Origin of the sequence: Stappia sediminis, assembly GCF_009826895.1 — a bacterium.
Taxonomy (GTDB): Bacteria; Pseudomonadota; Alphaproteobacteria; order Rhizobiales; family Stappiaceae; genus Hongsoonwoonella; species Hongsoonwoonella sediminis.
Window position 1 is genome coordinate 57672 of record NZ_WUMV01000002.1, and the last position, 226212, is coordinate 283883.

224 protein-coding genes, 6 tRNA genes and 3 pseudogenes (2 of these 233 running past the window's edge) are annotated in these 226212 nt (G+C 60.3%); 143 read left to right on the top strand and 90 right to left on the bottom strand.

The window, feature by feature from the left end; genetic code table 11:
* Positions 1-154: the final stretch of an SDR family NAD(P)-dependent oxidoreductase gene (locus tag GR183_RS03695; protein WP_160774266.1), read on the top strand. 677 nt of this gene lie to the left of the window's left edge; the window shows 154 of its 831 coding nt (coding positions 678-831); its start codon lies beyond the left edge, outside the window; its stop codon occupies positions 152-154.
* Positions 155-187: 33 nt separating this feature from the next.
* Positions 188-1150 carry an aldo/keto reductase gene (locus tag GR183_RS03700; protein WP_160774267.1) on the top strand — a complete coding sequence of 321 codons (963 nt, stop codon included), beginning with the start codon at positions 188-190 and terminating at the stop codon, positions 1148-1150.
* 45 nt (positions 1151-1195) lie between these two features.
* Here GR183_RS03700 and GR183_RS03705 read toward each other — a convergent pair whose 3' ends face one another.
* The 7 genes from GR183_RS03705 to GR183_RS03735 form a co-directional block, all read right to left on the bottom strand.
* A complete protein-coding gene (locus GR183_RS03705; RefSeq protein WP_160774268.1) occupies positions 1196-2014 on the bottom strand; it encodes an SDR family oxidoreductase in 819 nt (272 codons plus the stop codon).
* Positions 2015-2055: 41 nt separating this feature from the next.
* Entirely contained in the window at positions 2056-3042 is a 987-nt protein-coding gene (locus GR183_RS03710) for a Gfo/Idh/MocA family protein (protein WP_160774269.1), read from the bottom strand.
* Between the two features lie 249 nt (positions 3043-3291).
* The gene (locus GR183_RS03715) at positions 3292-4044 is read right to left on the bottom strand and encodes an ABC transporter permease (RefSeq protein WP_160774270.1); all 753 of its coding nucleotides are present in this window, start codon (positions 4042-4044) and stop codon (positions 3292-3294) included.
* An 8-nt stretch (positions 4045-4052) separates the two neighbouring features.
* Positions 4053-4853, bottom strand: coding sequence for an ABC transporter ATP-binding protein (locus GR183_RS03720; RefSeq protein ID WP_160774822.1), 801 nt, complete (start codon positions 4851-4853; stop codon positions 4053-4055).
* Entirely contained in the window at positions 4840-5601 is a 762-nt protein-coding gene (locus GR183_RS03725; protein WP_160774271.1) for an ABC transporter permease, read from the bottom strand. The genes GR183_RS03720 and GR183_RS03725 overlap by 14 nt, the downstream gene beginning before the upstream one ends.
* Before the next feature lie 70 nt (positions 5602-5671).
* The gene (locus GR183_RS03730) at positions 5672-6646 is read right to left on the bottom strand and encodes an ABC transporter substrate-binding protein (RefSeq protein ID WP_160774272.1); all 975 of its coding nucleotides are present in this window, start codon (positions 6644-6646) and stop codon (positions 5672-5674) included.
* Positions 6647-6728: 82 nt separating this feature from the next.
* A complete protein-coding gene (locus GR183_RS03735; protein WP_160774273.1) occupies positions 6729-7418 on the bottom strand; it encodes a FadR/GntR family transcriptional regulator in 690 nt (229 codons plus the stop codon).
* Between the two features lie 168 nt (positions 7419-7586).
* Here GR183_RS03735 and GR183_RS03740 point away from each other — a divergent pair, with 168 nt between their 5' ends.
* From GR183_RS03740 to GR183_RS03790, 11 genes are all read left to right on the top strand, one after another.
* Positions 7587-8273 carry a fumarylacetoacetate hydrolase family protein gene (locus GR183_RS03740; protein WP_160774274.1) on the top strand — a complete coding sequence of 229 codons (687 nt, stop codon included), beginning with the start codon at positions 7587-7589 and terminating at the stop codon, positions 8271-8273.
* 173 nt (positions 8274-8446) lie between these two features.
* A complete protein-coding gene (locus tag GR183_RS03745) occupies positions 8447-9214 on the top strand; it encodes an ABC transporter ATP-binding protein (RefSeq protein WP_160774275.1) in 768 nt (255 codons plus the stop codon).
* Positions 9207-10025 (top strand): ABC transporter permease, encoded by an 819-nt coding sequence (locus tag GR183_RS03750; RefSeq protein WP_160774276.1) that lies wholly within the window; start codon positions 9207-9209, stop codon positions 10023-10025. Before GR183_RS03745 ends, GR183_RS03750 begins: the two co-directional genes overlap by 8 nt.
* A 301-nt stretch (positions 10026-10326) precedes the next feature.
* Positions 10327-12528, top strand: a complete 2202-nt coding sequence (locus GR183_RS03755) for a DUF3141 domain-containing protein (RefSeq protein WP_260513469.1) — start codon at positions 10327-10329, stop codon at positions 12526-12528.
* A gap of 80 nt (positions 12529-12608) precedes the next feature.
* Positions 12609-13970, top strand: a complete 1362-nt coding sequence (locus GR183_RS03760) for a V-type ATP synthase subunit B (protein WP_160774278.1) — start codon at positions 12609-12611, stop codon at positions 13968-13970.
* On the top strand, positions 13970-14593 hold the full coding sequence (locus GR183_RS03765; RefSeq protein ID WP_160774279.1) for a V-type ATP synthase subunit D: 624 nt from the start codon (positions 13970-13972) through the stop codon (positions 14591-14593). The genes GR183_RS03760 and GR183_RS03765 overlap by 1 nt, the downstream gene beginning before the upstream one ends.
* On the top strand, positions 14590-16386 hold the full coding sequence (locus GR183_RS03770; protein ID WP_160774280.1) for a V-type ATP synthase subunit I: 1797 nt from the start codon (positions 14590-14592) through the stop codon (positions 16384-16386). Before GR183_RS03765 ends, GR183_RS03770 begins: the two co-directional genes overlap by 4 nt.
* Complete coding sequence (locus GR183_RS03775) at positions 16383-16832, top strand: ATP synthase subunit C (RefSeq protein ID WP_160774281.1); 450 nt, start codon at positions 16383-16385, stop codon at positions 16830-16832. Before GR183_RS03770 ends, GR183_RS03775 begins: the two co-directional genes overlap by 4 nt.
* 17 nt (positions 16833-16849) lie before the next feature.
* Positions 16850-17545 (top strand): hypothetical protein, encoded by a 696-nt coding sequence (locus GR183_RS03780; protein WP_160774282.1) that lies wholly within the window; start codon positions 16850-16852, stop codon positions 17543-17545.
* A gap of 3 nt (positions 17546-17548) precedes the next feature.
* Entirely contained in the window at positions 17549-18262 is a 714-nt protein-coding gene (locus GR183_RS03785) for a hypothetical protein (RefSeq protein WP_160774283.1), read from the top strand.
* Between the two features lie 14 nt (positions 18263-18276).
* Entirely contained in the window at positions 18277-20121 is a 1845-nt protein-coding gene (locus GR183_RS03790; protein WP_160774284.1) for a V-type ATP synthase subunit A, read from the top strand.
* Here the strand turns inward: GR183_RS03790 and GR183_RS03795 are convergent.
* The 4 genes from GR183_RS03795 to GR183_RS03810 are packed head-to-tail and all read right to left on the bottom strand — an operon-like array spanning position 20081 to position 23583.
* Positions 20081-21199, bottom strand: coding sequence for a 4-oxalomesaconate tautomerase (locus GR183_RS03795; protein WP_160774285.1), 1119 nt, complete (start codon positions 21197-21199; stop codon positions 20081-20083). The genes GR183_RS03790 and GR183_RS03795 overlap by 41 nt on opposite strands.
* Entirely contained in the window at positions 21192-21863 is a 672-nt protein-coding gene (locus GR183_RS03800) for a 4-carboxy-4-hydroxy-2-oxoadipate aldolase/oxaloacetate decarboxylase (RefSeq protein ID WP_160774286.1), read from the bottom strand. The genes GR183_RS03795 and GR183_RS03800 overlap by 8 nt, the downstream gene beginning before the upstream one ends.
* Positions 21864-21874: 11 nt before the next feature.
* A complete protein-coding gene (locus GR183_RS03805) occupies positions 21875-22828 on the bottom strand; it encodes a VOC family protein (protein ID WP_160774287.1) in 954 nt (317 codons plus the stop codon).
* Between the two features lie 20 nt (positions 22829-22848).
* Positions 22849-23583, bottom strand: coding sequence for a PIG-L deacetylase family protein (locus GR183_RS03810; RefSeq protein ID WP_160774288.1), 735 nt, complete (start codon positions 23581-23583; stop codon positions 22849-22851).
* 161 nt (positions 23584-23744) lie between these two features.
* Between GR183_RS03810 and GR183_RS03815 the strand changes: the two genes are divergently transcribed.
* The 3 genes from GR183_RS03815 (at position 23745) to GR183_RS03825 (ending at position 26540) form a co-directional block, all read left to right on the top strand.
* A complete protein-coding gene (locus GR183_RS03815; protein ID WP_160774289.1) occupies positions 23745-24632 on the top strand; it encodes an NAD(P)-dependent oxidoreductase in 888 nt (295 codons plus the stop codon).
* Positions 24629-25813, top strand: a complete 1185-nt coding sequence (locus GR183_RS03820; protein ID WP_160774290.1) for a LysR family transcriptional regulator — start codon at positions 24629-24631, stop codon at positions 25811-25813. The genes GR183_RS03815 and GR183_RS03820 overlap by 4 nt, the downstream gene beginning before the upstream one ends.
* Before the next feature lie 271 nt (positions 25814-26084).
* Positions 26085-26540: a universal stress protein gene (locus tag GR183_RS03825; protein WP_160774291.1), complete on the top strand. Its 456-nt coding sequence runs from the start codon at positions 26085-26087 to the stop codon at positions 26538-26540.
* A 270-nt stretch (positions 26541-26810) separates the two neighbouring features.
* Here the strand turns inward: GR183_RS03825 and GR183_RS03830 are convergent, their stop codons facing one another.
* The 3 genes from GR183_RS03830 to GR183_RS03840 all read right to left on the bottom strand — a co-directional run bounded on the left by GR183_RS03830 (position 26811) and on the right by GR183_RS03840 (position 31374).
* On the bottom strand, positions 26811-27473 hold the full coding sequence (locus tag GR183_RS03830; RefSeq protein WP_160774292.1) for a sulfotransferase family 2 domain-containing protein: 663 nt from the start codon (positions 27471-27473) through the stop codon (positions 26811-26813).
* 230 nt (positions 27474-27703) lie between these two features.
* On the bottom strand, positions 27704-29314 hold the full coding sequence (locus GR183_RS03835) for a DUF6212 domain-containing protein (protein WP_160774293.1): 1611 nt from the start codon (positions 29312-29314) through the stop codon (positions 27704-27706).
* Complete coding sequence (locus GR183_RS03840) at positions 29311-31374, bottom strand: glycosyltransferase family 2 protein (RefSeq protein WP_160774294.1); 2064 nt, start codon at positions 31372-31374, stop codon at positions 29311-29313. The genes GR183_RS03835 and GR183_RS03840 overlap by 4 nt, the downstream gene beginning before the upstream one ends.
* A gap of 417 nt (positions 31375-31791) precedes the next feature.
* On the opposite strand from GR183_RS03840, the gene acsA reads away from it, so the two are divergent.
* Genes acsA through GR183_RS03865 form a run of 5 tightly spaced genes read left to right on the top strand, consistent with a single transcriptional unit; the run spans position 31792 to position 36950 of the window.
* Positions 31792-33552, top strand: coding sequence for an acetate--CoA ligase (gene acsA, locus GR183_RS03845; RefSeq protein WP_160774295.1), 1761 nt, complete (start codon positions 31792-31794; stop codon positions 33550-33552).
* On the top strand, positions 33549-34553 hold the full coding sequence (gene pdhA / locus GR183_RS03850) for a pyruvate dehydrogenase (acetyl-transferring) E1 component subunit alpha (RefSeq protein ID WP_160774296.1): 1005 nt from the start codon (positions 33549-33551) through the stop codon (positions 34551-34553). Before acsA ends, pdhA begins: the two co-directional genes overlap by 4 nt.
* Positions 34550-35539, top strand: a complete 990-nt coding sequence (locus tag GR183_RS03855; RefSeq protein WP_208999745.1) for an alpha-ketoacid dehydrogenase subunit beta — start codon at positions 34550-34552, stop codon at positions 35537-35539. The genes pdhA and GR183_RS03855 overlap by 4 nt, the downstream gene beginning before the upstream one ends.
* Entirely contained in the window at positions 35536-36702 is a 1167-nt protein-coding gene (locus GR183_RS03860) for a dihydrolipoamide acetyltransferase family protein (protein WP_160774297.1), read from the top strand. Before GR183_RS03855 ends, GR183_RS03860 begins: the two co-directional genes overlap by 4 nt.
* Positions 36699-36950, top strand: coding sequence for an acyl carrier protein (locus GR183_RS03865; RefSeq protein ID WP_160774298.1), 252 nt, complete (start codon positions 36699-36701; stop codon positions 36948-36950). The genes GR183_RS03860 and GR183_RS03865 overlap by 4 nt, the downstream gene beginning before the upstream one ends.
* 140 nt (positions 36951-37090) lie before the next feature.
* On the opposite strand, the gene GR183_RS03870 is transcribed toward GR183_RS03865, so the two are convergent.
* From GR183_RS03870 to GR183_RS03880, 3 genes are read right to left on the bottom strand one after another with little or no spacing between them, the layout of a single operon-like run.
* Entirely contained in the window at positions 37091-38155 is a 1065-nt protein-coding gene (locus GR183_RS03870) for a LacI family DNA-binding transcriptional regulator (RefSeq protein ID WP_244313615.1), read from the bottom strand.
* 18 nt (positions 38156-38173) lie between these two features.
* Positions 38174-39166, bottom strand: a complete 993-nt coding sequence (locus GR183_RS03875; protein WP_160774299.1) for an ABC transporter permease — start codon at positions 39164-39166, stop codon at positions 38174-38176.
* A gap of 10 nt (positions 39167-39176) precedes the next feature.
* Positions 39177-39917, bottom strand: coding sequence for an ATP-binding cassette domain-containing protein (locus tag GR183_RS03880; protein ID WP_160774300.1), 741 nt, complete (start codon positions 39915-39917; stop codon positions 39177-39179).
* Between the two features lie 183 nt (positions 39918-40100).
* Between GR183_RS03880 and GR183_RS03885 the strand changes: the two genes are divergently transcribed.
* From GR183_RS03885 to GR183_RS03905, 5 genes are all read left to right on the top strand, one after another.
* Positions 40101-41081 (top strand): NAD-dependent epimerase/dehydratase family protein, encoded by a 981-nt coding sequence (locus GR183_RS03885; protein ID WP_160774301.1) that lies wholly within the window; start codon positions 40101-40103, stop codon positions 41079-41081.
* Between the two features lie 81 nt (positions 41082-41162).
* Positions 41163-42122: a substrate-binding domain-containing protein gene (locus GR183_RS03890; protein ID WP_160774825.1), complete on the top strand. Its 960-nt coding sequence runs from the start codon at positions 41163-41165 to the stop codon at positions 42120-42122.
* A 128-nt stretch (positions 42123-42250) separates the two neighbouring features.
* Positions 42251-43198 carry a sugar-binding protein gene (locus GR183_RS03895; RefSeq protein WP_160774302.1) on the top strand — a complete coding sequence of 316 codons (948 nt, stop codon included), beginning with the start codon at positions 42251-42253 and terminating at the stop codon, positions 43196-43198.
* 83 nt (positions 43199-43281) lie between these two features.
* Complete coding sequence (locus tag GR183_RS03900; protein WP_160774303.1) at positions 43282-44775, top strand: sugar ABC transporter ATP-binding protein; 1494 nt, start codon at positions 43282-43284, stop codon at positions 44773-44775.
* Positions 44776-44802: 27 nt separating this feature from the next.
* A complete protein-coding gene (locus GR183_RS03905; protein ID WP_160774304.1) occupies positions 44803-45804 on the top strand; it encodes an ABC transporter permease in 1002 nt (333 codons plus the stop codon).
* Positions 45805-46064: 260 nt separating this feature from the next.
* Here GR183_RS03905 and GR183_RS03910 read toward each other — a convergent pair.
* A tRNA-Thr gene (locus tag GR183_RS03910) sits at positions 46065-46140 on the bottom strand.
* Positions 46141-46303: 163 nt separating this feature from the next.
* The gene (locus GR183_RS03915) at positions 46304-47128 is read right to left on the bottom strand and encodes a TrmH family RNA methyltransferase (protein ID WP_160774305.1); all 825 of its coding nucleotides are present in this window, start codon (positions 47126-47128) and stop codon (positions 46304-46306) included.
* A gap of 74 nt (positions 47129-47202) precedes the next feature.
* Here GR183_RS03915 and GR183_RS03920 point away from each other — a divergent pair, with 74 nt between their 5' ends.
* From GR183_RS03920 to GR183_RS04150, 47 genes are all read left to right on the top strand, one after another.
* Positions 47203-47385 (top strand): hypothetical protein, encoded by a 183-nt coding sequence (locus GR183_RS03920; RefSeq protein WP_160774306.1) that lies wholly within the window; start codon positions 47203-47205, stop codon positions 47383-47385.
* A gap of 109 nt (positions 47386-47494) precedes the next feature.
* A tRNA-Tyr gene (locus GR183_RS03925) sits at positions 47495-47579 on the top strand.
* Between the two features lie 16 nt (positions 47580-47595).
* Positions 47596-47669 (top strand) — tRNA-Gly (locus tag GR183_RS03930).
* Positions 47670-47815: 146 nt separating this feature from the next.
* Positions 47816-48991 carry an elongation factor Tu gene (gene tuf, locus GR183_RS03935; protein WP_160774307.1) on the top strand — a complete coding sequence of 392 codons (1176 nt, stop codon included), beginning with the start codon at positions 47816-47818 and terminating at the stop codon, positions 48989-48991.
* A 112-nt stretch (positions 48992-49103) separates the two neighbouring features.
* Positions 49104-49179 (top strand) — tRNA-Trp (locus GR183_RS03940).
* Between the two features lie 104 nt (positions 49180-49283).
* Positions 49284-49481: a preprotein translocase subunit SecE gene (secE, locus tag GR183_RS03945; protein WP_160774308.1), complete on the top strand. Its 198-nt coding sequence runs from the start codon at positions 49284-49286 to the stop codon at positions 49479-49481.
* Between the two features lie 35 nt (positions 49482-49516).
* Positions 49517-50047, top strand: a complete 531-nt coding sequence (nusG, locus tag GR183_RS03950; protein WP_160774309.1) for a transcription termination/antitermination protein NusG — start codon at positions 49517-49519, stop codon at positions 50045-50047.
* Between the two features lie 150 nt (positions 50048-50197).
* Complete coding sequence (rplK, locus tag GR183_RS03955) at positions 50198-50626, top strand: 50S ribosomal protein L11 (protein WP_160774310.1); 429 nt, start codon at positions 50198-50200, stop codon at positions 50624-50626.
* A 4-nt stretch (positions 50627-50630) separates the two neighbouring features.
* Entirely contained in the window at positions 50631-51326 is a 696-nt protein-coding gene (rplA, locus tag GR183_RS03960) for a 50S ribosomal protein L1 (protein ID WP_160774311.1), read from the top strand.
* A gap of 324 nt (positions 51327-51650) precedes the next feature.
* On the top strand, positions 51651-52169 hold the full coding sequence (gene rplJ / locus GR183_RS03965; protein ID WP_160774312.1) for a 50S ribosomal protein L10: 519 nt from the start codon (positions 51651-51653) through the stop codon (positions 52167-52169).
* Between the two features lie 60 nt (positions 52170-52229).
* Positions 52230-52610 carry a 50S ribosomal protein L7/L12 gene (gene rplL, locus GR183_RS03970; protein ID WP_160774313.1) on the top strand — a complete coding sequence of 127 codons (381 nt, stop codon included), beginning with the start codon at positions 52230-52232 and terminating at the stop codon, positions 52608-52610.
* 225 nt (positions 52611-52835) lie between these two features.
* Complete coding sequence (rpoB, locus tag GR183_RS03975) at positions 52836-56981, top strand: DNA-directed RNA polymerase subunit beta (RefSeq protein ID WP_160774314.1); 4146 nt, start codon at positions 52836-52838, stop codon at positions 56979-56981.
* A gap of 102 nt (positions 56982-57083) precedes the next feature.
* On the top strand, positions 57084-61283 hold the full coding sequence (rpoC, locus tag GR183_RS03980) for a DNA-directed RNA polymerase subunit beta' (protein ID WP_160774315.1): 4200 nt from the start codon (positions 57084-57086) through the stop codon (positions 61281-61283).
* 81 nt (positions 61284-61364) lie between these two features.
* Positions 61365-61667, top strand: coding sequence for a regulator (locus GR183_RS03985; protein ID WP_160774316.1), 303 nt, complete (start codon positions 61365-61367; stop codon positions 61665-61667).
* Between the two features lie 488 nt (positions 61668-62155).
* Positions 62156-62527 (top strand): 30S ribosomal protein S12, encoded by a 372-nt coding sequence (gene rpsL / locus GR183_RS03990; protein ID WP_006936459.1) that lies wholly within the window; start codon positions 62156-62158, stop codon positions 62525-62527.
* 12 nt (positions 62528-62539) lie between these two features.
* Entirely contained in the window at positions 62540-63010 is a 471-nt protein-coding gene (rpsG, locus tag GR183_RS03995) for a 30S ribosomal protein S7 (protein WP_160774317.1), read from the top strand.
* A gap of 21 nt (positions 63011-63031) precedes the next feature.
* Positions 63032-65107 carry an elongation factor G gene (gene fusA, locus GR183_RS04000; protein WP_160774318.1) on the top strand — a complete coding sequence of 692 codons (2076 nt, stop codon included), beginning with the start codon at positions 63032-63034 and terminating at the stop codon, positions 65105-65107.
* A 58-nt stretch (positions 65108-65165) separates the two neighbouring features.
* The gene (gene tuf, locus GR183_RS04005) at positions 65166-66341 is read left to right on the top strand and encodes an elongation factor Tu (protein ID WP_160774307.1); all 1176 of its coding nucleotides are present in this window, start codon (positions 65166-65168) and stop codon (positions 66339-66341) included.
* A gap of 60 nt (positions 66342-66401) precedes the next feature.
* Positions 66402-66710 (top strand): 30S ribosomal protein S10, encoded by a 309-nt coding sequence (rpsJ, locus tag GR183_RS04010; RefSeq protein WP_029057583.1) that lies wholly within the window; start codon positions 66402-66404, stop codon positions 66708-66710.
* A 23-nt stretch (positions 66711-66733) separates the two neighbouring features.
* Entirely contained in the window at positions 66734-67450 is a 717-nt protein-coding gene (gene rplC / locus GR183_RS04015) for a 50S ribosomal protein L3 (RefSeq protein ID WP_160774319.1), read from the top strand.
* Positions 67450-68070 (top strand): 50S ribosomal protein L4, encoded by a 621-nt coding sequence (rplD, locus tag GR183_RS04020; protein ID WP_160774320.1) that lies wholly within the window; start codon positions 67450-67452, stop codon positions 68068-68070. The genes rplC and rplD overlap by 1 nt, the downstream gene beginning before the upstream one ends.
* The gene (locus GR183_RS04025; protein WP_160774321.1) at positions 68067-68360 is read left to right on the top strand and encodes a 50S ribosomal protein L23; all 294 of its coding nucleotides are present in this window, start codon (positions 68067-68069) and stop codon (positions 68358-68360) included. The genes rplD and GR183_RS04025 overlap by 4 nt, the downstream gene beginning before the upstream one ends.
* 15 nt (positions 68361-68375) lie before the next feature.
* On the top strand, positions 68376-69209 hold the full coding sequence (gene rplB / locus GR183_RS04030; RefSeq protein WP_160774322.1) for a 50S ribosomal protein L2: 834 nt from the start codon (positions 68376-68378) through the stop codon (positions 69207-69209).
* Positions 69210-69220: 11 nt separating this feature from the next.
* On the top strand, positions 69221-69499 hold the full coding sequence (gene rpsS, locus GR183_RS04035) for a 30S ribosomal protein S19 (protein WP_160774323.1): 279 nt from the start codon (positions 69221-69223) through the stop codon (positions 69497-69499).
* A 2-nt stretch (positions 69500-69501) separates the two neighbouring features.
* The gene (gene rplV / locus GR183_RS04040) at positions 69502-69882 is read left to right on the top strand and encodes a 50S ribosomal protein L22 (RefSeq protein WP_160774324.1); all 381 of its coding nucleotides are present in this window, start codon (positions 69502-69504) and stop codon (positions 69880-69882) included.
* Positions 69882-70595, top strand: coding sequence for a 30S ribosomal protein S3 (gene rpsC, locus GR183_RS04045; RefSeq protein WP_160774325.1), 714 nt, complete (start codon positions 69882-69884; stop codon positions 70593-70595). Before rplV ends, rpsC begins: the two co-directional genes overlap by 1 nt.
* A gap of 46 nt (positions 70596-70641) precedes the next feature.
* Positions 70642-71055 (top strand): 50S ribosomal protein L16, encoded by a 414-nt coding sequence (gene rplP / locus GR183_RS04050; protein ID WP_160774326.1) that lies wholly within the window; start codon positions 70642-70644, stop codon positions 71053-71055.
* 23 nt (positions 71056-71078) lie between these two features.
* Complete coding sequence (gene rpmC / locus GR183_RS04055; RefSeq protein ID WP_160774327.1) at positions 71079-71273, top strand: 50S ribosomal protein L29; 195 nt, start codon at positions 71079-71081, stop codon at positions 71271-71273.
* A gap of 10 nt (positions 71274-71283) precedes the next feature.
* A complete protein-coding gene (gene rpsQ, locus GR183_RS04060) occupies positions 71284-71526 on the top strand; it encodes a 30S ribosomal protein S17 (RefSeq protein WP_160774328.1) in 243 nt (80 codons plus the stop codon).
* A gap of 55 nt (positions 71527-71581) precedes the next feature.
* Positions 71582-71950, top strand: a complete 369-nt coding sequence (gene rplN, locus GR183_RS04065; RefSeq protein WP_160774329.1) for a 50S ribosomal protein L14 — start codon at positions 71582-71584, stop codon at positions 71948-71950.
* A complete protein-coding gene (gene rplX / locus GR183_RS04070) occupies positions 71950-72267 on the top strand; it encodes a 50S ribosomal protein L24 (RefSeq protein WP_160774330.1) in 318 nt (105 codons plus the stop codon). The genes rplN and rplX overlap by 1 nt, the downstream gene beginning before the upstream one ends.
* Complete coding sequence (gene rplE / locus GR183_RS04075; protein WP_160774331.1) at positions 72260-72817, top strand: 50S ribosomal protein L5; 558 nt, start codon at positions 72260-72262, stop codon at positions 72815-72817. The genes rplX and rplE overlap by 8 nt, the downstream gene beginning before the upstream one ends.
* Before the next feature lie 32 nt (positions 72818-72849).
* A complete protein-coding gene (rpsN, locus tag GR183_RS04080) occupies positions 72850-73155 on the top strand; it encodes a 30S ribosomal protein S14 (RefSeq protein WP_160774332.1) in 306 nt (101 codons plus the stop codon).
* A 12-nt stretch (positions 73156-73167) separates the two neighbouring features.
* Entirely contained in the window at positions 73168-73566 is a 399-nt protein-coding gene (gene rpsH / locus GR183_RS04085; RefSeq protein ID WP_160774333.1) for a 30S ribosomal protein S8, read from the top strand.
* Positions 73567-73616: 50 nt separating this feature from the next.
* Positions 73617-74150 carry a 50S ribosomal protein L6 gene (gene rplF, locus GR183_RS04090; protein WP_160774334.1) on the top strand — a complete coding sequence of 178 codons (534 nt, stop codon included), beginning with the start codon at positions 73617-73619 and terminating at the stop codon, positions 74148-74150.
* A gap of 11 nt (positions 74151-74161) precedes the next feature.
* Positions 74162-74524 (top strand): 50S ribosomal protein L18, encoded by a 363-nt coding sequence (gene rplR, locus GR183_RS04095; protein ID WP_160774826.1) that lies wholly within the window; start codon positions 74162-74164, stop codon positions 74522-74524.
* Positions 74525-74563: 39 nt separating this feature from the next.
* Positions 74564-75127: a 30S ribosomal protein S5 gene (rpsE, locus tag GR183_RS04100; protein WP_160774335.1), complete on the top strand. Its 564-nt coding sequence runs from the start codon at positions 74564-74566 to the stop codon at positions 75125-75127.
* A 42-nt stretch (positions 75128-75169) separates the two neighbouring features.
* On the top strand, positions 75170-75364 hold the full coding sequence (rpmD, locus tag GR183_RS04105) for a 50S ribosomal protein L30 (protein ID WP_160774336.1): 195 nt from the start codon (positions 75170-75172) through the stop codon (positions 75362-75364).
* 19 nt (positions 75365-75383) lie between these two features.
* A complete protein-coding gene (gene rplO, locus GR183_RS04110) occupies positions 75384-75857 on the top strand; it encodes a 50S ribosomal protein L15 (RefSeq protein WP_160774337.1) in 474 nt (157 codons plus the stop codon).
* A 45-nt stretch (positions 75858-75902) separates the two neighbouring features.
* Complete coding sequence (gene secY, locus GR183_RS04115; protein ID WP_160774338.1) at positions 75903-77237, top strand: preprotein translocase subunit SecY; 1335 nt, start codon at positions 75903-75905, stop codon at positions 77235-77237.
* Positions 77234-77815, top strand: a complete 582-nt coding sequence (locus GR183_RS04120; RefSeq protein WP_160774339.1) for an adenylate kinase — start codon at positions 77234-77236, stop codon at positions 77813-77815. The genes secY and GR183_RS04120 overlap by 4 nt, the downstream gene beginning before the upstream one ends.
* A 199-nt stretch (positions 77816-78014) precedes the next feature.
* Positions 78015-78383, top strand: coding sequence for a 30S ribosomal protein S13 (gene rpsM / locus GR183_RS04125; RefSeq protein WP_160774340.1), 369 nt, complete (start codon positions 78015-78017; stop codon positions 78381-78383).
* Positions 78384-78526: 143 nt separating this feature from the next.
* Positions 78527-78916: a 30S ribosomal protein S11 gene (rpsK, locus tag GR183_RS04130; RefSeq protein WP_160774341.1), complete on the top strand. Its 390-nt coding sequence runs from the start codon at positions 78527-78529 to the stop codon at positions 78914-78916.
* A gap of 83 nt (positions 78917-78999) precedes the next feature.
* Entirely contained in the window at positions 79000-80022 is a 1023-nt protein-coding gene (locus GR183_RS04135) for a DNA-directed RNA polymerase subunit alpha (RefSeq protein ID WP_160774342.1), read from the top strand.
* Positions 80023-80099: 77 nt separating this feature from the next.
* Positions 80100-80528, top strand: a complete 429-nt coding sequence (gene rplQ, locus GR183_RS04140) for a 50S ribosomal protein L17 (protein ID WP_160774343.1) — start codon at positions 80100-80102, stop codon at positions 80526-80528.
* A 169-nt stretch (positions 80529-80697) separates the two neighbouring features.
* Positions 80698-82137, top strand: a complete 1440-nt coding sequence (locus GR183_RS04145; RefSeq protein ID WP_160774344.1) for a DegQ family serine endoprotease — start codon at positions 80698-80700, stop codon at positions 82135-82137.
* 31 nt (positions 82138-82168) lie between these two features.
* The gene (locus GR183_RS04150; RefSeq protein ID WP_160774345.1) at positions 82169-83476 is read left to right on the top strand and encodes a replication-associated recombination protein A; all 1308 of its coding nucleotides are present in this window, start codon (positions 82169-82171) and stop codon (positions 83474-83476) included.
* Between the two features lie 146 nt (positions 83477-83622).
* Here GR183_RS04150 and GR183_RS04155 read toward each other — a convergent pair whose 3' ends face one another.
* From GR183_RS04155 to GR183_RS04180, 6 genes are all read right to left on the bottom strand, one after another.
* Positions 83623-85155 (bottom strand): acyl-CoA carboxylase subunit beta, encoded by a 1533-nt coding sequence (locus tag GR183_RS04155; RefSeq protein ID WP_160774346.1) that lies wholly within the window; start codon positions 85153-85155, stop codon positions 83623-83625.
* 274 nt (positions 85156-85429) lie between these two features.
* Positions 85430-86206, bottom strand: a complete 777-nt coding sequence (locus GR183_RS04160) for an ATP12 family chaperone protein (RefSeq protein WP_160774347.1) — start codon at positions 86204-86206, stop codon at positions 85430-85432.
* Positions 86206-86874 carry an HAD-IA family hydrolase gene (locus GR183_RS04165; protein ID WP_312846787.1) on the bottom strand — a complete coding sequence of 223 codons (669 nt, stop codon included), beginning with the start codon at positions 86872-86874 and terminating at the stop codon, positions 86206-86208. The genes GR183_RS04160 and GR183_RS04165 overlap by 1 nt, the downstream gene beginning before the upstream one ends.
* Positions 86875-86888: 14 nt before the next feature.
* Positions 86889-87899, bottom strand: coding sequence for an RluA family pseudouridine synthase (locus tag GR183_RS04170; RefSeq protein ID WP_160774349.1), 1011 nt, complete (start codon positions 87897-87899; stop codon positions 86889-86891).
* Positions 87900-88005: 106 nt separating this feature from the next.
* Complete coding sequence (crcB, locus tag GR183_RS04175) at positions 88006-88386, bottom strand: fluoride efflux transporter CrcB (protein ID WP_160774350.1); 381 nt, start codon at positions 88384-88386, stop codon at positions 88006-88008.
* Positions 88387-88450: 64 nt separating this feature from the next.
* The gene (locus tag GR183_RS04180) at positions 88451-90883 is read right to left on the bottom strand and encodes a patatin-like protein (protein ID WP_160774351.1); all 2433 of its coding nucleotides are present in this window, start codon (positions 90881-90883) and stop codon (positions 88451-88453) included.
* A gap of 185 nt (positions 90884-91068) precedes the next feature.
* On the opposite strand from GR183_RS04180, the gene GR183_RS04185 reads away from it, so the two are divergent.
* Positions 91069-91578: an L-2-amino-thiazoline-4-carboxylic acid hydrolase gene (locus GR183_RS04185; protein WP_160774352.1), complete on the top strand. Its 510-nt coding sequence runs from the start codon at positions 91069-91071 to the stop codon at positions 91576-91578.
* A gap of 18 nt (positions 91579-91596) precedes the next feature.
* Here GR183_RS04185 and GR183_RS04190 read toward each other — a convergent pair whose 3' ends face one another.
* Positions 91597-92517 (bottom strand): DMT family transporter, encoded by a 921-nt coding sequence (locus GR183_RS04190; protein ID WP_160774353.1) that lies wholly within the window; start codon positions 92515-92517, stop codon positions 91597-91599.
* 34 nt (positions 92518-92551) lie between these two features.
* Positions 92552-93145, bottom strand: coding sequence for a nitroreductase family protein (locus GR183_RS04195; RefSeq protein WP_160774354.1), 594 nt, complete (start codon positions 93143-93145; stop codon positions 92552-92554).
* 177 nt (positions 93146-93322) lie between these two features.
* Here GR183_RS04195 and GR183_RS04200 point away from each other — a divergent pair, with 177 nt between their 5' ends.
* Entirely contained in the window at positions 93323-93841 is a 519-nt protein-coding gene (locus GR183_RS04200) for a MarR family winged helix-turn-helix transcriptional regulator (protein ID WP_202395834.1), read from the top strand.
* A gap of 180 nt (positions 93842-94021) precedes the next feature.
* Positions 94022-95365 carry an FAD-dependent oxidoreductase gene (locus GR183_RS22115; RefSeq protein WP_160774355.1) on the top strand — a complete coding sequence of 448 codons (1344 nt, stop codon included), beginning with the start codon at positions 94022-94024 and terminating at the stop codon, positions 95363-95365.
* 30 nt (positions 95366-95395) lie between these two features.
* Here GR183_RS22115 and GR183_RS04210 read toward each other — a convergent pair whose 3' ends face one another.
* From GR183_RS04210 to GR183_RS04220, 3 genes are all read right to left on the bottom strand, one after another.
* Entirely contained in the window at positions 95396-96682 is a 1287-nt protein-coding gene (locus tag GR183_RS04210; RefSeq protein WP_160774356.1) for an SH3 domain-containing protein, read from the bottom strand.
* A 140-nt stretch (positions 96683-96822) separates the two neighbouring features.
* The gene (locus GR183_RS04215) at positions 96823-97221 is read right to left on the bottom strand and encodes a hypothetical protein (RefSeq protein WP_202395835.1); all 399 of its coding nucleotides are present in this window, start codon (positions 97219-97221) and stop codon (positions 96823-96825) included.
* Between the two features lie 39 nt (positions 97222-97260).
* Complete coding sequence (locus tag GR183_RS04220; RefSeq protein ID WP_160774357.1) at positions 97261-97515, bottom strand: hypothetical protein; 255 nt, start codon at positions 97513-97515, stop codon at positions 97261-97263.
* A gap of 45 nt (positions 97516-97560) precedes the next feature.
* Between GR183_RS04220 and GR183_RS04225 the strand changes: the two genes are divergently transcribed.
* Entirely contained in the window at positions 97561-97878 is a 318-nt protein-coding gene (locus GR183_RS04225; RefSeq protein WP_160774358.1) for a hypothetical protein, read from the top strand.
* Here the strand turns inward: GR183_RS04225 and GR183_RS04230 are convergent.
* The 5 genes and pseudogenes from GR183_RS04230 to GR183_RS04245 form a co-directional block, all read right to left on the bottom strand.
* Positions 97859-98722, bottom strand: coding sequence for a sugar phosphate isomerase/epimerase family protein (locus GR183_RS04230; RefSeq protein WP_160774359.1), 864 nt, complete (start codon positions 98720-98722; stop codon positions 97859-97861). The two genes, GR183_RS04225 and GR183_RS04230, sit on opposite strands and share 20 nt — an antisense overlap.
* Positions 98719-99174: an NAD-binding protein gene (locus GR183_RS22120; RefSeq protein ID WP_312846788.1), complete on the bottom strand. Its 456-nt coding sequence runs from the start codon at positions 99172-99174 to the stop codon at positions 98719-98721. Before GR183_RS22120 ends, GR183_RS04230 begins: the two co-directional genes overlap by 4 nt.
* Positions 99151-99642 (bottom strand): annotated as a pseudogene (locus tag GR183_RS22125) (NAD(P)-binding domain-containing protein); the annotation flags it as partial. The pseudogene GR183_RS22125 and the gene GR183_RS22120, both read right to left, overlap by 24 nt.
* Positions 99643-99727: 85 nt before the next feature.
* A complete protein-coding gene (locus GR183_RS04240; RefSeq protein WP_160774361.1) occupies positions 99728-100330 on the bottom strand; it encodes a peptide deformylase in 603 nt (200 codons plus the stop codon).
* A 77-nt stretch (positions 100331-100407) separates the two neighbouring features.
* Positions 100408-101076: a DJ-1/PfpI family protein gene (locus GR183_RS04245; protein WP_160774362.1), complete on the bottom strand. Its 669-nt coding sequence runs from the start codon at positions 101074-101076 to the stop codon at positions 100408-100410.
* A 95-nt stretch (positions 101077-101171) separates the two neighbouring features.
* Between GR183_RS04245 and GR183_RS04250 the strand changes: the two genes are divergently transcribed.
* Positions 101172-102128: a GlxA family transcriptional regulator gene (locus tag GR183_RS04250; RefSeq protein WP_160774363.1), complete on the top strand. Its 957-nt coding sequence runs from the start codon at positions 101172-101174 to the stop codon at positions 102126-102128.
* Between the two features lies 1 nt (position 102129).
* Here GR183_RS04250 and GR183_RS04255 read toward each other — a convergent pair whose 3' ends face one another.
* From GR183_RS04255 to GR183_RS04260, 3 genes and pseudogenes are all read right to left on the bottom strand, one after another.
* Positions 102130-105399: a S41 family peptidase gene (locus GR183_RS04255; RefSeq protein ID WP_160774364.1), complete on the bottom strand. Its 3270-nt coding sequence runs from the start codon at positions 105397-105399 to the stop codon at positions 102130-102132.
* A gap of 46 nt (positions 105400-105445) precedes the next feature.
* A pseudogene (locus tag GR183_RS22330) lies at positions 105446-105624 on the bottom strand (transposase); the annotation flags it as partial.
* Positions 105625-105711: 87 nt separating this feature from the next.
* Positions 105712-106761: a metallophosphoesterase family protein gene (locus GR183_RS04260; RefSeq protein WP_160774365.1), complete on the bottom strand. Its 1050-nt coding sequence runs from the start codon at positions 106759-106761 to the stop codon at positions 105712-105714.
* Between the two features lie 469 nt (positions 106762-107230).
* On the opposite strand from GR183_RS04260, the gene GR183_RS04265 reads away from it, so the two are divergent.
* Entirely contained in the window at positions 107231-108073 is an 843-nt protein-coding gene (locus tag GR183_RS04265; RefSeq protein WP_160774366.1) for a class I SAM-dependent methyltransferase, read from the top strand.
* Positions 108074-108159: 86 nt separating this feature from the next.
* Here GR183_RS04265 and GR183_RS04270 read toward each other — a convergent pair.
* Positions 108160-108246 (bottom strand) — tRNA-Leu (locus GR183_RS04270).
* A 335-nt stretch (positions 108247-108581) separates the two neighbouring features.
* Positions 108582-108848 (bottom strand): FliM/FliN family flagellar motor switch protein, encoded by a 267-nt coding sequence (locus GR183_RS04275; protein ID WP_160774367.1) that lies wholly within the window; start codon positions 108846-108848, stop codon positions 108582-108584.
* Between the two features lie 173 nt (positions 108849-109021).
* On the opposite strand from GR183_RS04275, the gene lipB reads away from it, so the two are divergent.
* Positions 109022-109723 carry a lipoyl(octanoyl) transferase LipB gene (gene lipB, locus GR183_RS04280; protein WP_160774368.1) on the top strand — a complete coding sequence of 234 codons (702 nt, stop codon included), beginning with the start codon at positions 109022-109024 and terminating at the stop codon, positions 109721-109723.
* A 15-nt stretch (positions 109724-109738) separates the two neighbouring features.
* Here lipB and GR183_RS04285 read toward each other — a convergent pair whose 3' ends face one another.
* The 3 genes from GR183_RS04285 to GR183_RS04295 form a co-directional block, all read right to left on the bottom strand.
* Positions 109739-110023 (bottom strand): acylphosphatase, encoded by a 285-nt coding sequence (locus tag GR183_RS04285; protein WP_160774369.1) that lies wholly within the window; start codon positions 110021-110023, stop codon positions 109739-109741.
* Positions 110024-110092: 69 nt separating this feature from the next.
* Positions 110093-110518 carry a gamma-glutamylcyclotransferase family protein gene (locus GR183_RS04290; protein WP_160774370.1) on the bottom strand — a complete coding sequence of 142 codons (426 nt, stop codon included), beginning with the start codon at positions 110516-110518 and terminating at the stop codon, positions 110093-110095.
* A gap of 104 nt (positions 110519-110622) precedes the next feature.
* Positions 110623-112635, bottom strand: a complete 2013-nt coding sequence (locus GR183_RS04295) for an acetyl-CoA carboxylase biotin carboxylase subunit (RefSeq protein WP_160774371.1) — start codon at positions 112633-112635, stop codon at positions 110623-110625.
* 88 nt (positions 112636-112723) lie between these two features.
* Here GR183_RS04295 and GR183_RS04300 point away from each other — a divergent pair, with 88 nt between their 5' ends.
* The 12 genes from GR183_RS04300 (at position 112724) to GR183_RS04355 (ending at position 121739) form a co-directional block, all read left to right on the top strand.
* Positions 112724-113296: a YfjT/YkfB family phage-associated protein gene (locus GR183_RS04300; RefSeq protein WP_160774372.1), complete on the top strand. Its 573-nt coding sequence runs from the start codon at positions 112724-112726 to the stop codon at positions 113294-113296.
* A 120-nt stretch (positions 113297-113416) separates the two neighbouring features.
* Positions 113417-113785 (top strand): dihydroneopterin aldolase, encoded by a 369-nt coding sequence (gene folB / locus GR183_RS04305; RefSeq protein WP_160774373.1) that lies wholly within the window; start codon positions 113417-113419, stop codon positions 113783-113785.
* A gap of 169 nt (positions 113786-113954) precedes the next feature.
* Positions 113955-114260: a hypothetical protein gene (locus GR183_RS04310; RefSeq protein WP_202395836.1), complete on the top strand. Its 306-nt coding sequence runs from the start codon at positions 113955-113957 to the stop codon at positions 114258-114260.
* Positions 114261-114470: 210 nt separating this feature from the next.
* Positions 114471-115889 carry a magnesium transporter gene (gene mgtE, locus GR183_RS04315; protein ID WP_312846772.1) on the top strand — a complete coding sequence of 473 codons (1419 nt, stop codon included), beginning with the start codon at positions 114471-114473 and terminating at the stop codon, positions 115887-115889.
* Between the two features lie 32 nt (positions 115890-115921).
* Positions 115922-116350, top strand: a complete 429-nt coding sequence (locus tag GR183_RS04320) for a VOC family protein (protein ID WP_160774374.1) — start codon at positions 115922-115924, stop codon at positions 116348-116350.
* Between the two features lie 24 nt (positions 116351-116374).
* Entirely contained in the window at positions 116375-116989 is a 615-nt protein-coding gene (locus tag GR183_RS04325; protein ID WP_160774375.1) for a glycoside hydrolase family 25 protein, read from the top strand.
* 171 nt (positions 116990-117160) lie between these two features.
* A complete protein-coding gene (locus GR183_RS04330; protein WP_160774376.1) occupies positions 117161-117979 on the top strand; it encodes a hypothetical protein in 819 nt (272 codons plus the stop codon).
* 285 nt (positions 117980-118264) lie between these two features.
* On the top strand, positions 118265-118687 hold the full coding sequence (locus tag GR183_RS04335; protein WP_160774377.1) for a MerR family transcriptional regulator: 423 nt from the start codon (positions 118265-118267) through the stop codon (positions 118685-118687).
* Entirely contained in the window at positions 118684-119130 is a 447-nt protein-coding gene (locus GR183_RS04340; protein ID WP_160774378.1) for a PaaI family thioesterase, read from the top strand. Before GR183_RS04335 ends, GR183_RS04340 begins: the two co-directional genes overlap by 4 nt.
* Positions 119131-119205: 75 nt before the next feature.
* A complete protein-coding gene (locus GR183_RS04345) occupies positions 119206-120381 on the top strand; it encodes an isovaleryl-CoA dehydrogenase (protein WP_160774379.1) in 1176 nt (391 codons plus the stop codon).
* 28 nt (positions 120382-120409) lie between these two features.
* Complete coding sequence (locus GR183_RS04350; protein ID WP_160774380.1) at positions 120410-120997, top strand: GNAT family N-acetyltransferase; 588 nt, start codon at positions 120410-120412, stop codon at positions 120995-120997.
* A 127-nt stretch (positions 120998-121124) separates the two neighbouring features.
* Complete coding sequence (locus GR183_RS04355) at positions 121125-121739, top strand: ATP-dependent Clp protease proteolytic subunit (protein ID WP_160774381.1); 615 nt, start codon at positions 121125-121127, stop codon at positions 121737-121739.
* 86 nt (positions 121740-121825) lie between these two features.
* Here the strand turns inward: GR183_RS04355 and GR183_RS04360 are convergent, their stop codons facing one another.
* Positions 121826-122197, bottom strand: a complete 372-nt coding sequence (locus GR183_RS04360) for a globin domain-containing protein (RefSeq protein WP_160774382.1) — start codon at positions 122195-122197, stop codon at positions 121826-121828.
* Between the two features lie 137 nt (positions 122198-122334).
* On the opposite strand from GR183_RS04360, the gene GR183_RS04365 reads away from it, so the two are divergent.
* The 3 genes and pseudogenes from GR183_RS04365 to GR183_RS21915 all read left to right on the top strand — a co-directional run.
* Entirely contained in the window at positions 122335-123162 is an 828-nt protein-coding gene (locus GR183_RS04365; RefSeq protein ID WP_312846773.1) for an aldo/keto reductase, read from the top strand.
* A gap of 8 nt (positions 123163-123170) precedes the next feature.
* The gene (locus tag GR183_RS04370; protein WP_160774384.1) at positions 123171-123965 is read left to right on the top strand and encodes a YdcF family protein; all 795 of its coding nucleotides are present in this window, start codon (positions 123171-123173) and stop codon (positions 123963-123965) included.
* Between the two features lie 752 nt (positions 123966-124717).
* Positions 124718-125248 (top strand): annotated as a pseudogene (locus GR183_RS21915) (adenylate/guanylate cyclase domain-containing protein); the annotation flags it as partial.
* A 44-nt stretch (positions 125249-125292) separates the two neighbouring features.
* Here GR183_RS21915 and GR183_RS21755 read toward each other — a convergent pair.
* Positions 125293-126054, bottom strand: a complete 762-nt coding sequence (locus tag GR183_RS21755; protein WP_160774386.1) for a DUF599 domain-containing protein — start codon at positions 126052-126054, stop codon at positions 125293-125295.
* 295 nt (positions 126055-126349) lie between these two features.
* Here GR183_RS21755 and GR183_RS22130 point away from each other — a divergent pair, with 295 nt between their 5' ends.
* The 5 genes from GR183_RS22130 (at position 126350) to GR183_RS04400 (ending at position 131468) form a co-directional block, all read left to right on the top strand.
* The gene (locus GR183_RS22130; protein ID WP_260513385.1) at positions 126350-126484 is read left to right on the top strand and encodes a hypothetical protein; all 135 of its coding nucleotides are present in this window, start codon (positions 126350-126352) and stop codon (positions 126482-126484) included.
* 169 nt (positions 126485-126653) lie between these two features.
* Complete coding sequence (locus GR183_RS04385) at positions 126654-127043, top strand: rhodanese-like domain-containing protein (protein WP_208999773.1); 390 nt, start codon at positions 126654-126656, stop codon at positions 127041-127043.
* 60 nt (positions 127044-127103) lie between these two features.
* Positions 127104-127751, top strand: a complete 648-nt coding sequence (locus GR183_RS04390) for a glutathione S-transferase family protein (protein ID WP_160774388.1) — start codon at positions 127104-127106, stop codon at positions 127749-127751.
* Between the two features lie 140 nt (positions 127752-127891).
* A complete protein-coding gene (locus tag GR183_RS04395) occupies positions 127892-129499 on the top strand; it encodes a carboxyl transferase domain-containing protein (RefSeq protein WP_376765747.1) in 1608 nt (535 codons plus the stop codon).
* 13 nt (positions 129500-129512) lie between these two features.
* Positions 129513-131468, top strand: coding sequence for an acetyl-CoA carboxylase biotin carboxylase subunit (locus GR183_RS04400; protein ID WP_160774390.1), 1956 nt, complete (start codon positions 129513-129515; stop codon positions 131466-131468).
* A gap of 4 nt (positions 131469-131472) precedes the next feature.
* On the opposite strand, the gene GR183_RS04405 is transcribed toward GR183_RS04400, so the two are convergent.
* A complete protein-coding gene (locus tag GR183_RS04405; RefSeq protein WP_160774391.1) occupies positions 131473-132363 on the bottom strand; it encodes an NAD-dependent epimerase/dehydratase family protein in 891 nt (296 codons plus the stop codon).
* A gap of 197 nt (positions 132364-132560) precedes the next feature.
* Between GR183_RS04405 and GR183_RS04410 the strand changes: the two genes are divergently transcribed.
* Positions 132561-132995 (top strand): DUF1489 family protein, encoded by a 435-nt coding sequence (locus GR183_RS04410; protein WP_160774830.1) that lies wholly within the window; start codon positions 132561-132563, stop codon positions 132993-132995.
* 15 nt (positions 132996-133010) lie between these two features.
* Here GR183_RS04410 and panC read toward each other — a convergent pair whose 3' ends face one another.
* A complete protein-coding gene (gene panC, locus GR183_RS04415; protein WP_160774392.1) occupies positions 133011-133853 on the bottom strand; it encodes a pantoate--beta-alanine ligase in 843 nt (280 codons plus the stop codon).
* A gap of 196 nt (positions 133854-134049) precedes the next feature.
* Here panC and GR183_RS04420 point away from each other — a divergent pair, with 196 nt between their 5' ends.
* Together GR183_RS04420 and GR183_RS04425 are read left to right on the top strand one after the other, a co-directional pair.
* Positions 134050-134775, top strand: coding sequence for a VWA domain-containing protein (locus tag GR183_RS04420; RefSeq protein WP_312846774.1), 726 nt, complete (start codon positions 134050-134052; stop codon positions 134773-134775).
* A gap of 112 nt (positions 134776-134887) precedes the next feature.
* Entirely contained in the window at positions 134888-135607 is a 720-nt protein-coding gene (locus tag GR183_RS04425; protein WP_160774393.1) for a DnaJ domain-containing protein, read from the top strand.
* Between the two features lie 17 nt (positions 135608-135624).
* Here GR183_RS04425 and GR183_RS04430 read toward each other — a convergent pair whose 3' ends face one another.
* Positions 135625-137190, bottom strand: coding sequence for a D-alanyl-D-alanine carboxypeptidase (locus GR183_RS04430; RefSeq protein WP_244313616.1), 1566 nt, complete (start codon positions 137188-137190; stop codon positions 135625-135627).
* Positions 137191-137738: 548 nt separating this feature from the next.
* Here GR183_RS04430 and GR183_RS04435 point away from each other — a divergent pair.
* The 5 genes from GR183_RS04435 (at position 137739) to GR183_RS04455 (ending at position 142591) form a co-directional block, all read left to right on the top strand.
* Positions 137739-138071, top strand: a complete 333-nt coding sequence (locus GR183_RS04435) for a phasin family protein (RefSeq protein ID WP_160774395.1) — start codon at positions 137739-137741, stop codon at positions 138069-138071.
* 463 nt (positions 138072-138534) lie between these two features.
* The gene (gene clpS / locus GR183_RS04440) at positions 138535-138870 is read left to right on the top strand and encodes an ATP-dependent Clp protease adapter ClpS (protein ID WP_160774396.1); all 336 of its coding nucleotides are present in this window, start codon (positions 138535-138537) and stop codon (positions 138868-138870) included.
* Positions 138871-138880: 10 nt separating this feature from the next.
* The gene (gene clpA, locus GR183_RS04445) at positions 138881-141319 is read left to right on the top strand and encodes an ATP-dependent Clp protease ATP-binding subunit ClpA (RefSeq protein ID WP_160774397.1); all 2439 of its coding nucleotides are present in this window, start codon (positions 138881-138883) and stop codon (positions 141317-141319) included.
* Between the two features lie 175 nt (positions 141320-141494).
* Positions 141495-142259 (top strand): AzlC family ABC transporter permease, encoded by a 765-nt coding sequence (locus GR183_RS04450; protein WP_160774398.1) that lies wholly within the window; start codon positions 141495-141497, stop codon positions 142257-142259.
* A 26-nt stretch (positions 142260-142285) separates the two neighbouring features.
* Positions 142286-142591, top strand: coding sequence for a branched-chain amino acid transport AzlD family protein (locus tag GR183_RS04455; RefSeq protein ID WP_160774832.1), 306 nt, complete (start codon positions 142286-142288; stop codon positions 142589-142591).
* A gap of 139 nt (positions 142592-142730) precedes the next feature.
* On the opposite strand, the gene GR183_RS04460 is transcribed toward GR183_RS04455, so the two are convergent.
* The 4 genes from GR183_RS04460 to GR183_RS04475 all read right to left on the bottom strand — a co-directional run bounded on the left by GR183_RS04460 (position 142731) and on the right by GR183_RS04475 (position 146142).
* A complete protein-coding gene (locus GR183_RS04460) occupies positions 142731-143156 on the bottom strand; it encodes an HIT family protein (protein WP_160774399.1) in 426 nt (141 codons plus the stop codon).
* Positions 143157-143320: 164 nt separating this feature from the next.
* Entirely contained in the window at positions 143321-144661 is a 1341-nt protein-coding gene (locus GR183_RS04465; protein ID WP_244313617.1) for a GNAT family N-acetyltransferase, read from the bottom strand.
* 203 nt (positions 144662-144864) lie between these two features.
* On the bottom strand, positions 144865-145647 hold the full coding sequence (locus GR183_RS04470; RefSeq protein WP_160774400.1) for a glycerophosphodiester phosphodiesterase family protein: 783 nt from the start codon (positions 145645-145647) through the stop codon (positions 144865-144867).
* 30 nt (positions 145648-145677) lie between these two features.
* Positions 145678-146142 (bottom strand): RidA family protein, encoded by a 465-nt coding sequence (locus GR183_RS04475; RefSeq protein WP_160774401.1) that lies wholly within the window; start codon positions 146140-146142, stop codon positions 145678-145680.
* A 164-nt stretch (positions 146143-146306) separates the two neighbouring features.
* Between GR183_RS04475 and GR183_RS04480 the strand changes: the two genes are divergently transcribed.
* On the top strand, positions 146307-147170 hold the full coding sequence (locus tag GR183_RS04480; protein WP_160774402.1) for a cell envelope integrity EipB family protein: 864 nt from the start codon (positions 146307-146309) through the stop codon (positions 147168-147170).
* Positions 147171-147177: 7 nt separating this feature from the next.
* Here the strand turns inward: GR183_RS04480 and GR183_RS04485 are convergent, their stop codons facing one another.
* From GR183_RS04485 to GR183_RS04495, 3 genes are all read right to left on the bottom strand, one after another.
* The gene (locus tag GR183_RS04485; RefSeq protein WP_160774403.1) at positions 147178-148485 is read right to left on the bottom strand and encodes a DNA polymerase IV; all 1308 of its coding nucleotides are present in this window, start codon (positions 148483-148485) and stop codon (positions 147178-147180) included.
* 75 nt (positions 148486-148560) lie between these two features.
* Positions 148561-149250, bottom strand: coding sequence for an HAD family hydrolase (locus tag GR183_RS04490; protein ID WP_160774404.1), 690 nt, complete (start codon positions 149248-149250; stop codon positions 148561-148563).
* The gene (locus GR183_RS04495) at positions 149243-149560 is read right to left on the bottom strand and encodes a DUF3572 domain-containing protein (protein ID WP_160774405.1); all 318 of its coding nucleotides are present in this window, start codon (positions 149558-149560) and stop codon (positions 149243-149245) included. The genes GR183_RS04490 and GR183_RS04495 overlap by 8 nt, the downstream gene beginning before the upstream one ends.
* Before the next feature lie 143 nt (positions 149561-149703).
* Between GR183_RS04495 and GR183_RS04500 the strand changes: the two genes are divergently transcribed.
* Both GR183_RS04500 and GR183_RS04505 read left to right on the top strand, forming a co-directional pair.
* A complete protein-coding gene (locus GR183_RS04500; RefSeq protein ID WP_160774406.1) occupies positions 149704-150072 on the top strand; it encodes a response regulator in 369 nt (122 codons plus the stop codon).
* 25 nt (positions 150073-150097) lie between these two features.
* Positions 150098-151462, top strand: coding sequence for a PleD family two-component system response regulator (locus GR183_RS04505; protein ID WP_160774407.1), 1365 nt, complete (start codon positions 150098-150100; stop codon positions 151460-151462).
* 430 nt (positions 151463-151892) lie between these two features.
* Here GR183_RS04505 and rpmG read toward each other — a convergent pair whose 3' ends face one another.
* The 10 genes from rpmG to GR183_RS04555 form a co-directional block, all read right to left on the bottom strand.
* Complete coding sequence (rpmG, locus tag GR183_RS04510; RefSeq protein ID WP_160774408.1) at positions 151893-152060, bottom strand: 50S ribosomal protein L33; 168 nt, start codon at positions 152058-152060, stop codon at positions 151893-151895.
* Positions 152061-152180: 120 nt separating this feature from the next.
* Positions 152181-153362, bottom strand: a complete 1182-nt coding sequence (locus tag GR183_RS04515; protein WP_160774409.1) for an MFS transporter — start codon at positions 153360-153362, stop codon at positions 152181-152183.
* Positions 153363-153429: 67 nt separating this feature from the next.
* Positions 153430-154173 (bottom strand): NUDIX hydrolase, encoded by a 744-nt coding sequence (locus GR183_RS04520; protein WP_160774410.1) that lies wholly within the window; start codon positions 154171-154173, stop codon positions 153430-153432.
* Positions 154170-154634: a DUF983 domain-containing protein gene (locus tag GR183_RS04525; protein WP_160774411.1), complete on the bottom strand. Its 465-nt coding sequence runs from the start codon at positions 154632-154634 to the stop codon at positions 154170-154172. The genes GR183_RS04520 and GR183_RS04525 overlap by 4 nt, the downstream gene beginning before the upstream one ends.
* Positions 154631-156952 carry a ribonuclease R gene (gene rnr / locus GR183_RS04530; protein WP_376765753.1) on the bottom strand — a complete coding sequence of 774 codons (2322 nt, stop codon included), beginning with the start codon at positions 156950-156952 and terminating at the stop codon, positions 154631-154633. The genes GR183_RS04525 and rnr overlap by 4 nt, the downstream gene beginning before the upstream one ends.
* A complete protein-coding gene (gene topA, locus GR183_RS04535; RefSeq protein ID WP_160774413.1) occupies positions 156946-159606 on the bottom strand; it encodes a type I DNA topoisomerase in 2661 nt (886 codons plus the stop codon). Before topA ends, rnr begins: the two co-directional genes overlap by 7 nt.
* Before the next feature lie 189 nt (positions 159607-159795).
* On the bottom strand, positions 159796-160944 hold the full coding sequence (gene dprA, locus GR183_RS04540) for a DNA-processing protein DprA (RefSeq protein WP_160774414.1): 1149 nt from the start codon (positions 160942-160944) through the stop codon (positions 159796-159798).
* Complete coding sequence (gene plsY / locus GR183_RS04545; RefSeq protein ID WP_160774415.1) at positions 160941-161561, bottom strand: glycerol-3-phosphate 1-O-acyltransferase PlsY; 621 nt, start codon at positions 161559-161561, stop codon at positions 160941-160943. The genes dprA and plsY overlap by 4 nt, the downstream gene beginning before the upstream one ends.
* A gap of 26 nt (positions 161562-161587) precedes the next feature.
* Positions 161588-162889: a dihydroorotase gene (locus tag GR183_RS04550; protein ID WP_160774416.1), complete on the bottom strand. Its 1302-nt coding sequence runs from the start codon at positions 162887-162889 to the stop codon at positions 161588-161590.
* 16 nt (positions 162890-162905) lie between these two features.
* Positions 162906-163874, bottom strand: a complete 969-nt coding sequence (locus tag GR183_RS04555) for an aspartate carbamoyltransferase catalytic subunit (protein WP_160774417.1) — start codon at positions 163872-163874, stop codon at positions 162906-162908.
* Positions 163875-163978: 104 nt separating this feature from the next.
* Here GR183_RS04555 and GR183_RS04560 point away from each other — a divergent pair, with 104 nt between their 5' ends.
* Positions 163979-165712: an acyl-CoA dehydrogenase family protein gene (locus tag GR183_RS04560; protein ID WP_160774418.1), complete on the top strand. Its 1734-nt coding sequence runs from the start codon at positions 163979-163981 to the stop codon at positions 165710-165712.
* 2 nt (positions 165713-165714) lie between these two features.
* Here GR183_RS04560 and GR183_RS04565 read toward each other — a convergent pair whose 3' ends face one another.
* Together GR183_RS04565 and ruvX are read right to left on the bottom strand one after the other, a co-directional pair.
* Positions 165715-166641: an AEC family transporter gene (locus GR183_RS04565; protein WP_160774419.1), complete on the bottom strand. Its 927-nt coding sequence runs from the start codon at positions 166639-166641 to the stop codon at positions 165715-165717.
* Between the two features lie 3 nt (positions 166642-166644).
* Positions 166645-167142 carry a Holliday junction resolvase RuvX gene (ruvX, locus tag GR183_RS04570; protein ID WP_160774420.1) on the bottom strand — a complete coding sequence of 166 codons (498 nt, stop codon included), beginning with the start codon at positions 167140-167142 and terminating at the stop codon, positions 166645-166647.
* 132 nt (positions 167143-167274) lie between these two features.
* Between ruvX and GR183_RS04575 the strand changes: the two genes are divergently transcribed.
* Positions 167275-167982: a metal-dependent hydrolase gene (locus tag GR183_RS04575; RefSeq protein WP_160774421.1), complete on the top strand. Its 708-nt coding sequence runs from the start codon at positions 167275-167277 to the stop codon at positions 167980-167982.
* A 71-nt stretch (positions 167983-168053) separates the two neighbouring features.
* On the opposite strand, the gene GR183_RS04580 is transcribed toward GR183_RS04575, so the two are convergent.
* Positions 168054-168533, bottom strand: coding sequence for a YHS domain-containing (seleno)protein (locus GR183_RS04580; RefSeq protein ID WP_160774422.1), 480 nt, complete (start codon positions 168531-168533; stop codon positions 168054-168056).
* Positions 168534-168777: 244 nt separating this feature from the next.
* On the opposite strand from GR183_RS04580, the gene gatC reads away from it, so the two are divergent.
* The 4 genes from gatC to GR183_RS04600 all read left to right on the top strand — a co-directional run bounded on the left by gatC (position 168778) and on the right by GR183_RS04600 (position 173041).
* Positions 168778-169065, top strand: coding sequence for an Asp-tRNA(Asn)/Glu-tRNA(Gln) amidotransferase subunit GatC (gene gatC / locus GR183_RS04585; protein ID WP_160774423.1), 288 nt, complete (start codon positions 168778-168780; stop codon positions 169063-169065).
* A gap of 58 nt (positions 169066-169123) precedes the next feature.
* Positions 169124-170602, top strand: coding sequence for an Asp-tRNA(Asn)/Glu-tRNA(Gln) amidotransferase subunit GatA (gene gatA, locus GR183_RS04590; protein ID WP_160774424.1), 1479 nt, complete (start codon positions 169124-169126; stop codon positions 170600-170602).
* A 45-nt stretch (positions 170603-170647) separates the two neighbouring features.
* A complete protein-coding gene (locus tag GR183_RS04595; protein WP_160774425.1) occupies positions 170648-171763 on the top strand; it encodes an NAD(P)/FAD-dependent oxidoreductase in 1116 nt (371 codons plus the stop codon).
* A gap of 75 nt (positions 171764-171838) precedes the next feature.
* Positions 171839-173041 carry a cation:proton antiporter gene (locus GR183_RS04600; RefSeq protein ID WP_312846789.1) on the top strand — a complete coding sequence of 401 codons (1203 nt, stop codon included), beginning with the start codon at positions 171839-171841 and terminating at the stop codon, positions 173039-173041.
* A 316-nt stretch (positions 173042-173357) separates the two neighbouring features.
* Here GR183_RS04600 and GR183_RS04605 read toward each other — a convergent pair whose 3' ends face one another.
* Both GR183_RS04605 and GR183_RS04610 read right to left on the bottom strand, forming a co-directional pair.
* Positions 173358-175643 carry an AAA family ATPase gene (locus GR183_RS04605; protein ID WP_160774426.1) on the bottom strand — a complete coding sequence of 762 codons (2286 nt, stop codon included), beginning with the start codon at positions 175641-175643 and terminating at the stop codon, positions 173358-173360.
* Between the two features lie 520 nt (positions 175644-176163).
* Positions 176164-177063, bottom strand: coding sequence for a haloalkane dehalogenase (locus GR183_RS04610; RefSeq protein ID WP_160774427.1), 900 nt, complete (start codon positions 177061-177063; stop codon positions 176164-176166).
* Between the two features lie 184 nt (positions 177064-177247).
* On the opposite strand from GR183_RS04610, the gene GR183_RS04615 reads away from it, so the two are divergent.
* The 6 genes from GR183_RS04615 (at position 177248) to GR183_RS04640 (ending at position 182080) form a co-directional block, all read left to right on the top strand.
* Positions 177248-178450: an Aq_097 family APC-type transporter gene (locus GR183_RS04615; protein ID WP_160774428.1), complete on the top strand. Its 1203-nt coding sequence runs from the start codon at positions 177248-177250 to the stop codon at positions 178448-178450.
* A 343-nt stretch (positions 178451-178793) separates the two neighbouring features.
* Positions 178794-179804: a helix-turn-helix transcriptional regulator gene (locus tag GR183_RS04620; protein WP_160774429.1), complete on the top strand. Its 1011-nt coding sequence runs from the start codon at positions 178794-178796 to the stop codon at positions 179802-179804.
* A 147-nt stretch (positions 179805-179951) separates the two neighbouring features.
* Positions 179952-180353, top strand: coding sequence for a helix-turn-helix domain-containing protein (locus GR183_RS04625; protein ID WP_160774430.1), 402 nt, complete (start codon positions 179952-179954; stop codon positions 180351-180353).
* Positions 180354-180575: 222 nt separating this feature from the next.
* Complete coding sequence (locus GR183_RS04630; protein ID WP_160774431.1) at positions 180576-180842, top strand: hypothetical protein; 267 nt, start codon at positions 180576-180578, stop codon at positions 180840-180842.
* 401 nt (positions 180843-181243) lie between these two features.
* Positions 181244-181549, top strand: coding sequence for a phosphatidylglycerophosphatase (locus tag GR183_RS04635; RefSeq protein WP_160774432.1), 306 nt, complete (start codon positions 181244-181246; stop codon positions 181547-181549).
* 135 nt (positions 181550-181684) lie between these two features.
* Positions 181685-182080 (top strand): ester cyclase, encoded by a 396-nt coding sequence (locus GR183_RS04640; RefSeq protein WP_160774433.1) that lies wholly within the window; start codon positions 181685-181687, stop codon positions 182078-182080.
* A 64-nt stretch (positions 182081-182144) separates the two neighbouring features.
* Here the strand turns inward: GR183_RS04640 and GR183_RS04645 are convergent, their stop codons facing one another.
* Positions 182145-183035, bottom strand: a complete 891-nt coding sequence (locus tag GR183_RS04645) for a LysR substrate-binding domain-containing protein (protein WP_160774434.1) — start codon at positions 183033-183035, stop codon at positions 182145-182147.
* 121 nt (positions 183036-183156) lie between these two features.
* Here GR183_RS04645 and GR183_RS04650 point away from each other — a divergent pair, with 121 nt between their 5' ends.
* Together GR183_RS04650 and GR183_RS04655 are read left to right on the top strand one after the other, a co-directional pair.
* Positions 183157-183861, top strand: coding sequence for an SDR family oxidoreductase (locus GR183_RS04650; protein ID WP_160774435.1), 705 nt, complete (start codon positions 183157-183159; stop codon positions 183859-183861).
* Positions 183851-184114 carry a DUF6552 family protein gene (locus tag GR183_RS04655; protein WP_208999750.1) on the top strand — a complete coding sequence of 88 codons (264 nt, stop codon included), beginning with the start codon at positions 183851-183853 and terminating at the stop codon, positions 184112-184114. Before GR183_RS04650 ends, GR183_RS04655 begins: the two co-directional genes overlap by 11 nt.
* 26 nt (positions 184115-184140) lie before the next feature.
* On the opposite strand, the gene GR183_RS04660 is transcribed toward GR183_RS04655, so the two are convergent.
* The gene (locus tag GR183_RS04660) at positions 184141-184395 is read right to left on the bottom strand and encodes a DUF6455 family protein (protein ID WP_160774436.1); all 255 of its coding nucleotides are present in this window, start codon (positions 184393-184395) and stop codon (positions 184141-184143) included.
* Between the two features lie 208 nt (positions 184396-184603).
* Between GR183_RS04660 and fliK the strand changes: the two genes are divergently transcribed.
* From fliK to GR183_RS04685, 5 genes are all read left to right on the top strand, one after another.
* Positions 184604-185839 carry a flagellar hook-length control protein FliK gene (gene fliK / locus GR183_RS04665; protein ID WP_160774437.1) on the top strand — a complete coding sequence of 412 codons (1236 nt, stop codon included), beginning with the start codon at positions 184604-184606 and terminating at the stop codon, positions 185837-185839.
* The gene (locus GR183_RS04670; protein WP_160774438.1) at positions 185836-186108 is read left to right on the top strand and encodes an EscU/YscU/HrcU family type III secretion system export apparatus switch protein; all 273 of its coding nucleotides are present in this window, start codon (positions 185836-185838) and stop codon (positions 186106-186108) included. The genes fliK and GR183_RS04670 overlap by 4 nt, the downstream gene beginning before the upstream one ends.
* Positions 186109-186281: 173 nt before the next feature.
* Positions 186282-187763: an Asp-tRNA(Asn)/Glu-tRNA(Gln) amidotransferase subunit GatB gene (gene gatB / locus GR183_RS04675; RefSeq protein WP_160774439.1), complete on the top strand. Its 1482-nt coding sequence runs from the start codon at positions 186282-186284 to the stop codon at positions 187761-187763.
* Positions 187764-187788: 25 nt separating this feature from the next.
* Entirely contained in the window at positions 187789-188247 is a 459-nt protein-coding gene (locus tag GR183_RS04680; RefSeq protein ID WP_160774440.1) for a GNAT family N-acetyltransferase, read from the top strand.
* 195 nt (positions 188248-188442) lie between these two features.
* Entirely contained in the window at positions 188443-189156 is a 714-nt protein-coding gene (locus GR183_RS04685; RefSeq protein WP_160774441.1) for a glutathione S-transferase N-terminal domain-containing protein, read from the top strand.
* Positions 189157-189243: 87 nt separating this feature from the next.
* Here the strand turns inward: GR183_RS04685 and GR183_RS04690 are convergent, their stop codons facing one another.
* Positions 189244-189690: a DUF2147 domain-containing protein gene (locus GR183_RS04690; protein ID WP_160774442.1), complete on the bottom strand. Its 447-nt coding sequence runs from the start codon at positions 189688-189690 to the stop codon at positions 189244-189246.
* Positions 189691-190132: 442 nt separating this feature from the next.
* On the opposite strand from GR183_RS04690, the gene GR183_RS04695 reads away from it, so the two are divergent.
* The 3 genes from GR183_RS04695 (at position 190133) to GR183_RS04705 (ending at position 194179) form a co-directional block, all read left to right on the top strand.
* Complete coding sequence (locus GR183_RS04695; protein WP_160774443.1) at positions 190133-190402, top strand: hypothetical protein; 270 nt, start codon at positions 190133-190135, stop codon at positions 190400-190402.
* Between the two features lie 219 nt (positions 190403-190621).
* Positions 190622-190711: transfer RNA gene (locus GR183_RS04700), tRNA-Ser, on the top strand.
* A 273-nt stretch (positions 190712-190984) separates the two neighbouring features.
* Complete coding sequence (locus tag GR183_RS04705) at positions 190985-194179, top strand: ATP-binding protein (protein WP_208999751.1); 3195 nt, start codon at positions 190985-190987, stop codon at positions 194177-194179.
* A gap of 256 nt (positions 194180-194435) precedes the next feature.
* Here GR183_RS04705 and GR183_RS04710 read toward each other — a convergent pair whose 3' ends face one another.
* The 3 genes from GR183_RS04710 to GR183_RS04720 are packed head-to-tail and all read right to left on the bottom strand — an operon-like array spanning position 194436 to position 197349.
* The gene (locus tag GR183_RS04710) at positions 194436-195215 is read right to left on the bottom strand and encodes a TIM barrel protein (RefSeq protein WP_160774445.1); all 780 of its coding nucleotides are present in this window, start codon (positions 195213-195215) and stop codon (positions 194436-194438) included.
* A 3-nt stretch (positions 195216-195218) separates the two neighbouring features.
* Positions 195219-196220: an inositol 2-dehydrogenase gene (gene iolG, locus GR183_RS04715; RefSeq protein ID WP_160774446.1), complete on the bottom strand. Its 1002-nt coding sequence runs from the start codon at positions 196218-196220 to the stop codon at positions 195219-195221.
* Between the two features lie 13 nt (positions 196221-196233).
* Positions 196234-197349: a Gfo/Idh/MocA family protein gene (locus GR183_RS04720; RefSeq protein ID WP_160774447.1), complete on the bottom strand. Its 1116-nt coding sequence runs from the start codon at positions 197347-197349 to the stop codon at positions 196234-196236.
* A 78-nt stretch (positions 197350-197427) separates the two neighbouring features.
* On the opposite strand from GR183_RS04720, the gene GR183_RS04725 reads away from it, so the two are divergent.
* The 8 genes from GR183_RS04725 to iolB all read left to right on the top strand — a co-directional run bounded on the left by GR183_RS04725 (position 197428) and on the right by iolB (position 206802).
* The gene (locus tag GR183_RS04725) at positions 197428-198258 is read left to right on the top strand and encodes a MurR/RpiR family transcriptional regulator (RefSeq protein WP_160774448.1); all 831 of its coding nucleotides are present in this window, start codon (positions 197428-197430) and stop codon (positions 198256-198258) included.
* A 126-nt stretch (positions 198259-198384) separates the two neighbouring features.
* Complete coding sequence (locus tag GR183_RS04730; RefSeq protein ID WP_160774449.1) at positions 198385-199311, top strand: sugar ABC transporter substrate-binding protein; 927 nt, start codon at positions 198385-198387, stop codon at positions 199309-199311.
* An 86-nt stretch (positions 199312-199397) separates the two neighbouring features.
* Positions 199398-200507, top strand: coding sequence for an ABC transporter permease (locus tag GR183_RS04735; protein ID WP_160774450.1), 1110 nt, complete (start codon positions 199398-199400; stop codon positions 200505-200507).
* 61 nt (positions 200508-200568) lie between these two features.
* The gene (locus GR183_RS04740; RefSeq protein ID WP_244313635.1) at positions 200569-201327 is read left to right on the top strand and encodes an ATP-binding cassette domain-containing protein; all 759 of its coding nucleotides are present in this window, start codon (positions 200569-200571) and stop codon (positions 201325-201327) included.
* Positions 201327-203240 carry a bifunctional 5-dehydro-2-deoxygluconokinase/5-dehydro-2-deoxyphosphogluconate aldolase gene (locus GR183_RS04745; RefSeq protein ID WP_160774452.1) on the top strand — a complete coding sequence of 638 codons (1914 nt, stop codon included), beginning with the start codon at positions 201327-201329 and terminating at the stop codon, positions 203238-203240. Before GR183_RS04740 ends, GR183_RS04745 begins: the two co-directional genes overlap by 1 nt.
* Positions 203237-205063 carry a 3D-(3,5/4)-trihydroxycyclohexane-1,2-dione acylhydrolase (decyclizing) gene (iolD, locus tag GR183_RS04750; protein ID WP_160774453.1) on the top strand — a complete coding sequence of 609 codons (1827 nt, stop codon included), beginning with the start codon at positions 203237-203239 and terminating at the stop codon, positions 205061-205063. The genes GR183_RS04745 and iolD overlap by 4 nt, the downstream gene beginning before the upstream one ends.
* 12 nt (positions 205064-205075) lie before the next feature.
* Positions 205076-205981, top strand: coding sequence for a myo-inosose-2 dehydratase (gene iolE, locus GR183_RS04755; protein ID WP_160774454.1), 906 nt, complete (start codon positions 205076-205078; stop codon positions 205979-205981).
* Positions 205982-205995: 14 nt separating this feature from the next.
* Positions 205996-206802 carry a 5-deoxy-glucuronate isomerase gene (iolB, locus tag GR183_RS04760; protein WP_160774455.1) on the top strand — a complete coding sequence of 269 codons (807 nt, stop codon included), beginning with the start codon at positions 205996-205998 and terminating at the stop codon, positions 206800-206802.
* Between the two features lie 80 nt (positions 206803-206882).
* Here the strand turns inward: iolB and GR183_RS04765 are convergent, their stop codons facing one another.
* From GR183_RS04765 to GR183_RS04795, 7 genes are all read right to left on the bottom strand, one after another.
* The gene (locus tag GR183_RS04765; protein ID WP_160774456.1) at positions 206883-208052 is read right to left on the bottom strand and encodes an amidohydrolase; all 1170 of its coding nucleotides are present in this window, start codon (positions 208050-208052) and stop codon (positions 206883-206885) included.
* Positions 208053-208248: 196 nt separating this feature from the next.
* Entirely contained in the window at positions 208249-209772 is a 1524-nt protein-coding gene (locus GR183_RS04770; RefSeq protein WP_160774457.1) for a D-arabinonate dehydratase, read from the bottom strand.
* A 15-nt stretch (positions 209773-209787) separates the two neighbouring features.
* Positions 209788-210513 carry a ribonuclease activity regulator RraA gene (locus GR183_RS04775; RefSeq protein ID WP_160774458.1) on the bottom strand — a complete coding sequence of 242 codons (726 nt, stop codon included), beginning with the start codon at positions 210511-210513 and terminating at the stop codon, positions 209788-209790.
* A 7-nt stretch (positions 210514-210520) separates the two neighbouring features.
* On the bottom strand, positions 210521-212260 hold the full coding sequence (gene araD / locus GR183_RS04780) for an L-arabinonate dehydratase (protein ID WP_160774459.1): 1740 nt from the start codon (positions 212258-212260) through the stop codon (positions 210521-210523).
* A gap of 10 nt (positions 212261-212270) precedes the next feature.
* A complete protein-coding gene (locus tag GR183_RS22135) occupies positions 212271-212393 on the bottom strand; it encodes a dihydroxy-acid dehydratase (protein WP_160774460.1) in 123 nt (40 codons plus the stop codon).
* Positions 212394-212405: 12 nt separating this feature from the next.
* Positions 212406-214487: a TRAP transporter large permease subunit gene (locus GR183_RS04790; RefSeq protein WP_160774461.1), complete on the bottom strand. Its 2082-nt coding sequence runs from the start codon at positions 214485-214487 to the stop codon at positions 212406-212408.
* Between the two features lie 144 nt (positions 214488-214631).
* Positions 214632-215660: a TRAP transporter substrate-binding protein gene (locus GR183_RS04795; protein ID WP_160774462.1), complete on the bottom strand. Its 1029-nt coding sequence runs from the start codon at positions 215658-215660 to the stop codon at positions 214632-214634.
* 174 nt (positions 215661-215834) lie between these two features.
* On the opposite strand from GR183_RS04795, the gene GR183_RS04800 reads away from it, so the two are divergent.
* Positions 215835-216557, top strand: coding sequence for a GntR family transcriptional regulator (locus GR183_RS04800; RefSeq protein WP_160774463.1), 723 nt, complete (start codon positions 215835-215837; stop codon positions 216555-216557).
* Positions 216558-216582: 25 nt separating this feature from the next.
* A complete protein-coding gene (locus tag GR183_RS04805; protein WP_160774464.1) occupies positions 216583-217488 on the top strand; it encodes a dihydrodipicolinate synthase family protein in 906 nt (301 codons plus the stop codon).
* Positions 217489-217613: 125 nt separating this feature from the next.
* On the opposite strand, the gene GR183_RS04810 is transcribed toward GR183_RS04805, so the two are convergent.
* From GR183_RS04810 to chvE, 7 genes are all read right to left on the bottom strand, one after another.
* Positions 217614-219143, bottom strand: coding sequence for an aldehyde dehydrogenase (NADP(+)) (locus tag GR183_RS04810; protein ID WP_160774465.1), 1530 nt, complete (start codon positions 219141-219143; stop codon positions 217614-217616).
* A 15-nt stretch (positions 219144-219158) separates the two neighbouring features.
* Positions 219159-220097, bottom strand: a complete 939-nt coding sequence (locus GR183_RS04815; protein WP_160774466.1) for a Gfo/Idh/MocA family protein — start codon at positions 220095-220097, stop codon at positions 219159-219161.
* The gene (araD, locus tag GR183_RS04820; RefSeq protein WP_160774467.1) at positions 220084-221826 is read right to left on the bottom strand and encodes an L-arabinonate dehydratase; all 1743 of its coding nucleotides are present in this window, start codon (positions 221824-221826) and stop codon (positions 220084-220086) included. Before araD (GR183_RS04820) ends, GR183_RS04815 begins: the two co-directional genes overlap by 14 nt.
* Positions 221827-221845: 19 nt before the next feature.
* The gene (gene araD1 / locus GR183_RS04825) at positions 221846-222841 is read right to left on the bottom strand and encodes an AraD1 family protein (protein ID WP_160774468.1); all 996 of its coding nucleotides are present in this window, start codon (positions 222839-222841) and stop codon (positions 221846-221848) included.
* Positions 222842-222853: 12 nt separating this feature from the next.
* Positions 222854-224056 (bottom strand): multiple monosaccharide ABC transporter permease, encoded by a 1203-nt coding sequence (gene mmsB, locus GR183_RS04830; protein ID WP_160774469.1) that lies wholly within the window; start codon positions 224054-224056, stop codon positions 222854-222856.
* A gap of 4 nt (positions 224057-224060) precedes the next feature.
* Positions 224061-225587, bottom strand: coding sequence for a multiple monosaccharide ABC transporter ATP-binding protein (gene mmsA / locus GR183_RS04835; protein WP_160774470.1), 1527 nt, complete (start codon positions 225585-225587; stop codon positions 224061-224063).
* A 119-nt stretch (positions 225588-225706) separates the two neighbouring features.
* Positions 225707-226212 carry the final stretch of a multiple monosaccharide ABC transporter substrate-binding protein gene (gene chvE / locus GR183_RS04840; RefSeq protein WP_202395841.1) on the bottom strand. 562 nt of this gene lie beyond the right edge of the window, so only the last 506 of its 1068 coding nucleotides appear in the window; its start codon lies off the right edge, out of view; it ends in the stop codon at positions 225707-225709.

The window sequence follows — 226212 nt, forward strand, 5'->3', positions numbered from 1 at the left end:
CTTTTACATCCTTTGTCCCGACAACGAAGTCGATCGTGAAACGGACGAAAAACGCATCCTTTGGGCTGCGGGAGACATCGCGGAAAACCGTCCCCCGCTGTCGCGTTGGCATCCCGACTACGGGGCGGCCTTCGCCGGTTGGCTCAAAAGCTGAGCCATGATCGCATTTCCGGGTGGGAGCCAGACCATGATCAGGCGCGATGTTGGAAATACCGGCATTCAAGTTACCGAACTGAGCTTCGGGACCTCAGCTCTGGGAAGCATGCCGGACACCTACGGCTACGAGGTCACGGAGGAGGGGGCACGCGAGACGCTTCAAATGGTGTTTGCCGGCCCTGTCAATATGCTCGACAGTTCCCGCAACTATGGCTTCGGGCGCAGTGAGGAAAGGATAGGCGCCGTCATTCGGGAAATGGGCGGGCTGCCGGAAGGATTCGTGATTTCCACAAAACTCGATCGGGACATGGAAACCGGGCGGTTCGATGCGGCGCGAGCGCGCAGATCACTCGAGGAAAGCCTTGAAGCATTGTCGCTCGAAAGTGTTCAGATCCTGCATCTGCATGATCCCGAGCACTCGGCCGACCTTGATGGAATCACACGTCGCGGCGGTGCCCTGGATGAGCTTTTCAGGATCAAGGAGGAGGGGCTGGCCCGAGCGGTTGGACTCGCCATGGGCAGGATCGATATGATGTTTCCGCTTCTGAAGGATTGGCCTTTCGATGTGCTCATCAATCACAATCGTTATACGGTTTTGAACCGAAGCGCCGACGAGATGTTCTCCTGGGCGCATGAGGCGGGAATGGCTATCATCAATGCGGCCCCGTTCGCCGGCGGTATCCTGGCCAAGGGTAGTGCGCAGACAAACCGGGTCGCCTATCAGGAAACCGAAGACGAAGGCCTTGCGCCCGTCCGGGAATTCGAGGCGATCTGCACTCGGTGGAATGTCGCCCCCGGCGCGGCGGCTCTTCAGTTTTCAATGCGCGATCCAAGGATTACGTCAACGCTTGTCGGTGTGTCCCGCCCGCAGAGTATCGAGCGGAACCTGAGATGGGCATCAGTGGCGATTTCGCCCGAATTTTGGGATGCGCTTAAAGATCTGCCATATTCGATGGAGGACCCCGAAGCGAACCGGGTATACCGGCCGGGTTGAGCTGAAATGCCAAAGCGCAGCGAGCCGTCATGGCAGTGTTTGGAATTACGGTGATAGCGGTTCTGCAGGCACAGGCGGGGCCGCGTCATAACCACCCCAGACGGACTGGTCGAAATGAATGACGGCTCCGGTCATCATGCCGCTGTCGTTCGAGGCGAGAAAAGCTACAGCCCTTGCGACTTCAGCTGGATCGAGAAGTCGGCCGAAAGGCTGCGCCGCGGCCGCTTTGTCCAGCCAATCCGCGTCGGCCTTATGGTAGGTGCGTTGCGTGAGGTCTTCGCCGTCTGAAGCCATCCAGCCAATGTCGAGCTGGTTGACGCGGATTCGGTTGCGCATGAGCGCGTAACCGGAGTTGCGGGTAAGCGTCGCCAGAGCGCCTTTCGATGCGCAATAGGGCGCGATGAACGGCTGCCCGGCACGCTCCGAAGTTGAGCCGATATTCACGATTGCTCCCTCGGTCCCTTCGCGGATCATGACCTTTGCAGCTCCCTGCATCAGGAAGAAGGGGGCGCGGGTATTTACGGCGAACATACGGTCGAAGAGTTCAGGCGAAGTGTTCAGAAGATTTCCCCGGTCGGTTATGCCGGCTGCATTGACGAGAATATCTATCCGGCCAAATAATATGTCGGCCGTTTCGATCACGTTACTACAGTCTTCGACGCGGCCAAGATCGGCCGTGACGAACTCGACCCTGATCCCGTGTGCGGAGGAAATATCTTCCGCGACGGCCTGTCCCTTGTCGCTGGTTCTGCCGCAGGTGACAAGGCCTGCAGCGCCAGCGGCGGCGAATTGACGGGCGATAGCCGCCCCAAGTCCTTGTGTCCCGCCCGTGACGATGGCGATTTTTCCATCAAGCCTGTTCATTTTTTCCACCCAATTTGAAGTATGATTTTCATCGTTATGGCTCACGGATGCTCGGGTAGCGTCAGATCGACCGGTGCACCCATATCGATTGCCGTGACCAGTTGCTCCGCGACTGTTGTCGCTACGAATCCGTCCCAGGCTGTGGCGCCTTCGTTTTTGTGCGTTCCATCGAGCAGAGAGTTGATCCAGGACTGATCCTGAATCCGATAGGCATCGGCAAAACGGGGGATCCAGTTTTCCGGGAAGGCGCCCCGCTCGGCTCGGTCAAGCCTTGTGCGGGTCAATGCCGGATGGGCCATGGAAGTAGTTCCTCGTGTCCCTGCGATTTCGCAATGCACGTGGTAGCCGTAGTCCGCATTCATGAAAACTTCTGTAGATACGATGGCGCCGGTATCCGTTTCCAGCGTAATCATGAGTGGGTCGCCCTTCGGAATGTCTCCGGCGCTTGGCGCTTCCGTAACGTGCCCGCGGACAAATTCGGCGCCCAGAAGCCAGCGCGTGACGTCAATCTCGTGAACGAATGAATTTGTCAAAGCCATATGCGCTGTAAACCATTCGGGAGCCCGGGCATTCCTGTGCTGGTTGTGCACGATCCTTGGAATGCCGATCGAGCCTGTTGCGAGAGTCGATTTCAATTCAGCGTAACAGGGATCGAACCGGCGCATGAAGCCGACCTGCACCATCTTCTTGCCGAGCTCTTGCTCCTTCCGCACGATTTCGAGGCACTGGGCCGCGTCGATTGCCAGGGGCTTTTCGCAAAGGACTGGCTTGCCGGCCTCCAGACATGCCATCACGGTATCCTTATGCGTATGGTCCGGGCTTGCAACAACGACCGCGTCTACGTCTGTCGAGCGAATGAGTTGCAGAGGATCTGTGAAAACGCTCGCATTGCCGGCGACCGCCCGCGCTCTTTCTTCCTCGGGATCGGCGACGCCGCCAAGAACAGCGCCTCGAACCTCCCGTGCAAACAGACGCGCATGATCTGCGCCCATCACGCCCGTACCCACAACTCCCACTCGAATAGTCATTACCGAGGATTCCCGTATTAGCGTGGGGAGCCACGAGGTTCCCTCAGTCTCGCTCTGTACTTCGACGTTCCGGACTGGAGGTTGATAGTAGGGCTTACTGCCACGAAATCAATAAAAATTGTCAAAAGATAAATTCAGCAATCTTTCATGTTTGCATCTGGGGCGCATTGAATGCCGGAGATTCGCGGTGCCCTGCATCCGGGGCAATTCCCGCCAGAACTGGCCGGATTGGGCAGGATTTGCTCAAAACTATCTTTTGGCGGCGTAATAAGAAATTCTGCGTTCCAGGTAGGCCAGAAACTCAGAAATGGTGAAGGCCATTCCAAAGAGAACGATCAAAACCGCCCAGAAATGCGCCATCAGGAAATTGTTCGAGTAAAGCTCGAAGAGCGCGCCAAATCCGACGATGGAAATGAGTAGTTGTCCGATGATTACGCCTTTCACGGCCCGGATCACACCAATCCGAACGCCGCCCAGAATTTCGGGCAATGCGGCCCAGAAATAAACCTTGGTGAAGGCGGCGAGCGGCGAAGCGCCGAAGCATCGTGCCATTTCCACGAGCGAGCGGTTGATCTGCAGGACGCCGGCGCGCGAGTTGAGAATGATGATCCAGATCGCGAACAGCGTCGTCGTGATGACGATCGACTTCATTCCGAAGCCGAAGAGCACCATTAGAACGGGAACCAGTGCCGTTAAAGGAGCACTCAGGAAAATGTTCACCCAAGGCAGGAGTAGCTCGTCAATCAGCCGGTTCTTGCCCATCAAAATGCCGGTCGGAATCCCGATGGCCACGGAAAACAATACGCCCATGAAAAACGCGTAGGCGGTTTCCATCAAAGCCTTCTGGAATGCAGGCGTCCCGAGAACCGAATAGAGAGTGACAAGCACCTCGGACAAGGGCGGTACGAAAAAGGTCAGGCCGGATCGTCCGACGATCTCCCAGATCATGCCCCAGAGTATCAGAGATGACATGGCTGGAAGGCGTATGCCGAAAACCCGCATTTCAACTCCTATTCCACGTAAGTGCGCAGCGAGGCCCAGATCCTGTCGACGATGTCGAGGTATTCCAGATCGCGGCGGATGTTCTCGGCCCCCTTGGAACGGAAGCCGGCGGGGCGAATGATTTCGGAAACACGGCTCGGGCGCGGTAGGAGAATCGCGATCTGGTCGGAAACGTAGACAGCCTCTTCGATTGAATGGGTGACGAAGATGAATGTCTTGTTTTCGGTTTGGACGAGGTTCAGAAGATCTTCTTGAAATTTTCTCCGCGTCTGTTCGTCGACGGCCGAGAAAGGTTCGTCCATCAAAAGCACTTCACTGTCGACTGCGAGAGCCCGCGCTAATCCTACCCTCTGGCGCATGCCGCCAGACAATTCGTGCGGATAGTTCTTCTCAAAGCCCGCCAGGCCTACGTCACGGATATACTTCTCTGCGACAGCCTCTCGCTCAGATTTTGCGACGCCGCGCAATTCAAGCCCGAACGCGACGTTCCTCAAGACACTTGCCCATGGAAGCAGCGCGAAATCCTGAAATACGAAGGCGCGGTCGGGACCAGGGCCTGTCACCGCGCGGCCGTTCACCTCCACTTCGCCGGAGGTCGGTTCCAGAAGCCCGGCGATGATCTTCAACAAGGTGGTCTTGCCACAACCGGAAGGACCGAGGAGCGACGTCAACTGCCCCTTCGGAAAATCGAGCGAGAGGTTTCTCAGCGCCTCGACGGGTCCGTAGTTCTTGGAGATTTTTCGGGTCGAGACGGCATTTTCGACCTTGAAGCCGGAAGCTTCGACCACGTTTTTCCTAGTCGGAGACATATCCACGAACGTTTCCTGCAAAGAGGGTTGCCTCGATCTTTTCCAGAAGGTTCAGGAACAGGACCGCGAGGAAGATTATCGAGAAGATTGCGGCGTACATGCTCGGGTAGTCGGCGATGGATCGGCTGTAGGTGATGATATCGCCGATGCCGGTAGGTGTGATTTTGAGTTCGGAAAGGATTGCACCGATGAAGCCCGCCGAGATGCCCAGCCGAAGGCCGGAGAAAATGACCGGAGAGGCAGCGGGGATTATTATTTTGAGGATTACCTCATAGTCGCTAGCAAGAAACGAGCGGCCCATTTCCGTAAGCGATGTCGGTGTGTTGCGTACGGCGCCGGCGGTGTTCAGTACGATCACCGGCATCGCCATGATGCAGACCACGAAAACCTTCGACGTCAGGCCGATCCCGTATGCCATCACCAGAAGCGGTATCAGGGCGGCGAGGGGGGCTGCCTGCATCACAATGAAGATTGGTGAAAACAGCCAGTCGAACCAGGAACTGAGCCCGATCCATAATCCGAGCGCGATCCCGAGAGTGGCCGAAATCGCGATGCCGACGGCGAGCGGTTGCAGAGTTTCGGCGTAGGCGGAAAAAAGCCTCCCGTCGATCGTCATATGCACCAGCGCATTCATGGACTCCAGGAAGGTAGGAAAGGCATAGCTCACCGGAATGCGGCCGGCGATTTCCCAGGCGCTGAAAACTATTACGGCTGACAGTACCTTTAAAACGAGCGAACGGTTTGGCATGTGCGAAAACGCTGTTTGTGCGATAGGGCAGAGCGCGCCGGCAGCATCGCGGCAGGCGCGCCCTTTCTGATTATTTCTTTGCGGCGTCTAGCGGCGCGAGATACCAGAAATCTTCGATATTGAGGCTCGCGGCATCGCCCTCCAGCTGGCCCGCCTGGCTGTACCATTCCATGTCGGCCGCAGCGGCCTTGCGTCCTCCGCCGTCAGGATCGTAGAGCCCGCCTTCGACCGCTTCCTTGTAGAAGTCGTCGAGCCCGTCGAGAATTTCCTTCGGAAGCTGGCCGATCGGACCTTCCGGATCGGTTTCCTTGCTGATGATCGTCGGGTCGTCGTTCATGTCGCGCCAGACGCCGAGCAGGGCATTCACGAGGATCTGCACATCGGCCTCGTTGGCCTTGATCCAGTCGAGATTGGCGAAGAGCGCTTCGTCGGAAGCGTCGACTTCGAACATCGGCAGCACGTTGAACTTGTCGCCGTGCTGGCGCATGATCTTGTTCTTGTTCGACAGATCGATGATTGTCGCATCCGCCTGACCTGCGATCAGTGCCACCACCCGGTTGGCGGAACCTGGAACGTAAGAGCGTTCCCCGAACTTGATGCCAACTTTGTCCTCGATCACATTCGCGATGGAATCGGTCCCGCCTCCGCGCGAGTGCAGCAGTATTGGCTCGCCGTTAAGGTCTTCGAGCTTCTCGTATTTCTTGGTGGTCACCGGAAAGAATTTCAGCTTGGAAAGCTGGAATATGATCCTGACCGGAGCCTTGGAGCGCTGCATGGCGGCGTAGGGCGTGCCGAAGCCAATGTCCATTTGTCCGCTTAGGACTGCCTGTATCGCCAGTTCCTCATCCGAAAATGCGGTCCATTCATAGTCGAGTCCATTAGCCTTGGCGCGGTCTAGAGCGACGAAAAACGCTGCCAATTCATCCGAGGGCGTTTCGGCAAGCGCGATACGGATCTTATCCGCGCTGGCGACCGACATTGTCAGCCCGACCACCAGCGGCAGTAATGCCGCGGTGACGGCCAGTTTTTTGAGAAACCGTTTCATTGTCTCCTCCCTTGTGGCGTTTCTTCCCTTTCCCTTTTTCCGGAGCCTTGGCGTCAAGCGATGCCGGCTCTCTTTGCAGGGCTTAAACTTCTCCGAAAAGCCGAGCGGAAACCGATCCCAGATGCTCGCGCATTGCGGCATGGGCGGTTGCCGGGTCGCGTGCTTCGATGGCGTCTGCGATCCTTTCATGTTCGTCGAAACTGGAGTGATCGCTCGGCGGACGGGTCGAATGGCGCACAACCGCATTCCATGCCACCGCCCGCCTTACCTGGTTGAGCTGATCGAACAAGGCCAGCAGCAGAACATTGCCGGTCGCCTCGGCGATCGAGCGATGGAATACGTCGTCATGCGCTTCGTATTCTTCCCAGCTCGAAGCTTCCAAGGCTTTGTCGCGTGCCACCTTGATGCGTATTACTGCTTCGTCCGACGCATTGATGGCGGCTTCGCGGGCGATAGCAGGCTCGAGCGATAGCCGGGCGCGCATCATGTGCACAGGGGATACCTGCTGGCTCAATGCAGCCAGGCATCCCGACCTTGCGTCGTTCCCATGTGCCGCGATGAAGGTACCTTTGCCGACGTGGCGCCAGATCGCACCCTCCCGCTCCAGCGTTTCCAGGGCTTTACGGAGGGTTGTTCGGCTCATGCCGAGGCTGCCGATCAGTTCTCGTTCCGGTGGAAGGCGGTCTCCGGGCTTGTAGTTTCCGGCCTTGATGAAGGCCCGAAGCACGGATATCGCATCTCCGTAATCCGATGTGTCGGTTCTCGTCAGCACATTCGAGGCTCGAAATTGGTTGATCAATCAAGCAGGATTGGTCTAGCGTAACGCCGAATATGCCGCTGCGGCAACCTAAATTCGCGAATTAGATAAATTGGTTGCGATTGGTCTGGGCGCGGCTCATGTGTGAAATAAAGTCGGTGCAAAGACCTGTCGGAGGATTTCATGTCGCAATTTGTCATCGAAAAACCGTCTGTTGTCGCGATTCCGGTGGCTGGAAGCGAAGCGCTTTTTCCTGTGCGCCGGGTTTATTGCATCGGACGAAATTACGCCGCGCACGCTATCGAAATGGGTCACGATCCCGACCGTGAACCGCCCTTTTTCTTTCAGAAGAACCCGGACAATCTCAATCCATCAGGCGTGTTTCCATATCCGGCAAAGACCTCCGACGTCCATCATGAGGTGGAGATGGCCGTCGCGCTGAAAAGCGGAGGGCGGAATATTCCCCTGGACGATGCGTTGAATCATGTCTTCGGCTACGGCCTTGCGCTCGACATGACCCGGCGCGACCTGCAAGGCGAAGCCAAGAAACTCGGCCGCCCATGGGAAATAGGCAAAGCTTTCGAGAAATCGGCGCCAGTCGGCCCCCTTCATCCGGTTTCCGAAGTCGGCCATCTGGACAGCGGTCGCGTGGAACTCAAGATCAATGGGCAAGTGCGACAGGAAGGCGACCTCAATCAGATGATCTGGAAGGTCCCGGAGATGATCTCGTTTCTGTCGGAATATTTCGAGCTGGCACCGGGCGACATTATCCTCTCGGGCACGCCTTCAGGTGTGGGGCCGGTTACGAAGGGGGATGTCATGGAGGTTGCGATCGAGGGTCTAGGTGCCATGACAGTCAAGGTCGTTTGAACTTTGGTTGTTCTGCCATTCCCTTATCGAACGATGCCGGGCGCGACGTAGATTGCGTTGGGGATTGCTCCCATTATCGCCGATGCCATCGGTAAACGCTGAATTGCCCTTTGCTGATCGACCGGTCATATGTCGACAAGATCGACGGCTTAATCGGCGAACAAGGGGCCAGTATGGATATCCGGCTTGAGGGCATCGGCCATTCCTACGATAACGTTGAGGTAATGCGCGAAATCTCTCTTGAGATTCCCGCCGGACGCATCGTTTGTATCGTCGGGCCTTCCGGGTGCGGAAAATCAACGTTGTTGCGCATTATCGGCGGGCTAGAGAGACCGACGCAGGGGCGCGTCCTGCAGATCGGCGTACCACCTGAGGGCTGCCTCAATCCGCTTACCTACGTATTCCAGGATTTCGCGTTGCTGCCATGGCGGAGTGTGCATGGCAATGTCTCGCTCGTGCTTGAAGACCACGGCATCCCGGATGCGGAGGCTGATGAGATCATCGCGGACGTGCTTGCCCGTACCAAGCTGAGCGATTTCGCAAAGGCACTGCCCAGGCAGCTTTCCGGCGGTATGAAGCAGCGCGTGGCCATCGCTCGAGCGCTCGCCGTAAAGCCGGCGGTATTGCTGATGGACGAGCCGCTTTCGGCACTCGACAGCCAGACGCGTGAGCTGCTGATGGACGATCTTGTCAGTCTCTATGCTCGCCAGCCATTTACCGCCATCTATGTCACCCACAATCTGAACGAGGCGGTTCGACTCGGCCATTCCATCGTTGTCCTGTCGCGCAGGCCCGGCCAGATTCGGGAGGTGGTTCACCTCGACCGCCCACTTCAGGAGCGCGCCCTAGGCGACCCGGAATTAGAGGCCCGGCAGAAATATCTTTGGGATCTTATGCGCGCCGAAGCGCGGGCCGCCGATGCGGAGCTTGTCAATGTCTAATGCAACGATGAACAGTGACGCTGCCCGCGGCCGTCCGGTCGCCTTCCGTGGTGGTGGTTTCGCCCCCAGGCCGCAGCGCTGGGTAGCGTTCGTGGTTTTCGCAGCGCTTATTGCGCTCGCCGAATGGGGCACAAGAGTGGGCTGGATCTCACCGCTCACGTTGCCAAGGCCGTCCGACGTTCTGGCGACGTTCCGTGATCTCATCAGCACGGGCCTTCTGTTCGATCACATGGGGCCGTCTCTGGCGCGGCTGGCGGTCGGCTCCGCGATCGGTGTCGCGGCCGGGATCGGGACCGGTATCCTCATCGGGCTCTTCAGCCATGTGCGTTCAGGTCTTGTTCCGGTGGTTGCTGCGCTCTTCCCAATTCCAAAAATCGCGCTGCTGCCGCTTTTCGTGATCTGGTTCGGGATTGGAGAGGGGTCGAAATACGCCTTGATCGCCTTCGGAACCTTCACGCCGACGGTGGTTGCCACCTATGGAGCCGTAGACAACGTCGACCGGACGCTGATCCGCATGGGCCAAAGTTTCGGCCTCTCCTGGATTTCGATCGTGCGCAAGATCGTGCTTCCGGGTGCAATGCCGGGAATTCTCTCCGGTATGCGGATCAGCTTGGCGATCGCTATTATCCTGCTGGTCGCAGCGGAGATGCTCGGCGCCGAATACGGCATCGGCGCCTACATACTCGAGGCGGGCTCTCTCTATGATCTTGAGCGCCTGTTTGCCGGTGTGGTCATCCTGTCTCTGCTAGGCGTGCTTGTCAGTGCCGCGATCGGTGTCGTGGAGCGCAGGCTGCTCGCTTGGCGAACGTAGAAGCGACCAAATATCGCCCGAGTGCTTCCCGGCCTGTCGAGTGATAAGCACCTCCGCCGTCTCGCCGGTGGGCGAAGTGCGCATTTCGAAAAGCTCCGGCTGACCTGCTCGAAATGAGAGGACTCCATCCATTCGATACATAAATCGGACTGGAACAAAAAAACGCTGCGATGCAGCATTGATATTTGCCAAAGAATAAATGGTCTGCTTATCTATTCTTGGTCGTTGGGGGAAATGCTGCGAAAGGGAGTCCTAAATGTATCCTGCAGCTACGGAACTCCAGTCATATGTATTTGATTCAATGCAGCGATCCGTCCTTTTTATGGATGTTTTACGCCGTCGCGGGAACCAGTTCATTGATCACTACCGGGCGGGCAAACCGCCGGTCCTTGTCTTCGAGTATGAGCTTGTGATCGACGGGGCATCGCTTGAAAGACCCTGCAATTATATGCTGCTGCGCATCAAGCCGGAGCCGGGTGAAAAGACCGATCCCACCAAGCGTCCTTATGTCGTCTTCGACCCGCGCGCCGGTCACGGACCAGGCATTGGCGGATCAAAGGAAAAGAGCCAGGTTGGCGTGGCGCTGAAGGCAGGCCACCCGGTTTATTTCGTCGCTTTTCGCCCCAAGCCCGTACCGGGTCAAACTCTGCGCGACATCGCATTGGCTGAAAAGATCTTCCTCGACAAGGTGATCGAGCTCCACCCCGATGCGGAGGCGAAGCCCGCCATTGTCGGCAATTGTCAGGCGGGTTGGGCGATCATGATCCTTTCCGCTCTTGCGCCGGAGCAGGCTTCGGTCATCAGCATTGCCGGTTCGCCGCTTTCCTATTGGGCGGGCAAGGAGGGCAAGGACCCAATGCGCTATTTCGGCGGGCTGATGGGCGGCAACTGGCTAGCCGCATTCTCCTCCGATTTGGGCGGTGGTATTTTCGATGGCGCCAATCTCGTCTCCAACTTCGAGTTCCTGAACCCCGCAAATGCAATAATCGGCAAACCCTATAACCTTTATTCCAAGGTGGATACGGAAGCCGAGCGCTATCTCGATTTCGAACGTTGGTGGAGCGGGCATTTCCTGCTGACGCGCGATGAGATTGTGGAACTTACGTCCGAACTGTTCATCGGCAACAAGCTGACACGGGGACATATTGTGAGCCGCGATGGCACGCCGGTCGACCTGCGCGAGATCCGTGCGCCGATCGTCGTGATCGCGAGCGAAGGCGACAACATCACACCGCCGCCGCAGGCGCTGAACTGGATCCTCGATCTCTATGACGATGTCGATGAGATCCGCGCCAACGAGCAGACGATCATCTATACGGTCAATCGGTCGGTTGGCCATCTCGGTATTTTCGTCTCCGGCAGGGTTGCGGTGAAGGAACACGCCGAATTCGTAAGCTCCATCGAGTTGGTCGAAACCCTGCCCGCCGGCCTTTTCGAGATGATCATTGAAGAGGTGGAGCCGGAGGGCGGCGTCATGCCCGGCGCACCTTCCTATGTCGCTCGTTTCGAGGCCAGGACGCTCGACGACATCCGTGCCTACGATGATGGGCGCGACGATGAGAAGCCATTCGAGGTTGTGGCTCATATGTCGGAAGTAAACGAGGGCCTTTACGAAACCTTCGTCAGTCCCTGGCTACGCCCGTTTTTCAACGAAGGATTGGCCGAATTCCAGCGTTTCTTGCATCCTCAGCGACAGAGATATTTCTGGTGGTCCGATATCAACCCCTTTATGGCCGGCATCGAGGTTGCGGCAACCGCCATCCGCGAGAAGCGGGAAGAAGCGGGTGCGGAGAATATCTATCGCAGGACGGAGAACGTCATGGTGCGCTCTGCGGAAACATTCCTCGAAAGGTTGACGACCCAGCGCGACCTCATGCTGGAGCAGTTTTTCAAGGGTGTGTGGACCAACCCCTTGCTTTCCGCCTTCGCAGGAGAAGCGGCAAGCTTCGCCGACAGCCGCAAGCCTCACGCGTCGCGGCGCAAAGAGATCGAGGAACTGCGGGACCTGAAACTTGCCGCCATCGCGAAACGTTGCGAGCAGGGGTCCTTCCGCCAGGCGATAATGCGCGTGATTTACGCCGCGATCCGGGAGACAGGCAAGGTGGACGCGCGCGGCTTTGCCGCCGCCCAGGAAATCTGGAAGAGCCATCCGCGCTTTTCGGAAATATCGAGAGCGGAATTGAAGGCGGAGGCGAAGGAGGCAGCTCTTATGGTCTCCTACGACATCGACAAGGCGCTGGATAGCCTTCCGATGCTTCTCACGAGCCGTCAGGAGCGGGAAGAAGCTGTAGCCCTGTTGCGCCGGATTGCCGAATGGCGGCCCGATGTGGCACCTGAAGTGAAGGATCTGATGGTCCGTGTCGAGAATATCCTCGGCACATCCGAAGCGAACGGACATGGGCGGATCGTACCGCGCAGCGCCAAGCCCGTTGCGGCGGTCCCGCGTGCGCCGAAGTCCGGTTCGGTTGCCACCCGCAAGCCGACATTGCGTAGCAGGCATTAGTAGAAGGCAATCCGCCAAGGCGGGTCGCTTTGACCCGCCTTTCTCAATTTGCAAAAGCCGGCATATCTCGGGAGTGAGTGATGCTCGTTTCGCATACCCGCATTCTTGATATTGTCGGTGACATTATCCGCATCAAGGTATCGGCGAGAAGCAAGGGTGATGACAGCCGGCCCTGTCTGGGCGACCTTGCAATGGTCGATAGCGATGAAGGCTTCCATTCGCTTGCCCAGGTCATCAACATCGACCGGGATTTGATTTCGTTGCAGGTCAACTCCGGCACGAAGGGCTTGCCTAACAATGCAAGAGTACGATTTCTGGGCGAGCCGATGCGCGTCACCTATTCGGGCAATATCCTCGGCCGGGTGTTCGATGGAGCGGGGAAGCCGATCGACGGTGGGCCGGACCTTGCCAATGACCCCACCGTGCCTATCGGCGGACCTTCTGCCAACCCGATGAAGCGGGTGCTCGCCTCGCGTATGATCCGTACCGACGTGCCGATGATCGACGTTTTCAACTGCCTCGTCGAAAGTCAGAAGATTCCTATCTTTTCCGTCTCCGGCGAACCATATAATCAGTTCCTCGCGAGGATCGGTATTCAGGCGGATGCGGATGTTGTCGTCTTTGCCGGCCTCGGTCTCATCTTTGACGACTATGCCTTTTTCCGTCGCCGGTTCGAGGATGCCGGTGTCTTTCCCCGCACGGTCATGTTCGTCAATCAGGCATCCGACCCTGTGGTGGAACGCCTGCTAACGCCCGATCTCGCCCTTGCCGTGGCAGAAAAATTCGCGGTGGAGGAGGGTAAGCGTGTCCTCGTACTGCTGACGGACATGACCGCTTTCGCCGACGCTTTGAAGGAGGTGTCGATCGCCATGGAGCGGGTGCCGGCCAATCGCGGCTATCCCGGCGATCTATATTCCCAACTGGCGCGGCGCTATGAAAAGGCTTGCGATTTCAAGGGCTCCGGTTCGGTCACGATTTTGTCCGCGACGACTATGCCCGGAAATGATCTGACCCATCCGGTTCCCGACAACACGGGCTATATTACAGAAGGGCAGTTTTATCTTCATAGCGGGATGCTGGACCCCTTCGGCTCGCTCTCACGGCTGAAGCAGCATGTCATCGGCAAGGTGACACGCGAGGATCACAGCCAGATCATGAACACCATGATCCGCTTTTACTCAGGGGCCCGCGATGCCGCGCAAAAGCAGGCCATGGCCTTCGAACTTTCAGACTACGACCACCAGCTTTTGAAATTCGGCGATCTGTTCCGCGCCCGGTTCATGGATATCGAAGTGTCGCTGCCGCTCGAGGCCGCGCTGGACCTTGCCTGGAAAACGCTCGGCGAATGCTTCCGCCCTGAGCAGCTTTTGATGAAGCAGGTCTTGGTCGACAAATACTATCCCGCTGACGCCCAGGCCACGGCTGATAGCGAGGCGGCCTGATGGCAAAGCCCGCCCTCAACAAATCGACCCTCCAGCGCGAAACGCGCCAGCTTGCCGAGTATCGGCGATTCCTGCCGTCGTTGGAACTGAAGCGGCTGCAAATCATGGCTGAGCGGGCGAGGGCGCGTCAGGACCTTGCCCGCATGGAAAAGGAGTTTCACGGCCGTTTCCACGAGATTGCCGATCACATACCGATGCTTGCAAACGACATGGTACCGCTGGAAGGCCTCGTGAAGCTGAAAGCGGTGGAAGTCGGCGACCAAAATCTCTCAGGAACCATCCTGCCCAAGCTTGGCGATGTGGAGATTGAGATTGAGCCTTATTCCCTCCTCGGCCGGCCGCATTGGGTCGACCCTGTGGTCGAGGCGCTGCGCGATCTCATCCGGGAAAGCTTGGAGCTCGATGTTATGCGTGAGCGTCTCAAGCGGCTGGCGGAGGCTGAAATCGTGATTTCGCGCCGGGTGAACCTCTTCGAGAAAGTGCTGATCCCTCAGGCACAGGAGACGATCCGCCGAGTGAAGATGGCACTCGCCGATGCCGAACGCGATGCAGTGATCCGTGCCAAAATATCCAAACGCAAGACGGCTGCCCGCGCTGCCGTGGGTGGAGTGGCCGAGATATGACGATCGTGCCGCTGAAAAAGGTGAGCATTGTCAGTGTTCTGGATGACAAGGAACGCCTGCTGGAGGCAGTGCAGGCTTTCGGCGCCATGCACCTGATCCCGCTTCGGCCCGCGCAAAAGGAACTGGAAGCGGTGCCGAGCGGTACAGGGCGCGACGCGGTCAACGCACTGCGATGGCTGATGGATTGCCCGGCGCCGCGCCGTCCAGTTACGGAGAAGGACGGCTTCGATGTCGATGAGGTGACGGCCGACGCGACCGTCAATCGGCAGGCCTTGCTTGATGCGGAAGACCGGCGCGCGGCGCTCATGAAGCGCATCAAGGATGTCAGGCCTTGGGGTGAGTTCTCTTTTGCCGGGCTGGAGGAGGTGGGCGGTTATCGTTTCTGGTTTTACGTTGTACCGCACAACAAACTCGCCGCGGTCGATCCGGCCGGTAAGATCCTTGAAGTCGTTCACCGCGACCGCCGCAATGCCTATTTCGTTTTGCTTTCTCCAGAAGAACCGCCAGCAGATGCCATGCCGGTGCAGCGCGTTCATGTCGGCGAACATTCCTTGTCGGAACTTGAGCGTCAGCTTGAAGCGGTGGAGATCCTCCTCGAAGACATCTGGGCGGAGCGGCGGGCGCTCACCAAGTGGCGGGTCCTGATGGCCGGTCATCTGGCTGAGGCTCAGGACCGCTCGGCGCGAAGGCGTGCAGCACTTGAAACCGCGGACGAGGGTCGCGTCTTCGCCATGCAGGGCTGGATCGCGGTGGACCGCGTTTCAGAGGTTGAAAAGCTCGCAGCAGAGTTCGGAGGCGCTGTCATTGTGGAGGGAGCGAGCGAGAAAGACGATGTGCCGACCTTGCTTTTGAACAGGCCCGAGCTTTCGGGCGGTGAGCTGCTGGTCGAGTTTTATCAAACGCCTTCTTATCGCGGATGGGATCCATCGGCCATCGTCTATGTCTCGTTCATCCTCTTCTTCGGCATGATCATGACGGATGCCGGTTACGGTCTTTTGTTGCTCGGCGTCCTTTATTTCTTCCGCGAACGCTTCGAGGGATCCGCAAACGGCCGCCGCATGCTCGTCATGGGCTATTGGCTGATGGTTTCCACTGCCTTCTTTGGGGTTCTCACAGGTAGTTACTTCGGACTTACGCCGCCGGAAAGCAGCTTTCTCGGCCGTATCAAGGTCATGGATTTGAAAAACGTCGATGCGATGATGCGGCTAACCCTGACCATCGGCGTCGTTCACATCGTGCTCGCCAATCTCATGAACAGCCGCCACGCAAATTCGACAAGCGGACGATTGCAGCCGATTGGGTGGTGCCTTGTGGCCATCGGCGGCCTGACCGCGTTTCTGGGCAGCACATACCAGATCTTGCAAATGGGAGGGTTGATCCTGGCTGCCGCGGGCATCCTTGTTGTTGGTATCTACGGGAGCGACAGGAAGGTTACGTCGCCGAAGACTGCGCTCCTTCGCATTTTCGATGGCCTGGGAGCTGCCTTCCGCCTCACCAACATGTTCAGCGACGTGCTCAGCTACATGCGTCTTTTCGCGCTCGGCCTTGCCGCCGCATCGCTTGCGGAGACTATCAATACGCTTTCGGGCCAGCTGGTTCACGCTGCGCCCGGCATCGGCATGTTGATAGCCTTCGCCGTGCTGGTCATCGGCCATGGCATCAACATCGGGCTCGGGCTCATCGCCGGCGTAGTGCATGGGCTCCGGCTGAATGTCATCGAGTTTTTCAATTGGGGTCTGAAGGACGAGGGAAAAGCATTTCGTCCCTTCAGGAAGCAGGAGATAGGCCAATGAATGAGTTCGTGATGGCCCTCGGCTGGCTTGGCCTCTATGCGCCCGTAGCGCTGGGCGCGATCGGTAGCTGCATGGGCTGTGGTATCGGCGGAAGTGCCGCGATTGGCGCCATGCTCGATACAGAAAGCGGCCATGGCCGTTTCATCGGCGTGTCTTTGATGCCTTCTTCGCAGGTTATCTACGGCATCGTGATCATGTTCTCCCTCCAGCGTGACCCGATGACAGCAGAGGCCGCAGGTGCGATTTTCGGCATTGGCCTTTTGGCCGGCTTTGCCATGCTCTATGCCGGCATCCGACAGGGCGAGGCGATCGCCTCGGCGATCAATGCTTCGAAGGCGAAGCCGGAAATCTTTGGCATTTCGCTGGCACCTGCCGCAGTCCTTGAAGGTTTCGCCGTCTTTGCGCTGGTCTTTGCGCTGGTGCTGAGCGGTTCAATTCCCGCCTGACCGGATGGAGGCGCGACATGGCCAAAACTCCAGAAATCAATGGTGCGCATACGGGTGCGGGTGTCCAGGCCCTGATCGAGCGACTGAAGACCGAAGGTATTGCGGCGGGCCAGGACGAAGCAGATCGTATCCTCACCGCCGCCAGAGCCAAGGCCGACAAGCTCGTTGCGGATGCCGAGGCTAAAGCCAAGGAAATCGTCGACAAGGCCAAGAGCGAGGCCGCTGCTGAAACAGCGGCTGCGAACGACGCGCTCAAGATTGCTGCGCGCGATCTGGTCCTTCGACTTCGCAACGAACTCGGCAACCGTATCGGTGAGGAAACGAGGCGGCTTTTGGGTGACGCCTTCACGGATGAGGAATTTTTGAAGAACTTGATCCTCGCCATTGCGGGCAAGGCGAAGAAGGATGCGGGCATCACGGCGAAAGACGCGATGGAGATCGTCCTTCCCTCCAGGATCGTCACCTTCGATGAGCTTAAGAAATCGCCCGAAGCGGCGGAGGAGGGGACGTTGACGCATTTTGTCGTCACAGTTGCAGCCGATGTGCTGCGCAAAGGGGTATCTTTTAATTCCGCGCCGGGTTTTGAGGGGATCAAGATCAGGCTCGTGGATCGCGATCTTTCTATCGATCTCACCGAAGAAGCGATCGCCGCCCTCCTGACCCAGCATCTTCAGCCCCGGTTCCGTGCGCTGATGGAAGGGGTGGTGCGTTGAGCAATGAATAGTCGACTTCAATACATAACGTTGATCACCAGCCTTCCGCATATCGGTCGGATTTTCACTGAGCATGGGACGGGAATTTCGCGCTACCGGCTGGAAGAGCGTTTGAAGATGCTGGAGCCGGAGCACTCGAGATTGCTCGAACGCATCGTTTCCGTCACTGCCTGGTCGTCCGTTTCGAAAATCGAAACGGACGCTGAAATTATCGGTCTTGCCAGCGCCGTTATCCAGGAGTTGACCTGCTACCCTGATTTGCAGGAACTCGTGCTTTTGCGCATGGAGACACGCACCCTAATCGCGGCACTGCGCCGTCGGCGCGAAGGAGCGAACGATGCAGGAGATGTCACGTCCTGGGGCTTCGGACGCTGGTGCAGGACGATCCGGGAGAACTGGAACGACCCTGCCTTCGGCCTGTCGCATATCGTTCCCTGGGCGAGCGAGGCCGATCGTCTGATGAAGGGTGGCGATCATGTCTCCTTCGAGCGGTTGGTGCTGACGGAGGTTTTTCGTCAGATCGGGCGCCATTCGGCCAGCCATGAGTTCGATTTCACGGCGGTCGTCGCATATGTGCTTCGCTGGATTATCGTCGAACGTTGGAGCATTTACAGCACTGTAAAGGCGAGCGAGCGGCTGCGCGGTCTTCTTGCTGAGGCATTGAAGAGCGCCCCGTCGCCGTTTTCAGCGGTACCTGAGACAGAAATAGCCGTTTAGCGGGAGGCTAATCCATGACGAGCCCGTCCAATCTGCCGGAACCGTCTGCCGAAATCGCTGCGGTGCAGGACGATTTGGTGACGATACGCCCGACCGGGTCACGGCCACTCATCAAGAACGAGGTGGTCTACATCATCCCGCATGGGCCGGAACGTGGCGGAGAGCGCAGGGAGTACCTGAAGGCGGAGGTGCTGCGAGTGCGCGGCGATTCCGCCGAGGCTCAGGTTTTCGAAAGCACGGGCGGTGTCAGGGTCGGCGACAAGGTGATCCAGACCGGCGAAATGCTCTCGGTAGCTCTCGGTCCAGGTCTTCTCGCCGGCGTTTTCGACGGGCTGCAGAATCCGCTTGGCGAAATCGCTTCGCAATTCGGCTTTTTCCTGCCGCGCGGTGTTTTGGTCAACCCGCTCGATCAAACGCGAAAATGGGCTTTCACGCCAAAACTCAAGGCAGGTGATACGGTGCGTGCGGGAGCGACCCTCGGTACCGTTCCCGAAGGTCGCTTCGAGCATCGCATCATGGCGCCCTTCAACCTTCAGGGCGAATGGACGGTGGATCGAATTCGCGAGGGCACGTTCACCATTGAGGATGTCGTTGCGACGATTTCGAACAAGAAGGAACAGCAAAAAGATCTGACCCTTATACAGCACTGGCCCGTCAGAAAGCCTATTCCCTCGGCTTTGGCCCCACTCGGCGAGGCTGAGCGGCTTTACCCCACCGAGCCCCTGATAACGACGATCCGACTGATCGATACCTTCTTTCCGATAGCACGCGGTGGCATGGGCTGTATTCCCGGTCCCTTCGGTGCCGGCAAGACAGTGCTGCAGTCCCTGATCTCCCGCTTTTCCGCCGTCGATATCGTGATCGTCGTAGCTTGCGGCGAGCGTGCGGGCGAAGTCGTGGAAACGATCACGGAATTTCCCAGCCAGCCGGACCCTTCCGGAGACGGCACGCTGATGGATCGCACAGTCATCATCTGCAACACTTCGTCGATGCCGGTCGCTGCCCGCGAAGCCTCTATCTACACAGGCATAACGCTCGGCGAATATTACCGGCAGATGGGCTACGACGTGCTTCTGATTGCCGATTCCACGTCGCGCTGGGCGCAGGCAATGCGTGAAACCTCAGGAAGGCTTGAAGAAATTCCGGGCGAGGAAGCATTTCCCGCTTATCTCGATTCTTCCATCAAGGGGATTTACGAGCGTGCCGGCGTTTTCCGTATTGGCGACGGGTCGCTCGGCTCGCTGACCATGATAGGTACGGTTTCGCCTGCCGGGGGCAATTTCGAGGAGCCGGTCACGCAGGCGACCCTCGCCACTGTGAAGACTTTTCTCGGCCTTTCCTATGACCGCGCTTACAAGCGCTTTTATCCCGCTGTAGACCCATTGCTCTCCTGGTCGCGCTACCATACCCAGCTTGCCGACTGGTACAAAAAACACATCGACGGGGAATGGGTGGGCCGTGTCGAGGAGATGGTTGAGCTCCTGCGTAGAGGCGATGAAATAACGAGAATGATGCAGGTGACCGGTGAAGAAGGCGTTTCGATCGACGATTTCGTCACGCAGCAAAAAGCACTTTTCCTGGATATGGTCTACCTGCAGCAGGACGCTTTCGACGATGTCGACGTTTCCGCCCCGCTTGACCGGCAGCGGGAAACCTTCGACATCGTAACTCGCGTTGCCAAGCGGGATTTTGATTTCGATGACAAGCCGCAAGCCCGCGACTTCTTCACAAAGCTCACCGGAATATTCAAAAACCTCAACTATGCGCCCCAAGGTTCGCAGCAGCGCGAGGAACTGAAGAAGCAGGTAACGGACCTCGTCATGTCGGCGCCGCATCGATACGCGCAGGCCGCGGAATAGTGTTGGATCTGAGCGGGGCGGGGTAGACGAGGCCATCCATCAATTTTCGTGCGGTTCGCATTGTTCCCGCACTCGTTACATTGCCCGCTTCATTCCGTTCGATCACCACTTCGGCGGCCCCTGTCGGGTGCTCGATCAGGCAGCGGCCGTCTTTGGGAAACGAAGCCAAGGCAGCGGCCGGGCTGCCGGGCAGGGTGCAGGCGGTGGCGACGCTGACGGCTGCGAACACGCCGATGGTCGCGTGGCAGCGGTGTGGAATGAAGCTGCGGGTGGAAATCATTCCGCCGTTTTGCGGCGGCGAGACGAGCGTCATCTTCGGCACGCTTTTCTCGCTGACGTCACCGAGCGACATCATTGGCCCGGCCTTGAGGCGGATCGCCTCGATCCTGGCTTTGAGTTCGACATCGGCATCGAGTGTATCGCGCGTTTCCTGTCCTCTCACGCCGAAGTCGGCCGCGCGCATCACCACGCATGGCATGCCGTTATCGATAAGTGTCGCCTCGATCCCGTTGATCGTATCGGTTTCGTTTCCGGTCGGTAGCAGCGCGCCGCACATGCTGCCCGCGATATTCGCAAACATCAGCGGAACGGCCGCATGTGTGCCGGGCACGCCGTCGATCGCCGCCGCGCCACGATAGTCCACCTTGCCGCCCGGCGTGGAAATCCGTGCGGTCGCAATTTCACCCGTGTTCAGCATATTGATGCGCACCGGCGTTTCATCGCCCGTTACCTGGATAAGCCCGCGCTCGATCGCGACGGGCCCGACCCCGGCAAGAATATTCCCGCAGGCTTGCGCATCCGACACGAGCGCCTGATCGACGAAGACCTGCAAGAAGAGATAGTCGACATCCGCATCCTCACGCGAGGAGGGAGCAAGGATGGCGACCTTCGAGGTGAGCGGGTCTGCACCGCCTATCCCGTCAATCTGCCGCGGGTCGGGGGAACCCATGATGCGCAAGAGCAGATTGTCCCGTTCATCGGCATCGTCGGGGAGGTCGGATGCGAGGAAATAGGCCCCCTTCGATGTTCCTCCGCGCATCCAGAGGCAGGGAAGGCCGTCCACCTCGGGGTCAGACATATTTCAGCCCTTTCTCGGCAAGGCGCTTGCGCATGTCGTAGATGTCTAGCCCCAGTTCGCCGGCGGCCAGCCTTTCGCGTTTGGCCTCTTCGGCGGCAAGCCGATTTTCCGCCGCCTTCAGAACTTCTTCCGCTTCGGCGCATTTGACCACACATGCGCCGTCCTCATCGGCGACGATGATATCGCCCGCCTCGATCATTTGCCCGGCACAGACGATCGGGATATTCACCGAACCGAGAGTTTCCTTGACAGTGCCCTGGGCTGAAATTGCCTTCGACCAGACCGGAAAGCCCATCTTCGTCAGATCGCGAACGTCACGCACGCCGGCATCGATAACAAGGCCGCAGCCGCCGCGCGCCATGGCGGAGGTCGCCAGCAGATCGCCGAAATAACCGTTATCGCAGGGCGAGGTCGGTGCGAGAACGAGTATATCGCCCTTCTGCAACTGCTCTATGGCGACATGCACCATCCAGTTGTCGCCTGGAGGCGCGGAGATGGTGACCGCCGATCCTGCGACCTGCGCGCCCGAATAGATTGGCCGCATATATGAAGCGAGACATCCGCGGCGCCCTTGAGCTTCATGCACGGTAGCCACACCCGCAGCGCCGAGGCGGTCGATGACCTCCGGCAGAGCGCGGGTGATATTCTGAACGACGACTGTCATCTCATAAACTCCTACCTGATGACCGGCGGTGTGCCGTGCGTATGAAAGGTCTCGATCGTCTTGAGGCCCCAGGCCTGACCCTTCTTTCTGTCGGCCTCGGTCCAGATCACCGGTTCCCAGTCCGGCGCAAGGATCAGCCGCGCGCCGGCGTTCGCAAGCTCGACCCGGTTTCCGGCAGGTTCCCAGACATAGAGGAAGAAGGTTCCCTGGATCGCATGCTTGTGCGGGCCCGTTTCGATATGGACACCGTTTTCAAGGAATATATCGGCGGCTCTCAGGATGTCCTCGCGCTGATCGGTGGCATAAGTCACGTGGTGGAGCCTGCCCTGGCCGCCCCCGTGTTCTTCCGTGCAGGCGAGGTCATATGTCTTGTTGTTGACGGTAAACCAGCAGCCGCCGAGCCGGCCGTTGTCGAGTTGGATAAGCTCCGTCACCCGCGATCCGAGGCAAGTTTCCATGAAGCGTCGAAACTCGGTCACGTCCTCGGAGAGGAGGTTGAGGTGGTCGAGCCGGCGCGGGCAAACGCCACGCGCGTGGAATTTGCTGGCGTTGTTCTTCAGGGCGGGGCGGTCATTATCGCCCGGCCGGTATTTCACGGTGTCCCAATAGATTTCGAACACATGGCCAAAAGGGTCTTCGAAGCGGTAAGCGCGGCCATGGCCCATGTCGCCCTCCGCCCAGCCTAGGGTCTTGAAGCCCGATGCCTCGATTGCCGCGATCCGCCGCTCCAGTGCTTCAGGCGATGATGCCCGATAGGCGATATGGCCAACGCCTGTCGTGTGGTGGCGCGTCAGTTTCAGCGAGTGAAACTCATAGTCGTCCCAAGCCCGCAGATAGGCGGAGGTTTTGTCCTCGCCCGACAGGGTGAGGCCATAAACGCGGGTGAAGAAGTCGAGGCTGTCCTCGTATTTGTCCGTATAGACCTCGACATGCGCGAGATGCGCCAGATCGGTCAGCCTCTCCATCGCATTTTCCTCCCTGCAAACTACAGTTCATCCACCGTACGCGGAAATATAGACTGGAAGCCTTCCGCGTATTTGCAATCGCGTCCGCCCGACTGACCACCGGAATTGCGCTTGAAGTGGTTGGCGCGGTTGATTGCAACGCGGGTGTAATATTCCCAGAGGTGCTCTTGGCCCTGCATGCACTCGATTGCGGCGCGCTTCTTGTCCCAGACCGGGGTTATGTCGAGGAAAGTGTCGGGCTTCCATCCCATCTGCTCGGTCTGATGAGGCTCGAAGAGGTAAAGCTGCGGTGCGCCCAGAACCTTCTCACCGGGGTTGTGGCCCCAAGCCTGCGCGATCATGCGACATTCCAGCGCCACTTGCGTCGCGTACATATGGTCGGTGTTATAAGGGTCGTACTGTGAATGTGAGAGCATGAAGCACGGTTGGACCGCGCGGATTACCTCAACGACGCGATCCTTGTCGGACCGGGTGAGTTCCAGCGGATAATCGCCGAGATCGAGGCATAAGAGCTCGTGGACGCCCAGACATTCGGCAGCGCGTTCCGCCTCGGCCCGGCGGGCGGCCTTCACCCGGTCAAGCGTCATGCCGTCCTGCTTCCAGAGTTTCGCGCTTTCGCCGCGCTCGCCGAAAGACAGGCAGAGCACGGTTACGTCGTAGCCTTTGTCGGCGTGAAGCGCGATCGCACCGCCGCACCGCCAGACGAAGTCGGCGGCATGAGCGCTGATGACGAGGGCTGTTTTGTCGCTGGTCATTACGGGACCTCCCGGATCGGATATTCAAGCCGGTTTCACACGAAGCATGTGTCGGGACAATTCGAAAGCCTGTCTCGCAGTATAAGTTTGGGCTATAATGGCTCGTTTCAAGTTTGGCGTTATGGCAGTAATTCGTGCTTGCGGCAAAGGAGGTTCTCTCTATGAACATCGGTTTAGCCGACGATCCGCGTCTTGCCTTCGTGGGCTTTGGCGAGGCGGCTCAGGCATTTGTTTCCGGTTGGGGCGAAACCCGCCCGGGTCACATAAGTGCCTACGACATCAAGACCGACGAGGAAGCGCATCGCGCCGAAATCGAGGCGCGGTATCAGACGCTTGAGGTGTCAGGAAAACTCTCGCTTGGCGACGCTCTCACCACAGCGCAGATTGTCTTCAGCCTCGTTACCGCCGATCAGGCCCTTGTCGCTGCCAGAGCCGCTGCAAGCTATCTCGCAGCCGGCGCGCTATGGCTCGACTGCAATTCATGCGCTCCCGATACCAAACGGCAGGCCGCGCAGACGATCGAATCCGCAGGAGGGCGCTATGTGGATGTCGCAGTGATGGCGCCGGTCCATCCGAAGCGCCATCTCGTTCCTCTGCTGCTTTCGGGCCCGCACGCCGGTGAAGCCGCGGGTGTTCTGGAAGAGTTAGGCATGCGCCCGGCGATTGCGGGGGCATCCATCGGCGAAGCCTCCGCAATCAAGATGATCCGTTCGGTAATGATCAAGGGACTGGAGGCGTTGACGGCGGAATGCTTTCTCGCCGCCCGCCGCGCGGGCGTCGACGCCCAGGTTCTTGCCTCCCTGAAGGCATCGGATCCGGATATCGACTGGCAAAAACGAGGTTCCTACAACTTCGAACGCATGATGGTGCATGGGGCCCGTCGGGCAGCGGAAATGCGCGAGGTCGCCGCGACGCTGAAATCTCTCGGATTGCCGGATCGTATGGCGTCCGCAACTGCTGACTGGCAGGACGAGGTCGCGCGCCTCGAACTATCAGCCGCTCAGGATGGTCTGGCGGAGTGCGCCGACAGGATACTTTGCGCCATATGATCCCCCGTAATCTCCGTCACTTACGGCTGTTTCTCGCGGTTGCGGATTTGAAATCGCTGACGCTCGCATCGCAAAAATGCCGCGTCACACAGCCTGCCGTTTCACAGGCGATAGGTAAGATGGAAACGGCAGCGGGCGGCACCCTTTTCGAGCGCACGAAACAGGGCTTCTTCCTCACGTCCCGTGGTGAGGTTCTGGCGGGGCGCGTGGCGCGCGCCTTTGCCATTTTGGATCCGGCCTTGTCGGATATTTCGCAGCGTTTGTGTCTGACAATGACTTTCGCCCAACTTCAGGCGTTGATCGCGGTCCGCGAAACCGAGAACTACACGCTCGCCGCCCGTCGCCTCGGCGTTGCGCAGCCGACGGTGCACAGGGCGGTCAGCCAGATCGAAAGGGAGGCTAAGAGCGGTCTTTTCAAGCGCACATCCTTCGGCATCGTCGCGACGCGCGCCTGCCAGGCACTGACCCAGGCTGCAAGACTTGCGATATGCGAGCTCGATCAGGCCGACTCCGAACTTGCGGAACGCGATGGACGGGATATCGGGCGGATTGTGATAGGTGCGCTGCCGCTTTCAAGGTCCGCCCTTTTGCCGGAGGTTCTGGTCAGGTTTCGGAAATTGCGCCCGAACCTTTCCATATCCGTCCTCGACGGCCCTTATGACGAGCTGTTGGCGGGTCTCCGGCGAGGCGAGATCGACTTTCTGCTCGGAGCCTTGCGCGATCCGGCACCTATCGGAGATATCCGGCAGCGTCGTTTGTTCGATGACAGCCTCGTTCTGCTTTGCGGGCGCGATCATCCGTTGGCGAAGAAGCGTGGCGTCGCCCCGAGGGATCTGGCGAGCTATCCCTGGATCGTACCCCGCACAGGAACGCCCACCCGTCTGCAATTTGACGCGCTCTATGACAATCTCGAACAATCTGCGCCTATAGGGATCATTGAATCCGGATCGATCCTGCTCATGCGCGAAATGCTAAACCTCAGTGATCATCTGGGCTGTATTTCACGCCTTCAGGCAGAGGCTGAATTATCAAAGGGCCTGCTTGTCGAACTGGACTTCATAATGGATCAGCCCAATCGGCCGATCGGCATGACGACACGGCACAACTGGATCCCGACCGCAGCGCAGCAACAACTGCTCGACATACTCCAGGCAGTCGAGCCTTGCAGAGACAAACTATAGCATCAGCTTATAGGTCCTATCCTGCGTCGAATTGACTTCCGTATTCCTCCGTCCAATGACTTCGTTCTATTTGCAAAACTGATGGAAAAGTCGATCGGGTAACCTCGAAAGGCCGGCTTTCTCCAAGGCGCGCTTCTGCTTCCACTTCAATGTTCGGCTGTGGTTGCGAATTCATCCGGATGGTTTCTATTGCCCGATGCGGCCATAATCGGAAAACGAGGGCTATATATTGGTATGCCGTTTCTGAACATTCCTGACCGGAGGCGCATTGATGGATATGAACCTCGTGCTTGTCGCAACGGACGGATCGGAGGCGGCGGGCAAGGCCTTTGAATTCGCAGTGGATATGGCCAAGTCTCATGCGGCAAGGTTGATCGTGCTTCACGTTCAAAAGAGGCATGGCAGTGACATCCTGCCCGCTGGGTTGGAGGAAGCCTCTTTTTCAATGAATGTATTGGGCAGCGAAGCCGAAATGTACAAAATAGCTGCCAGGCGGCTTGTCTCGGAATCCGCGCAGCACGCGCGTGGGGAAGGGGTCATCGATGTTGAGGAGCTCGTGGTCGAGGGCGATCCTTCACGCTTGATCGTGGAAGTCGCAAACAGCCGGAGCGTCGATGTCATTGTAGTCGGAAGCCGTGGGCGGGAAGGATTGGAAGGCTTGATGCTCGGCAGCGTTAGCCACAAAGTGGCCCACGCAGCTCCTTGCACATGCATCATCGTCCGGTAGCACTTCAAGTGCGCGCGGCGTTGCGAGTTGTCTCGGGCAGGGAGATTATCATGCTGCAAAGTCGGGACAGCGCGTCTTTCAGATTCTCGGCGCCCATCCGGACTTGGAGCCTTTCGGGCGAAGAGGAAATTTTAAAGCAATATGGTAATATAACCAATCGGATCGATCTTATTTGAGTCGAATATGGTTTAATAATACTGTAGCTCATCCTATTTAAGGGTGTATATTAAAATATTTATCTATTTGATAGTTAAGTAATTTAGGTTAATATTATTTTGGAGTAGGATAGTGGCCTTGCAGGAGGGCGTAATCCCCATAGCAATATTCAGTCAGCTTTCTCCTTGCTTTATTGCTAAGGTCTGAGAGTGAGATTTTCTCGCCTCCGGTTTGCTCTCGTTCCAGCTCAATTCGCTGACTGGTTGAATTCTTCATGAAGTCTACAAAATCGGATATTTTTTCTATTCGGAACACGTGATGAAAATATCTCAAGTCGGAACCCAGGAAGCTATAAATCGGGTCGGTGTGATGCTTTATTGAATCCGACAAGATTCGATATTTGCCAAGGTTGTTGAAGAATTGATCCGGAGACGGGTTTGGCCGCACGCCAAGCTTCGAGGCTAATTCAAGGTCGATTCGCTTCTCCGAAAGTTCGCCATAGTGTTTCACGCGGTTGCTGTAGGCGGACAGCATCCGCGCAACCGGGTCGCGAACGACGGTGATGCGTATCATGTTCTTGAGTGGCATAAGGTCAACATCAATAAACGAAGGTGTGTCATAAGCGGAATTATGAATATGCATTAAGTTATCACCTCTTATGTGCTGCTCGAAATTTCGACCATTATTAATTTTGTACATTAAATATTTTATAGATGTACATGCAGTCTTTGGGACAGGGAAATAGACGATACCGTAATTTTCAAGAACGATCGCCATTTTTGTCTTCCTTGTTTTAAGAGAAAAAGTGAAGACAAGGTGCCGAAACATGTGTTTCCAAAACTAGCAATCTTTTGGCGAGGGGGTCTGCATCCGATGCCTGCAGCTTCCGTGCTATTTCTATTAGCAATTCAGATTTCGCGAGATATTCTCGGGATGGACAGAACGGCCACTGCTCAAGCTAAACCTTGAGGGTCCGGAGCCATCACCACAACTGGGCGTCGGCAGTCTCATCCTTCGACAACGCCCATCTTAGCCTCAAGGCACGCTGCACCGTCATCTGCACCGGGAAGGACGGGGGGCATGGAGTTCAGTGACGCCGGATCTAGCTCGGTCTCGAACGCTCCGAACACCATGCGCACATGTTGAATGGCGCCGCCAGCAGGCAGGCGGGTGAACAGGTGCAGGTCGAAAGGTCCCTGACGAGGTTCCGCCATTCGAGCTTCCAAGACACCGACGTCGGTCGGATCTGCCAGTTCAACCCACTCGCTTGCTGCCAGAATGCCCCTGCCTCGCTCGGCGTCATCAACGCTTATGCCCGGAGGTGTGAGGACGATCCGCGCAGCGAGTTGCTGCGTCCTGCAGCGATTGTCATCAACGGAGACAGTACATGACACGGCATATATCGTGTCTGGCGTGGATAGCGTTGTGACGGCGGCGGATATCTGGTTCGGCAGAGGTCTTAGCAATATTCTTCCATCACCAAGATATCCGAAACAGGGGTAGCTGGCCTTTATTTCGCGCGTCAGTTTCGTATCGGCCATGTCCGCTTCGCTGACAGGGGCTACGGGATTGGCAAGAGGTAAGCCGGCTTCCTGGGCTGTCCTTGCCACGCCGGTCGAAACTCCGGGAAAGCCGCCCCAGATCCGAATGGCGAGCATCGGCTGCTTTTCGTTTTCTGCAGGGAGACCGACCGGCGACTGCAGACCATATTCGGGAAGAAGTCCAGCAGAGCATATGCCAAGAGTTGGAAACTCGCCTGCGCCTTCAGCGTAGATGCGAAGCTGGAGAAGACGATGAAGCTGCGACAGGGTCTTATCCAGGCGCAGTTGCAACGTCCCCTTGCGGAGCATGCTGAAGGGGACCCGCCACCGCGCCAGTTGTGCGTCTGCCGCGCCGGCTATCAATTCGGCCGTTATCCAGCCCACGCCAGAGCCAGGCGAGGTGATCTCAAGATCAAGGCCGCCTAAACCATGGGCGCCGATGGGAAGGATCTGGCGTAGGATGCAGTCTTCCACCTGGTTGCTCGCGTTTTTCGGCCGCGCCGCCGGTACTGCGATGCTGCCGTGCGGCGGTGGGCTCGAGAAAGCTAGCCGCAAAGGAGACAGCCGAAGATTTTCAAGCAACTCTTCGACGTCGCGCGGGATTCTGTAATGGTTTTCAAGGGTTTCGCGGAGTGCGGCAATATCCTTGCGCAGATTGGCATTCGACCGGGCCAGTTGTGCAACCGCCGAAAGAGAATAGGCCAGGAGATCCATGGTCAATGTGGCTGCATTGCCGTGGACGAGGCGAGGGATTGCATCCTCTCCGGCAAGCTGGGACCACCATTTCATTAGGAGTTCCCCGGCGTTTCGATCGCAGGAGCCAGGTACCCAGATCGCCCAGACATTTGTCGGCGGCACCGAGAGTGGCTGTAGCTTTGCGTCAATGTCGGCGGTAGCGTAGCCGTCCGCATCGCTCAGCACGAGGCGCTGTTTTCCATCAATGCGTAGGGTGAGGAACCTGAACCCGCTGTTTTTCCATGGGTGGGGGAGCATTTCGCCTTGCGGGGCAAGCAGCAACAGTTTCGGCGCGCCGTCATACAAGGAGCGGAAATTTGAATGATGTGCATAAAGCATCATGGCGAAAGGAACTCCATATCCTTCTGCTCCGGGTCCGCCGTGCGGGAACTTCCGTCCTGCTCCACCTCGGGAAGGAAGACAAGCTTGCGTTCGGGGATACCCAGCGCGCGGCACAATTGAAATGTCTCGGCGTGGTCGACCAGGATCTTGTCGTAGGCCTGCTCGAAGGCGATGCAGGCATTCGCCGCTTCCAGCGCCGAACAATGCTTTTCGCCGCCAAGCGCGAGCAGACAGCAGGTTTCCACCCCGCGGTGACGCAAGGAGCCCATAAGGGAACTGGGGAGTTGATTGGGGAGCGAAATAACCGTCCGATAGGCGGCAAGCGTAGTGATGATGGCCTCCGCATCCCACCATCCCGGATGCGGTACGCTGGTGCCGCTGTAATTCCGATGTTTTACCGAAGTGTCCTCAACGCCTCGAAGGGACGGCAGCAGGACGAACTCATCGAAGTGATCCTTCAGCGCGATGTCGCAGTCGAACCGGTTTCCTATTGCGATGAGATGAGGCGAAAGAGTGCCGTCCATACTGTCACGTATCCGCAAGGCGGCTTCCAGTTCGCCTGAATTGCCGGCCTCGATAACGATAGCAACGCAGCCCCGCGTTTTGTCCGGCGACATACATGGAAAGACTGAAGGCAATGACGAACCGGAATAGATTTGCCATGGCATTGAGGAGCCGGCCCTATGACGGTCGAGATGCGCGGAACGCCAGGTGGTTGCATGATTTCGACGGGCGGCTTCGGTCAGCTTCTTGCCAAGGGTCTCGATTGCCTGCGAGGCGTCGTGATCGAACGGAAGAGCTTCGGGAACCTCCAAGGTTAGTTCATGAACGGCGTTCGGTTTTCTGATCTGAGAATGGAGCCCCTGAAATCCGCTTTTTTCGCGAAAGGATTTGAGGAATTGGTCGGCCTCGAAGGCGGCTACCTGGATATTCGGCGGAGCCGAAATCGGCAACTCGACTGTGCCGCCGGGCACCTGCAGGTTTGTTTCGTCGCGCCAGCGTATTGATGGAGGGGAAACGACGTTTGCTTCAAGGGTCAGCGTGACAAGAGTGGATCTTCTTAAGGCGCGCTCCAGCGTCCAGAGAATTCCGGAAAACATCCGCCGTCTCGCGAGCGCCCCGAGGAGTTGCTCTTCCATCACCACCAGATGGCCGGGTGATCGGCCATACTCTGGCCGCTCGCGCGAACGCAGCAGCAGTATCAGATAGTCCTCCAGTGCGATCGTTTCGCGCTCGTAAGGGGAGGCAAGACGGCTGACCTTGCCAGTGTCAGGATGAAAGATCGCATATCTGGACCGGACCCTGATCTCACGATCCAGGATAGACGGCACATTGTACAGGTTGGAGTGTTTGGAGCGAATGTACTCAAGCGTCGACGCGAGTTCTCGTTCTGCCGCCACGAGCATGCTTTCGCCCCGACGCCGATACCGAAAGCCAGCGTTCGGAACATGTATGCCTCGGAAACCCGAATCGAGCCCCTGCAGCCAAAACTCCCAATCCTCGCAGCCCCTTCTCATGTCGCTGTCGAAGCGCAAACCTGCATCGAGCATGTTGCGCCCTGCCATGCTGCCCGCCTCGGTGACGTTTCGGAAAAGATGCTCCAGCGGAGAGTAAGATCCGGACATATCGCCAAATTCAGCAAAGCCAAACTTGTCGATATCCGTGTATGCCCAGCCGGCGCACTCGTCACCCGACTGCAACGCATCCAACAATCGCTGCAATGTCGCCGGACCGATCCTGTTGTCGCTGTCCAGGAAATAGACGCTCTCCAGAAGCGGAAATGCGCGAAGTGCAAATTCTATTCCCGTATTTCTCGCTGCGCTGAGACCGTCGTTGCGTTTTCGCAGGTAATAGATCTTGTCTGGATAAGCGTACGCGAAGCTCAAACAGCATTCGTGAGTCTCCAAATGAGGACATCCATCATTCACGATGATGATGGCAAAAAGGAAATTGGTCTTTTGACTCAAAGAGGTACTTAATGCTTCAGACAGAAATCCTGGCTGGCCGAAGGCCGGTATCACTATTGCGACCTTGATGGGAGCGGTTTTGCTGCTATGCACAAGCCGAGAGCCTTTTCTTCAAAAATGAAGTTTATTTCTCCATTGAAAATGGGAATACATTCGAAATGTAAATGTAACTCTGGGGCGAAAATATGTCTCACGATCAAATTAGCAATCTGCGTTAAATTATATAAAAATTAAAACTAGTATTATTTGATTTTATATCAGAATTATTCTTGTTTTATATATTCTCTTGCGATCCCGGATTGCCACGTTGCTGTGGTAAATTAACGAATACGCGTTCGTGGAGCGTGCTCCTGCTGCCGAACGAATTCGCTCTTTTGTATAATCAAAAGGACTGTCGCCGGATCGCAGTTCTGCCGCGCCAGATGCATTCAGCAGGTTGATATTCATCAATTCCGATAAGATTGGCGCCGTGTAGCTTGTTTACTCTGTGGGAGAAGCGGAGTGCGAGCGATGCCCACCAGTTGGCCTGTTATCGTCAAGACCGAAATACAGCGATCAAACGCCAATCTGGCAGATTATCAGTCAGAGTGTGAGCGGTTTACGTGGGACGATGCCCGCAAACTGCTCAGCTACCTTCCGGGCGGCTCGCTCAATATCTGTCATGAAGCCGTCGACAGGCACGTGGAGCACGGGCAGGGGAGCAATTTTGCGCTACGCTGGTTGGGGCGCAAAGGCGACACTCGCAACTTCACCTATAGTGACCTCCAGGCCGAGACAAGCCGTTTCGCGAATGTGCTTGCCGCTCATGGAATTGAGCGAAACGACAGCGTTTTTTCCCTGCTCGGGCGGGTGCCGGAACTTTACATCGCCGCACTCGGTACTCTTAAGCACGGCAGCGCTTATTCACCGCTTTTCTCCGCGTTCGGCCCTGAACCCGTGCGCATGCGCATGGAGATCGGAAGGAGCGCGGCACTCGTTACGACGAAATCCTTGTACAAGCGTAAGGTCGAGGCGTGGCGAAATGAACTTCCGACGCTGAAATGCGTGTTTCTCATCGATGCGCATGGTGAAGACCTTCCGGATGGCACGATCGACCTTGCGAGCGAGATGGAACGCCGGCCCGAAACCTTCGAGACGGTGGAGACCCGGCCGGAAGATCGGGCGCTCATCCACTTCACCAGTGGCACGACGGGCCGGCCGAAGGGTGCGCTTCATGTGCATGAAGCCGTCGTTGCGCACGCGGTGACGGCGCGATTTGCCCTTGATCTGCGGCAGGGGGATATTTTCTGGTGTACCGCGGATCCGGGATGGGTCACCGGTACGTCGTATGGAATTATCGCGCCCCTCGTGCTTGGCGCCACGATGATCGTGGACGAAGGCGAGTACGATGCTGAACGCTGGTACGAAATCCTAAAAGAGCAGAAGGTGAACGTCTGGTACACGGCGCCGACGGCTATCCGCATGCTTATGAAGTACGGCGAAGAGCATGTCCGTTCGCGTGAATTTGCGCATCTGCGCTTCATGGCCAGCGTCGGCGAGCCATTGAATCCGGAAGCGGTCATGTGGTCGATGCGTGCTTTCGGCATGCCCTTTCATGACAACTGGTGGCAAACGGAGACCGGCGGCATCATGATAGCCAACTTTGCTGCCGAAGATGTCAAGCCCGGCTCGATGGGACGGCCGCTTCCGGGCATCGAGGCGGGAATAGTCGAACGCCAAGATGGAGCGGTTCGGGAAATCACCGAGGAAAACCGGCCAGGGGAACTGGCGCTCAAGGTTGGCTGGCCGTCGATGATGCGCGGTTATCTGAACGAGGAAGAGCGATACAGGAAATGTTTCGCCGGCGAATGGTACCTGACCGGCGATCTCGCCTACCGGGACGGGGATGGTTACTTCTGGTTTGTCGGGCGCGCGGACGATCTAATCAAGAGTTCAGGCCATCTCATCGGTCCATTCGAGGTTGAGAGCGCGCTGATTGAGCATGAGGCGGTGGCGGAGGCGGCGGTCATAGGGTTGCCGGATGAGACTGCGGGCGAGACCGTAAAGGCCTACGTGGTGCTCAACCCGGGCTTTGTGGAAAGCGAGGCGTTGGTGCGCGATATCATGGCACATGCCAGAAAGCGCCTCGGCCCCGCCGTTGCGCCACGCATGATCGAGCCCTGCAAGACGTTGCCGCATACGCGCAGCGGAAAAGTCATGCGACGGCTCTTGAAGGCCCGGGAACTAGGCCTTCCCGAGGGCGATACCTCGACATTGGAGAGTGACAAATGAGCAGGGCGGAGGATGGCCGCGTCCACTTGACGCGCGAGCACGCGCTCGAACTGTTGCGGCGAATGATGCTCATTCGCAGTTTCGAGGAAAAATGCGCCGAACTCTACACACAGGAAAAAATCCGCGGCTTTCTGCATCTTTACATTGGTGAGGAGGCCAATGCCGTTGGCGTCATGCAGGCGCTCGAACCCGAGGACGCGATCGTCGCGACCTACCGCGAGCATGGTCATGCACTTGCCAGGGGCATTTCCGCAAGCGCCGTCATGGCGGAAATGTATGGCAAGGCGAGCGGGTCGAGCCGGGGGCGCGGCGGATCGATGCACATTTACGATGCGGGCCACCGCTTCTATGGGGGTAATGCGATTGTCGGGGGCGGATTGCCGCTCGCGGTCGGCCTTGCCCTTGCCGACAAGATGCAGGGGCTGACCCGTGTGACTTGCTGTTTTTTCGGCGAAGGAGCTGCGGCGGAGGGCGAGTTCCATGAGTCCATGAACCTTGCCGCCTTGTGGAAGCTGCCGGTGCTGTTCGTATGCGAGAACAACGGCTACGCGATGGGCACCGCGCTCTCCCGCTCTGAGTCAAATCCCGACATCGCCGCCCATGCCGCGGTCTTCGGTATGCCGGCAGATGTGGTCGACGGCATGAATGTCGTTGACGTCGAGGCTGCGGCAAGGAGGGCAGCGAAGGCGGTGCGAGCCGGGGAGGGGCCGCGCTTTATCGAAAGCAAGACCTACCGTTTTCGCGCGCACTCCATGTTCGATGCCGAGCTTTACCGCGACAAGTCCGAGGTTGAGGAATGGAAAAAGCGTGGGCCGGTGATTCGCTTTACGAAGTGGCTACTTGATACAGGTACCGCGCATGAAAGCGATATCGAGGCGATCGAGCGCGAGGTGGAAACTATTGTGGGCGATGCCGTCACTTTTGCCGAGGCGGCTCCATGGGAACCGGTCGACGACCTGACCAGGGATGTGATGTCTCCGGCGAAGGGGGCAGTGCGATGACCGCGATGCGCACGATCACCTATCGGGAAGCGGTAAGGGAGGCCTTGCGGGAGGCGATGGCGCGCGACGAACGGGTTTTCCTTATGGGCGAGGACGTCGGGCGCTATGGCGGCGCTTATGCCTGCTCCAAAGGGCTCATCGAAGAGTTCGGCGAAGAGCGCGTGCGCGACACGCCGCTTTCGGAGGCCGGTTTTACGGGCGCCGGCATTGGAGCCGCACTAGGCGGCATGCGGCCGATCGTCGAGATCATGACGGTGAATTTCAGTCTCCTCGCGCTCGATCAGATCGTGAATACTGCCGCGACGCTTCGCCATATGTCTGGCGGGCAGATGTCCGTGCCACTCGTGATCCGCATGGCCACGGGTGCGGGTCGTCAACTTGCCGCTCAGCATTCTCACAGCCTCGAATGCTGGTTTGCTCATGTGCCGGGCCTTCGCGTCGTTTCGCCGGCAACGGTGGCGGATGCGAGGGGAATGCTCTGGACGGCGCTCGAGGATCCAGATCCTGTTGTCATCTTCGAGCATGCCGCCCTTTACAACGATGAAGGGGAGGTTTCGGCGGAAGGAGATCTTGCACGCGATCTGGACAGGGCGGCGGTGCGGCGGTCTGGTGAGGATGTTTCGATCATCACCTACTCCGGCAGTTTGAAGAAGGCGCTAACGGCGGCCGATACCCTTTCCGCAGAGGGCATTGACAGCGAGGTCATTGACTTGCGTTCCATAAGACCGCTCGACAATGAGACGATCCTGACTTCCGTAGCGAAAACCAAACGAGCCGTGATCGTCGACGAAGGTTGGCGAACGGGAGGTCTTTCCGCGGAAATTGCGGCCCGCATCAGTGAGTTGAGATTTTACGATCTCGATGCGCCTGTCGAGCGGGTATGCAGTGTTGAGGTGCCGATACCCTATCCTCGGCATCTGGAGACGGCAGCCACGCCTCAGCCGGACGGAATCATGACCGCCGTGCACAGGACGCTGCGTCGATGAGCGACTTCAAGATGCCCTCTCTCGGTGCCGACATGGATGCGGGTACGCTCGTCGAGTGGCTGAAACAACCGGGAGACAAGCTGGGCAAGGGCGATGTGATCGCCGTTGTCGAAACGCAGAAAGGAGCGATCGAGATCGAGGTTTTTCATGACGCCGTGATGGGTGTGCACCTCGTTGAGCCGGGCGAGCGTGTCACGGTGGGCACCACGATTGCGCGTCTTGATGATGGTGAAATAGAAGAGCCTGAGCATGAGGCAGCTGCCCCGCCTTCGGCTCTACCTGCAACTGAAACCTTAGCTCCGGCGGCAGTTGCGCATATTCGGAAGCCGGAAGAAGAACGGCTGAAGATCACGCCGGCGGCTCGAAAGCGTGCTGAAGAGATGGGCATTGATCTGCAGATCGTTTCGCCAGATGCAGCTGGTGTCATCGGATTGGCCGAATTGGAGGCTGCCGCGAAAGGGCAGACACCAATATTAACGCGTACGAAAGCTGGCATCGATCCGGTGGAAATGCGAAGGGCGATTGCCGCTGCAATGGCAAGGTCCAAGCGCGAAATCCCTCACTACTATGTGAGTTCGGATCTCGATGTGACCGCACTTATGACGTGGCTTGAAGGAGAGAACCGGAAAAGGCCGGTAGCTGAACGGCTGCTCTACGCGGTCCCGCTTATCCGGGCGCTCTGTCTTTCGCTTGCGAAGACGCCGGAGCTGAATGGTATTCACGAAGGTGACGTTTTCCGCCCAGATGAAGCGGTACATGCCGGGATCGCCGTTTCAATGCGCGGCGGCGGTCTGATCGCTCCGGCAATCCTCAATGCGGATACCCTCGATCTCGATGTGCTGAGGAAGGCCCTAGCCGATCTCGTACAGCGGGTGCGCGCCGGCAGGCTGAAGAGCTCGGAAATGACTTCGGCGACCGTGACCATATCCAATCTCGGAGAAAAAACTGCCGATATGCTGATGCCGGTGATCTATCCGCCGCAGGTGGCAATCATCGGATGCGGACAAATCCGGGAAACCGCGCGCTTCAAGAGCGGAGCGTGGCAGGCAAGGCGCGTCATGACCGTGACGGTCGCCGCAGATCACAGGGTGAGCGATGGGCGAATAGCCGCCCGGTTTCTCAACGACGCCCAAAGGCAACTCGATCATCCGGAGAAGCTATGACGCAAGAGCAAAGCGAAGATCTCGTAAAGCGCATTCTCTTTCAGGTCGCGCCGGAGCTGGAAGGTGAGGACGTCGACCCGGATGAACCCTTCCGTGAGCAGTTCGAGATCGATTCCATGGATTTCCTGAATCTGGTGATCGGTCTCAACAAGGAGACGGGTATTGAAATCCCGGAGGAGGACTACCCTAAACTGGAAACCCTTTCAGGCTGTGTCGCGTACCTTAATCAGCGGAAGGGGCAGACGTAGTTTCACCGAGATACTCGCGCCGGATAAAGACTTTCGCTGGCTGCGCGAGATTGATCGTGATTTCGAAATCGAAAAAATATCCCGAGCGATGCACGAGCGCGTCTTATGAGCCTTGCCGCTGGGTTTCAAGCGCTTCGAAATCAGGCGGCATTTTCTTCGTTTGCACCGAAGGCGACTGAGTTGCGGGAGACTAGAGGACATTCCACCTTGATTTGATCATGTCCCGTCGAGAGGCCGCCGGCAATGTCCAGCAGAAGCTCCGCCGCAACCGCTCCCATTTCATAGTGCGGCAGGACAAGGGTTGTCAGCGGAGGGCGCATGAACTGGGCGACCTCGCGGTCGTCGAAGCCCACGACTGAAATATCGTCCGGGATGCGAAGCCCCAATTCCTTGAGCGCGTCGTAACACCCGAGCGCCATCATGTCGTTGGCGCAGAATATACCGTCAGGCGGATTGTCTTGCCGCATCAATTGCATCGTGCCTTCGTATCCGGCCGAAGGCTCCCAGTTGCCCGGATAGACCAATTCGGGATCGTAGGGAATATCTGCACTCGACAGGGCCTGGCGATAGCCCCGCAGCCTGTCGCGCGAAGCGTCGATTCCGTGCTGCCCGTTGATAAGCGCGATACGCCTTCGCCCGGCGCGGATCAGATGTTCCGTTGCGGTTCTCCCCCCAAGCAGTTCTCCCGGAAGGATCGATGGCAGACGGCGGCGCTTGTCATAACAATTTACCAGCACAGAGGGCGTCTCGAAGAAGATCTGTGGTGGCTGCACCTGGCGGGTCAGCATCGTCGCATAGATCAGGCCAAGGTGCGGCTGCTTGGACATCTGGTCGATGAGCTGGCTTTTCAAGTCGCCTTCGCCGCGCAGGACAGCCATCGTCATGGTCACCCCGTACTCCAGCGCCTTTTCGCGAGCCCCTTCGAATATCAACGGCGTCCAGGGATCGGTCGCGACTTCGTCGGCAACAAAACCGATCAACTTGTCACTCGCCGGCGACTTCTTCTTCGCGCGACGGACGAGTTTATAGCCAAGGGCGTTTGCTGCCTCGCGAACTCGCAGCTTGGTCGCGTCTGTCAGACGCGCTCCAACGCTGCCATTGAGAACCAACGACACGGTCGCTTGGGATACTCCGGCCCGCGCAGCCACATCCATCATCGTCGGTCTCAACCGCTCCGCTCCTTCCTCGAATTCAGCAGTATCCATTGCGCAGCGTGTGTATCCTCAGCTTCTGGCGTGCCTGATCCGGTCGAACGAAACCGCGATAACGATGAATGTTCCGATAAACATTCCCTGCCAGAAAGTCGAGATGCCGAGCAATATAAGCGAGTTGCGGATCACCTCGATCAGCAGGGCGCCGACTACGGCGCCGAGTGCCGTGCCTTCGCCACCGTTGAGGTTGGCGCCCCCGATAACGGCTGCCGCGATCACCGTAAGTTCCATCGCGGTACCAAGGTTAGTGGTCACGCTGCCGAGCCAGCCGGCCATGAGGATACCGGTCAGACCGGCGGTGAATGCCGAGAACATGTAGATCGAGACCTTGATCGGCTTGACCGCGATCCCGGTCAGCGTCGCAGCCTCCTCATTCGAACCGATGGCGAAGACATACTGCCCCCAACGGGTCCAGCGGTAGACCACGCTCATCACCACCGTCAGCACGACGAGTACGTAGAGTGGGTGCGGCAAGCCGAATGTCGAACCGCCACCGATCCAAAGAAGCAGATCGTGGTCGGGCCCGAACTCCCAGATCATCTTGTTGTTCGAGAGTACCATCGCAGCCGAGCGGGCCGCTGAAAGCATGCCGAGAGTGATAACGAAGGCGGGCATGCCCGCGTAGGCAATCAGGACGCCGTTAATCAGCCCGACCAGCAATGCGACGCCGAGCGCGGCAACGGCGGAGAACCAGAAAGGGTAGCCGCCCTCCATCAGCACCGAAATCACCATCGCCGATAGCACCACGGTGGAGCCGACAGACAGATCGATGCCGCCGGATGCGATTACGGTGGTCATGCCAATCGCTATGATTGCGACGAATGCGAAGTTCCGCGACACATTGAAGAGGTTCCTCTCGGTCGCGAAGGCATCTGTCATAACGCTCAGGGCGAGGCATGCGAGAACGGCGGCGATAAAGACCCAGAAAACCTGGAGGTTGGCGATCCGGGCAAACGTGCTGCGATGCTGGGCCTGGCCGATCGCCTGTTCCAGAGTGTCAGACATTGTTTCTCCGTCATGCATATTCGATGGCACCGGTTATCAGGCCGGTCACTTCCTCCGGCGAACTTTCCGCCGCCTTCTTGCTGGCGACGAGCTGGCCGCGCCTAAGAACGGCTATCACATCCGATACGGCGAAGACGTCGGGCATCCGGTGGCTGATCAAAATGACACTGATGCCGTGGTCGCGCAGGTTGCGGATCAGGTCGAGAACCTCGGCGACCTGCCGGACCGAGATAGCGGCTGTCGGCTCGTCGAGCAGGACGATCTTGGCGTCCGAGAGCAACGTCCGGGCAATTGCTACCGCCTGGCGCTGGCCTCCCGACATACGCCGAACCACATCCCGGGGCCGGGTTTCGGACTTGAGGCGGGCGAAGAGCTTGGCTGAGGTTGTACGCATCTCTTCATAGTCGATCGCACCGAACGGTCCGAACCGCTTCATCGGCTCGCGCCCCAGGAACACATTCGAAGCGGCGGTGAAGTGATCGCAGAGCGCGAGGTCCTGATAGACGATCTCTATGCCTTCGCGCTGGGCGTCTATCGGCTTGTGGAATTCGACGCGCTTGTCGTCGATCCGGATCTCGCCTGTCGTCGGACGGTAGTTGCCAGCAATGATCTTCACAAGCGTCGACTTGCCTGCGCCATTGTCCCCCATCAGCCCTATCACCTCGCCAGGCCCGAGCTGGAGTGAAACGTTGTCGAGCGCCTGGATAGCCCCGAAGCTTTTGGAGACGCCGGACAACTTCAGCCGTGACATCATTCTCCCCCTTGTGACGGTGCGAGAATTGTTCCCCGCGGTGTCTGCCTGTTTGCGAATCCAGGCGTATTGCCAGAACAGGATATGTCGTAGCGTCAATTTATAACTTGACTTGGTAATATTAGTAAATAACCATTAGCAATAATAAAGCCAATAGCAAGCACCGTGGTTTTGGGGAGGGCGATGCGGCTTCTTCTGACAGGGGTGACCGGCAAGGTCGGGCAGAATTTCCTGCCTGCTTTCCTGGAAGCGGATCGGTTTCGCGATTGGGACGTCGTGGCGATCTGCAACAATCGTACGATTCCCGAAACCGGCCGTCTGTCCGTGATCAATGGCTCCATCGCCGACCCGGACGTGGTCGGGGCGGCAATCGAGGGCGCTACCCACGTTCTCCACATGGCAGCGGTCAAGGAATCGCCCGACGTCTGCATAGACGTTGCGATAAAGGGAATTTTTCTGCTGCTAGAAGCGTTTCGGCAGTCGCCGGACGCGCGGCAGTTCATCCTGATCGGAGGAGACTGCTCGGTTGGACATGCGTTCCAACCTTATCCCGGACCCGTGACAGAGACATCTCCACGCAAGGCTTACCCAGGTTGTTACGCGCTGACGAAGGTGGTCGAGGAGACGATGCTGGAGCAGTTTCAGCTTCAGTACGGCCTGAACGGCTGCATCCTGCGCGCTCCATGGATCATGGAAAAGGATGATTTTCGCTTTGCGTTGAGCTTCGGCGAAGACCAGTTCGGCGGCCCGCCCTGGAGCGAATACATGTCGGATGAGGATATCGAACGGAGTGCAAGTGAAGGCCTCGTTCCGATGATGATCGACCGGGGCGGAAGCCCGCTTCGGCGAAATTTCGTCCACGTCGATGATGTCGTTACGGCGATCCTTGCCGCCCTCGATAATCCGGCCGCCAACCAGCAGCTATTCAACATCTCGATGGACGAGCCGGTCGACTACGGCGAGATGGCCGATTACCTGAGAAATACCCGCCGGATCGAGGCGAAAGAAGTGCGGACGCCGCTCTATAGCAATTGGCTGGACAATACGAAGGCGCGGCTCCTTCTCGGCTGGCGACCGAAGGTCGATCTCGAACGCCTCATCGAAATGGCATGGAGCTACGACCGCGCCGCCGATAATCCGCGAAAGGTTTGGTACCCCGGATAAAGCGCTGAGTGAATTGATCAAATTACATCTAGGGAGGAAAGAAAAGTGACTAACAAGTTCAAAATTCTGGCCACCGTTGCGATGGTCGCCGCTCTTTCTTGCGCCGCGGCCGTCGCCCAGGACAAGAAGACGCTCGCCATTGTCGTGAAAGGCCTCGACAACCCCTTCTTCGAGCAGATCAACCTTGGCTGTCAAAAATGGATGTCGGAGAACGCCGACAGCGACTACCAATGCCTCTACACTGGCCCGGCATCGTCGGCGGACGAAGCGGGCGAAGTGCAGATCGTCGACGATCTTCTGACAAGTGGCGTCGCGGCCATCGCGATCTCGCCGTCGAACGCGCCCTCCATGGCCAACCGGGTTCGCGCTATCGCGCCGAGTGTACCGGTGATGACGATCGACGCGGACTTCCTCGAGCAGGATCGCGATCTCCGCGCCACCTACCTCGGCACCGATAATTACCTGATGGGTGTCAAGATGGCGGAAGAAGCCGCGAAGCTGAAGCCCGAAGGCGGCACGGTTTGCCTTCAACTCGGCAACGTTGCTGCGGACAATATCAATGCCCGCGCGCAAGGCTTCCGCGATACCGCGAGTGGCGAAAAGGGCATTGACCGACTGACAGGACAAAACGGTTGGACCGAGATCGACGGTTGCCCGGTCTTTACTAACGATCAGGCGGACCTTGCCAACCAGCAGATGTCGGACGTGTTTACCGCTAACCCGGATCTCGATGCCTTCATCCTGATCGGCGGCTGGGCACAGTTCGCGCCGCAGGCCTACACACAGGTGACGGACCAGGTGATGGACAAGCTCAAGTCTGGTGAGCTGATCATCATCGCGGGCGACACCTTGCCTCCGCAAACCGAGGCGTTCCGAGAGGGGCGTAGCCACGCTCAGGTTGGACAGCGTCCATTCGAGATGGGCTATCGCGCGCCGGACGTGATGATCCAACTCATTAATGGGGAGGCGGTGGAAGATCCTCTCTACACGGGCCTCGACGTCTGCAATCAGGAAGATCCCGGCTTTTGCAAGGACAACTGACCTTCAATGCTCGCGAGCCCGGCCCTTAGTGGTCGGTACTCGGCGTGCGTGGTTTAATGATATCGAGCAGTAATATTAATGAATTCGGCTCCAGCTCGGCCGCTGAAAGTGCTAATGGGAGGAAGGCAATGACACTTATACGGACGGTTGCAATCGCCGCGCTCGTCGCAGTATTCGCCACGGGGGCCACGGCCCAGGAGAAGCCTAGGCTCGCGTTCGTCGTGAACGCGGCTTCCGACTTCTGGAAGCTCGCGGAAGCGGGTGTGAACGCTGCTCAGAAGGAGTTGCCCGGCTATGAGCTGCAATTCAGGTATCCTGCTCAGGGCACGGCGGCGCTTCAAAACGCACTGATGGACGATCTCGTCGCTGCCGGAACCGACGCGATCATGATTTCTTCGGTCGACCCGAAGACTTCGATCGACGCATTTAACCGGATCGCCGCGCAGGTACCTCTCTTCACCACCGATTCGGATGCCCCTGCGAGCAACCGCATAGCCTACCTCGGTTCGTCAAACACGGCGGCGGGCATCCAGGCGGGCGAAATCGCGAAAAAGGCATTGCCGAACGGTGGCAAGTGTATGGGTTTCGTTGGTTTCCTTGGCGCCGACAACGCGGTCGAAAGGATCGCGGGTTTCCGGGAGGCGGTGGAAGGTTCGGGGATCGAACTGGTCGATGTTCGCGGTGACGATGTTGATTTCGCGCGCGCCCGCTCGAACGTTGACGACGTGCTGGCGGCGATGCCGGAGATCGACTGTATGGTGGGCTTCTATTCCTACAACCCGCCGAAGATCTACGAGGCACTTCAGGCGGCCGGCAAGCTGGGCGAAATTACCGTCATCGCATTCGACGAGGATCCGGTAACGCTCGGTGCGGTCCGCCAAGGTTCTTTCGCCGGCACCGTCGTCCAGGATCCGTATCAGTGGGGATATCAGGGGATGCATCTGATGGCGGACTTTCTGGAGGGCGACAAGTCCGGGATTCCGGCGGACGGGCTGATTATCGTTCCGACCAAAGTAATCGACCAGTCGAACGTCGACGACTTCGAGGCGGAATTGAAAGCGCGAATTGCCGGATAAGCGGTGCCCTCCCACTTGAAGCGGGGTGCGCGAACCGTGAAAGTCGCCTCGCGCATCCCAACTTTCCCGGAAGCATCGCAGTGATGAGACCACCTATCGATCTGGCGCTCTCCCGGATTACCAAAGTCTACCCGGGAGTCGTGGCTCTGCAGCACGTCAGCCTTAACATCCGAGGAGGCGAGATCGTCGGGCTGATCGGCGAAAACGGTGCCGGCAAGTCGACATTGATGAAGGTGCTGGGGGGCACCATAGCCCCGGACGGCGGTGCGATTGCCATCGACGGCGAAAGCTATGATGCGCTGACGCCAAGCGAGGCGACCACGCATGGCATTGCCTTCGTTCACCAGGAACTGAACACCTTCGCGAATATCGATGTCGCAGGAAACATCCTGTTGGGACGCGAGGTCGCGAGCTCAGCGTTCCGACTGCTGGACCAGCAGGCGATGACCCGCGAGGTTCGCCCCATTCTGGACCTTCTCGGCGCCAGATTCCGGCCGGTGGATTCCGTTGCCGACCTCTCCCTCGCCGAACAGCAGATACTCGAGATCGCCAAGGCGCTTTCGATGAAGGCACGGCTCGTTATCTTCGACGAGCCGACGTCGAGCCTGACCCTGTCGGAGACAGAGCGCCTGCTTGACGTCATGCGTCAGCTTAAAGCGGACGGCGTCGCGGTGCTCTTCATTAGCCATCGCCTCCCCGAGATCGAGAGCGTCGTCGACCGCGCCATTGTCCTGCGCGACGGCAAGAATGCCGGTGAACTCGCACGCGACGAGATCACGAAGGACCGGATGGTAGAGATGATGATCGGGAGGAACATCGGGCGCAACAAGCATCACCACGTTCCAGCCCGGTCCGAACCCGCACTGCGGATCGTTGGCGTGAAAACCGATGCATATCCGTCAATACCTGTCGACCTGACACTCTACGCTGGCGAAATACTTGGGCTTGCCGGGCTCGTCGGCGCAGGAAGGTCCGAACTGGCGCGGGCAGTCTTCGGTGTCGACGCGCGGCACGCGGGTGAGGTGACCTTGAACGGCGAAAGCCTTGCGCCAAACTCGGTCGCAGCATCCATTGAGGCCGGTCTCTGCCTCGTACCGGAAAACCGGAAAGAGGAAGGGCTGATCCTCGACTTTGCCGTGCTCGACAACATTTCGCTCCCCAATCTCGGCAAACTCCGGCAAGGCTGGTTCGTCGACCGCAGGGCGGAAGCTCGGCTCGGCGCGGTATCGACGGAAATGCTAGCGATCAAGGCGTCGACGCTTCAGGGCGCGGTTTCCTCGCTTTCGGGCGGAAACCAACAGAAGGTCGTGCTGGCGAAGTGGCTGGCGACGGATCCAAAGGTGATCATTATGGATGAGCCGACCCGCGGAATAGACGTGGGCGCGAAGGGCGAAGTCTATTCCCTCATGCGAAGTCTCGCCGACAGGGGCGTCGCCATCCTGATGATTTCGAGCGACATGGAAGAAGTGATCGGCGTCTCGGACCGCGTCGCGGTGATGAGCGCAGGTCGGGTCACGGGTATTCTCCCGCCGGAAGACCTTACCGAGCAGAATATCCTGAGGCTGGCGGTCGGGTAGTGGGGTGAAGCCGGGAGGTGAGCAAAGGTGCAGAAGAAGGATATCGGGCTTGCAATTCTGGTGCTGACGGTGGCGGCGGCTGTCGCTGCTCTGAATCCGCGGTTCCTGTCGCCGATCAACCTTGCCAATACCGCAAACCTGATAGGGCTTTTTGGCCTTTTTTCCATAGCCGAGGCCTTTGTCATAGTAACGGCCGGGATCGAGCTTTCGGTCGGGTCGGTCATCGCCCTCCTGGGGGTCTTGTTCGTCGACATGATCGTCAACCAGGGTATCCCCTGGCCGATTGCGATGGTGGTCGTGCTGGTGCTTGGTGCGGTCATCGGCCTGCTCCACGGCCTCCTTGTCACCCGGCTCAAGCTTCAGCCGTTCGTGGTCACGCTCTGCGGGCTGCTCATTTACCGCGGCATTGCGCGCTTTTACACCGCTGACGGAACCGCGGGCTTCTCGTTCGGAGACGAGTTCCCATGGCTCGAATGGCTGGTGTCGGGCAGAACTTCGGGCGTCCCGCATTCCATAATCGCGTTTTCGGTGGTGGCGGCGTTCTCGTGGTTGCTGCTTCACCGGACGGTCTTCGGGCGCCATCTCTACGCCGTTGGCAAGAATGAGGAAGCAGCGCGTTTCTCGGGCATCAAGACCACTCGCGTCATTATAGCGGCCTATATCATCTGCGCGGTGTTGACAGCGCTTTCGGCGATTTTCTTCGCAATGTATACGCGCTCGATACACCCTGCATCGCACGGCAATTTCTACGAACTCTATGCCATCGCTGCGGCGGTACTGGGAGGGTTTTCTCTACGGGGCGGCGAAGGTTCGATCGTTGGCGTCGTTCTGGGCGTAATCCTTCTGCAAGTCCTTCAGAACCTCGTGAACCTTCTTGGCATCCCATCTTCGCTAAACTTCGCCGTGATGGGCGGCGTCATACTTATCGGCGTCATCGCGGACACGCAGTTCGCAAGATATCGCAGCGCTCGCAGACAGGCTGCGGCACTTGCGTCTTTGCGGACAATCGCCGGTACCCGTGCGGATTAGGTTACGGCCTCATAAACGAGGTTGAAATGGTATGGGAGGATTAGTTCGGATACCGCAGCGCTTCCCACGAAAGCGAAATGGCTCTTCTGGAAATCGCTCTGGTGAAGCTTGCGGTACTGTGACTGCCACTTTCAGTCTTCAGGGCAGCGCCCATGCGAATAATAGGTATGTTTAGGCGCAAATCGGAATTCTGTTGGACGTTATTTGGACGCCGGAATCAAGATTCGCGGATCGACAATTTCCTAAACAATTGATTTTATTGGTGCCGGCAGCAGGATTCGAACCCGCGACCCCCTGATTACAAATCAGGTGCTCTACCAACTGAGCTATACCGGCGCTAACTTGTTTTGGCGTCGTCGCGAAGCGGCGAACTTCCGGGGAAATAAGCCGGGCAATTTCACTCCCAGACTGTAATCCGGCACCTAGATGCCGGAAAATCCGCCGTCTGTCCACCGCTTTGGACCGATTTTGAGAGCGGCATTCACATATTGTCTTCCGGCTATGGCGAAGGTCGAAGTCCCATACCCGCGCGGGAGATGTAGAGCGCAAGAACAGCAGCGTTCGAAACGTTGAGAGAACGGATCTTTCCGGGCATGTCGAGCCTCGCGAGACGATCGCAAGCGGCGCGTACGCCTTGCCGTACGCCCTTTCCTTCGGACCCGAGCACCAGGACCACATTTGCGGCGAATGGGGTATCCTCCAGTGAAGCTTCGCCGTCGCTGTCCAAAGCGATTCGTTGAAAGCCCTGCGCTCCCATCTCTTCGAGGAAGCGAGCCATGTTTTTCACGCGAACGTGACGTATCAGGTCGAGCGCGCCGGACGCGGATTTGGCGAGAACCGGGCCTTCGTCGGGTGCGTGCCGTTCCGTGGTCACCACGGCGTCCGCGCCAAGAGCTACCGCGGAGCGCAGGATGGCGCCGACATTATGCGGATCGGTTACCTGGTCGAGGGCGAGCACCAGTCGCGCGCCCTTGAGTTCGCGCACGCCATAGGCGGGCAGGGGATCCGCCTCCAATACGACGCCTTGATGAACGGCGTCCTGCCCGACCATTTTTTGCAGACCCTTCGGTGTCGTCTCTTCGACGGGAACATCGGGAAACACGCCCCGCTCCTGAAGGCGTCGCAAGGCGTTCGGCGTTGCAAACAGCCGGTGGCGCTTGCGTTCCGGGTTTGCAAAGGCGGCTTCCACGGTATGAAGGCCATAAAGGCGGATCGGGCCGGACATTTCGGGGGTGCCGGTCTGTCTGCGCGGTTTCGCCGGGCGGCCGGGCATCGGATTTCGGTGCGGGTGGCTTTTCATCCACATCGCATAAACCCGTTTCATCCCGCCGACAACCGGGAGTATGGCCCTCCGCTAGGGTTGGATGCGGTGAAAAGGTTGGATGTGATGAATATGAGATGAAACGCCCCGGCAAAGCCCCTGACGGCGACGATGTGGCGGAACGGATCGAAGGTTCAGGTTTGCAGACACTAAAATATGCAATTGCCCATCAAGTGGATAACGCCGGCAGACGCCGCGATACATCCATCCGTCGCAAGCTTTTCACCGGGGAATTTAAAAACAGTCAAAAACTGCGTTGACACCCTCGGGCCCGATCTGCATAACACGCGCCACGGGATCGGCCCCGCCTTGATTGCGGGGGTGTTGCCGTGAAGCCATCCTGGAAGCTTCGGCCGAAGGATAGGGTCCGGAGGAGTGCCCGAGTGGTTAAAGGGGGCGGACTGTAAATCCGCTGGCTCAGCCTACGTTGGTTCGAATCCAACCTCCTCCACCACCCTATGGTCGGATGTGCGGGTGTAGCTCAATGGTAGAGCAGCAGCCTTCCAAGCTGACGACGAGGGTTCGATTCCCTTCACCCGCTCCACCTGCCGGGCGAAACCGGAAGTGACTAGGGTACGCCACGCGGTGCATGGTCCTATGTCATTGGGACAATCGTTCCACCACGGTCGAAAGCCATAAGCGTGCCGAGACCGATCGACAGAACAGCGGATTGGACAGAGAGCGACGCCGATGGCGAAAGAGAAGTTTGAGCGCAATAAGCCGCACGTTAACATTGGCACGATTGGCCACGTTGACCACGGCAAAACGACGTTGACGGCTGCGATTACGAAGCAGTACGGCGAGTTCAAGGCTTACGACCAGATCGACGCGGCTCCGGAAGAGCGTGCACGCGGCATCACGATCTCGACGGCGCACGTGGAGTATGAGACGGATGCGCGTCACTATGCGCACGTCGACTGCCCTGGCCACGCCGACTACGTGAAGAACATGATCACGGGTGCGGCGCAGATGGACGGCGCGATCCTCGTGGTTTCGGCGGCCGACGGCCCAATGCCGCAGACGCGCGAGCACATCCTGCTTGCCCGCCAGGTCGGCGTTCCGGCGCTGGTGGTGTTCCTGAACAAGGTCGACCAGGTTGACGATCCGGAGCTTCTGGAACTGGTCGAGGTCGAGGTTCGCGAGCTTCTGTCGTCCTATGACTTCCCGGGCGACGACATTCCGATCGTCGCGGGTTCGGCGCTTGCCGCTCTTGAGGGCCGCGACGACAACATCGGCACGGAGAAGATCGCCGAGCTGATGAAGGCCGTCGACGACTACATCCCGACGCCTGAGCGTCCGCGCGATCAGCCGTTCCTGATGCCGATCGAGGACGTGTTCTCGATCTCGGGCCGCGGCACGGTTGTGACGGGCCGCGTCGAGCGCGGCGTCGTCAAGGTGGGCGAGGAAATCGAGATCGTCGGTATCCGCGACACGCAGAAGTCGACGGTGACGGGCGTCGAGATGTTCCGCAAGCTGCTCGACCAGGGCGAGGCTGGCGACAACATCGGCGCGCTGCTTCGCGGCATTGGCCGCGAGGACGTGGAGCGCGGTCAGGTTCTGTGCAAGCCGGGTTCGGTTACGCCGCACACGAAGTTCAAGGCCGAGGCCTACATCCTGACGAAGGAAGAAGGTGGCCGGCACACGCCGTTTTTCACCAACTACCGTCCCCAGTTCTACTTCCGCACGACGGACGTGACGGGCGTTGTTGAGCTTGAGGAAGGCACCGAGATGGTGATGCCGGGCGACAACGTCTCGGTGACGGTGACGCTTATCGTGCCGATCGCCATGGAGGAAGGCCTCCGCTTCGCCATCCGCGAAGGCGGCCGCACCGTCGGTGCCGGCGTCGTCGCGAAAATCATCGAGTAACGAATTCGAGTGCCGCCGGGCTAAACGCCCGGCGGCGTTTCCTTTCCCGGTTTTGGCTTGATCTTTTGCAAAACCGGAACTAGCAAAAGTATCTGCCAGTCTTGGCAAATACAGGGGTGTAGCTCAGTTGGAAGAGCGGCGGTCTCCAAAACCGCAGGTCGGGGGTTCGAGACCCTCCGCCCCTGCCACTTTTGCTCTTGAACGCGAAGCCAATAGGCTTTAAGTAGGGCTTTCGGGCAGGCGCGCGGACCCATCCGCGCGCCCGCGCGTCTTGAGTTAGGCCGATAGCGGAATGGCGAAATCCAATCCTTTCACATTTATTCAGCAGGTACGCTCGGAGGTGTCCAAAGTCACTTGGCCGACGCGTCGGGAGACGGCGGTGACCACCGTAATGGTTTTCATTATGGTTTTCATTGCCTCGATCTTCTTTTTGCTCGCTGATCAGGCGATGGGCTGGGGTGTGGGCTTGCTGCTTGGAGTCGGCAACTGACGCCGCACCCGGAAACACAATCGGATCAGAGGTCAATGGCCAAGCGCTGGTATATCGTCCACGCCTATTCGAACTTTGAGAAAAAGGTCGCAGATGCCATTCGGGAGAAGGCGTCTCAACAGGGCCTTGACGATTTGTTCGAAGAGATTCTCGTCCCGACCGAGAAGGTCGTGGAGGTGCGGCGGGGCCGTAAGGTCGATACGGAGCGCAAGTTCTTTCCGGGCTATGTGCTCGTGAAAATGGACATGACGGACCAAGCTTACCACCTGATCAAGAATACCCCCAAGGTGACCGGATTTCTCGGTGCGGACCAGAAGCCGGTGCCTATCTCCGATGCGGAAGCTCATCGCATTCTGCATCAGGTACAGGAGGGCGTCGATAGGCCCAAGCCGTCGGTCAGCTTCGAGGTGGGTGAGCAGGTTCGTGTGGCAGATGGGCCGTTCGCGTCGTTCTCCGGCCATGTCGAAGAGGTCGATGATGAGCGTGCGCGGCTTAAGGTCGCGGTATCTATTTTCGGCCGGGCAACTCCGGTCGAACTGGAATTCGGTCAGGTCGAGAAGGTCTGACCGTTCACCGTCTTCGGACGGTCGCCGGATTTCCGGCAAAGTGTTGGGTGGGAGGCCCTCGGGCGTCGGTTCGCCGGATGCCAGGGATAAGCCGCACCACCAACTCCATGACGGCCGGGTTTGTCCGGCGTTGCCATCACGGAGAAGAGAATGGCGAAGAAAATTGCAGGTTACATAAAGTTGCAGGTGCCGGCCGGCTCCGCGACGCCGTCCCCGCCGATCGGGCCTGCGCTCGGTCAGCGCGGTCTCAATATCATGGAGTTCTGCAAGGCGTTCAACGCGCAGACCCAGGATGCGGAGAAGGGCGCGCCGTGCCCGACGATTATCACCTACTACTCGGACAAGTCCTTCACGTTCGAGGTGAAGACGGCGCCGGTCAGCTTCTTCTTGAAGAAGGCTGCCGGGCTCAAGTCGGGCTCCAAGACGCCGGGCCGCGGAACCGTAGGCAAGGTGACGGGCGCACAGGTGCGTGAGATTGCCGAAGCCAAGATGAAGGATCTGAACGCCTACGACGTAGACGCCGCCGTTCGCATGGTCGAAGGCTCGGCGCGGTCCATGGGCATCGAGGTTGTGGGGTAAGACGATGGCAAAGGTAGGAAAGCGCGTCGCTGCAGCCCGCGACGGAATTGAGCGCGAAAAGCTTTATCCTCTCGGTGAGGCGCTTGGCCTCGTGAAGGAGCGTGCGAAGGCGAAGTTCGACGAAACGGTCGAGGTGGCGATCAATCTCGGCGTCGATCCGCGTCATGCAGACCAGATGGTGCGTGGCGTCTGCGTGCTGCCGAACGGCACCGGCAAGACCGTCCGCGTTGCGGTTTTCGCGCGCGGCGACAAGGCCGAGGAAGCCAAGGCAGCCGGCGCCGACATCGTCGGGGCCGAAGAGCTGGTTGCGGAGATCCAGGGCGGCAAGATCGACTTCGATCGTTGCATTGCCACGCCGGACATGATGCCGCTCGTGGGGCGTCTCGGTAAGGTCCTCGGTCCGCGCGGCCTGATGCCGAACCCGAAGGTCGGCACGGTTACGCCGGATGTGACGGCTGCCGTCAACGACGCCAAGGGCGGCGCGGTTCAGTTCCGCGTCGAAAAGGCGGGCATCGTCCATGCCGGTGTTGGCAAGGCTTCCTTCACGGAGGAGCAGCTTTCCGAAAATCTCAAGGCACTGCTGGATGCCGTGATCAAGGCAAAGCCGTCCGGTGCCAAGGGGACCTATCTGAAGCGTCTGGCGGTGTCGTCGACCATGGGTCCCGGTGTGAAGATTGATCCCGCGTCGGTTACGGCCTGAGCGCGATGACCTTTCGCCCGGCAATATGCCGGGCGGATACGCCCGCCGGATACGGCGGGCATCCCTGTCCGAGACTGCAGGTGTGGTGTCCGGTCGTAAATGACTGGCCACGGCTTAAGCCCTGAAGGGGCCTGCATAGACGGGTAAGAACCGGATTTTGCCGCCCGTTCACGGGTTGTGATTTCGGTTCGAACCGTTTGTCCTTGCCGCTGGTTGCGGACGAGGGGGCAGGAACCTCGGCGTCGTTTGGCGTGCGGTTCCGACCGTGCGTAAAGCGGCAAAGACAAAACGACGGCGGTTTCGCCGTCAAACTGGAGTAGGCAAGTGGAAAGAGCGGAAAAGCGCGAGTTCGTAGCGTCGCTCAACGGGGTGTTGTCCAACACCGGCGTTGTCGTCGTTGCGCACTATGCGGGTCTTTCGGTTGCGCAGATGAACGCCCTGAGGGCGGATGTGCGTGAAGCCGGCGGGTCCGTCCGTGTCGCCAAGAACCGCCTTGTGAAGCTTGCCCTTCAAGGCACTGACCTGGAGCACATGAGCGACCTTTTGGAGGGGCCGACGGTTCTCGTCTATTCGGACGATCCGATCGCTGCCCCCAAGGCGGTTGCGAATTTTGCCAAGACGAACGATAGCCTCGTGATCCTTGGTGGTGCTCTCGGTTCGACGAACCTTGATGCGGATGGGGTCAAGTCCCTGGCCACCATGCCGTCGCTCGACGAGCTGCGGGCGAAGCTGGTGGGCATGATCAGCACCCCGGCAACCCGCATCGCACAGGTCGTCAACGCACCGGCCGGGCAGCTTGCCCGCGTCTTCAATGCGTATGCCGAGAAGGACAAAGCCGCGTAAGGCGACTGAAACAAGCACTGTCGAAACCAATATCGGTTCGAACCTGAAGGTAGATGAAAAATGGCTGATCTCGAAAAGATCGTTGAAGAACTGTCCTCGCTCACGGTCATGGAAGCCGCTGAGCTGTCGAAGATGCTTGAGGAGAAGTGGGGCGTATCCGCCGCTGCTCCGGTCGCCGTTGCTGCAGCTGGTGTTGCTGGTGGTGGTGATGCCGCCGCTGCTGAAGAGAAGACCGAGTTCGACGTCATTCTCGCCAGCGCCGGCGACAAGAAGATCAACGTCATCAAGGAAGTGCGTGCGATCACCGGTCTTGGCCTGAAGGAAGCCAAGGACTTGGTCGAAGGCGCTCCGAAGGCCGTCAAGGAAGGCGTCGACAAGGACGAGGCCGAGCAGCTCAAGGCGAAGCTCGAAGAAGCTGGCGCCAAGGTCGAGCTGAAGTAATCGGGCTTTGGCCCACGCGGTCCCGGGGTTGTCTCCGGGGCCGCCCGTTTCAAGACCCCGGCGGGATTACCCGATCCGGGGCGTCCGTCCCACTGGGGACGGCTTTCCGAAGGGGCGCGCTGCCCTCGGGCGCAAATGCCTGAAATAACGGGTGTTTGACGTAGCCGGGTGGACAGTCGAGCGGCGTTTCGGAGAGCCGTCACCTGATCGATACGAGGAGCGACAATGGCGCACACGTTCAACGGTCGCAAAAGGGTCCGTAAATATTACGGATCAATCCGCGAAGTCGCGGCAATGCCGAACCTGATTGAGGTTCAAAAAGCGTCCTACGACCAGTTTCTGCAAGTCGGCGAGCCCGAGGGCGGGCGTGTCGAGGATGGTCTTGAGGCTGTTTTCCGGTCCGTGTTCCCGATTTCCGATTTCGCAGGTACTGCGCTTCTGGAGTTCGTGCGTTACGAATTCGAAGCGCCGAAATACGACGTTGAGGAGTGTCGGCAGCGGGGCATGAACTTTGCCGCGCCGCTCAAAGTCACCTTGCGCCTGATCGTTTTCGATGTGGACGAAGAGACCGGCGCGAAATCCGTGAAGGACATCAAGGAGCAGGATGTCTACATGGGCGATATGCCGTTCATGACAGACAATGGCACCTTTGTCGTCAACGGTACCGAGCGTGTCATCGTATCCCAGATGCACCGGTCGCCGGGCGTCTTTTTCGACCACGACAAGGGCAAGACCCATTCGTCGGGCAAGCTGCTCTTCGCCGCCCGTATTATTCCGTATCGCGGTTCCTGGCTCGACATCGAGTTCGATGCCAAGGACATCGTCTATGCGCGTATCGACCGCCGTCGCAAGATTCCGGTTACGTCGCTTCTGATGGCTCTTGGTCTGGATGGCGAGGAAATCCTCAACACGTTCTACAACCGGATCGAGTACGATCGCATCGACGAAACGAGCTGGCGCATGCCGTTCGACGGTTCGCGCCTCAAGGGTGCCAAGGCCGACTATGATTTGATCGACGCGGATTCGGGCGAGATCGTCGTCGAGGCGGGACGCAAGATTACCGCTCGTACGATTCGTCAGTTGACCGAGAAGGGCATCACCTCGCTCAAGGTTCTCAATGAGGACCTTCACGGCCAGTATATCGCCGAGGATCTCGTCGAGCCGTCGACCGGTGAGATTTATGCCGAAGCGGGCGACGAAATTACCGAGAAGCTTCTGGCCGGTCTGACGGAGCGTGGTATTTCGGAAATACCGGTCCTCGACATCGATCATATCAATAACGGCCCGTACATCCGCAACACCCTGGCGGTTGATAAGAACGAGACGCGCGAGGAAGCGCTGTTCGACATCTACCGTGTCATGCGTCCAGGTGAACCGCCGACGATCGAGACGGCGGAGGCTATGTTCCAGTCGCTGTTCTTCGATTCGGAGCGTTACGACCTTTCGGCGGTCGGTCGCGTGAAGATGAATATGCGTCTTGATCTTGAGTGCGAAGACACCGTGCGTGTTCTGCGCAAGGAGGATATCCTTGCCGTCATCCGCACGCTGCTTGATCTTCGCGACGGCAAGGGCGATATCGACGATATCGACAATCTCGGAAACCGCCGGGTGCGGTCGGTCGGCGAATTGATGGAAAATCAGTATCGCGTTGGCCTCCTGCGCATGGAGCGCGCGATCAAGGAACGCATGTCGTCGGTCGAGATCGACACTGTCATGCCGCAGGATCTGATCAACGCCAAGCCCGCGGCAGCGGCCGTTCGGGAATTCTTTGGCTCTTCGCAGCTTTCGCAGTTCATGGATCAGACGAACCCGCTGTCCGAGGTCACTCACAAGCGTCGTCTATCCGCGCTCGGGCCTGGTGGCCTGACGCGCGAGCGCGCCGGCTTCGAGGTGCGCGACGTGCACCCGACGCACTATGGCCGCATATGCCCGATCGAGACGCCGGAAGGGCCGAACATCGGCCTGATCAACTCGCTTGCGACCTTTGCCCGAGTCAACAAGTACGGTTTCATCGAGAGCCCGTACCGGAAGGTGAAGGAAGGCCGCGTGACGAGTGAGGTCGTCTATCTTTCGGCGATGGAGGAGGCGAAATACCACGTTGCCCAGGCCAACGCCGAGATCGATGACGACGGCCGCTTCGTTTCCGAACTGATCACCTGCCGTCACGCCGGTGAGAACATGCTTGTTTCGCCGGACCGCGTCGAGTTCATGGATGTTTCGCCCAAGCAGCTGGTTTCGGTTGCGGCAGCGCTTATTCCGTTCCTTGAGAATGACGATGCCAACCGCGCGCTCATGGGTTCGAACATGCAGCGCCAGGCCGTGCCGCTCGTGCGTGCCGAGGCGCCGTTCGTAGGTACCGGCATGGAGCCGATCGTCGCGCGGGATTCAGGTGCGGCGATTGCCGCGCGCCGCGCTGGCGTGGTCGATCAGGTCGACGCGACGCGTATCGTTATTCGTGCGACGGAAGAGCTCGATCCTTCCAAGTCCGGCGTGGATATCTACCGGCTGCAGAAGTTCCAGCGTTCCAACCAGAACACCTGCATCAACCAGCGTCCGCTGGTGCGCGTGGGTGACGTGATCGAGAAGGGCGGCATCATTGCGGACGGACCGTCGACGGACCTCGGCGACCTAGCGCTCGGCCGAAACGTGCTCGTCGCGTTTATGCCCTGGAACGGTTACAACTTTGAGGATTCGATCCTGCTTTCCGAGCGGATCGTGCGCGACGACGTCTTTACGTCCATCCATCTTGAGGAATTCGAGGTGATGGCGCGTGATACGAAGCTTGGGCCGGAGGAAATCACGCGCGACATTCCGAACGTTTCGGAAGAAGCGCTGAAGAACCTCGACGAGGCCGGCATCGTCTACATCGGTGCCGAGGTTAAGCCGGGCGATATTCTGGTCGGCAAGATCACGCCGAAGGGTGAGAGCCCGATGACGCCGGAGGAAAAGCTTCTGCGCGCCATCTTCGGCGAAAAGGCGTCGGATGTTCGCGATACTTCGCTCCGCCTGCCGCCGGGCGTCACCGGTACGGTCGTGGAAGTGCGCGTCTTCAACCGCCATGGTGTGGAGAAGGACGAGCGCGCGATGGCGATCGAGCGCGAGGAGATCGAGCGTCTCGCGAAGGACCGCGATGACGAGCAGGCAATTCTGGACCGCAACGTCTACGGTCGTCTCGCGGAGATGCTGATCGGCAAGACCGCGGTTGCGGGCCCGAAGGGCTTCAAGAAGGACAGCGGCATCGACGGCGACGTGCTGAACGAGTATCCGCGTTCGCAGTGGTGGCAGTTCGCGGTTGAGGACGAGCGCCTTATGAGCGAAGTCGAGGCCCTGCGCGGCCAATATGACGAAAGCCGCAAGCGCCTTGAGCAGCGTTTCATCGACAAGGTCGAAAAGCTGCAGCGCGGTGACGAGCTTCCCCCCGGCGTCATGAAGATGGTGAAGGTCTTCGTTGCCGTTAAGCGCAAGATTCAGCCGGGCGACAAGATGGCGGGTCGTCACGGCAACAAGGGCGTGGTGTCCAAGATCAACCCGATCGAAGATATGCCGTTCCTCGAGGACGGCACCCACGTGGATATCGTTCTCAATCCGCTCGGTGTGCCGAGCCGCATGAACGTCGGTCAGATCCTGGAGACGCATCTCGGCTGGGCCTGTGCCGGCATGGGCCGCAAGATCGGCGAGCTTTACGATCAGTATCGCAAGACGGGCGAGATGAAGCCGCTGAAGGTTTCGCTGGATGAGGTCTTTGGTGACAATCTGAAGGGCGAACCGGTCAAGGATTACGATGACGAGTCCGTCATTCGTCTGGCCGAGCAGCTTCGCGCCGGCGTCCCGATCGCGACACCCGTTTTCGACGGCGCGCGCGAGCCGGATGTCGTCGACATGCTGAAGATGGCGGATCTCGATCCGTCGGGTCAGTCGGAACTCTTCGATGGCCGCACCGGTGAGGTGTTCGACCGCAAGGTGACCGTCGGCTATATCTACATGCTGAAGCTGCACCATCTGGTCGATGACAAGATCCATGCCCGTTCAATCGGCCCGTACTCGCTCGTTACCCAGCAGCCGCTGGGCGGCAAGGCGCAGTTCGGTGGTCAGCGTTTCGGCGAAATGGAGGTCTGGGCGCTGGAAGCCTACGGTGCCGCCTATACCCTTCAGGAAATGCTGACGGTGAAATCCGATGACGTCGCTGGCCGTACCAAGGTCTATGAGGCGATCGTGCGTGGCGACGACACGTTCGAGGCGGGCATTCCGGAGAGCTTTAACGTGCTTGTGAAGGAAATGCGCTCGCTTGGCCTGAATGTCGAATTGCAAAACAGTGAGCAAGGCCAGCCCGTTGGGCAGGATGATGTTCCGGCGGTTGATGCGGCGGAGTGATAGTGCTCCGCCCGTCCAGCCGTATTACGAAATGCTGCATTGCCGGCAAGGGGAGTGGGGCACGGCCCATGCTCCCCGTCCGTGCATCTGAGGAGAGAACCCATGAATCATGAGGTCATGAACCTGTTCAACCAACAGGCTCCTGCGCAGACCTTCGATGAGATCAAGATTTCGATCGCCAGCCCGGAGAAAATCCTGTCCTGGTCGTTCGGCGAGATCAAGAAACCCGAAACAATCAACTACCGCACGTTCAAGCCGGAGCGTGACGGACTTTTTTGTGCGCGAATTTTCGGGCCGATCAAGGATTATGAGTGCTTGTGCGGCAAATACAAGCGCATGAAGTACAAGGGCGTCATCTGCGAAAAATGCGGTGTGGAAGTGACCCTGTCGCGTGTCCGCCGCGACCGGATGGGTCATATCGAGCTTGCTGCACCCGTAGCCCATATCTGGTTCCTGAAGTCTCTGCCTTCGCGCATCGGTCTCCTGCTCGACATGACGCTGAAGGATCTGGAGCGCATTCTCTACTTCGAGAATTACGTTGTCATTGAGCCGGGCCTGACGCCGCTCAAGCAGCATCAGCTCTTGTCCGAAGAAGACTACATCAACGCCCAGGACGAATATGGCGAGGATGCATTCACGGCGATGATCGGCGCGGAAGCCATCCGCGAGATCCTGATGTCGCTCGACCTTGAAAAGGAACGCGACCAGATCCGTCAGGAAATCGCAGAGGCGACGACGGAACTGAAGCCGAAGAAACTTGCGAAGCGTCTCAAGGTTGTCGAGGCGTTCCTCGATTCCGGCAATCGGCCTGAGTGGATGATTCTGACGGTCGTTCCGGTCATTCCGCCGGATCTTCGCCCGCTGGTGCCGCTTGATGGTGGCCGTTTCGCAACGTCCGATCTGAACGATCTTTACCGCCGCGTCATCAACCGCAACAACCGTCTGAAGCGCCTGATCGAGCTGCGCGCTCCGGATATCATCATCCGCAACGAGAAGCGCATGTTGCAGGAATCTGTTGATGCGCTGTTCGACAACGGCCGTCGCGGCCGCGTGATCACGGGCGCCAACAAGCGCCCGCTGAAGTCGCTGTCCGACATGCTGAAGGGCAAACAGGGCCGTTTCCGGCAGAACCTGCTCGGCAAACGTGTCGACTATTCGGGCCGCTCGGTGATCACCGTCGGGCCGGAGTTGAAGCTGCATCAGTGCGGCCTGCCGAAGAAGATGGCGCTGGAACTCTTCAAGCCGTTCATTTATTCGCGGCTTGATGCGAAAGGCCTGTCGTCCACGGTCAAGCAGGCCAAGAAGCTGGTGGAAAAGGAGCGTCCGGAAGTCTGGGACATCCTGGACGAGGTCATCCGCGAGCATCCCGTTCTTCTGAACCGTGCGCCGACGCTGCACCGTCTCGGCATTCAGGCGTTCGAGCCGACGCTGATCGAAGGCAAGGCGATCCAGCTTCATCCGCTGGTCTGCTCGGCCTTCAACGCCGACTTCGACGGCGACCAGATGGCCGTCCACGTACCGCTTTCGCTGGAAGCCCAGCTGGAAGCGCGCACGCTGATGATGTCTACGAATAACATCCTGCATCCGGCGAACGGCGGTCCGATCATCGTGCCGTCGCAGGATATCGTGCTTGGTCTCTACTATCTCTCGATCATGGCGGACGGTGAGCCGGGCGAAGGCATGGTCTTCGGCGACATGGGTGAACTCTACCATGCGCTCGAGACAAAGGCCGTTACCCTGCATTCGAAGGTCAAGGGTAGGTTCCGCTCCGTCGATGTGGACGGAAACCCGACCTCGCAGATCTACGAGACGACACCCGGGCGCCTGATTATCGGCGACCTTCTGCCCAAGAACCACGAGGTTCCCTTCGACGTCTGCAACAAGTTGATGACGAAGAAGGACATCTCCAAGATGATCGACACCGTCTATCGCGCCTGCGGTCAGAAGGAGACGGTCATCTTCTGCGACCGCGTGATGGGCCTCGGTTTCAACCATGCCTGCCGCGCCGGCATCTCGTTCGGCAAGGACGACATGCTCATTCCGGAAACCAAGGCGGGCCTCGTTGCCGAGACGGCCGAACTGGTCAAGGAATACGAGCAGCAATATAACGACGGCCTGATCACCCAGGGTGAGAAGTACAATAAGGTCGTCGATGCCTGGGCGAAATGCACGGATCGCGTTGCCGACGAGATGATGAAGCGCATTTCTGCCGTCGTGCGCGACGAGGAGACCGGACGTCAGAAGCAGATCAATTCGGTCTACATGATGTCGCACTCCGGTGCCCGTGGCTCGCCGGCGCAGATGAAGCAGCTAGCCGGCATGCGTGGCCTCATGGCCAAGCCGTCGGGCGAGATCATCGAGAACCCGATCATTTCGAACTTCAAGGAAGGTCTGTCGGTGCTCGAGTACTTCAACTCGACGCACGGTGCCCGCAAGGGGCTTGCCGACACCGCCTTGAAGACAGCCAACTCCGGTTACCTGACCCGTCGCCTTGTCGACGTCGCGCAGGATTCCATCATCGTCGAGGAGGACTGCGGTTCGGAAGGCGGCATCACGGTCGCGCCGATCATCGATGCCGGCAACGTCATCGCGAGCCTCGGGATGCGCGTGCTTGGCCGCACCGCCGCGGAAGACGTCATCAATTCCGCAACCGGTGAGGTGATCGTCGCCCGGGGCGTCATGATCGATGAAAAGGCGGTTGACCTGATCGAGGCAGCAAAGATCCAGTCGATCAAGATCCGCTCCGTGCTTACCTGTGAGACGAGGCTTGGCGTTTGCGGTGCGTGCTACGGCCGCGACCTTGCGCGTGGCACGCCGGTCAACATCGGTGAAGCGGTCGGCGTCATCGCCGCCCAGTCGATCGGTGAGCCGGGTACGCAGCTTACGATGCGCACCTTCCACATCGGCGGCACGGCGCAGGTTGTCGATAGCTCCTTCATCGAGTCGAACTTCGAAGGCACGGTAAAGATCCGCAATCGGAACGTCGTCCGCGATTCTTCCGGCAAGATGATCGCCATGGCCCGTAACATGGCCATCCTGATCGTTGACGGCGAAGGGAACGAGCGGGCGGTGCACCGCGTGCCGTACGGTGCTCGCCTGCACGTCGACGAAGGCGATTCCATCAAGCGCGGCCAGCGCATCGCCGAGTGGGATCCCTACACCCGCCCGATCCTCACCGAGGTTGACGGCGTGGTTGGCTTCGAGGATCTGGTCGACGGTGCATCCGTTCAGGAAACGGCCGACGAGGCGACCGGTATCACCAAGCGTGTCGTTATCGATTGGCGCACCTCGCAGCGCGGTCAGGATCTCAAACCCGCGATGGTCGTTAAGGACAAGAAGGGCGAGATCATCAAGCTGCAACGTGGTGGCGACGCCCGCGTGCTGCTCTCGGTGGATGCGATCCTGTCGATCCAGCCGGGGGACGAGGTAAAGGCTGGCGACGTTCTTGCGCGTATTCCGATGGAAAGCGCGAAAACGAAGGATATCACCGGCGGTCTGCCGCGTGTTGCCGAGCTCTTCGAGGCACGTCGTCCGAAGGATCACGCCATCATCGCCGAAATCGACGGTACGATCCGCTTCGGGCGCGACTACAAGAACAAGCGCCGCATCGTGATCGAACCGCACGAAAAGGATATGGAGCCGGTCGAGTATCTCATTCCGAAGGGTAAGCACTTCCACCTGCAGGAAGGCGACGTCATCGAGAAGGGAGAATATATTCTCGACGGGAACCCGGCACCGCATGACATTCTGGCGGTCAAGGGCGTTGAGGCGCTCGCGGCTTATCTCGTCAATGAGATCCAGGAGGTCTACCGCCTGCAGGGCGTGGTGATCAACGACAAGCACATCGAGGTGATTGTTCGCCAGATGCTGCAGAAGGTTGAGATCACCGATGCCGGCGAGACGGAGCTCTTCTCGGGCGAGCAGGTCGACCGGCTTGAGCTGGAAGAGATCAACCAGAGGGCGGTCGACAACGCCCGCGCTCCGGCAAGCGGTGTCCCGGTTCTGCTCGGCATTACCAAGGCGTCGTTGCAGACCCGGTCGTTCTTCTCCGCCGCGTCCTTCCAGGAGACGACGCGTGTCCTCACCGAGGCCGCGGTCAACGGCAAGATCGACCCGCTGGTCGGTCTCAAGGAGAACGTCATCGTCGGCCGGCTGATACCGGCCGGCACGGGTGGCATGATGAACCGCATCCGGCAGGTCGCCCAGCATCGCGACGAGTTGATCCTCGAAGCGCGGAAGGCGCAGTCAAACGCTGCGGAAGCTGAAGCGATGATCGAGGATCTGAGTGGAGCGGCGGAATAATCCCGTTCTCCCTCGAATAAATTGGGAAAGGGCCGCCCTCGCGGCCCTTTTTCGTTTCCTCCAGAACGAATTGGAATCGTTATGACGACGACGCAAGACAATGACGGCGACTTCCCGACGGTGTTCATCATCGTCGGCAGGGTCTGGGAAAACGACAGCGAGGGCGGCGAGGAAACAGCCATACCCGTCAATATTCTCTTGCAGGCGCCGGATGATGACAGCGCGGTCCGCCAGGCATTGGAGCGCCTTGCGGCGGAAGGATATGTCGAGGCTGAATTTGACCAGATCGGCGTGCTTACCGAGGAGCCCGACAATCCGACGTATGAGGCGGCCTATCAAGACGCTCTGGAAGGCAATGTCGCCGTAATAGCCTTTCATGATTAATCGGATGGTAAGAATCAGGTTCCGTTCGCAAATCGAGTCCGACTCGCGCAGTCGCTGGTGCAGCGGCAGGTGACCGATCGGCTCGGATCGGGCGACAGGAAATGTCCCGGAGGCAGATTAATCCGTTCATTTATTGCTTTGGAAGTGCTAGGCGCGCCGCATTAACCCTGGAAAGGCTCTTAAACCGCGCGAAGCTTAAGTTTTTTAGAAGTTTCCCTTGACGGGTGAGGGGGCGATGAGTAGTTTCCGCGCATCCCGAAGGCAGGCGGTAAACACTGACCTGCTCCGAGGCGCCACGCTTCGGAGACAAAGTGCTTAAACGCTGCCGGGTCCATAGGCGAATAAACGTCGATTTCATGACCGCTGGAATTCCGGTGGTCCTCTGGTTTTCGCAGCGCCTTCCACGTTGAAAACGTGGAACACGGCGCGATTCTGTATGCGCACCGGACGCTGCGACCGGATGAACGAACGAAGGTGAAGGGCAAAGGATGCCGACCATCAACCAGCTGATCCGCAAGCCGCGGAAGGATCCGCCGAAGCGGAACAAGGTCCCGGCCATGGAGGCCTGCCCGCAGAAGCGTGGCGTTTGCACGCGCGTCTACACGACGACGCCGAAGAAGCCGAACTCGGCGCTTCGTAAAGTTGCGAAGATCCGCCTGACGAACGGCTTTGAAGTGATCGGTTACATCCCGGGTGAAGGTCATAATCTTCAGGAGCACTCCGTGGTTATGATCCGCGGCGGCCGCGTGAAGGATCTTCCGGGCGTTCGCTATCACATTATCCGCGGTGTCCTTGATACGCAGGGCGTCAAGGACCGCAAGCAGCGCCGGTCCAAGTACGGCGCCAAGCGGCCCAAGTAAGGAGCGTCCACGATGTCGCGTCGTCATCGCGCTGAAAAGCGAGAGATCATCCCCGACCCGAAGTTCGGGGACATTGTGATCACCAAGTTCATGAACTCGATCATGTACGATGGGAAGAAGTCCACGGCAGAGCGTATCGTATACGGTGCGTTCGATCTGATCGAGAACAAGACCCGGCAGAACCCGCTCGAGGTGTTCCACTCGGCACTCGAGAATGTCATGCCGCAGGTTGAAGTTCGTTCCCGCCGGGTCGGTGGTGCGACCTATCAGGTTCCGGTTGAGGTGCGCTCCGATCGCCGCCAGGCGCTCGCGATCCGTTGGCTGATTTCCGCCGCGCGCAACCGCAATGAGACCACGATGGTCGATCGTCTTTCCGGCGAACTCCTTGATGCCGCCAGCAACCGTGGAACCGCGGTCAAGAAGCGCGAAGACACACACCGGATGGCTGATGCCAACCGTGCGTTCTCGCACTACCGCTGGTAATTACTCGAAGAGGCAGACGCTATGTCGCGCACGCACAAGATCGAGGACTACCGCAATTTCGGCATCATGGCCCACATCGATGCCGGAAAGACCACGACCACCGAGCGGATCCTCTATTACACCGGTCGTAGCCACAAGATTGGCGAAGTTCATGATGGCGCCGCCACCATGGACTGGATGGAGCAGGAGCAGGAGCGTGGCATCACGATCACGTCCGCTGCCACGACTGCTTTCTGGAAAGAAAAGCGCCTCAACATCATCGATACGCCGGGTCACGTCGATTTCACGATCGAGGTCGAGCGTTCGCTGCGCGTGCTCGACGGTGCTGTTGCTTTGCTGGATGCCAACGCCGGCGTCGAGCCGCAGACGGAAACCGTCTGGCGTCAGGCCGACAAGTACAACGTCCCGCGCATGATCTTCGTCAACAAGATGGACAAGCTCGGCGCGGATTTCTACCGCTGTGTGGAAATGATCAAGAAGCGCCTCGGCGCGAATCCGCTCGTCCTTCAGCTGCCGATTGGCGCTGAGAGCGAATTCGTCGGTGTGGTCGACCTGATCGCGATGAAGGCCTACATCTGGCGCGACGAAAGCCTTGGCGCGCAGTGGGATGTGGTCGACATTCCGGCGGATCTCGCCGGCAAGGCGCAAGAATACCGTGACATCATGATCGAGACCGCGGTGGAAGCCGATGAGGCCGCTCTCGAGGCGTATCTGGAAGGGAACGAGCCGGACGAGGCGCAGCTCAAGGCGCTGATCCGCAAGGGCACGATTTCCAACACCTTCGTGCCGATCTTCTGCGGTTCCGCATTCAAGAACAAGGGCGTTCAGCCACTGCTTGACGGTGTTGTCGATTATCTTCCGAGCCCGATCGATATCGATGCCATCCGCGGCATCGACGGCAAGACCGAAGAAGAGACGACACGCAAGGCCAGCGACGAAGAGCCGCTTGCCCTGCTTGCCTTCAAGATCGCGAACGATCCGTTCGTCGGTTCGCTGACGTTCTGCCGGATTTACTCCGGCGTTCTCAACAAGGGTGTTTCCCTGCTCAACACGGTCAAGGAAAAGCGCGAGCGCGTTGGCCGCATGATGCAGATGCATTCCAATTCGCGTGAGGATATCGACGTCGCATATGCCGGCGATATCGTTGCCATTGCGGGTCTCAAGGACACGACAACGGGTGATACGCTGTGTGAGGCGACCAAGCCGGTCATTCTCGAGCGTATGGAATTCCCGGATCCGGTCATCGAGATCGCGGTCGAGCCCAAGACGAAGGCTGACCAGGAAAAGATGGCTGTGGCGCTCAACCGTCTTGCGGCCGAGGATCCGTCCTTCCGCGTCAAGACCGACGAGGAATCCGGCCAGACCATCATCGCCGGCATGGGCGAGCTTCACCTGGACATTATCGTCGATCGCATGAAGCGCGAGTTCAAGGTCGAGGCGAACATCGGTGCGCCGCAGGTTGCCTACCGCGAGACGATTACCCGGCTCGCCGAAGTGGATTATACCCACAAGAAGCAGACCGGCGGTTCGGGCCAGTTCGCCCGCGTCAAGATCACGATCGAGCCGAACGAGGCCGCGGCCGGCTTCGAGTTCGAGAGCAAGATCGTCGGTGGTGCGGTTCCGAAGGAATACATCCCGGGCGTGAACAAGGGTATTGAGAGCGTCATGAGCTCCGGTCCGCTGGCCGGGTTCCCGATGGTCGATATCAAGGCGACGCTTCTGGATGGTGCGTATCACGACGTGGACTCCAGTGTCCTGGCGTTCGAGATCGCATCCCGCGCGGCTTTCCGCGAGGCGATTGCCAAGGCTTCTCCGAAGCTTCTCGAGCCGATCATGAAGGTCGAGGTCGTGACGCCGGAGGATTACATGGGTGATGTGATCGGTGACCTGAATTCCCGTCGCGGGCAGATTGCCGGTACGGAAAATCGTGGCATCGTCACGGCGATCACGGCCATGGTGCCGCTGGCGAATATGTTCGGCTATGTGAACAACCTTCGCTCCATGTCTCAGGGTCGTGCCCAGTATTCGATGGTGTTCGATCACTATGAGCAGGTGCCGCAGGCGGTGGCCGACGAGGTTCAGGCGAAATACGCCTGAGGCCGACAGCCTGCTCCCGGAGCAATAACTCAAGAATTGGAAGAAGCGGAGAAATCCGATGGCGAAAGAGAAGTTTGAGCGCAATAAGCCGCACGTTAACATTGGCACGATTGGCCACGTTGACCACGGCAAAACGACGTTGACGGCTGCGATTACGAAGCAGTACGGCGAGTTCAAGGCTTACGACCAGATCGACGCGGCTCCGGAAGAGCGTGCACGCGGCATCACGATCTCGACGGCGCACGTGGAGTATGAGACGGATGCGCGTCACTATGCGCACGTCGACTGCCCTGGCCACGCCGACTACGTGAAGAACATGATCACGGGTGCGGCGCAGATGGACGGCGCGATCCTCGTGGTTTCGGCGGCCGACGGCCCAATGCCGCAGACGCGCGAGCACATCCTGCTTGCCCGCCAGGTCGGCGTTCCGGCGCTGGTGGTGTTCCTGAACAAGGTCGACCAGGTTGACGATCCGGAGCTTCTGGAACTGGTCGAGGTCGAGGTTCGCGAGCTTCTGTCGTCCTATGACTTCCCGGGCGACGACATTCCGATCGTCGCGGGTTCGGCGCTTGCCGCTCTTGAGGGCCGCGACGACAACATCGGCACGGAGAAGATCGCCGAGCTGATGAAGGCCGTCGACGACTACATCCCGACGCCTGAGCGTCCGCGCGATCAGCCGTTCCTGATGCCGATCGAGGACGTGTTCTCGATCTCGGGCCGCGGCACGGTTGTGACGGGCCGCGTCGAGCGCGGCGTCGTCAAGGTGGGCGAGGAAATCGAGATCGTCGGTATCCGCGACACGCAGAAGTCGACGGTGACGGGCGTCGAGATGTTCCGCAAGCTGCTCGACCAGGGCGAGGCTGGCGACAACATCGGCGCGCTGCTTCGCGGCATTGGCCGCGAGGACGTGGAGCGCGGTCAGGTTCTGTGCAAGCCGGGTTCGGTTACGCCGCACACGAAGTTCAAGGCCGAGGCCTACATCCTGACGAAGGAAGAAGGTGGCCGGCACACGCCGTTTTTCACCAACTACCGTCCCCAGTTCTACTTCCGCACGACGGACGTGACGGGCGTTGTTGAGCTTGAGGAAGGCACCGAGATGGTGATGCCGGGCGACAACGTCTCGGTGACGGTGACGCTTATCGTGCCGATCGCCATGGAGGAAGGCCTCCGCTTCGCCATCCGCGAGGGCGGCCGCACCGTCGGTGCAGGCGTCGTCGCGAAAATCATTGAGTAATCCACAGACGAAGGGCGCTTGGGGCCCCCTCGGGCGCCCTAGTCTTTTGGAGACTGAGACATGAACGGTCAGAATATTCGGATCCGCCTCAAGGCATTCGACCACCGTGTTCTCGACGCTTCGACGCGCGAGATCGTTAGCACGGCGAAGCGGACCGGGGCACAAGTGCGCGGCCCTGTGCCGCTGCCGACGCGGATTGAGAAGTACACGGTGCTTCGTGGCCCGCACATCGACAAGAAGAGCCGTGATCAGTTCGAGATGCGCACGCACAAGCGTCTTCTCGACATCGTTGATCCGACGCCGCAGACCGTCGACGCTTTGATGAAGCTCGACCTGGCTGCAGGTGTTGACGTCGAGATCAAGCTGTAAGGCGCTCACAAGGGGTAACGCCGATGCGTTCTGGAGTGATCGCACAGAAGGTGGGAATGACACGCATCTATAACGATGCGGGCGAGCAGGTGCCGGTGACGGTCCTGCGTCTTGAAAAGTGCCAGGTCGTCGCTCACCGGACGGAAGATAAGAATGGCTATACCGCGCTGCAGGTCGGCGTGGGAACGGCCAAGGTCAAGCGCACGTCGAAGGCGATGCGTGGTCATTTCGCGACAGCGAAAGTCGAACCGAAGCGCAAACTCGCCGAGTTCCGCGTCTCGAACGATAACCTGATCGATGTGGGCGCCGAAATCACGGCGGACCATTTCATCGAGGGTCAGTTCGTGGACGTAACCGGCACTTCGATCGGCAAGGGCTTCGCCGGTGCCATGAAGCGGCACAATTTCGGAGGTCTTCGGGCCACGCACGGTGTGTCGATTTCGCACCGCGCGCATGGCTCGACCGGTCAGAACCAGGATCCGGGCAAGGTCTTCAAAGGCAAGAAGATGGCCGGCCACATGGGCCAGGAGCGGGTTACGACCCAGAACCTGAAGGTTGCGCGTACCGATGTGGAGCGCGGGCTGATCATGGTCGAGGGTGCGGTTCCGGGCGCGAAAGGCGGCTGGATCCTGATCCGGGACGCCGTGAAGAAGGCGCTGCCGGATGGTGTGCCGGTTCCGGGTGCGTTCCGTATGCCGAACGGTGAGCCTGCGGCCGAAGCCGGGAAGGAGAGTGAGTGATGGAACTCGAGGTAAAATCCCTCGGCGGCAAGTCGGCCGGTTCGATCACCGTGTCTGACGAGATTTTCGGCCTGGAGCCGCGCACGGACCTGATTCATCGAGTTGTGCGCTGGCAGCTGGCCAAACGTCAGGCGGGTACGCATAAGACGCTCGGTCGCTCCGAAGTTACGGGCACGACGAAGAAGTTCGTTCGTCAGAAGGGCACCGGTGGCGCCCGTCACGGCAATCGCAAGGTTCCGCAGTTCCGTGGTGGCGGTCGTGCATTCGGGCCCGTCGTTCGCGATCATGCGCATGATCTTCCGAAAAAGGTGCGCGCATTGGGCCTTAGGCATGCGCTGTCTTCCAAGGCGCGGACGTCGAAGCTGATCGTCCTTGACGAAGCCAAGTCCGGCGATGCCAAGACCAAGGCGGTTCGCGAGCAGCTTGCGAAGCTCGGCTTGTCGAATGCCCTGGTAATCGACGGTACCGAGATCGATGCGAATTTCGGCCTTGCGGCAAGGAACATTCCTTCGATCGACGTGCTTCCGATCGCAGGCATCAATGTCTATGACATCGTGCGCCGCGATACGCTGGTTCTCACCAAGGCTGCGGTTACGGCTTTGGAGGAGCGGTTCAAATGACGGATATCAGGCATTTCGACACGATCGTGTCGCCGGTAATTACCGAAAAAACGACGCTGGCTTCCGAGCAGAACAAGGTGGTCTTCAACGTTGCCGGTGATGCGACGAAACCCCAGATCAAGGCGGCGGTCGAGGCGCTTTTCGGCGTCAAGGTAACCGCGGTCAACACTTTGGTCCGCAAGGGCAAGGTCAAGCGCTTTCGTGGCCGTATTGGCCAGCAGTCCGACGTCAAGAAGGCGGTCGTGACGCTGAAGGACGGCGACTCGATCGACGTGACGACGGGCCTTTGAGGCGGAGAAGGATAGATGGCACTCAAGACCTTTAATCCGACGTCGCCTGGCCGTCGTCAGCTTGTTCAGGTAGACCGTTCCGGACTTTGGAAGGGCAAGCCTGTCAAGACGCTGACGGAAGGCCTGTCGAAGTCCGGCGGACGTAACAATGCCGGCCGGCTGACGTCGCCGAACATTGGTGGTGGACACAAGCGCCGCTACCGTCTGGTGGATTTCAAGCGCCGCAAGCATGATATTTCGGCTACCGTTGAACGGCTGGAATACGATCCGAACCGGACGGCGTTCATCGCCCTTATCCGCTATGACGACGGTGAACTCGCCTACATCCTCGCGCCTCAGCGTCTTGCTGCCGGCGACAAGGTCGTGGCCGGCAAGCAGGTCGACGTGAAGCCGGGTAATGCGATGCCCCTGTCATCGATCCCGGTTGGCACGCTCGTCCATAACGTCGAGATGAAGCCGGGCAAGGGCGGTCAGATCGCACGGTCTGCGGGCGCTTATGTCCAGATCGTTGGGCGTGACCAGGGTTACACGGTTCTGCGCCTGATGTCGGGCGAACAGCGCCGCGTTCCGGGAGCGTGTTTTGCAACCGTCGGTGCTGTGTCCAATTCGGACCATGCCAACATCAATCTTGGCAAGGCTGGCCGTTCGCGCTGGCTTGGCCGCCGCCCGCATGTTCGCGGCGTCGCTATGAACCCGGTCGACCATCCGCATGGCGGTGGTGAAGGTCGCACTTCGGGTGGCCGTCATCCGGTCACTCCGTGGGGCAAGCCGACCAAGGGTAAGCGCACTCGCAGCAACAAGGCCACGGACAAATACATCGTCCGTAGCCGTCATGCGCGCAAGAAGTAAGGGGACGGGCGATGTCACGTTCTGTTTGGAAGGGTCCGTTCGTTGACGGCTACCTTTTGAAGAAAGCGGACAAGGTTCGCGAATCCGGCCGTAACGAGGTCATCAAGATCTGGAGCCGGCGTTCCACGATCCTGCCGCAGTTCGTTGGGCTTACCTTTGGCGTCTACAACGGCCAGAAGCATGTCCCGGTCCTGGTGTCTGAAGACATGGTCGGTCACAAGTTCGGTGAGTTTTCGCCGACGCGGACCTACTACGGCCACGGCGCCGACAAGAAGGCGAAGAGGAAGTAACGATGGGCAAGCCGAAGCGTGAGCGGGTGCTCGCCGACAACGAGGCGCGGGCGGTTGCCCGGATGCTGCGCGTTTCCCCGCGCAAGCTGAACCTCGTCGCGGCTTCCATCCGTGGCAAGAAGGTTGAATCGGCTCTCGCCGATCTGTCGTTTTCCCGCAAACGCATTGCGGGCGACGTCAAGAAGGCGCTGATGTCGGCGATCGCCAACGCGGAAAACAATCACGATCTCGATGTCGACAGCCTGGTTGTGGCCGAGGCACATGTTGGCAAGGCGTTTGTGATCAAACGCTTCCAGGCGCGTGCACGCGGTCGTGTCGGCCGGATCGAGAAGCCGTTTTCGAACCTCACGATCGTTGTCCGTGAAATCGAGGAGACCGCCTGATGGGTCAGAAAGTAAATCCGATCGGCCTGCGCCTCGGCATCAACCGGACATGGGATTCCCGCTGGTATGCGGACAAGGGCGAATACGGCGATCTTCTGCACGAGGATTTTCGCATTCGCGAATATATCCAGGGTGAGTTGAAGCAGGCCGCGGTGTCGAAGGTCGTTATCGAACGTCCGCACCGCAAGTGCCGCGTCACGATCCATTCGGGCCGTCCGGGCGTCATCATCGGAAAGAAGGGCGCGGACATCGAAAAGCTCCGCAAGAAGCTTGCGGTAATGACCAATTCGGATGTCCACATCAACATCGTCGAAGTGCGCAAGCCGGAAGTCGATGCCCAGCTCGTGGCGAGTTCCATTGCGCAGCAGCTTGAGCGCCGTGTCGCGTTCCGCCGCGCCATGAAGCGCGCCGTGCAGTCTGCGATGCGCCTTGGCGCTCAGGGTATTCGTATTTCGTGCAGCGGCCGTTTGGGCGGTGCCGAGATCGCGCGTATCGAGTGGTACCGTGAGGGCCGCGTTCCGCTGCACACTTTGCGTGCGGACATCGACTACGGTGCTGCTACCGCTCATACGGCTTATGGCGCTTGTGGCGTGAAGGTCTGGATCTTCAAGGGTGAGATCCTGGAGCACGACCCGATGGCGTCCGAGCGGCGCGCGGGCGAAGGTGACCAGAACCAGGGCGGCCGGCGCGACCGGTCTGATCGTGCGGCCTGAGGCTGCCGGTCCCGCGCCGCGTTCTTAGAGAAGCGAGAGAGAAAAGATGCTGCAACCGAAGCGAACTAAGTTCCGCAAGCAGCACAAGGGCCGCATCCATGGCTTGGCCAAGGGCGGAACCGATCTGAACTTTGGCGCATATGGCCTCAAGGCCGTTGAGCCCGAGCGCATTACCGCGCGTCAGATCGAGGCGGCCCGCCGTGCTTTGACCCGTCACATGAAGCGTGCGGGCCGTGTGTGGATCCGCATCTTTCCGGACGTCCCGGTTTCCAAGAAGCCGACTGAAGTCCGCATGGGTAAGGGCAAGGGCTCGCCGGAATATTGGGCGTGCCGCGTGAAGCCCGGCCGGATCATGTTCGAGATCGACGGCGTGCCGGAGGAAACCGCGCGCGAGGCTATGCGGCTTGCCGCGGCCAAGCTGCCGATCAAGTGCCGTTTCGTTCAGCGTATTGCTGAATAACGAACGTTCCAGGAGTTAAGGCCATGAAGGCGACGGACGTTCGGGCGAAGACCATAGACGAGCTCTCCACGGAGCTTGAAGCCCTCAAGAAGGAGCAGTTCAACCTGCGCTTCCAGAAGGCGACCGGTCAGCTCGAAAACACGGCGCGGGTACGGCAGGTTCGCCGTGATATCGCGCGTATTCAGACGATCATGCGCGACAAGCGCGTGGGCGCGTAAGGAGACGAGAATGCCGAAACGCGTTCTTCAAGGTGTCGTGGTGAGCGACGCCAATGCCAAGACGGTCACGGTGCTCGTCGAGCGCCGCTTCACGCATCCGCTGCTGAAGAAGACCGTTCGCCGCTCGAAGAAGTATCGGGCGCACGACGAGAACAACAACTGCAAGGTCGGGGACCGGGTTCTGATCCAGGAATCGGCGCCGATCTCCAAGTCGAAGAGTTGGGTCGTGGTCGAGGAATCGGCCGCGAAATAAGGTTAGCTTGCGCCGTCCTTGAAGGGGCGGCGGGATAAGTACAAGGCAGCCAGTCATGATTCAGATGCAAACAAACCTCGACGTCGCCGACAATTCCGGCGCCCGTCGTGTCATGTGCATCAAGGTGCTCGGCGGCTCGAAGCGGAAGTATGCCAGCGTTGGTGACATTATTGTCGTCAGCGTGAAGGAGGCTAATCCGCGCGGCCGCGTGAAAAAGGGCGACGTGATGAAGGCGGTCGTCGTGCGCACGGCGAAAGACATTCGCCGCGCCGATGGATCGGTCATCCGGTTCGACCGCAATGCGGCCGTTCTGGTGAATAACAACAAGGAACCGATCGGGACCCGTATCTTCGGCCCGGTTCCTCGTGAACTGCGGGCGAAGCAGCACATGAAGATCATTTCGCTCGCTCCGGAGGTGCTCTGATGGCCGCGAAGATCAAGAAGGGCGACAATGTCGTCGTGCTGACCGGTCGCGACAAGGGCAAGACCGGTGAAGTTATCAGGATGCTCCCGGCGGAAAACCGGGCTGTTGTGCGTGGCGTGAATGTGGTGCGTCGTCACCAGCGCCAGACCGCGCAGACCGAGGGCGGCATCATTTCCAAGGAAGCTCCGATCCACCTGTCCAACCTGGCCGTCGCCGATCCCAAGGACGGCAAGCCGACCCGCGTCGGCTTTAAGGTCAAGGAAGACGGCACAAAGGTTCGGCTGGCCAAGCGTTCGGGAGATCTGATCGATGGCTGATACGGCATATTTGCCCCGCATGAGGACGCATTACGACGAGGTCGTGCGTCCGCAGTTGCTGGAGAAATTCGGTTACAAGAACCCGATGGAAGTTCCCTCGATCGAGAAGATCGTGCTGAACATGGGCGTCGGGGAGGCTGTTGCCGATTCCAAGAAGGCGAAGATTGCGGCCGACGACCTGGCGCTTATCGCAGGTCAGAAGCCGGTGATCACCCGCGCCAGCAAGTCCATCGCCACCTTCAAGGTGCGCGAAGGAATGCCGCTCGGTGCCAAGGTCACGCTTCGCCGTGCCCGCATGTACGAGTTTCTTGACCGTCTTGTTACGATCGCGCTCCCGCGCGTTCGCGACTTCCGTGGCCTGAGCCCGAAGAGCTTCGATGGTCGCGGCAACTATGCGATGGGCATCAAGGAGCACATCGTGTTCCCGGAGATCAACTACGACAAGGTTGACCAGATCTGGGGCATGGACGTGGTCGTTTGCACGACGGCAAAGACCGATGACGAGGCGCGCGAGCTGCTGCGCGCGTTCAACTTCCCGTTCCGCAAGTAACGGCGGATACGGGAAAGGAACGAGGATAGACGATGGCGAAGAAGAGCGCGGTCGAGAAAAACAAGCGGCGGGAGCGTCTGGTCAAGAAATATGCCGAAAAGCGCGCAGCGCTTAAGGCTCTGGCCAAGGACGAAAGCCTTTCGCTGGAGGAGCGTTTCAACGCGCGGCTGAAGCTTGCCAAGCTTCCGCGCAACTCCGCTCCGAGCCGGGTTCGCAACCGGTGTGAAGTCACGGGACGTCCGCGCGGTTTTTACCGCAAGCTGAAGATGTCGCGTGTGGCCCTTCGCGAACTGGGTTCCCTGGGCAAGATCCCGGGCCTGGTCAAGTCGAGCTGGTAAGGAGAAACTCCCATGGCGATGTCCGATCCTTTGGGGGATATGCTGACCCGCATCCGCAATGCGCAGATGCGGCGTAAGCCGAAAGTGTCCACGCCGGCGTCGAAGCTGCGTGCTCGTGTTCTCGAGGTGCTGCAGAAGGAAGGTTTCATCCGCGGCTACTCCACGGTCGAATTCGACGGTGGCAAGTCAGAGATCGAGATCGAGCTGAAGTATTTCGACGGCGAGCCGGTGATCAGGACGATTGAACGTGTTTCGAAGCCGGGCCGCCGGGTTTACTCGTCGGTCAGGAACATTCCGCACGTGAACAACGGTCTCGGCGTTTCGATCCTGTCGACCCCGCGCGGGGTTCTGGCGGATCACGAGGCGCGTGACCAGAATGTGGGTGGAGAGGTGCTCTGCCGCGTCTTCTGATGCGGCGGCCGCTTTTTCCGGTAATGAACTTAACCGAATAGGTTGATCAGATGTCTCGAATTGGCAAAAGGCCAGTCCCCGTGCCGAGCGGGGTAACGGCAACGATCAACGACCGGACGATTCAGGTGAAGGGTCCCAAGGGGGAACTTTCCTTCATCGTGAACGAAAACGTCCTGGTCGAAATGACGGATGACGGGATCAGGGTCGATCCGCGTGACGACTCCAAGCGCTCGCGCTCGATGTGGGGCATGAGCCGCACGATGATCTCCAACATCATCAACGGCGTAAGCCAGGGCTTTGAGAAAAAGCTCGAGATCACCGGCGTCGGTTACCGCGCCCAGGTGCAGGGTCAGAACCTGCAGCTTGCGCTCGGTTTCTCGCACGATGTGCTCTTCCCGATCCCGGACGGGATCCAGATCCAGTGCCCGAAGCCCACGGAAATCGTGGTTTCCGGCATAGACAAGCAGCGTGTCGGTCAGGTTGCGGCGAATATCCGCGAATACCGGCCGCCGGAGCCCTACAAGGGCAAGGGCGTTCGCTATTCGGATGAATACATCGTCCGCAAGGAAGGCAAGAAGAAGTGACGGGCCGGATCATGTCGAAGGGCAACTCAAGCTTCGAGCGTCGCCGCGATCGCGTGCGCCGTTCGATCAAGAAAGTGGCGAACGGGCGTCCGCGTCTTTCCGTGTTCCGCTCGTCCAAGCAGATTTACGCTCAGATCATCGACGACGCCAAGGGTCATACCGTTGCCGCCGCCTCGACGATCGAGAAGGACGTCCGCGGTCAGCTGAAGACCGGTGCGGATGTGGCTGCAGCGGAAGCCGTTGGCAAGCTGATCGCGGAACGCGCGAAGGCTGCCGGCGTCACGCAGGTCGTGTTCGACCGTGGCGGCTATCTGTATCACGGTCGCGTCAAGGCGCTCGCCGATGCGGCGCGCGAAGGCGGGCTGGAATTCTGACCGCGTAGACAGACGCTCTAGGAACGGAAGACGAAGATTATGGCAAGACAAGACATGCGGGATCGCGAAGAGCGTGACAGCGAATTTGTCGACAAGCTCGTCCACATCAACCGCGTCGCCAAGGTGGTCAAGGGTGGCCGTCGTTTCGGGTTTGCCGCGCTTGTCGTCGTGGGTGACCAGAAGGGCCGCGTCGGCTTCGGCCACGGCAAGGCTCGCGAAGTGCCCGAGGCGATCCGCAAGGCGACCGAAGCTGCGAAGCGCACGATGATTCGCGTGCCGCTGCGCGAAGGCCGCACGCTGCATCACGATGTCGAGGGCCGTCATGGCGCCGGCAAGGTGATCCTGCGCGCAGCTCCCGCCGGTACGGGAATTATCGCGGGTGGTCCGATGCGTGCGGTTTTCGAAACGCTTGGCGTTCAGGACGTCGTCGCGAAGTCGCTTGGCACGTCCAATCCGTACAACATGGTGCGGGCAACGTTCGAGGCGCTGAAGCGTGAAGACAGTCCTCGTTCCGTGGCGGCGAGGCGTGGCCTAAAGGTCTCGGCGCTCCAGGCACGTCGTCGTGATACCGACGAAGCTCCTGCGGCTGCCGCCGAGGGTTGACCTCGGTGTCCTGGCACACCAGCTTGAATGAGGATTTGTTCGATGGCGAAGACCGAGAACTCCATCACGGTCGAACAGATTGGCAGCCCGATCCGGCGTCCTAAGGATCAGCGTGCCACCCTGGTCGGCCTTGGTCTGAACAAGATGCACCGCCGCTCGACGCTGAAGGATACGCCGGAAGTGCGCGGCATGATCCGTAAGGTCCAGCATCTCGTGCGCATCGTCGAAGACGCGTAAGGGATCCGGGAGAACTGAAATGAAACTCAACGAACTCCGGGACAATCCGGGCGCCACGAAGGACCGGACCCGCGTTGGACGCGGTATTGGTTCGGGCAAGGGCAAGACCGGCGGCCGTGGCGTGAAGGGGCAAAAGTCCCGCTCAGGCGTTGCGATCAAGGGCTTCGAGGGCGGCCAGATGCCGATCCATCGTCGTCTGCCGAAGCGCGGCTTCACGAACATTTTTGCCAAGTCCTTCAATGTCGTTTCGCTTGGCCGGGTCCAGCAGGCTCTCGATGCCGGCAGGCTCGATGCGTCCTCGCCGGTCACGGTAGAGGCGCTCAAGGCGGCAGGCGTGCTGAAGCGCGTGAAGGACGGCGTTCGCCTCCTTGGTGACGGCGAATTGAAGGCTGCGGTCAATTTTGAAATCGCGGGTGCTTCCAAGTCGGCCGTTCAGGCGGTTGAAAAGGCCGGCGGAAAAGTGACCATCATCGGGGTTCAGGCGGAAGCCTGAGCCCCCTCTATTCTTTTTGTTGGTTGGATGTAACCGGAGCAGGGTATGGCATCTGCGGCCGAACAGCTTGCGGCTAATCTGAATTTCTCCGCTTTCGCGAAAGCCGAGGAGTTGAAGAAGCGTATCTGGTTCACACTGGGTGCGCTTCTTGTGTATCGGTTCGGGACTTACGTGCCGCTGCCGGGTATCAATCCGGAAGCTCTCGCCCAGGCCTTCGGCCAGGCGCAGCAGGGCATCGTTGGCCTGTTCAACATGTTTTCCGGCGGTGCGGTCGGGCGAATGGCGATCTTTGCGCTCGGCATCATGCCCTACATCTCCGCGTCCATCATCATTCAGCTGATGACCTCGGTGGTTCCTTCGCTTGAGCAGCTCCGCAAGGAGGGCGAGCAGGGTCGTAAGGTCATCAACCAGTACACCCGATATGGCACCGTCATTCTCGCGACCTTCCAGGCGTACGGGATTGCGGTTGCGCTCGAGGGTGCGGCGAATGTCGTGGAGGATCCGGGCCTGTTCTTCCGTCTTTCGGCGGTGATCACGCTTGTCGGCGGCACGATGTTCCTGATGTGGCTTGGCGAGCAGATCACTTCGCGCGGCATCGGCAACGGCATTTCGCTCATCATCTTCTCCGGCATCGTGGCAGGGTTGCCGACGGCGATCGCCTCCACGCTGGAGCTTGGCCGGCAGGGTGCTCTGGCGACACCGATCATTCTTGCGGTCATTATCCTTGCGGTTCTGGTGATCGGGCTTATCGTCTTTATGGAGCGTGCGCAGCGAAGGCTGCTTATCCAGTATCCTAAGAGGCAGATGGGCAACCGGATGTTCGAGGGCAATACCTCGTTCCTGCCGCTGAAGCTCAATACCGCGGGCGTTATCCCGCCGATCTTCGCCTCTTCGCTGCTCCTCGTTCCGGCGACGGTCTCCGGCTTCTCCTCGCCGGATGCGGCAGGAGGGATCCTGACGACCATAACGGCGCTCCTCGGCCACGGTCAGCCACTCTACATGCTGTTCTACGCTGGCCTGATCGTCTTTTTCTGCTTCTTCTACACCGCGATTGTCTTCAATCCGTCCGACACCGCGGACAATCTGAAGCGCCATGGCGGCTTCATTCCTGGCATTCGCCCGGGTGAGCGGACGGCCCACTACATCGATTATGTGCTGACGCGGATTACGGTTCTTGGGGCGGCATATATCGTTCTCGTTTGTCTGTTACCCGAATTCCTGATTTCGGCGACTGGCGTTCCGTTCTATTTCGGAGGCACCTCGCTGCTGATCGTCGTGAGCGTCACGATGGACACTGTTTCCCAGGTTCAGGGCCATCTGCTCGCGCACCAGTACGAGGGTCTGGTGAAGAAAGCGAAGCTCAGGGGGAGACGCAGATGAGGCTGATTTTTCTCGGACCGCCGGGCGCTGGCAAGGGAACGCAGGCTACCCGGCTGGTCGAGAAGCATGGAATTCCGCAGTTGTCGACCGGCGACATGCTCCGTGCGGCCGTCGCCGCGCAGACGCCGGTTGGCCTGAAAGCCAAGGCGATCATGGACGCCGGAGGCCTGGTTTCCGATGATGTGGTCGTTGGCATCGTTGCCGACCGGATCGAGGAGCCGGACGCCCGGAAGGGTTTCATTCTCGATGGCTTCCCGCGCACGCTTGCTCAGGCGGAGGCGCTTGACCGGTTGCTTGATGAAAAGGGTCTGAAGCTCGACGTCGTTCTCGAGCTCGATGTCGATCAATCCGCACTGGTGGACCGGATCGTGAAGCGGGCGGAAGACAGCAAGGCCGCCGGACAACCGGTGCGCAAGGACGATGATCCGGAGGTCTTCAAGCAGCGCCTCGAGGCCTATAACCGTGATACGGCTGCCGTTGCGCCTTATTACAGGGAGCGGGGCCTTTTGAAGAAGATCGACGGCATGAAGTCGATCGACGAGGTCACGGCAGAAATCTCGCAAGCATTGACGGCTTGAGCCGATACGATGCTTGACGAAAAGGTGGATAAGGACTAAACGTCCGCTCCACTTCCACAAAGAACGGATGACGGGCCCCGAAATTCGCGGGCGCGTCGTTTTTTGTGTTTGAACACCCCGCAGGGGCCGGCCTCCACCGGACGCGGGGAAATATCATCTAGGGGCGTTTTCGGCGCCCTGCTCAAAATGGAGACGGCAAGTGGCCCGTATCGCAGGTGTAAACATTCCGACGAACAAGCGCGTTGTCATCGCGCTTCAGTATATTCACGGCATTGGTCCCTCGCTCGCGCAGCAGATCGTAGACAAGGTGAACATCGCGCCGGAGCGCCGGGTCAACGAACTGTCGGACGCCGAGGTTCTGGCCATTCGCGAAACGATTGACCGCGACCACCTCGTCGAGGGTGACCTGCGCCGTGAAACCGCGATCAACATCAAGCGTCTGATGGACCTTGGCTGCTACCGCGGCCTGCGCCATCGCCGCGGCCTTCCGGTCCGTGGTCAGCGTACGCATACGAATGCCCGTACCCGCAAGGGTCCGGCCAAGCCGATCGCCGGCAAGAAGAAGTAAGCCCGGCGAGAAGCGTAAGGGCCGGCCGTATTGGCCGGCCGAGTTGGATTTTCCCGGTCGTCCTGCTGCCATGCGGGGTGTTCGGGGTCCGGTGGAGCCGCCGGCGATACGGCGGTGACGAGATCGAACAAGGAAAGAGATGAATGGCTAAGGACACGACGCGTGTGCGCCGCCGTGAGCGCAAGAACATTTCGTCTGGCGTTGCCCACGTGAACTCCACGTTCAACAACACCATGATCACCATCACGGATGCGCAGGGAAATGCGATTTCCTGGTCGTCCGCCGGTGCGATGGGCTTCAAGGGTTCGCGTAAATCGACCCCTTATGCGGCTCAGGTCGCGGCTGAAGATGCAGGCCGCAAGGCTGCCGAACACGGCATGCGCACGCTTGAGGTCGAGGTTCGCGGTCCGGGTTCGGGCCGTGAGTCCGCCCTGCGCGCGCTTCAGGCCGCGGGTTTCCTCATCACGTCGATCCGCGACGTGACGCCGATCCCGCACAACGGCTGCCGTCCGCGCAAGCGCCGCCGCGTCTGACAATTGTCGGCGTATACCGTTTCTCTCATGGCAAGGAATGGTCGGGCCTTTGAGCCCGGCGGGATAGCCGGAGGAATTTACAAGTGACGATCCAGAAAAACTGGCAGGAACTGATCAAGCCGACCAAGCTTGGCGTGAAGGCTGGCGACGACCCGCGCATGCATGGGTCTGTCGTTGCCGAGCCGCTGGAGCGTGGTTTCGGCCTGACGCTCGGAAATGCGCTGCGCCGCATTCTCCTGTCTTCGCTGCAGGGTGCTGCGGTGACGGCGGTGCAGATCGATGGCGTGCTGCATGAATTCTCGTCGATACCCGGCGTTCGCGAGGACGTTACGGACATCGTCCTGAACGTGAAGGAAATCGCGCTGCGCATGCAGGGCGAGGGTCCGAAGCGTATGGTCGTGCGCAAGCAGGGCCCGGGCGTCGTGACGGCCGGCGATATCCAGACGGTTGGCGACGTTGAGATCCTGAACCCCGATCTCGTGCTCTGCACGCTGGACGAGGGTGCGGAAATCCGCATGGAATTCACCGTCGACACCGGCAAGGGCTATGTCGCTGCCGACCGCAACCGTCCGGAAGACGCGCCGATCGGGCTTATCCCGGTCGACAGCCTCTATTCTCCGGTCAAGAAGGTCTCCTACAAGGTTGAGAACACCCGTGAGGGCCAGGTTCTCGACTATGACAAGCTGACGCTGTCGATCGAGACCGACGGTTCGATCAAGCCGGAAGACGCCGTGGCTTTCGCCGCGCGCATCCTTCAGGACCAGCTCTCGATCTTCGTCAACTTCGAAGAGCCGCAGCGCGAGGTCAAGGAAGACACGGTTCCCGAGCTTGCGTTCAACCCGGCGCTTCTCAAGAAGGTCGACGAACTGGAGCTTTCGGTTCGTTCCGCCAACTGCCTCAAGAACGACAATATCGTCTATATCGGCGACCTTATTCAGAAGACGGAGGCGGAAATGCTCCGTACTCCGAACTTCGGTCGCAAGTCGCTCAACGAGATCAAGGAAGTTCTCGCCCAGATGGGTCTCCATCTCGGCATGGAAGTCGCCAACTGGCCGCCGGAGAACATCGACGAGCTCGCCAAGCGCTACGAGGATCATCAGTACTGAGGGGCGTCCGCGCCCCCGTTTGAAGCCAATCGGGGCGGCTGAGCGGCCGCCGATCTAAGACCAGGAAGGAGAGCGCCATGCGCCACGCAAATCGCGGCCGCAAGCTCAACCGGACTTCGAGCCACCGCAAGGCCATGTTCGCCAACATGGCCGCCTCGCTCATCCAGCATGAGCAGATCGTGACCACCCTGCCGAAGGCGAAGGAGCTTCGCCCGATCGTGGAAAAGCTTGTGACCCTTGGCAAGCGCGGCGACCTGCACGCCCGCCGTCAGGCGATCTCGCAGATCCGCGACGTTGAGCTTGTTCGCAAGCTCTTCGACACGCTCGCCGAGCGCTACAAGGAACGTCAGGGCGGCTATACGCGCGTCCTCAAGGCGGGCTTCCGCCATGGCGACAATGCGCCGCTCGCAGTGATCGAGTTCGTCGATCGTGACGAGACTGCGCGCGGTGCCGTTGACCGCGAGCGCGCCGAGGCCGAGGAAGCGACGGCCGAGGTTGCGGCGTAATCCGCCGCGGATCGGAATTTGGGGGAGGGCGGTCCGGCGGGCCGCCCTTTTTCGTTCCAAACCCGGAAATATGTTGGTTCGTGCCCTGGCCGATCTTATGTGGCAATACGGGGCAACGCGTGACGAACCGATTCGTCCGCGAGCCGAAAGACGATCGGGAACTGTTGAAATGACCGTTAACGCCGGAATCTCCTCGCGCTTCTTTTCCGTTTTGTTGGTGATCGCCTGTCTGGTCGCTTCGCCTTTTGCCAATGCGCAGGAGCGCAGCGTCCCGCGTACGCAGGATCAGCTTCGCTTGTCCTTTGCCCCGGTGGTGGATCGCGTTTCGAACGCGGTTGTCAATGTCTACGCAAGCCGCACGGTCGTGCAGCGTCAGCAGGTCTCGCCCTTTTTCAACGATCCTTTCTTCCGCCGGTTTTTCGGTGGGCCGGACAATTTCGATTTCGGCCGCCCGCGCGAGCGTGTGCAGTCGTCGCTGGGGTCCGGCGTCATTATTTCGGCGGACGGGGTCATCGTCACCAACCATCACGTGATCAAGGACGCGGACGAGGTTCGTGTCGCGCTGTCCGACCGGCGCGAGTTCGATGCGAAGATCGTGCTGAAGGACGAGCGTACCGATCTTGCCGTCCTGAAGATCATGGAAGACGCCGGATCGCTTCCCTTCGTGGAATTTGCCGATTCGGACGATCTTGCGGTGGGTGACATCGTCCTTGCCATCGGCAATCCTTTCGGCGTCGGCCAGACGGTAACGCAAGGCATCGTTTCCGCACTTGCCCGTACGCGTGTCGGCGTGACCGACTATCAGTTCTTCATCCAGACGGACGCGGCCATCAATCCGGGTAATTCGGGCGGTGCGCTGGTCGATGTCGACGGCAAGCTCGTCGGCATCAATACGGCGATATTCTCGCGCTCTGGCGGCTCGAACGGGATAGGCTTCGCCATTCCCGCCAACATGGTGCATTTCGTTGCTGCGGCGGCGCAGGGTGACGGCATCGTCCGCAGGCCATGGCTCGGCGCGGGCATTCAGCTTGTCAGCGCGGAAATCGCCGAGGCGCTCCGCCTTGACCGCCCGCGTGGCGTGTTGGTTACGGGTGTATTCAAGGGTAGCCCGGCGGACGAAGCGGGCCTTGAGGTAGGCGATCTCATTCTTCAGGTCGGTGGCAACGAGGTCAGCGATCCGGATAGTTTCGGTTACCGCTTCGCAACCAATCCGCTCGGTTCGACAGCGGAATTCACGGTATTGCGTGAGCAACGCACGCTGAAGATCGGTGTCGAGCTCAGGGCTGCGCCCGAAACGGTGCCTCGGGATCGCCGCCGTATTGATACGCATTCGCCTTTCCGTGGAAGCGTGGTCATGAACCTTTCGCCTGCGGTGGCGGAGGAGTTGCGTCTCGATGCTTTTGAGGAAGGCGTCGTCGTTGCCGACATCGAACCGGGCTCGACGGCAAACCGCGTCGGCCTTCAAAAGGGTGATATCATCCTGGTGATCAACGGGCGCAACATTGGCTCCACTCGCGAGCTTGAGCAGGTCTCGGATTCCGATCCCGGCGTCTGGCGGCTTGAGATCAAGCGCGGCGAAAGGGTCATCCGCTTTGCCCTGAGGGGATAGAAAAGTTCGGCGGCATTCGGAGCTTTCGGTCATGAGCGATCTGTTCCAGGCAGCGGGCATGGACAACCAGGGTCCGCGCCCGCTCCCCGACAGGATGCGCCCCAAAACGCTGGAAGATGTCGTCGGCCAGGAGCATTTGCTCGGTCCCGAAGGCTCGCTCACGCGCATGTTGCGCACGCGTACGCTCGGCTCGCTTGTCTTCTGGGGGCCGCCGGGCACGGGCAAAACGACGGTCGCCCGCCTTCTGGCGGATGCGACGGATCTCCATTTCGAGCAGATCTCGGCGATCTTTTCAGGCGTTGCCGACCTGAAGAAAGTGTTCGAGGCCGCCCGTGCGCGGCGCCTGACGGGCAAGGGCACGCTGCTTTTCGTTGACGAGATCCACCGCTTCAACCGTGCCCAGCAGGACAGTTTCCTGCCTGTGATGGAAGACGGGACGGTGACGCTTGTCGGCGCGACGACCGAAAATCCGAGTTTCGAGCTTAATGCGGCCCTTCTCTCCCGTGCCCACGTCATGGTGTTTCATTCCCTGAACGCCGACGCGATCAGGCGGTTGCTGTTGCGTGCCGAGGAGGTGGAGGGCAGGGAACTCCCGCTTGACGAAGAAGCCCGTGCTTCTCTCGTTCGCATGGCGGATGGCGACGGGAGGTCCGCCTTGACCCTGGCTGAGGATGTCTGGCGTGCTGCCGGCGAGGGCGAGCGGTTCGATGCGGCTGCCCTGCAGCAGGTCGTTCAGCGCCGCGCGCCGATCTACGACAAGTCGCAGGACGGCCACTACAACCTCATTTCAGCGCTTCACAAGTCCATTCGCGGGTCGGACCCGGATGCGGCGCTCTACTGGATGTGCCGCATGCTGGATGCGGGCGAGGATCCGCTATACGTGGCTCGCCGGCTCATCCGCATGGCGGTGGAGGATATCGGCCTTGCCGACCCTCAGGCCCTCGTTCAGGCGAATGCGGCGCGGGACGCCTATCAGATGCTGGGTTCGCCCGAGGGCGAACTGGCGCTCGCGCAAACGGCTGTTTATCTCGCCACCGCGCCGAAATCGAACGGAGTTTATGTCGCCTACAAGTCGGCGTTGCGGGCCGCGAAGCAGTATGGCTCGCTCCTGCCGCCGAAGCATATCCTCAACGCGCCGACGAAGCTGATGAAGTCCGAAGGTTACGGTGCTGGATATCAATACGATCACGATGCGCCGGACGGCTTTTCGGGGCAGGACTATTTCCCGGAGGAAATGGGCCGCACGACTTTCTACGACCCGCCGGAGCGCGGTTTCGAGCGTGAAATCCGCAAGCGTCTCGATTATTTCGCGAAACTGCGCCGCGAGCGACAGGGTTAGGCCGGGCCTATGATCAATCGTCATACCGGACCAGGGAAGCGAAGCTGACCGCCGATCCGGTATCCAGATATCTGTCGCGCGTTAGCGCGCCCTGAAGCGCTTTCCAACTGGATGGGATCAATCCGGTCGGCGAGAAAACGTACCCCTCAAAGCGGAATGTTGTCGTGCTTCTTCCAGGGGTTTTGCTGTGCCTTGCCGCGCAGCAGTGCGAGTGCGCGCGACACGCGCCGCCGGGTCGAATGCGGCAGGATCACCTCGTCGATATAGCCGCGTTCCGCGGCGACGAACGGGTTGGCGAAGCGGTCTTCATAGTCCTTCGTGCGCTTGGCGATCTTGTCCTTGTCGCTCAGTTCCGAGCGGTAGAGGATCTCGACTGCCCCTTTCGCGCCCATGACGGCGATTTCCGCGCTCGGCCATGCGTAATTGATGTCGCCGCGAATGTGCTTTGAGCTCATCACGTCATAGGCCCCGCCATAGGCTTTGCGGGTGATCACCGTCACCTTCGGGACCGTCGCCTCGGCATAGGCGAAGAGCAGCTTCGCGCCGTGCTTGATGAGCCCGCCGTATTCCTGTGCCGTGCCGGGCAGGAAACCCGGAACGTCGACGAAGGTGACGATCGGAATGTTGAAGCAGTCGCAGAACCGCACGAAGCGGGCGGCCTTGCGGCTTGCGTCGGAATCGAGCACGCCGGCCAGCACCATCGGCTGGTTGGCGACGAAGCCGACGGTCCGCCCCTCGATACGGCCGAAACCGGTGATGATATTGCCTGCGAAGCTTTCCTGGATCTCGAAGAAGTCGCCCTCGTCGACCGTCTTCTGGATCAGCTCCTTCATGTCGTAGGGCTTGTTCGGATTGTCCGGCACAAGGGTGTCGAGGCTCATGTCCACCCGGTTAGGGTCGTCATAGGAGGCAAGCTCGGGAAGGTCTGCGGTGTTGTTCGCGGGAAGGAAATCGACCAGCCTGCGCATCTGCTGCAAGGCTTCCACGTCGTTGTCGAAGGCGCCGTCGGCGATGGATGATTTCGTGGTGTGGACTGAAGCGCCGCCAAGCTGCTCCGCCGTCACCGTTTCGTTGGTGACGGTCTTCACCACGTCCGGTCCGGTCACGAACATGTAGGAAGTGTCGCGCACCATGAAGATGAAGTCGGTCATCGCCGGCGAATAGACGTCGCCGCCCGCGCAAGGGCCCATGATGACTGAAATCTGCGGGATGACGCCGGAGGCGAGCACATTGCGCTGGAACACTTCGCCGTAGCCGCCGAGGGCCGCGACACCTTCCTGGATGCGCGCGCCGCCCGCGTCGAAAATGCCGATGATCGGCGCGCGGTTCTGCAGCGCCATGTCCTGGATCTTGATGATCTTCTGGGCGTGCGTTTCGGAGAGCGAGCCGCCGAAGACGGTAAAGTCCTTGGAAAAGAGATAGACGGTACGCCCGTTGATCGTGCCCCAGCCCGTCACCACGCCATCGCCCGGGATGTGGCTTTCGTCCATGCCGAAGTCGGTGCAGCGGTGCACCTTGAACATGTCGAATTCTTCGAACGAGCCTTCGTCGAGGAGGATTTCGATGCGTTCGCGCGCCGTCAGCTTGCCGCGTGTATGCTGGGCGTCGATGCGCCTTTGGCCACCGCCGAGACGGGCGGTCGCGCGCCTGCTTTCCAGTTCGGCCAGGACTTCCTTCATCGGGCTCATCCTCTTGTTTTCGATCACGCATGCTCGTATCACGCGCACCCGCAAACCGTAACCTAGTCGAAGGTACGTGAAACGCGAAATCGCGTGGACAGGAAGGGGATAGCCCTCCTGCCTTTCCAGGCCGGAGTGTTCGATCAAGCGGTGGAGTTATGACATGCGCCGCGGCTTGGCGACCTGCTCCACACCTCTCCCTCGAAGGGAGAGGTCGGCGCGAATGCGCCGGGTGAGGGTGACGCGCTATTTTAAAAATGCCGGAAAGAGGCTTCTAACGCCCCTCGCGCAACACCAGAGCGGCGGCATCGAACTCCGCCTTGCGGTAGGTGCGCCGCGCGCTCGCTTCGGCGTCTTCGCCCCACTGCTCGATGTTCCAGTCCTCGTCGATATGGGCCGCCAGCCAGACGTCCTCGGGCTCTGCGGCTTTCTCGGCAACGGCGAAGGGAAGGAACGCCGATCCGGTCAGCGAGGTCATGACGTGCAGCGCGCCAAGCTGAAGCGCGGTGAAATCATCGAGCGCGGAGCGGAACGCCTTGAGAAGCCCGGCCTCCTGCTCGATGGGCATCAGCCCGCCCGCAAGCTGGAATTTCCCGCCAAGTCGCCCTTCGGCCCATTTGACGATCGGGTCCCAGGCAGCGGTTTGCCGCTCTACAAGGCTTTCCGGGCTTTCGGCGCGGTAGCAGACGAGGTCGTTGCCGGCATAGGCGGCAACGGAATCGGCAACTTCGGCCATGTTCCGCGAAACCCCGTCGACGCATGTATTGGCAAGGCGCGTAAGGTGCATCTTCGCCGGATCGATATGGGTTTCCTGCGCGCTCCATTCGGCGGCGACGGCCTCGGCGAGCGTCAGGCTCGGCAGGATCAACGCGTTGCGCCCCGGCGTCTTCACCGCCCGCCCGTCGAGCAGGATCGCGAAGCCTTCGCCTTGCGCTTCCGCGCGGGCTTCCTTGTAGAAGCGTTTCGGCAGTTCCTGGCGCGCCAGTTCGCGGGCGCGCTTCACCGGGTCGACAGGTTCCTGATTGTGCAGCTCTTCCAGGATGTCGCGCATCACGCCACTTCCTTCTTCCAGTCGAAAATTCCGGAAAGCGCCGCGTCGAGCTGATCGAAATGATCGATTACGCCGCGTGCCCCGGCATCCGTCAGTAATTCTGCGTCATGATAGCCCCAGGAAACGCCGAGTGCCGCGACACCGGCGTTTTTCGCCATCTCCATGTCGAAGCTCGTATCTCCGATCATGACGGTGCGGTGCGGGTCGGCACCCGTTTCCTCCATCGCTTGATGGATCATCGCCGGATGCGGCTTGGATGGCGCGCGGTCCGCCGTCTGGCGGGTGATGAAGCGCCCGGTCAGCCCGTGGCTTTCCTCCATGTGCACGACGCCGCGCAGTGCCTTGCCGGTGGCCACGCCGAGCAACACGTCATCGCGTGCCGAAAGCAGGTCGAGCGCGGCCATCGCACCCGGGTAAAGCGGATCGGTCGCCCCGGTTTCTCTCAGCGCAATCTGGGACGTGCGGTAGGCTTCGGCCATCGACTGGATATGTTGCCGGTTTTCTTCTCCGGCAAGGCGTAGAAGTGCGACCTCCAGCGACAGGCCGACGATGGAAAGGGCGGCACGCCGGTCCGGCATCTTCAGGTCGGCGGAACGGAATGCCGCTTCTAGCCCGTGCAGGATCGCCGCCTGACTGTCGATAAGCGTGCCGTCGCAATCGAAAATCACGAGATACAAGGACCCTATTCCTCCGGCTCGTGGGTATCGGGGTCGAACTGGGCTGCGTCGAAGCCGAGCAGGTTCCACGTCTGCTGCATATGCGGGGGAAGCGGCGCGGAAACGTCTATTTTTCCCGTTCCCTTGGGGTGGGGGATGACGATGCGCCTTGCATGCAGGTGCAGCTTGTTCTGGATTCCGCCCGGCAGTTCCCAGTTTTCGATGTTGAAATATTTCGGGTCGCCAACGATCGGATGGCCGATATGCGCGGCATGGGCGCGAAGCTGGTGCGTGCGGCCCGTAATCGGCCGCAAGGAGACCCAGGCAACCTTCGGTCCGGCCTGATCGACGACGGAGTAAAGCGAGACGGAATGTTGCGCGTCATCCTCGCCGTGGCGGGCGATGCGCATCCGCTCCTCGCCTTCGTCCCTTGTGAGATAGGTCGAGATGCGGCCCTGGCGCGGCTTCGGCACGCCTGCGACGAGCGCCCAGTAGATCTTGCGGGTCTGGCGCGCGCGGAAGGATTTAGATAGCTCTTGCGCCGCGCGCCGCGTCTTGGCGAGAAGCAGTATGCCGGACGTTTCCCGGTCGAGCCGGTGGACAAGGCGCGGCTTGTTGCCTTTCTTGTCGCGAAAGGCCTCCAGCATGCCGTCGAGATGGCGGGTCAGGCCCGATCCGCCCTGAACGGCAAGTCCGGCGGGCTTGTTCAGCACCATCACCTCTCGGTCCTCGTAGAGGATCATTTCGCGCACCGCGCGCTCGTCATCCTCGTTGAGCTTGCGTGAGCGCGGCTTGGCGTTCGCCCTGTCGTCTGCGGTCACCTTCGCGTCGGTGGAAAGCGGGGGCACACGCACCGTCTGGCCCGCGGCCACGCGGGCGGAAGCCTCCACGCGCTTGCCGTCGAGGCGCACCTGTCCGGTGCGCAGAAGCTTTTGCAGGTGACCGAAGCCGAGGCCCGGAAAATGGGCCTTGAACCATCGGTCGAGGCGCATTCCTGCCTCGTCCGGGGTAACGGTCTTGTTTTCGATGCCGGACATTCAAGTCTCTTGGATAAGGGTAAGGGCGCGCCGCATTTGCCGTGCGCGTCACGTCGCACCGGGTATAGGGGCGTTGGCGGGATTTTTAAAGCGATTCAGGCGTGATTCAGGCATGCACCGTACGAATGAGCCAGAGACCGGCGTAAAGTGCCAGGATCGAACCGCTGACGGATATCGCCATATAGCCGACCGCGAAGCTGATCTGCCCGCGCTCCCACAGTGTCGCAATGTCCAGGGAGAAGGCGGAAAAGGTCGTGAATCCGCCGAGAAAGCCGGTCGCCACCAGGTAGCGGATCGTTTCGTCGCCGCTCGATCGCGCCGCCAGCCAGGAGATGAACAGGCCCATGGCGAAAGAACCGACGATGTTCACCGTAAGCGTGCCGTAGGGAAATCCGAAGCCGAGCAGCCTGAGGCTCGCCGTGCCGACGAGGTGACGCATCCCCGCGCCGAGGCCGCCGCCGATCATGACAAGGAGCAGGTGCTTCATCGAAAGGTTCCGTCCGCGTTTCCGTACGAACGGGGCCTACCGGATAAGGCGAGCGAATTCAAGCTCATGCGGTTTCGGCCACTTCGCGCAACGTGCGGAAATGCTGTTCCACCTGTCCGAGGAGGTTTGGCACCAGGTCCGGATCGGCCACGAGATGGGGCGCTTCCTCGCGCAGGATCGTCAGGAACGCGTCCCGCCTGAGGTTGCTGATCTTTGCGGTATCGAGCCTCTTCGTGGTCTCGGCCGCCGAAAGCACCAGCGTGATCAGCCGGTCCGCGGCGGAAAGCCGGCCCCACAGGTAGTCGTGCTCGCGCCAGCGCCGGTTGAAGAAGGCGCCAAAGGCGTTGAGGCTCGTTCCCTTCAGCGAAATGCCTTCCGGGTGCAGCGTATGAGGGTCGCTTGGGGATATCCGGTCGATCCGGATTTCGTTGAGTTCCGCCGTCTCCGGACGTTTCATCACCGGCAGCGTCACGAGGTCGTAGAAGGCAAATCCCACATATGCGCTCGTCAGGGCCACGCGCAGGTCCGGGTCCAGGTAGTTGTAAGCCATGACGGAGAACACGTCGTCGGTCAGAAAGTCGAGATCGGCAAGCCCCATCCGCTCTTTCAGGATGTCGAGCAGGCGGGTCAGCGCATGTTCGTTTGCCCTGTCGGCCATCGCGAAGTCCGCCGCCAGGCCGATCGTTTCCTCGCCGTAGAAATCGCGTGACCAGCGCCGGGTGAGGTGGTCGATGTGCTCGTAGAGCGTGGTCTTGAGTTCGTCCATCTGCTCCGAGCCGCGCATCGTGTCGGGCGCGGCGGCGTGGTAGAGCGCGTTAAGGCGCCTGATCACGAAGCGAAGCCGGCGGATGCGGTAGTCGACGTCGAGGCCGCGCAGGAAATCGATCACGGGCGCGGGCGTCGATCCGGCATCCGGGTTTTCCGCGAAGATCGCATCGAGCCTTGCGATTATGCGCTCCGTTATATCGGCTTCGCGCGGGTCCGCGCCGCCAAGCCGCGCCAGTCGCGCGATCAGCATGCCGAGCTTTTCGGCGACCACTCTCAGCTTGAGGCGCTGATAGCCGAAGTAGGTATAGCCGGCGCCCTGGTGCGCCGCTTCGTTGGCCCGCTCGCGGCCTGCCGACAGTTCCTTTACGGTCGGCGGGCGCGATGCCTTCAGCTTGATGATGCGTGCGACTTCCCGCTCGATCACGGGTTCGGATGCCGCGACAACATCGGAAATGAGCCTCGCTTCGTGATTGAGGTCGGCGACCTGCTGCAGTGCGTCGCCGATCGGCTCGTTGCGCGGGATATGCGCCATGGACGCGAATATGACGTGAAAGAAGCTTGGCAGCGCGGCGTCATCGCCGTCTTCATATCCATCGCCGATTTCCATCGGCAGCGGATCGACGTAGACGAGGCGGCGCACGACTTCGCGCGAGGCCGGCCGGTTGGCGATTGCCTCGATGACGGGCTGCAGCGGCTTGTTCATGACGACGCTGCCGTCGACGAAGACGCTTGTTTCGGGGTGGTCGTCCCGCCCGCCTTCGATCTTTTCCAGAAGCAGCTGCCTGCGACCGCGCGGATCGTTGCCTCCGGCCCAGGGCTCGCCCCGCGTTTCCATCACGCGGTCCATTTCGCCGACAGTCATCGGCGGGAAGGCGCCGGGAAAGGCGGCCGTTGCGCGCGCCGCGAACACGAGGGTGGGGATGTAGCGGTCGGAGAATTCCGAGGTTACGTCGCCGGCTGCGCGGTGGCGTGCCTTGAAGCGCAGCACGCGCCGGTGCTCCATTTCCTCGATCATGCCGGCGTTGTCGATTTCAAAGCGCGTCAGGCGTCCGTGGAAGTCGGTCAGCGTCACGAAAAGGTCGATGCGCTGTCCCTGCGGGATCAGCGTTTGCGCCGGCGCGCTCGGGTCGTCGGCGGTCGCCTTGGCCCGGCCCATCCCCTCGGCGGCGTCCAGCATCCAGCCGACGAAGCGTTCGCCTGAAAATGGTGGCGTGAACCATCGTGCCTGGATGAACTGGCGCAGTTTCTCCCGCGTTTCCGGATCGGACGTCTCGGAGTTCAGGCCCATGGAAACCAGCCGGTCGATCACCGGCGCGATGGAGCCCTTGAGATAGCGCGTCAGGCCCACCGGCTCGTTGGCCAGTCGCGTGACATCCGCATTGGCAAGCCAGAGATCGCGATGGGACTCGATATCGAGATCGTGGGCGATCGCGCGCGCCAGCATCACGCCGTTGATGCCGCCGGCCGACGCTCCGGCGATGATGTCGGCGACGACCCTGATATTGACGTCGGGTGCCAGCTCCTTAAGAAGCCGGCGGTATATGTCGGTCGATGTCGGTTTTTCGCGTGCGCCCGTCTCCGCTTCCGCCTCGGTGGCGTAAAGGCCTTCTTCGTGGCGTTTCGACGCGCGCACGATGTTCAGGAACTCCCGCGTCACGCCATGCATGTAGACGGCGAGCGATACGCCGCCGTAAAGGACAAGGGCCAGTCGAAGTTCGATTTGCTTCATGGGCGCACTTGGGGGCTCACTTGGGGCTCGCGGGTAACATCATGATGATGCCTCCACAGCCTTCGCCGCAACGGGAAAGGCAAGGATTGCACACTGCCAATTCGTATAAGCGATCAAGACTTTGCGAAATCCGCCGGATTGCGGATATGGTCCGGCTGGAATGCAGCCATTTTGTGGGGAATTTGATGAGCACCGATCATTCGAAGGATACGCTGACGCAGCGCCTCGGCGTCCTGACCCGGCGCGAGACGGAAGCGCGCATCCTGATCCCCGTTGTCGAGGCGATGGCCGAAGCCTTCGGCAAGGAAGAGGTTCACGAGGTTCTGCGCAAGACGGTCGTGGAGATCGCGCGCAAGCAGGGCAGGGAACTTGCTGCCGATTTCGGCGATAATCCTGCCGCTTTTCTGGAAACGCTCAAGTTCTGGACGCAGGACGACGCGCTTGAGATCGATGTCCGGCGCGACGACGGCCGCTACCTCGATTTCGACGTGAAGCGCTGCCGCTATGCGGAGATGTACCGCGCGCTGGGCGTGCCGGAGCTTGGCCGTCTCCTGAGCTGCAATCGCGATTTCGCGCTGATCGAGGGCTTCAACGAAAGCGCGTCTCTTACCCGCGAGCAGACGATCATGGAAGGTGCGCCCTGCTGCACCTTTCGCTACGACTTCGGCGCGTTGACGGACGAGGAGCCCCGGTAGGCTCGGTCTTTCGCATCGTCACCGCCGGACCTGGCCCGGCAATTCCCCCTCAGGTGCAGGGCAGGTTGCCATTGCCGGTTCCGCCTTGCGCCTGCGCGAAAGCAGAATGCCCGCCGCCGTCGAGGCGAATACCAGTGCTATTCCGGCAACCTGTACGGGGCCGAACCATTCGCCGAGCAAGACGGCGCCGAGGACTGTCGCGACCAGCGGGCTGAAGAGCGAGATGAAGGCGACGTCCGCCCCGAGGTGCGATATCCCGCGCACCCATAGCCAGTAGCTGAGCGCCGTTCCGATCAGCACGAGATAGGATATGCCGATCAGGTTAATCGCTGTCGGTGCCGGCGGCAGCCCTTCGAAGTAGAGCGCGAAGGGCAGAAGGGCCAGTCCGCCAAGGGTCAGTTGCCAGGCGGTCAGCGCAAGCGGCGTTCCGATCCTGCCCCAGCGTTCGATCAGCACTGTGCCGAGCGCCATGGAGCCGGCCCCGGCAAGGGCTGCGGCAATTCCGATCGCGTCGAAGCTGGCTGCGGGATCGAGCACCAGAAGCCCGACGCCCGCGAGCCCCGCAAGTGCCGCCAGTATCTGCCCCGGGTGTGGCAGGCGCGAAAGAAGCGGCCACGCGAGGAAGGCGACGATCAGCGGCTGGCTTGAGCCGACGGTCGCCGCCACGCCTCCGGGCAATCGCGATGCGGCCACGAACAAAAGCGCGAAGAAGACGCCGATGTTCGCGAGCCCGATGATTGCGAGCGGCAAGAGCTTTTCTCGCGGCGGCAGGCCCGGCCCTGACAGCATCAGGATTATGCCGGCCGGGAGAGCCCTCAATGCCGCCACCAGCAGCGGATGGCTTACAGGCAGCGTTTCGGTGAAGACGATATAGGTCGTGCCCCAGAAGATCGGGGCAAGCATCGTGGCCAGAACGATTGAAATCCTGGTGCCGGACATGGGTGGCACTCCATTGACCGTGTTGCGCGCGGGTTCAGCCCGCCAAGGGAAAGCGGCCGGAAAAGGCGATGTCGCTCAAAGGCTTGCGGATGGTTTCCTCGGACTTCTTGTGAAGGTGCTCCGGTAGGGATTCCGGGTCGGTTTCCCGGCCGATGGCGACCGCCATTTCGATGTGGAAGCGTTCCGGCACATTCAGCACGTCTCGTGCGCGTTCGAAATCGACGCCGGCCATCCCGCGCGCATGAAGGCCAAGCCTCACGGCCTGGAGCGCAAGCTGCGCCCACGCGGCACCCGTATCCAGGCTGTGCGTGCGAAGCGGGCTCGCCTTGCCTTGCGCATCGCGCTGCAAAAGCGTGTCGGAAAGCACGAATATGAGGGCGGAGGCGTTTTGCGCCCACTCCGCGTTGAAGGGCACCAGCAGATCCAGGAAATCCTGCCAGTTTTCGTCGCCGCGCCGCGCATAGAGAAAGCGCCAGGGCTGATAGTTGTAGGCCGATGGCGCCCAGCGGGCGGCCTCGATCAGGCTGAAGAGATAGCTTTCGGCAAGCTCGGAGCCGTCGAACGCGCGCGGCGATCGCCGCTCCAGAAAAAGCGGCTCTATCGGGTGATCGGCAATTCTGTAGCTCATTTCCTGTCTCCTGCGGCTGCTGCCGGAATTCGGGACGCATTTACCCCTTCTGCCGCGCGCAGCCGTTCGCAGGCGCAATCCATCGGGATTGCACTTCGCTTCGATGGTTGATATTCTGACGTCGAGAATTTCGATATCAGATAGTTTGATATCGAATTAAATAAGCGGAAGGTGACCGTGAGTCAAGACGGGGCTTCGAAATCTTCGAACGATGGGGCGCTGGGCGCGCCGATCGACACGATTCTCGAGCAATGGCGGCGCGAACGGCCCGATATCGACCCCAGCCCTATGGCCGTTTGCGGCGATATCTGGCGGGCGGGGGAGCGGCTGCGCAAGGGCGTGATGGCCAATCTTGCCGGCACGGGGCTCGACTTCGCCTGTTTCGACGTGGTGCTGACGCTGCGCCGTCAGGGCAGGGGCGGGGCGCTTTCGCCATCGGCCCTCGCGAAGGAGATGATGCTGTCCACCTCGGCGATGACGAGCCGCCTCGACCGTCTGGAAAAGCTCGGCCTCATCACGCGCGAGACGGATCCGGCGGACCGTCGCGGCCTGAAGGTGGCGCTCACCGATGCGGGCTTTGCAAAGGCGGATGAGATCGTCGTCTCTCACGTGTCGACGGAAGAGCGCCTGTTGAACCGCCTTTCGGCAAAAGAGCGCGATCAACTGCGTTCGCTTCTGAGAAAGATCGGCGAATAGGGCGCCAGTTCATGTTCGCTCATGCCTGGTTTCGGGTGAAGCCCGGTCATTGCGGCAACCGCCTTTGATGCCCTGGTCAGGCGGGCAACCGATGCGGCTTCCAGATCGTTTCCGCGCCGTCCTTGATTTGACTCCCGGGCCGTGCCCAAATAACCGAAACCTCCTGGTGAGCGGGGCACGATGACCATGTCTTATGATGTTGTCATTGCCGGCAGCGGACCTCTCGGCATCGCCGCCGCACGCAGGCTGGCGGAAAGAGGTGCGGACGTACTTGTTCTGGAACAAGGCGATGCGATCTCGGATCCGCCCGGATCGCATTACCGCAATTCCGACCGGTTCGTCGCGCAGCCCGACAGCTATCTCCCCGCAGCCACGAAATATCTCGAATTCATCGACGACAGCCGGCCTCGCGATGCCCTTCCAGGCGCTGCGGTTACGCGCGCTGCAGGTGGTCAGGGGGTGATCTGGACAAATCTCTGTCCGCGCGGCGATGCGTTATGGCCGGTCATGAGCGATGAAGAGTGGTCGGCGCGATACCGGCTGGCTGAGGAGTATCTTCTTGTCCAGAGCGACGGGCTCGACCGGTCCATACGCCAGAAGCGCATCGGCGCCGAGCTTGAAAAATACTTCGAGACAACGGACCGCAAGGTCGAAGCGCTTCCGGTCGCCGGGCATTTCCTGGAAAGCGGTATTCTGCATTACACCGCTCCGTTCGATATTCTGAGTGCCGCCGGCGAAGCTCGAAACAAGGTGTCGATACGCCGTGACCGGGTGAACCGCGTTGTGAGCGAAGGCCACAAGGTCAAGCATCTGGAAACAACGTCCGGCCGTGTTGAAGCGGCGGGTTATGTGATTGCCGGTGGTGCCATCGCAACGCCGCAGCTCCTGTTCCGGTCGGGCATACGTCCCGATGCGCTGGGCCGCTATCTCTCCTACCACCCGCTTGCCGTGTGCCAGATCGTCGTTGCGCCGGAATTTTGCAGCGCCGAGGGCGTGGCGGACGTCGATCCCCGCATCCAGATCCGGCCCGGTGGCGAGACGCCTTGGTATACGCTGGTGCTGCATGATGTATCGCCTTTCGATCCGTCCGGAGACGATACGGAGATTCCGCCGAACCGGCTTGTCGAGATCCAATCGATCTGTCCGGTCGACAATGAAGAACACAAGCGGGCGATCTTCCACGAGGAGGGGCGCGTGACCTTCGACGTTCCATTGTCGGATGCCGACCTCGGCAGAATGTCCGGTGCGGAAGCCGAGGCGCGCGAGCTGGCGGATCTGTTGGGGCGTATCAGGCAAGGCTGCGCGCTTGCCTGGATGCCCTTCGGTTTTGCGCATATGACGGGCACGACGCGCATGTCCGCATCGAACGACGGCACCGGCGTCGCGGACTACCAGGGCCGCGTCTGGGACTATGACAATCTGTTTCTCGCCACGAACGGCCTGATCCCGACGAGAATGTCGGTCAACCCGACGCTGACCGGCGTCAGTCTTGCGATCCACGTGGCTGAACATATCCAGCCTTGAACACTGCGCGCCTCACCCGCCGAAGATCCCCTAACCGCCGAAGATAACAGCATCCGGCACCTCGTAGCGTTCGTTGCCGACGCGGATCATGTTGAGGTCGCTTTCCTTTGCCGCGCTCGTTTCGGGATAGCCGTCGGCCTGGCTCGTGTCGGCGCTCAGGAACCTGCCGTTTTCGAAGAACAACGCGCGTTTCGTTCCATCTGGCCTTGTGACGACGACGGAAGCCGAGCCGCCGGCTCCCCGTGCGACGCCGAAGTCGCATTGCCCCATCGGCTGGCCGGAAAATTGCGCGCAAGGGATCTTGCCCGTCGCATCGAATGCGCCCTGGCCCGCGCGCAGTGCTGCGGGGGCATCCTCAAGATAGCTCGCCACCACAAAGCCGCGCCTGCTGCCGGCTTCCATGGGCTGAACCTCGCACCATTGCCGCCCGTCGATGTTGGAGCATCCAATTATGCGCATGACAGTTCCGGAATAAAACGCGCCGACGTTCGGCGCGCGCGTCGAAGGCTCGGAATGAACGTTCAGCTTGTCGGGAATGCCTTTCACGGCCATGTATTGCGCTTTTCCGGCTTGTTCGTCGCCGCCTTGAGGCGGGCTTGGCGGGCGCACGGAGGCTTCGCGGAGGTATCTGCCCGCCACCCAGCCGCGCAAGTCCGGGCGGTCGGCTGCCGCAACAGAGCACCAGCGCTGGCCGTCGTGCATTTCGCAGCCGAGGTTCTGCAGGATCGATCGATTGGGAAACTGTGCGATCACGCGGTTCGCCGTGCCGGGGCCTGCGCGCATGTTGAGCGTGTCGTTGGAAGCAACGCCCGTCACTTCCCAGTAGTCGGGTCCCCCTTTCAGGCCGTCGGCATAATCGGGCGCCGGGGAGGGTGAGGGCGCGCTTGAGCGGTCGGCGGCGCCTATGATCATCTCCAGGCGGTAGTTCGCGGTCTCGTTGCGCCTTGCCGCCGCGCGCATCATGTAGACGCGGATCTTGTAGTCGCCGGTTGCCGGAAGCTGGCCCTCGTACTGGTTGCCGCCCGAAGCGGTAGAGGAATTGAAGATCGCAACGTTCTCCTCGCCCGGAGGGATGATGTTGAAATAATTCTGGACGTTGTCGGTCGCCATGCTGACGTTCATGTACTGCCCGGACTGCGCGCCGAGCACGTAGTCGACCGTTTCATATCCAACGATCCGGCTTTCGATCGTCGCGCTTGTCGCGCCCGGGGCGAATTCTACCCGCTCGGTTCGTATGTCGTTTGCCTGGGCGAGCGCATGCGAAACGCCAAGCGCCGCAAATGCGGGAAAAACGATCGCCTTGATGAAACCGCGCATGATGGCCTCCACGTGAAAGTGCGCACCTTCGCCTCTCCCTACCGGACGCTTATTGGTCGGGTGAGCTATCAGTTCAGCGTCTTCCCGGTGCTTTGCCGTCAGTTCGAACTGGGAAGGTTATGCTGGAAAGTTACGCGTGTTCATCCGCCGTAGATTACTGCATCGGGGATTTCGTAGCGCTCTTCGCCCACACGCACGATGCTCAGGTCGCCTTGCTTGGACGCGCTGAAAGGCCCGCTATCGGCCTGGCTTGTATCTGCGCTCGTCGCCTTGCCATCCTGAAAGAATATCGATCGCGTCATGCCGTCCGGTTTCGTCACCGCCACCACGCCGGAGCCGTTTCCTTCGCGGGTCACTCCGAAGGGGCATTGGCCGGTCGGCTGGCCCGCTCCGAAAGAGCATGGAATGCTGCCCGTCGCGTTGAAGGCGGTGCCTTGCACGAGAGCGTCGGAGGATTGGCCGGAGTCCTGCGTGTTGCAGGCCGCAAGCAGCAGCAGGGCAGGCAGGGCGGTGGTCAGGGCTCGGACAAGCGGACGCATGGTTTTTCCTCCGGTTTTGTGAATTCATGACCCTCGCGGTCAGCTCGCGGTTTCGGTTTGTTGGGCGGTGTGCTCGGGCGGGGCTTCCACGGTTATTACGCGGTGACCGCCGAAAAGGATTGCCGCGATGAAGATCAGCTTGATCGCCTGGACGGTCGAAATCTCCTTCACGCCCAGCACATCGGGCAGCGTCGTGTTCCAAAGCCACTGCAATATGAGGCCGAGGATCAGCAGTATGACGATACCGATCACGATCCCGATGATCGCACCGACGATGACACCGGCAATGTCCATGGTTTCCCCCCTCGTTTGGCCGCAGTTGTCCTGGCGGATCAGGACTTGATCACGAAGTTCATGCACTTCATTGGTGACTTCCCTGAAAAGGGCGATAGCTTCTGGAAGGAAAACGGCGAAGGCGAGCCCTCCGGCCGCGAATTTGCGTCGGCTGACGCCATGGAAACGTTATGCGCCATAGAAAATCTCGCCATTTTTAGTAAGTATTTATCGTATGTAATATTACGTAACGGAAATGTGGCAGAAATAAAATTCGGCGCGGCGGATCCGCGTAGGTCGCGGCTGCCGCTGTATTTCATTCGATGCTGCGTTGTTGTGATTTCTCGGTCGGGTTCGCGCTGTGCTAGCCGAATATTCGCTTGAACGCGCCGATATTCTGACGGAAGCCCGCTTCGAAATCTCCGTTGCCGGGGTGATAGACGCTCTCGTAGGAGATCGCTCCCGCGTAACCGTCGGAGCGCAGCGCCTGCGCGATCGGGTCGAACTGGTCGCCAAGCTGGCCTTCGCCCATCGGCCGCACTTCCAGCGTCGCTCGCGGCGTGTCGGCATGCACGTCCTTGATGTGGATGTGGCCGAGATAGCCGCCGCGCAGTTCCTCGTAGCCGTCGGGATAGGCCGTCTCGTGGCACCAGCAGTTGTTCGCCGGATCCCACAGCACCTTCAGAACGTCTTTTGCGTCGAGGTCGTCGATCAGCTTGCGTGCGGTGTAGCTGGAATTCACCATCGTGCCGTTGCCGGTTTCGACCACCAGCGTCACGCCTTCGGCTTTGGCAAGCTCGACGGCGGGCGCGATCAGTGGCGGGAGGGCATCCCAGGCGCCCTTGGCGACGTTCCAGACCTCAGCGCCGTGATGCCCCCACAGGATCTGTTCCTTTTTTGAGGTCATGATCCTTACGAGCGGCGAGGAAAGCGCATGCGCCATGTAGATCACCCGTTTCAGGGCGTCCATGTGCCTTGTGTGAAGCTCGTCGCCGGGCCGGTTGGCCGTTGTCATCCCGGCGAAAATGTGCCGCGAGAGGCAGGAAACCGGCTTGCCGTGGGCTTCGAGCAGCGCCTTGATGCGTCCGGTCTCTTCCCGGGTATGGTCGCCCACCTCCTTGTCCCAGACGAATTGCAGTTCCGCGTATTCAAGGTCGAACTCGTCCATCACGTCGAGCGCGTGGGCGAGATCGCGGCTGATGCCGTCGGTGATGACGCCGAGTTTCATGATCCCGCGCCTTTCCGTGAAAGTTCCGCGCCGACGATGTCCTCAAGCACCCGTGTGACCGTCCAGTTGTCGCCGTCGGGATATTTCGTTCGCCCGGCTTGGAAAAGCTGCATCGCGGTCGCGGCGGTAAACAGCGGCACGCCAAGCTCGCGCGCAAGGTCCATGGCGATGGTCATGTCTTTGTACATCGTGTTGATGTGGCTGCCGGTGCCTTCGAATTTCCGGTCGATGATGTTTTCAAGCGCCGTCTTCGCCGCACCGCAGCCGGCACTCGATGTCGAGACAACCTTGAACAGCGCCTCGGCATCGACGCCGGCCTTGGCGGCGAGCACCGACGCTTCGAAGGTGGCGGTGAATATCGAGCCGATCAGCGATTGCAGGCATGCCTTCACGGTCTGGCCCATGCCGGCTTCCGCGCCCACGCGGTGGATCGTCGCCGAAACGGATTCCATGGCTGGCCGTGCCTTCTCGAGCGCTGCGTCGCTTCCCGCCGCCATCATAGTCAGTGTACCGCCCTGCGCGCCAGGAAAGCCGCCGCTGACGGGCGTATCGATGAAATGAATGCCGCTTCCCGCAAGCCCGGCTGCGATATCGCGGACTTCGCTTGCCTGGATCGTCGCCGTCAGAAGGATAGCGCTGCCGGGCGGCATCGTGTCCTTCAGGCCTTTTGCCCCGCCGCCGCCCAGGATCACCGAGCTTGCCTGCGCTCCTGTCATGACCATGACGAAAACGCAATCGGCCCCTTCGCCCGCCTGCGCCACCGACGCGGCAGGCGTTCCGCCCGTCGCGGCGAAGTCGCCGAGACGCTTTTCACTGATGTCGAATCCCTTGACCGTGAAGCCGGCCTTCAGGAGGTTCTTCGCAAGGCCCGACCCCATGTCGCCGAGCCCGATCACTCCGGCCGTGCTGCCCATCATATCCTCCCCGAAAGATTTTCCTTTGCCTCACTATGGGCGATACGAAATGCGTTGCCTATAGGAGCTGGAAGCTTTCGGAGGATGTCTTTCAGAGCATTGCTCTTTCGACCTTGGGTCTTGATGCTCCGGCCTTGAACATCTCAAGTCCGTTGGGATCCTTGGACCGTACCTTCGCCATGTCCGCCAATTCGCGGTTTTCATGCGCAACGATCGAGGATGTCGGCCGCATCCGGTCGGTCATCAATATGCCGTCAAGATGGTCGAGCTCATGCTGCAGCAACTCCGAGAGCGAGAAATCCGCCTTCTCGAAAGCTTCTTCTCTGCCGTCGAGCCTGCGGAAACGCACGGTCACGCTGTAGTGTCTTTGCACCCGCACAGCGATTTCAGGCAGGCTCATGCAGTCGTCCCACACCTCGGCCCGGGCTTCCGAGGCCCATGTCATCGTCGGGTTGATCAGCACGTGCTCTCTCCCGTCCAGCACCATGGCGATCATCCGCTTCATGATGCCGACCTGAGGTGCGGCGATGGCCCGGCCCCACCCGTAGCGGGCGCGAAATGCGTGCACGGTACGCAAAAGTTGCTCCGCCTCCGCGGCGAGTTCCGTCTCGATGCTTTGCCGGGAAACGGGCTCGCAGACCTCTTTCAGCCGAGGATCGCCGAAACGCAGGATACTGGCGATTGGATCGTTCATGACAAACCTCCGGCAGCTTCACCAAAAGCGCAAAACCGCGGGCCTAGTTGCCCGCGGCTGGTTGTCGGCGGGGGGCTTCAGCCCCAGTTGGAGAAGATTTCCTCGCGCTGCGAGCGTGACCCGGCGAGGCGTTCCTGTGTGGCGGCGAGCACCGCTTGCGAAGCGCCCTTGGGCGTTCCGGCGTCGAACGGCGGGGCGGGCGCGTATTCCAGCGCGAGCTGCACGGTTTCCGCTTCCGCCTGGCCCATGATCTCGCTGACGACGGCAAGGCCGAAGTCGATGCCGGACGTCACGCCGCCGGCCGTGAACAGGTTGCCGTCCTGGACGATGCGCTCGTCGACGGGCTCTGCTCCCAGCGTGGACAGGAAATCGTGGGCATACCAGTGCGTCGTCGCGCGCTTGCCCTTGATCAGGCCGGCTGCGCCCAGCACCAGAGATCCCGTGCAAACGGAGGTGATGTATCTTGCCTCCGCCGCCTGCTTGCGCACGAAATCGAGCACGACTTCGTCCTTCAGAAGCGGGTTTACGCCGCCGCCGCCCGGAATGCACAGCACGTCGAGCGTCGGGCATTCGTCGAACGTCATCGTCGGCATCATCGTGAGGCCGGTCGAGGAGACGATCGGTTCGCGGTCCTTCCAGATCAGATGCACCTCGGCGTCCTTGGCCGTCGCGAAAACCTCGTAAGGCCCGGTCAGGTCGAGCTGCTGCACGTTGGGAAAGACGAGAATGCCGAAACGCACGGTCATTTGAATTCTCCTGATTGACTTTGGGCAAGTTATCAGGCCACGCTCTGGCAAGATCGCCATTTACCCCTCGTTTCGTGCCAAAGTTTCGTGCCAAAATGCAGCGCCGTATAGAAATCCTCGCCTACAAGAACGTGCAGCTCCTCGACGTCGCGGGTCCCTTGCAGGTTTTCGCGACCGCCAACGATCTGGCCGGCATGTCCCGCTCGCCCTTGCCCTACCAGCCGGTGGCGGTCGGCGAATGCGGCTCGGCGGTCACGTCGTCCGGCCTTTCGATTGGGCTGGAGGAGCTCCCGCGCGCCGATGCGCCGCTGGACACGCTCATCGTGCCGGGCGGATGGGGCGTGGACCGTGCCTCGGAGAATCCGGCCCTTGTCGACTGGGTGAGGCGGCGTTCGGCTGCCGCGCGGCGCACGGCCTCCGTTTGCAGCGGCGCGGTTCTTCTGGCGACCGCAGGCCTTCTCGACGGGCGGCGCGCTGTCACGCACTGGCGGCGGTGCGAGGAATTCTCGAAGAGCTTCCCCAAGGTTCGGCTCGATCCGGATCCCATTTTCGTGCGCGACGGCAATATCTGGACATCCGCCGGCGTCACGGCGGGCATAGACCTTGCGCTGGCGCTGGTGGAGGCCGATCTCGGGCGCGAGACGGCGCTTTCGGTCGCGCGCCAGCTGGTCGTTTTCCTGAAGCGTCCAGGCGGGCAGTCGCAATTCAGCACGGCCTTGTCCTTGCAGGACAGCGGCGGGCGTTTCGACGATCTTCACGCCTGGATCATGCAGAACCTTCACCGCCCTCTCGCGCTGGCCGATCTTGCCGAGCAGGCGGGCATGAGCAGTCGCAGCTTTTCGCGCCACTATCATCAGGAAACGGGCCGCACGCCCGCGCGCGCCATTGAGGAAATGCGGCTGGAAACCGCGCGCCGCCTGCTGGAGCAGGGGGGGCATGTCGCACGTATCGCAACGCGCTGCGGCTTCGGTTCGGAAGAGACGATGCGCCGCGCCTTCACCCGCCGTTTCGGCACCAGCCCGCAGGCCTACCGCGAGCGGTTTTCGGCATGACCTACCGTTTCTTGTCGAGCGCTTCGAGCATCAGTTCGACCACGCGTTCAAGCTGCAGGTCGCGCCCTTCCATGATCGAGTTCGGATCGTTGTAGACGACTTCGTCCGGCACGATTTCGCGGTTTTCGAAGAACTCGCCCTCCTGTGTGCGAAAGCCGATCTGCGCAACCGCGAGCGACAGGCGCTGCTCCTGCTGGGGCGCGGAGAGCACGGCGGTTCCGGTTCCCGGCACCCGCGCGCCGACGGAGGGGCCGAGCTTTTCGCGAATGTAGTAATAGGGAAAGACCGATCCGTCGGAATAGCTGTAGGCATTGGCGAGAAGCGCCGTCGGCTTCGCCCACCGCCAGTAGGGCGAGGTTCCCAGATCCACCCCGTTTCGCGTGACGAGGCCGGAATGGCGCTCGCCGGTCAGGAAGGCGGTCAGCTGGTCGTGCAGCAGCCCGCCGATGTTGAACCTCACGTCGATGATCGCGGCTTCCGCATCGCGGTAGCGTCCCATGAGCACGCCGTAGGTCTTGCGGAATTCTCCGTCGTTCATCGCCGCGACGTGGGCATAGCCGAGGCGCCCGTTCGAAAGACGCTCCACAATCGCTTGCCGCTGGTCGATCCAGCGCAAATAGGCCAGATGCCCTTCAAGCGCCAGTTCGTCCGGCACGACGATCTGCTCGACTTCCCCGTCTCCGCCAACCGGGCGGATCTTCAGCATCACCTTCTTGCCGGCCTTGCGGTCGAGCAGCGGGTAGATGTCCGTCCCAGCGCCGATTTCCTTGCCGTCGACGCTCAGGATCACGGCGCCGGCTTTCAGCGCGCCGCCCGCGAAATCGGCCGGCCCTCCGGCAAGGATCTCCTGGATCTTGACGCCCGCTCCCTTGTGCGCGCTCTCGTAGAAGACGCCGAGCGTCGCCGTCTTGTCCCAGAAGCTCTTTTCGTTCTTGAACTGCGTGTACATGTGCGAGGCGTTAAGCTCGCCCTGAAGCTCCGCCATCAGCTCGGCGAAATCCTCCCAATGGCTGATGTGCGGCAGGTATTTGGCGTAGAGGTCATGCATCTTCTCCCAGTCGACGCCGTGCATGTTCGCGTCGTAGAACTTCGATTTCACGAGCCGCCACTGGTGGTCGAAGATATATTCCATCTCGGCCTGAAAATCGTATGCCGCTTCGATCTCGAAGGGGATTGAGCTTTTGGCGCCGCTCGCAAGGTCGTACCGGTCGATGGTTGCCGCCGAAAGCACGTAGAGCGCCTTCACGTCCTTGTCGGTGGCGAACACTTCGCTCGGGTTCGGGGCCCTTGCGAAAAGCTGCCGGGGCGCTTGCGTGCGCGTGTCCACCGCATAGCCCACCATGCCTATCGTCGGCTGGTAGGCGACGAGGATCAGCCTCTTGTTGTCGGGAGTAAGCCTTGCGAATTGCACATAGGGGATCATCGACGAAAGCCGCGCCTTGCGGTAGCGCAGGCCCTCGATATCGTCCCGGATTTCCGCTGTCGTCGCGGCTTCCGCGGTCTTCTCGCCGCCGGCGGCTTCCTTGCGGGCGCCCTTGAACGCCTGATAGGCATCGTTGGTCAGGAAGGCTGCGAAATAGTCCGGGCTTGCGGTCTGTTCGTCCAGGTTGCGGGTGGAGAACCGGTCGGTCGCCCAATAGACGATGGTGCCGTCCGCGCTGAATTGCGGCTTCATGTCGGCAAAGCCGCTGTCGCTCACCTTCACGCGTGGCGCCTTGCCTTCCGCATCGACAAGTTCCACTTCCAGGTTGCCGAGCCCGAAGCCGGTGCTGGTGACGATATGTTTCCCGTCCGGTGACCACGCGTGGGAAAGGTCGCCTTCCGAATAGGAATAGGCGGCGGAATCGGGCAGGACCTCCACCGAATTTCGGCTTTCGATGTCGAGCACGCGGATCGCATTGCGGTCGTCGCGGTAGGCGACCCTTTTGCCGTCTGGCGAATAGAGCGGCTGCAGCGCGTCCGTATCGGTATCCAGAAGGGCCCGCTCTTTCAGCTCCAGCGCATCGGTAAAGGTTGCGTCGTTCTCGCGCGCGATTTCCGTCTCGTAAAGGTCCCAGTCGCCCTCGCGTTCGGCGGCGTAGAGGAGCTTGCGCCCGTCGGGCGAGAAGTCGATGGACCGCTCCGTCTGTGGCGTCGCCGTGATGCGCTTCGTCTGGCCGTTCTCCAATGAGACGGTGAAGACGTCGCCGCGCGCGACGATGGCAAGCTCCTTGCCGTTTGGCGACACCTTCATTTCGCTTGTCTGGCCGTTCAGCTTCACGAAGAACGCGCCCGAGGCCATCGTGCCTTGCCTGATCCGCACGTTGACGCGCTCAGGTGTCTTGGCGCCGGGCGCAAGCCGCCAGATTTCCGTGTCGTATGTGTAGACGATCGTGCCGTCGTCGGCGGTGGACACGAAGCGCACCGGCAGCGTGTCATGTGCGGTCAGCCGCTCCGGCGCGCTCTTGCCGTCGGCGGCGATGCTCCAGACGTTGAACGTCCCCGGCCTGGCGTCCGGGTCCGCCATGCCGCTTTCCGGCATTTCGCTTGCGAAGATGATGCGTGTGCCGTCACTGGACCAGACGGGGCTTCTGTCGTTTCCACGGTGCGTCGTCAACTGGTGGTGCTTGCCGACGTCGAAATCGTAGATCCAGATATCGCTCGTCTGGTCGGAGATGTCGCCCTTGCGCCATTCGACTTCCAGCCCGTTCACCTTCCTGTAGGCGAGGAACTGTCCGTTCGGGCTGATCGCCGCCTGAGGTGCGGCGAAGGGCATCTCCAGGTGCTCGCGCCCGCCTGTCACCGGCACGGAATAGACCTGGCCGAAGTTGCCCGCGAAGCCTTGCAGGAAGTTGATTTCCGGATCGCCCAGGCGCTCGGCGTTGAAGAACACTCTCGTGCCGCCTGGTGAAAACGCGAGCGGTATCTCGCCGGCGGAATGGTAGGTCAGCCGTTTGATCTCGCCACCTTCGGCGGGCATCACGAAGACGTCGTTCTTGTTGTGCCGGTCGGATGCGAAGGCGATTGCGCTGCTGTCCGGCGACCAGACGGGGTGGGTGCTGTAGAACTGGCGCTCGGTAAGCGGCAGGGCGTCTCCGCCTTCAGCCGGCACCACGAATATCTGCCCGCGATAGGAAAAGGCGATCTGCGTTCCGTCCGGCGAAATGGCGACATCGCGCATCCAGTAGGGGCGCTCGCTCGCCCCGGCCTGCGCGGCGGCGGTTTGCGGGCAAATGCCTGTCCCGATTGCAAGGCACGACAGACCGAGGACCAAGCCGAACCGCATGCGCATGTCACCGTCCTCCCGTACGCTTCAAATCCGAAGTGTAGGGTCAGGGATAACACGTAGGCAAATTTAAGTGACGCAACGGAATAATTTGTTTCGGCGTGTCGGGTCGCAATACCCGGAATATACCGTTTAACACGCGACGGTCATCGACACGGGGAAGCCCCTTGGCATTGTCGGCAGAGCGGGTTGGATGAAGCGCCATTCGGCGTCAATGAGGGCATAGCGCATGTAATTCGGCTCCTTTGGGAGCTTGAATCATGCGCGCCGGCCTCAATCAGTTCCGGCAGTTGTCGGGAATCAGAACGGACCTTGCTATTATTTTTCCGCGCCTTTTCTGTCATACGCGCCGAACAAGGATGGATCGAGACCCTTGCGATCGAACAGACCCTTGAGTGCGATGTTGGCGATCTGCGGTCCGTTGTCGGTCATTGTCACCCAGGTGGCATGATCGACGTTGCCTGGACCTTCCTGGTGAAACGATGCGCCGGTAGGTCCCATCGTGATATACTCTACGCCGTCGATCAGGTCGTAGTCATAGTAATGCAGATGCCCCCCGAAAAAGGTGTGCTTTCTGCCTTTGAGAAGCGCCTGAATCGCCTCGAAGCTCTTCGACGGTTTTTCCCAGGCGGGCTCGTGCAGAAAGAGAAATGTCCATCGCACGTCCGCGTTCTGCTCAAGAGTTTTCTTCAGAAACGCCATCTGATCGTCCTGAAATTCCACGGGTACGGCAAGCCCCGCCACGACTGACTCATCAGACATGAACTCTGCGAGCATTTTTTTCGCCGCTTCAGGATCTTCCGTCTGCAAGCGATTGTATAAATCGATCTTCTCCCGAATGCCTTCCGGTTCCGGACGGGGAGGGTCTTCGCTGTCGAGCACTACGAACAGGGCGTTGTCGTAGACGAAGCTGTAATAGGTCGTGCCATACCTTTCGCGCCAGACCTGCTGCGCTGTCGTATTGGCAATATCGTGATTCCCCGGCGTGCGGAAAAACGGCATATCGAGGCTGCCAAGCATCTTGTCGATGCTGTCCCATTCGGCATTCAACTCTACTTTTTCGTCACTGTAGCCTTCGATCAAATCACCGACATTGATCACAAATTCAGGCTGCAAGAGATTGATCTGGTCAATCGCCAGCTTGAAGGTGCCCTGGGCATTGGCTCCTCCCGTCCGGTCACCCATAATCAGGAACTGAAAGTTGCCGGGATCATCGTTGAATTTTTCAGATGTCCACGGCTTCCCTGTGGGAAATTCGCTTTGATCGTAGTTGAAATCGGCCCCGGTCGAGGGCGATGCGGCACCAAGTGCCAGTACGCATACACATAATCCGGCCAAGAGCGATGCACGATGTTTCCCAATGGGCATCATATCCTCCCATCACCTACGGCTGAAAAACTGGATACCGCCAGCAAGGGAAGTACGCATTGATATCAATCAACATGATAGACCGCCGGAATTCTGGATGCGCCCGATGAGCCAGGCATCTCACAAGAGATCGACCGGGCTTGCGATGCGGATTGGATCAATAAAACTAGCTTGGCGGCGTTTTTCTTACATGCAGACGAGGTTACGGAAATCTGGCACACGAAAACGCATGCCTCTACCGGATCTTGTCGCTGTGTCGATTAATGAGTACACGCCCTAGCATGCATGTCCGGGATGGAACGGGTGGTGGAGGCATCGCTTTGGCAGGGACATACCAGCGTTTCTGATCCCCAACGGACATTCGCACCAAGCTGCGCCAACGCCGGGTAGATTGTAAGAGCCGACATCTGCGCTGACCTAAGGGCAGGCACCTGCTACGCTCGTGATTGGCGAATGAGGTGCAAATGTCATGAATGCAAATCAAGCCCAGGCCGACTACTGGAGTTCGTCTGCGGGTCTCAAGTGGATCGAACTCGAGCATGCTCTGGATACCGCAATGGCTGGCATGCTGGAGACGATGCTGGACGCTGCGGCGATTGTCGCTGGCGAGCGCATTGTTGACGTGGGCTGTGGAACGGGGGCAAGCACGATTGCCGCTGCGGCGCGAAACGCCCACGGCGAAGTCCTGGGTGTGGACATTTCCAAACCACTTCTCGAGCGTGCTGAAGAACGGGCCCGCTCGGCGGATGCCGGAAACGTTTCGTTTCTGTTGGCAGACGCGCAGTCACATCGCTTTGCGGACGACGCGTTCGATGTTCTCGTTTCGCGGGTTGGGATGAGTTTTTTCTCGGACCCTGTTTCCGCCTTTCGAAATCTTGGTTCGGCGCTGGGCGATCGGGGACGGATGGCCTTCGTGAGCTGGGCGGGTGTAGATCGAAATCCCTGGTTTCATATCCCCAAGCAGGCTGCCGAGCGGAGGCTCGGACCGGCTCCAAAAGCCGATCCACGCGCACCGGGGCCAACTGCTTTTCAGGATATCGGATATGTCACCGGCCTTATGTCACAGGCAGGCCTCACCGGCATTCATGCCCAGGCTGTCGAAGTCGACCTGACGCCGCCGGGCGGCACGACGGGCGCTGCACGGGCGGCGAGCCGGGTCGGGCCGGCGGCCCGCATCATGAAGGCTCACAAGGGAAATGAGGCAGATGCGGCGGCGATAGAGGAAGCGGTGCGTGATGCATTCGTTCAGTTCGAAACGAATGGCGGAACACGCGTTCCCGCAGTGGTGAACCTATTTACCTGTCGCACCTGACCGGCGATGACGGGCCAGTTATTTCCCGGCTCTGCGTCTTGAAAATCAAAAAGCCCCCGGAGCGTGTGCTCTCGGGGGCTTTTGAATGGTGCGGTCGAGAAGACTCGAACTTCCACGGGTTTTACCCCACAGCGACCTCAACGCTGCGCGTCTACCAATTCCGCCACGACCGCATATGTTGTCCGTACCCCTCAGGGCCGGCGGAGCCTTCCTCTATCAAATAGGATTCTGCCGCGCAAGAGGCGGATGCGAAGATATTCACATTCCTCGATAAAACGCGCGAATCCGCGCGTCGCGGCTGTGGACGGCGGGCCGAAGCTGTTGCCGTCAGCTTGCTCGCAGGCTTGGTGTTTTTGCTGAAGCTGGGCTACTTGCGCCTCACCTCTCCACACGAAGTCGGATGTTTCCGACTTCGTCACCTCTCCCCCGGTGGGAGAGGTCGGCGCGAATGCGCCGGGTGAGGGGGGCGAAAATGCTCGTAGCGATATTTTAAACGGAAGGCGATGGATCAGATCGGACCTTCGGTGCGTGCCGGGCGCACGTGCGGGCCCCGCGTCAGTACTTCGGTCACCGATATGCCGATCTTGTCGCCCTGCAGGACAACCTGCCCGCGCGCGACCGGGATATTGTTCGCCAGAATCTGAACGTCGTCGTCCTCATGGGCGTCAAGCTCGATCACGGCGCCACGACCCATGCGCAGGAGCTGGTGAACCGGCATTTCGTTCTTGCCGAGGACAACTGAAATATCGACCGAGATATTGTCGAAGGTGGTCATTCTTGCTTTCCGGCGTTAAGGAATAGGTTTATCGAACGAGGTTCGCCGGTCCATTCAGCTTTTCCCGGAAGAAGGGATATGCGAAGCGGTTACCAGCGGTTAACCGATGTCTCGCATTTCGCCAGAACGTGGTTAAGAAACCCTTAAAGCATCTGCCCATACGTAACTGAATCATGAACCAACGCTCAGACATCGCCCTTGATTTCATGCCCGCGCCAGGCTCCGCGCCCGTCGAATGGGTCATCTCCGACGGTCTCGTGGATTACGAGGCCGCCCTTGCCGAAATGGAGGAGAGGGTGGCGAAGATCGCTGCCGGCGAAGCGGCGGAACGCGTCTGGCTTCTGGAGCATCCTCCGCTTTACACCGCCGGCACCAGCGCCGAGGAGGCCGATCTTCTGGCGCCCGACCGGTTCCCGGTTTATCGCGCAGGCCGGGGCGGGCAGTACACTTACCATGGGCCCGGCCAGCGGGTTGTCTATGTCATGCTGGACCTCAAGCGGCGCCAGGCCGATATACGCGCCTTCATCGCCGCCCTTGAGGACTGGCTGATCGGCACGCTCTGGAACTTCCACATTCGCGGGGAACGGCGCGAGGATCGCGTCGGCGTCTGGGTCAGGAGGCCCGACAAGGGCAGGGAGGCGGAGGACAAGATCGCCGCCATCGGCATTCGCGTGCGCCGCTGGGTCAGCTTTCACGGCATCTCGCTCAACGTCGAGCCGGAGCTTGAGCATTTCGAAGGGATCGTGCCTTGCGGCGTCACGCAGCACGGCGTCACCAGCCTAGTCGATCTCGGTATTCCGGTGACGATGGAGGAGACGGATTCCATCCTTCGCCAGGAGTTCGAGCGCCGCTTCGGAGCGACCGTGCGGACCTGAGTTTATTCCGTAGCGTCAACAGCTATCGAGAATCCTGAAGTCCCCGTCGAGGGGCGTTGCCTCGCTCAGGATCAGAAGTTCGTCGACGCGCGCGCCCCTGGGGCCCATCTTTGCCGCGTCGATCATCAGGTCGATCGCACTCGAAGGGCCGCAGATGACGGCTTCCACCTCGCCGGAATATCGGTTGCGCACCCAGCCGCTCAGGCCCGAGGCCGATGCCGTTCGCGCCATCCACGCCCGGTAGCCCACACCCTGGACGAGGCCGCTGATCGAGATGTGCAGGGATTTGATGTCGCTCATCGCCTGTCCTTTTCGCCGCTCCCAAGCGTAACGAAACGGACGGCATAACTGAACCCGCCGGAATACGAATCAGCGGTGCGTCCAGCTTTCCAGTTCGGCCAGATAGGTTGCCGGCAACTCCCACTCGCGCGCCGCCGGAATGACGATACCCGAGTGATAGTCCGGTCGCGGCCGGCCCTCGTCCCTGTTGCTGCCGACATAGACAAGCGCGCGCACCGGCGCGTCAGGTCCTTTGACGGGCAGGTGGGCCTTCTCGTACCAGCCTCGCGCAACACCCTCGTAACGGTCGAGAGTGCGGATATGTGCCAGCGTCAGGTTCCAGAGAATTCCATGCACGGTGGATCCGGGGCGGGGTATGATGGAGGCGACGCCGTCGCTCGTGATGATGAATCGCCATCCGGCAAGCCGCGCCGGACCGAGTGGAGTTCCGCTGGGACACCGGGTTGACATCTGCCCCCGGTGCATGTTGGAGCCATAGGCGAAATAGATCGGCATGTCTGGATTTCTCAGTCGGCGAATTTCGCCGTCATATAACCCGAAATCTTTCTTCTGGCCCTATCCGGAATTTTCCTCGACGCCTGCTGTCGGCAATCCCGCGCTCACTCGAATTCCATGATCACGGCGTCGACCGCAAGGCTTTCGCCGGGGGCGGCGTTGATTGCGGAAACGATGATGTCGCGTTCGGCGCGCAGCACGTTTTCCATCTTCATGGCCTCGACCACGGCAAGCGTTTCTCCCGCTTTCACTTCCTGGCCGACCTCCACATTGATGGAGACGACCAGCCCCGGCATCGGGCACAGCAGCATCCTGGAGGTATCCGGCGGCAATTTCGCCGGCATCAGCTTGTCGAGCTCGGCGATTGTCGGCGTCATGACCCAGGCTTTCACCGAGAAGCCCTGCCATTCGAGCCGGTATCCGTTCGGAATCTGGCGCACCTGCACGCAAACGTCCTGATCGCCGATGCTGCCTCGCCACAATCCTTCGCCCGGTCGCCATTCGGAAACGACGGTTTCCACCGGGCCGTCATCAACCGCGATGTCGAGCTCGATCGGCGTTGCCGGCATGCCGGTGACGAGGCGCGCGGGCAAATGCTCGTCGTCAAGGCGCACCACCCAGTTTTCGCGCACCGCGCCCGAATGCGGGCGAAGCCGGCCCGTCAGATGGTCGAGGCGGTTGCGCCTCAGCGCCTCCATCGTCAGCGCCACCGTGGCGAGCACCCGCTTGGCCTCGGCATCCGGCACCATCGGCTGAAAGCCGTCGGGATACTCCTCCGCGATGAAGCCGGTCGAAAGCTCACCCGAACGCCAGCGGGGGTGCTTCATGAGCGAGCTGAGGAAGGGGACATTATGCTGGATTCCGTCAACGACGAAGCTGTCGAGAGCGGTACTCATGGCATCGATCGCCTTGTCCCGCGTCGGCGCATGGGTGATCAGCTTCGCGATCATCGGGTCGTAGAACATGGAAATTTCCGACCCTTCGGTAACGCCCGTATCGTTGCGAATCGTCACGCCCCCGTCCGTGCCTTCTTCCGGCGGTGCGTAACGCACGAGCCGGCCGATCGAAGGCAGGAAATTGCGGTAGGGGTCTTCGGCATAGATGCGGCTTTCCACCGCCCATCCGTCAAGCTTCACATCGCTTTGCGTGATCGAGAGCTTCTCGCCGGCGGCAACCCGGATCATCTGTTCCACGAGGTCGATACCGGTGACGAGTTCGGTCACCGGATGTTCGACCTGCAAACGGGTGTTCATCTCGAGGAAGAAGAAGGATTTGTCCTGGCCGGCGACGAATTCGACGGTGCCGGCTGAATCGTAATCGACGGCTTTTGCCAGCGCGACCGCCTGTTCGCCCATCTTGCGGCGCGTTTCTTCGTCGAGAAGCGGTGACGGCGCTTCCTCTATGACCTTTTGATTGCGGCGCTGGATGGAGCATTCGCGCTCGCCGAGATAGATCGCGTTGCCGTGTTTGTCGCCAAGGACCTGGATCTCGATATGGCGCGGGTTTTCAATGAATTTCTCGACGAAGACCCGGTCGTCGCCGAAGGAGGAGGCGGCTTCCGAACGCGAGCGCACGAAACCGTCGTGCGCTTCCGCAGCGTTCCAGGCAATCCGCATGCCCTTGCCGCCGCCGCCGGCGGACGCCTTGATCATCACGGGATAGCCTATCTCCCCCGCGATCTGAACCGCTTCTTCCGGCGTTTCGATGACGCCGAGATAGCCGGGTACGGTCGAGACCTTCGCTTCGTTCGCGAATTTCTTGGATTCGATCTTGTCGCCCATCGCCTCGATCGCGCGCGGGTTCGGGCCGATAAAGACGATTCCCTCTGCCGCAAGCGCTTGCGGGAAGGCGGAGCGTTCCGACAAGAAGCCGTATCCGGGGTGCACGGCCTCGGCACCCGTTTCCTTGCAGGCGGCGATGATCTTGTCCATCACCAGGTAGGATTCTGCCGCTGCGGGCGGGCCGATGTGGACGGCCTCATCCGCCATCTCGACATGCATTGCGTCGCGGTCCGCATCGGAAAAGACGGCAACCGTCCCGATCCCCATTCGCCGGGCGGTCTTGATGACGCGGCACGCGATCTCGCCGCGATTGGCAATCAAGATCTTGGAAAACATGCGACGGGGCTCCCTTAAGCGAAGAATTCTAAGGTTTTTTAGGCTTGGTGGCGAAGACCCGCAACTGCTCCAAAGGGCCAACGTTATCATGCCGGTGGCAAACATCCTCTCAAGCCGCGAGGGCGTTTACCAAATCGAGGTTCCTTGTCGGATATCCTTATCCGCGAATTGGCGTTTAATGGAAGTGCGGGCCAGGATGCGGTCATTTTTCAAAATCGGGCAAGCTGTTGCGGTCGGGTTGTTTTTCATGGTTGCCCCTGCTGTCGCGGAAGATGCATCCGGGACCTGGAGCTACGATACGATCAAGGGCATTGGACGTTTCTGGGCGCAGATCTCCGGAGAATCGACGTTTTCAATATGGTGCAAGAAAACCGGGCGGGGATATGCATCGATTATCGATGTCGATATCAAGGGAAAGTCGGCGCCCTCCAACAGCTCGATACGCCTGTCTTTTGATGGAGATGACGTGAATATCCGCACGGATGCGGATGGCAACGTACGCATGGACTGCCATTACTGCGCCGATCAGATGACCTGGATCTGGTGGAAATTCAAAACCGCGCGCAAGCTCAGGGTCAGTTTCAAGGATGGCCGGGCAGAAACTTTCGGGCTCATCAGTGCTAAAAACGTTATGGGCAAGGATATCTGCTCGAATATTTGAAAGAGCGGCAGTGCCACTTGGACCTTGCGGAGGGGCTGTGGTGCCGTCTATTGAAGCGTGGTTGCAAGCGGTGAGGGCGCCGCCTGCCGCGCATGCCTCCAACCGATTGGAACTGGCTCGATGGACGCCATTCACCTCGAAGACCTGGCATTTTATGCCTTTCACGGTCTCCATGCCGAAGAGGCGCGCCTGGGTCAGCGCTTTCACGTCGATTTGACGTGTTGGCTCGACTTGTCGAAGGCCTCCGCCAGCGACGAATACGCGGATACCGTCTGCTATGGCACCCTGACGAAGGCGATTGAGAAAACGGTTACAGGATCAAGGTATTACCTGATCGAAAGGCTCGCCGGCGCGATTGCCGATGCCGCGTTTGGCGTGGACGGCCGCATCGAAAGGGTTAAGGTGCGCGTTCACAAGCCCGGCGCACCGTTGCCGATCGCATCCGGAAAGGTCAGCGTCGAAATCACCCGCGAGCGTCCCGCCGGCTGATTTGCGGCGATAAGGCCCCAATCTTCCACTCCAACTCAAGCTTGATCGCTGCCACGAATTGCCGCTCGGGAAATGCCGCTGGTTTTGCTTATAATCAAGTGGAAGTTGCTGCCCGGCGGCGTTGTGGGCAGGACTTGGCTTAAGGCCAATGCTGACGAGGGAGATGTCGATGAAACGCGCGTGCATCACACTGTCCGTGATGGCCATGACCTTGATCGTGCCTTTCGCGTCCGCCAATGCCGCGCGCCCCGATACCCGAGCAATGACCTGCGGTCAGGCGCAGTCGCTCGTGCAACGCTACGGGGCCGTCGTCATGACGACAGGGCAGTACACCTACTTCAGGTTCGTTGCGGATCGGGGCTTTTGCGATGCATGGGAAACCCTGCAGCCCAAAGTTGCTCCCACCCGTGACAATCCCAGGTGCATCGTCGGCTATGCTTGCGTGGAACCATTGTTCGCGCCTTGGGACGATTGATCGCCGTATTGTCGGTTTGAAGCCTGATACCGGCAGACCCTGGTGCGCCAAACACGTTGCGCGCGGTCGCCGGGGTGGGGAACGAATACACTGAAAAAACCGTGTATCCTGTTGAGATTCCGTTTGTCGCCGTCGCCAGCGGGCGCTAAGTCTGCCATCACGATCCGACCGGATGGATAACGTCTTCGTGCGTTGCAAGCGGAGGGGACCGTGACGGAAACGGACATCATCGACGCCGAGACCGAAACCACCCCTGACGTCACGCCTTTTCGCGACGACGAGGGGAGGATCGACACCGCTTTCCTTGAAGAGATCGAAGCCGCCGTCGCCGAGCGCGATGCGGAGGCCGTGCGCCGCCTTGCCGGCAACCTGCATGAGGCCGATGTCGCGGATCTCATCGAGGCCCTGAGCGAAGACGAACGGCCGGAACTCGTCCGCCTCATGGGAGATGACTTCGACTTCGCGTCGCTGACGGAAGTCGATGAGGCGATACGTCTCAAACTTCTGGAAACCCTGCCGAAAGACGCGGTTATCGAGGCCATCGGCGAACTCGATTCCGATGATGCCGTCTACATCCTGGAAGATCTTGAGCCTGAAGATCAGGCGGCGATCCTGAGCAGGCTTTCGGTATCCGACCGCGTCCAGCTGCAGCGTTCGCTCGACTATCCCGAGGAAACGGCGGGCCGTCGCATGCAGACGGACTTCATCGCCATTCCTCCCTTCTGGACCGTGGGCCAGACGATCGACTACATGCGCGTCGCGGATGATCTGCCGGATACCTTTTACGAAATCTTCGTGGTGGACCCCGGTTTTCGGCTGATCGGGGCCGTCGCGCTCGACAAGCTCTTGCGCACGAAACGCTCGCGGAAAATCTCCAAGATCATGCAGGAGACGCGCTACATGGTCTCCGCCACGGAAGACCAGGAGGAGGTTGCGCGCACCTTCGAGCGCTACAACCTTGTTTCCGCGGCCGTCGTCGATGACGCCGAACGGCTTGTCGGCGTGCTGATGGTGGATGACATCGTCGATGTCATCCAGGAAGAAGCGGAGGAGGACCTGCTTGCGCTTGCCGGCGTCGGCGATGAAGAGATCTCCGATACGGTGCTCACGATCGCGCGCTCGCGTTTGACGTGGCTGATCGTGAACCTCGGTACGGCAGTGCTGGCCTCGGCGGTTATCGCCATTTTCGAAGATACGATCGAAGCGATGGTTGCCCTTGCGGTTTTGATGCCGATCGTCGCCTCCATGGGCGGCAACGCCGGTTCGCAGACAATGACGGTCGCCGTGCGTGCGCTGGCCACGCAGGAACTCGGCTCGCGCAATGTCTGGCGCGTGCTTCGCCGCGAAGTGCTGGTCGCGGTACTGAATGGGGCAGCCCTTGCGATCCTTATGGGCTTGGTTGCAATGCTCTGGTTCGGTAACGCGGGCCTTGGCGTCGTTATTGCCCTGGCGATCATCGTCAATCAGCTTTTTGCCGGTCTTTCCGGTCTCGGAATACCGATCCTGCTCGACCGCTTCGGCGTCGATCCCGCGATAGCCTCAAGCGTTTTCGTGACGACAGTGACGGACGTCGTCGGCTTTTTCGCGTTCCTCGGCATTGCCGCATTCTGGTTCGGTCTGCCATTTTAAAGGCGACCGAATGTTCAAACCGGGAGGCGCTGATGGCGAATGCGCCGCCGATCGCCGGAATTCTGGAAACCGCCGTCTATGTGGACGATATGGAAAAAGCCCATGCCTTCTATGGGGGCGTGCTCGGCCTGACGCGCATGGTGGAGGGGGACCGCCTCTATGCCTACGACGCCGGACCCGGTGAAACGCTGCTCGTCTTCCGCCGCGGCCGCACGGGCGATGATGTGGAAACGCCCGGCGGCATCGTGCCCGGCCACCACAGCGAAGGGCCGAGCCATTTCGCATTCAAGATCGCGGCCGATCAGCTCGATCCCTGGCGCGAATACCTGAAAGCGCGGAAAATCGCTATCATAAGCGAGGTCGATTGGCCTGCCGGCGGCACGAGCCTCTATTTTCGCGATCCGGGGGGTAACGTGCTTGAGCTTGCCGCGCCGCCCTTATGGCCGAATTTTACCGGATAGGAGCGGTGCACGGGACCATTTGTCATGGATACCACAGGGATTGACGTTTCCCATCACCTCGGTGAAATCGATTGGGACGCGGTTAAGGCGGACGGCGTGGAATTCGCATATATCAAGGCGACGGAGGGTACGGATTTCCGCGATCCGCGGTTCGCCGAGAACTGGCAGGCATCACGCCTTGCCGGCGTGCCGCGCGGTCCGTATCACGTATTCTCCTTTGGCTCGACGGGCGCTGCACAGGCGGAGCATCTCATCGACGTCGTGCCGACGGCTCTTACCGCGACATTGCCTCCGGCACTCGACCTTGAGTTGCCCAAGGGAGGCAGGAAACTGCCAGAAGTCGGCGGCGTTTTGAGGGAGGTTGAGGATTGGCTGAAAACGGTTGAGGCAAGTTTCGGCCGGGCGGCGATCATCTATACCGATGCCGCCTTCTTCGAGCGATATCTTGAGGGGAGCGCAATCGCGAAAGGGGCGGATGCGCGAAAATTCTGGTTAAGATCTATTGGCGAAAAACCCGGCTATGGGCCGGATTGGACGATCTGGCAATTTGATGACGAGGGCAGGGTCGCGGGTATAGAGCATCCGGTGGACAGAAATCGCTTGCGAAATACAATTACATTGGCTGATTTGGCGGGGTGAGTATTTTTGTTATATGTTTATAATTTTAATTAAGTTATATCGTATTTATATTTAATTAATAAGATGTAAGTTCCAGTATATATTCTTGACTTCGAAATTTACTTATCTTTAGAAAAAATCCCGCAACAATAAGAATGTACCCTTTTCTGCACGTAATTCCGGGTAAATAAGATGCGTATGATCGCTTTGGCTCTGGGTGTTTTCGGTTCGGGTTTTGCGGTCATGCTGTTTTTCTCGTCCGATGCCGAGCGATATCTTTCCTTGAAGAGCTTCGATGGGTTGGTGGACGGTGCCGCGTCCGCTTTCGTTGCCGAGGCGCCTGCGGAAGGCGGAGGGATTCTGGCCTGGTTCGGTTGGGGCGGAGACCAGGGTCCCGAGGTCATGCATCTTGACGAAATCGTCGTAAGCGAAAACGGCACGTCATGCAGCATCAATGGTGCTGTACCCGGGGAGCGGGTGGTTTTCGTGAATCTTTACCGCGCGGATGGCAAGTCTCCGATCCAGATTTCCGATGGATCGGGAAAGCCGACTTCAATGATGAATGTGAATATTGGGAGGTATCAATCCCCCGTTTATTTGGTGCTGTATGCATATGAGCCCGTGTTCTGGCAATTGAATGTCCTCAAGGGGACGGAAATCTCGAATATATTGTTGGTTGGAAATCATAGTCAGGCGGTCGCGAACGTGCCTGCCAATGTCTCTCCCCAGATTTTGAGTGGCAAGGGCGAAGACGTTGGCAGGTGTCCGGACTTCGAGATTGCCGCCCGTTCCGGCGAGCAAGCTTCGGAACTGGAAAGGCAGATCCAGACAGCGATTGGGCGCCCTATATCGGAGAGCAAGTTCGTCTATGAAGCCAAGGACGTTTTCCTGGGGGCCGACAGCAAATCTCTTTCCCGGCCAAGTCTGATCGATGGCCGCTATATCTATACGCACAACGAACTGACGCAAGGCAGCATTGTGTCCGGCGAGGCGGGGCTGCGTAGGCTATAGAACAATTGCGCGGGGACGATTTCCTGATCCAGGAAAGAGGCTCTGCTTTCGCTTTGGCCGTCCGGCGCGAAATCGTCGTCGAAAAATCCATCGCAGCAGACGTTGGATCGTCTGATACCCGGGGTGGCAATCCGGGTCGGGCGCGATTGCGTTTGCGTGCGAAGGTTGAAGCCGCAGTGTGTATTCTGTAGAAATATAAACATCTTATCATATTGATTTATATGTCTAAAAAACTTTGTATTGACTAAAACGTAAAGGTAAATCACTCTCCACTCGGGAGGAGCGATGCAAGCCTATTACACCATATCCCAGCTAACGCAGGAATTCGGCATTACGACCAGAACCCTGCGATTCTACGAGCAGGAAGGGCTTGTGAAGCCGGTGCGGCGAGGCCGTCAGAGGCTTTTTCGCCCGGGCGACCGCACGCGGCTGAAGCTCATTCTGCGTGGCAAGAGGCTTGGCTTCTCGCTCGCGGAAATCCGCGACATCATTACCATGTACGACAAGGCGCCCGGAGAATCCGGCCAGCTTGCGCATCTGATGAAGCGCATTTCCAGCCGGCGCGCGGAACTTCTTGAGAAGCGGCGCGATATAGAGCTGACCCTTGCCGAGCTGGATGCCGTTGAGGAAGGCTGCCTTGAACGGATCAGGGAAATCGGCGTCGATCCGCGGGAACTGATCGGCGAAAAGGAGGAAAATCCCTCATGAGCGGGCATTTGCCGCGCGACGAAATCTGGCGCCAGCGCGTGGAACGCAGCTTTGCGCGCCAGGCATTCATGGACCATATCGGGGTTCGGATCGCGCGTCTGGCGCCCGGGGAAGTCGACCTGGAAGTGGATGCGCGTGCGGCGCTCACCCAGCAACACGGCTTCTTCCATGCTGGCGTGACGACGACGATTGCCGACAGCGCGGCCGGCTATGCCGCACTTTCGCTCTTCAAACCCGGATACGGCGTCTTGACGACGGAGTTCAAGATGAACCTGCTCAATCCGGGACAGGGGCGGAAGATGCTCGCGCGAGGTCGGGTTATCAAGCCGGGGCGGACACTCACCGTCGCCAAGGCGGATGTCTATGGCTTGACGGAGGAAGAAGAACTTCACGTCGCGACCGGTCTTTTCACGATGATCGCGCTTGAGGGCATGGACGACTGAGCGCAGGCGAAGCTCTCAAAAACAATGAAAGCAATGCGCAGGTGCATTTCCGCGCGTTATGACAGAGGCATCCCGATGATCCCCAACCAGCCATCCGCATTCAACTTCAACCTTGGCGAAACGGCCGATCTCCTGCGCGATACCGTGCGCTCCTACGCGCAAGACAACATCGCACCGCTTGCCGATCGCATCGATCGGGAAGACTGGTTCCCGCGCGAGGAACTGTGGCCGGCGATGGGTGAGCTCGGCCTTCACGGAATCACCGTGGAGGAGGAGTGGGGCGGCTCGGGCTTGGGCTATCTGGAACACTGCATCGCGATGGAAGAGGTCTCGCGCGCGTCCGCTTCGATCGGCCTTTCCTACGGCGCCCACTCGAACCTTTGCGTCAACCAGCTCCGCCGTTGGGGCAGCGATGACCAGAAGAAGCGTTATCTGGAGAAGCTCGTTACAGGAGAACATCTCGGCGCGCTCGCCATGTCCGAGCCGGGCGCAGGTTCGGATGTGGTCTCCATGAAGCTCAAAGCTGAGAAGAAGGGCGACCGCTACATCCTCAACGGCTCGAAGATGTGGATCACCAACGGGCCCGATGCCGATACGATGATCATCTACGCCAAGACGGATCCGGGTGCAGGCCCGCGCGGCATCACCGCGTTTCTGGTGGAGCGCGATTTCAAGGGATTCTCGGTCGCCCAGAAGCTCGACAAGCTCGGCATGCGCGGTTCGCTCACGGGTGAGCTCGTTTTCCAGGATTGCGAGGTGCCGGAGGAAAACGTGCTTGGCGAGGTCGGTAAGGGCGTCAATGTGCTGATGTCGGGCCTTGACTACGAGCGTGCGGTGCTGGCGGCCGGTGCGATCGGCATCATGCAGGCAGCGATGGACGTCGCGATTCCTTATATCCACGAACGCAAGCAGTTCGGACAGCCGATCGGCGAATTCCAGCTCGTACAGGGCAAGATCGCCGATATGTACGTACAGATGAACGCTTCGCGCGCCTACGTCTATGCCGTCGCGCAGGCTTGCGACCGGGGCGAGACGACGCGCGAGGATGCCGCCGGTGCGATCCTCTATGCGGCGGAAAACGCGACGAAGATCGCGCTCGATGCGATCCAGCTTCTCGGCGGCAACGGCTATATCAACGAATATCCTACGGGCCGCCTCTTGCGCGACGCCAAGCTTTACGAAATCGGCGCGGGCACAAGCGAGATCCGCCGTATGTTGATCGGGCGGGAAATCTTCAACAAGACCGCTTGAGGATAAGCATGTGTGCGGGGACGCGAAATTGAATTCGCTTTCCATCCACCCCCTTTCTCCTGATCGCTGGGACGATCTGGTCGAACTCTTCGGGCCGGAGCGTGGGGCACAGGGCGGCTGTTGGTGCATCTGGCCTTTCGTTCGCGGTGTCGATTTCAACCGGATGGAGAAAGCCGAACGCAAGGAGATGCTCAAGGCGCGGGTGGAGGAAAGCGGAAAGCCTGCCCCCGGTCTGCTCGCCTATGACGGAGATGAGGCGGTGGGCTGGGCCGCCGTTGGGCCGCGCCCTTCCTATACACGGCTGATGCTCTCCAAGGCGCCGAAGCCGCTGGAAGGCGAGGGGCAGCCCGACCCGGAGAAAATCTGGATGCTCGCGTGTTTCTTCATCCGCAAATCTCACCGCAAAGCCGGAGTTATGCGCAGGCTGGCGCAGGCCGCCGGCGATTTCGCCGCTGAGAATGGCGCGCAGTTTCTGGAGGTCTGCCCGATCGAGCCGGACCGGCCGCTGATGTGGGGCGAAGGATTCGTCGGGATCGCGCCGCTTTTTCGCGACCTTGGTTATGAGGAAATCGCGAGACGGTCTGCGCGAAGGCCTCTCATGCGGCTTGCGTTGTGATTGTCCCGGTGTCGTGTGAACTTTCGTAAGTTCGCCCTTTGCGAGGCGCGCCCGCATCGCATAAGTATGGGGGAACCGCGTCGCCTTCGGGTGGTGCGCCCGTTGTTACAAGGAGCAGATGGTGCGCATGACGAACCTATATCAAAATGTGCCGAGCCGCCTCGACGATGAGGAAGACGAGCAGACCAAGACGCCGCAGTCGATCCAGGTCGACAAGCATCTCTTCGATGCGCGCACCGTGTTGATAACCGGCCCTATCACGCAGGAACTGGCACGCGACGTGTGCGCAAGGCTTCTTGCGCTGGCGCAGGTATCGAACGACCCGATTACCGTCATCGTCTCGTCTCCCGGCGGACATGTGGAATCGGGCGATATGATCCACGACACGATCGGCTTCATCGGTCCGGAAGTGCGCATTCTAGGCATGGGCTGGGTCGCAAGCGCCGGTGCGCTCATCTACATCTCGGTGCCCAAGGAGCGCCGCTACTGCACGCCCAACACCCGCTTCCTGCTGCACCAGCCGTCCGGCGGCGCGGGCGGTCAGGCTTCCGACATCGAGATTCAGGCGCGCGAGATCATCAAGATGCGCGAACGCCTCAACAAGCTCTTTTCGGAAGCGACCGGCCAGCCGATGGAGCGAATCGAGAAGGATACCGACCGCGATTACTGGATGGGCCCGGAAGAGGCGATCGAATACGGCCTCGTCGGCAAGGTGGCGCGTGGCGTCGCGGACATGGACTGACGGACGGCGGTTCGAAGAGAACTGAAGATCGGGCGGGATTGCGATTCCGCCCGGTTTTGTTCCGGGCGGAACGTGCAGGGCGCCGCCTATGCCTCCAGTTTCGCCCGTTCGGCAAACAGATACGGCCGGACCCGATCAAGGATATATCGAAATTCCGTCGCCGCGCGCGGGTCTGCGCCGTCGCGCCCGAGTACCGATACGAGGTGTTGAGCGAAACGACCGTACTGCTGCTCGCTGATGAATAGTCCATCATGAACGTAGCCAAGCGGTGCGCCGTCGAATGTGGGCGAACCGCCTGTGAGATAGGTCAGGAAATCGATCAGGGCGTCGCGGGGACAAATACGAAGGCGAACCTGGTTGCGCGACATGAAGAGGGGATCTTTCACGAGCCGCGCCATTACCTCGCCGACGGCGCGCTCGAGTGCCGGCCGGCCGCCGAGCCTGAGGTAGAGTGTCATACCGCTCCCTCCGTTGCGTTGAAGACGGCACGAGCATTAATCGGCGGCAGGAACAGCGTCTGTGATGCCGGTCACCATTGTCATGATCCCGTGCCACTTTTTCGGACATGATTGAGCCTGCAGGAGAGGTGATTTTCGTGGAAAGCGTTACGATCAAGGATACCGTCATTCCCAAGCTTGGCCTGGGTACATGGCGGTTGGCGGACAAGGAATGCCGCGACATGGTGCTTGCCGCGCTCGAGGATGGCTGGCGCCATATCGACACGGCAGCGATGTACGCCAATGAAGCGGAGGTGGGGAAAGGCATCCGGTCAAGCGGCGTGCCCCGCGACGATGTGTTCCTGACCACGAAAGTCTGGTACGACAAGATCGCCCCTGAAGACATGATCCGGTCTTGCGAGGATAGCCTGGACCGGCTTGGTCTGGACTATGCCGATCTCATTTTGATCCATTGGCCTAACCCGCGAATTCCTTTGAAAGAATCGATCGAAGGGCTGCTGGAACTGAAAGCTCGCGGCTGGGTGAAGGCGATCGGCGTTTCGAATTTCACCTCCGGCATGATGCGCGAAGCGCAAGGTTACGCCGGCGGAGCCCTGGTCGCCAATCAGGTCGAGTATCATCCGCTGCTATCGCAAAAGCGCGTGCTGGAGGCTGCGGAAGAATTGGATATGGCGATTACCGCCTATGCACCGATCGCCCGTGGGCGGGTGTCGGATGTGCCGGTGATCAGGGATATCGCGAAAAAGCATGGCAAGACGGAAGCGCAAGTGGCGCTCAGGTGGCTGATCCAGCAGGAACGGGTGATTGCGGTTCCGAAAACGGCTCGGCGCGAACGGTTGAGAGAGAATGCCGGAGCGCTCACGTTCGAGCTGATGCCTGATGAAATGGATGCCCTATTCGCGCTGGGCTCCGCTTCCGGGCGCACGGTCAACATGGACTGGGCGCCGAAATGGGATAGCGAATAGGCCACGCCATGTTCGCTATTGTATCGAAAGCCGCTTTTTTTCTTCTGCGGCCTTCCAATCTGCTTGTCGTAGTGCTGCTGGCTGGGCTTGGATTCAGCCTTCTCCGGCTTCGCCGTGTGGGCCGGGTGTTGATCGTACTGTCCGCCACCGGCTTCCTGGTCGGCGGTTTTTCGCCCCTTGCAAATTGGCTGATATTGCCGCTGGAACAGCGGTTCGCCGCACCGGACCCCATGCCGGAACGCGTGGACGGGATCGTCGTCCTGGGCGGGGCGATCGATACGCTGGCAAGTGCGGCAAGGCCATACCCCGGCATAGAGCGCCCGGCGGAGCGCCTGATGGTCGTGCCGCGGCTGGCAAACCAATACCCCACGGCCCGCATCCTGTTGTCCGGCGGTACTGGCGGTCGAACGGAAGATCAAAGCGAATCCGCCCTGGCTCGCGATATTCTTGTCGAACTGGGTGTACCGGCATCTCGCATTACGGTCGAAGGCCGTTCCCTGAACACCTGGCAGAATGCGGGAAATGCGATCGATGTCGCCAAACCGCAGCACGGTCAGACATGGTTGCTGATAACCTCCGCGGCGCACATGCCACGGGCCATCGGCGCATTCCGTCAGGCAGGTTGGGTGGACATCGTTGCCTACCCTGTCGACTGGGAGACCAGCGGAACCGATGACCGGTCGCGCTGGTTCCGCTCCGCCTCGATGGGGCTGACGCGGCTTGACCAGGCCGTGCGGGAATGGCTCGGCCTTGCGGCCTATGCCTTGACCGGACGAAGCTCCGCTTTCTTTCCTGGGCCATGAAATTTTCTGACGCATCGTCAGGAAGGCATAATTTTTTACGGCCGCTCTGAAATTCGGCGCACTGTGCCTGAACGGATTGTTCACGCTAGTGTTAGTTTAATTGCTGCAGTGCAACCTTTCGCCGGACAGGGAAGCTCCCTATTTAAGGTTCGCCGGATAATTGAAATCGTTTTCGAGCTTGCAGGAATGTGCGGGGATACGCCATGACGATCAATGCGTCGCTGATTGTTGCCGATGTTGTGGAATGGCTGCATGACGGTGCCATTCACATCGAAAATCCGGTGCGGCTGATCGGTCAGCTCGCGACGCGGCTGCGTGACGCCGGCGTTCCGGTCGACAGGGTTTCGACGAACATCAGCGTTTTGCATCCGATCGTGCGGGCGGAAAGTGCGCTTTGGACTTCCGATGGCGAAACGGAACTTCGCCGTTACAAGGCATCTCCCGATTTGGAGCGCCTTTATGACGAAAGCCCCCTGAAGCAGGTCTTCCTGAACAATAAAACGGTGCACCGGTCGATAGGCAAGACGCCGGCGGCCGATGAGTTTGCGATTCTCTCGGACCTGCGCGCAGGCGGGTACACAGACTATGCGGCAGTGCCGATGCCGTTTTCCGACGGTTCGACGAAGATGCTCACCGCTGCGACAAAAGATCCGGCGGGCTTCACCAAGGCGCATATTGCGGTGCTTGAAACCGTCGTGCGCCCGCTTGGGCTGATTTGCGAGCTCCAGACGCTCAAGCGTTCGTCGCGCACGATGCTGGAGACCTACGTCGGCAAGCGCGCCGGACGCCGGGTCCTGGAGGGCACGATCAAGCGCGGGGAAGGCGAAACGATTTCGGCGGTTGTCGGGTTCGCGGATCTGCGCGGCTTCACCCGCCTCTCCAACACCTTGCCGGCGGAAGACCTTGTCATCCTGCTCAATAACTATTTCGGCGCCATCACTTCGGCGGTGGAGGCCCATGGCGGAGAGGTGCTGAAATTCATCGGCGATGAGGTGATGGCGGTCTTTCCCTACAGCTGCGAGACGACTGCCCGGGAAGCGGCGCGTCAGGCGCTGATGGCAGCGGGCGAGGCGGTGGAGAAAATCGCCCGCATCAACCGCGACTGCTGCGATGAATCGCCTCGCATCAGGGTTGGTATCGGCCTGCATGCGGGCGATGTGTTCTTCGGAAACGTCGGGGCGGAAACGCGGCTCGACTTCACGGTCATCGGGCCGACGGTCAACCTTGCCTCGCGCATTGCAGGCCTGTCGCGGGATCTCGAGCACGACATACTGGTGTCGCAGACGATTGCCGACATGATGGGATGTCACGCCGGTTATGGCGGCCGCTATCCCGTGAAAGGGTTTGACGAGCCGGTTTCTATTTTCGAGCCGACCGCGCGCATGCTGGGCGAGGACGGCAACTGGTGCGCCGAAGTTGCAACAGACCGCGCCCTTGAGAAGAACTGACGCCGGCACAGGACGATCAGAACCGCTAGTGTCGTCGCAAGGAAAATACGCGGATCGACAAACCAGCCGAGATAACCGATCGAGAAGAAGAAGGCGCGCTGCCCGCGGTTGAAATGCACGCCGGCCTGGACCATCAGGTCGCCCGCTTCCGCTGCAAAGAGGCGCGGCAATTCAGGTTCGTCGCGCGTTACGTCAGGCGTCGCGCCGACGAGGATCGTCGTATAGTTGAAGAGGCGGTAGGCCCAGCCGAATTTGAAAAAGGCGTAGGCGAAAATCAGGGTAAGGCCGAGCACCTTGATTTCCCAGAGCACGGGCGCATTCGAGGCGGACAGACCGAGGTGAGTGGCGATCTGCAAGATACGCTCCGTGGAATTCAGGAGCGCGAAACAGCCGCCAATTGCCAATAGCGATGTCGACGCGAAGAAGCCGGTTCCCTGTTGCAGGCCGTTCAGGATGCCCACATCCATGATTCGCACATCACGTGCGCTCATGGTCGCCATCCAGCGGCGTCGGTGATCGTCCATCGCGTTGGATAACGTCAGCGTTTTCAATGGAGAATATTCCACCGCTACGTTGAACCCGAGCCAGGCCAGAACGAACCAGGCAAGCGCGGCAAAGTCCATTGTCGACAAAACATCCATTGTTACATTCCGGTCGTGGACGGCGTTTGCGGGACTTTGCACGAGCGCGCCCCGCACCGGCAAGGGCGATGTCGAAAAGCCTGCGTAAAACAAAGCGGTGCACGATCCGGACAATTCGCCGGGATTTGCCTGCGTTATGCATTGCGCGGGCGTAAGCCCTGCAATTTTTGCACTTGCGAAATTTTTAACGAGACCTTAATTCTCCGCGCCACGACGGGATGGCAAAAGCGTAAGAGGCTGGGGCGCCATCCATGGTTCGGATCCCGAAATGATCCTTGGTTTATGAAGGGTTTTCATGGACGAAAACGTGCAGAAATCCTGCTGGGGTGTCGCGGTGTGGACCGTGCTGGCCCTTGGAGGTGCGTTATCGCTCGTCTTTCTGTTCGGTGGCGCAGACATTGCGCAGACCGCATCGGTTGCTGTGCAATAACCGGCTTCCGATAATGAGCTGACAATTGAAAACACGGGCGCGGGAAACCGCGCCCGTTTTCGTTTAATCACTCCCTTTGCAATCACGCTAATCCGCCTTGCAATCGAGCTCTTCGCTGCCGACACTGCCGGTAATTGTAGATCGAGGGAGATCGGGAATGCCGGCGAAAATGAAGAAGGGCTATCGGGCGTTGATCGACGAGGCCATGGCGGAGGTGAAGACGCTGAGCGTGGCGGAGGCGCACAAGCTGCATGAGGCTGAAAATATCGTCTTTGTGGATATTCGCGACGTGCGCGAATTGAAGGCTCAAGGCGCCATACCCGGTGCAATTCACGCTCCGCGCGGCATGCTGGAATTCTGGGTCGATCCGGAAAGCCCCTATCACAAGCCGATCTTCTCGCAAGACAAGACATTCGTGCTCTATTGCGCGGCCGGGTGGCGCTCCGCGCTTGCCACCAAGACGCTGCAGGACATGGGGCTTGAAAGGGTCGCGCATATCGACGGCGGCTTCGGCGCCTGGTCCGAAGCGGGATTTCCCGTCGAAAAGAAAGAAAAATAGGCGCTTAGGCGGCGCGCGAAAACGCGTCGGCACGCTCCCCATCGATCGTCGGAGGGCCAAATGCGGCTTGCTATCGGTAACAAGAATTATTCCTCCTGGTCGCTCAGGGCCTGGCTTGCCGTAAAACTGGCAGGGGCGGAATTCGAGGAGGTCCTGATCCTTCTCGATACGCCGGAGTTCAAGGCGGAAGTCACCAGGTTTTCTCCGGCCGGTCGCGTGCCCACGCTAGTCGATGGCGATGTGGCGGTTTGGGATTCGCTCGCGATCATCGAATATCTGGCGGAGAAATATCCCGGAAGGGGGATTTGGCCGCAAGATCGGGCGGCACGGGCGCATGCCCGCGCAATCGTCGCCGAAATGCACTCGGGCTTTCCCGACTTGAGAAGCGGCTATCCCATGAACCTCAGGCGCGAGCCCGCTGCGCGCGCCAAGCCGTTTGACGCAGCGAAGGACGTGGCGCGAGTGCGGGAAATCTGGCGCGATTGCCGAACGAAATATGGAGGCGCCGGGGCGTATCTCTTCGGTGAGTTTTCCGCCGCAGATTGCTTTTACGCGCCGGTCGTCACGCGTTTCCTGACTTATCGGCTGCCGCTCTCCGGTTCCGAAAAGGCCTACGCCGAAGCCGTGATGGATTATCCTTTCATGCGGCAGTGGTGTGAGGAAGCCTTGAAAGAGCCTTGGGTCGTCGTTGCGGACGAAGTGGAATAATTTACCTGATTAATTTCATAGTATTATGAAATTTATGGGAAAAATGTACTCTATTGACTAAAACGTAAACGTTCGTCAGTTTCGCCGTCAAACGGTTCGCTTCGGCTAGTTGAATGTGTCGACCGGGGAGGAAGAGCAACGTGACGTCATTGCAAAGCAGTCTCTCGGCCCATACGCCGGAGACCGAGGAAAACAGGGCGGCCTGGGCGGAACTGGCGAAGGATCTGGCGGCCCGCCGCAGCGAGATTGCCAAAGGGGGGCCGGATCGCGCGCGCGAACGCCATGTCAAACGCGGCAAGCTCCTGCCGCGCGAGCGTGTCGCGCGGCTGATCGATCCCGGCAGTCCGTTTCTTGAGCTTTCACCTCTCGCCGCCCATGGAATGTACGATGACGCGATCCACGGAGCCGGTCTGATCACCGGCATCGGCCGGGTATCGGGCCGTGAGTGCATGATCGTGTGCAACGACGCCACCATCAAAGGCGGCACCTACTACCCGATGACGGTGAAAAAGCACCTGAGGGCGCAGGAAGTGGCCATGGAAAACAGGCTTCCCTGCATCTATCTGGTCGATTCCGGCGGGGCGAACCTGCCGAACCAGACGGAGGTCTTTCCCGACCGCGAGCATTTCGGACGCATCTTCTACAATCAGGCCAATATGTCGGCAATGGGGATACCGCAGATCGCCGTGGTGATGGGCTCATGCACGGCCGGCGGGGCCTATGTGCCGGCAATGTCGGATGAAACGATCATCGTGCGCCAGCAGGGCACGATTTTCCTTGCCGGCCCGCCGCTGGTGAAGGCGGCGACCGGCGAAGTCGTTTCCGCCGAGGACCTGGGTGGCGCCGAGGTTCACACAAGAACGTCCGGCGTGGCCGATCACTATGCCATCGACGACGACCAGGCGCTGGCTCGGGCAAGACGCATAGTCGCCAACCTGAACAGCGAGAAACGCCCGCAGATCCACTTCGCCACGCCGCGCGATCCGGTCGTCGATCCGGCGGATCTCGACCGGGTCGTCCCGGTCGATCTCAAGAAGCAGTATGATATTCGCGAGGTCATCGCGCGCATCGTCGACGGTTCGGAACTAGACGAGTTCAAGGCGAATTACGGCAAGACGCTGGTGACGGGCTTCGCCCGAATTCACGGCATTCCGGTAGGTATCATCGCCAACAACGGCATCCTGTTTTCCGAAAGCGCGCTGAAGGGAGCGCATTTCGTGGAGCTTTGCTGCCAGCGTAAAATACCTCTGCTTTTCCTCCAGAACATCACTGGCTTCATGGTCGGCCGGGAGTATGAGGCGGGCGGTATCGCCAAGGACGGTGCGAAGCTCGTCACGGCCGTTGCCTGCGCGCGCGTGCCGAAGATCACGGTGATCGTCGGCGGTTCGTATGGCGCGGGCAACTACGGCATGTGCGGGCGGGCCTATCAGCCGCGCTTCCTGTTCATGTGGCCGAATGCCCGCATCTCCGTTATGGGCGGCGAACAGGCGGCAAGCGTGCTGGCGACGGTGCGGCGCGACAACATCGAGGCTGACGGCGGTTCCTGGAGCGAGGAAGAAGAAGACGCCTTCAAGGCCCCCATTCGTGAGAAATACGAGCAGGAAGGCCACCCCTATTACGCGAGCGCAAGGCTGTGGGATGACGGTATCATCCTGCCGCAGGAGACGCGCCGGGTGCTTGGCCTTGCCTTCTCCGCCACGCTCAACGCCCCGATCCCGGATACGCGCTTCGGCGTGTTCCGCATGTGAGGAATTCCGGCCCATGCTGAAATCCGTGCTCATTGCCAACCGGGGCGAGATTGCCTGCCGCATCATCAAGACTGCCAGGCGCCTCGGCATCAGGACGATTGCCGTCTACTCGGATGCCGATCGCAACGCGCTGCATGTGAAGCTTGCCGACGAGGCCGTGGCGATCGGCCCCGCGCCAAGTGCGGAATCCTATCTTGTCGCCGACCGGATCATCGAAGCCGCGAAGAGGACGGGTGCGGAAGCGATCCATCCGGGGTACGGCTTCCTTTCCGAAAATGCGGCGTTCGCCGAGGCTTGCCAGAAGGCTGGCATGGCTTTTGTCGGCCCGTCCGCTGCCGCCATCAAGGCGATGGGCCTGAAAGACGGTGCGAAAGCCTTGATGGAAAAGGCCGGCGTTCCCGTGGTTCCCGGATACTACGGGGACATGCAGGATGCCGATTTCCTGAAGCGCAAGGCCTATGAAATCGGCTATCCGGTGCTGATCAAGGCGGTTGCCGGCGGCGGCGGCAAGGGCATGCGCCGGGTGGAAAAGGCGATCGATTTCGAGGATGCGCTCAAGTCCGCGCAACGCGAGGCGCAAAGCGCGTTCGGCGATCCGCGCGTGCTGATCGAAAAGTTCGTCCTCAACCCGAGACACATCGAAATTCAGGTTTTCGGAGACAACCACGGCAACGCCGTGCATCTGTTCGAGCGTGATTGCTCCGCTCAGCGCCGCCACCAGAAAGTGATCGAGGAGGCGCCCGCGCCGGGCATGACCGAGGACGTGCGCACTGCGATGGGCCAGGCAGCCGTGGCGGCGGCAAAGGCCGTCGGCTACAGCGGCGCCGGTACGGTGGAATTCATTGTCGATGGAACCGGCCCGCTCCGCCCCGATGGCTTCTGGTTCATGGAGATGAACACGCGCCTTCAGGTGGAGCATCCGGTTACCGAACTCGTCACGGGCCAGGACCTTGTGGAATGGCAGTTCCGCGTGGCCTCCGGCGAGCCACTGCCATTCGCACAGGATCAGCTATCGCTCAACGGGCACGCCGTCGAGGTTCGCCTGTATGCGGAAGACCCCGATAACGGCTTCCTGCCATCGACGGGCAGGCTTGAAGTGCTGGATCTTCCGGAATTGGCGGAAGTTCGGATCGATACCGGTGTCGTCGAGGGAGCGGAAGTCTCTCCCTTCTACGATCCGATGATCGCCAAGATCATCGTGCATGGCGAAACCCGTGATGATGCCTTGGAGCGCCTTTCCGCCTATCTCAAGGCCGCCAGGGTCGCCGGGCCGAAGAGCAATCTTGCATTTCTGGCATCGTTGATCGACCTTCCGGAGGTTCGCGAAGGCGGTTTCGATACCGGGCTGATCGATCGGCGGATTGCCATGCTGACGGAAGGTGCGGTTTCGGAAGCGGCAATCGCCGCGGCCGTTGCGGAATTGATCGGCGGAAACAAGCCGCCGGTTGAGCAGGAGGAAGGCTGGCGGGATCCCTGGTCCGTTGAAGACGCATTTCAGCTGTCGGATGCTCGCCGCCTCAAACTCAAGATAGATGTGGGCAGCGAAACGCGCGATATCGATATCGCCTGGGAGGGCGGCAGGATCGTCAGCGAAAACGGTATCGAGGTGTTGGACAGGGCTGGCGAAGTCGCGCGCCGCGGCGCCGTGGTCTGGGCGTTCGAAGGCGGGCGTGCCGTGAGGGTCGCGAAGGTCGATGCGCTTGCCCGCGACGTCGAACCTGAACATGGGACCGCAAGCGTCAAGGCGCCGATGCACGGCAAGGTCATCGCAATCCACGTGAAAACGGGCGACCATGTCGCCAAGGGTGACAGGCTTGCGGTCGTGGAAGCGATGAAGATGGAGCATGCCATTACCGCGCCGCGCGACGGCGTGATCGAAGACGTGCCCGTCAATGAGGGCGACCAGGTCGATCAGGGTGCGGCCGTAATCGTATTGAACGACGAGGAAACCGCCGAAAAGGCGGATTGATCCGTCAGGCGGCAATCGGCGTAAGCTTGCCCACCAGCGCGTCCGTGCGCGTCAACCGTGGGCGCCAGCCGAGCAGGCGTTTCGCACGCTCGAAGCCGAAGCTCTGTGACAGCGCATAGCCGGCTTGCCAATCGGTCTGCGGATTGGCACCGGCCTCCGGCTCCTCATGCGCCAGCTCGAGGGTTAGCCCGCCTGACCGGCTGACCGTATCGGCAAGCTCCCCGACCTTGACGCCTTCCACGCCGCAGCCCACCACCATGATCCTGTATCGGTGCTCTTCGACCGCGCGAAGGTAAAGGTCGGCAAGGTCGTCCGCGTCCACAAGCGGCCAGACGGTTTCCGGGGTCGCGCGCGTGGAATAGGGAAGGCCTTCCTCGGCCATGCGCAGCATATCCGATACCGGGCCTGCGACCGGCGAACAGACGAGTGCGGGGTGAATAACTGAAACGCCCAGCGTTTGTATCGCCTGAAGGGAGCGAATCGTCTCCGCCATGAAGGCGAATGCGGGAAGGGGCCGGAAAGGTATGGTCTCCGGCAGGGGCTTGCCTCCTGAATCGGGATAAAGCCAGATGCCGCCCGTGTAGACGACATTGAACGGGATTTCGCGTCCGATGGTGGCTCGCCGGAGCGCGGCGACCAGCTTCTTTTCCGAAGGGCCCATCGTCTCGTCGAAAGAGGCCCCGGCATGAACGAGCGTATCGCAGTAAACGGCGTCAGCCACCCACGCATCCGGCGCATTCAGATCTCCGCGAACGATATCGACCCCTTGATCGCGAAGGATCATTTCGGCCCGGTCCGAACGGGCAAGCGCAGTGATCCTGTGCCCCGCTCTTTGCAGGCGCCTCAACACATGCTGGCCGATCGTTCCCGTCCCGCCTGTCAGAAATATATCCATGTGTCCTGTCTCCCGGACTTGACCGGACCGCCCTTGTTCCTCCAATGAATCCGTCTATTGCCGATTCGCGCAAGCAAATGCCGGTGTTTCTCGTCTTCAAGCCGACATCCGCCCGCCGCAAGGGTGCCCTGTGTAAAACGATAGGCATGCGCCACCGGGCATTTGTTTATGGTGCGCCGGTTGCTAAATATGAGGGCATGACCCTTCATCTGGTAAAACTTTGTGTAGGCGCGGAATCCGTCGAAGATCTGCAAGCCTGGATCGACCAGCGCCAGGCCGAGCGCCGCGCCAAGGGCATGCCGGCGGAACAGATCCATACGACGCGCATGGTGCCGACCAAGGCACAGGACCTGATCGATGGCGGGTCGCTCTATTGGGTCATCAAGGGATATGTGCAGGCGCGCCAACGGCTCGTGGACATTCGTCCGTTCACCGATGAAGGCGGCATAAAACGCTGCCACCTCGTGCTGGACCCGGAACTCGTGACGACCAGGATGCAGCCCCGGCGGCCATTCCAGGGATGGCGCTACCTTAAGCCGGACGATGCGCCAAAGGATGCTGTCACCGGCTCGGGAGCAGGCGATATTCCCGAAGACATGCGCCGCGATCTGGCTGAACTCTGCCTGATTTGAGGCGTGTCGAGGATACTACACGGCCATGTTGTCGATCAGCCGTGTCCTGCCGAGCCATACGGCAACGAGGATGCGCCGGGACTGGGTATCTTCCGTGACCGGGCCCAGAGTTTCGCCGTCCCTCAGTTCCAGATAATCGACCTTGAACCCTACGTCTTCGAGTGTACGCCTTGCTTGCGACAGAACGTCGTGGGCATCGTCGCCCCGTTCAAGCCGTTCGATCACCTCCCGCAGCGTGGCCGGCAGGCTTGTCGCTGTTTTACGCTCATCGGGCGATAGATAGACGTTGCGAGATGACATGGCGAGGCCGTCCGATTCACGCACCGTAGGCGCGCCGATGATTTCCGTCGGAACGTTCAGGTCGCGGACCATGCGCCTGACCACGCAAAGCTGCTGATAGTCCTTCTCGCCGAATATGGCGACATCGGGCATTGCCGCCAGAAGAAGCTTTGTAACCACGAGGGCGACACCGTCGAAGAAGTGCGGACGAAAGGCGCTTTCCAGCCCCTCGGATGGTCCGCCTACCGTCACGCCCGTCGCAAATCCATGCGGGTACATCTCGCGCACCGACGGGATGAATGCCGCCTCAACGCTGAGAGCTTTCAGCTGTTCGAGATCCCTGTCCTCGTTGCGCGGATACGCATCGAAATCCTCATGTGGAGCAAACTGGGTCGGATTGACGAATATCGATACGACGACACGGTCGGCTTCATCGCGCGCTCGCTCGACAAGGGAAAGATGGCCATCATGCAAGGCGCCCATGGTCGGCACCATCGCAATACGCTCCCCCGCCATGCGCGCCGGCTTGAGCGCTGCCCTGAGATCGCCGATCGTCCTGTAAACGTCTGGAGCGGCCATGTGATGCTCCCTTCCCGTTGCTTATTATTCTATTGGGGCCGGACGAATGTCGAACGGCCCATGCTGCGATGCGATATATCTAGCAGATAGCAGACTGGCGTGCATCCTTGGCAAACGGAGCGGATTGCGGATTGGTTTTGCCGCTGGCGATGCCATATTTGTAAGCAGGACCAATTACGTGGCAGGGAGTTCGGAGGTGCCTGACAAGCGCGATATCGTCGACAGAAAGGCAAGCGCGCCGTCGCAAGGGGAACGCTCATCCAAGGCGGATATCGCGGAATTTCTCGATGCAGCGAAACGGATCAAGCCATCCGAAGGTCTCGGGCGGCTGATAATAGCGCTGGACGCCACCATGAGCCGCCAGCCGACCTGGGACCGGGCCTGCAACCTGCAGGCGGAGATGTTCGATGCGGCCGGCACCGTGGGCGGCCTGACAATGCAGTTGGTTTATTTTCGCGGCTTCGGGGAATGTGCGGCCTCCAGATGGGTGGCGAATGCAAACGCACTTGCAAACCTCATGACCCGCATCGATTGCCGGGGAGGGCAGACCCAGATCCGGAAGGTTCTGAGACACGCGATAGACGAAACCCGGCGCAAGAAGGTTCAGGCGCTCGTCTACATCGGCGATTGCATGGAGGAAGATGTCGACGACCTCTGCGCCAGGGCGGGTGAACTCGGCCTTTTGGGCGTTCCGGCGTTTATCTTCCAGGAAGGACGGGACGCTCACGCGGAACGCGCTTTCCGTGAAATCGCGCGGCTTACCCGCGGAGCCTATTTCAGCTTTGACAGCGCCTCCGCTCGCGAGCTTGCCGAGTTGCTGAAGGCGACCGCCGTTTACGCGTCCGGCGGGCTCAAGGCCCTTGAGGATCTGGATCGCAAGGGTGATACGGGTGCACGTCTTCTCCTGCCGCATATGCGTTAATATTGCCGCTGGAGCGATTTCTTGCCGATTGGATGATCACGCCCGGCGGGATGTGCGCTCTGGAAGGCGCAAATGCCGCCGGCAACCGATTTGTGGAGGTATCTGACGAATTATGGCGTATCTGGTCCTCGGGATCGTTTTGCTTTTGATCCTGCTCGTCTTTGGCCGCGCCTTCGTGAACGCCAATCCCGCGTCGCTTGCAAATCAGATCAGGATCGCCGGCGGAATATTGCTGCTGGCTGCGGCTGCCGGACTGGCGTTGACGGGGCGATGGGTGCTCGCGCTTCCCGTGGGCGGGTTTGCGCTATCGCTGCTGGGTCTGCGCAAGATTGCGGGATTTTCTCCCGCAGGCCGTGGACGCTCGGGAAAAGGTGCTGCCGCGGGCCAAGCGTCGGCGGTGCGCTCTCGCTTTATCGAAATGCGGCTCGATCATGACAGCGGCGATATGGACGGGATGGTGCTGGAGGGAAAGTTCAAGGGGCAAACGCTGGATGCGCTTGCCCCTGGATCGCTAAAGGAACTTTGGGAAGAAGCGAGGGGAGACAGCGACAGCCTGGCCTTACTCGAAGCTTATCTCGACCGCCGGCTTGCCGGCTGGCGTGAAGACTTCCAGGCGGATACCGCAAACCGGCAAGGCGGCGCGCCTGGCTCTGGCGCCATGTCCAAGGAGGAAGCCTACGAGATTCTTGGGCTTGCGGACGGCGCCGGCGAGGCGGAAATCCGGGCGGCCCACCGCCGGCTTATGAAGCGGCTGCATCCCGACAGCGGCGGTACCGCCTTTCTCGCCGCCAAGCTCAACGAGGCTAAAGACGTGCTTTTGCGAAGACATTGATCCCCCACCTTTACGCATTACTCATAGATGGCGTAGCAATCGTATTTTGCGCGCTTGAGCGCCTTGCACGCACCCCATGCTTCGGACTTCGAGGTGAAGCCCACGAACCTTGCGCGATAAAGAGTACTTCCCGCCGATTCGACCGGCTCCGTATAGGGATCGATCCCGCGCAGCGCACGTCCCGCCTTGCCCTTGGCACGCTTCAGCATGGAAATGGCGAGGTCTTCGGTTTCCGCAGCAGCGATCTGCACTTGCCAGCCCGGCTCGGGATCGGCCGAATTGTTAGACGCGACGGTGACGGTACCATCCTCGTCGATATCGGCATCGCCCATCGCGACAGGTTCGGCGGAAGCGACCTCGACCTGCTCGCTCTCGGCGGTTTTGGCAGGAGAGGGGAAGGGGCGGCCCGGAACGATCGCGAAGGTTTTGACCTTCTTCACCTGCGCGACCTTCCTTGCCGGCTTCACATTGCCATGACCGAACAGGGGCGAGTTGATGATCCGGTCTCTCGCCGAGACCTCGGCCTTGGCTTCAGGCAGCGCGATTGCGGTCCGACGTTCCGGCGCATAGGCGGCAACTGCCGTTGCTTTTGCTGGAACCGGCACCGTTCCGGTGACAAGCGGCCCTCCATCGAGATCCGGCTTGAGACCGGGGATCGGCGCGTCTTCCAGGCTTGCCGCATGGAATGCGGGGCCGCGCTGCGCGCTCGCTACCAGCACGTCCGAACGGTCAGGCCCGGTCGAAGCCTTGGGAAGATACTGGCCGATCAGTTTCTTCATCTGTGCATTGCGCGATGCACCCGTGCGCCCGCCCATGACGACCGCGACGATTTCGCGATTGTCGCGTTTTACCGAAGTTACGAGGTTGAAGCCGGAAGCGCGGATGTATCCCGTCTTGATCCCGTCGACACCGCGTACCGCTCCAAGAAGGCGGTTGTGATTGCCATAACGGCGCCCGTTGTAGGTGAACACACGCGTATCGAAATAGCCATAGTACTTGGGAAAACGTTCCTGGATGGCACGTCCGAGGATCGCCATATCTCTTGCGGTCGTCTTTTGGCGCGAATCCGGCAGGCCGGAGGCATTGCGGAACGTCGTATCCTTCATGCCGATGCGGCGTGCCGTAGCCGTCATGCGCCGGGCGAAGGCGGCTTCCGAGCCGGAAACGTTTTCGGCGATAGCCGCAGCAATGTCGTTCGCCGATTTCGTGACAAGCGCGAGGATGGCATCCTTGACGCGGATGCTGGAACCCGGCTTCAGACCGAGCTTCGACGGTGGCTTGGCCGCGGATGTCTTTGTGATCTTCAGCTGGCTGTTGAGGCCGAAACGTCCGGCTTCCAGTTCCTCGAACAGAACGTAGAGCGTCATGATCTTGGTCAGCGACGCGGGATAGCGGGGCGTATCCGCTTTGTAGGAATAAAGCGTCTTGCCGGTCTTCGTATCCACGACTATGCCGGAATACTTGGAATTGGCACTTGCGCTATGGGGGGTCGCGATACCCAGTCCGACGGCAACGGCCGCGACGGCCGCGCAACGAACGAGCGACTTCAGGAAACGTCCCGTACGTTTGGCACTCTTACTCAACACAATGGTACCCTGTCCTGGGATTGGCGGTTTCGATTCGTGCCGAACGCGGCGCCTCATCCCGACACCGCATTCTCAACTCGGCGCGACGTCGCTGCGTTGCAAATCGCAGCAGGTCGCTATTCGTAAACCATGCTGGAAACGCGGTTACCATTGTGTAAATGGGCCAGGCGGCTTTTAGGCGATTTTGGCTGTATTCCGGGCGAAATACGCAATACCTGGGCCCGAAGAACTTTGTTTTTATGGTTAGCCAATCGTTAATAGCGGCATTCACGGGGCGCTGTATAGGGCAATGCGTTCAAATTTCGCTACAGCGCCGTGAGGCCGTGGTGAGCTTTGATCTCTCTTCCGTAACGAAATGTATCGCCGGCTCGTCTGTCCGCGGCAGGCGAGTGGAGTGGATATATTGCAATGCAAAAAATCCGTTGACAAAAAATTGTGCAGTGCATATATAGCGGAATGTGCAGCGTGGGCCTCGATGCCGCTGGAACGATACACAAGGGCACAGACGAGGCGGGCCGTTCGACCGGCATCAAAGGAGATATGAAATGCTGAACAATTTTGACGATATCCAGAAGCTCAACAAGGACAATATGGACCTCGTGATGCAGAGCTTCGGTTCCATGACCAAGGGTGTGCAGGCGATCGTTTCCGAAGTCGCCGACTACCAGAAGAAGTCTTTCGAGGAAGGCTCCTCGGCTGTTGAGAAATTCACCTCGGCCAAGTCTCTCGACAAGGCTTTCGAGGTTCAGTCCGAGTTCGTGAAGACGGCCTACGAGAGCTATGTTGGGGAGCTCACGAAGCTTGGTGAAATGGTTGGCGATCTGGCTCGCGAAGCCTACAAGCCTTATGAGAGCGCCTTTTCCAAGGTCGCGAAGTAAGTTTCACGCCTTCTTCACGAAGCGTTTTTAGGCCCGGCATCCGCCGGGCCTTTTTGATTCCGGCCGTTTTAGACGTCGCGCTGATCTCGCGGCGCTCGATTATTCAAATCGGCTTGTTACGTGAACTAACCATTGCCGGCAGGATTGAGGTCGGCGAGAGACGACATACATATTAGGTTCTGGGTCAGTTCATGATCCGGGTTCGCAGCCAGGCGAATTCCGGTGTCGCCAGCGGTGCGAAGCATTTGCGGTCCTTGCCTCAGGCAGGGATTGCGGATGCGGCTTCGCACTATGTGATGCTGTAACGTCACTTGTCGTCCGCCAGCGGAATTTGCACGAATTGCAAACCATATCGCCTTTCTTCCGAACCGTGGGATTGGTAGACTCAAACCTGGTGATGGTCCATTTCACGACCGCATCCAAATTCGCGGCAGCGGAGCCAATGAAGCCCAGTAGAGTAAAAATGACGCAGGGATCGCATCAGGGCGACGATAAAGGAACGGGATCGGGTACGATCGTTGCGCCCAAGACCAAGACCGTGACGAAACGGCCGAGCCTTTATCGCGTTCTGCTGTTGAACGATGATTACACGCCGATGGAGTTCGTGGTCCATGTGCTGGAGCGGTTCTTTCAAAAGGGAAGGGAAGAAGCGACACAGATCATGCTTCACGTTCACCATCATGGCGTCGGAGAGTGCGGGGTCTTCACCTACGAGATAGCCGAGACGAAGGTAACTCAGGTGATGGACTTCGCCCGCAAGCACCAGCATCCGCTGCAGTGCGTGATGGAAAAGAAATAAGGGGTCGCTCGTGCCTTCATTTTCGCGCAGTCTCGAAAAAGCACTCCACCAGGCGCTGGCTTATGCCAATGAGCGTCAGCAGGAGTATGCGACGCTTGAACACCTGCTGCTTGCGCTGATCGACGATCAGGACGCGGCTGCGGTGATGCGCGCTTGCAACGTCGATCTCGATCTGCTGCGCCGCAACCTGATCGAATATATCGATACCGAACTCGATAACCTGATGACCGACGGCGAGGAGGACTCCAAGCCGACTGCCGGCTTCCAGCGCGTCATCCAGCGCGCGGTGATCCACGTGCAGTCATCGGGCCGCGAGGAGGTGACGGGGGCAAATGTGCTCGTTGCGATCTTTGCCGAGCGCGAAAGCCACGCCGCCTATTTCCTGCAGGAGCAGGACATGACCCGCTACGACGCGGTCAACTATATTTCCCATGGCATCGCCAAGCGGGCGGGGATGTCCGATTCCCGGCCGGCGCGCGGCGTCGAGGATGAGGCGGCCACGGTGGACGACGACGAAAAGTCGAAAAAGAAGAGCGATGCGCTCGATGCCTATTGCATCAACCTCAACGAGAAATCGCGGACGGGCAAGATCGATCCGTTGATCGGCCGCGAGAAGGAGATCGCGCGAACGATCCAGATCCTTTGCCGCCGATCCAAGAACAATCCGCTCTATGTGGGCGATCCGGGGGTGGGCAAGACGGCGATCGCCGAGGGGCTCGCAAAACGCATCGTCGATGGTGACGTACCTGAAGTCCTGAAGGAAGCCACGATCTTTTCGCTCGACATGGGAGCTCTCCTTGCGGGTACGCGCTACCGCGGCGATTTCGAGGAACGCCTGAAGCAGGTGGTCAAGGAGATCGAGGAATATCCCGGCGCCGTCATGTTCATCGACGAGATTCACACGGTGATCGGCGCGGGCGCAACGTCCGGCGGTGCGATGGATGCATCGAATCTTCTCAAGCCGGCTCTCGCATCCGGCACGATACGTTGCATCGGTTCAACGACCTACAAGGAGTATCGCCAGTTCTTCGAAAAGGATCGGGCGCTCGTCCGCCGCTTCCAGAAGATCGATGTCAACGAGCCGACCGTCGATGATGCGATCGCGATCCTTCGCGGGCTGAAGCCCTATTTCGAGGATTTCCACAAGGTGCGCTACACGAATGAGGCGATCCGCACGGCGGTGGAGCTGTCGGCGCGCTATATTTCGGACCGAAAGCTGCCCGACAAGGCGATCGATGTGATCGACGAGACTGGGGCCTCCCAGAAGTTGGTTCCCGAAGCGCGCAGGCGCAAGACGATCGGGGTCAAGGAGGTGGAGAATACCATCGCCTCCATGGCACGCATTCCGCCGAAGTCCGTATCCAAGAACGATGCGGAGGTTCTTTCCAATCTGAACGCGGAACTGAAGAGGGTCGTTTACGGGCAGGATGAGGCGATCGAATCTCTCGCTTCCGCCATCAAGCTTGCTCGCGCAGGCCTTCGCGAGCCGAACAAGCCGATCGGCAGCTATCTCTTTTCCGGGCCAACGGGTGTCGGCAAGACGGAAGTTGCCCGGCAGCTTGCGGCATCCCTCGGTGTCGAGCTATTGCGTTTCGATATGTCGGAGTACATGGAACGGCACACGGTATCGCGCTTGATCGGCGCGCCTCCGGGATATGTCGGCTTCGATCAGGGTGGTCTGCTGACGGATGGCGTGGACCAGCATCCGCACTGCGTGCTGCTGCTCGACGAGATCGAGAAGGCGCATCCGGACCTCTTCAATATTCTCCTGCAGGTCATGGATCACGGCAAGCTGACGGACCACAACGGCAAGCAGGTCGATTTCCGGAATGTCATCCTGATCATGACGACGAATGCCGGCGCGTCCGATCTTGCCAAGGAACCCATCGGATTCAACCGGACCAAGCGTGCAGGCGAGGACATGGAGGCGATCAACCGCCTGTTCACGCCGGAATTCCGCAATCGTCTCGACGCGATCATCGCCTTCGGCAGCCTGCCCATGGAGGTTGTCTACAAGGTTGTCGAGAAGTTCGTCATGCAGCTTGAGGCGCAGCTTGCGGATCGTGGCGTCACCTTTGAACTTACGGAAGATGCGGTCAAATGGCTTGCCGACAAGGGCTACGATACCCAGATGGGTGCGCGGCCGCTCGGCCGAGTGATTCAGGAGCACATCAAACGCCCCCTTGCCGATGAGGTGCTGTTCGGCAAGCTCCAGAAAGGCGGAACCGTCAAGGTTTCCGTCTCCGAAGATGGGGCCGGGCTCCTGCTTGAAAGCGTGGAAGACAAGCCTGTGCGGGCCAAGCCTGAAAAATCGAAGGCCGCCGCGAAGCCGAAGAAGAAGCGTAAGCCGGCCGCCAGGAAGGCATCGCAGTCTTCGTCCGGAGCGCAGAAAGGCGGCAATGGACCGGGGCGCCGTAGCAGCGTTCCGAAAGTTCCGTTGGCCGATTGAAGGTCATAAGCGCTTCCCACGGACAAATTGATTTGAAGGGGCGCCCGAGCGCCCCTTTTCTTCGCGGGCTTTCCACATTTAGGAAATCTGGGACGCTGGGTTGCATAAAGTGCAATTGCCGAGGTTTTGTATGATGATAGATTGCCCTGCCTTTCGTCCCTCGCGTTTCTGAATCATGTCCCGACCCAAGCAAGATACGATCGATCCGCAGGTTCGCACCGCTGAAACGAAGTCTTCCGCCTATTGGGCTCTTCGTGGCGCAAGGGCTATGGTTTCCATACCGGCGATGATCCTGACCGCGGCTTTCGTCGGTTATGCCGGGCTCGCCCGCGAAAGCGGGCTCAGTCTCGGTGAAACGCTTGCGATGACGGGCATGGTGTGGGCCCTTCCCAGTATCGTCGTGCTTACGGGTGCGATAACGGGCGGCGCCTCCCTGCTGACCGCTGCGGTCGCGGTTGCGCTGGCATCGGTCCGGTTGATGCCGATGACCGTTGCCCTCATGCCGATGCTCAAGGTGGACGGGCGCACCAAGCGTTGGCAGTTGTTGATTGCATCTCACTTCGTGGCGGTTACGGCGTGGGTCTATGCAATGAAGAACCTGCCGAGTCTCCCCCGCGAGGCGCGATTGCCTTTCTTTCTCGGCTTTGGGGGAGGGATCACCAGTTTCGTTTTCGTCATGACCGGCGTTTCATACCTTCTCATCGAAGATATGCCGGCGATTGTGGCCGGTGCGCTTTTCCTGCTGACGCCGGTTTATTTCACCTGCTCGCTATGGGGGGCGTCGCGGCTGTCATCCGACAAGGCGGCGATGATCCTGGGGCTGGTGCTCGGCCCGATATTCTTTGTCGTCGTTCCGGGGCTCGATCTGTTGTGGACCGGACTTGCCGGTGGAACGGCCGCTTATTTGGGCGTCAAGGGTTATGGAAGGTATTCGCGGTGAGCGAGTCCTGGTGGTGGCCCTACGTAATGATCGTCGTTGCAGGCTGGCTCGCGACCGATATCTGGCGCTGGCTCGGTGTTATCGTCGGCAACCGGCTCCGGGAGGATAGCGAAATTCTCATCTGGGTCAGGGCCGTCGCCACCGCTCTTGTCGCCGGCGTAATCTCCCGCCTGATCCTCTTTCCCACCGGAGCGCTCGCTTCATCGCCCCTTGCGCTCAGGATCGCCGCCGCCGTCATAGGCTTCGTGGCTTTTTTGTATTTCAAGCAGCGTGTCGTGGTCGGTGTTTTGGTTGCGGAGGCCGCCTTGGTGGTGGGGTGGCTCCTGATCTGATTGCCACGACCGGTCATCCATTCTTTTTGCCATGATCGTCATGAAGCAGACGACGGGCGGTGCTTTCACCGCCCGCTACCGCGAATGGGAAATGCGATGCCGATTTATCGGATTTTGCTCGGGTTCGGCTGCTCCCTTGTCAAAGTGCTTCGCGTATCCTCGCCGCCTGTTCGCCAAGCACATCGCCGTCCGCCATGTCGCCGGTGTGCGGACGTAGCTTCACCCCGTCGAAACGCGGGATCACATGCACGTGCGTGTGGAAGACCACCTGCCCGCCGGCGGGTTCGTTGAATTGCTGGATCGTCGCGCCATCCGCCTCGAATGCTTTCACGACGGCGCGCGCCACCTTTTGCACCGTTGCCATGACGTCGGCCATATCCTGCGGCTGGATATCGAAAATATTGCGTGACGGCGTCTTCGGAATGACGAGCGCATGGCCGTCGCCGCGTGGCATGATGTCCATGAAGGCAAGCGTCTTGTCGTCTTCATAGATCTTGTGGCAGGGCAGTTCACCGCGAAGGATCTTGGCGAAGACGTTCTGGTCGTCATAGGCTGGCTTGGTCATCATGGAATTCCCTGTATCTGGTCCCGCCGGATTTAACGGGCTGCCGTCTCTTGCCGCAAGAGGGGTGAGGGAACTTCCGCGCGGGTGTTGTTTTTCGTTGCGTTGGGCATTTCGCGGGCGCGATGGTTCGGAATGGTTGGCAAAAAATAGTTGAGTCCACGGAGTCACTTGGGCCGGGAATCGGAAGTTCTCCTGAAAGGTGAATGTTCGGCCAGGGCCTCGTTTTCGATCTCGACTGCCTGTCGCTCTCGTATCAGGTAGTCCCCAACCGCTTCACGTAGACCGGGATGCGCGATCCAGTGAGCCGAATAGGTGGTTGTGGGCAGGTAGCCACGCGCGAGTTTGTGCGTGCCTTGCGCGCCGGCCTCCACGCGTGAAAGGCCATGCTGGATGGCAAATTCTATCGCCTGGTAGTAACAAACCTCGAAATGGAGGAACGGGTGGTCTTCCACGCAACCCCAGTTGCGGCCGAATAATGTGCTGGATCCGATAAGGTTCAACGCCCCGGCGATCGGCCGCCCGTCGCGGTAAGCCATGATCAGCAGAATTCTGTCGGCCATGCGCTCGGAAAGAAGCGAGAAGAATTCCCTGTTCAGATAAGGCCGGCCCCATTTGCGGCTGCCGGTGTCCATATAGAACTCATAAAACGCGTCCCAATGGCTTTCCGTGAGTTCGCTGCCTGTTATCCATTCGATCTCGATTCCCGCCTTCACGGCTTCGCGCCGCTCCCTGCGGATTTGCTTTCGTTTGCGGGACGCGAGGTTTTCCAGAAATTCATCGAAATCCGAATAGCCGTCATTCAGCCAGTGAAACTGCTGATCGGTTCTGCGCAAATAGCCTTGGCTTTCCAGCGCATCCCATTCCTGACGGGTCAGGAAGGTGATATGTGCCGAAGAGGCGCCGACGCGTCTGCACAGTTGAGCCAGTCCGTTCGACAGTGCCTCGATTGCAATATCGCGGTTGATGCCCTTTGCCGTCAGGAAACGGCGGCCGGTCGCCGGAGTGAAGGGAACCGAAGACTGGAGCTTGGGATAATAGTTCCCGCCCGCGCGATGAAACGCATCCGCCCAGCCATGATCGAAAACGTATTCGCCCAAGGAATGGTTCTTGAGGTAGCACGGCAGGGCAGCGTGTACGGCGCCGCCCGCCTCTTCAAGAACGAGGTGCTGGCCGAGCCACCCCGTATTAGCGGTGGCGCATCCGGCCTCTTCCAGGGAAGAGAGAAATGCGTGTGAAATGAAGGGGTTGTAGTCAGAATTCTCATCTTCTGATTCACGGATGCAAGCGGTCGTCTCAACTGCTTCAAGCGATGATTCAGCTTGAGATGTTCCGACCTGGCCCGATGCTGAGAGTGCCGGAATTTCCTGCGTCTTGCGTAGCTTGCCGCCCGGCTCGAGCAACCAGCCGGGGTTGGCGAGCGCATCCCATGTGGCTGACGGAATGTCGGAAAGCGTGGTGTGAACCCGAATGCGGAATTCCTGATCGGTGACCGGCTTGTCGTTCAAGGAAATGCCTCTTCGCAGTGACCTAGGGCATATCCCGCGAAATCTGAATTGGATTTCGCGACAAGGATATGCTCAAGGCATTGATTCTGGGCCGATTTCTTGTCACGAAAGCGATCCCGCTTTCGTGGAAAGCGCTCAAAGACTGCCACACGACAAACTATGGCATGCGGGCAAAAGCTCAAGACGGGCAGGGTGCGGAAATTTTATCCAACCGCGCGCGGGTTTGCATCGCTTTCCGGGTCGAAGCCTTCAAAAACCATCTGGTCCGCGAACAGTGTCACGCGCCGCCGGTCTTCTTCCGTGCGAACCGTCCAGGCGATAATGGGAAGCCCGAACCATCGCTTCAGGATGGACGGTCCGAGAGCCGGCAGATCGTGCACATTGTAGGAGATGAAATGTGGCCGCGTTCGCGGCGCGTGAAGAATATGGCGGATCACAAAGCGCTCGATCCGCGTCGCATGTCCCCAATGTTTCAGGTCCCGCGCCGCTTCCGCGACGATCCCGCGTGGCAGGTCGGGCGCGACCTCCCTCAGGACCCCGAGGATATCCGGGTCGAACGTCTTGACGACGACAGGGCCGGAATAGTGCTGCAGGCGCCTTGCGATGCGCGTTACGAAGTTTCGCTGCGAATCCTTGCGGAAGAGCGATTTTATCTCGATGCAGATCCCGACTTGCCCGTTTACCAGCTGGAGCAGGTCGTCAAGCCGCCAAAGCTTGTCGTCGGTTCCGCGCATGGGCACGTCGGAAAGCTCTTCAAACCGCTTTCCTATGACCGCGCCGGTCTCGAATGTCAGGCGATCCAGCGTCTCGTCATGGAAGACAAGGGCATCCCCATCGGCAAGTTCCTGAACGTCGACTTCGACGGGGAAACCGCGGTCCATCGCCGCCTTGACCGCCGACTGCGTATTTTCGATCCTGCCGGCGCGCGCATCGTGATATCCGCGATGCGCGATCGGTTTGGCTGTCAGCCATGAAATGTCTGGCATGGTTCGGCGCGGCTTTCCGGTCCTTGTCGATCAGGCGATTTCGAAGATCGCCTCGATCTCCACTGCAACACCGAAGGGAAGGGCTGCAACGCCGACAGCCGAACGAGCGTGCCGGCCTTTGTCCCCGAGCGCCTCGACCATGAAGTCCGAGGCTCCGTTCACCACTTTGGGCTGATTGCCGAAATCGGGTGCGGAATTCACGAAGGCGACGAGCTTTACCAGTCGCTTGATCTTGTCGAGATCTCCCAAGGCTGCCTTGGCCTGCGCCAGTATGTTGATCGCGCAAAGCTTCGCGGCCGCTTGCCCGTCCTCCACGGAATAGTCCGCGCCGAGTTTTCCCTGATGCTCGATGCCGTTCGCTCCCATGGGTATCTGCCCGGAAATGAACAGTTGCGAACCGGTGATCACATAAGGAACGTAATTTGCCGCGGGAGCGGCGGCCTGGGGCAGATCGATGCCGATCTTCGCCAGGCGGCTTTCGATTTCACCCGTCATGGGATCCTCCGCCATTCGTTTTCTTGCGCGGACATTGGCCCAGAATCACAGGCGCTTCAAGCTGCACTGTAAGAAGAAGTTCGCATGTTCAATCGGGACTGGCGAAAGAGGCGCAATTGCGCGAAACTCGACGTCGACTTGAACTGGAGCAGGTGGAGCAGTTGATGGGATTCGATCGTATCGCGACGCGGTATGTGGCCGTGTTTTGCGCACTTGGCGCTGGCTTGGGCGGATTCGCCGCGAACGCCAGCGCGGGTATCGATCTGATGCCGCACCGTGCAATATACGACATGGATCTTGGCGATGCGCAGGACGGATCCGGCGTGACCGGCGTCAGCGGCAGGATGGTTTACGAATTCACGGGCGGCGCGTGCGAAGGCTACAGCGTGTCGTTTCGTTTCGTGACCAAGCTCGCCAACTCCGATGGCGCCGTCAGGCTCACCGATCTGCAGACGTCTTCATTCGAGGAGCCCGCCGGCAAGGGCTATCAGTTCTACACAAAAACGTTCATCGACCGCGAACTCGCCGAACAAACCAAGGGGCGTGCGGAACATGTCGATGGAAAGGTTGCCATTTCCTTGCAGAAACCGTCCGAGAAAACGGTCGAACTGCAACATTCCGCGCTCTTTCCGACAGAGCATCTGAAGTCGCTTCTTTCTGCGGCCGAACGTGGCGAACGCGTCCTTGTTGCCGATGTTTTCGATGGCTCGGAAACGGGAGAAAAGGTCTATTTCACTTCGTCGATCATCGGCGAGGAGCGGGAAGGGCCCGGCGTACCGTCACAGGATGCGGAAGAGGCCGTGTTGAAACTCGGCAAGGTCCCGCATTGGCCGGTCACGATTTCCTATTTCGAGGAAGAAGGCACCGCAGCGACCGGCGAGGGAACGCCGGTCTATCAGTTGGGTTTCCTGTTATACAGAAACGGCGTAAGCCGGCGCCTTGTCCTCGACTACGGCGACTTCAAGATTCGTGGGCGCCTCGTGAAGTTCGAGCCGCTGAAAACGGTCGACTGTCCGGCGGGAAATTGACCCGGTCTTAAACCGGCTTTTTCCTTTGCCCCAGAGTGAGGCCCAGTTCGACCGAATTGTCGCCGAACTTCGATCTGAGAGCATCTATGGCGCGCTCGGCCTGGGCACGCCGTCCCGCATCGGCGTCGACAAGATCCGTCGGGTCGGCGAATGCGGCATCGCCAAGCTCGCTGACCCCGATCCCGATCAGGCGGTATCTTTGTCCGCTTGTCTCCGCCTTCAGCAATTCCTCGCCGGTTCGGTAGATCCGATCGGCCAATTGCGTCGGGTCGGATAGGCCTCTGGATCGCGTGACCGTCTTGAAACGATCTGTCTTGAGCTTGAGCGTAACGGTGCGCCCCGCGATTCCTGCGCGTTTGAGGCGGGCCGAAACCTTCTCCGAGAGCCTCCTGAGCACAATTCGCAGTTCCTCGAAGGAAGCGATATCCCGATCGAATGTCGTCTCGGTGCTGACGCTTTTTGCTTCGCGGTCGGGTGAAACGCTTCTGTCGTCCTTGCCGCGGGAAAGCTTGGCGAGCCGCAGCCCCATGACGCCGTAGCGCCGTGCGAGTTCTGTGGCGTCGATCGTTTGTAGCTGGCCAATCGTGCGAATGCCGTCGCGCTCCAGCTTTTCCTGGAAGGCCTTGCCCACGCCCCAAATCAGCCCGACGGGCTGTTGGGCCAGAAACTCAAGCGCTTCTGCGGCTCCGATAACCGAAAACCCACGGGGCTTTTCGAGATCGGAGGCAATTTTTGCGAGAAACTTGTTGGGCGCCAAGCCAACCGAAACGCTAACTCCGATATCGGATTCAATCGACCTCGCGAAGCGCGCCAGAGTTTCGGCAGGGGCGGCATGATGCAGTTTTTCAGTGCCCGAAAGGTCAAGGAAGGCTTCATCTATCGATAGCGGCTCCACCATCGGCGTCAACGCTGTCATGCGCTCGCGAATTTCACGTCCGACGCGAACGTATTTTTCCATGTCCGGCTTGATGACTACTGCATCGGGACAGCGCTCCAGTGCCTTGAACATGGGCATGGCGGACCGAACGCCGGAGATGCGGGCAATATAACAGCAGGTCGAGACTACGCCTCGCCTTCCACCGCCCACAATTACCGGCCTGTCCCGCAGTTCCGGGTTGTCCCGCTTTTCAACCGACGCGTAGAAGGCATCGCAGTCGATATGCGCGATGGAGAGCGTGAACAACTCTGCATGGCGTACAAGACGCGGGCTGCCGCAGGACGTACAGCGGCGCGCTTCCTCGGCGCCCCGGTTGCCGCAATCCCGGCAGAGCGACTGATGGGGGCCCGCAGGCCGTGTCGTCGGGTTACGCTCCATCGTTGTCCATGCGGATCGGACGTTTATCCTTGCTGGCCGTTTGCGGCCTGCCGGGGCCGAGAACCGCGGATTTTCCTAAAGCAGCTCGCTGATGCTGCCTTTGCTCCCCAGCAGGCGTTCAATATAGGTGCAGGTGTGGCGCCAGTCATTCGTTTTGAGATGAATCCCCTCAATAGGATCGGCCGACGCAAAAAACCTTTCGTCGGCAATGAACTGAATCAGCGTTGCCCGCGCGTATGACGACTGAACGGACCTGAGATTGGTCGGACTGTCATCGATGAAGACGACCGGCTGTCGGCGGCCGGCGGCAAGGGCTGAGACAGCGCCGCCTTTCGGGCCGCTGTTCGTAACAAGCGGAAATCGAATTCCATGGTTTGCCAGCAGATTTTCGCGAACCGGCTTGTTGTGCCGGCCGGGCAGGTTGGTCAGCAGTACGATGTCTGCCCGGTTTGACAGCGTGGCCAGCGCCTGCGCCGCACCGTCGACCGGCCGTTGATTGGCCGTGTGAGCGTCGAAAAAGCCGGTCAGGAGCGCGCGCACGGCGTCTTTCGGCAATGCGGTTCCGTCCGTTCCCACGATATTCCCGTTGAGGCGATATCGGTGATCGGTGAAACGATAGCCCTGTTTTCCCATGAAAATTTCGAGATGGGAGATAAAGTGGAGCACCACCTCGTCGACGTCGCAGATGATCAGGGGTCTGTCTGTGCGGGGCAGTCCGGCTATTTGTGCAAGCGCGTGCGGATCCACTGTCGTGGGCTCAGGCATGTTCTTCCGGGCTCGCGCCATTGAGTTCGCTATTGCAAAGCACGAGATGCGCCGCCGCTACCATCGTCGGCCGGTATCCTTTTGTCTCGGTGAAGGCGAGCAGAAGCGATTCGTGCTCCATGTAGAATTCGAGCACTCCAACGAGAAAGCCCGGCTCCGCCGAGGCTGTCCGCAGCTCGGCAGGGCCGATTCCCGACAACGCCAGAAATCGGCCCAGATGCTCCAGGTCCTGCGCGAGATAGCCCAGTGCGTCGGTTGCCAGCTTTTCCGCTGCCTCGGGTGTCAGACTGCCGGTACGACCTGACGTCATTTACATTTGCCTTTCCGAAACGAATTCTCAGTAAGATGGTCGCGAATGTAATGCGGGGAAGGAGCGGACGCCATACGTGCGGGATGCACGAAGGCCGTAAAATTCGGCCTCTTGTGGAAGGCGCTGCTGAGAAGGCGGAAACCATGTCGAAAACCGTGCTGATCGTTGAGGATAACGAACTCAACATGAAGCTGTTCCATGACCTTCTCGAGGCGCATGGCTATCAGACCCTGCAGACGCGCACCGGCATAGAGGCGCTTGAGCTTGCGCGCGCGCACCATCCGGACCTGATTCTCATGGATATCCAGTTGCCGGAAGTTTCCGGGCTCGAGGTGACCAAGTGGATCAAGGAAGATGACGAACTCAAGACGATACCGGTGATCGCCGTTACCGCCTTCGCCATGAAAGGCGATGAGGAGCGGATCAGACAGGGCGGCTGCGAGGCATATATTTCGAAACCTATTTCAGTCGTTAAGTTCCTTGAGACGGTTAGATCTTATCTTGGGGAATGATCGAACGAGGGCTGGGGCTGGCTAAATGACGGGGCGAATTCTGGTCGTCGATGACGTCAAGGCAAACGTGCGTTTGCTGGAAGCGCGTCTGCTTGCAGAGTATTTCGAAGTGAAAAGCGCCACTTCCGGCGAGGAGGCGCTCAATACCATCAGGGAATGGTCGTGCGATGTCGTGCTTCTCGACGTCATGATGCCCGGCATGGACGGGTTTGAAACCTGCGCCGCGATCAAGGCCGATCCGCGAACCCGACATGTTCCCGTTGTTATCATCACCGCTCTTGATCAGATGGAAGATCGGATCAGGGGGCTTGAGGCCGGTGCCGACGATTTCCTGACGAAGCCGATAAACGACGTGGCGCTCGTCACGCGCGTTCGAAATCTGATCGCATTGAAGAGAACGTCCGACGAACTGCGCATGCGCGCGCGTACCGGCGCCGTCCTGGGCTGCGGCGAGGACGAGCACGCCTCTGAAGGCGGAGGCAGCCGCCTGCTTGTCGTCGATGATCGGGCTTCGTCCCTGGAGCGCCTGTTGAAGATGCTGGGCGCCGAGCATATCGTTGACGGAGAGGCGGATGCGGCGCGGGCCGTGGCGCGGGCCGCGAGCGGGCACTACGAGCTGGCCATCGTCAACCTCTCGCTCCAAAGTGCGGATCCGCTACGTCTTTGTTCGCAGTTGCGCGATCAGGACCCTGCACGGCAATTGCCGATCATGGTGATCGCCGATCCCGACGATACGCCACGGATGATGCGCAGTCTCGACCTTGGAGTGAACGACTATGTGCTGCGCCCGGTGGACCGGCACGAACTGTTGTTGCGCGTTCGTTCCCAGGTGTCCCGCAAGCGCGCGAACGACCGCCTCTTGAGCGATGTCCAGAAGACGATAGCGCTGGCCGTCACGGACGCTCTTACAGGCTTGCACAATCGCCGCTACCTCGAAACGCACATGAATACGCTGACCAGGCAGGCGCGCGAGCGCGAAGGCGATTTGTCGGTTCTCACGCTCGATATCGATTATTTCAAGTCGATCAACGACACCCATGGACATGATGTCGGCGATGAGGTGCTGAAGGAGTTCGCCCGCAGGCTCAAGTCGAATATACGCGGGCTGGACCTTGCCTGCCGCCACGGCGGCGAGGAGTTCGTCCTGGTCATGCCCGATACGGATCTTTCGGTCGCCTATCAGGTTGGCGAACGCATCCGTCGTCTTGTGGCTTCAGAGCCCTTCCACGTGCAGAACGGTCCGGAGATGCTCACCGTGACGGTGAGCGTGGGCGTGGCGAGTTATCAGGGCAAGGGCGATACACCGGAAGAGATTCTCAAGCGTTCGGATGAGGCGCTTTATTCGGCGAAGCGCGAAGGGCGCAATCGGGTCGTCTCTCAGGCGGCCTAAATCCTTCGCCTGGCCGGGGACGAAGAATAGGAAATCGAATTCCACTTCTGCACAGTTTTTCACCGGCTCGGAAATTAACCTCGTTACTTTACTAAAATTGTAATTTTTCTTGGACGCCTGCCTCATGTATGTTGCTTCAGAACTTCGACGCTGTAGTCTCGGCGCATAAGAGATATCGCGGACTTCCGTTCATGCTCCCTGCGGATGGAGCCGCTTGAAATCCCTACGGAACTCTCAGGTCCGCCGCATCTCCTGGGTCCCGTAGGGTGGGCCGGTTGCGATTCAGGATAGAGTGGCCTCCTCGTTACGCCTGGGTCGCAACCGGCCATATCAAGTCTGAAAGACAGCGAACCGCTTCAAATAAACGGCCAATAAAAAAGGGCGCCGAGGCGCCCGATTTTTCTTTCAGCGAAATTCGTCAGATCGAAGCTTACTTGATCTTCGCTTCGCGGAACTCGACGTGCTTTTTCGCGACCGGGTCGTATTTCTTTTTCGTCATTTTCTCCGTCATCGTGCGCGTGTTCTTTTTCGTGACGTAGAAATATCCGGTGTCGGCCGTCGAGACGAGCCTGATCTTGATTGTTGTCGCCTTGGCCATGGCTTTCGTCCTTGAGTGTCATGTGCCCGAATACGCTGCTGATCCGCATTTGGTGCGGCGGACTGCGGCCGGGCGATCAGTGAAAACGTCGCGCGCACCATAAGGATGGATCACATAAAGTCAAGCCGGATTCCGGCCTCGCTCGGACCATATCCTGTAGAGAGCGACGAGCGCGAAGATCGCGAATAGAAACGCACACGCATACGGCAATCCGGCTGGCCCCACCGTCGTCAAGCCGGCGCCCATCAGCGTCGGACCGATCAGCATTCCGGTGGAATACATCATGATGAACGCGGCATTTGCGCCCGCAAGCTCCTTGCCGCGGTAACGCGCGCCGAGATGCGTCAGGCCGATAGTATAGAGGCCGGCGATGAAACCGCCCCAGACGAACAGGACAAGAAGCAGGGTGGGGAAGCTTCCCGAGACAGGCGGCATCAGCAGGGCTCCGCCGGTTCCGATCGCCGCGCAAACGAAGAGCAGCCATCGCCGGTCGTATCTGTCGGCGGCAATCCCTAGCGGTATTTGAAGCAGGACATTGCCGAGCGCGACTGCCGACACCAGCAGCGCCGCATCCGTCGGCTCGAAGCCGACCCGAATGCCGAAGATCGGAAGAAGCGACAGGGCGCCTTGCTCGACCGCGCCGAAGACAAGGCCGGCGAGCGTACCCAAGGGTGCGGCGACAAGATAGGCGAGTATCGGCAGCGATGTCTCCTCGCCGTGCAGGGGCGGTTCGTCCGCCCGCGCAAGCAGTACCGGTACGGCAGCGGCGACGAGAAGGACGGCACCGGCGATGAATGGAACAAGGCCGGTCGTCCCGGCGAGGTTGAGAATCGCCGGTCCCGTGGCAAATCCGATCGAAAGCACGGTGGCGTAAATGCCCATCACGAAGCCGCGCCGGGCATCTGGCGCAAGTGCATTGATCCAGTATTCGGAGAGGATGAACGCGATGGTCACCGCACCGTGAAAGACGACGCGTAGCGGAAACCACATCCAGAACGCTTCTGCGAAATGAAATCCTATCAGCGATATGGCGGCAAGCACCACGCAAAGGAATGTCGTGCGCGATGTCCCGATCCGGAAGGCCAGCCCCGGCGCAACAGGCGTTACGGCAAGCGAAGCAACGCCCGCCATCGCCGTATTGATGCCGATCCAGGTTCCGGAAACGCCGCGCGCTTCCAGCGTCAAGGACAGGAGTGGCAGGCTGATCGACAGCGCGATCCCGACGGCAGTGATCGCCGAAATGGCGGCGGCAATACCGCGCAGGCGCCGGGCCTTTTCCACGGTCGCACTCAGAGCGTCCACCGCCTAAACCCTCCAAGAAAGAAAGCGTTGCCGAATGACGTAGCGTCGGCGAGCCGCCCTCTTTATCTCAGACTTCTTCGCGGATAAAGCCCTTGCGGCGCCAGTAGTAGAAGGGAACGGGCGTTTCCGGCGCGAGGTCGCGGTCGGCGGAAAGCCTGTTCTGCAATTCTTCGATGATCGTTAGCGTGATTGTTGGAAGTTCCAGGTTTTTTGCCGCATCCAGCGTCAGCCAGTGGACGTCTTCCAGTTCCCCCGAAGGGCCCGTTCCTTCGGCGAGTTGATCGGCGATTGCATCGGCGGGAACGGCAAGAAACCGCGTGTCGAACCGCCGCGGGCGGCGCGGCGGGGTGATGGCGCGCGCAATCAGGCGCATGGGAGACAAATCCGGCATGACGCAGCGCTCGGAAAAGGCGGCGAAATCGCCCTTGCCCTGCCAATCGGCATCGGCCTTCGAACCGACGAAGACACCGGCCTCCTCATAGGTTTCGCGAACGGCTGCGACTGCAAATGCCCTCGTGCGTGCGTCCGTCTTTGGCCCTTTCAGGGAATAGGCGAGCTTTTGCAAGACATCCGGATGATAGTTGCCGATCACGGGGACGCGGGAATCCGCCGGGTCGACCCGTCCGCCCGGAAAGACGAACATGCCGGGCATGAAACGGTGGCGCTGGTGCCTCCTGCCCATCAGTACCTTGAATTCGCCGTTCGCCTGCCTGTCGAGAATGAGCAGCGTCGCCGCGTCCTTTGGCCGGACGTTGGGATAATGCGTCTGCCTTTCCGCGTTCGACAGGCGTTCGACGAGCGCCTTGTTCATGATCGTTCAACCACGACGGCGCCTGCGTCCTCCGGTGCGTCGGGATCGACGCTGTTCGGGTCGAAACCATGCATGTAAAGGCCCCACTGAAGGCCGATCAGCGCGCCTTTGATGGGCCGCAGGAAGAAGAGGGAGGAAAGGATCGTCAGCGGAATCCAGAGCGACATATGGATCCACATGTCAGGCCTGTAGGCGATTTCGATGCCGAGAGCTGCCGGCACGATCAGGTGGCCGACGAGGAAGATCGTGAAATAGGGCGGGGCATCGTCGGCGCGGTGGTGATGCAGCTCTTCTCGGCAGGATTCGCACTCGCGGTTTACGGTCAGGTACCCGTTGAAGATGCGCCCCGCCCCACAGGACGGGCACTTGCAAAACAGCCCTCGCAGCACCGCCTTGCCGGTATCGCGCTTGGGCAGCGCATCATTCGCCACATCATGTTCGGTTCCATATGTCACGCTCATTTGCGTCGACCTTTCTTCTGGCGGCCTGGCGCCTTCGCGGAAGCGTTTCTGCTGCGGCCGCTTCGCACCGGCCGACGCTTGGGGGTGGGCCGTCCCTTCTGGTAACGGCCTTCGCTCAGGAGTTCAAACCGCAGCGCGCCGGCAAACGGCGCTGCCTCGACAAGGCGAACCTCGACATGGTCGCCCAATTGATAGGTTTCTCCCGTGGATCGGCCGATCATGGAATGTGACGTTTCGTCGTAGTGGTAATAATCCTCGCCGATCGTGGATGCGGGCACGAAACCGTCGGCCCCGGTATCTTCAAGGCGGACGAAGAGGCCGGATTTCACGACACCCGATATGCGGCCGTTGAAATTCGCGCCCACCTGATCCTTCATCCAGATGGCGATCAGACGGTCGATCGTTTCGCGTTCAGCCAGCATCGCGCGCCGTTCGGCGGCGGAGACTTCCGCGCCGATTGCCTCAAGCTTGCTCTCGATACCTTCGGGCAGGCCGTCATTGCCGAGGTCGAGCGCGCGAATGAGACCGCGATGGACGATCAGGTCCGCATAGCGGCGGATCGGTGAGGTGAAATGTGCATAGCGGCGCAGGTTGAGGCCGAAATGGCCGATATTCGCCGGCGCATATTCCGCCTGCGCCTGACTGCGCAGGATTACCTCGTTCACGAGCTGGTCGTTGGGGGTTCCCTTTACCTTCTTCAGGATGCCGTTGAAGACGGATGGGCGCAGGCCGCCGCGCTGCGCCAGCTTGATGTCGAGGGTGGCCAGGAAATCCTTCAGCGCCTCGAGCTTTTCAGGGCTCGATGCGTCGTGGATCCGGTAAAGGAGCGGTGTCTTCCGCTTTTCCAGCGTTTCGGCGGCGGCGACATTGGCCTGGATCATGAATTCCTCGATGAGCTTGTGCGCATCGAGGCGTTCGGGCACATAGATCGCTTCGACCATGCCTTTGCCGTCTAGTTTGATCTTGCGTTCCGGTAAATCGAGGTCGAGGGGTTCGCGGTCGTCGCGACCCTTCTTCAGAACCGCATAGGCTTCCCAAAGCGGCTTCAGGACGCCGTCCAGCAGCACTTCGGTCTTTTCGTCCGTCTGTCCGTCGACCGCGGCTTGCGCCTGTACGTAGGAAAGCTTCGCTTGCGATCGCATGAGGATGCGGTGGAAGGTGTGAGATCGCTTCTTCCCGGCCTGGTCGAAGATCATGCGTACGGCCATTGCCGGCCGGTCTTCCTGCTCGCGCAGCGAACAAAGGTCGTTCGAGATGCGTTCGGGCAGCATCGGGATGACACGGTCGGGGAAATAGACCGAGTTGCCGCGAATGTGCGCTTCCCTGTCAAGCGCGGAACCGGGCCGGACATAAGCTGCGACATCGGCAATGGCAACCGTGACGATATACCCGCCTTCGTTGTCGGGAGCATCGTCTGCGGCGGCGTGCACCGCATCGTCGTGGTCCTTGGCGTCCGGCGGGTCGATAGTCACAAGCGGCAGGTTGCGCCAGTCTTCGCGGCTGCCAGGCTTCGCCGGTTCGGCACCGTCCGCTTCCGCCAGAACGGCTGCGGGAAAATCATGCGGGATCGCGTGCGTATGAAGCGCGATTTCCGAGACCGCCATCTCGGAATTCATGGAGCCGATGCGCTTGGTAATGCGTGCAAGCGGCAGTCCGAAGCGGCTGGTGCGGGTAATCTGGACGGTTACGAGATCACCGTCTTCCGCACCCTTCAGATCGGTGGTGTCGACCTCCAGTTCCTTCTGCTTGCGGTCCACGGGCTCAAGCCTTGCGCCGGCCAGCCCTGAATGGAGCCGCAGGATGCCGAGTACCGTTGTCTGGCGGCGCTCAAGCAGCTTGATGATGCGCGCTGCGTGCTTTGCTTCAAGGCCCGGGTCGACATCGGCAAGGCGAACGAGCGCCTGGTCGCCGATGCCGCCGGCAGGGCCGGGCTTCTTGTGGCGTTCCGGCAGGATGAGGATCTTGGGTGGCTTGCCGTTTTCCTCTTCGTCCCATTTCACCGGCTCACCGAGTAGTTCGCCGTCTGCGTCTCGCGCGACCAGATTGACCACTAGGACAGGCGGCAGATCGCCGGGCCGCATGAGCCGTTTCTGACGCCTTTCCAGAACTCCTTCTTCCGCGAGATCGTTCAGCAGCCGTTTCAGAAATATGCGTTGACCGCCTTTGATCCCGAAATGCTTGGCGATCTCGCGTTTGCCGACCTTGCCGGGTTGCGAGGCGACGAAGGCAAGAACATCCTCGCGGCTCGGGAGTTCGTCGCCTCCCTTGTCGAGCTTCTTGCGTTTCTTCGCCTTGGCCGGTCCGCCGCGTGTCAAGATGCGTCTTCCGTGGCGCTCTCCGCCGTACTCTTTCGGGTCGATGTCTTCTTGGCCGTCGATTTCTTGGCTGGTGTCTTCTTCGAAGCGGCCTTCTTGGTCGTCTTGCCCTTGCCGCTCTTTTCGGCCTTGGCGTTGACGAGTTCGACGGCGCGTTCAAGCGTGATCGCTTGCGGATCGCTGTCCTTCGGCAGCGTCGCGTTCACCTTGCCCCATTTGGCGTAAGGCCCGTAGCGCCCGTCGTAGATGGCGATCGCGCCGCCGTCAGGATGTTCGCCAAGCTCTTTCAGGGGAGCTGCCGCCGCGCCGCGCCGCCCGCCGCCTTTGGCGCGTTTTTGCGCAAGCGCGTCGACCGCCCGGTTGATGCCGACGGAGAAGACCTCTTCCGGGCTGTCGAGGTTGGCGTATGTCCCGTCATGCAGGACGAACGGGCCGTAGCGTCCGATGCCCGCGCTGATCATCTTTCCGTCTTCCGGGTGAGGGCCCACGTCGCGCGGCAGAGAGAGGAGCCTGAGCGCCTTTTCCAGATCCATCGCATCGGCCGACCAGCCGCGGGGCAAGGATGCTCTTGGCGGCTTTGCCCCTTCACCTCGCTGAACATATGGGCCGAAACGGCCACTGCGAAGCGTTATGTCCTCGCCCGTTTCCGGGTCTTGGCCGAGCAGGCGCGGCCCTTCGGCGGCCGCAGCCGCTTCGCCGTCCTGCCCGTTGGCGGAAAGCTGGCGGGTGTAGCTGCAGGGCGTGTCTGGATCGTTGTAGTTCGAGCAGCCGATGAACGCTCCGAAACGGCTGACCTTGAGGGAAAGCTGCCCCTTGCCGCAGGCGGGGCACACGCGTGGGTCGCTGCCGTCCTCGCGTTCGGGGAAGATGTGCGCGGCAAGCAACTCGTTCAGCGCATCGAGCACTTCGGAAACGCGCAGGTCCTTGATGTTGTCGACCGCGCCTGAAAATTCCCGCCAGAAGTCGCGCAAGACGTCTTTCCATTCCAGATCGCCGGCGGAAATGCGGTCGAGCTTTTCCTCAAGATCGGCTGTGAAGTCATACTCGACATATGTATCGAAGAAGCTTTCAAGGAAGGCGATCACGAGCCGGCCCTTGTCCTGCGGGACGAGGCGCTTCTTGTCGAGTTCGACGTAATCGCGGTCGCGCAGCGTCTGCAGGGTGGACGCGTAGGTCGAAGGACGGCCGATGCCAAGCTCTTCCATCTTCTTGACGAGCGTCGCTTCCGTGTAGCGCGGCGGCGGTTCGGTGAAGTGCTGGTCGGATTCGATGAAGACGCCTTTTTCCGAAGCGCTTTTGGCGAGGGCCTCGTTCTCCTTTACCGGAGGCAGGCGTTTGGATTCCTCGTCTTCCTCGTCGTCCCGGCCTTCCTGGTAGAGTGCCAGGAACCCGTCGAAGCGCACGACGGAACCCGAAGCGCGAAGGTCCGCCTTTCGGCCGCCGGATGTGGCGAGGATATCGATCGTCGTGCGCTCCAGAACGGCGGATTCCATCTGGCTCGCGATCGTGCGTTTCCAGACAAGCTCGTAAAGCCGTGCCTGATCGGGATCGAGGAACCGGGCGACATCCTTCGGTCGGCGCGAAAGGTCGGTCGGTCGGATCGCCTCGTGAGCTTCCTGCGCGTTCTTGGCCTTGGAGGAATAGTGCCTTGGCTTTTCAGGCACGTAATTGGCGCCATAGTCTTCGCCGATCACCCTGCGCGCACCCGCTATCGCTTCTCCCGCGATCTGCACGCCGTCGGTACGCATGTATGTGATAAGGCCGACCGTCTCACCCCCGATATCGATCCCTTCGTAAAGCTTCTGGGCGACTTGCATCGTGCGCTGGGCGGAAAAGCCGCATTTGCGCGAAGCTTCCTGCTGCAGCGTGGATGTGGTGAAGGGTGCGTAGGGGTTGCGCTTCTGCGGCTTCGATTCAACCGAAGCAACCCGGAAACTGGCGTCTTCCAGCAGGTTTTTCAGGTCGTCCGCCTGCTGCTTCGAGGTTATATCCAGCCGCCCGAGCTTTTTCCCGTCAGCTCCGACAAGGCGCGCCTGCAGCGCGTCTCCGGCTTCGGTCTTCAGGTTCGCAAGGATCGACCAGTATTCCTGGCTGACGAATATCTCGATCTCGCGTTCGCGGTCGCAGACGAGGCGCAGCGCGACTGACTGGACGCGGCCGGCGGACCGGGCGCCGGGAAGCTTGCGCCAAAGCACGGGCGACAGTGTGAAACCGACAAGATAATCGAGCGCGCGGCGCGCTAGATAGGCATCGACCAGCGGGGCATCGATCGGTCGCGGATGCTCCATAGCCTCCAGGATCGATTTCTTCGTGATCGCGTTGAAGACGACGCGCTCCACCGGCTTGTCCTTCAGCACCTTCTTGTTCTGCAGAACCTGCAACACATGCCACGAGATCGCTTCGCCTTCGCGGTCGGGGTCCGTCGCGAGGATCAGGCGGTCGGCATCTTTCACGGCGCGTGCGATATCGTTGAGCCGCTTCTGGGATTTGGAATCCACATCCCACGTCATCTCGAAATCGTCATCGGGGCGAACCGAGCCGTCCTTCGCCGGCAAGTCGCGCACATGGCCGTAAGACGCCATTACCTGATAGCCGGAGCCCAGGTACTTGTTGATTGTCTTGGCCTTGGCCGGGGATTCCACAATGACGATATTCATCGATACCCAATCGCAAATGACGTGAGAGACGTGAGGCACTACTGAGCCGGTACGTCGAGGTCTGGCGTGACGATCACCAATCGGAAGTCGGCTGTCAAATGGCCCGTTCAGTGAACGCGGTCAAGGGCTTCTGCTGCCGACTTTTAGCCAAAGCAGATATAATGCCTTGGAAAATATAGGGAAACTTGGTCAGTTTCGCGCGTCGATGAGCGATATCTTGCCGCCGGAGTGCCGTTCCAGCCGGCCTGCTATTTCAAGTTCCAGGATCACGACGTTGATCGCGCGGGCCGGAAGGCCGGTGAATTGCGCGATTTCGTCAGCGTCGGCGGGGGTGGGGCCGAGCGCCGAAATGATGCGCCCGCGATCCGTATCGTCGAGCGGGCCGAATTCTTCCGAAGATGTTTCCTCGCTAAAGAAACCCAGTTGCGCCGGGCGGATGATGTTGCGCCCGTTGCCGAGGCTTTCGAGAATGTCTTCTGCCGTGCCGACAAGCGCGGCCCCCTCGCGGATAAGCCGGTTTCCGCCCTCCGAGCGCGGGTCGAGGGGGGAGCCGGGAACGACGAAGACCTCCCGATTCTGCTCCACCGCGAAGCGCGCGGTATGTAGCGAGCCGGATGCGCGAGCGGCCTCGATCAGGATGATCCCGCGCGAAAGTCCCGATATCAGGCGATTTCTGCGCGGGAAATCCCGCGCCCTCGGCCGCCAGCCGAGAGGCATTTCGCTGATCGCCGCTCCGCCAAGGTCGATGATGTTCGAAAGCAACGCCTCGTGTTGCGGAGGATAGAGCACGTTTATACCGCCCGCAAAGACCGCGATCGTGCCGGTTCTTAACGCGGCTTCATGCGCTGCCCCGTCAATCCCTCGCGCGAGGCCGGAGACCACCGTAAAACCCGCTTCGCCGAGGTCGCGGGCAATTTCTCCGGCGATCTTTCGTCCCGTGAGAGAAGCGTTGCGCGCGCCGACGATCGCGAGCATATCCTCATGCGCGAGCGCGCGAGGGTTGCCGCGAACCGAAAGAAGAGGCGGCGGGCCGTCGATATGCGCAAGATGGGCCGGATAGTCTTCCTCGCCAATCGCGATCAGGTGCCCACCCATCGCTTCAAGACGCTCGATCTCCTCGTCGATATCTGCTGAGGAGGCGATGCGCACGCCCTTGCCGCCGCCGCGGCGGGAAAGCTCGGGCAGCATTTCCAGCGCTGCCTCCGCTGAGCCGTAGTGGCGCATAAGGCGGTGAAAGGTGCTGGGGCCGACGTTTTCGGATCTGATGAGCCGCAGCCAGTCGCGCTTTTCGGCAAGCGTGGGCGGACGATGAACGATCCGGTCCGAAAGTTCCGTCATCCCTTGGAGCCTATCCGGCTTTCGGTGCCCGAAAGAAGCCGTTTGATGTTGCCTGCATGCTTGATCCACAGCAGCACGGAAAGAAGAGCCATCAGTTCCGAAGCTTGTGGTTCGCGGAAATAGAATGCGAGCAGCAGCGGTGTTGCGAGGCTCGCCGTGAGCGCGGAAAGGGAGGAAAAGCGCGTGACGGCGGCAACTGCGATCCAGATGACGGCAAAGGCGATCGCCGCCTGCCAGTTAAGGGCGAGCAGGATGCCGAGGTAGGTCGCGACCCCCTTGCCGCCCTTGAACCTGAGCCAGACGGGGAAAAGGTGGCCCAGGAATGCGCCGAAACCCGCGGTGACCGCCATATCCGGTCCGTAATACCGGTAGGCGATTAGGTAGGCGGCCGTGCCCTTCAGCATGTCGCCGAGGAGGGTAAGCGCGGCAAGCCCCTTGTTGCCCGTGCGCAGCACGTTGGTTGTGCCGATGTTGCCTGAGCCGATATTGCGGATATCGCCGAGGCCTGCGAATTTCGTGAGAAGAAGGCCGAAGGGAATCGAGCCCAGCAGATAGCCGAAGACAAGTGCGGCAATGAAATACGGCCAGGAAAATGCCCAGCTGATCGGGTCCGGCACTTTGCATCCTCCGGTTGCGTTCGCTCTCAAGCGTAATTGTAGACGGTGCGCCCTGCAACAATCGTCATCAGGACGTGGCCGGAAAAGCGTGCGTCCTCAAAGGGTGTGTTTTTGGACTTCGAGCGGATCTTCGTCTCGTCGAGGATCCAGGGCCGGTCGGGATCGAATACCGTGATATCGGCAGGCGCGCCGGGTCGAAGCGTTCCGGCGTCGATCCCAAGGCGCCTTGCCGGGTTGCAGGTCATGGCGGCCAGCAGCTTGAGCAAGGGCACGTCTTCGCTGTGGACAAGCCTGAGGCCAGCCGCAAGCAGCGTTTCAAGCCCGATCGCCCCATCCTCCGCTTCGGCGAAAGGGTGGCGTTTCGTTTCCACGTCCTGCGGGTCGTGGTTGGAGACGACGATGTCGATCGTGCCGTCGGCAAGGCTTCCAATCATCGCCTGCCTGTCGTCTTCCTCTCTCAATGGCGGCGCCATCTTGAAGAAGGTCCGATAGGGACCGATGTCGTTTTCGTTCAATGTCAGGTGATTGATCGAAACCGCCGCCGTCACGTCCAGGCCGGCACGCTTCGCCTGGCGGATCGCTTCGGCGCTGTCGCTGCAGGAGATCATCTGGGCGTGATACCTGCCCCTGGTCAGCGCGACGAGCCTTAAGTCCCGCTCCAGCATGATGAACTCGGCCTCGCGCGGCGAGCCGGAAAGTCCTTTCCAGCTTGCGTTCAATCCTTCGTTCATCACGCCGTTGGCCGCAAGCTCCGGGTCTTCGGTGTGGTGGATGACGAGGGCTCCGAAATCGCGGGCATACGTTAGGAGACGGCGCATCGTCCGCGAGCTTGCGATAGAGCGGTGGCCGTTGGTGAAGGCGACCGCGCCCGCTTCGCCGAGCAGGCCGATTTCGCTCATTTCCTCGCCCTTGAGGCCTTTTGTAAGAGCTGCCATCGGCCGCACATTTACAAGTGCCGTGTCCCGGGCCCGGCGCAGAAGAAAATCCACAAGGGCTGGATCGTCGATCACCGGGTTGGTTTCCGGCAAGGTGACGATGGTGGTGACCCCGCCGGCCGCCGCGGCTTCGCTGGCACTTGCCAGCGTTTCGCGGTGTTCCGCCCCCGGTTCTCCCACGCTCACGCACATGTCGACGAGGCCGGGCGCGACGACCGCGCCCTTTACGTCGATCACTTCGGCGCCTTCCGGCGGTGTGTCGGTGGATGCCTGCGGCCCGGCTGCAAGGATCTTTCCGTCCGCGACAAATACGGACCCCGCCTCGTCAAGATTGCGGGAAGGGTCCATCACGCGGGCATTGATCAGTGCGACTGGTCTTGCGCTGTCCGCCATTATCGTCATCCCGTCGTCATTTGTTCGGCAGATGCTCTGCAAGAGCTTCAAGCGCGGCCATGCGCACGGCAACCCCCATTTCGACCTGCTCGCGGATGAGGCTTTGCGGCCCGTCGGCGATTTCCGGATCGATCTCCACGCCCCGGTTCATGGGACCTGGATGCATGACGAGCGCGTCCGGTTTGGCATAGCTGAGCTTTTCGCGGTCAAGACCCCAATAGCGGAAATACTCGCGCACCGAGGGCACGAACGAGCCTGCCATGCGTTCGCGCTGCAGGCGCAGCATCATGACGATATCCGCGTCCCGCAGGCCTTCCTTCATGGAGGAATGCACCTCGACGCCCATTTTTTCGATTCCCGCCGGCAGGAGCGTGGACGGGGCGATGACCTTGACCCTGGCGCCGAGTGCATTCAGCAGGATGATGTTGGAGCGTGCGACCCGCGAATGCAGGATATCGCCGCAGATCGCAACGACGAGCCGCGCGATCTTGCCCTTGTGACGTCGCATGGTCAGCGCGTCGAGCAACGCCTGGGTCGGATGCTCGTGCGGGCCGTCGCCGGCGTTGATGACGGAGCAGTCGATCTTGTTGGCCAGAAGCTCCACCGCGCCGGCCGCGTGGTGACGCACGACCAGGATATCCGGGTGCATGGCGTTGAGCGTCGCCGCTGTGTCGATCAGCGTCTCCCCCTTCTTTACCGAAGACGATGAGACCGACATGTTCATGACATCGGCGCCGAGCCGCTTGCCCGCGATTTCGAAGGACGATTGCGTTCTCGTGGATGCTTCGAAGAAGAGATTGATCTGGGTGCGCCCGCGCAGCACCGCTTTTTTCTTTTCCACCTGCCGGCTGACTTCGATCGCCTCTTCGGCGCGATCCAACAGACCCAGTATTTCCTGCGGCTGAAGACCTTCAATGCCGAGGAGATGCCGGTGCGGGAAGGCGGGGTGGGGGCCGCCGCCACGGGATGTTTGGTTTGCGCTCATTAAAGCCATCCTCTTAGGCCTTTGCGGGCGATAGGGCAAGACGTCGGCGCAATGCGTGCTAAGCTATTCGCAGGAATTGATAAGAGTCGGGAGCATAAGGCGATATGTCCGATCAAGACAGCGCTGTCGACAGCAATCCGCAGGCGGGCAATGAGGCGGTTGACGAGCCGCAAGCGCCTGCCGCCGCGCCGGCCGTTGAACGGTTTCGCACGCACGAGGTGACGAACCAGCCGAGCCCCTACGCCGGTTACAATCTTTTCGACGGCGACCCGCTGCTTATCGCGGCGCTCGGAAACATGCTCGACGAACAGGCCGAGGGCGAGCTTTCGGCGCTCGGCCGTTTCTGGGGGTCGAACGAAGCGCAGGAGTTCGGCCGGCTCGCCAACAGGCATCCCCCGGTTCTGCATACCCACGATGCCTACGGAAACCGGCTCGAGACGGTGGACTTTCACCCGGCCTATCACGCCTTGATGCGCCGCTCCGCGGAAGCCGGCCTGCACATGGCGATGGTGGATGACGACGAGGCAAGAACGGGGCGGCGCCATTCGCTCCGCGCAGCCGCTTTCTACATGACGACGCAAACGGATGCCGGCCATCTTTGCCCGATCACCATGACGAATGCTGCCGGGGCGGTGCTCAAGCATGAACCTTCGGTCGCGCAAGAGTGGCTGCCGCGCATTCGCGCCCGCAAGTACGACCACCGTTTCCGCCCGGCGGCCGAAAAGACGGGCGTCACCCTCGGTATGGGTTTCACCGAAAAGCAGGGCGGCACGGACCTTCGCCGCATCACGACGACGGCGGTGCCGGCGGAAGACGGGACCTACCGCGTGACCGGGCACAAGTGGTTCATGTCCGCGCCCATGTCGGATGCTTTCGTTGTCCTGGCCAGGACGGAGGAAGGGCCGACGGCGTTCCTGCTTCCGCGCTTCACGCCCGACGGGAAGGTCAACGACATCCGCGTGCGCAGGCTGAAGAACAAGCTCGGCAACCACTCCAACGCCTCGTCGGAGGTGGAATTCGAAGATGCATACGCCGAGCGTATCGGGCCGGAAGGTGCCGGCATCCGTACGGTGATCGACATGATCACCCCGACGCGCATCGATTGCGCGGTCGGCTCCGCCGGTCTCATGCGCGCGGCCGCCGCGCGCACCGTCCATCATGTGCGTGAAAGGGTTGCTTTCGGCTCGACCCTTTTCGAACAGCCGCTGATGATGAGGGTCATCGGCGATATGAGCCTGGATGTGGCGGCCGCGACCGCGCTGGTCATCCGTCTTGCAAGGGCGATGGACCGGGCCGCGGAGAGCGAGGTTGATGCCGCATACCTGCGCCTGATGACGCCGGCCGTAAAATATTGGGTTTGCAAGATAGCGCCTTCGCTCATTTATGAGGCGATGGAGTGCCTTGGCGGTAATGGTTATACGGAGGATTTCGACCTCGCCCGCCTTTATCGCGAAGCGCCTGTCAACGCGATCTGGGAAGGCTCCGGCAACGTCATGGCGCTTGATGTCGTGCGTGCGCTGGGGCGTGAGGCGGAGACGCTCGATCTTGTTCTGGAGGAGATCGAAAAGACGCTCGGCGCCACGGGTCCGGTGTCGATCAATGTCCTGCGCGCGGCCGCCAAGGCCTGTGTCGACGATCCCGGTTCGTCGCGCATCCTGACTGAGCAACTGGCGCTGACGGGTGCGGCGGCAGCACTGCGCGAGGTGGCGCCCGCCGTATTGTCGGACGCCTTTATCGAAAGCCGGCTGGCCGGCCAATGGCGGTCGACATACGGCATGCTCGATGCGCGTTTCGACCTGAAAGGGCTGGTCGACTGGCTATATCCGCCGAAGAGATAGGATCAGGTGGCGATCAGCAGCACAAGCGGCATGGTAACGCCGGCAAGCACCGTCTCGAACGTCAGGATTTCCGCCATCAAATTTGCATCGCCGCCCATCTGGCGGGCAAGCAGATATGACCCGCTGGCGGCGGGGACCGACATTGCGATCATTACGACAAGATATGCCGCGCCCTGAAGTCCGGCGAGCGATGAGAGCGAAAATGCGACGAGCGGCATGACGGCCAGCTTCAGTATGGCGGAACTGGCAAGTGCGGGGCCCGGCCGGCGTAATGCCGCCAGATTCAGACCTGCGCCGACGCACACGATCCCGATCGGCAGGGCGGCGCTACCAAGGATCTTGAGTGTCGTCATCGCGAATTCAGGCAGCGGAAAGCCGGTAATGTTCAAGAACAAACCGAGCGCGGTAGACCAGATGAACGGATTGCGGATGAGATCGGTCGCGATTTTGGCCGGGCTCGGGCTGGATCCATGCGCGTATCGCGACAGCACGATCACGCAGGTGATGTTGAGAACCGGGATCATCGCGACGATCGCGACCGCGAGCAGGGCAACCCCCTGCGGCCCCATGATTTCGTCCGCGAGCGCCAGACCGATGAACGTGTTCCAGCGGACTGCGCCCTGAAATACGGATGTGAAGCGCGGGCCGTTGACCTTGAACCTGCGTTCCAGGACCGGACGGAGAACCAGCGCGATCGTCGCGGTAATCAGGATCGATCCAAGCAGCGTCGCCGCCATGGCGAACGCGGGAAGCGTCGAAAAGTCCGTTCTCGCGACGGTATGAATGATGATTGCCGGAAACAGGACGAAATAGGCGATTTTTTCGACGCCGCGCCACTGATCGCCCGTAATGATGCCGAGGCGTGCGACGATCGTCCCACAGGCGATCACCATCAGCACCGGCAGAAGGGCGTTGACGATCACCATCATCGCTCAATCGTCTCTATCGTCGGATTGCGACAGAAACCCCAGGCGGTCCAACAGGCCCTGAAGGATGTAGGCCGCCGCCATCTTGTCGACGAGTTCGGCTCGTCTTGCGCGGGAGCGGTCGGCATCTATCAGCGTTCGGGTGACGGCAACGGTCGACAGCCGCTCGTCCCAAAAGGTCATCGGCAGGTCGGTGAGGGCGGAGAGATTGCGGGCAAAGGCGCGCGTCGCCTGCGCGCGCGGCCCCTCGCTCCCGTCCATATTGAGTGGCAGGCCGATAACAAGGCCCGCGACCTCGTGCTCCTTGCACAACTCGATGAGCCGTGCCGCGTCGAGGCCGAATTTCTTGCGGCGAATCGTCTCAAGCGGGGAGGCGATCGACAGACCCAGATCGGAAAGGGCGAGACCGATGGTTTTTGTGCCGAGATCAAGCCCGATCAATCTTTTCCGGGGCGGAATGCGGTCGGCGAATTCTTCGTGGGACAAGGCGGGATCGATTGGCATGCGGCGGGCTTTAGCATGAATCGGACCGGCCTGCTATTGTTTGAAAAGGCGTGATATTTACGGACAGTTACGGTTTCTCTGTAGCATTACGCGCGTTACAGTAGCGCACTGTTTGTTTGGGAGTGGGTCGAGATGAAAATCATCTGGTACGGACATTCGGCATTTCGAGTGGAGATTTCCGGTGCAACGCTTCTTTTCGATCCGTTTCTCTCGGGAAACCCAAGTTTTCCGTCTTCCCTGAGCGTCGATGATGTGGCGAAGGGCGTCACGCATATTTTGCTTACGCATGGACATGACGACCACATCGGCGATGCGATTTCCGTTGCCAAGGCGTCCGGTGCGCAAATTACCGCGAACTTCGAGATCACGATGTGGGCGCAAGCGCAGGGGATCGAGAACATCAACCCGATGGGATGCGGCGGGACCGTGGATGTTGGTCCTTTTTCAGTATCGTTGACGCAGGCGCACCACACCTCGTCCAGCCTTGCCGGTGGATGGCCGCCGGTTTACCTCGGCAATCCGAACGGCATTGTCGTCCGCCCGAAGGACGAACCGCCGATATATCATATGGGCGATACGGATATTTTCTCGGACATGGCGCTCATCAACGAAATCCACGCGCCGAAGGTGGGCATCGTTCCGATCGGCGATCGTTTCACCATGGGCGCAAGGACCGCCGCGCTTGCCTGCAAGCGGTTTTTCAACTTCGACGTCGTGGTTCCCTGCCATTACGGGACATTTCCGATCCTCGACCAGAATACGGAGAAATTCATCGAGGAGATGGGCGGCGATGCGTTCAGGGTCGCATCGATGGAGCCCGGTGGCTGGATCGAGACCTGAGGCCCCGAATTGGTTCGGGATTGAAGGCCCGGCTCTCGCAAGCCGGGCTTTTTATTCGTGAATACAGGTGCTTACCGGATAATCGGCTCCTTCAGTTTATCCTTGGGCTTCGACTTGATGATCGTCCAGTTGAGATCGGCGTCGTGGATGATTTCCGCGTAATCCTGTTCGAACCGCTTTTGAACGTTGGGATTGTTGTTGAGATAGAGCTTGCCGTCGACGATCTTCCAGGCTTCCGGAATGACCGGCACCTTGAAGCCCTTGCTTGCGCCGAAGGCGCAGTAGCCGCCGTATTGCGGGGCGTATTTTGCCGGATTGGCCTTGAAGAGGTCGCGGTGTTCGGCGCTTGCGAATTTCCAGGTCACGCCCTGGTATTCGGCGGTAAAATCGCTGGCCCCCTGAACGGGCTCGCCCTTGGTAAAGTAGGCGACAGGATCGGTACCGCCGATGGCGTAGCCGTTTTTCACGAAGTTCGTCACTTCATCGGCGTATGCGGGTGCGGCAAGTGTGGCGAGCAGGGCCGCGCCAACGACTATGGACTTCAGCTTCATATACAAACCTCCGGATGCCGGATGGGGTACAAGGTTCGTGCGCACAATTTTGCAGATAGTGGGCGGGCCGGCTGGTTGAAGGCGGTTTCTCGCACTCTTCGTTCACGGTTAGGTCATCGCGCGCAGGCGTATTTGGCGGTTTGCAGGGGTGTTTTGCTTGCCGCAGGCGAAAGGCGGGTGATATAGCCCGTGGGAAATCGAATCCTCATCGGGTGAATGCCCGCCTAACGAACCGGAGTGGACCATGTCCGTCGACATCGACACGGTGAAGCGTGTCGCGCGGCTTGCGCGTATCAAGGTCAGCGATCAGGAAGCGGAGCGCATGACCGGCGAATTGAACGGCATTCTGCAGTTCGTCGAACAACTCGGCGAGGTCGATATTTCAGGTGTCGAGCCGATGACGTCGGTCGTTGAACAGACGATGAAGAAACGCCAGGACAAAGTCACGGACGGGAACAAGGCCGGGGATATCGTGGCCAATGCACCCGTATCCGAAGACAACTTCTTCGTCGTTCCCAAGGTGGTCGAGTAGTCGGGCCAAAACCCCGCGCCACCCCTCCCGAAGCCTGCTTGAGCCCAGAAGTTCCGCCATGACCGACCTGACACGCCTGACCATCGCCGAGGCCCGCGAGAAGCTGAGAGCCCGCGAGATATCCTCCAGTGAATTGACAGGGGCATTTCTCGACGCCATCGAGACCGCGAACCCGCATCTGAACGCCTACGTCAAGGTGACGCCCGAAAAGGCGCGCGAGATGGCGAAGGCTTCGGACGAGCGCCTGGCGAAGGGCGAGGGGGGGGAGCTTGAGGGCATTCCGCTCGGCATCAAGGATCTTTTCGCCACCGAAGGCGTCCACACCCAGGCTTGCAGCCATATCCTCGACCGGTTCGAGCCGCGCTACGAATCCACGGTAACGGCCAACCTTTGGGCCGACGGCGCGGTGATGCTGGGCAAGCTCAACATGGACGAATTCGCCATGGGGTCTTCCAACGAGACGTCCTACTACGGCCAGGTCGTCAATCCGTGGAAGAAGGAAGGCTCCAACCAGGCGCTGGTGCCGGGCGGTTCTTCCGGCGGATCGGCGGCGGCCGTTGCGGCAAGGCTGTGCATGGGCGCGACCGCGACCGATACCGGCGGCTCGATCCGCCAGCCGGCGGCGTTCACCGGAACCGTCGGCATCAAGCCGACCTACGGGCGCTGCTCGCGCTGGGGAACCGTCGCCTTTGCTTCCTCGCTCGACCAGGCGGGGCCGATCGCGCACACGGTGCGCGACAGCGCTATCCTCTTGAAATCAATGGCTTCCGTCGATCCGAAGGACACGACGAGCGTCGACCGGCCGGTGCCGAACTACGAAGACGCCATCGGCCGCTCGGTCAAGGGATTGAAGATCGGCATCCCCTCGGAATACCGGGTCGAAGGCATGCCGGCGGCGATCGACGAGCTTTGGCAGCGCGGTATCGAGTGGCTGAAGGACGCAGGCGCGGAGATCGTCGAGCTTTCGCTGCCGCACACGAAATACGCCCTTCCGGCCTACTATATCGTGGCGCCGGCGGAGGCCTCCTCCAACCTTGCCCGCTACGACGGCGTGCGCTACGGCCTGCGCGAATCCGGCAAGGATATCATAGACATGTACGAAAACACGCGGGCCGCCGGCTTCGGCGACGAGGTCAAGCGCCGCGTGCTTATCGGCACCTATGTGCTGTCGGCGGGCTACTATGACGCCTACTACCTGAAGGCGCAAAAAGTGCGCACGCTGATCAAGCGCGACTTCGACATCGCCTGGGCGGACGGGGTCGACGCGATCCTGACGCCGACCACGCCTGACGCTGCGTTTGCGCCGGGCGAGATCACCGATCCGGTGACGATGTACCTCAACGACGTCTTCACGGTGACGGTGAACATGGCGGGCCTGCCCGGAATTTCGGTGCCAGCGGGCCTTTCCGAAAGCGGATTGCCGCTGGGTCTTCAATTGATTGGCAAGCCCTTCGAGGAGGAAACGCTGTTCCAGCTCGGCCAGGTGATCGAGGATGCGGCGGGCCGCTTCCAGCCGCAGGAATGGTGGGCGTCGTAGAGAATTCCAGGCCGTCCCATCTCATGGCATTTGGGGGTGAAAAAGGTGCCTGAGAAAGTCGAGACGGTTATAATCGGGGCAGGGGTCGTCGGCCTCGCGATCGCCCGCCGGCTTGCCCTGAACGGACACGAGGTCGTGGTGCTGGAGCGCCACGGCCTGATCGGCTCCGAGACGAGTTCACGCAACAGTGAAGTCATCCACGCCGGCATCTACTACCCGACAGGCAGCCTGAAGGCGCGCGCCTGCGTCCGGGGCCGCGACATGCTCTACCGCTTCTGCGAGGACCACAAGGTTCCGCACGCGAAGATCGGCAAGCTCATCGTCGCGACCAACGAGGACCAGCTTAGCGAACTTGAAGCCATCGGGGATAAGGCCGGGGATAACGGCGTCGACGACCTCCGTTTCCTGTCACGAGAAGAGACACTGGCGCTGGAGCCGGCGCTGAACTGTCACGGCGCGCTTCTGTCGCCCTCGACCGGGATCATCGACAGCCACGCCTACATGCTGGCGCTGCAGGGCGAGATGGAAGACCACGGCGGCTTCATCGCCCTCAACACGGAAGTGACTGCGCTTTCCCGCAAGGACGATGGGGGCTTTCGCGTCGAAACCTCGGCGGAGGGCGGCTTCACCCTCGACTGCCGGATGCTTGTCGTCTCCGCCGGACTTTCCTCTTCCCGTCTGATGAATGAATTTTACGGAATTCCAGACAGTTACCGGATTCCGCGCACATATTACGCGAAAGGTAATTACTTCCGTCTGGCACAGGGACGCGCGCCCTTTTCAAGGCTCATTTATCCCGTGCCGGAACCGGGCGGCCTCGGCGTGCATCTCACCCTCGACCTTGGCGGGCAGGCGCGCTTTGGCCCGGACGTGGAGTGGGTCGAAACGATCGACTACACCGTCGATCCGGCGCGCGGAGAGCGGTTCTACGAGGCGATCCGGACCTATTGGCCGGACCTGCCGGACGGCGCGCTTACGCCGGACTATTGCGGCATCCGCCCCAAGGTGGCGGGGCCGGGCGAACCGGCGGCGGACTTTCTTGTCCACGGGCCGAAAACGCATGGAACCCAGGGCCTCGTAGCCCTTTACGGAATAGAATCCCCGGGCCTCACATCCTCGCTTATGATTGGCGAAATCGTCGCGAGAGAGCTTGCCGGCTGAAGGCAGCAGCGATGAGCGTGACAAGCGGAAAAAAGCCGCCAGCCGGAGGGGACGGATATTTACGGCACAGTCGCCATTCTTGCGGTTGCGGTACTCGCCTACGGCGCTACGGCGAATGCCTTCGAGCGAACGCCGTTCGCCGGCGCGTTCCTGTTCACGGCCGCCGGTCTGGCGCTCGGGCCTGCGGGTCTTTCGCTCCTCAACGCCGATGTGGAAGCCGAAGTGCTGCGCACGCTTGCCGAACTTGCGCTGGCGTTCGTCCTGTTCACCGATGCCGCGAACACAGACATGGCGGAACTGCGCCACAGCCTTTCGCTTCCCCGGCGGCTGCTTCTCGTAGGCCTGCCGCTTGTCATCGCGGCGGGCATCGTTCCCGGATATCTGCTTTTTCCCGAACTTGGGCTTGCCGGTGTCGCGGTGCTGGCCATCGCGCTGGCACCTACCGATGCGGCACTCGGCAAGGCGGTGGTCACGGACCGCGCCGTGCCGATCCGCATCAGGACCGCGCTGAATGTGGAAAGCGGGCTGAACGACGGGATCTGCGTGCCCTTCTTCCTTGTGGCGCTTGCCGTGGTCATGGAAACGGTGGAGCCGCAGGCCCTCGGGCAATATGCTCTCAAGGTCGCGGTTGCCCAAATCGGCATTGGCGTCGGCATCGGGCTGGTCTTCAGCCTGCTTGCGGTTCACGCCATCGGCGCCTGTTCGGCACGCGGGTGGATCTCCGGAAGCTGGAATCAGGTGCTCGTGCCGGCACTCGCGCTTGCCTGCTTCGCAACCTCGCAATGGGCGGGCGGCAGCGGCTTCATCGCCTGTTTCGTCGCGGGGCTGGCGTTCGGCGCGCTTGAAAAGCAGCACAAGGACCCGCTGCTGGAGGCGGCGGAAGGGCTTGGCGATGCTCTGGCGCTTTGCCTGTGGGTGCTTTTCGGCGCAGTCGTGGTCGGTCCGCTCATGGGGCAACTGACATGGAAGGCCGCGATTTATGCGGCGCTAAGCCTCACCGTCGTGCGCATGGTTCCCGTCCGGCTCGGCCTCAAGGGGAGAATGCCCGGCGCAAAGGAAAAGCTATTTATCGGCTGGTTCGGCCCGCGCGGGCTCGCCAGCATCGTGTTCGCGGTCATGGCGATCGACGCCGACATGCCGGGAAATGAAACGATCAGCCTTGTGGTCTCCGTCACGATCCTCATGAGCGTTATCGCGCACGGGCTTAGCGCGAAGCCCCTGTCGCGGCTGCTCGAGGAGGGGGAGAGGAGGGAGACGGATACGGCTGAGGGTTTGTGAAGGCAGAGCCAAGGGCCTTCGGAAACATCAGCGGGATCGTCTGGAACAAACGTCAGATCATTGTCGATCATCGGTCTGAAGGAGGAATCGGCATACGTTGAAACGAATGACTGCTTTGCGCCTTCAAAACAGTCATTCGAGTTTCCAGTCATGTTTCCCGAAAGCAGTCGTTTGTTGCAACTTGAACGAATGACCACAAAGGATGGGGAGCGGTTGTTCGCTGCGCTGAACACGAGCGATCATGATGCGCAGGAAGCGGAATTTACGAAGCCAAAGAGTTTCAAGCGTAGCGCAGGGCTCAACCCGTCCAAAAAGGTCATTCAACCTTACAAGCAGCGCACATCTTCTTGTAGTGGTCCTTCCCAACCTCTTTGATGAACTTGATGCCCGCATCAGCCGCGCGGATAGCTTCCTCCAGCGTGAGGTCTGGCAGAGTGCCAAGACCGTCGATTGTACCGTGTGACTCGATTTGGATAAGGCGTTCCAGCGCGCGAATATCGAGCTTGTCTTTCACCGCTTCGTGGTGATCCCCAAGCGCTCCGGCGAAGCTGGCCTGCCCAGGGGAACAGAATGTCGCGAACATCTCCAGCAGCTTTCGCGTCGCGTTCGGAAGCAAGAACACATAGTCTGTCGACTTCTTATGCGCCGCATCCTGAACCAGGCTGAAAAGGTAGTGATACTCGCTGTCGAAATTCACCAACAGCCCGTGCATACGGGCCAGCGAAGTTATGCGGTCGTTCCCTTCTCCTGAGCTTCGACAGTCGAGAGACAGAAGCGCCGTCACCTTTTTAGTGTCCTCCCGTTTCTGGAGGTTTTGAAACTCGCGCTTCACCATGTTCATGAAGCTTGTGTTGTGGGTGAGAACAATGACCTGAGCACATTTCTTGGTCATGCGGGTCATTAAACTGTAGGCATAGGTCCGAGCGGCGGTATCGAGGCTCGAAATCGGATCGTCGATGACCAGCACCAGGTTTTCAAGTTTGCGGCCCTCAGCAGCCAGTTGGGTCAAGAAAAAGCAGAAGGAAACTGCCGTGCGTTCCCCTTCGCTCAGCTCTGTTGCAGGTTTCCCGCTTGGGCGAAGGATTTTGTATCCGCCATCCTCGGCAACAAGGCGAAGCTCTTTGTGCCCAAGGTAAGCCCAAATGAGTTCGTTCATCTTGTCCGCGCCAACCCCGTGATCTTGCAAATCGTTGCGAAGTTCCAACTGACGGCCGGAAAGGCCCTTCTCGTCTGTTTGCGCTGTTGTCAGTTCCGTCTCAGCGTCTTGCGCATCCTTCTGAAGACGATTCCACTCGCTTTGGTTCGTCGCCAAGACATGCGCTTCGATTTTGGTGAAGGCGTCTTTCTGCATTGCCGCGAAGCTCACAAAGTCATCGTTGTGCTTCTTCACGATCGCCGCCAAGGCAGCCTCGATGGTCGCATACTCCATAAGCCAGTGGTCGAGGTCAAAGTCTGCCAGCTCGCCCGTGACCAGCACTTCCTTCGTAGGATTCGCAACCCTTACTTCTAGGCCCTTGAGAAGCTCACCGACACACACACCAAGCTGCTTAATAGCGGTCTCCATAGACACTCGGGTCATGGTGAAAGCTTCGCGCTCGTCTATGGTAATTTCGGCTTTCTTGGGGATGGAACGGTAAAGCTCTCTCAGGGCTTGTTGGTGTTCCTGTCCGCGCTTCACGGCGTCTTCCAAGGCTCTCAATGCCTCGGTCCATGACTTGTCGAACAAAGTTTGGAGCTTAGCTCGGCGGTCTTCCGAGAATGGGTTACCGCAAAGTAGACAGTCCGTTAAACTATGCTCGTTATGATAGTGAAGCCCCTTCTCGACCCAGCGAAGAGCATCCGAATGAGCTTCGAACGCTTTCAGGGCGATGCCGGAAACACTCTGGGTGAGGAGTGACTGACCGGCCTTGAACCAGTCGGCCAAACCGTCCGGAAGGCTCGGGGAAAAAACAAGGGTTGGCAGCGGCTCACGCTGATTAAGCACACCTTGGTGCTTCTTAAGGTCATCTTCGGACAGCTTTTTTTCCGCGCCGAAGTATGCTTTCGAATAGTGCCCTTGAATTTTTCGCGCGTCGTAGGACTGCGTGTAATTGCTCGACGACGCCAACTCACGGATATTTCGAGCCACTCTAGTTTTAAATTCTGACAAGTTCTTGTCAGCTTTAGCCTTCGCCTTCTCCTTTGCCTTGGTCTTTTGCTTTGCCGCTGAAAGTCGCGGGACTATCTCGTCGAACTCTTTTCGGGCATCGACCTTCTTTTCGCTCAGATAGGCAATCCCCTTCGTGCTGCTTGAATCCCACTCAAAGTTTCTGGAAACGAAGTCTGTATTGAAAACCAGCAGGTTATTCCCGAAAGGGTTAGAAATAGGGTCTTGTGTAACGGTCGTGCCGTCTGACGCTTCTACTTTGAAAGCGGTTTCAGTTGGCAATCGCTCTTCCAAGCTTCCCCTCTGCATCGAAGAAAATACCCTCGACAGGGTAGTTTTCCCCGATCCGTTGAACCCATAAATCAAAGTGCGAGGCGCCAAATGTAGGTCAGCGGCAGCGGCAAAATCTTTCCAAACTCCAGCCTGCTTTAGCTCGGCAATTCGACTGATGATCACCTTCAATTGTCCAGAAGTAGATATTAATGAAGAGTTGTACAGATGTTATCAGCAACTTCCGCCAATGCAAGACTGGAGCATTTTGCGTCCGCGACGAATGCCCGCTTTTAATCCTTGGTTCGCTTTACCAATGTATTTTCCAAGGTCTTGCTGAACGGTAGCTACAAATTCCTTCCGGACCTTTGCTCCGTCAGGTCCTAATGCACGTTAGGCAGAATGCCACAGCGGGCCCGCTGTGTGGGAATGTCTGCATCCTTGACTTTACCGACGAAACCTATCCGTCAGAAGTCGGCTCCACTCCGGCCAGTCGTCCGCATTGCAGCAAGAGACCGCGTCCTGCCCATTAGGCACTTTGAATTTGATCCAGGCACTATCCGCTTTGGGGCACGCGCGGAGATAATCCAGGGTTCCCGCCGGAGCATCCTGCTCTCAGGTAACTGCACCCAACCGCAGCGCCCCACACGCATGGCTTCGGGCCTCGGGAGACTCAGGCCCGGCGGCATCAGGGCTGAAGGTTCGGTCAGCCATCGTCGCCGAAATGCTTTAACGCGGCCCGCGCGACCTCATCGCCCCATTCCTGCACGAAATGCCCGGCATCTTTCAGGATCATCGGCTCGGGGCAGCCGCGTATGGTCTTGCGAAGTTCGCTCATGACCGGCACGCCCAACACCGGGTCTTTCGCGCCGATGGCCATGAAGCTCTCGCCCTGCCATTCGTTCTGCCAGAAATGCCGCGCGCGCTTCGCCGTTTCGATGCCGTCCATGCCCGCCTCAATCATCACCAATTGCGGAAACCGGCGAACGCCCGCCTTGTAGCGCCGATCCGGAAACGGCGCTTCATAGGCCTGCGCCTCAGCGTCGCTCAGGTGCGGGCAGGCCCGCTTCATCAGTGCGGCGCAATCCATGTCGGGCCGGCTTGCCACATAGTCTTTCCAGGCCTGAAAACCGGCGCCAAGGCTCTCTCCAACCGGGATCGCCGTGTTCATGACGATCAGCCGTGAAAACCTGCCGGGCATATCCATCGGCAGGGTCAGGCCCAGAATTCCGCCCCAGTCCTGCACCACCAGCGTGATGTTTTGAAGATCCAGCTTCTCGATGAAGGCAAGCATCATGTCGCGATGAAAATCGAAGCTGTAGACCCCATCATCGACCGGCTTGTCGGAGCGCCCGAAGCCCAGCCAGTCCGGCGCGAGCACGCGCGCGCCGGAACTTTCGAATACCGGTATCATGCGCCGGTACAAATAGGCCCATGTCGGTTCGCCCGGCAGGCACAGGAACGTGCGCGGCGCATCCTGCGCGCCCTCGTCCACATAATGCACCCGAAGCCCCTCATAACCCGTAAGGTCCTCCACATAGTGCGGCGCGAAGCCATAACCGGGCAGGTCGGCAAAGCGGTCGTCCCGCGTTCTCAATACGTCCATGAGCCACCTTTCGCCGCTGCTTCGAAGATTGCCGTCGTGTCTGTCCGGAGCTTCGCCCGCAATCCTGCCAACGTCCAGACCGGCATGGCAATTCGAGGGGCCTCGCCATACGGTTCGGGACGTGCCAACGTGACGTGAAATGCCGAATCTTTCCTGCCTTCCAGGAAGCGGCGGCGGAAATGCGATGGCCCTGGACGTCCTGATCATTCTCACGGTACTCGCGACCGGCGCCTTGCTGTGGCTGCCGGGGGTGAAGAACGCCGCGGCATGGCGCGCCGCGGTGACGCCGCTCGCCTCGATCATCGGCAGCGGGTTCCTCGTGCTGGGGCCGATACTGGATTTCGCGTACGGAAAGTGGGCGCCGGCCGCCATGGCGGGCCTCTGCGTCATCGCGTATCTGCTCGGATCGGCGATCCGCTACAATATCGTCCATCAGCAAGGGGCCGGCGGCACGAAACTGACGCGCGGGGTCGACGTGGCTTCATCGGCGGTGCTTGCCTTCGCCTATGTCATTTCCGTTGCCTATTATCTCAACCTGTTCGGCGCTTTCGGCCTCAGCCTCGTCGTGGAAGCCAATCCGTCCAGCGCAAGGCTGCTGACATCGGCGGTGTTTGCGGTGATCCTGTTTTTCGGATGGACCGGGGGTTTCAAATCCCTCGAGGGCCTCGAATACGCGTCGGTTTCCCTCAAGCTCGCGATCATCGCGGGCTTGCTGATCGGCCTGGGAGAATACTTCTTCGAAAAGACGGCGAACGGCGAACTTGTGCTCAACGACATGAACCGGCACGGCTGGGCCGGGCTGACGCTGGCGTTCGGGCTGATCATCACCGTTCAGGGGTTCGAAACGTCACGCTACCTCGGCGGCGAATACAACGCGCAAGTGCGCGCTCGCTCCATGCGCCTGGCACAGCTGCTTTCAACCCTCATCTACATGATCTACATCGTGCTTCTCGCCTATATCTTCAAGCGCGGCGACCTGAAGCTCAGCGAGACCGCGATCGTCGACATGACGCGGGTGGTTGCTGCGATCCTGCCGTTTTTCCTCGTGGCGGCGGCTCTTGCCGCGCAGTTCAGCGCCGCCGTCGCCGACACCAGCGGCTCTGGCGGGCTGGTCGAGGAATTCACGGGGGGCAAGGTCAGCCAGCGCGGCGGATATGCGATTTTGGTCGTTATCGGGCTGGCGATCACCTGGTCTTCCAGCGTGTTCCAGATCATCAGCTACGCATCCAGGGCTTTCGCGATGTACTACTGCCTGCAGGCGTTTATCGCGGCGATCCTGGCAAGGAAAGAAGGGGCATCCTTGCGCTTCGCGCTCTATTCATGCCTCTCGCTCCTCAGCCTTGCCATTGTCATATTCGGCACATCCGTGGAGAACGGAACCGGCTGAAGCTCCAATGCCCGATGCCTGGCACGTGGGGCAGTCGCACGGAAACTCCAAAATGAGAACAATTGTCACATTTATGGTAGTATTTATTGTGAACCACAAATCAAGAGTTTAGAAGACATCACTTTATAGTTGCATAATCATATTTATCTATAAGAAAAATAGTTATCTATCTGGTTTAAATGCTTCATTTGCCTTGAAATAAACTTGATGTGCGCTGATGAAATTGCACAATAGGCGTGTAGCCTTGAGATTGTTCTATATCAGGTCGATTTCCTGAATATGCGCTTGCCGCCAAATCCTATCCGGATTTGGCACGGCAACCGTCAGGCGCGAGGGGATGCCGATGGAGAGCATTCCATTAACACGCAGTGCCTTCGTCCTGCCGTTCACCAACGTCCTGAACGAGGCGGGGGCGCCGACGGTTGCGCTTTTGTCCGAATTCCACTTGCCGACCCACCTTGAAGACAAGTCCGATTGCTACCTGCCGCTATTTCCGGTCCTGCGCTTTGTCTCCACGGCCGAGCTTTCGCAAGGCATCAGGGACATCGGCTTCCTTGCCGGCCGGCGCCTGAGCTTCGAAACGCTGACCGGGCAGTCCCGGGCGCTGGTTCTTCATTCGCCTACACTGTTTGTCGCGCTGAAAAACGTGTGCAGGTTCGCCCGGGTCGAAGACAGTTCACTGCGTGTCCGGCTAATCCGGCATGAGGGCGACTTGAGAATTTGCTACACGAATATCGCCCCGAGAGCCGACCATATGCCGCATCTGGAGCATGCGCAGTGGATCCAGAACCTGATGACGATCTACATCATCCGGCAATTCGCGGGCCCCGACTGGGCGCCGGCGACCTTCGCCTTTCAATCCCTCTACACTCCCCACGCGGAGACGCTGTCGCGATGGCCCCGCACGCGCTTCCTGCGGGGAGAGAAAACGACCTGGCTCGACATTCCTCTGGAGCAGCTCAGCCTGCCGATCCGGGCAAGATGCCGTGCGCCGCGCCGATCGGCGGACCGGGTTCAGCCCATCGACACGGATTTCATCAGCACCTTCAAACTGATGCTCGCGACGTATCTGGACGAGCATGTGCCCACCATCGCCGAAGCGGCGGAAATCCTGGGAACGAGCGTCCGCAGCCTGCAGCGCGAACTTTCCCACGCGGGTTTGACCTACACACGCCTGCTCGACCACATCCGCTTTGAAAAAAGCGCCCGGATGCTCAGGGAAACCGATGCCAAGATCATCGACGTGGCCTATGCCGCCGGTTATGCCAGCCCCTCTCATTTTTCCCGCGCATTCCACCGAATTGCCGGCGTGACGCCACGCGAGTTTCGCGGCAAGACGGCGCATGCCGGCTGATTTTTTGTCGCGGTTTTGCAGGTTTTTGCCCGTGGGCTACCAGGCGATTTGAATTTTGGCGCGTCATGGACATACAGCAGGACAATTTGCCCTTAGGCTGTTGCCAAATCGAAGAACAGGAGGGGTCCGCAGCCCTCCAGATGCGCCATGATCGCCAACCCGAGACCCTCTCGCCAGGCCATTCGCGCGGCAATCGCCGGATTGCTGCCGAACGGGGACGCTTCCGTGCATCGTACGGCGCGAAAACTCGGCCTCAGCGCCCGGTCGCTGCAACGTTATCTCGCCGAGACGGGTACCAGCCACAGCGAACTCGTTTCCGACGTCCGCATCAAGAGGGCCTGCCACCTGCTCGCGAAGTCCAACAGGCGGATATGCGATATCGCCACGCGTTTGGGCTTTGCGAACGCAAGCAGCTTCAGCCGCGCCTTCATGCGGCAGATGAACATGCAACCCCGCGCCTACAGGTATCAGCAGAAATCGGGCAGGCAATGCGATTGCGCAAACCGCACCCCTGTCAGGAAATTGCCTGCACGCCCACGGGCGGACTGATTGGCACGAAATGGTAAGACGCCGTGGCGCGATCGGTTCATTTTCAGCGAATAGAGACACGCTCGACGGAGCGTATGGCGACTTTGCATCCAGGCAGGCAGCGCCGCCACCCCGGTGATCCCTGCAAGATTTCCAGGGCAGCTGCCAGTGAGAAACAACGCTCCGCCACGCAACCCGTTTCGCATCGGCCCCATAGTCGGATACGTCTGAAGGAGAAGTGACATGCTTAAGGTCTCAGCCAATTTGACGAAGATCGTTTTGGGTGCCGCACTCATTGCCGGTACTCCAGCGCTGGCCCTGGCGGATTGCGCGGAAGATATCGCAAAGGTCGAGACGGCTCTTGGAAATGCGGACAGACAATATGAAGAAAGCCAGATCGAGACGATGAGCCAGCTCGTCACGCAGGCCAAGCAACAGCACGAGGCTGGCAACGAGGAGCAATGCCAGGAGACCATCAATCAAGCGATGTCTTTGGGCGAAGTTCAGTGACCTTACCGTCGGTGCAAGCCGACGCCTGAAAGCCCCTGACGAACCTGGACCGCGCGCATGATCAGGCCGATGCGGCGCGCAGCCAGGCAGGCCAGGGGCCTTCAACCGTTTCCCGACGATACTCCGACCACAAATGAGAACCGCTCCCGCAGCATGCACGCATGCGGCTGTGTCACGTTTCATCGTCCGACCCTGCTTCGGACCGGGCCTTGCCGGATTTCGCGGCGTCCGCGCTTGAAGTTTCCTTTGAAACCACGGGAAGAAAGATAGTCACCGCGAACATGGGCGGCAGGGCGCTGAACATGTGGCACTTCAGGCTGGAAAGAGCCGTTGCCCGATTACATCGGAAAACCCGCCCGCGCTTCTCGCAATCCACATATCTCTGCGCTAGAACGCGTGCCATGACCGATCCAGCACACGCCTATACCGTTCTGCTTGGCCTTGCCGGCATCCTCAACCCGATCGCGCTGCTGACCGGCGCCGTGCTCGGCTGGTATGCCGACCAGAAGCGCAAGATCGTGATCGCGGGCTTTGCCGCCGCGGTGGCGAGCCTTGTCATCGACGCGGTGATGAACCTTTCCGGCATCACGCCCATCGGCGGATACGAGGGGGGCGCGCTTGCCGTGTTTCCCGCGCGCTGGATCGGCGCAAGCCTTGTGGCGCTGGTGGTATTCGCGCTCAGGCGGCAGCTGATCCGCAAGAGCTGATCCGGACCGGAAGCGGCAGGTGGCAGCGTCGATTGCGCTGCGTTAAGTTCGATCCCGGCGGCTGCCGTCATCCAGGTGGATGGCAAGGGTCAAGCCGCCGGAATCGCCTTGGCGCAAAAGACCGGAGGAATGCCGATGCCCCTCGACCCCGATGCCGTCGCCAGGATGGCACAGAACTACACCCAGGCCTGGAATTCCAAGACACCCGAAGCGGTCGCCTCGTTTTTCGCCGAGGACGGGCGGATCGTCATCAATCGGGGTGCGCCTTGGGAAGGCCGCACCGGGGTAAGGGATATGGCCGCCGGATTTTATGCAGACGTTCCCGACCTTTTCCTGACCTGCGACGAGATACGCTGCGCGGGCACGCACGCCGTCTACGTCTGGACGTTCACCGGCACTCACGCGGCGAGCGGCAACCCGCTGAAGGTGCGTGGCTGGGAGGAATGGGACCTTGGTGACGATCTCAAGGTCAAATCCTCGCGCGGCTGGTTCGACGCCGACGACTACGCAAGGCAGGCAGAGGGGCGCTGAGGCGCCTTCGTGAGAAGAGATCGACTTAGAATCAATATATTGACTGTTCTGCGCGATTTCCGCTTCAGGTCTGGCCGCGTATGCCCCGGCCCAAGAGCCAGTCCCTGACGGTTCGCACCGGCTTTGGCGGATCCTTGAGAGACAGGAGGTGAAAGTCCTGTCCGCCGTGCATTTCAGCGTTCACCGGCTGCACGAGGCGGCCCGAAGCCAGTTCCCGCTCCACCAGAAAGCGGCTCGCAAGCGCCACGCCCTGGCCGGCAAGGGCGGCGTCTATGCTCAATGTGGTCTGGTTGAAACGCACGCCCTTGAGGCGGATATCCGTCTTCCTGCCGAAGGCTTTCTCAATGAAGCGCGGCCAGAGATCATGCGTGTCGAACAGGACGAGTTCCGAAAGCCGCTCCAGCGACATCTCGCTTTCGTGTTCCTGCAGAAGGGACGGCGAGCAGACGGCGACGATCGATTGAGGAAATAGCAGGGTGGCATCGAGACTTGCGCCGAAGGGCGGGTTTCCCTGCCTGACCGCAAGGTCGATACCGTCCGCGCGGAAGCTCATGACCGCTTCCGTCGCAAGCACGCGAAGGTCGATATCGGGATGGGCGGCCGTAAACTCCGGCAGTCGATTGATCAGCCATTTCGAGGCGAAGGTGGGGGTTACGCTGATCGTCACGCCTGACGGCCGGGGGCGCAAAAGGGCGGTTGCCTCCCGCATTTCCTGAAAGGCGGTTGAGATATGCCGGTGATAGAGGCGTCCTGAATCCGTCATCGCAAGGCCTCTGGCCTCTCGCGCGAAGAGGCGGATGCCGAGACGAGCCTCGAGCGCACGAACATGCTGGGCGACCGCGCTTTGCGTCACGCCAAGCTCCTCCGCCGCAGAACGGAAGCTCAGGTGCCGGCCCGCGGCCTCGAAGGCGCGCAGCGAATTAAGCGGCGGAAGCGGGAAATCGTGAGAATTCATCGATAGAATTTCTACAGGCTCTCGACAGGGATACTGGTTCGCCGGACTCTGGCACGGCTGGTACTCTCCAGACAAATATAGCGGCCATTGCGCCGGATATCGACCGGAAGAGAGATCACTCATGACTGTAGAAAAAGTAACGCTTGTCACGGCGGGCGGCAGCGGCATGGGCGCTGATGCGGCCAGGCGCCTGGCGAAAGACGGCTTTCGCGTCGGCATTCTTTCCTCCTCCGGCAAAGGCGAAGCGCTGGCCGAGGAGCTTGGCGGCTTCGGCATGACGGGCTCGAACCTTGAGCCGGACGATCTGAAACGTTTCGTCGATCAGGCGGTCGAGCGGTGGGGCAGGGTGGACGTGCTGGTGAATTCCGCAGGCCACGGCCCGAAGGGCGAGGTGCTGGAGATCAACGACGAGGGCTGGCGCCTCGGCATGGATGTCTATCTCTTGAACGTCATCCGTCCGGCGCGGCTCGTCACCCCCCTCATGCAGGCGCAAGGGGGAGGCTCGATCATCAACATCTCGACCTTCGCCGCCTTCGAACCGGACCCGAATTTCCCGACCTCGGGCGTGTTCCGCGCAGGCCTTGCGGCATTCACCAAGCTTTATGCCGACAAATACGCGCCCGACAACATCCGCATGAACAACGTCCTGCCGGGCTATATCGACAGCCTGCCGGAAAAGGACGAACGCAGGAACAAGATACCCATGGGGCGCTACGGCAGGATGAAGGAAATCTCTTCCCTCATCTCATGGCTGGCATCGGAGGGCGGGGGATACATGACCGGCCAGAACCTGCGCGTCGACGGAGGGATGACACGTGCCGTCTGACGCGCAAACCGTGGAAACGGGAGGAACCGGGGGAACGGAAAAGCTGACGTTTTGCCTCAAATGGGCGTCGTCCATCCTCCAGATATTCGCCTATGGAGCGACCAGCTTCGGACTTACGCCGCTGAATATCTACCTCTTCGTGATCGGCGTGGTCGGCTGGTTCGCCGTCGGCATCCTGTGGAAGGACCGTGCGATCATGCTGATCCACTTCGTCGCGTTCATCGCGCTGGTGGCGGGAATTTCCGCAAGCTGAACTGCTGAAACGGATGGCCGCAAGCGTCAGCTTCCGGTCTTCCATTCCTCGAAGAGATCGGCGTTCGGGCAATAGCCCGGCGCGCGGTCGGCGCCGCCTTCATGCTCCGACAGCCAGGTCTCGCAATTGCCCGGCTGCGAGCAGCCCATGCAGCGCGTCGCCGCCCTGCGCAACTGCATGTCCGCCTGGAACGTGTTTGGAATGTGATCCAGGGCACCCACGGTTTCCATCATGCGGCCCATCAGGCGTGCGCGGGTGTTCATCTTGTCGAAATAGCCCATATTCGTTCCCCTTTGAATCGAGCAGCCCTGGACGACGGACCGAAATTCAGGAGCCTAGAATAGTTGCGCGGAAAACCATTTCCTTGACTTCGATCAAGCAAGGATACCGAAACGGCACGTCCCGATGTGCGAGAAGCTTGCGAATCCGGCATGATGGCGCAATCGCCTTGCCTTGCGAATCGGCTCGCAGCCCGGAAGGAAGCACCGCTTGGTCACACGTATCTCGTCGCCGTTCTCCGTTGTGCCGGTTTCGCCGTCGGAACGCGTGGCGCGTCTGGAGATCGGCGATACGTTCGTGGCGCGTGTCGCCAGGCAGCTTGGGCAGAACACGTTCAGGCTCTCTGCTTCCGGATTTCAGCTCGACGTGGAAAGTGCAGAGTTGCTGGCGACGGGAAGCCGGGTGCAGGTGAGCGTGCAACGCGGGAGCGACGGCCCGCGCTACCAGCTGCAGCAATTGCCGGCGGAAGAAGGGGCAGCGCAGGCTGCGCCCGGCCAGGGCCAGGCGACGGGAACAGCGCTGACGAAAACGCAGATCGCGCAGGCGGCGCAGGCCGATTTCGCGCGCGCGGCGGGGCAGCAGGTGGGGCTTGCGACGCTTTTCGCAAGCCTTTCCGCGATCCAGCAGGCGGGCGGGGCGGGCTTGCCCGCCAACGTGCAAAGCACGATCGCCGCGCTCCTGGGCCTGAGACTTCCCGGCCATCGCGGGCTTGACGGCGAGGACCTCAAGAAGGCGGCCGAACGCTCCGGCGTATTCGCGCGCAAAGGCAGCGGCGCACCGGCGGGCCTGCGCGCCGGGCTCTTGTTGTTGCGCGACACGCTTTCGGCAACCGGCCTCAAACCGCGTGCGCCGGATGCGGCCATCCCGGACCTGCCGAGCGTTGCCCGCCACCCGCGCGGGCAACCCAAGGCCGCGACGCCCTACGGCATATTCCAGGCGCTCAACGCCGGAGATAGTCCGGGCCTGATCGCGCTGCTTCTCGGCCAGACGGACGGCGCGCTTTCCCGCCTGCGGCTTTCTTCGCTCGCATCCCTCGGCGCGATGAACGACGCCGAAAGCGCGCGCGGGGCGGCGCCGCTCGATGTCGCCTTCGAACTGCCGCTCGCTTTTGGCGCAGAGACGGCGATCCTTTCCATGCAGATCGGCCGGGACGAGGCCGAAGGCGAAACGCCTGAGGATACGCACCCGGCATGGCGGCTGAGATTTGCCGTCGACCTGGACGACATCGGCGCGGTGGAAGCGATGGTCGGTCTCGATCACAAGCGGCTGTTCGTCACGCTTTGGGTGGAGCGGGCGTATACGCTGCAGCACATGCGCGGCGACGTGCAGGCCTTGCGCGAAGAGATTGCCCGGATGGGGCTGCATGTGGAGGATTTCCGGCTCGTGCACGGGCGCCCGAGCGACCCGCCGGCCCCTTCCGGCCAGCTTGTGGACACGCTGTCATGAGCGAGGAGGAGGACAGGGCCCTGCCGGCGAAAGCCGTCGCCCTGCAATACGACAACGCCGGCACGCCGAGGGTCACGGCGAAGGGCGAGGGCGAGCTCGCCGGGAAGATAATCGAGACGGCGCGCGCCCATGGCGTTCACATCGAGGAAGACCCGGTTCTGGTCGAAGCGCTTTCCATGCTGAAGCTTGACGAGGAAATTCCGCCCGAACTTTTCGAAGCGGTCGCCGCGATCATCGGCTTCATATTGCGTCAGCGCCCGGCAAGCTGAAGGCCGGGCGGCCAATTGAACGCCAAATTTGCAGGCGTCAGGCGCAAGAAGGCCTTGCAGCGAACCGCCCAACCGACTACCCAACAGCGAAAGTGATTTTCCGCGTAATCGGACCCGCGGCCGACCGCCCGCGAACAGCCGATACGCAATGCTAGACAGGATAAAGGCTCGCGATGTCGATCGTCGATACAAGGACACCCGACCCGAAGAAGTTTCTGAAAGGGGCTACCGGCGACTGGGAAATGGTCATCGGCATGGAAGTTCATGCGCAGGTGACCTCCAGATCCAAGCTCTTTTCCGGCGCCTCGACCGAGTTTGGATCCGAGCCGAACAACAATGTGAGTCTTGTCGACGCGGCGATGCCGGGCATGCTGCCCGTCATCAACGAGGAATGCGTGAAACAGGCGGTGAGAACCGGCCTTGGCCTCAAGGCCGCGATCAACCTGAAATCCGTCTTCGACCGCAAGAACTATTTCTACCCCGACTTGCCGCAGGGCTATCAGATTTCGCAGTTCAAGCAGCCGATCGTCGGCGAGGGCAAGATCTTGCTCGACATGCCCGACGAGCAGGTAGAAGTTGGCGTGGAGCGCCTGCACCTTGAACAGGATGCCGGCAAGTCGCTGCACGACCAGCACCCGACCATGTCGTTCGTGGACCTCAACCGCTCCGGCGTGGCGCTGATGGAGATCGTTTCCAAGCCCGATATCCGCTCCGCCGACGAGGCGAAGGCGTATCTGACGAAGCTGCGCATGATCCTGCGCTATCTAGGCACTTGCGACGGCAACATGGACCAGGGGTCGATGCGCGCCGACGTGAACGTTTCCGTGCGCAGGCCCGGCGGCGAATTCGGCACGCGCTGCGAGATCAAGAACGTCAACTCCATCCGCTTCGTCGGACAGGCCATCGAATACGAGGCGCGCCGGCAGATCGGCATTCTGGAGGATGGCGGCGAGATCGACCAGGAAACGCGCCTGTTCGATCCTGGCAAGGGCGAGACGCGGTCCATGCGCTCCAAGGAAGAAGCGCACGACTACCGCTATTTCCCCGATCCGGACCTGCTGCCGCTCGAATTCGACCAGGCCTACGTCGATGCGCTGGCCGAAGGCCTGCCCGAACTGCCCGACGAGAAGAAAGCCCGCTTCATCGAGCAATACGGGCTCACGCCCTATGACGCGGATATTCTGGTGATCGAGAAGGCATCCGCCGACTTCTTCGAGGAGGTGGCCAAGGGGCGCGACGCCAAGCTTTCCGCCAACTGGGTGATCAACGAGCTGTTCGGAAGGCTCAACAAGGAAGGCCTCGAGCTAGCGGACAGCCCGGTTTCGGCAGCCCAGCTTGGCGGGATCATCGACCTTGTCAAGGATGGCACGATCTCCGGCAAGATTGCCAAGGACCTCTTCGAGATCGTGTGGACGGACGGCGGGGAGCCTGCGAAACTCGTCGAGGAACGCGGCATGAAGCAGGTGACCGACCTCGGCGCGATCGAGAAGATCGTCGACGAGATTGTTGAGGCCAACCCGGAAAAGGTGGAGCAGGCGCGAAACAAGCCGGGGCTTCTGGGCTGGTTCGTAGGCCAGGTAATGAAGGCTTCCCAAGGCAAGGCCAACCCGCAGGCCGTGAACGACCTTCTGAAAAAGAAGATCGGGCTGGAATAATTCGGCAGACTGGGCGGTAGAGGGCATGAGCGCGGTCACCATCGAACCGGCCCGGGAAGCGGACCTTGCCGCGATCATCGCGCTCATGAACGCAGGCGCCGTCGGCGTGCGGGTCGGAGCGGAAAGCGACGACCTTACGCCTTATCTCGCCGCGTTCCGGCGGATCGCGGAAAGCCCGGATGCGCAAATTCATGTAGCGCGGGAAGAGGACGGAGCGGTGGCCGGCGCATTCACGCTGACGTTCGTGGATGGGCTCGCGTTTCGTGGCAAGCCCCGTGCCCAGATCGAGAGCATGCACGTTCGCGAAGACCTTCGCAGCCGTGGCATCGGACGCAAGATGCTGGAATTCGCGATCGAAAAGGCGCGCGAGCGCGGCTGCTGCATGGTCCAACTGACGTCGAACAGGGAGCGGGAGGCCGCGCACCGTTTCTATGAGCGCCACGGTTTCGTGCCGAGCCATGTCGGCTTCAAGCTGATGCTGTAAAATTCCGCGGGTAGCGCCTTTCAGTTCTAAGCACTTAACCTATCGTTCCGTTCTGCCGATGAATGCATTCGCATCGACAGGAGTTGATTGCGCGTGATCGATATTGACCCTAGTTGATGAACGAACGCCCGCCCGGGTGATATTCTGTTTCACCGGGTGTGGCCGGTTATCCGTTTTCAAATCGAGGACCAGCGCATGACCGTAACCCAGACCAAGCCGATCGAACTTCACTACTGGCCGACGCCCAACGGCTGGAAGATTTCGATCATGCTGGAGGAACTTGGCGTCCCTTACGATCTAAAGCTCGTCAACATCGGCGCCGGCGACCAGTTCAAGGAAGAGTTCCTGGCGATCGCTCCGAACAACCGCATGCCGGCGATCGTAGATCCTGAAGGGCCGGGTGGCGAGCCGATCTCGGTGTTCGAGTCCGGTGCGATCCTGCAGTACCTTGGTCGCAAGTTCGGCAAGTTCTACCCCGCCGACGAGCGCAAGCGCGTCGAGGTGGAGGAATGGCTGATGTGGCAGATGGGCGGCTTTGGCCCGATGCTCGGCCAGAACCACCATTTCCGCATCTATGCGCCGGAAAAGCTTCCGTACGCCATGGACCGCTATCTCAACGAGGCGCATCGCCTCTATGGAGTGCTCAACAAGCGCCTTGAGGGCCGCGAGTATGTGGCCGGAGAATATTCGATCGCCGATATGGCGATCGTCGGCTGGGCGAAGCTCTGGGAGCGCCAGGGCATGGATATCGACAAGGATTTCCCGAACGTGAAGCGCTGGCTCGAGACGCTCTATGCCCGCCCCGCGGTCGAGCGCGGCCTTGCCGTGGGCAAGGAAGAGCGCGAGAAGATCAACATCGCCGCCGACAAGAATGTCCAGTCGGTTCTTTTCGGCCAGCGCGCGAGCTGATCTCGCCGCAAGACTTCTGAAAAAAAGAGCCCCGCGTCCCGATGAGGCGCGGGGCTTTTGCGTGTCTGTGTTCTATTCCGGGAAAGATTACTTCACGCGGCTCCAGGTCTCGCCCTTGCAGATGAGACCGCCGAGGACGCAGCCTTCCAGCTTCATCTTCGAGTTGCCGTCAAGCGTGATGTAGCCGGTGTAGGTCTTGCCGTCTTCCGCGTTATAGACCTTGCCCTTCCAGGTGTCCGTCTTGCCCGTCGGCTTCATGCCGAGAACGATCTGCGTGCCAAGCAGCGGGTTGCCGCGCTTGGAGGCGTCCGGATTGTTGACGTCGTTGCGCGGCTCCTTCAGCCAGATGATCTTGCCGCAAAGCGCATTGCCGCACGATGAAATCTGGATCTGCGACGATCCGCTGGGCCGTGCCCAGATGCCCGTGGCGTCGGCGGCAAAAGCCTGCGGAACCGACAATGCGATTGTTGCGAATGCCGTGGCCGCGATAGCCAATGACTTGATCAAGCGGCATGCGCCGAATTCGAACTTCATGAAAACTCCTCCCAGTGGCAGGCTCATTGCTGCCTGACCTTTACGCAAACGTCACATTAGATAATGGGTGTCGAACTTTAAAGTCGTGCCGTTACGACACATGAGGGCAATGCGATAAAAAGTGATCGAATAGGGCGGTCGGACACGCCATTCCGGCATGAAAATTCTGCGGATGGTGAACAAAAGAAAAATCCTGGGAATTGCAGTTTTCGGGTCGGTTGTTGATTCGATGGAGAATTTGAGCCTTTGTTGGTAACCGGAATCTGAAATTTACCGAAAATTTTCAGAAAATTCGGGTCTTGTTAATTTAAAAATTTAAGTAGCTGTTCAAATCCTGCGGCCAGTATTTCCCCTCGAAGGGCGACGAAAGCGTGAAGACATTGCGTCCTCTCCAGTAATTCCGGCTTTTGATTTGCCGGGGCAAAGAAGAAGGGAATGTGTCATGGCTCGTTTTGAAATAGCATCCGCCGATCTTGCGGTAATGGGCGAAAAACCCGCCAGTGCGGATATTCTGCTGCAACTAGGTCTCGACAGCGCTTGTGGAACCAACGGCGCGGAAGACCTCGTGGCTGCGCACAAGTGGTTCAACCTTGCCGCGATGAAGGGCAGCCGGGAAGCAGCGATGCGCCGTCAGGAGATCGCTTTCGAGCTTTCGCGCGAGCAGATCGCCGAAGCGCAGCGCCAGGCGCGCGAGTGGCTGAGCCTGCATTGACGGTCGACCTCGCAGGCCGCCGTCATGAAGCGGATCGTCCGCCGGTGAGGGCACTTTCCATCGCCTGCCGGTGACGTTCAATGGTGTTGCCGCGCATGCCCAGCTTTGACTTGTGCGGCCGGCGTCGAGATTCCGATGGCGCGGTTTTCACAAATTTCCGGCCCGGGCTTAAAAAAAGGGTTGGAATTCCCCGCCTTTCTCGTCTATCGAGAGGGCGACGGAGAGGTGGCCGAGTGGTCGAAGGCGCTCCCCTGCTAAGGGAGTAGACGGGGAACCGTCTCGAGGGTTCGAATCCCTTCCTCTCCGCCACTTATTTTTTCAATCTATTGATTTGTATCCAATAATTTCCCTGGCCGGATAGAGGTCCTCAGTCCGGGCAATGATCGGCACGGCTTGCGCCGAAAATCATATTCCGTCCCGCATCGCACCCTTTTACTCGCATCTCTTTGCCGATTCACGGCCCTTTCCGCCAGTTCGACAAGTCCTGAATCCGGACAGAAATACCTGCGACCATCATTGCCCAAAGCGGCATGCTCGGGGAGAATGAGACGGCAGCGCCAGCAACACGAGCAGGTCGCCCGGATGTCCGATCTCAAGCAATGGCTTTTGCGAAAGAACCTCGCCAACCTCGAAGCGGTTCTGGTCGAAAACGAAATCGACCTGGATGTCTTGTTCGATCTGACGGACGAGGATTTTCGCGAGATCGGTCTGTCTCTCGGCGCGCGCAAGAGGTTGCGCGCCGCGATCGATGCCGGAGAACCACCGGACGAGGCGCAAGCCGCGACGCCGGCGAAGGCAGGTGTGCGGGAGGCCGAACGGCGGCATCTGACGACCCTGTTCGTGGACATGGTTGGATCGACCGCATTGTCCGCGCGCTTCGATCCGGAAGACATCAGCGAGGTTTTAACCCGCTACCAGAACACGGTTGCGGGGATCGTCACGCGCTACAAAGGCCATGTCGCGAAATACATGGGCGACGGCATCCTCTGTTATTTCGGATGGCCTGTGGCGCATGAGGACGATGCGAAACGAGCCGCGCGATCGGGCCTGGACATTATCCGGGCGTTGCGTGAAATCCGCGCGCCCGACGGTGAGGCCATATCCGCGCGCGCGGGAGCGGCGACGGGGCTGGTGGTCGTTGGAGACCTCATTGGCGAGGGCGCGGCCCAGGAAGAGGCCGTGATAGGCGACACGCCCAATCTCGCCGCGCGGCTTCAGGCGCTCGCCGAGCCGGGACAGGTGGTCGTCGCGGATGCTACGAAGCTTCTGATTCAGGACAAGTTCGACGTAGAAGCGCTTGGCCGCTTCGAGATCAAAGGCATGGAAGGAGCAGTGCCTGCCTGGCGGATCGCCGGCGAACGCAGCCTCGAAAGCCGCTTTGAGGAAAGCGCTCTCGACACCGTGCTGCCGATGATCGGCCGCAACAACGAACTGGCGCTGGTCATGGAGCGGTGGAGCCGGGCGTGTACGGGCGAAGGGCAAGTTACGGTCCTTCTCGGCGAGGCGGGCATCGGAAAGTCGAGACTGACGCGGGCCGTAATCGACGAGATACGAACGCAGGACCACTACCGGGTCAACTATCACTGCTCGCCTTATCACACTGCGTCGAGTTTCTACCCGGCCATTCGCCAGCTCACCAACGCGATGGGCCTGCTCGAAACCGATACCGCGGGGCAGAAGATCGAGAAGCTGAAAGCCAATTTGCGCGCGGCCGATCCTCGTATCATAGCCGAGCTCCTGCAGATCGATGCGCCCGGTGAATACGGCCCGCTGGAGCTTTCGCCCAACCAGGTGCGCAACCGCATAATGGAGGAAACCTCGAACGAGGTCCGCGCACTTGCCCGCGAAAAGCCGGTTCTCGTCGTGGTCGAAGACGCGCACTGGAGCGATCCGTCGACGCTGGCGATGCTGGAGTCATGCCTCGACAAGATCGCTGGAGAGCGGGTGATGATCCTGATCACCGCCCGGCCGACCTTCTCTCACAGGTTCGGGGGGCACCCGATCGTATCAAAGCTGACGCTGAACCGGCTCGGCTCCGACCAGACGGCGGATGTGCTTGCAAAGATTACCGGCGGCAAGACGCTGCCCGGCGAACTGATTGCCGAGATCATCAGCCGTACCGACGGCGTTCCTTTGTTCATCGAGGAACTGACGAAGACGATCATCGAGTCCGGCGATCTGCGCGAAACGGAGGACGCATATGAACTCACCGGGCCGATCAGCCACGTAAGCATCCCCTCAACGCTGCACGATTCCCTGATGGCCCGGATCGACAGGCTGCAACCGATCAAGGAGATTGCGCAGATGGCGGCCTGTATCGGACGCAGTTTCGACCGCCCGGCTCTGGCGAAGATCGCCTGCGTGGACGACAGCATGCTCGACGATGCCCTTGCCCAGCTGGAGCACAGCGAATTGATCTTTCGCAGAGGCGCGCAGTCGGAGGCAAGCTATGTGTTCAAACATGCGCTGGTGCGCGATGTGGCCTATGAAAGCCTTTTGAAGCGCAGGCGTCAGGAAATACATCATCGGCTGGTGGATGCTTTCGAAGCCGATCCGAGCGCGCCTCCCGAGCTGTCGGCGCATCACGCGACAGAGGCCGGACTGACGGAAAAAGCCGTCCTGCTTTGGGCGGAGGCCGCGACGAATGCGCAGGCACGCCCGGCCTATGTCGAGGCCGCGAACCACCTGCGTTCAGCTCTCGATCAGGCAGCGAAGCTTCCGAAACTTGCGCATTGGCGCGAAAAGGAACTGGCGCTTCTCGTTCAGCTTGCCCAGATCCACATCGCCAAGGATGGCTACGCGTCGGTCGAGGCGTCGCAAGCCTTCGCGCACGCTCTTGAACGTATCGATGCAACAGAGAACGCCGAACTCAGGGTCGCGATCTACTATGGCACATGGATAGCTCCCTATATAGGCAATGACCTGCGGCGCGCATTCGACCTTGTTTCGCGCCTCGTGTCGGACATGGCAAGCGAACCGGATCCGATACCCCGCTTGATTTCTCGCCGCATGCGCGCGGCCACACTTATCTCGATGGGCCGTTCACCGGAAGCGTTTGAGGATCTCAGGCAAGCCTATGAACTCTACCAGTCCGCTGAAATCGTCGATTTCTCCTCGAAATTCGCTCAAGATCCCGGTGTGCAGATATGGTGCTACACCCACTTGGCGCAGTGGGTATGCGGTGACGAGGAAGGAGCGCTCGCTACCGCCGACCGGGCGCTTGCACGCGCCCGCGAACTGAAGCATGCCAACACGATCTGTTATGCCGGCTTGCACGATACCACCTTATCGATCTGGACCGGCAACGTCGCCCGAGCCCGTGACGTCAATGAAGAGATGCGCAAGCTGTCGAACGATTACGACATGAGCTTGTGGAAGAACTACGTTGCGATCCATGACGCGGTTATCGCGTGCATGTCGGATGAGAAAGACGCTCCGGCCCGGCTGGACGCGGCCCTGGAAGAGTACAAGGCGAAAGGGTGCTGGTTGTGGGTTACGCTCTACTTGGCGGAGCAGGCAAAGGCCCTGCTGCGCGCAGGCCATCCCGAAAGCGCTGAAGCGGCGCTGCGGCGAGCGTTCCGGGAGCAGGAAAAGACCGGCGAAAGCTGGACCTTGGCCGAGCTTCACCGGATCGCCGGCGAGATACGCTGTGCCGGCAACGATATCGAGGGGGCCGAAACAGCGTTCAACGAGGCCTTGTCTATTGCCAAATTCCAGGGCGCGAAGTCCCTGGAAGCGAGAGCGCTTCGGTCTGCAGATCTATTGCGCAGAGCTTGACCGGGAATGACCGGCTGCCCGAGCACGCCAGCATGCCGGTCCCGGCGCCGCAATGCGGCGATCGTCGGCGACCATTCGACTGGCACCCCAGGCGGCGACCATTTGCCGGCACGGCTTTCGCGCGGATAAAATTTCGCCTCGTCGAAGATAGCCTTGCGCGGTTGCTCTCAGCCAAGGCAGAAGAAGTTAGCCGCACCGCGCCAAACGCAGGACGCTCAGCGGCGATGCGCCCGGCTTCCGTGGAAAGTGCTCCAGATCAGGTAATATTCGAAAATGCGTTGCGGAATGCCTCCAGCGCAACTTCGGGATCGCCAGAGGCGAAGGCCTCCATGCCGACCGGACCGTCATAGCCCATTGCCCTCAGCGCCCGCGCGACGCCGGCATAATTGATCTCGCCCGTGCCCGGCTCACAGCGCCCCGGCACATCGGCCACCTGGATCTCTCCGATCCAGGGCAGGCAGGCCCGGCAGAGTTCGATCAGGTTCCCTTCGCCGATTTGAGCGTGGTAGAGGTCAAGGTTCAACCGCAGTTGCGGGCGGTCGATCGACGACACCAGCGCCAGGGTTTCCTCCGCACGGGCAAAGGGGACGCCCGCATGGTCGACAGGCAGGTTCAGGTTTTCCAGCGTGAAGATCACATCCAGTTCTTCTGCCAGGTCACAGATGCGATTGAGCGTATCGAGGGCCTTGACCCATTTGCGCGGCGTTGCGACCTCCGCCAGCACCGGGCGGCCTCCTTCGCCGAGCCCCGTGCCGTGCAAATTCAATCGTGCAACGCCGAGCCGCTTTCCCACTTCCGCTGTCTCGCGCGCTGAAGCCAGGAGCATGTCGGCGCCTTCGTCGTCCGCCAGGCGGCCCTTGAGATAGCCGTTCATGATCGAGAAGGCCGCGCCCGATCTTTCCAGCTTCTCCAGATCGTGGTCGGGCCAGTTCCAAAGGCCGACCTGAAAGCCCATCTCGTGCAGTCTGGTACAGCGCCACTCGATCGGCTTGTCCTGCCAAAGCATTTCGGCGCAGGCGCCGAGCGTGAAGGCCATGGTTCAGACCCCCGTCATTTCGGACGTCACCTCGACCGGGCGGCCTTCGGCCAGCGACCGGTTCGCTGCCTCGGCCAGCGCGAGTGCGTTGACACCGTCCTGAATGCTTGCCGGGACCGGTTTTCCTTCGACAAATGCGTCGACAAAGGCCGACCACTCGATCGAATAGGCGCGCATGTAGCGTTCGAGGAAGAAATAAACCGGTTTGGCGGACACCACCCCGGCGGATGTGGACTTCACGACGGTATTCTCGATTTCGTTTTCGGCCGCCAGCGTGCCCTTCGATCCCAGAACCTCGACCCGCTGGTCATAGCCGTAGGGCGCGCGCCGCGAATTGCGGATCGTTGCGATACGCCCGTCGTCGTAGCCCAGAACGACGACGGCGGTATCGACATCGCCCGCCGCGCCGATCTCGGGATCGACCAGGCAGGAGCCATGTGCCATGACCGTTTTCGGCAGCCCGAAGAGGAAGGAACACATATCGAAATCATGGATCATCATGTCGCGGTAAAGCCCGCCTGACACCTTGATGTAGCTGACCGGCGGCGGGGCGGGATCGTAGGAGGTGACGGCCAGAAGCTCCCCCTTGCCGATATCGCCGTTGTCCAGAGCGGCCTTGAGCGCGGCGAAATTCGGATCGAACCGGCGGTTAAAGCCCATCATCATCGGCTTGTCGTGGCTGGCGGCGATTTTCCGGATCTCGAGCGCGCGTTCGAGCGACAGGTCTATCGGCTTTTCGCAGAAGATCGCCTTGTTCGACCTCACCCCGGCCTCGATAAGGCCGGCGTGAGTGTCCGTGGACGAGGCGATGAGGATCGCGTCAATGGAACGGTCGGCGAAAATGTCTTCCGCGGAGCGGGCTTCGATGCCGTGCTCGCGCGCGAGCGCATCCGCGGCTTCGCTCACCACGTCGGTGACGGCTACGAGATCCGAGCGGGGATCCGTCTTGATCGAAGCGGCGTGAACCTTGCCGATGCGACCCGCGCCGAAGAGTGCGACTTTCATGGGGGTGTTCCTTTCAAAGAGTAATGCGGCGGCCCTCCCGGGCCGAAATGTCGATGGCGTGGATCACACGTTCGATGCCGAGCGCGTCGGTGAAATCGGGGAAAACATCCTGCCCGCCGGCGATCGCGCGGAGGAACGCTGCGACCTCGATGGTCTTGAGGTCGCCGAAGCCGAGTTGATGGCCCGGCGCGGGACAGAACATGCCGTATGGCGCATGCTCCGGCCCGGTCAGTATGGTGCGGAAACCCTGTTCGGCACGGGGGCCGTCATTGACGTAAAATTGCAGCTCGTTGAGCCGTTCCTGGCTGAAGGAGATCATTCCCTTCGTGCCGTGCACCTCCCAGTCGAGCTTGTTTTTGCGCCCCCAGGCGGAGCGTGAGGTGCAAAGCGTGCCCTGTGCGCCGCTTTCAAAGCGAACGATGGCCGAAGCGGTATCCTCGTTCTCGACGGGCGCGCGGCCCGATGCACCGGGCAGCGGGCGCGTTTCGTGGATGATCTGGATGTCGGCGATGAGGCTTGACACCTGGCCCATCAGCACATGAGCCATCGAAACCAGATGGCAGCCGAGATCGCCAAGCGTGCCGAGGCCTGCTTCCGAGCGCTTTGCCCGCCAGGTCCAAGGCAGTTCCGGGTCCGCCTGATAGTCCTCATCCACCCAGCCGCGGTAATGCACGGGGCGTCCGATCATGCCGTCGGCGATAAGCTTGCGGGCGTGAGAAACGGCGGGATTGTGGATGTAATTGTAGCCGACAATCGTCCGTACACCGGCCGCCCGTGCAGCGGTTTCCATCTCCTCTGCCTGTTCCAGGGTCAGAGCCAGCGGCTTTTCGCAATGCACATGCTTTCCCGCCGCCAGGGCGGCAAGCGCCATCTCGCGGTGCAGCGCATTGGGTGTCGTGATCGAGACGATATCTACGGCGGGATCCCCAATGAGATCGTGCCACCGGTCCGTCGATCTGGCGAAGCCGAACTGACGCGCCATGGATTGCGCCCTTTCGGCCGGAGTGTCGCAAAGTACTTCAAGGCTTACATCGGGCAGGTCGCCGAACACCGCGCCTGCCGCACGATAGGCAAGGGCGTGCGCCTTACCCATGAAGCCTGTACCGATGAGCCCTAGGCCGAGCGCCATGATTACCCCTCGTATGGAATATTTATTCCAATTTGGTGATGAACCGCTATTGTGCTTCTGTCAAGGCTGGAGATGCACATGAGCGAACGAACTTCAAACCGGGCCGTGCCGGGCAGCGTGTCGGAGTTGCTTGAGAAACTGGATGGCACGATCGACGACCTGCCCAAGAGATTGAAGCAATGCGCCAGCTTCACCCGAAAGCATCTGCATCTGATCGCGGTGTCCACCGTTTCGGAAATGGCAAGGGCCAGCGGCGTGGCGCCTTCTGTTTACATGAGGTTCTGCCAGGCGCTCGGCTTTTCCGGCTATTCGGAGATGCAGGGCCTTTTCAGGGCTCGCTACACCGAGTTCCGTCCGAACTATGAAGAGCGCCTTGCGAAGCTTCACGAGGAGGGGGCGGTCGGCACCGGCCGATTGCTGGCGGATTTCGCGGAGTCTGGGCACAAGTCGCTGATATCGCTTGCAAACACAGTTACGAACGAAGGGCTGGATTGTATTGCGCGCGGCATGGCCTCGGCGCGCGTCGTGCATCTGGTCGGCCTTCGCCGCGCCTTCACTGTCGTGAGCAGCATGTCGTATCTCTTTGACAAACTCGGCGTTCCGGCAAATCTGCACTATGGCGTAGGCATGCTGAATGCCGCCGGGACAATCTTTCCGGGAGACGTGCTCTTTGCCGTCACGTATGCGCCGTTCTCCGAAGAAACGGTTCAGCTTGCGGAGACTGTGGCCAAGCGAGGGATCACGGTCTTCGGGCTTACCGACTCCGATCGTTGTCCTGTCGCGGAATGGGCCAGTGCAATGCTGATCGCGCGGGAGGATGAAGTGGCCGGATTCCGCGCTTTGAATGCTTCGATCACCCTGACAACGACGCTGGCGGTCGCCGTCCGGGCCTTGCAGGAGCGGAGTTGACACGCCGGGTAATTTACCGTAATCGGAATAAATATTCCATTCGCCAATTCGGCGCTGGAGTAAATGCCCGGCAAAAGCCGGGTTTTCCAAGGGGGAGTGATCCCGCTGAGGTTCAAGGGAGGAAACATGTCCAAATTTCTCAAGACCGCTGCCTTCGTGGCGGCGATGACGTTCACCGCGCCTGCTTTTGCGCAGGATATTCTTGTCGTCGCGCACGGTCAGGCCAACGACCCGTTCTGGTCGGTCGTGAAGAACGGCGTCGATGCGGCGGCGAAGGACACGGGCGCGAACGTCGAGTTCCGTTCGCCGGAAACCTTCGACATGGTGCAGATGAGCCAGATGATCGATGCGGCGGTGAACCAGGAGCCCGACGGGCTTGTCGTGTCTATTCCCGACGCCGATGCGCTCGGCCCGTCGATCGAGCGTGCCGTCGCGGCCGGCATCCCGGTGATTTCGATGAATTCGGGTTCGGACGTTTCGAAAAAGCTGGGCGCTCTGCTGCACGTCGGCCAGGATGAATTCACGGCAGGCAAGGCTGCCGGCGCCAAGCTGGCCGAGATGGGCGGCTCCAACGCGATTTGCGTTAACCAGGAAGTCGGAAACGTGGCGCTCGACCTGCGCTGCGAGGGCTTTGCCGCAGGCTTCGGCGGGACCGTCGAGGTTCTTCCGACGTCCAACGATCCGGCCGAGGTCGAGGCAAAGATCCGTGCCGCGCTCGATTCCAACCCCGATATCGATACGGTCATGGGCCTTGGAGCGAGCACGGTGGGTGAGCCGGCCGTTGCGGCTGTGGAGGCCGTCGGGCGTGCCGGCGACGTGAATGTCGCCACCTTCGACATGTCCGCGAGCTTCCTGCAGTCGGTCGTGGACGGCAAGGCGGCCTTCGCCATCGATCAGCAGCAGTTCCTGCAAGGCTATCTGCCGGTCGTCTTCCTCGCTCTGAACGCCAAGTACGGCCTCATCCCGGGTGGCGATGTGCCGTCAGGTCCGAACCTGATCACCGCCGACAAGGCCGGTCAGGTGATCGAGCTTTCGGCGCAGGGAATTCGCTAAACCGCGACGCCTTCGTTGCGAAAAGGGGCCGTGGTGTGTGACCGCGCCACGGCCTTTCTGCATCAGCGTGTCAAGGGAGGGAACCAATGTCGGACAGTGCGTCTCAATCTGCCGTCGACGAACGTCTCAAGAACGAGAGCTTCGGCGCTCGCCTGATGAAGCGTCCGGAACTGGGCGCCATCGCAGGGGTTATTCTCGTCACGATTTTCTTTCTGGCGACTGCCGATCCCGCGATGTTCACGCTGTCTGGCGTGGTCAACTTCATGACACCCGCAGCGCAGCTCGGAATTCTGGCTATCGGTGCCGCGCTCCTGATGATCGGCGGAGAGTTCGATCTCTCCATCGGCTCGATGGTGGCATTCGCCGGCCTGTTCTTCGCAGCGGCCACCGTGACCATGGGTTTGCCGCTAAGCATCGCGATCCCGGCGACTTTCGTTTTCGCAGCGCTAATGGGGTCCCTGAACGGCTTTATCGTCATCCGCTCCGGCCTGCCGTCGTTCATCGTGACGCTGGCGTTCCTGTTCATTCTGCGTGGCCTGTCGCTTGTGGGATTGAAGCTTGCTACCGGCGGTTCGACCCAGCTTCGCGGCGTGCGCGAAGCGGTTGAGGATGACTGGCTCGCTCCCTTCTTTTCGGGGGATGCTTTCAGCGGATTATTTGCCTGGCTGGCGAAGAACGGTCTGATCGAGACCTTCAAGAGCGGCACGCCGAAGGTGCCGGGTTTCCCGGTCGAGATCATCTGGTTCCTGATCATCGCCATCCTTGCCACCTGGGTTCTGCTGCGCACGCCCGTCGGCAACTGGATATTCGCCGCAGGCGGCGACCCCAATGCCGCCACCAATTCCGGCGTGCCGGTGCGCAAGGTCAAGATCTCGCTCTTCATGGTCACGGCCTGCTGCGCCGCACTCGTGGCGATCATCACGGTGATGGATGCCGGGTCCACGGACGCACGCCGCGGTTTTCAGAAAGAATTCGAGGCCATCATCGCCGCGGTTATCGGCGGCTGCCTCCTGACGGGCGGCTATGGCTCCGCGATCGGCGCTTTTTTCGGGGCGACCATCTTCGGGATGGTGGTCATCGGCCTGACCTATACCTCTTTCGACCAGGACTGGTTCCAGGTTTTCCTGGGCGGAATGCTGCTGATCGCCGTTCTTTTCAACAATGCGATCCGCAAGCGCGTGACGGGGGAGCGTTGAGATGACCGAGGATACCAAATTCCACCACGGCGATGTGCCCGAACACGCGCCCATCGTCGAGATGAGGGATATCGAGAAGCACTTCGGCAACATCATCGCGCTCGCGGGTGTCAGCTTCGATGTGAAGCCCGGCGAATGCCACTGCCTTCTCGGTGACAACGGCGCCGGCAAGTCCACCTTCATCAAGACCATGTCCGGCGTGCACAAGCCGACGAAGGGCGAGATCTACTTCGAAGGCAGGCCCATGTCCTTCGACAGCCCACGCGATGCGATGGAAGCCGGGATCGCGACGGTGTTTCAGGATCTCGCCATGATCCCGCTCATGAGCGTGACGCGGAATTTCTTCATGGGGCGCGAACCCACAAAGGGCAGCGGCCCGCTGAAGCGGCTGGACATCGAAAAGATGAACGCGACGACCATGGAGGAGATGCGCCGCCTGGGCATCAACCTGCGGGCCCCCGACCAGGCGGTCGGGACGCTTTCGGGCGGTGAACGGCAGACGGTGGCGATCGCGCGCGCCGTGCATTTCGGCGCCAAGGTCCTTATTCTCGACGAGCCGACCTCGGCGCTTGGCGTCCGCCAGACATCGAACGTGCTGGCAACAATCGACAAGGTGCGCAAACAGGGGGTGGGCGTCGTCTTCATCAGCCATAACGTGCGCCATGCCCTAGCCGTGGGAGACCGGTTCACCGTCTTGAACCGGGGCAAGACGCTCGGCACCGCGACGCGGGGCGAGATATCGCCCGAGGAGTTGCAGGACCTGATGGCGGGCGGCCAGGAACTTGCGGAACTCGAAGGGTCGCTCGGGGGAACGGTTTGATGCCGAAAACCCTCGATCTCATCACGATCGGTCGAAGCTCCGTGGACCTTTACGGAGCGCAAATCGGCGGCCGCCTCGAGGACATGGGTTCCTTCGACAAGTACATCGGAGGCTCGCCTACAAACATCGCTTGCGGCACGGCGCGGCTGGGGCTGAAGTCCGCGGTCATCACCGGTGTTGGGGACGAGAGTATGGGCCGCTTCATCCGCGAACAGCTCGCGCGGGAGGGCGTCGATACCCGCGGGGTCAAAACCGACCCCGACCGCCTGACGGCGCTCGTCCTGCTCGGAATCCGTGATCAGGAGCAGTTCCCGCTGATCTTCTACCGCGAGAACTGCGCCGACATGGGCTTGACGGTCGACGACATCGACCCGGACTTCATCCGCGAGGCGCGCGCGCTCGTGGCCACCGGCACGCATTTGAGCCACCCGCAGGTGGAAACCGCCACGATCAGGGCGCTCGAAATCGCGCGCGAGGCGGGGATGCGCACCGCGCTCGACATCGACTACCGTCCGAACCTCTGGGGTGTAGCGGGCCACGGCGAGGGCGAAAGCCGGTTCGTCGCCAGCGAAAGGGTGACCGCCAAACTGCAATCGACGCTGCACCTCTTCGACCTGATCGTCGGGACCGAGGAAGAATTCCATATTGCGGGCGGCACCACCGACACGGTGGCGGCGCTACGCGCGGTGCGTGCCGTCTCGAAGGCGACACTCGTGTGCAAGCGCGGCCCGCTGGGGGCCGTGGCATTCACCAGCGACGTGGCCGACAGCCTGGACGAGGGGGAGGCCGGGCCAGGTTTCCCCATCGAGGTCTTCAACGTCCTTGGCGCGGGCGACGGCTTCATGTCCGGTCTGCTGAAGGGGTGGCTCGACGGGGAGGACTGGCCAACCGCACTCAAATACGCCAACGCCTGCGGTGCCTTCGCGGTCAGCCGACACGGCTGCACCCCTGCCTATCCGAGCTGGGAGGAGCTTCAGTTCTTCTTTCGGCGCGGCATCAAGCGGGCGGACCTGCGCAACGATGTGGAACTCGAACAGATCCACTGGGCGACGAACCGCAAGGGTGACTGGTCGACGATGCGGGTCTTCGCCTTCGACCACCGTGCTCAATTGGAGGAACTGGACGGCGCGACGAACGAAAAGATCGGCCGATTCAAGGAGCTGTGCCTCGCCGCCGCGCTCGACGTCCAGGACGGCAGGGCGGGCTATGGCGTCCTTTGCGACGGCAGGCTTGGCCGTGATGCTCTCTACAAGGCCACCGGTACGGGCCTGTGGATTGGCCGCCCGGTCGAATGGCCGGGCTCCAGGCCGCTGACGCTCGAACCCCAGATCGGGCCCGATTATGGTCGGCTCAGGGAGTGGCCGCGCGACAACGTGGTGAAATGCCTCTGTTTCTGTCATCCAGACGACGGGGCGGACATGTGGGAAGCGCAGGAACAGACCGTTCTGCGTCTCTTCCACGCCGCCCGGCGAAACGACCTGGAGTTCCTGCTGGAGGTGATCCCCTCCAAATGCGGACCAGTCGATGACGAAACGAGTGCCGTGGTGATCCAGCGTTTCTACGATCTCGGCGTCTATCCCGACTGGTGGAAACTCGAGCCCTTCAGGACCGAGGCTGCCTGGCGCAAGGCCGTCGAAGCCATCGAGAAAAACGATCCGCGCACCCGCGGTATCGTGGTGCTGGGTCTGGAAGCGCCCGAAAGCGAACTGGCCGCCAGCTTTGCGCTCGCCGCCAGGCAGCCGCTCGTGAAGGGGTTCGCCGTCGGGCGCACGATCTTCGGTCAAACGGCGCGCGACTGGATGAGCGGCAAGATCGCCGATGAAGAGGCCGTCCGCACGATGGCAGACAATTACACGCGGCTGTGCCGCATTTGGGATGAAGCCCGCTCCAGGGCATCAGGGGAACGCGCATGAGCAAGACGATCCGCCTCACCGCCGCACAAGCCCTCGTGAAGTGGCTTTCCGTGCAGATGAACGAGGACGGCGCACGTTTCATAGAAGGGGTCTGGGCGATTTTCGGACACGGCAATGTCGCCGGGCTTGGAGAAGCGCTTCACGGGATCGGCGATGCGCTTCCGACATGGCGGGGGCAGAACGAGCAGACCATGGCGCACGCCGCCATCGCTTTCGCCAAGGCGTCGAAGCGCCGCCGCGCAATGGCGGTTACGTCCTCCATCGGCCCCGGCGCGACCAACATGGTCACCGCCGCCGCACTTGCCCATGCGAACCGGCTGCCGGTTCTCCTGATCCCGGGCGACGTCTTTGCAAACCGCGCCCCCGATCCGGTGCTTCAGCAGATCGAGGATTTCGACGACGGGACCGTCAGCGTCAACGACTGCTTTCGGCCGGTCTCGCGCTATTTCGACCGGATTTCCCGTCCCGAACAGCTGCTGAGCGCGCTTCCGCGCGCGCTGCAGACCATGACGGACCCGGCGAAATGCGGCCCCGTTACGCTTGCCTTCTGTCAGGACGTGCAAGCAGAAGCATATGACTATCCCGAAAGCTTCTTCGAACCAACGATATGGCGGGTCCGCCGGCCCGAGCCGGACAAGGCGGAACTCGATGCCGTGGTTGCAGCACTGAAAGCCGCCGAGCGGCCGGTCATCGTCGCCGGCGGCGGGGTTATTTATTCTTCCGCCGAGCAAACGCTGCTCGACTTTGCGAAGAAACACAATATTCCGTTGACCGAGACCCAGGCCGGCAAAGGCGCCGTCGACTGGGAAGAGGGGGTGAACCTCGGCTCTGCCGGCGTCACTGGCGGCGAAGCGGCGAATGTCGCTCTCGCTCAGGCCGACCTGATCCTCGGCGTCGGTACCCGCTTCCAGGATTTCACGACCGGATCCTGGACCGTCTTCGCCAACCCCGGACGCAAGCTCGTCTCGATCAACGTCACCGGCTACGACGCGGCCAAGCATGGCGCGCTTCCTCTTGTAGCCGACGCGAAGGTGGCGCTCGAAAGGATCGAGGCGATGCTTGGCGATAAGAGCTGGCCCGAACGGGATGCCGATGCTCGCGCCGCATGGTACGAGACGACCGACGCCGTGATGGCCGCGCCCAACCGACAGGGCCTGCCCAGCGATGCCCAAGTGATCGGTGCCGTGCAGCGGCAGGCAACGCCCGACACGGTGGCGATGTGCGCCGCGGGTACGATGCCCGGGGCGCTTCATACGCTTTGGCGATCCAGCCAGGGCGGATACCACATGGAATACGGCTATTCCTGCATGGGCTACGAAATCGCCGGCGCAATGGGGATCAAGCTCGCGAGGCCGGAAGCAGAAGTCGTCTGCTTCGTCGGTGACGGTAGCTACATGATGGCCAATTCCGAACTGGCGACGGCTGTCATGCGCCGGGTGCCGTTTACCATCGTTCTCACCGATAACCGCGGTTACGGCTGCATCAACCGGTTGCAAATGGCGACGGGCGGGGCGGAATTCAACAACCTCTACGCCTCGGCGAACGTCGAAGTGCAGCCGGATATCAACTTCGTGGCGCACGCCGCCGCCATGGGCGCGCATGCGGTCAAGGCTGCCGATATCGCCGATCTCGAAGTGAAAATCGGAGAGGCGCGGGGCAGGGACATTCCCTCCGTCATTGTTATCGACACCGACCCCTATCCCGGTACCGGCGCAGGCGGGCACTGGTGGGATGTGGCGGTGCCGGAAGTCTCCGACCGCGCCGAGGTGCGGGAAGCGCGGGCGAACTACGTCAAACACACCGCGCTCCAGCGCGTCGACTGAGGAACATCGAGAATGAGTGTGAAGATCGGCATCTCGCCCATCGCCTGGCAGAACGACGATCTGCCGGACCTTACAGCCGACTACACGATGGAGCAGGCGCTGAGCGAGGCGCGCGACATCGGCTATACCGGCGTTGAGCGCGGCCGGCGAATGCCGCACGAAACCGAAGCTCTCAAGGCCTATCTTGAGAAGTACGACATCGCGCTTTGCGGTGGATGGTGCTCGGGCAACCTTCTCGTCAACGACGTCGAGGCCGAAAAGCTGGCAGTGCGTCAGCAGGTTCAGCAGTTCGCCGCACTTGATGCGCCCTGCATCGTCTACGCCGAATGTTCAAACACCGTGCAGGGCGACATCGGCACGCCCGTCAACAGCCGACCGAAGCTTGGCCGCGATGAGGTGAAAGCCTATGGGCGGAAGCTTGGGGAGTTGGCGAAATGGATGGCGGACGAGGGCGTGCCGCTTGCCTATCACCACCACATGGGTTCCTTCATCGAGGATCAGGAAGATGTTGATTGGCTGATGGAGTTCACGCCGCAGGAAGTGCATCTGCTTTACGATACCGGACACCTGTGGTTCGGCGGCGGCGATGTGATCGGCACCCTCAGGAAGTGGCGCGAGCGGGTTCTGCATGTTCATTTCAAGGATGTGCGACCGGACGTGATCCGTGACATCCGCGACAATGACAAGAGCTTCCTTGATGCGGTGGTCGCCGGCGCGTTCACCGTGCCGGGCGACGGTATCATCGACTTCCAGGCCGTGGCGGACGAACTCAAGGCCATGAACTATTCGGGCTGGATCGTCGTCGAGGCGGAACAGGATCCCGCGAAAGCGCCGCCATACGATTACTCGAAAATGGGCTACGACCACATTGTCGAGATCTGTGCGCGATCCGGCCTGACCATCGACGACCGCCCCTGACCTGAGAGGACGCAATGACCGACCTTTTGAGAAAGCCCTTCGGGACCCGCGGCAAGGTTCATGAAATCACGCCGCAAGGCGCCGGCTGGCGCTATGTGGGCTTTTCACTTTACCGGTTGAAGGCAGGTGACAAGGCGGCCGAAGCGACAGGCAACAACGAGGTGATCCTCGTCATGGTCGAAGGGAAGGCCGCGATCCATGGGGCTGGCCGGGACTGGGGCGTTCTCGGCGAGCGGATGAATGTCTTCGAGAAGTCGCCGCCGCATTGCCTGTATCTGCCGAACGACACCGAGTGGGAAGCGGTTGCCGAAACGGACTGCGTTCTCGCCGTCTGCGCGGCACCCGGCAAGGGCGGCCACGAGGCGCGCCGGATCGGCCCGGACGGCATCTCGCTCACAACGCGCGGCAAGGGCACCAACACGCGCCACATCAACAACATTGCCATGGAAAACGAGGACTACTGCGACGCGCTTCTCGTCACCGAGGTCTTCACTCCCGCAGGCCACTGGTCGTCCTATCCGAGCCACCGCCACGACGAGGATGATTACCCGCGCATCACCTATCTGGAAGAGACCTATTACCACCGGCTGAACCCGGCTGCAGGTTTCGGCGTCCAGCGTGTCTACACCGACGACGGTCGGCTTGATGAGACCATGGCTGTCGCCGATGGCGATGTGGTGCTCGTCCCGCGCGGACACCACCCTTGCGGCGCGCCCTACGGCTTCGAGATGTATTACCTGAACGTCATGGCGGGGCCTTTGCGCAAATGGCGCTTCGTGCCGGATCCGAACGTCGAGTGGATCATGAAACGGGATGGGTGATCGAGGCGCGCCGCCTGTATTGCCGGCATGAACGCTTTTCCTCGATCAGAAAAGCGGCTTCCCAGTTGAGGGCAAGCCCTCTAGCTTGCCTCTTCGAGGGCCTGATCCACGAGAGCCTTGAACATGGCTATGCCCGACGGGATGATCTCATCGGGAAAATCATAATCGGGGTTGTGAAGTTCGGGGATGTTCTCACCGGAACCGAGGCCGAACATTGCGCCCTTGTAGCGCCTGGTGATTTCTCCGAAATCCTCTCCTGCGCGGAAAGGCGCCTCAAGCTCCGTATAAGCCAAACCGTTCAGCCGAGCCGCATCCTCGATCATGGCGACGGCGTCCGCGTCGTTGACCGTTGCGGAAAAAATCTCGATTTCCTCAAACTCGATCCGAAGGCGATATTTCGACGCTATTTCTTCCGATGCCGTGGCGAACTCGCTCCACATCCGGTCGACGACCTCATTGCGCGGCGAGCGCAAGGTGAAATGCGCCTCTCCGTATCCCGGTGCGACACCCGACGAGGGAACGCCCATGTCGAAACGCACGGGCACGACAAGCGCACGCTCGTCGGGCGTGTCGAACGACTGCTGAATGCGGGCGGACGCTTGAGCGATTTCGGCAATGGCAAGGGCCGGGCTGGCTCCCGTTTCAGGCATGGCGCTGTGCGCTTCCTTTCCGCTCAGCTTGATTGCCATGTAACGTACCGCCGAGGTGAAAACGCCAGAGCGGCACAGGATCTCGTCCTTGGGAAAGCCCGGAAAATTGTGCAGGGCAAATGCGTAGTCCGGTGCGATCTTTTTGAAATTCGGATGCTCGCAGCAGGTTCGCGCACCTGTGCCCGTTTCCTCATCCGGCTGAAAAAGAAGAACAATGCGGCCCCGCGCCGGCCGTTGTCTCGCGTAAATCTGGGCAAGACCGGCGATGATCGTCATATGCCCGTCATGGCCGCACTTGTGAGCGACACCGTCATACAATGATCGATATGCGAGATCGTTATTGGTTTCGTGGATCGGCAGTGCGTCCAGCTCCGTCCTGGCGAGAACAGTGTTTCCTGAGGCGCTGCCGTTATAGACGGCCGCGAACCCGGCACCGGCAAGCGAGATGATCTCGTCAGGTGGCGCGTGTTCTTTCAGCTGCGCCTGCATGTAGGCCGCGGTTTCTGCCTCCTGCCTGGAAAGCTCGGGGTGGGCATGCAACCATTGGCGCATTCGTTTCAGTTGCTCGAAGTCGACACTGTTGTGATGAAATTCGCTCATCGTCAAAACCGCTCGTTTATATTCGGGGATCGGGTACTACGGACAGTGATACCTTTGGAATGACGCCCCATCCATGCCTGTGAATTGTGAAGGCAGAGCCATCAAGCCATCGTGAAGATTTGGAGGGAGTCCGGGCGGCACCTGTTGCCCGCAATTGCCGGGCTCAAGAGCGGGCATGCGCAAAGCGCCCCGGCGATCAGCCCGTAACGCCGATCGGCCAGGGTGCGAATTCTTCCTCGCCGACGCCGAGCGCTTCCGATTTCGATTTTTTTCCGCCCGCGACCGCAAGGATGTCCTCGAAGATTTCCTGGCCCATTTCGTCGAGCGTTTTCGTTCCGTCGATGATGGCGCCGCAATTGATATCCATGTCGCCGGCCATTCGCTCGTACATCGGCGTGTTCGTGGCAAGCTTGATCGTCGGCGCCGGATAGGAACCGAAGCAGGACCCGCGCCCGGTGGTGAAGCAGATGAGATTGGCGCCGCCCGCGATCTGCCCCGTCGCGGCAACCGGATCGTAGCCGGGCGTATCCATGATCACGAGGCCCTTCGCCGTTACCGGTTCGGCATATGTGAATACGCCCTCAATGCCCGTCGAGCCGCCTTTCTTGGAGCCGCCCAGCGCTTTCTCGATCACATTGGCAAGCCCGCCCTGGCGGTTTCCCGGGCCGACCACGCCTTGCATCTGCACGTCCTTGCCGTCGGTATACTCAAGCCACCAGTTGATACGCTCAAGAAACTTTCGGCCCACTTCCTCATTGCGCGCGCGTGCTGTCAGCGTGTGCTCTATGCCGTAAAGCTCCGGCGTTTCGCTCAAGATGGCGGTGCCGCCATGGCGCACGAGAATATCCATCGCCTTGCCGAGCGCGGGATTGGCGGAAAGGCCCGAAAAACCGTCCGAACCGCCGCACTGCAGGCCGATCATGATATGTTCGGCTGAACAGGGCGTGCGCTCGATCGCGTTTGCTTCCTCCAGCATCTGACGGATCTGCGCCTTGCCCGCTTCGATCGCTGCGACCGTTCCACCGACATCCTGCATCACCACGGTTTTCAGCAGCTTGCCGGCTTCAAGGCTGGCCCCTTCGAATAGGCGCTGCAGGTTATTGCGCTCACAGCCGAGCGAGCAGACAAGCGCGCCCGCTATATTCGGGTGGCGGATGTAACCGGCGAGTGTGCGATGCAGCAGGTCCATCGCCTCGCCGGTCGCCTCCATGCCGCATCCTTGCTGGTGGACGAAGGCCACCACGCCATCGACATTCGGATAATCGGCCAGACGCTCTTCATCGAACCAGGCCGCGATCTTGCGCGCGACGGTTGCCGCGCAGTTCACCGTTATGAAGATACCGATATAGTTGCGCGTGCCGACCCGGCCATCCGCGCGCCTGAAGCCCATGAAGGACGCGCGCTCTTCTTCCGGCAAGAGTTCGGTCGGGACATAGTCCTGGCCGAAGCGATAGTCCTTCTTGAACTCATCCATCAGCACGTTGTGGCTGTGCAGCCAGGTTCCAGGCGCGATATCGTCGCCCGCAAAACCGATGATCGCATTGTACTTGAGAACCGGCTCTCCCTTGGCGATGGCATGGGTCGCGATCTTGTGGCCCATCGGAATATCCTGAAGCGCGATGACGCCCTCCGACGGGACTTCGGTGCCCGCGGATATTTCCACACGCGCGACCGCTACATTTTCGGCTTCATCGAGCCGGATGACCGGGATCTTCTCCATGGGATCGGCTATCGCTCAGCGCCCGGTTTTCTTGCGCCAAGCCTCGTATTTTTCAAGGTTTTCATCCTTGGTCGCAGGGTAGAGCCCTATGATCGTGGCACCGTTCAGGACTTCTTCCATCACGAAATCCTCATAGCTTTCCATGCCCGTGCACTCATCGGCGATCTCATCCGCCAGATGAGCGGGGATCACCATCACCCCGTCACGGTCCCCCACCAGAACATCGCCCGGAAAGACTGGCGCATCGCCACAAGCGATCGGCACATTTGTTTCGATCGCTTCATGCAGGGTTAGATTGGTGGGTGCCGAAGGCTTTGCGTGATAGGCCGGCATGTCGAGGCTGCCGATGCCTTCGGCATCGCGGAAACCGCCGTCGGACACAACACCAGCCGCACCTCGCACGGCAAGGCGGGTTACAAGGATCGAACCTGCCGTGGCCGCGCGAGCGTCCTTGCGTGCGTCCATCACCAGCACCCAACCCGGCGGGCAGGCTTCGACCGCCGCACGCTGGGGATGATCCGGGTTGCGGAACACCGTGATCGGATTTCGGTCCTCGCGCGCCGGGATGTATCTTAGCGTAAAGGCTTGACCCACCATCATGTGCGGCTTGGGCGACACCGGCACGACACCCTGGATGAACTGGTTGCGCAGGCCCCGCTTGAAGAGCGCGGTGGCGACGGAAGCCGTGGAGACCTTTTTCAGTTTCTCGCGGGTTTCGTCGGATAAAACGAAGTCGGTCATTTCAACCTCAGAAGATATCGGGTTCGCCGGCGGTGTGCCCGAAGTCCGTTTGCAGGAAGTCGAAATCGCAGCCCTGATCGGCCTGAGTAACGTGGCGAGAGAACATGTAGCCGTAACCCCTCTCGAAACGCCGCTCGGGGCTTTTCCATTCAGCCCGCCGTCGATCCAGTTCCGCATCATCGACCAGCATGTCGAGGCGCCGGTTCGCAAGGTCAAGGCGCACGATGTCGCCCGTCTTCAGCAAGGCAAGCGGCCCGCCCACGAAGCTTTCGGGCGCGACGTGCAGAACGCATGCGCCATAGGAGGTGCCTGACATGCGGGCATCGGAGATCCGCAGCATGTCCCGATGGCCCTTTTTTATCAGGGCCTTCGGGATCGGCAGCATGCCCCATTCGGGAAAGCCCGGCCCCCCTTGCGGCCCGGCGTTTCTAAGCACCAGCACGTGATCGGGGGTCACATCGAGATTTTCATCGTCGATCGCCTTTTTCATCTCCGGATAGCTGTCGAAGACCAGCGCGGGCCCTTCGTGAACATGAAACCTCGGATCGCAGGCGGCGGGCTTGATCACCGCGCCATCCGGGCAGAGGTTGCCGCGCAGAACGGCGAGCGAACCTTCGTGATAGACAGGGTTAGAAAGCGGGCGGATGACATCGTCATTAAAGACCTCGGCACCTTCGAGGTTTTCGCCCATACTCCTGCCGGTCACGGTCATTGCGCTGCAATCCAGTCGATCCTCGAGTTGCTTCATCAATGCGCGCAAGCCGCCTGCGTAATAGAAATCCTCCATGAGGTAGTTCTTGCCGGCAGGGCGGACATTGGCGACAAGCGGTGTTACCCGCCCTAGCTCATCGAGATCATCGAGCTTGAGATCGACACCGGCGCGGCGTGCCATGGCGATCAAATGCACGACCGCGTTGGTGGAACATCCGGTCGCCATCGCGACCGTAGCGGCATTGTTCACCGCTGCATCGGTCAGGATCCGGTCAGGCGTCAGGTCCTCCCAGACCATTTCGACGATCCGCCGCCCGCATGCCGAACCCATGCGCTGATGGCCGGAATCCACGGCAGGAATCGAGGAGGCGCCGGGAAGCGACAATCCTAACGCTTCGGCGATGGCAGTCATGGTGGAGGCAGTGCCCATGGTCATGCATGTACCGGCGGAACGCGCGATGCCGCCCTGGATGCCGAGCCATTCCTCGTCGGTGATATTGCCGGCACGGCGTTCGTCCCAGTATTTCCAGGCATCCGAGCCGGAACCCAGGATCTTGCCGGCATAATTGCCGCGCAGCATCGGCCCCGCCGGCAGGAAGATCATGGGCACTCCGGCCGAAATCGCGCCCATGACGAGGCCGGGGGTCGTCTTGTCGCAGCCGCCCATGAGCACCACTCCGTCAAGTGGATGCGAGCGGATGATCTCCTCCGTCTCCATCGCAAGCATGTTGCGATAAAGCATCGAGGTCGGCTTGGTGAAGCTTTCGTCCACGGAGAGTGCCGGCATTTCGACCGCGAAGCCGCCCGCCTGCAACACGCCGTGCTTCACGTCCTTCACCCTTTCGGGAAAGTGCGAATGGCAGGTGTTGAGTTCCGACCAGGTGCTCAGGATGCCTATCACCGGCTTGTCGCGGAAATCCTCCTCCGCGTAGCCAAGCTGCATCATGCGCGAACGGTGGCCGAAGCTTCTCAGGTCATCTGGCGCGAACCAGCGCGCCGAGCGGAGATCTTCGGGTTTTTTCTTGGAAGTATCCATTTTCTGCCTGTCACGAAATCGGTTGGGCAAGCCCGAACAGAAGCCCGGAAATGATTGCCGCGAGGACAACGCCTGCGACCCAGGCCGTGTAGCCATAGGCCATGATGTCCGATTCACCGTCACGTCCGACCATCACAATTCTCCGTCAGTTCAGAAATTCCGGGAGCCAAAGGGCGATTTGCGGGAAAAGCATCACCAGTACGAGGCCAACGATTTGCAGCGCGATAAACGGAAGCACGGCCGTGAAGATCTCCTGCAATGTCACATCCTTCGGCGCCACCGATTTAAGCCAGAAGCAGGCCGGCCCGAAGGGAGGCGACAGGAAATAGATCTGGATGTTCATCACGAAGAGGATCCCGAACCAGACCTTTGCCTGATCCTCGGTGAGCCCCAGTTCCGGCGCAAGCGACATGACGACAGGGGCGAAGACCGGCACCGTAATGAAGACGATGGCGATCCATTCCATGAATGTGCCGAGGATCACGAGGATCAGCATCATCACCAGGATCACGCCCATGGCCGGAAGGCCGAGGTCGAGGAAGAGCGAGCGCAGGAAATCGCCGCCACCGACGAGATTGAAGATACCGACGAAGGAAACCGCGCCAAGGATGAGCCAGACGATCGTGCCGACCGTGGTCATCGAGCCCATCAGTGCGGCACTGATGACGCTCCACCGGAACTGATGGCGAATGGCCGCAACCACGAGGGAGCCGATACAGCCGACGGCCGCGGCTTCCGTCACCGACGCGATACCTCCGTAGATGGAACCCATCACAGAGAAGATGAGCAGCACGCAAAGGATGACGGCGGTCAGGCGTTCCTTCGAAAGGGTATTATCCGTACCCCTGAGTTTCGCAACCTCCACAGCGGTTGGTGCCATGGAAGGATTGAGGTTGACGCGGATTAGCACATAACTTGCGTAGAACACCGCCAGCATGATGCCGGGCACCGCACCCGCCATGAAAAGATCGCCGATGCCGACTTCCGCCGAAAGACCGTAGACGATCATGATGATCGAGGGCGGGATGAGCGTTGCCAGCGCGCCGGAAGCGCATATGAGGCCGATGGTGAGTTTCCGGTCATAGCCGAGGCGGAACATCTGGGGCAGGGCGACCAGCCCCAGCATCACGATCTCCCCGCCCATGACGCCGGACATCGCCGCCAGGATCACAGCGACGATGACGGTCTGCACCGCCACGCCTCCGCGCAGGTTGCCCGCGAAGATCGACATGGCGTCGAAGAGGTCTTCCGCGATGCCGGCCCGCTCCAGGATGGAGGCCATCAGCACGAAGAAGGGAATGGCGACCAGCGTATATTTTTCCAGAAGCCCGGCGGCATTGGTAGATACCAGGAAGAGCCCGCGCGGGCCGAAGAAGGCGATTGCCATGAGCACGGAGACGATCAGCGTCACGATGCCGAGCGGCATGCCGGTCATCATCAGGCCAATGAGGAGCACGACGACGATGATCGAGACGGTCGCAAGGTCGTAGGAGCGCATTTTCAGCGCCTTCGAAGGATCAAGCTCCTTGCCTATGTCGGAAAAGAAGCCGCTTACCATCGCAAAGATGCTGTCTTTGCCAGCAATCTCCGCGCCGATCGATGCTATGAAATAGATCGTCATAATGGCCGCGAGCGCCTTTACCGAATTTCGCGCCCATTGAGCGTGAAGATGACGATGAAGGTTCGTTGTCAATTGTGCGAGATAGAGGAAACCGCCGACCATGAGTAGCGACTTCAGCATCATCGGCATTGGAGAGTTGAAGGCGGTTCCCGATTTCTCGACGCTCAGGATCGAACCCAGGGCGCGTACGGTCGCGTCGGTCAAAAGCAGGTAGAGGGCGGCAACACCCACGACCATTGCGAAAAGATCGAGCCGCCAGCGCGTGGCGGGCGAAGCCAAGACATGGAAAACGGTGATACCGATGTGCCGGTGCTTGAGGGTTACATAGCCGGAAGACAGCATCCAGGACGCGGCGCAAAGCACCATGACGGTTTCGAACGCCCAATAGGTCGGCGCATGCAGGGCATAGCGGGAGAATACCTCCCAAAGTGTGACGATAGCGGCGATGATGTAAAAGGAGGAGATCGCCACGCCCGTAAAATGACTGACGTGATCGACAGCCGTGTAATCATCGAAGGCCAGTACCTCTTCCTCGTGATGAAGAGGATCCTGCGATGCGATTTCAGGGTCCGTTTCAGCGATCCTTGAGTCAATTTCACCGGCCATGGTGCAGATCTGCCTTGATTTATGGCGCCGTACCGCCGGCGAAGATGCGCGAGCGGGCACCTGCGCATTCGCGCGAGGTGGCTATTCGAATATCGAAAAGTGCCGCACCCGCTGTTCCAGCGGGTACGGTCCGCCGCATCGAGCCTAGAGCAGTCCCTGCTCTTTCATGAAATCGATGTGGGTTTGGTAGGTTTCCTTCGCGAGGTCGGAACCCGCCGCGAAATCCGCCCACGCCTTTTCGGCAATCGCACGAAGCTTGTCGCGCTCTTCCTGCGGCCAGTCGATAATGGTCAGTTCGCCCGCGGCCTTGTCGCGTGCCACAAGTTCCTCATCTTTCTGGCGCGTTGCCTCGATAAGGCCCCTGTAGGCCTGTTGATACCAGTCGGTTAGCGCCTGCTGGTTTTCAGGGCTCAGGTCGTTCCAGACTTCCTTGGATACCGTGAACTGAAGGATAGGCATGGAGTGAATGCCCGGATAGAGCGGGTATTTCGCGATCTTGTGCATGCCGTTGGCATCGTTATTGGCGTAGGCCGAATTGTCGGCTGCATCGATAACGCCCTTTTCCAGCGCTCCATAAGTCTCGGATCCAGGCAGGGAAACAGGTGCCGCGCCCGCGCGCTTGAACACGTCTGCCGCAAGGCCCTCCGGCGCGCGGATCTTCAAACCCGCCAGATCTTCAACGCCGTAGATCGGCACCTTCGAGACGAAAGCCTCGCGGGCATAGGACCCGCATCCCACTACCTGAACGCCCTCGTAATAGGCGTCATGCATTTTCTGCAGCATTTCCTTGCCGCCACCGTTGGCGCAGAATTCCATCATCTGCTCCGGCGTGTCATAGCCGGCGATCAGGTCGCCCATCAGTGCGAAGGCAGGATCCTTGCCGGAGAAGTAGTTGATGGAGGTAAGGTCCCCATCGAGAACGCCGGCGGAAATCGCATCAGGCGTTTCGCGGCGCGGGACGACGGATTCGATCGGCAGAAGCTCGATCGAAAGGGCGCCGTTGGTCATTTCCTCAAGCTTCGGAACCCAGGTCTCGTTCAGGTATGCCAGCGAAAAATGGCTCGCGTTCGAACTGGTCTGAACCTTCAGATCGCGGTCCGCTGCTACCGCAGAGCCCGACAGGCCTGCTATCACGGCAATTGCCGCTACGGTGGTGAGAAACTTGGCTTTCATGAATTCCTCCCTTCGGTCCAACCCCAGCGCAAGGGCGCCTGCGTATCCTCCGGCCCCTGCGGCTGGACAAACTAATATATTAGTGTCACAGTTGAATCAAGCGCTCTTTTACCATAGGTAATTTTCTGGAATTTCCTCAGGGAACCTCGGCAATCGTCATCGGAAGGAATTGCGATGGACAGTCTGGTATCAACACTGCAGCGCACAGGGGCCAGGGGGCCGGGTCACAGGGAGGCTGGCGGCTCGTCGGCGTCGCAGCGGGTCTATGAGGAGCTGAGGCGCAGGATCATCAGCTTTGCGTTGCCGCCCGACACCGTGCTTTCACGTGCCGCTATCGCGAAGGAATACGAGGTAAGCCTGACGCCCGTGCGCGAAGCGCTGCAGCAGCTCGAAGCCGAAGGACTGGTGAAGATATTTCCCCAGTCGAAAACACTTGTCACCCGTCTGGCGCTGAATGAAATTCATGAGGCCCAGCTCCTTCGTATCGCCGTGGAGACCGAGGTAGTGGGCCGGCTGGCCGGCGCATGCACGCCAGCCATCCTCAAGCGGCTGAAGACGATCGTCAGCATGCAGGAAGCATTGGCGGACGATCCCGAGGAGCTTGCCTCCTTCCAGGAACTCGACGAAATGTTTCATCGGACGATCATGGCGGGTATCGGTCATGAAAAACTGCATGATCTTCTGAAGTCCCGCTCCGGGCATTTCAGCAGGCTACGGCAGCTTCATCTTCCGAATGCGGGAAAAATCGCGAATATCCTCGCAGATCATAACGCCATCATTGCGGCTCTCGAAGCCGGAGACCCGCCGCTTGCCCAGAAGGTGATGCGTGAACACCTGAGCCAGACGATCAGGCGGGTCGACGAACTGCGTCAGCAACATCCCGATTATTTCACCTGATGTCTTTGCTACAGGGGCCAAACGCATGACAGACGCTACGGGACTTCGGAATTCGCTTACCGGCATATCCGGCATTCTTGTCACGCCATTCGACAGCGCCGACCGGATCGATCCGAAGCGGCTGCAACCGGTCATCGACGGCGCAATAGATGCCGGTGTTCACCTTCTCGTTTCCAATGGAAACACCGGTGAATTCTACAGTCTCACGCTTGATGAAGCCTTGGCGATGGTGGCCGAGACGGCTCGTATGGTGGACGGTCGGGCACCGCTGATCGGGGGCGTCGGGCGATCCGTGCAGGACGCTTGTGCGCTTGCGCGCGCATCGGCTGAAGCCGGTTGCGCGGCTCTGATGGTCCATCAACTGCCGGACCCGTTCGTCTCGCCCAGAGGAACGGTGGATTACCTCCGCCGGATCGCCGATGCCGCCAACGGCCTGCCGCTTGTTCTATACATCAGAAACGATACGGCCGGCACGGATGCAATCGCGGATGTATGCGCCATTCCCTCCGTCGTCGGCGTAAAATGGGCAACGCCCAACCCCATGCGGCTGGCTGCGGCGATGAGGGCCTGCGACCCGGATATCGTGTGGGTTGGGGGACTTGCGGAGATCTGGGCGCCCACGTTCTACGCGGTTGGCGCACGCGGGTTTACATCAGGGCTGATCAACGTGTGGCCCGAGCGTTCGGTCGCGATCCATGCCGCGCTCGAAAGGCAGGATTATGCCGAAGCTCGCTATCTGATCGAAGGTATGCGCGCATTCGAGGACGTTCGTGCGGAAGAAAACGGCGGCGCAAATGTTTCGGGCGTGAAGGCAGCTCTTGCAATGCTCGGGCGCGATTGCGGTCATGCCCGTCCGCCGGCGGCATGGCCGCTCACCGACGATCAATCGACGCGGATAACCGATGTGCTGGCGCGCGCAAAGAAGAGTTGAGTGCGATCCGGTTTCGATGCCGGCCAACAGTCCGGCCGTTCCTGCCGGATGTCGGCACCGACGGAAAATACATCAGAAAGAAACGACGGCGCCTTTCGGCGCCGCCAGGTGAGGATCTCGAAAGATCAGGTCCGGAGATCCTTCGGGAGAATGCTTTCCGGCATGTTCTGGTAGCAAACGGGCCTCAGGAAACGGCGGATCGCCATGGTGCCGACGGAAGTCGCTCCGAAGTTGGTGGACGCAGGGTAGGGCCCGCCGTGGACCATCGCGTCCGCCACCTCGACACCAGTCGGGAAACCGTTGGCGAGGAGCCGGCCCGCCTTGCGTTCCAGAATCGGGAGAAGCTGACGCGCTTCGCCCACATCCGCATCGTCCATGTGGAGTGTCGCGGTAAGTTGACCTTCCAGGCTTTTGGCCACCGCAACCATTTCCGCGAAATCCGTGGCCCGCACCACGAGACCGAGCGGACCGAAAACCTCTTCGCCGAGTTCCCGGTTCGATAGCCAGTCCTTGCCCGTCGTGGCATAGAGGTAGGGCGTCGCATTGCGAAGGTCGCAGGTTGAGGTCAGCACCTCGCGAACGCCGCTCGAACCTGCCACGCGATCGCGGCCTTCGCGATAAGCGGCGGCGATGCCGTCCGTCAGCATGACCTGCGCCCCGACATCGCCAAGGGCGGCAGCGGCAGCCTCCACGTAAGCGTCCGCATCCGGCCCGTCGATCACGACCGAAATACCCGGATTGGTGCAGAACTGGCCCGCACCCATGGTGAGCGAACCGGCCCAACCCTTGGCAATCTCGGTCCCGCGCGCGGAAAGTGCGGAAGGCAGCAGAAACATCGGATTGACCGAGCCGAGCTCGCCGAAGAACGGAATTGGCTCCGCGCGGGCGGCGCAAAGATCGAACAGCGCGCGGCCGCCTGCGAGCGAGCCCGTGAAGCCGACGGCCTTGATAAGCGGGTGCTGGACGAGGGATTGGCCTACGTCGCGCTTGCCGCCCTGAATGAAAGAGAAAACGCCCGGATGCACACCGCACTTCTTGATAGCTGCGTGGATCGCCTCTGCGACGATTTCTCCGGTGCCGGGGTGGGCGGAATGACCCTTGACGACAACCGGGCAGCCGGCCGCCAGGGCAGACGCCGTATCGCCGCCTGCCGTAGAAAAGGCGAGCGGGAAGTTCGACGCGCCGAAAACGGCCACCGGGCCGACGGGACGCTGCATAAGCTTGAGATCCGGACGCGGCAGCGGCTTGCGGTCCGGCAATGCATCGTCGTGGCGGCGATCGAGATAATCGCCTTTTTCGATGTGCGAGGCGAAGAGGCGAAGCTGGCCGACGGTGCGTCCGCGCTCTCCCTCGAGCCGCGCTTGCGGCAGGCCGGTTTCCGACGTCCCGATTTCGGTGATCGCTTCCCCACGCGCGTCGATCTCGTCGGCTATCGCGTTGAGGAAGGCGGCACGTTCGGCCCGGTCGCTGTAGCCGTAAGTCCAGAAAGCCTCCTCAGCGGCCTTGGCCGCGGCGTCGACATGCTCCGGCGTGCCCACCGAATAGTCGAAAGAGGGCCCATGCGCCGGGCTTGAGGCAAACGTTGTGGCGCTGCCAACCCATTCGCCGTCGATAAGGTGGCGCCCGTGCGGTTTGAATACGGGTTTGTCGAGCATGGTCAAATCTCTTGGTCAGTCGTTGAAAGGAGCCGCGACAAGCCGTTTGCCGAGCATTAAGGCATCCGCGACATGGCGAAGCGGGGAAACATCGACCTCGCTTCGGCCCTCACGCAGCAAATCGGCGAAACGGCCGTAGATGCCGTCATACTCCGATTGAAGCGCTTCGGCATCCGTTACGTCGCGGCTATCGATTTCAAGATGCGCTCCGCCGCCGGTCAAGCGCAAGAGGCCACGGTCGGTTTCAACCTCGATATTCCAGGTTTGCGGACCGGTCTGACGCCAGTCGAAATCCGCCTCCACCGCAAGTTTGCCGCTGCCGCGCATGGAAAGCCGGGCTGCAATCGGCGTGTCGCGGTTTTCCGGAAATTCAAGCTCGGCTGCTGTCATCTGGACAGGAGCGGGCAGGATTTCGGTCAGGATCGAAAGTGCATTGATGCCGGGATCGAAAACGCCGAGGCCACCCGGCTGCCATATCCATTGCTGACCCGGATGCCAATGGCGCACGTCCTCGCGCCAGGTGATCATGACTTTGCCGATTTCCCGGTTCGCGAGCCATTCCTTCGCCCTGGGCACACCCTTGGCAAAGCGCGAATGCCAGGTGGCGAAAAGGACGCAGCCATTGGATTTCGCCAGGTCGCTCAACGCCTCGACTTCCGATAAGGAGGCTCCCGGCGGCTTTTCCAGAAGCACATTGCGCCCTTTGGAAAGCGCCTCATGCGCGAGGTCGAAACGAACCTGCGGCGGAACGCAAAGCGCAACGGCTGGAATATCAGGCTCCTTCGCCAGCATGTCGCCGAGCGACGAATAGCAGGGAACGCCTTTCATGGACGCATGGCGGCTGATGACGGCGCCGAGGCGAAAAGCGGGCGAGGCGGCGATTGACGGAACATGCTGATCGACGGCGATCTTGCCGAGGCCGACGATGGCGACGGGTGTTTCAGTGGCTGTCACGTGGTACGTCCTTTCCGCGCCCGCCCCTCAGAAAGTCGAAATCCGCGCCGGTTTCCGCCCCTTGCACATGCGTCTGGAAAAGCTGCGCATAGCCGCCCATGGCGGGTTCGACCGGCGAGCGCCACGCATCGATGCGTCGGGCGATTTCCTCGTCCGGCAGGTCCAGGTGAAGCTTGCGATTGGGAACATCGATATCGATCATGTCACCGGTCTGGACAATGGCGAGGGGACCGCCGATTGCTGCTTCCGGAGAAGTATGGAGAATGACGGTGCCGTAAGCGGTGCCGGACATGCGAGCATCCGAAATGCGTACCATATCGGTTATGCCCTTGCGAAGGACCTTGGGTGGAAGGCCCATATTGCCGACCTCGGCCATGCCGGGATAGCCCTTCGGCCCGCAGTTTTTCAACACCATGACGCAGGTTTCGTCGATGTCGAGGGCCTCGTCGTTGATCTTCGCCTTGTAGTCGTCGATATCCTCGAAGACGACGGCACGGCCGCGATGCTGCATAAGATGCGGACTTGCCGCCGACGGTTTCAGGACAGCGCCTTTCGGCGCAAGATTGCCCTTCAAAACCGCTATACCGCCTTGCTGCGTCAATGCCTTGTCCGCGGGGCGGATGACGTCCTCGTTCCAGTTGCGTGCATTTTTCACCTGATCCCAGGCGGTTTCGCCCGATACGGTGAGCGCATCCTTGTGCAGAAGCCCGGCTTCGCCGAGCCGCTTGATCACGACCGGAAGGCCGCCTGCATAAAAGAACTCCTCCATCAGGTATTTGCCCGATGGCATGAGGTTCACGATGGTCGGGACGTCGCGGCCGAGACGATCCCAGTCGTCCAGCGTCAGGTCGACGCCGATGCGCCCTGCTAGCGCCAGAAGATGGATGACGGCATTCGTGGACCCGCCGATGGCCCCGTTGGTGCGGATTGCGTTTTCGAAAGCCTCCCGCGTCAGGATGTCGGAGGGTTTCAAGTCGTCTTTCACCATCTGCACGATACGACGGCCCGTGAGCTGCGCCATGACGCGCCGCCGGCTGTCGACGGCCGGGATCGCGGCATTTCCCGACAGCGCCATGCCGAGAGCTTCGGCCATCGACGCCATGGTGGAGGCGGTGCCCATGGTGTTGCAGGAGCCAGGCGAGCGGCTCATCGCCTGTTCGGCTTCGAGGAAATCCTCGCGCGTCATCTTGCCGGCTTTGATGTCCTCCGACATCTGCCACAGTGCCGTGCCGGAGCCCACCCGTTCGCCACGGAACCAGCCATTCAGCATAGGTCCTCCGGTGACGACGATCGCCGGAATGTCGACGCTGGCCGCCCCCATGAGAAGGGCCGGGGTGGTCTTGTCGCAGCCGACCATGAGGACCACGCCGTCGAGAGGGTTTGCGCGCAACGCTTCTTCGACATCCATTGAGGCGAGGTTGCGATACATCATCGCTGTCGGGCGCAGGGAGCTTTCACCGGTGGAGAAGACTGGAAATTCGACTGGAAGGCCGCCGACTTCATAGATGCCGTGCTTCACGCGCTGGGCGAGGTCGCGCAAATGCGCGTTGCACGGTGTCAGCTCCGACCAGGTGTTGCAGATGCCGATGACGGGACGGCCGTCGAACAGATCTTCCGGCAGCCCCTGATTTTTCATCCATGAGCGATGATAGATATGGTCCCGGCTGTCGCCGCCGTACCATTCATGCGAGCGCAGCTTGCGCGGCCAGGGGGCAGGGGTGAAAGTCATGACGCTCTCGCTTCTGAATTTAAAGCGCGTGAACCCGGCACGTCTCTTCGACCGGAATGGTGGCAACGCTCAGTCTGTTGACGAGCGGCAGGCCGAATTCGGACGCCTCAATTTCGAAGGTGTCGCCGGGCTCAGCCTGCACGCCCTTGGCAAAGGAAAGAGTTGCCGTTCCGAACATGTGCACATGAACGTCGCCAGGCTGGCGGAAGAGCCCGTATTTGAAGTGGTGATGCTCGAGATTGGCGATCGTATGCGACATATTCGCCTCGCCGGACAGGAACGGTTCCTCGAAGATCACCTCACTCCCGCGTCGGATACGCGAAGTTCCGCGAATATCCTGCGGCAGATCTCCGATCAGGATTTCCGGGCCGATGCTTGCCGGGCGAAGCTTGGAGTGAGCAAGGTAGAGATAGTTTCGACGCTCCATCACATGATCGGAGAACTCGTTCGACAGGGCAAAGCCGACGCGAAATGGCGTGCCCTCCGCACCGATGACATAGATGCCGGCAATCTCCGGTTCCTCGCCCCCGTCTTCCGCGAATTCCGGCGATACCAGGTCGGCGCCCGGCGCCACGAGCGAAGCGCCGTTGCCTTTGTAAAACCACTCGGGTTGTACGCCGGCATGTCCGATGGCGGGCCTTCCACCCTCGAGCCCCATGTTGAACATCTTCATGGAGTCAGTAAGCGCTTCTTCCTCTCTCGCCGACTGGTGCATCGCGTCGCGCGTTGAGGCGGAACCAAGGTGCGTGAGGCCCGTGCCCGTCAGATGCAGATGCGCAGGGTCGGGATGATGGATCGGGTTGAACAGCCGGCCCTCTTCATAGGCGCGCTCCAGGTCGACAGCGCACCCGAGGCCGAGTGCGGCGATTTTCGCGGCAAGGGGCACGCCTTCGCGCGCACATTCGCAAGCAAGCGCATAGACGCTTTCGGCGCCGGATACTTCGAAGGTTTCCGTACCCGCACGAGCGATGACGCGCAATGAGCCATCCTCCGTCTTCATCTGCGACAACAGCATGGCTACGCTCCCTCAGGCCTTGTTCTTGTTGAGGACGTCGAAAATCACGGCGGCCAGGAGCACCAGGCCCTTGATGACTTGCTGCCAGTCGATGCCGATGCCGAGGATTGACATCCCGTTATTCATCACGCCCATGATGAAGGCGCCGACAACCGCACCGACGACGGTACCGACACCGCCGGACATGGACGCTCCGCCGATGAAGACGGCGGCGATGACGTCAAGCTCGAAGGCAAGGCCCGCTTTTGGTGTTGCGGTGTTGAGGCGGGCGGCGAAAACAAGGCCGGCAAGGGCCGCCAGCATGCCCATGTTGGCGAAGGTCAGAAACGTCAGCCGTTCGCTGTTGATGCCCGAAAGCTTCGCCGCCTTCTCGTTGCCGCCGATCGCGTAGATGCGCCGCCCGATCGTCGTACGTCCGGCGATGAAGCTGTAGACGGCGATAAGAAGCGCCATGACGATGAAGACATTGGGAAGTCCTCGAAAATCCGCCATCAGGTAGCTGAGATAAACAAGCGCGATGAAGATCAGCGCGTGCTTGGTGGCGAAAAACGAGAAGGGTTCGTCGACGATGCCGGTCTTCTGGTGTTCCGTACGTGTGCGTATGGCCATGACGAGGATGCCGAGGGCAACCGCAAGGCCGATGAAGAGTGAGAATAGGTTGAGACCTTCACCGCCGAAGAAATCCGGAACGAAGCCCGAGGCGATCAACTGGAACTGTGGCGGGAAGGGGCCGATCGACTGGCCCTCGAGGAGCCAGAGGGTGAGCCCCTTGAAGACCAGCATGCCGGCAAGCGTGACGATGAAGGAAGGGATCTTGTAATAGGCGATCCAGAATCCTTGCGCTGCTCCGATAAGCGCGCCTGCCGCAAGGCAGATAATGGCGGCAAGGAAGTAGTTTACCTCCCAATTGACGATCATGACAGCGGCGAGTGCGCCGATGAATCCAAGGACGGAGCCTACCGATAGGTCGATGTTGCCGCTGACGATCACAAGCAGCATGCCTATCGCCATGATGACGATGTAGCTGTTCTGCAGGATCAGGTTGGTGATGTTGACCGGCTTCAGCAAAATGCCGCCGGTCGCGACCTGGAAGAAGCCCATGATCGCTATAAGCGCGATCAGGATCCCGTATTCGCGAATGTGCTTCTTTATGAAGCTGGTGGCCGAATGCTCTTCGTGCTGAGTGCTGGCCCGAGCGGTTGCACTTTGGTCCATCTGACTATCCACCTGACTTGATGATCATGGACATGATCTTTTCCTGGGTCGCGTCGGCGGTCGGCAGTTCGCCGACGAAGCGCCCTTCGTTCATGACGTAGATGCGGTCCGTGATGCCCAGAAGCTCGGGCATTTCGGAAGAGATGACGATCACGGATCGACCCGCCGCCGCGAGATCGCGGATGATCGTGTAAATCTCGTATTTCGCGCCGACATCAATGCCGCGCGTCGGCTCGTCGAGGATCAGGATGTCGGGGTCGGCGAAGAGCCATTTGGACAGGACAACCTTCTGCTGGTTTCCGCCGGAAAGGTTGACCGCCTCCTGCTCGACCGACGAGCATTTGATATTCATCTTCGCCCGGTATTCGCTTGCGACCTCGCCCTCGCGGCGCTCATCGACCACCATGTGGTCCGCCACACCTTCGAGATTGGCGAGCGGCACGTTGCGGCGGATCGTCTGATCGAGCACCAGGCCGTAGGTCTTGCGGTCTTCCGTGACATAGGCGAGCCCGGCGTTGATCGCGCGCGGGATCGTGGAGACATCCGCGAGCTTGCCGTTAACAATGACTTCACCGGTGATATGACGGCCGTAGGAGCGCCCGAAAAGGCTCATCGCGAGTTCCGTGCGACCGGAGCCCATCAGCCCGGCGATACCCAGAACCTCGCCCTTGCGCACGTTGAAATTGACGTTGTCGACGGAAAGCCATTCGTTATGGAACGGGTGATGAACCGTCCAGTTCTTCACTTCCATGACCGTATTGCCGATCCTGGGTTCGCGGGGCGGATAGCGGTCGTGAAGACTGCGCCCGACCATGTCGCGGATGATATCATCCTCGCCAACCTGCCCCGTCGAGCAGTCCTTCGTGCTGACCGTCGCGCCATCGCGCAGAACGGTGATGGTATCGGCGATTTTCGCAATCTCGTTGAGCTTGTGCGATATCATGATCGCCGTGATGCCCTGCTTGCGGAATTCCATCAGCAGGGACAACAGCGCTTCGCTGTCCGCTTCGTTGAGCGAGGAGGTCGGCTCGTCGAGGATCAGGAGCTTCACCTTCTTGGAAAGCGCCTTGGCGATTTCGACAAGTTGTTGCTTGCCCAGGCCGAGGTCGTCGACCCTCGTCTCGGGATTTTCCCGCAGGCCCACGAGCTTCAGGAGTTCCGCCGTGCGCCGGTTGGTCTCGCGCCAGTCGATTACGCCGTTCTTTGCGCATTCGTTGCCGAGGAAGATGTTTTCCGCAATCGAAAGGAGCGGCACGAGCGCCAGTTCCTGGTGGATGATGATGATGCCGTCACGCTCGGTATCGGCGATGCCGCGATAGGCCTTCGTCTCGCCCTCGTAGATGATTTCGCCGTCGTAGCTGCCGTGCGGATAAATCCCGCTCAGCACCTTCATCAGCGTCGATTTGCCAGCGCCGTTTTCCCCGCAAAGCGCGTGGATTTCGCCGCGCCTGACCTGAAGATTGACATTGTCCAGCGCTTTGACCCCAGGAAACTCCTTGGTGATCCCGCGCATTTCGAGAATGTAGTCCATGAGCCTGCCCTCAGCCGCGGTTCTATTCGGGCTGGACCTATGCCGCGGTTTATCGACCGCTCGTTTGCGGTCGGATCGGAAAATTGGGGCCGCGTCGGGCGCGGCCCCGAACAGATGCGTTATTGAATCTGGTCGCGGGTGTAGTAACCGCTTTCCAGAAGCACATCTTCCCAATTCGCCTCGGTCACCGGGACGGGCTTAAGCAGGTAGGACGGCACGACCTTGACCCCGTTGTCATAGGTCTCGGTATCGTTGATCTCCGGCTCGCTGCCGCCAAGCAGGGCATCGACCATGCCGACGGTTACACGGGCGAGTTCGCGCGTGTCCTTGAAGATCGTGGAGTATTGATCACCACGGAGGATCGCTTTAACCGACGGGATTTCGGCATCCTGACCGGTCACTATCGGCATCGGCAGGTCGCCCGAACCGTAGCCCACGCCCTTCAGTGAGGAGATGATGCCGATAGAAAGCCCATCGTAGGGCGAAAGTACGCCGTGGATCTGCTGGCCCGTGTAGTTTGCGGACAGAAGGTTGTCCATGCGTGCCTGGGCGACGGAGCCGTCCCAACGCAGAGTGCCGACCGTATCCATGCCCATCTGGCCGGACGGGACGACGATATCGCCGG

Excerpts from the sequence above, each read along its gene's own strand:
- GR183_RS03860 (WP_160774297.1), top strand. The coding sequence starts at position 35,536 with ATGAGCGACTTCAAGATGCCCTCTCTCGGTGCCGACATGGATGCGGGT.
- mmsA (WP_160774470.1), bottom strand. The coding sequence starts at position 225,587 with ATGGACTACATTCTCGAAATGCGCGGGATCACCAAGGAGTTTCCTGGG.
- GR183_RS04390 (WP_160774388.1), top strand. The coding sequence starts at position 127,104 with ATGCGGCTTGCTATCGGTAACAAGAATTATTCCTCCTGGTCGCTCAGG.
- GR183_RS03895 (WP_160774302.1), top strand. The coding sequence starts at position 42,251 with ATGACACTTATACGGACGGTTGCAATCGCCGCGCTCGTCGCAGTATTC.
- GR183_RS04160 (WP_160774347.1), bottom strand. The coding sequence starts at position 86,206 with ATGCGCGACATCCTGGAAGAGCTGCACAATCAGGAACCTGTCGACCCG.
- GR183_RS04290 (WP_160774370.1), bottom strand. The coding sequence starts at position 110,518 with ATGCCGATCTATTTCGCCTATGGCTCCAACATGCACCGGGGGCAGATG.
- GR183_RS04435 (WP_160774395.1), top strand. The coding sequence starts at position 137,739 with ATGCTGAACAATTTTGACGATATCCAGAAGCTCAACAAGGACAATATG.
- rplV (WP_160774324.1), top strand. The coding sequence starts at position 69,502 with ATGGGCAAGCCGAAGCGTGAGCGGGTGCTCGCCGACAACGAGGCGCGG.
- mmsB (WP_160774469.1), bottom strand. The coding sequence starts at position 224,056 with ATGGACCAAAGTGCAACCGCTCGGGCCAGCACTCAGCACGAAGAGCAT.
- GR183_RS04770 (WP_160774457.1), bottom strand. The coding sequence starts at position 209,772 with ATGGAGAAGATCCCGGTCATCCGGCTCGATGAAGCCGAAAATGTAGCG.
- GR183_RS03755 (WP_260513469.1), top strand. The coding sequence starts at position 10,327 with ATGCAGCGATCCGTCCTTTTTATGGATGTTTTACGCCGTCGCGGGAAC.
- rpsE (WP_160774335.1), top strand. The coding sequence starts at position 74,564 with ATGGCAAGACAAGACATGCGGGATCGCGAAGAGCGTGACAGCGAATTT.
- GR183_RS03810 (WP_160774288.1), bottom strand. The coding sequence starts at position 23,583 with ATGACCAGCGACAAAACAGCCCTCGTCATCAGCGCTCATGCCGCCGAC.
- GR183_RS04730 (WP_160774449.1), top strand. The coding sequence starts at position 198,385 with ATGTCCAAATTTCTCAAGACCGCTGCCTTCGTGGCGGCGATGACGTTC.
- GR183_RS03760 (WP_160774278.1), top strand. The coding sequence starts at position 12,609 with ATGCTCGTTTCGCATACCCGCATTCTTGATATTGTCGGTGACATTATC.
- rpmC (WP_160774327.1), top strand. The coding sequence starts at position 71,079 with ATGAAGGCGACGGACGTTCGGGCGAAGACCATAGACGAGCTCTCCACG.
- GR183_RS04690 (WP_160774442.1), bottom strand. The coding sequence starts at position 189,690 with ATGAAGTTCGAATTCGGCGCATGCCGCTTGATCAAGTCATTGGCTATC.
- GR183_RS04495 (WP_160774405.1), bottom strand. The coding sequence starts at position 149,560 with ATGACGTCAGGTCGTACCGGCAGTCTGACACCCGAGGCAGCGGAAAAG.
- rplQ (WP_160774343.1), top strand. The coding sequence starts at position 80,100 with ATGCGCCACGCAAATCGCGGCCGCAAGCTCAACCGGACTTCGAGCCAC.
- GR183_RS03775 (WP_160774281.1), top strand. The coding sequence starts at position 16,383 with ATGAATGAGTTCGTGATGGCCCTCGGCTGGCTTGGCCTCTATGCGCCC.
- folB (WP_160774373.1), top strand. The coding sequence starts at position 113,417 with ATGGACGCCATTCACCTCGAAGACCTGGCATTTTATGCCTTTCACGGT.
- tuf (WP_160774307.1), top strand. The coding sequence starts at position 47,816 with ATGGCGAAAGAGAAGTTTGAGCGCAATAAGCCGCACGTTAACATTGGC.
- GR183_RS03770 (WP_160774280.1), top strand. The coding sequence starts at position 14,590 with ATGACGATCGTGCCGCTGAAAAAGGTGAGCATTGTCAGTGTTCTGGAT.
- GR183_RS04775 (WP_160774458.1), bottom strand. The coding sequence starts at position 210,513 with ATGACCGACTTCGTTTTATCCGACGAAACCCGCGAGAAACTGAAAAAG.
- GR183_RS21755 (WP_160774386.1), bottom strand. The coding sequence starts at position 126,054 with ATGGATGTTTTGTCGACAATGGACTTTGCCGCGCTTGCCTGGTTCGTT.
- GR183_RS22120 (WP_312846788.1), bottom strand. The coding sequence starts at position 99,174 with ATGGAATCCGTTTCGGCGACGATCCACCGCGTGGGCGCGGAAGCCGGC.
- acsA (WP_160774295.1), top strand. The coding sequence starts at position 31,792 with ATGCCCACCAGTTGGCCTGTTATCGTCAAGACCGAAATACAGCGATCA.
- dprA (WP_160774414.1), bottom strand. The coding sequence starts at position 160,944 with ATGACGGAACTTTCGGACCGGATCGTTCATCGTCCGCCCACGCTTGCC.
- rplL (WP_160774313.1), top strand. The coding sequence starts at position 52,230 with ATGGCTGATCTCGAAAAGATCGTTGAAGAACTGTCCTCGCTCACGGTC.
- GR183_RS04460 (WP_160774399.1), bottom strand. The coding sequence starts at position 143,156 with ATGACCAAGCCAGCCTATGACGACCAGAACGTCTTCGCCAAGATCCTT.
- GR183_RS03915 (WP_160774305.1), bottom strand. The coding sequence starts at position 47,128 with ATGAAACGGGTTTATGCGATGTGGATGAAAAGCCACCCGCACCGAAAT.
- GR183_RS04330 (WP_160774376.1), top strand. The coding sequence starts at position 117,161 with ATGCGTATGATCGCTTTGGCTCTGGGTGTTTTCGGTTCGGGTTTTGCG.
- GR183_RS03820 (WP_160774290.1), top strand. The coding sequence starts at position 24,629 with ATGATCCCCCGTAATCTCCGTCACTTACGGCTGTTTCTCGCGGTTGCG.
- GR183_RS04520 (WP_160774410.1), bottom strand. The coding sequence starts at position 154,173 with ATGAACAAGGCGCTCGTCGAACGCCTGTCGAACGCGGAAAGGCAGACG.
- GR183_RS04795 (WP_160774462.1), bottom strand. The coding sequence starts at position 215,660 with ATGAAAGCCAAGTTTCTCACCACCGTAGCGGCAATTGCCGTGATAGCA.
- GR183_RS04470 (WP_160774400.1), bottom strand. The coding sequence starts at position 145,647 with ATGCCAGACATTTCATGGCTGACAGCCAAACCGATCGCGCATCGCGGA.
- rplK (WP_160774310.1), top strand. The coding sequence starts at position 50,198 with ATGGCGAAGAAAATTGCAGGTTACATAAAGTTGCAGGTGCCGGCCGGC.
- GR183_RS04260 (WP_160774365.1), bottom strand. The coding sequence starts at position 106,761 with ATGCCCATTGGGAAACATCGTGCATCGCTCTTGGCCGGATTATGTGTA.
- GR183_RS04310 (WP_202395836.1), top strand. The coding sequence starts at position 113,955 with ATGAAACGCGCGTGCATCACACTGTCCGTGATGGCCATGACCTTGATC.
- GR183_RS04745 (WP_160774452.1), top strand. The coding sequence starts at position 201,327 with ATGCCGAAAACCCTCGATCTCATCACGATCGGTCGAAGCTCCGTGGAC.
- GR183_RS04410 (WP_160774830.1), top strand. The coding sequence starts at position 132,561 with ATGACCCTTCATCTGGTAAAACTTTGTGTAGGCGCGGAATCCGTCGAA.
- GR183_RS03785 (WP_160774283.1), top strand. The coding sequence starts at position 17,549 with ATGAATAGTCGACTTCAATACATAACGTTGATCACCAGCCTTCCGCAT.
- GR183_RS04295 (WP_160774371.1), bottom strand. The coding sequence starts at position 112,635 with ATGTTTTCCAAGATCTTGATTGCCAATCGCGGCGAGATCGCGTGCCGC.
- GR183_RS04300 (WP_160774372.1), top strand. The coding sequence starts at position 112,724 with ATGCCGGTGGCAAACATCCTCTCAAGCCGCGAGGGCGTTTACCAAATC.
- GR183_RS04370 (WP_160774384.1), top strand. The coding sequence starts at position 123,171 with ATGTTCGCTATTGTATCGAAAGCCGCTTTTTTTCTTCTGCGGCCTTCC.
- araD1 (WP_160774468.1), bottom strand. The coding sequence starts at position 222,841 with ATGCTGTTGTCGCAGATGAAGACGGAGGATGGCTCATTGCGCGTCATC.
- GR183_RS04255 (WP_160774364.1), bottom strand. The coding sequence starts at position 105,399 with ATGCGCATGCGGTTCGGCTTGGTCCTCGGTCTGTCGTGCCTTGCAATC.
- GR183_RS04345 (WP_160774379.1), top strand. The coding sequence starts at position 119,206 with ATGATCCCCAACCAGCCATCCGCATTCAACTTCAACCTTGGCGAAACG.
- GR183_RS04385 (WP_208999773.1), top strand. The coding sequence starts at position 126,654 with ATGAAGAAGGGCTATCGGGCGTTGATCGACGAGGCCATGGCGGAGGTG.
- GR183_RS04405 (WP_160774391.1), bottom strand. The coding sequence starts at position 132,363 with ATGGATATATTTCTGACAGGCGGGACGGGAACGATCGGCCAGCATGTG.
- rplF (WP_160774334.1), top strand. The coding sequence starts at position 73,617 with ATGTCTCGAATTGGCAAAAGGCCAGTCCCCGTGCCGAGCGGGGTAACG.
- GR183_RS03815 (WP_160774289.1), top strand. The coding sequence starts at position 23,745 with ATGAACATCGGTTTAGCCGACGATCCGCGTCTTGCCTTCGTGGGCTTT.
- GR183_RS04120 (WP_160774339.1), top strand. The coding sequence starts at position 77,234 with ATGAGGCTGATTTTTCTCGGACCGCCGGGCGCTGGCAAGGGAACGCAG.
- GR183_RS03890 (WP_160774825.1), top strand. The coding sequence starts at position 41,163 with ATGGTCGCCGCTCTTTCTTGCGCCGCGGCCGTCGCCCAGGACAAGAAG.
- iolG (WP_160774446.1), bottom strand. The coding sequence starts at position 196,220 with ATGAAAGTCGCACTCTTCGGCGCGGGTCGCATCGGCAAGGTTCACGCC.
- GR183_RS03880 (WP_160774300.1), bottom strand. The coding sequence starts at position 39,917 with ATGTCACGGCTGAAGTTGTCCGGCGTCTCCAAAAGCTTCGGGGCTATC.
- GR183_RS04190 (WP_160774353.1), bottom strand. The coding sequence starts at position 92,517 with ATGTCCGGCACCAGGATTTCAATCGTTCTGGCCACGATGCTTGCCCCG.
- GR183_RS04210 (WP_160774356.1), bottom strand. The coding sequence starts at position 96,682 with ATGCGCGGTTTCATCAAGGCGATCGTTTTTCCCGCATTTGCGGCGCTT.
- GR183_RS03700 (WP_160774267.1), top strand. The coding sequence starts at position 188 with ATGATCAGGCGCGATGTTGGAAATACCGGCATTCAAGTTACCGAACTG.
- GR183_RS04425 (WP_160774393.1), top strand. The coding sequence starts at position 134,888 with ATGGCGTATCTGGTCCTCGGGATCGTTTTGCTTTTGATCCTGCTCGTC.
- GR183_RS04670 (WP_160774438.1), top strand. The coding sequence starts at position 185,836 with ATGAGCGAGGAGGAGGACAGGGCCCTGCCGGCGAAAGCCGTCGCCCTG.
- GR183_RS04615 (WP_160774428.1), top strand. The coding sequence starts at position 177,248 with ATGGCCCTGGACGTCCTGATCATTCTCACGGTACTCGCGACCGGCGCC.
- GR183_RS03900 (WP_160774303.1), top strand. The coding sequence starts at position 43,282 with ATGAGACCACCTATCGATCTGGCGCTCTCCCGGATTACCAAAGTCTAC.
- GR183_RS04025 (WP_160774321.1), top strand. The coding sequence starts at position 68,067 with ATGACGGATATCAGGCATTTCGACACGATCGTGTCGCCGGTAATTACC.
- GR183_RS04610 (WP_160774427.1), bottom strand. The coding sequence starts at position 177,063 with ATGGACGTATTGAGAACGCGGGACGACCGCTTTGCCGACCTGCCCGGT.
- gatA (WP_160774424.1), top strand. The coding sequence starts at position 169,124 with ATGACCGACCTGACACGCCTGACCATCGCCGAGGCCCGCGAGAAGCTG.
- rpsH (WP_160774333.1), top strand. The coding sequence starts at position 73,168 with ATGGCGATGTCCGATCCTTTGGGGGATATGCTGACCCGCATCCGCAAT.
- topA (WP_160774413.1), bottom strand. The coding sequence starts at position 159,606 with ATGAATATCGTCATTGTGGAATCCCCGGCCAAGGCCAAGACAATCAAC.
- rplC (WP_160774319.1), top strand. The coding sequence starts at position 66,734 with ATGCGTTCTGGAGTGATCGCACAGAAGGTGGGAATGACACGCATCTAT.
- pdhA (WP_160774296.1), top strand. The coding sequence starts at position 33,549 with ATGAGCAGGGCGGAGGATGGCCGCGTCCACTTGACGCGCGAGCACGCG.
- rpsJ (WP_029057583.1), top strand. The coding sequence starts at position 66,402 with ATGAACGGTCAGAATATTCGGATCCGCCTCAAGGCATTCGACCACCGT.
- GR183_RS04195 (WP_160774354.1), bottom strand. The coding sequence starts at position 93,145 with ATGAGCTACAGAATTGCCGATCACCCGATAGAGCCGCTTTTTCTGGAG.
- GR183_RS04630 (WP_160774431.1), top strand. The coding sequence starts at position 180,576 with ATGCTTAAGGTCTCAGCCAATTTGACGAAGATCGTTTTGGGTGCCGCA.
- GR183_RS03710 (WP_160774269.1), bottom strand. The coding sequence starts at position 3,042 with ATGACTATTCGAGTGGGAGTTGTGGGTACGGGCGTGATGGGCGCAGAT.
- GR183_RS03750 (WP_160774276.1), top strand. The coding sequence starts at position 9,207 with ATGTCTAATGCAACGATGAACAGTGACGCTGCCCGCGGCCGTCCGGTC.
- GR183_RS03800 (WP_160774286.1), bottom strand. The coding sequence starts at position 21,863 with ATGACAGTCGTCGTTCAGAATATCACCCGCGCTCTGCCGGAGGTCATC.
- GR183_RS04155 (WP_160774346.1), bottom strand. The coding sequence starts at position 85,155 with ATGAAGGAAGTCCTGGCCGAACTGGAAAGCAGGCGCGCGACCGCCCGT.
- rpsK (WP_160774341.1), top strand. The coding sequence starts at position 78,527 with ATGGCTAAGGACACGACGCGTGTGCGCCGCCGTGAGCGCAAGAACATT.
- GR183_RS04150 (WP_160774345.1), top strand. The coding sequence starts at position 82,169 with ATGAGCGATCTGTTCCAGGCAGCGGGCATGGACAACCAGGGTCCGCGC.
- lipB (WP_160774368.1), top strand. The coding sequence starts at position 109,022 with ATGAACCAACGCTCAGACATCGCCCTTGATTTCATGCCCGCGCCAGGC.
- GR183_RS04275 (WP_160774367.1), bottom strand. The coding sequence starts at position 108,848 with ATGACCACCTTCGACAATATCTCGGTCGATATTTCAGTTGTCCTCGGC.
- GR183_RS04325 (WP_160774375.1), top strand. The coding sequence starts at position 116,375 with ATGGATACCACAGGGATTGACGTTTCCCATCACCTCGGTGAAATCGAT.
- GR183_RS04480 (WP_160774402.1), top strand. The coding sequence starts at position 146,307 with ATGGGATTCGATCGTATCGCGACGCGGTATGTGGCCGTGTTTTGCGCA.
- ruvX (WP_160774420.1), bottom strand. The coding sequence starts at position 167,142 with ATGCCAATCGATCCCGCCTTGTCCCACGAAGAATTCGCCGACCGCATT.
- rpsL (WP_006936459.1), top strand. The coding sequence starts at position 62,156 with ATGCCGACCATCAACCAGCTGATCCGCAAGCCGCGGAAGGATCCGCCG.
- GR183_RS03715 (WP_160774270.1), bottom strand. The coding sequence starts at position 4,044 with ATGCGGGTTTTCGGCATACGCCTTCCAGCCATGTCATCTCTGATACTC.
- GR183_RS04250 (WP_160774363.1), top strand. The coding sequence starts at position 101,172 with ATGCAGCGCCGTATAGAAATCCTCGCCTACAAGAACGTGCAGCTCCTC.
- GR183_RS03795 (WP_160774285.1), bottom strand. The coding sequence starts at position 21,199 with ATGTCTGACCCCGAGGTGGACGGCCTTCCCTGCCTCTGGATGCGCGGA.
- rplB (WP_160774322.1), top strand. The coding sequence starts at position 68,376 with ATGGCACTCAAGACCTTTAATCCGACGTCGCCTGGCCGTCGTCAGCTT.
- GR183_RS04360 (WP_160774382.1), bottom strand. The coding sequence starts at position 122,197 with ATGACACTCTACCTCAGGCTCGGCGGCCGGCCGGCACTCGAGCGCGCC.
- GR183_RS04450 (WP_160774398.1), top strand. The coding sequence starts at position 141,495 with ATGTCCCGACCCAAGCAAGATACGATCGATCCGCAGGTTCGCACCGCT.
- GR183_RS04550 (WP_160774416.1), bottom strand. The coding sequence starts at position 162,889 with ATGGCGGACAGCGCAAGACCAGTCGCACTGATCAATGCCCGCGTGATG.
- rpsN (WP_160774332.1), top strand. The coding sequence starts at position 72,850 with ATGGCGAAGAAGAGCGCGGTCGAGAAAAACAAGCGGCGGGAGCGTCTG.
- GR183_RS04680 (WP_160774440.1), top strand. The coding sequence starts at position 187,789 with ATGAGCGCGGTCACCATCGAACCGGCCCGGGAAGCGGACCTTGCCGCG.
- GR183_RS04560 (WP_160774418.1), top strand. The coding sequence starts at position 163,979 with ATGTCCGATCAAGACAGCGCTGTCGACAGCAATCCGCAGGCGGGCAAT.
- GR183_RS04695 (WP_160774443.1), top strand. The coding sequence starts at position 190,133 with ATGGCTCGTTTTGAAATAGCATCCGCCGATCTTGCGGTAATGGGCGAA.
- iolE (WP_160774454.1), top strand. The coding sequence starts at position 205,076 with ATGAGTGTGAAGATCGGCATCTCGCCCATCGCCTGGCAGAACGACGAT.
- GR183_RS03725 (WP_160774271.1), bottom strand. The coding sequence starts at position 5,601 with ATGCCAAACCGTTCGCTCGTTTTAAAGGTACTGTCAGCCGTAATAGTT.
- secE (WP_160774308.1), top strand. The coding sequence starts at position 49,284 with ATGGCGAAATCCAATCCTTTCACATTTATTCAGCAGGTACGCTCGGAG.
- rpoC (WP_160774315.1), top strand. The coding sequence starts at position 57,084 with ATGAATCATGAGGTCATGAACCTGTTCAACCAACAGGCTCCTGCGCAG.
- GR183_RS04765 (WP_160774456.1), bottom strand. The coding sequence starts at position 208,052 with ATGAGCGAATTTCATCACAACAGTGTCGACTTCGAGCAACTGAAACGA.
- GR183_RS04685 (WP_160774441.1), top strand. The coding sequence starts at position 188,443 with ATGACCGTAACCCAGACCAAGCCGATCGAACTTCACTACTGGCCGACG.
- GR183_RS03705 (WP_160774268.1), bottom strand. The coding sequence starts at position 2,014 with ATGAACAGGCTTGATGGAAAAATCGCCATCGTCACGGGCGGGACACAA.
- GR183_RS04525 (WP_160774411.1), bottom strand. The coding sequence starts at position 154,634 with ATGAGCGTGACATATGGAACCGAACATGATGTGGCGAATGATGCGCTG.
- GR183_RS04555 (WP_160774417.1), bottom strand. The coding sequence starts at position 163,874 with ATGAGCGCAAACCAAACATCCCGTGGCGGCGGCCCCCACCCCGCCTTC.
- GR183_RS04790 (WP_160774461.1), bottom strand. The coding sequence starts at position 214,487 with ATGGCCGGTGAAATTGACTCAAGGATCGCTGAAACGGACCCTGAAATC.
- GR183_RS04230 (WP_160774359.1), bottom strand. The coding sequence starts at position 98,722 with ATGAAACTCGGCGTCATCACCGACGGCATCAGCCGCGATCTCGCCCAC.
- GR183_RS04505 (WP_160774407.1), top strand. The coding sequence starts at position 150,098 with ATGACGGGGCGAATTCTGGTCGTCGATGACGTCAAGGCAAACGTGCGT.
- GR183_RS03745 (WP_160774275.1), top strand. The coding sequence starts at position 8,447 with ATGGATATCCGGCTTGAGGGCATCGGCCATTCCTACGATAACGTTGAG.
- GR183_RS03730 (WP_160774272.1), bottom strand. The coding sequence starts at position 6,646 with ATGAAACGGTTTCTCAAAAAACTGGCCGTCACCGCGGCATTACTGCCG.
- rplP (WP_160774326.1), top strand. The coding sequence starts at position 70,642 with ATGCTGCAACCGAAGCGAACTAAGTTCCGCAAGCAGCACAAGGGCCGC.
- GR183_RS22135 (WP_160774460.1), bottom strand. The coding sequence starts at position 212,393 with ATGGTCGGACGTGACGGTGAATCGGACATCATGGCCTATGGCTACACG.
- GR183_RS04240 (WP_160774361.1), bottom strand. The coding sequence starts at position 100,330 with ATGAACGATCCAATCGCCAGTATCCTGCGTTTCGGCGATCCTCGGCTG.
- GR183_RS04490 (WP_160774404.1), bottom strand. The coding sequence starts at position 149,250 with ATGCCTGAGCCCACGACAGTGGATCCGCACGCGCTTGCACAAATAGCC.
- rpmG (WP_160774408.1), bottom strand. The coding sequence starts at position 152,060 with ATGGCCAAGGCGACAACAATCAAGATCAGGCTCGTCTCGACGGCCGAC.
- GR183_RS22115 (WP_160774355.1), top strand. The coding sequence starts at position 94,022 with ATGACCATGTCTTATGATGTTGTCATTGCCGGCAGCGGACCTCTCGGC.
- clpS (WP_160774396.1), top strand. The coding sequence starts at position 138,535 with ATGACGCAGGGATCGCATCAGGGCGACGATAAAGGAACGGGATCGGGT.
- rplR (WP_160774826.1), top strand. The coding sequence starts at position 74,162 with ATGTCGAAGGGCAACTCAAGCTTCGAGCGTCGCCGCGATCGCGTGCGC.
- GR183_RS04710 (WP_160774445.1), bottom strand. The coding sequence starts at position 195,215 with ATGGCCTTCACGCTCGGCGCCTGCGCCGAAATGCTTTGGCAGGACAAG.
- GR183_RS04720 (WP_160774447.1), bottom strand. The coding sequence starts at position 197,349 with ATGGCGCTCGGCCTAGGGCTCATCGGTACAGGCTTCATGGGTAAGGCG.
- GR183_RS04805 (WP_160774464.1), top strand. The coding sequence starts at position 216,583 with ATGACAGACGCTACGGGACTTCGGAATTCGCTTACCGGCATATCCGGC.
- GR183_RS04180 (WP_160774351.1), bottom strand. The coding sequence starts at position 90,883 with ATGAAGCAAATCGAACTTCGACTGGCCCTTGTCCTTTACGGCGGCGTA.
- GR183_RS04265 (WP_160774366.1), top strand. The coding sequence starts at position 107,231 with ATGAATGCAAATCAAGCCCAGGCCGACTACTGGAGTTCGTCTGCGGGT.
- GR183_RS04705 (WP_208999751.1), top strand. The coding sequence starts at position 190,985 with ATGTCCGATCTCAAGCAATGGCTTTTGCGAAAGAACCTCGCCAACCTC.
- GR183_RS04245 (WP_160774362.1), bottom strand. The coding sequence starts at position 101,076 with ATGACCGTGCGTTTCGGCATTCTCGTCTTTCCCAACGTGCAGCAGCTC.
- rplO (WP_160774337.1), top strand. The coding sequence starts at position 75,384 with ATGAAACTCAACGAACTCCGGGACAATCCGGGCGCCACGAAGGACCGG.
- GR183_RS04580 (WP_160774422.1), bottom strand. The coding sequence starts at position 168,533 with ATGAAGCTGAAGTCCATAGTCGTTGGCGCGGCCCTGCTCGCCACACTT.
- GR183_RS04725 (WP_160774448.1), top strand. The coding sequence starts at position 197,428 with ATGAGCGAACGAACTTCAAACCGGGCCGTGCCGGGCAGCGTGTCGGAG.
- GR183_RS04645 (WP_160774434.1), bottom strand. The coding sequence starts at position 183,035 with ATGAATTCTCACGATTTCCCGCTTCCGCCGCTTAATTCGCTGCGCGCC.
- rpmD (WP_160774336.1), top strand. The coding sequence starts at position 75,170 with ATGGCGAAGACCGAGAACTCCATCACGGTCGAACAGATTGGCAGCCCG.
- secY (WP_160774338.1), top strand. The coding sequence starts at position 75,903 with ATGGCATCTGCGGCCGAACAGCTTGCGGCTAATCTGAATTTCTCCGCT.
- GR183_RS04485 (WP_160774403.1), bottom strand. The coding sequence starts at position 148,485 with ATGGAGCGTAACCCGACGACACGGCCTGCGGGCCCCCATCAGTCGCTC.
- araD (WP_160774459.1), bottom strand. The coding sequence starts at position 212,260 with ATGGATACTTCCAAGAAAAAACCCGAAGATCTCCGCTCGGCGCGCTGG.
- GR183_RS04660 (WP_160774436.1), bottom strand. The coding sequence starts at position 184,395 with ATGGGCTATTTCGACAAGATGAACACCCGCGCACGCCTGATGGGCCGC.
- rplD (WP_160774320.1), top strand. The coding sequence starts at position 67,450 with ATGGAACTCGAGGTAAAATCCCTCGGCGGCAAGTCGGCCGGTTCGATC.
- GR183_RS03740 (WP_160774274.1), top strand. The coding sequence starts at position 7,587 with ATGTCGCAATTTGTCATCGAAAAACCGTCTGTTGTCGCGATTCCGGTG.
- GR183_RS04475 (WP_160774401.1), bottom strand. The coding sequence starts at position 146,142 with ATGACGGGTGAAATCGAAAGCCGCCTGGCGAAGATCGGCATCGATCTG.
- fusA (WP_160774318.1), top strand. The coding sequence starts at position 63,032 with ATGTCGCGCACGCACAAGATCGAGGACTACCGCAATTTCGGCATCATG.
- GR183_RS04170 (WP_160774349.1), bottom strand. The coding sequence starts at position 87,899 with ATGTCCGGCATCGAAAACAAGACCGTTACCCCGGACGAGGCAGGAATG.
- iolD (WP_160774453.1), top strand. The coding sequence starts at position 203,237 with ATGAGCAAGACGATCCGCCTCACCGCCGCACAAGCCCTCGTGAAGTGG.
- GR183_RS04575 (WP_160774421.1), top strand. The coding sequence starts at position 167,275 with ATGAAAATCATCTGGTACGGACATTCGGCATTTCGAGTGGAGATTTCC.
- tuf (WP_160774307.1), top strand. The coding sequence starts at position 65,166 with ATGGCGAAAGAGAAGTTTGAGCGCAATAAGCCGCACGTTAACATTGGC.
- rpsS (WP_160774323.1), top strand. The coding sequence starts at position 69,221 with ATGTCACGTTCTGTTTGGAAGGGTCCGTTCGTTGACGGCTACCTTTTG.
- GR183_RS04185 (WP_160774352.1), top strand. The coding sequence starts at position 91,069 with ATGAGCACCGATCATTCGAAGGATACGCTGACGCAGCGCCTCGGCGTC.
- GR183_RS04565 (WP_160774419.1), bottom strand. The coding sequence starts at position 166,641 with ATGATGGTGATCGTCAACGCCCTTCTGCCGGTGCTGATGGTGATCGCC.
- GR183_RS04340 (WP_160774378.1), top strand. The coding sequence starts at position 118,684 with ATGAGCGGGCATTTGCCGCGCGACGAAATCTGGCGCCAGCGCGTGGAA.
- GR183_RS04500 (WP_160774406.1), top strand. The coding sequence starts at position 149,704 with ATGTCGAAAACCGTGCTGATCGTTGAGGATAACGAACTCAACATGAAG.
- GR183_RS03885 (WP_160774301.1), top strand. The coding sequence starts at position 40,101 with ATGCGGCTTCTTCTGACAGGGGTGACCGGCAAGGTCGGGCAGAATTTC.
- gatC (WP_160774423.1), top strand. The coding sequence starts at position 168,778 with ATGTCCGTCGACATCGACACGGTGAAGCGTGTCGCGCGGCTTGCGCGT.
- rpsC (WP_160774325.1), top strand. The coding sequence starts at position 69,882 with ATGGGTCAGAAAGTAAATCCGATCGGCCTGCGCCTCGGCATCAACCGG.
- GR183_RS04620 (WP_160774429.1), top strand. The coding sequence starts at position 178,794 with ATGGAGAGCATTCCATTAACACGCAGTGCCTTCGTCCTGCCGTTCACC.
- rpoB (WP_160774314.1), top strand. The coding sequence starts at position 52,836 with ATGGCGCACACGTTCAACGGTCGCAAAAGGGTCCGTAAATATTACGGA.
- GR183_RS03985 (WP_160774316.1), top strand. The coding sequence starts at position 61,365 with ATGACGACGACGCAAGACAATGACGGCGACTTCCCGACGGTGTTCATC.
- GR183_RS03790 (WP_160774284.1), top strand. The coding sequence starts at position 18,277 with ATGACGAGCCCGTCCAATCTGCCGGAACCGTCTGCCGAAATCGCTGCG.
- iolB (WP_160774455.1), top strand. The coding sequence starts at position 205,996 with ATGACCGACCTTTTGAGAAAGCCCTTCGGGACCCGCGGCAAGGTTCAT.
- GR183_RS22130 (WP_260513385.1), top strand. The coding sequence starts at position 126,350 with ATGGACGAAAACGTGCAGAAATCCTGCTGGGGTGTCGCGGTGTGGACC.
- GR183_RS03855 (WP_208999745.1), top strand. The coding sequence starts at position 34,550 with ATGACCGCGATGCGCACGATCACCTATCGGGAAGCGGTAAGGGAGGCC.
- GR183_RS03765 (WP_160774279.1), top strand. The coding sequence starts at position 13,970 with ATGGCAAAGCCCGCCCTCAACAAATCGACCCTCCAGCGCGAAACGCGC.
- GR183_RS04650 (WP_160774435.1), top strand. The coding sequence starts at position 183,157 with ATGACTGTAGAAAAAGTAACGCTTGTCACGGCGGGCGGCAGCGGCATG.
- crcB (WP_160774350.1), bottom strand. The coding sequence starts at position 88,386 with ATGAAGCACCTGCTCCTTGTCATGATCGGCGGCGGCCTCGGCGCGGGG.
- araD (WP_160774467.1), bottom strand. The coding sequence starts at position 221,826 with ATGACTTTCACCCCTGCCCCCTGGCCGCGCAAGCTGCGCTCGCATGAA.
- GR183_RS04215 (WP_202395835.1), bottom strand. The coding sequence starts at position 97,221 with ATGCGTCCGCTTGTCCGAGCCCTGACCACCGCCCTGCCTGCCCTGCTG.
- GR183_RS03865 (WP_160774298.1), top strand. The coding sequence starts at position 36,699 with ATGACGCAAGAGCAAAGCGAAGATCTCGTAAAGCGCATTCTCTTTCAG.
- GR183_RS03835 (WP_160774293.1), bottom strand. The coding sequence starts at position 29,314 with ATGATGCTTTATGCACATCATTCAAATTTCCGCTCCTTGTATGACGGC.
- GR183_RS04810 (WP_160774465.1), bottom strand. The coding sequence starts at position 219,143 with ATGCTCGACAAACCCGTATTCAAACCGCACGGGCGCCACCTTATCGAC.
- GR183_RS04735 (WP_160774450.1), top strand. The coding sequence starts at position 199,398 with ATGTCGGACAGTGCGTCTCAATCTGCCGTCGACGAACGTCTCAAGAAC.
- GR183_RS04320 (WP_160774374.1), top strand. The coding sequence starts at position 115,922 with ATGGCGAATGCGCCGCCGATCGCCGGAATTCTGGAAACCGCCGTCTAT.
- GR183_RS03780 (WP_160774282.1), top strand. The coding sequence starts at position 16,850 with ATGGCCAAAACTCCAGAAATCAATGGTGCGCATACGGGTGCGGGTGTC.
- GR183_RS04455 (WP_160774832.1), top strand. The coding sequence starts at position 142,286 with ATGATCGTCGTTGCAGGCTGGCTCGCGACCGATATCTGGCGCTGGCTC.
- GR183_RS03875 (WP_160774299.1), bottom strand. The coding sequence starts at position 39,166 with ATGTCTGACACTCTGGAACAGGCGATCGGCCAGGCCCAGCATCGCAGC.
- GR183_RS03830 (WP_160774292.1), bottom strand. The coding sequence starts at position 27,473 with ATGGCGATCGTTCTTGAAAATTACGGTATCGTCTATTTCCCTGTCCCA.
- rpsQ (WP_160774328.1), top strand. The coding sequence starts at position 71,284 with ATGCCGAAACGCGTTCTTCAAGGTGTCGTGGTGAGCGACGCCAATGCC.
- GR183_RS04640 (WP_160774433.1), top strand. The coding sequence starts at position 181,685 with ATGCCCCTCGACCCCGATGCCGTCGCCAGGATGGCACAGAACTACACC.
- GR183_RS04285 (WP_160774369.1), bottom strand. The coding sequence starts at position 110,023 with ATGAGCGACATCAAATCCCTGCACATCTCGATCAGCGGCCTCGTCCAG.
- GR183_RS03920 (WP_160774306.1), top strand. The coding sequence starts at position 47,203 with ATGAAACGCCCCGGCAAAGCCCCTGACGGCGACGATGTGGCGGAACGG.
- GR183_RS04400 (WP_160774390.1), top strand. The coding sequence starts at position 129,513 with ATGCTGAAATCCGTGCTCATTGCCAACCGGGGCGAGATTGCCTGCCGC.
- GR183_RS03870 (WP_244313615.1), bottom strand. The coding sequence starts at position 38,155 with ATGGATACTGCTGAATTCGAGGAAGGAGCGGAGCGGTTGAGACCGACG.
- GR183_RS04625 (WP_160774430.1), top strand. The coding sequence starts at position 179,952 with ATGATCGCCAACCCGAGACCCTCTCGCCAGGCCATTCGCGCGGCAATC.
- GR183_RS03720 (WP_160774822.1), bottom strand. The coding sequence starts at position 4,853 with ATGTCTCCGACTAGGAAAAACGTGGTCGAAGCTTCCGGCTTCAAGGTC.
- GR183_RS03825 (WP_160774291.1), top strand. The coding sequence starts at position 26,085 with ATGGATATGAACCTCGTGCTTGTCGCAACGGACGGATCGGAGGCGGCG.
- rplX (WP_160774330.1), top strand. The coding sequence starts at position 71,950 with ATGGCCGCGAAGATCAAGAAGGGCGACAATGTCGTCGTGCTGACCGGT.
- rplN (WP_160774329.1), top strand. The coding sequence starts at position 71,582 with ATGATTCAGATGCAAACAAACCTCGACGTCGCCGACAATTCCGGCGCC.
- GR183_RS04355 (WP_160774381.1), top strand. The coding sequence starts at position 121,125 with ATGACGAACCTATATCAAAATGTGCCGAGCCGCCTCGACGATGAGGAA.
- GR183_RS04220 (WP_160774357.1), bottom strand. The coding sequence starts at position 97,515 with ATGGACATTGCCGGTGTCATCGTCGGTGCGATCATCGGGATCGTGATC.
- GR183_RS03805 (WP_160774287.1), bottom strand. The coding sequence starts at position 22,828 with ATGGAGAGGCTGACCGATCTGGCGCATCTCGCGCATGTCGAGGTCTAT.
- GR183_RS04740 (WP_244313635.1), top strand. The coding sequence starts at position 200,569 with ATGAGGGATATCGAGAAGCACTTCGGCAACATCATCGCGCTCGCGGGT.
- rplA (WP_160774311.1), top strand. The coding sequence starts at position 50,631 with ATGGCAAAGGTAGGAAAGCGCGTCGCTGCAGCCCGCGACGGAATTGAG.
- rplE (WP_160774331.1), top strand. The coding sequence starts at position 72,260 with ATGGCTGATACGGCATATTTGCCCCGCATGAGGACGCATTACGACGAG.
- rpsG (WP_160774317.1), top strand. The coding sequence starts at position 62,540 with ATGTCGCGTCGTCATCGCGCTGAAAAGCGAGAGATCATCCCCGACCCG.
- GR183_RS04635 (WP_160774432.1), top strand. The coding sequence starts at position 181,244 with ATGACCGATCCAGCACACGCCTATACCGTTCTGCTTGGCCTTGCCGGC.
- GR183_RS04335 (WP_160774377.1), top strand. The coding sequence starts at position 118,265 with ATGCAAGCCTATTACACCATATCCCAGCTAACGCAGGAATTCGGCATT.
- GR183_RS04145 (WP_160774344.1), top strand. The coding sequence starts at position 80,698 with ATGACCGTTAACGCCGGAATCTCCTCGCGCTTCTTTTCCGTTTTGTTG.
- nusG (WP_160774309.1), top strand. The coding sequence starts at position 49,517 with ATGGCCAAGCGCTGGTATATCGTCCACGCCTATTCGAACTTTGAGAAA.
- GR183_RS04800 (WP_160774463.1), top strand. The coding sequence starts at position 215,835 with ATGGACAGTCTGGTATCAACACTGCAGCGCACAGGGGCCAGGGGGCCG.
- panC (WP_160774392.1), bottom strand. The coding sequence starts at position 133,853 with ATGGCCGCTCCAGACGTTTACAGGACGATCGGCGATCTCAGGGCAGCG.
- gatB (WP_160774439.1), top strand. The coding sequence starts at position 186,282 with ATGTCGATCGTCGATACAAGGACACCCGACCCGAAGAAGTTTCTGAAA.